The sequence below is a fragment of the Pseudomonas sp. A125 genome, from assembly GCF_055409485.1.
Genome location: NZ_JBUZVP010000008.1, coordinates 110,805 through 280,561, shown reverse-complemented (window position 1 = coordinate 280,561; position 169,757 = coordinate 110,805). Strand labels below are relative to the sequence as shown.

The 169,757-nt window shown below is 61.1% G+C and carries 147 protein-coding genes, 1 other RNA gene and 2 pseudogenes (1 of these 150 only partly in view); 83 read left to right on the top strand and 67 right to left on the bottom strand.

The genetic code is table 11. The features are described 5' to 3' along the window. The coding region (locus ACZRN6_RS13860) for a T6SS phospholipase effector Tle1-like catalytic domain-containing protein (protein WP_464008205.1) at positions 1-1,757 on the bottom strand (1,757 nt) is incomplete at its 3' end. Continuing rightward, a complete protein-coding gene (locus ACZRN6_RS13855; RefSeq protein ID WP_464008207.1) occupies positions 1,745-2,230 on the bottom strand; it encodes a DUF3304 domain-containing protein in 486 nt (161 codons plus the stop codon). The genes ACZRN6_RS13855 and ACZRN6_RS13860, both read right to left, overlap by 13 nt. A 371-nt stretch (positions 2,231-2,601) precedes the next feature. Here ACZRN6_RS13855 and ACZRN6_RS13850 point away from each other — a divergent pair, with 371 nt between their 5' ends. The 4 genes from ACZRN6_RS13850 (at position 2,602) to ACZRN6_RS13835 (ending at position 10,932) form a co-directional block, all read left to right on the top strand. Then, the gene (locus tag ACZRN6_RS13850) at positions 2,602-4,284 is read left to right on the top strand and encodes a fatty acid--CoA ligase (RefSeq protein WP_322147403.1); all 1,683 of its coding nucleotides are present in this window, start codon (positions 2,602-2,604) and stop codon (positions 4,282-4,284) included. Positions 4,285-4,615: 331 nt separating this feature from the next. Further along, positions 4,616-6,484: a DUF1302 domain-containing protein gene (locus ACZRN6_RS13845; RefSeq protein ID WP_322147402.1), complete on the top strand. Its 1,869-nt coding sequence runs from the start codon at positions 4,616-4,618 to the stop codon at positions 6,482-6,484. A 43-nt stretch (positions 6,485-6,527) separates the two neighbouring features. Further along, positions 6,528-7,892, top strand: a complete 1,365-nt coding sequence (locus tag ACZRN6_RS13840) for a DUF1329 domain-containing protein (RefSeq protein ID WP_322147401.1) — start codon at positions 6,528-6,530, stop codon at positions 7,890-7,892. Between the two features lie 310 nt (positions 7,893-8,202). Beyond that, entirely contained in the window at positions 8,203-10,932 is a 2,730-nt protein-coding gene (locus tag ACZRN6_RS13835; protein ID WP_464008204.1) for a LuxR C-terminal-related transcriptional regulator, read from the top strand. Positions 10,933-10,941: 9 nt separating this feature from the next. On the opposite strand, the gene ACZRN6_RS13830 is transcribed toward ACZRN6_RS13835, so the two are convergent. Genes ACZRN6_RS13830 through ACZRN6_RS13810 form a run of 5 tightly spaced genes read right to left on the bottom strand, consistent with a single transcriptional unit; the run spans position 10,942 to position 14,755 of the window. Then, positions 10,942-11,286: a hypothetical protein gene (locus ACZRN6_RS13830; RefSeq protein WP_464008203.1), complete on the bottom strand. Its 345-nt coding sequence runs from the start codon at positions 11,284-11,286 to the stop codon at positions 10,942-10,944. 23 nt (positions 11,287-11,309) lie between these two features. Beyond that, on the bottom strand, positions 11,310-11,864 hold the full coding sequence (locus ACZRN6_RS13825; RefSeq protein ID WP_322147398.1) for a PqiC family protein: 555 nt from the start codon (positions 11,862-11,864) through the stop codon (positions 11,310-11,312). Positions 11,865-11,881: 17 nt separating this feature from the next. Beyond that, the gene (locus ACZRN6_RS13820; protein WP_322147397.1) at positions 11,882-13,537 is read right to left on the bottom strand and encodes a PqiB family protein; all 1,656 of its coding nucleotides are present in this window, start codon (positions 13,535-13,537) and stop codon (positions 11,882-11,884) included. Next, a complete protein-coding gene (locus ACZRN6_RS13815) occupies positions 13,518-14,162 on the bottom strand; it encodes a paraquat-inducible protein A (RefSeq protein WP_322147396.1) in 645 nt (214 codons plus the stop codon). The genes ACZRN6_RS13820 and ACZRN6_RS13815 overlap by 20 nt, the downstream gene beginning before the upstream one ends. Then, entirely contained in the window at positions 14,159-14,755 is a 597-nt protein-coding gene (locus tag ACZRN6_RS13810) for a paraquat-inducible protein A (RefSeq protein WP_464008202.1), read from the bottom strand. The genes ACZRN6_RS13815 and ACZRN6_RS13810 overlap by 4 nt, the downstream gene beginning before the upstream one ends. 163 nt (positions 14,756-14,918) lie before the next feature. Here ACZRN6_RS13810 and ACZRN6_RS13805 point away from each other — a divergent pair, with 163 nt between their 5' ends. Next, positions 14,919-15,563, top strand: coding sequence for an MBL fold metallo-hydrolase (locus tag ACZRN6_RS13805; protein ID WP_322147394.1), 645 nt, complete (start codon positions 14,919-14,921; stop codon positions 15,561-15,563). Positions 15,564-15,776: 213 nt separating this feature from the next. Then, on the top strand, positions 15,777-16,553 hold the full coding sequence (locus ACZRN6_RS13800) for a YiaD family glycine zipper/OmpA-like lipoprotein (RefSeq protein ID WP_464008201.1): 777 nt from the start codon (positions 15,777-15,779) through the stop codon (positions 16,551-16,553). Between the two features lie 64 nt (positions 16,554-16,617). On the opposite strand, the gene ACZRN6_RS13795 is transcribed toward ACZRN6_RS13800, so the two are convergent. The 4 genes from ACZRN6_RS13795 to ACZRN6_RS13780 form a co-directional block, all read right to left on the bottom strand. After that, positions 16,618-17,199 carry a BON domain-containing protein gene (locus ACZRN6_RS13795; RefSeq protein WP_322147392.1) on the bottom strand — a complete coding sequence of 194 codons (582 nt, stop codon included), beginning with the start codon at positions 17,197-17,199 and terminating at the stop codon, positions 16,618-16,620. Then, positions 17,196-17,789, bottom strand: a complete 594-nt coding sequence (locus tag ACZRN6_RS13790) for a phosphoheptose isomerase (protein WP_046819003.1) — start codon at positions 17,787-17,789, stop codon at positions 17,196-17,198. Before ACZRN6_RS13790 ends, ACZRN6_RS13795 begins: the two co-directional genes overlap by 4 nt. 92 nt (positions 17,790-17,881) lie before the next feature. Further along, entirely contained in the window at positions 17,882-18,253 is a 372-nt protein-coding gene (locus ACZRN6_RS13785) for a YraN family protein (protein WP_322147390.1), read from the bottom strand. After that, positions 18,253-20,064 (bottom strand): penicillin-binding protein activator, encoded by a 1,812-nt coding sequence (locus ACZRN6_RS13780; protein ID WP_464008200.1) that lies wholly within the window; start codon positions 20,062-20,064, stop codon positions 18,253-18,255. Before ACZRN6_RS13780 ends, ACZRN6_RS13785 begins: the two co-directional genes overlap by 1 nt. Before the next feature lie 176 nt (positions 20,065-20,240). Here ACZRN6_RS13780 and rsmI point away from each other — a divergent pair, with 176 nt between their 5' ends. The 18 genes from rsmI to lpxC all read left to right on the top strand — a co-directional run bounded on the left by rsmI (position 20,241) and on the right by lpxC (position 39,763). Then, positions 20,241-21,146 (top strand): 16S rRNA (cytidine(1402)-2'-O)-methyltransferase, encoded by a 906-nt coding sequence (gene rsmI / locus ACZRN6_RS13775; protein WP_322147388.1) that lies wholly within the window; start codon positions 20,241-20,243, stop codon positions 21,144-21,146. A gap of 95 nt (positions 21,147-21,241) precedes the next feature. Continuing rightward, an RNA gene (gene rnpB, locus ACZRN6_RS13770) (RNase P RNA component class A) lies at positions 21,242-21,595 on the top strand. 355 nt (positions 21,596-21,950) lie between these two features. After that, the gene (mraZ, locus tag ACZRN6_RS13765) at positions 21,951-22,406 is read left to right on the top strand and encodes a division/cell wall cluster transcriptional repressor MraZ (RefSeq protein WP_003171868.1); all 456 of its coding nucleotides are present in this window, start codon (positions 21,951-21,953) and stop codon (positions 22,404-22,406) included. Continuing rightward, positions 22,403-23,350: a 16S rRNA (cytosine(1402)-N(4))-methyltransferase RsmH gene (rsmH, locus tag ACZRN6_RS13760; protein WP_416152090.1), complete on the top strand. Its 948-nt coding sequence runs from the start codon at positions 22,403-22,405 to the stop codon at positions 23,348-23,350. Before mraZ ends, rsmH begins: the two co-directional genes overlap by 4 nt. Further along, positions 23,347-23,640 (top strand): cell division protein FtsL, encoded by a 294-nt coding sequence (gene ftsL, locus ACZRN6_RS13755; RefSeq protein WP_003216203.1) that lies wholly within the window; start codon positions 23,347-23,349, stop codon positions 23,638-23,640. The genes rsmH and ftsL overlap by 4 nt, the downstream gene beginning before the upstream one ends. Continuing rightward, entirely contained in the window at positions 23,640-25,382 is a 1,743-nt protein-coding gene (locus ACZRN6_RS13750; protein ID WP_322148747.1) for a peptidoglycan D,D-transpeptidase FtsI family protein, read from the top strand. The genes ftsL and ACZRN6_RS13750 overlap by 1 nt, the downstream gene beginning before the upstream one ends. Further along, positions 25,382-26,845, top strand: a complete 1,464-nt coding sequence (locus ACZRN6_RS13745; protein WP_464008199.1) for a UDP-N-acetylmuramoyl-L-alanyl-D-glutamate--2,6-diaminopimelate ligase — start codon at positions 25,382-25,384, stop codon at positions 26,843-26,845. The genes ACZRN6_RS13750 and ACZRN6_RS13745 overlap by 1 nt, the downstream gene beginning before the upstream one ends. Beyond that, on the top strand, positions 26,838-28,208 hold the full coding sequence (locus tag ACZRN6_RS13740; protein ID WP_464008198.1) for a UDP-N-acetylmuramoyl-tripeptide--D-alanyl-D-alanine ligase: 1,371 nt from the start codon (positions 26,838-26,840) through the stop codon (positions 28,206-28,208). Before ACZRN6_RS13745 ends, ACZRN6_RS13740 begins: the two co-directional genes overlap by 8 nt. Beyond that, the gene (gene mraY, locus ACZRN6_RS13735) at positions 28,208-29,290 is read left to right on the top strand and encodes a phospho-N-acetylmuramoyl-pentapeptide-transferase (protein WP_010170484.1); all 1,083 of its coding nucleotides are present in this window, start codon (positions 28,208-28,210) and stop codon (positions 29,288-29,290) included. Before ACZRN6_RS13740 ends, mraY begins: the two co-directional genes overlap by 1 nt. A 6-nt stretch (positions 29,291-29,296) precedes the next feature. Next, on the top strand, positions 29,297-30,643 hold the full coding sequence (murD, locus tag ACZRN6_RS13730; protein WP_464008197.1) for a UDP-N-acetylmuramoyl-L-alanine--D-glutamate ligase: 1,347 nt from the start codon (positions 29,297-29,299) through the stop codon (positions 30,641-30,643). Continuing rightward, a complete protein-coding gene (gene ftsW, locus ACZRN6_RS13725) occupies positions 30,640-31,863 on the top strand; it encodes a putative lipid II flippase FtsW (protein WP_322147378.1) in 1,224 nt (407 codons plus the stop codon). The genes murD and ftsW overlap by 4 nt, the downstream gene beginning before the upstream one ends. After that, complete coding sequence (murG, locus tag ACZRN6_RS13720) at positions 31,853-32,923, top strand: undecaprenyldiphospho-muramoylpentapeptide beta-N-acetylglucosaminyltransferase (protein ID WP_464008196.1); 1,071 nt, start codon at positions 31,853-31,855, stop codon at positions 32,921-32,923. The genes ftsW and murG overlap by 11 nt, the downstream gene beginning before the upstream one ends. Next, entirely contained in the window at positions 32,916-34,361 is a 1,446-nt protein-coding gene (gene murC, locus ACZRN6_RS13715) for a UDP-N-acetylmuramate--L-alanine ligase (protein ID WP_003216219.1), read from the top strand. The genes murG and murC overlap by 8 nt, the downstream gene beginning before the upstream one ends. Further along, complete coding sequence (locus tag ACZRN6_RS13710) at positions 34,358-35,314, top strand: D-alanine--D-alanine ligase (protein WP_464008195.1); 957 nt, start codon at positions 34,358-34,360, stop codon at positions 35,312-35,314. Before murC ends, ACZRN6_RS13710 begins: the two co-directional genes overlap by 4 nt. A 4-nt stretch (positions 35,315-35,318) precedes the next feature. Then, the gene (locus ACZRN6_RS13705) at positions 35,319-36,185 is read left to right on the top strand and encodes a cell division protein FtsQ/DivIB (protein ID WP_464008194.1); all 867 of its coding nucleotides are present in this window, start codon (positions 35,319-35,321) and stop codon (positions 36,183-36,185) included. A gap of 15 nt (positions 36,186-36,200) precedes the next feature. Then, on the top strand, positions 36,201-37,463 hold the full coding sequence (gene ftsA / locus ACZRN6_RS13700) for a cell division protein FtsA (protein ID WP_088423798.1): 1,263 nt from the start codon (positions 36,201-36,203) through the stop codon (positions 37,461-37,463). A 79-nt stretch (positions 37,464-37,542) separates the two neighbouring features. Next, complete coding sequence (ftsZ, locus tag ACZRN6_RS13695) at positions 37,543-38,739, top strand: cell division protein FtsZ (RefSeq protein WP_003216225.1); 1,197 nt, start codon at positions 37,543-37,545, stop codon at positions 38,737-38,739. Positions 38,740-38,851: 112 nt separating this feature from the next. After that, a complete protein-coding gene (gene lpxC / locus ACZRN6_RS13690) occupies positions 38,852-39,763 on the top strand; it encodes a UDP-3-O-acyl-N-acetylglucosamine deacetylase (protein ID WP_003216227.1) in 912 nt (303 codons plus the stop codon). A 53-nt stretch (positions 39,764-39,816) separates the two neighbouring features. Here lpxC and ACZRN6_RS13685 read toward each other — a convergent pair whose 3' ends face one another. The 3 genes from ACZRN6_RS13685 to ACZRN6_RS13675 form a co-directional block, all read right to left on the bottom strand. After that, positions 39,817-41,319: a sensor domain-containing diguanylate cyclase gene (locus ACZRN6_RS13685; protein WP_464008193.1), complete on the bottom strand. Its 1,503-nt coding sequence runs from the start codon at positions 41,317-41,319 to the stop codon at positions 39,817-39,819. Between the two features lie 51 nt (positions 41,320-41,370). Then, positions 41,371-42,861, bottom strand: a complete 1,491-nt coding sequence (locus tag ACZRN6_RS13680) for a sensor domain-containing diguanylate cyclase (RefSeq protein WP_322147373.1) — start codon at positions 42,859-42,861, stop codon at positions 41,371-41,373. 85 nt (positions 42,862-42,946) lie between these two features. Further along, positions 42,947-44,269: an OprD family porin gene (locus ACZRN6_RS13675; RefSeq protein ID WP_464008192.1), complete on the bottom strand. Its 1,323-nt coding sequence runs from the start codon at positions 44,267-44,269 to the stop codon at positions 42,947-42,949. Between the two features lie 348 nt (positions 44,270-44,617). Between ACZRN6_RS13675 and ACZRN6_RS13670 the strand changes: the two genes are divergently transcribed. The 4 genes from ACZRN6_RS13670 (at position 44,618) to ACZRN6_RS13655 (ending at position 48,007) form a co-directional block, all read left to right on the top strand. Further along, a complete protein-coding gene (locus tag ACZRN6_RS13670) occupies positions 44,618-45,592 on the top strand; it encodes a 2-hydroxyacid dehydrogenase (RefSeq protein WP_322147371.1) in 975 nt (324 codons plus the stop codon). Between the two features lie 174 nt (positions 45,593-45,766). Continuing rightward, on the top strand, positions 45,767-46,669 hold the full coding sequence (locus ACZRN6_RS13665; protein WP_322147370.1) for a chemotaxis protein CheV: 903 nt from the start codon (positions 45,767-45,769) through the stop codon (positions 46,667-46,669). A gap of 3 nt (positions 46,670-46,672) precedes the next feature. Further along, on the top strand, positions 46,673-47,155 hold the full coding sequence (locus ACZRN6_RS13660; protein WP_322147369.1) for a GNAT family N-acetyltransferase: 483 nt from the start codon (positions 46,673-46,675) through the stop codon (positions 47,153-47,155). 108 nt (positions 47,156-47,263) lie between these two features. Beyond that, positions 47,264-48,007: a YkgJ family cysteine cluster protein gene (locus tag ACZRN6_RS13655; protein ID WP_322147368.1), complete on the top strand. Its 744-nt coding sequence runs from the start codon at positions 47,264-47,266 to the stop codon at positions 48,005-48,007. Between the two features lie 199 nt (positions 48,008-48,206). Here the strand turns inward: ACZRN6_RS13655 and ACZRN6_RS13650 are convergent, their stop codons facing one another. From ACZRN6_RS13650 to ACZRN6_RS13635, 4 genes and pseudogenes are all read right to left on the bottom strand, one after another. Next, entirely contained in the window at positions 48,207-49,304 is a 1,098-nt protein-coding gene (locus tag ACZRN6_RS13650; RefSeq protein ID WP_416152140.1) for a methyl-accepting chemotaxis protein, read from the bottom strand. A gap of 198 nt (positions 49,305-49,502) precedes the next feature. After that, a pseudogene (locus tag ACZRN6_RS13645) lies at positions 49,503-49,784 on the bottom strand (PAS domain-containing protein); the annotation flags it as partial. Positions 49,785-49,891: 107 nt separating this feature from the next. Next, complete coding sequence (locus ACZRN6_RS13640) at positions 49,892-50,683, bottom strand: transporter substrate-binding domain-containing protein (protein WP_322147365.1); 792 nt, start codon at positions 50,681-50,683, stop codon at positions 49,892-49,894. Between the two features lie 168 nt (positions 50,684-50,851). Further along, on the bottom strand, positions 50,852-51,094 hold the full coding sequence (locus ACZRN6_RS13635) for a hypothetical protein (protein ID WP_322147364.1): 243 nt from the start codon (positions 51,092-51,094) through the stop codon (positions 50,852-50,854). Between the two features lie 214 nt (positions 51,095-51,308). Here ACZRN6_RS13635 and ACZRN6_RS13630 point away from each other — a divergent pair, with 214 nt between their 5' ends. Genes ACZRN6_RS13630 through ACZRN6_RS13615 form a run of 4 tightly spaced genes read left to right on the top strand, consistent with a single transcriptional unit; the run spans position 51,309 to position 57,629 of the window. Continuing rightward, the gene (locus tag ACZRN6_RS13630; protein WP_322147363.1) at positions 51,309-52,475 is read left to right on the top strand and encodes an efflux RND transporter periplasmic adaptor subunit; all 1,167 of its coding nucleotides are present in this window, start codon (positions 51,309-51,311) and stop codon (positions 52,473-52,475) included. Beyond that, positions 52,472-55,567: a multidrug efflux RND transporter permease subunit gene (locus tag ACZRN6_RS13625; RefSeq protein WP_322147361.1), complete on the top strand. Its 3,096-nt coding sequence runs from the start codon at positions 52,472-52,474 to the stop codon at positions 55,565-55,567. Before ACZRN6_RS13630 ends, ACZRN6_RS13625 begins: the two co-directional genes overlap by 4 nt. Positions 55,568-55,597: 30 nt before the next feature. Then, a complete protein-coding gene (locus ACZRN6_RS13620; protein WP_088424198.1) occupies positions 55,598-56,275 on the top strand; it encodes a heavy metal response regulator transcription factor in 678 nt (225 codons plus the stop codon). Next, a complete protein-coding gene (locus tag ACZRN6_RS13615) occupies positions 56,265-57,629 on the top strand; it encodes a heavy metal sensor histidine kinase (RefSeq protein WP_322147359.1) in 1,365 nt (454 codons plus the stop codon). Before ACZRN6_RS13620 ends, ACZRN6_RS13615 begins: the two co-directional genes overlap by 11 nt. Before the next feature lie 39 nt (positions 57,630-57,668). Here the strand turns inward: ACZRN6_RS13615 and ACZRN6_RS13610 are convergent, their stop codons facing one another. Further along, positions 57,669-58,637 carry a LysR family transcriptional regulator gene (locus tag ACZRN6_RS13610; RefSeq protein ID WP_010170450.1) on the bottom strand — a complete coding sequence of 323 codons (969 nt, stop codon included), beginning with the start codon at positions 58,635-58,637 and terminating at the stop codon, positions 57,669-57,671. A 182-nt stretch (positions 58,638-58,819) separates the two neighbouring features. Here ACZRN6_RS13610 and ACZRN6_RS13605 point away from each other — a divergent pair, with 182 nt between their 5' ends. The 4 genes from ACZRN6_RS13605 to ACZRN6_RS13590 are packed head-to-tail and all read left to right on the top strand — an operon-like array spanning position 58,820 to position 63,586. Next, a complete protein-coding gene (locus tag ACZRN6_RS13605; RefSeq protein WP_464008191.1) occupies positions 58,820-60,331 on the top strand; it encodes an efflux transporter outer membrane subunit in 1,512 nt (503 codons plus the stop codon). A 10-nt stretch (positions 60,332-60,341) separates the two neighbouring features. Further along, positions 60,342-62,525, top strand: a complete 2,184-nt coding sequence (locus ACZRN6_RS13600) for an FUSC family protein (RefSeq protein ID WP_322147357.1) — start codon at positions 60,342-60,344, stop codon at positions 62,523-62,525. Beyond that, entirely contained in the window at positions 62,515-62,715 is a 201-nt protein-coding gene (locus ACZRN6_RS13595) for a DUF1656 domain-containing protein (protein WP_076014369.1), read from the top strand. The genes ACZRN6_RS13600 and ACZRN6_RS13595 overlap by 11 nt, the downstream gene beginning before the upstream one ends. 10 nt (positions 62,716-62,725) lie before the next feature. Further along, positions 62,726-63,586, top strand: coding sequence for an efflux RND transporter periplasmic adaptor subunit (locus tag ACZRN6_RS13590; RefSeq protein WP_464008190.1), 861 nt, complete (start codon positions 62,726-62,728; stop codon positions 63,584-63,586). An 11-nt stretch (positions 63,587-63,597) separates the two neighbouring features. Here the strand turns inward: ACZRN6_RS13590 and ACZRN6_RS13585 are convergent, their stop codons facing one another. Together ACZRN6_RS13585 and ACZRN6_RS13580 are read right to left on the bottom strand one after the other, a co-directional pair. Then, entirely contained in the window at positions 63,598-63,996 is a 399-nt protein-coding gene (locus ACZRN6_RS13585) for a DUF4440 domain-containing protein (RefSeq protein ID WP_322147354.1), read from the bottom strand. Further along, the gene (locus ACZRN6_RS13580; RefSeq protein ID WP_464008189.1) at positions 63,993-65,183 is read right to left on the bottom strand and encodes an MFS transporter; all 1,191 of its coding nucleotides are present in this window, start codon (positions 65,181-65,183) and stop codon (positions 63,993-63,995) included. The genes ACZRN6_RS13585 and ACZRN6_RS13580 overlap by 4 nt, the downstream gene beginning before the upstream one ends. Before the next feature lie 111 nt (positions 65,184-65,294). Between ACZRN6_RS13580 and ACZRN6_RS13575 the strand changes: the two genes are divergently transcribed. Further along, positions 65,295-66,176, top strand: coding sequence for a LysR family transcriptional regulator (locus ACZRN6_RS13575; RefSeq protein WP_322147351.1), 882 nt, complete (start codon positions 65,295-65,297; stop codon positions 66,174-66,176). Positions 66,177-66,290: 114 nt separating this feature from the next. On the opposite strand, the gene ACZRN6_RS13570 is transcribed toward ACZRN6_RS13575, so the two are convergent. The 15 genes from ACZRN6_RS13570 to yaaA all read right to left on the bottom strand — a co-directional run bounded on the left by ACZRN6_RS13570 (position 66,291) and on the right by yaaA (position 85,893). Then, positions 66,291-67,106, bottom strand: coding sequence for an SDR family oxidoreductase (locus tag ACZRN6_RS13570; protein WP_464008188.1), 816 nt, complete (start codon positions 67,104-67,106; stop codon positions 66,291-66,293). A 20-nt stretch (positions 67,107-67,126) separates the two neighbouring features. Next, entirely contained in the window at positions 67,127-67,591 is a 465-nt protein-coding gene (locus ACZRN6_RS13565) for a multidrug transporter (protein ID WP_464008187.1), read from the bottom strand. A 154-nt stretch (positions 67,592-67,745) separates the two neighbouring features. Further along, positions 67,746-69,197, bottom strand: a complete 1,452-nt coding sequence (locus ACZRN6_RS13560) for a mannose-1-phosphate guanylyltransferase/mannose-6-phosphate isomerase (RefSeq protein WP_464008186.1) — start codon at positions 69,195-69,197, stop codon at positions 67,746-67,748. A 149-nt stretch (positions 69,198-69,346) separates the two neighbouring features. Further along, positions 69,347-69,994 (bottom strand): alginate O-acetyltransferase AlgF, encoded by a 648-nt coding sequence (locus ACZRN6_RS13555; protein WP_008434181.1) that lies wholly within the window; start codon positions 69,992-69,994, stop codon positions 69,347-69,349. 16 nt (positions 69,995-70,010) lie between these two features. Then, a complete protein-coding gene (locus ACZRN6_RS13550) occupies positions 70,011-71,198 on the bottom strand; it encodes an alginate O-acetyltransferase (RefSeq protein WP_322147345.1) in 1,188 nt (395 codons plus the stop codon). A gap of 11 nt (positions 71,199-71,209) precedes the next feature. Next, a complete protein-coding gene (locus ACZRN6_RS13545) occupies positions 71,210-72,742 on the bottom strand; it encodes an MBOAT family O-acyltransferase (RefSeq protein ID WP_464008185.1) in 1,533 nt (510 codons plus the stop codon). A 238-nt stretch (positions 72,743-72,980) separates the two neighbouring features. Next, positions 72,981-74,105 carry a mannuronate-specific alginate lyase gene (locus ACZRN6_RS13540; RefSeq protein WP_464008184.1) on the bottom strand — a complete coding sequence of 375 codons (1,125 nt, stop codon included), beginning with the start codon at positions 74,103-74,105 and terminating at the stop codon, positions 72,981-72,983. Then, positions 74,102-75,550 carry an alginate O-acetyltransferase gene (locus ACZRN6_RS13535; protein ID WP_464008183.1) on the bottom strand — a complete coding sequence of 483 codons (1,449 nt, stop codon included), beginning with the start codon at positions 75,548-75,550 and terminating at the stop codon, positions 74,102-74,104. Before ACZRN6_RS13535 ends, ACZRN6_RS13540 begins: the two co-directional genes overlap by 4 nt. An 11-nt stretch (positions 75,551-75,561) precedes the next feature. Continuing rightward, positions 75,562-77,121 (bottom strand): mannuronan 5-epimerase AlgG, encoded by a 1,560-nt coding sequence (algG, locus tag ACZRN6_RS13530; RefSeq protein WP_464008182.1) that lies wholly within the window; start codon positions 77,119-77,121, stop codon positions 75,562-75,564. Continuing rightward, the gene (locus ACZRN6_RS13525) at positions 77,121-78,608 is read right to left on the bottom strand and encodes an alginate export family protein (protein WP_322147337.1); all 1,488 of its coding nucleotides are present in this window, start codon (positions 78,606-78,608) and stop codon (positions 77,121-77,123) included. The genes algG and ACZRN6_RS13525 overlap by 1 nt, the downstream gene beginning before the upstream one ends. Then, entirely contained in the window at positions 78,605-80,104 is a 1,500-nt protein-coding gene (gene algK / locus ACZRN6_RS13520) for an alginate biosynthesis TPR repeat lipoprotein AlgK (RefSeq protein WP_464008181.1), read from the bottom strand. Before algK ends, ACZRN6_RS13525 begins: the two co-directional genes overlap by 4 nt. A gap of 18 nt (positions 80,105-80,122) precedes the next feature. Then, a complete protein-coding gene (locus tag ACZRN6_RS13515; RefSeq protein WP_322147333.1) occupies positions 80,123-81,292 on the bottom strand; it encodes an alginate biosynthesis protein Alg44 in 1,170 nt (389 codons plus the stop codon). A gap of 48 nt (positions 81,293-81,340) precedes the next feature. Next, complete coding sequence (gene alg8 / locus ACZRN6_RS13510) at positions 81,341-82,822, bottom strand: mannuronan synthase (RefSeq protein WP_322147332.1); 1,482 nt, start codon at positions 82,820-82,822, stop codon at positions 81,341-81,343. 83 nt (positions 82,823-82,905) lie between these two features. After that, positions 82,906-84,222 carry a nucleotide sugar dehydrogenase gene (locus ACZRN6_RS13505; protein ID WP_464008180.1) on the bottom strand — a complete coding sequence of 439 codons (1,317 nt, stop codon included), beginning with the start codon at positions 84,220-84,222 and terminating at the stop codon, positions 82,906-82,908. Positions 84,223-85,113: 891 nt separating this feature from the next. Continuing rightward, positions 85,114-85,893: a peroxide stress protein YaaA gene (gene yaaA / locus ACZRN6_RS13500; RefSeq protein ID WP_464008179.1), complete on the bottom strand. Its 780-nt coding sequence runs from the start codon at positions 85,891-85,893 to the stop codon at positions 85,114-85,116. Between the two features lie 718 nt (positions 85,894-86,611). Between yaaA and ACZRN6_RS13495 the strand changes: the two genes are divergently transcribed. The 5 genes from ACZRN6_RS13495 (at position 86,612) to moaE (ending at position 90,808) form a co-directional block, all read left to right on the top strand. After that, positions 86,612-87,736, top strand: a complete 1,125-nt coding sequence (locus ACZRN6_RS13495) for a polysaccharide deacetylase family protein (protein ID WP_464008178.1) — start codon at positions 86,612-86,614, stop codon at positions 87,734-87,736. A gap of 348 nt (positions 87,737-88,084) precedes the next feature. Beyond that, a complete protein-coding gene (locus tag ACZRN6_RS13490) occupies positions 88,085-89,479 on the top strand; it encodes a PhoH family protein (protein ID WP_322147328.1) in 1,395 nt (464 codons plus the stop codon). 164 nt (positions 89,480-89,643) lie between these two features. Beyond that, on the top strand, positions 89,644-90,117 hold the full coding sequence (gene moaC / locus ACZRN6_RS13485) for a cyclic pyranopterin monophosphate synthase MoaC (RefSeq protein ID WP_322147327.1): 474 nt from the start codon (positions 89,644-89,646) through the stop codon (positions 90,115-90,117). Further along, entirely contained in the window at positions 90,114-90,356 is a 243-nt protein-coding gene (gene moaD, locus ACZRN6_RS13480; protein WP_322147326.1) for a molybdopterin converting factor subunit 1, read from the top strand. The genes moaC and moaD overlap by 4 nt, the downstream gene beginning before the upstream one ends. A gap of 2 nt (positions 90,357-90,358) precedes the next feature. Continuing rightward, positions 90,359-90,808 carry a molybdopterin synthase catalytic subunit MoaE gene (moaE, locus tag ACZRN6_RS13475; protein ID WP_322147325.1) on the top strand — a complete coding sequence of 150 codons (450 nt, stop codon included), beginning with the start codon at positions 90,359-90,361 and terminating at the stop codon, positions 90,806-90,808. Positions 90,809-90,949: 141 nt separating this feature from the next. Here moaE and ACZRN6_RS13470 read toward each other — a convergent pair whose 3' ends face one another. The 3 genes from ACZRN6_RS13470 to ACZRN6_RS13460 all read right to left on the bottom strand — a co-directional run bounded on the left by ACZRN6_RS13470 (position 90,950) and on the right by ACZRN6_RS13460 (position 94,502). After that, the gene (locus ACZRN6_RS13470; RefSeq protein WP_464008177.1) at positions 90,950-92,086 is read right to left on the bottom strand and encodes an NAD(P)/FAD-dependent oxidoreductase; all 1,137 of its coding nucleotides are present in this window, start codon (positions 92,084-92,086) and stop codon (positions 90,950-90,952) included. Positions 92,087-92,261: 175 nt separating this feature from the next. After that, positions 92,262-93,749: an ATP-dependent RNA helicase RhlB gene (gene rhlB, locus ACZRN6_RS13465; protein WP_464008176.1), complete on the bottom strand. Its 1,488-nt coding sequence runs from the start codon at positions 93,747-93,749 to the stop codon at positions 92,262-92,264. A 96-nt stretch (positions 93,750-93,845) separates the two neighbouring features. Then, positions 93,846-94,502, bottom strand: coding sequence for an alpha/beta hydrolase (locus ACZRN6_RS13460; RefSeq protein ID WP_464008175.1), 657 nt, complete (start codon positions 94,500-94,502; stop codon positions 93,846-93,848). 347 nt (positions 94,503-94,849) lie between these two features. Here ACZRN6_RS13460 and ACZRN6_RS13455 point away from each other — a divergent pair, with 347 nt between their 5' ends. The 4 genes from ACZRN6_RS13455 (at position 94,850) to ACZRN6_RS13440 (ending at position 99,018) form a co-directional block, all read left to right on the top strand. Next, positions 94,850-95,881 (top strand): amino acid ABC transporter substrate-binding protein, encoded by a 1,032-nt coding sequence (locus ACZRN6_RS13455; protein ID WP_322147321.1) that lies wholly within the window; start codon positions 94,850-94,852, stop codon positions 95,879-95,881. A 72-nt stretch (positions 95,882-95,953) separates the two neighbouring features. Next, positions 95,954-97,135: an amino acid ABC transporter permease gene (locus tag ACZRN6_RS13450; RefSeq protein ID WP_322147320.1), complete on the top strand. Its 1,182-nt coding sequence runs from the start codon at positions 95,954-95,956 to the stop codon at positions 97,133-97,135. Positions 97,136-97,145: 10 nt separating this feature from the next. After that, the gene (locus tag ACZRN6_RS13445) at positions 97,146-98,243 is read left to right on the top strand and encodes an amino acid ABC transporter permease (RefSeq protein WP_322147319.1); all 1,098 of its coding nucleotides are present in this window, start codon (positions 97,146-97,148) and stop codon (positions 98,241-98,243) included. A 10-nt stretch (positions 98,244-98,253) separates the two neighbouring features. Beyond that, complete coding sequence (locus ACZRN6_RS13440; protein ID WP_003171943.1) at positions 98,254-99,018, top strand: amino acid ABC transporter ATP-binding protein; 765 nt, start codon at positions 98,254-98,256, stop codon at positions 99,016-99,018. 59 nt (positions 99,019-99,077) lie between these two features. On the opposite strand, the gene ACZRN6_RS13435 is transcribed toward ACZRN6_RS13440, so the two are convergent. Together ACZRN6_RS13435 and ACZRN6_RS13430 are read right to left on the bottom strand one after the other, a co-directional pair. Further along, positions 99,078-99,566 (bottom strand): type II toxin-antitoxin system MqsA family antitoxin, encoded by a 489-nt coding sequence (locus ACZRN6_RS13435; protein WP_464008174.1) that lies wholly within the window; start codon positions 99,564-99,566, stop codon positions 99,078-99,080. Then, positions 99,563-99,874: a type II toxin-antitoxin system MqsR family toxin gene (locus ACZRN6_RS13430; protein WP_464008173.1), complete on the bottom strand. Its 312-nt coding sequence runs from the start codon at positions 99,872-99,874 to the stop codon at positions 99,563-99,565. The genes ACZRN6_RS13435 and ACZRN6_RS13430 overlap by 4 nt, the downstream gene beginning before the upstream one ends. A gap of 159 nt (positions 99,875-100,033) precedes the next feature. Between ACZRN6_RS13430 and ACZRN6_RS13425 the strand changes: the two genes are divergently transcribed. Both ACZRN6_RS13425 and ACZRN6_RS13420 read left to right on the top strand, forming a co-directional pair. Beyond that, positions 100,034-100,693, top strand: a complete 660-nt coding sequence (locus tag ACZRN6_RS13425) for a FadR/GntR family transcriptional regulator (RefSeq protein ID WP_464008172.1) — start codon at positions 100,034-100,036, stop codon at positions 100,691-100,693. Further along, positions 100,683-101,963, top strand: a complete 1,281-nt coding sequence (locus tag ACZRN6_RS13420; protein ID WP_464008171.1) for a CynX/NimT family MFS transporter — start codon at positions 100,683-100,685, stop codon at positions 101,961-101,963. Before ACZRN6_RS13425 ends, ACZRN6_RS13420 begins: the two co-directional genes overlap by 11 nt. On the opposite strand, the gene ACZRN6_RS13415 is transcribed toward ACZRN6_RS13420, so the two are convergent. From ACZRN6_RS13415 to ACZRN6_RS13380, 8 genes are all read right to left on the bottom strand, one after another. Further along, positions 101,960-102,610, bottom strand: coding sequence for a DUF1120 domain-containing protein (locus ACZRN6_RS13415; RefSeq protein WP_464008170.1), 651 nt, complete (start codon positions 102,608-102,610; stop codon positions 101,960-101,962). The genes ACZRN6_RS13420 and ACZRN6_RS13415 overlap by 4 nt on opposite strands. Positions 102,611-102,621: 11 nt before the next feature. After that, positions 102,622-103,752, bottom strand: a complete 1,131-nt coding sequence (locus ACZRN6_RS13410) for a DUF1120 domain-containing protein (protein WP_464008169.1) — start codon at positions 103,750-103,752, stop codon at positions 102,622-102,624. Between the two features lie 10 nt (positions 103,753-103,762). After that, entirely contained in the window at positions 103,763-106,219 is a 2,457-nt protein-coding gene (locus tag ACZRN6_RS13405; RefSeq protein ID WP_464008168.1) for a fimbria/pilus outer membrane usher protein, read from the bottom strand. Between the two features lie 102 nt (positions 106,220-106,321). Beyond that, positions 106,322-107,035 (bottom strand): fimbria/pilus chaperone family protein, encoded by a 714-nt coding sequence (locus ACZRN6_RS13400; RefSeq protein ID WP_322147306.1) that lies wholly within the window; start codon positions 107,033-107,035, stop codon positions 106,322-106,324. Between the two features lie 29 nt (positions 107,036-107,064). Further along, on the bottom strand, positions 107,065-107,685 hold the full coding sequence (locus tag ACZRN6_RS13395) for a DUF1120 domain-containing protein (protein WP_322147305.1): 621 nt from the start codon (positions 107,683-107,685) through the stop codon (positions 107,065-107,067). A gap of 65 nt (positions 107,686-107,750) precedes the next feature. Continuing rightward, positions 107,751-108,383 carry a DUF1120 domain-containing protein gene (locus tag ACZRN6_RS13390; protein WP_322147304.1) on the bottom strand — a complete coding sequence of 211 codons (633 nt, stop codon included), beginning with the start codon at positions 108,381-108,383 and terminating at the stop codon, positions 107,751-107,753. Between the two features lie 35 nt (positions 108,384-108,418). Continuing rightward, complete coding sequence (locus tag ACZRN6_RS13385; RefSeq protein WP_322147303.1) at positions 108,419-109,036, bottom strand: DUF1120 domain-containing protein; 618 nt, start codon at positions 109,034-109,036, stop codon at positions 108,419-108,421. 41 nt (positions 109,037-109,077) lie between these two features. Then, entirely contained in the window at positions 109,078-109,689 is a 612-nt protein-coding gene (locus ACZRN6_RS13380; protein WP_464008167.1) for a DUF1120 domain-containing protein, read from the bottom strand. 436 nt (positions 109,690-110,125) lie between these two features. On the opposite strand from ACZRN6_RS13380, the gene ACZRN6_RS13375 reads away from it, so the two are divergent. From ACZRN6_RS13375 to dacB, 8 genes are all read left to right on the top strand, one after another. After that, the gene (locus ACZRN6_RS13375; protein ID WP_322147300.1) at positions 110,126-110,863 is read left to right on the top strand and encodes a response regulator; all 738 of its coding nucleotides are present in this window, start codon (positions 110,126-110,128) and stop codon (positions 110,861-110,863) included. Between the two features lie 201 nt (positions 110,864-111,064). Next, positions 111,065-111,700, top strand: coding sequence for a response regulator transcription factor (locus ACZRN6_RS13370; RefSeq protein ID WP_322147299.1), 636 nt, complete (start codon positions 111,065-111,067; stop codon positions 111,698-111,700). A 102-nt stretch (positions 111,701-111,802) separates the two neighbouring features. Beyond that, positions 111,803-112,318: a nuclear transport factor 2 family protein gene (locus ACZRN6_RS13365; protein WP_464008166.1), complete on the top strand. Its 516-nt coding sequence runs from the start codon at positions 111,803-111,805 to the stop codon at positions 112,316-112,318. A 135-nt stretch (positions 112,319-112,453) separates the two neighbouring features. Further along, a complete protein-coding gene (locus ACZRN6_RS13360; protein WP_322147297.1) occupies positions 112,454-112,744 on the top strand; it encodes a GIY-YIG nuclease family protein in 291 nt (96 codons plus the stop codon). Positions 112,745-112,820: 76 nt separating this feature from the next. After that, on the top strand, positions 112,821-113,756 hold the full coding sequence (locus ACZRN6_RS13355; RefSeq protein WP_464008165.1) for a glutathione S-transferase family protein: 936 nt from the start codon (positions 112,821-112,823) through the stop codon (positions 113,754-113,756). A 110-nt stretch (positions 113,757-113,866) separates the two neighbouring features. Continuing rightward, on the top strand, positions 113,867-116,293 hold the full coding sequence (locus ACZRN6_RS13350) for a TonB-dependent siderophore receptor (RefSeq protein WP_464008164.1): 2,427 nt from the start codon (positions 113,867-113,869) through the stop codon (positions 116,291-116,293). Continuing rightward, positions 116,293-117,330, top strand: a complete 1,038-nt coding sequence (locus ACZRN6_RS13345; protein WP_464008163.1) for a YncE family protein — start codon at positions 116,293-116,295, stop codon at positions 117,328-117,330. The genes ACZRN6_RS13350 and ACZRN6_RS13345 overlap by 1 nt, the downstream gene beginning before the upstream one ends. A gap of 54 nt (positions 117,331-117,384) precedes the next feature. Next, positions 117,385-118,845 (top strand): D-alanyl-D-alanine carboxypeptidase/D-alanyl-D-alanine endopeptidase, encoded by a 1,461-nt coding sequence (gene dacB / locus ACZRN6_RS13340; protein ID WP_464008162.1) that lies wholly within the window; start codon positions 117,385-117,387, stop codon positions 118,843-118,845. A gap of 140 nt (positions 118,846-118,985) precedes the next feature. Here the strand turns inward: dacB and ACZRN6_RS13335 are convergent, their stop codons facing one another. Further along, positions 118,986-119,861 (bottom strand): helix-turn-helix transcriptional regulator, encoded by an 876-nt coding sequence (locus ACZRN6_RS13335; RefSeq protein WP_322147290.1) that lies wholly within the window; start codon positions 119,859-119,861, stop codon positions 118,986-118,988. Between the two features lie 137 nt (positions 119,862-119,998). Between ACZRN6_RS13335 and ACZRN6_RS13330 the strand changes: the two genes are divergently transcribed. Further along, complete coding sequence (locus ACZRN6_RS13330; RefSeq protein ID WP_322147288.1) at positions 119,999-120,910, top strand: DMT family transporter; 912 nt, start codon at positions 119,999-120,001, stop codon at positions 120,908-120,910. 136 nt (positions 120,911-121,046) lie between these two features. On the opposite strand, the gene norR is transcribed toward ACZRN6_RS13330, so the two are convergent. Continuing rightward, complete coding sequence (norR, locus tag ACZRN6_RS13325) at positions 121,047-122,591, bottom strand: nitric oxide reductase transcriptional regulator NorR (RefSeq protein ID WP_464008161.1); 1,545 nt, start codon at positions 122,589-122,591, stop codon at positions 121,047-121,049. A 147-nt stretch (positions 122,592-122,738) separates the two neighbouring features. Between norR and hmpA the strand changes: the two genes are divergently transcribed. Together hmpA and ACZRN6_RS13315 are read left to right on the top strand one after the other, a co-directional pair. Beyond that, positions 122,739-123,920, top strand: a complete 1,182-nt coding sequence (gene hmpA, locus ACZRN6_RS13320; protein ID WP_322147284.1) for an NO-inducible flavohemoprotein — start codon at positions 122,739-122,741, stop codon at positions 123,918-123,920. 796 nt (positions 123,921-124,716) lie between these two features. Next, complete coding sequence (locus ACZRN6_RS13315) at positions 124,717-125,223, top strand: disulfide bond formation protein B (RefSeq protein WP_322147283.1); 507 nt, start codon at positions 124,717-124,719, stop codon at positions 125,221-125,223. Between the two features lie 556 nt (positions 125,224-125,779). Here ACZRN6_RS13315 and ACZRN6_RS13310 read toward each other — a convergent pair. After that, positions 125,780-125,994: pseudogene (locus tag ACZRN6_RS13310) on the bottom strand (hypothetical protein). Between the two features lie 27 nt (positions 125,995-126,021). Here ACZRN6_RS13310 and cyoA point away from each other — a divergent pair. The 6 genes from cyoA to queC all read left to right on the top strand — a co-directional run bounded on the left by cyoA (position 126,022) and on the right by queC (position 131,719). Further along, positions 126,022-126,963 carry a ubiquinol oxidase subunit II gene (cyoA, locus tag ACZRN6_RS13305; RefSeq protein ID WP_088424139.1) on the top strand — a complete coding sequence of 314 codons (942 nt, stop codon included), beginning with the start codon at positions 126,022-126,024 and terminating at the stop codon, positions 126,961-126,963. Between the two features lie 3 nt (positions 126,964-126,966). Further along, positions 126,967-128,985 (top strand): cytochrome o ubiquinol oxidase subunit I, encoded by a 2,019-nt coding sequence (cyoB, locus tag ACZRN6_RS13300; RefSeq protein WP_076015659.1) that lies wholly within the window; start codon positions 126,967-126,969, stop codon positions 128,983-128,985. Between the two features lie 3 nt (positions 128,986-128,988). Further along, positions 128,989-129,615, top strand: a complete 627-nt coding sequence (locus ACZRN6_RS13295; RefSeq protein ID WP_177040736.1) for a cytochrome o ubiquinol oxidase subunit III — start codon at positions 128,989-128,991, stop codon at positions 129,613-129,615. Then, on the top strand, positions 129,615-129,950 hold the full coding sequence (cyoD, locus tag ACZRN6_RS13290; RefSeq protein ID WP_003216374.1) for a cytochrome o ubiquinol oxidase subunit IV: 336 nt from the start codon (positions 129,615-129,617) through the stop codon (positions 129,948-129,950). Before ACZRN6_RS13295 ends, cyoD begins: the two co-directional genes overlap by 1 nt. 11 nt (positions 129,951-129,961) lie before the next feature. Further along, a complete protein-coding gene (gene cyoE, locus ACZRN6_RS13285; protein ID WP_003216376.1) occupies positions 129,962-130,849 on the top strand; it encodes a heme o synthase in 888 nt (295 codons plus the stop codon). 177 nt (positions 130,850-131,026) lie between these two features. Then, positions 131,027-131,719, top strand: a complete 693-nt coding sequence (gene queC / locus ACZRN6_RS13280) for a 7-cyano-7-deazaguanine synthase QueC (RefSeq protein WP_464008160.1) — start codon at positions 131,027-131,029, stop codon at positions 131,717-131,719. Between the two features lie 40 nt (positions 131,720-131,759). Here queC and ACZRN6_RS13275 read toward each other — a convergent pair whose 3' ends face one another. Beyond that, positions 131,760-132,656, bottom strand: coding sequence for a queuosine precursor transporter (locus tag ACZRN6_RS13275; protein ID WP_322147279.1), 897 nt, complete (start codon positions 132,654-132,656; stop codon positions 131,760-131,762). Further along, positions 132,643-133,248, bottom strand: a complete 606-nt coding sequence (locus ACZRN6_RS13270; RefSeq protein ID WP_322147277.1) for a helix-turn-helix transcriptional regulator — start codon at positions 133,246-133,248, stop codon at positions 132,643-132,645. Before ACZRN6_RS13270 ends, ACZRN6_RS13275 begins: the two co-directional genes overlap by 14 nt. A gap of 277 nt (positions 133,249-133,525) precedes the next feature. On the opposite strand from ACZRN6_RS13270, the gene ACZRN6_RS13265 reads away from it, so the two are divergent. The 4 genes from ACZRN6_RS13265 (at position 133,526) to ACZRN6_RS13250 (ending at position 138,724) form a co-directional block, all read left to right on the top strand. Continuing rightward, the gene (locus ACZRN6_RS13265; protein ID WP_464008159.1) at positions 133,526-134,881 is read left to right on the top strand and encodes a serine hydroxymethyltransferase; all 1,356 of its coding nucleotides are present in this window, start codon (positions 133,526-133,528) and stop codon (positions 134,879-134,881) included. Positions 134,882-135,137: 256 nt separating this feature from the next. Next, complete coding sequence (locus tag ACZRN6_RS13260) at positions 135,138-135,674, top strand: sugar dehydrogenase complex small subunit (protein ID WP_322147274.1); 537 nt, start codon at positions 135,138-135,140, stop codon at positions 135,672-135,674. A gap of 14 nt (positions 135,675-135,688) precedes the next feature. After that, positions 135,689-137,278 (top strand): GMC family oxidoreductase, encoded by a 1,590-nt coding sequence (locus ACZRN6_RS13255; RefSeq protein WP_169386242.1) that lies wholly within the window; start codon positions 135,689-135,691, stop codon positions 137,276-137,278. 3 nt (positions 137,279-137,281) lie between these two features. Continuing rightward, positions 137,282-138,724, top strand: coding sequence for a c-type cytochrome (locus tag ACZRN6_RS13250; protein WP_464008158.1), 1,443 nt, complete (start codon positions 137,282-137,284; stop codon positions 138,722-138,724). A 224-nt stretch (positions 138,725-138,948) separates the two neighbouring features. Here the strand turns inward: ACZRN6_RS13250 and ACZRN6_RS13245 are convergent, their stop codons facing one another. From ACZRN6_RS13245 to ACZRN6_RS13205, 9 genes are all read right to left on the bottom strand, one after another. Further along, the gene (locus tag ACZRN6_RS13245) at positions 138,949-139,647 is read right to left on the bottom strand and encodes a hypothetical protein (protein ID WP_322147271.1); all 699 of its coding nucleotides are present in this window, start codon (positions 139,645-139,647) and stop codon (positions 138,949-138,951) included. Between the two features lie 159 nt (positions 139,648-139,806). Continuing rightward, positions 139,807-140,292 carry a GNAT family N-acetyltransferase gene (locus tag ACZRN6_RS13240; RefSeq protein ID WP_464008157.1) on the bottom strand — a complete coding sequence of 162 codons (486 nt, stop codon included), beginning with the start codon at positions 140,290-140,292 and terminating at the stop codon, positions 139,807-139,809. Positions 140,293-140,350: 58 nt separating this feature from the next. Continuing rightward, complete coding sequence (locus ACZRN6_RS13235; protein WP_464008156.1) at positions 140,351-141,268, bottom strand: CobW family GTP-binding protein; 918 nt, start codon at positions 141,266-141,268, stop codon at positions 140,351-140,353. Continuing rightward, a complete protein-coding gene (locus ACZRN6_RS13230; RefSeq protein ID WP_464008155.1) occupies positions 141,265-143,001 on the bottom strand; it encodes an amidohydrolase in 1,737 nt (578 codons plus the stop codon). The genes ACZRN6_RS13235 and ACZRN6_RS13230 overlap by 4 nt, the downstream gene beginning before the upstream one ends. Positions 143,002-143,164: 163 nt before the next feature. Then, entirely contained in the window at positions 143,165-144,346 is a 1,182-nt protein-coding gene (locus tag ACZRN6_RS13225) for a pyridoxal phosphate-dependent aminotransferase (protein WP_464008154.1), read from the bottom strand. A gap of 27 nt (positions 144,347-144,373) precedes the next feature. Further along, complete coding sequence (locus tag ACZRN6_RS13220) at positions 144,374-145,063, bottom strand: ABC transporter permease (RefSeq protein ID WP_464008153.1); 690 nt, start codon at positions 145,061-145,063, stop codon at positions 144,374-144,376. Positions 145,064-145,075: 12 nt separating this feature from the next. Then, positions 145,076-145,789: an ABC transporter permease gene (locus ACZRN6_RS13215; protein WP_464008152.1), complete on the bottom strand. Its 714-nt coding sequence runs from the start codon at positions 145,787-145,789 to the stop codon at positions 145,076-145,078. 18 nt (positions 145,790-145,807) lie between these two features. After that, positions 145,808-146,581, bottom strand: a complete 774-nt coding sequence (locus tag ACZRN6_RS13210; RefSeq protein WP_464008151.1) for a transporter substrate-binding domain-containing protein — start codon at positions 146,579-146,581, stop codon at positions 145,808-145,810. A 46-nt stretch (positions 146,582-146,627) separates the two neighbouring features. Further along, positions 146,628-147,422, bottom strand: coding sequence for an ABC transporter ATP-binding protein (locus ACZRN6_RS13205; protein WP_416152087.1), 795 nt, complete (start codon positions 147,420-147,422; stop codon positions 146,628-146,630). Positions 147,423-147,637: 215 nt separating this feature from the next. Between ACZRN6_RS13205 and ACZRN6_RS13200 the strand changes: the two genes are divergently transcribed. The 3 genes from ACZRN6_RS13200 (at position 147,638) to ACZRN6_RS13190 (ending at position 152,562) form a co-directional block, all read left to right on the top strand. Beyond that, positions 147,638-148,528, top strand: a complete 891-nt coding sequence (locus tag ACZRN6_RS13200; RefSeq protein WP_464008150.1) for a LysR substrate-binding domain-containing protein — start codon at positions 147,638-147,640, stop codon at positions 148,526-148,528. 115 nt (positions 148,529-148,643) lie between these two features. Next, on the top strand, positions 148,644-150,251 hold the full coding sequence (locus tag ACZRN6_RS13195; protein WP_322147260.1) for a 5-guanidino-2-oxopentanoate decarboxylase: 1,608 nt from the start codon (positions 148,644-148,646) through the stop codon (positions 150,249-150,251). A 286-nt stretch (positions 150,252-150,537) separates the two neighbouring features. Further along, entirely contained in the window at positions 150,538-152,562 is a 2,025-nt protein-coding gene (locus tag ACZRN6_RS13190) for a c-type cytochrome (RefSeq protein WP_464008149.1), read from the top strand. A gap of 149 nt (positions 152,563-152,711) precedes the next feature. Here ACZRN6_RS13190 and ACZRN6_RS13185 read toward each other — a convergent pair whose 3' ends face one another. Beyond that, positions 152,712-154,730, bottom strand: a complete 2,019-nt coding sequence (locus ACZRN6_RS13185) for a TonB-dependent receptor (protein WP_322147256.1) — start codon at positions 154,728-154,730, stop codon at positions 152,712-152,714. A 309-nt stretch (positions 154,731-155,039) separates the two neighbouring features. On the opposite strand from ACZRN6_RS13185, the gene ACZRN6_RS13180 reads away from it, so the two are divergent. Further along, the gene (locus ACZRN6_RS13180; protein ID WP_322147255.1) at positions 155,040-155,276 is read left to right on the top strand and encodes a VF530 family protein; all 237 of its coding nucleotides are present in this window, start codon (positions 155,040-155,042) and stop codon (positions 155,274-155,276) included. A 1-nt stretch (position 155,277) separates the two neighbouring features. Beyond that, the gene (locus ACZRN6_RS13175) at positions 155,278-155,919 is read left to right on the top strand and encodes a Pr6Pr family membrane protein (RefSeq protein WP_322147254.1); all 642 of its coding nucleotides are present in this window, start codon (positions 155,278-155,280) and stop codon (positions 155,917-155,919) included. A gap of 71 nt (positions 155,920-155,990) precedes the next feature. On the opposite strand, the gene ACZRN6_RS13170 is transcribed toward ACZRN6_RS13175, so the two are convergent. Next, complete coding sequence (locus ACZRN6_RS13170) at positions 155,991-156,740, bottom strand: siderophore-interacting protein (RefSeq protein WP_464008148.1); 750 nt, start codon at positions 156,738-156,740, stop codon at positions 155,991-155,993. Continuing rightward, entirely contained in the window at positions 156,737-157,285 is a 549-nt protein-coding gene (locus tag ACZRN6_RS13165) for a PadR family transcriptional regulator (protein WP_323570958.1), read from the bottom strand. Before ACZRN6_RS13165 ends, ACZRN6_RS13170 begins: the two co-directional genes overlap by 4 nt. Positions 157,286-157,813: 528 nt before the next feature. Between ACZRN6_RS13165 and ACZRN6_RS13160 the strand changes: the two genes are divergently transcribed. From ACZRN6_RS13160 to ACZRN6_RS13120, 9 genes are read left to right on the top strand one after another with little or no spacing between them, the layout of a single operon-like run. Continuing rightward, positions 157,814-158,338: a fimbrial protein gene (locus tag ACZRN6_RS13160; RefSeq protein WP_322147252.1), complete on the top strand. Its 525-nt coding sequence runs from the start codon at positions 157,814-157,816 to the stop codon at positions 158,336-158,338. A gap of 51 nt (positions 158,339-158,389) precedes the next feature. After that, positions 158,390-158,950, top strand: coding sequence for a fimbrial protein (locus ACZRN6_RS13155; RefSeq protein ID WP_323570957.1), 561 nt, complete (start codon positions 158,390-158,392; stop codon positions 158,948-158,950). A 16-nt stretch (positions 158,951-158,966) separates the two neighbouring features. Beyond that, positions 158,967-161,576, top strand: a complete 2,610-nt coding sequence (locus ACZRN6_RS13150; RefSeq protein ID WP_464008147.1) for an outer membrane usher protein — start codon at positions 158,967-158,969, stop codon at positions 161,574-161,576. After that, on the top strand, positions 161,573-162,334 hold the full coding sequence (locus tag ACZRN6_RS13145; protein ID WP_322147250.1) for a fimbria/pilus periplasmic chaperone: 762 nt from the start codon (positions 161,573-161,575) through the stop codon (positions 162,332-162,334). Before ACZRN6_RS13150 ends, ACZRN6_RS13145 begins: the two co-directional genes overlap by 4 nt. 21 nt (positions 162,335-162,355) lie before the next feature. Beyond that, positions 162,356-162,937, top strand: coding sequence for a fimbrial protein (locus ACZRN6_RS13140; protein WP_322147249.1), 582 nt, complete (start codon positions 162,356-162,358; stop codon positions 162,935-162,937). Next, positions 162,930-163,430, top strand: coding sequence for a fimbrial protein (locus tag ACZRN6_RS13135; RefSeq protein WP_416152086.1), 501 nt, complete (start codon positions 162,930-162,932; stop codon positions 163,428-163,430). Before ACZRN6_RS13140 ends, ACZRN6_RS13135 begins: the two co-directional genes overlap by 8 nt. Positions 163,431-163,456: 26 nt before the next feature. Continuing rightward, the gene (locus ACZRN6_RS13130) at positions 163,457-163,936 is read left to right on the top strand and encodes a fimbrial protein (RefSeq protein WP_323570956.1); all 480 of its coding nucleotides are present in this window, start codon (positions 163,457-163,459) and stop codon (positions 163,934-163,936) included. Between the two features lie 11 nt (positions 163,937-163,947). Continuing rightward, positions 163,948-164,496, top strand: a complete 549-nt coding sequence (locus tag ACZRN6_RS13125; protein ID WP_322147248.1) for a fimbrial protein — start codon at positions 163,948-163,950, stop codon at positions 164,494-164,496. Between the two features lie 36 nt (positions 164,497-164,532). Beyond that, positions 164,533-165,504 (top strand): fimbrial protein, encoded by a 972-nt coding sequence (locus ACZRN6_RS13120; RefSeq protein WP_322147246.1) that lies wholly within the window; start codon positions 164,533-164,535, stop codon positions 165,502-165,504. 27 nt (positions 165,505-165,531) lie between these two features. Here ACZRN6_RS13120 and ACZRN6_RS13115 read toward each other — a convergent pair whose 3' ends face one another. Beyond that, on the bottom strand, positions 165,532-169,757 hold the 3' portion of the coding sequence (locus ACZRN6_RS13115; protein WP_464008146.1) for an NEL-type E3 ubiquitin ligase domain-containing protein. It continues 691 nt past the right edge of the window; the window shows 4,226 of its 4,917 coding nt (coding positions 692-4,917); the start codon falls outside the window, past its right edge; the stop codon is at positions 165,532-165,534.

The window sequence follows — 169,757 nt, the reverse complement described above, 5'->3', positions numbered from 1 at the left end:
GAAAAGCCTCGGCCAAACTCTTCAGCCGCTTCACGCAACTGGGTTTGTGCCATGTCGGCGTCGAAGTCTTTGATGCCGGGTTCAAGCGGCTTCTTGGGTTCAAAGCTGAAATGCTCACGGGCTTTTTGCTCTTTGCGGCGTTTTTCGACGACGGCCTGCTTTTTGTTGCGGTTGGCCTCGGCCAGGTTGCGGGCGGTTTTATCGGCCTCGGCATCACTGGCCTGACGGTAGAAGTCGGTTTGTTTCAACGTGGCAAAGGCATAGCGGTCGATGCGCCAAGCGGTGATCCAGGCCATTTGGCTGGCTAGCGCGTTTTCCAGGGTGTTGGTAGCTGGGATGGGCTGGTAGTGTTCGATTTGTTCGGGGGAGAGCGGCAATCGCGCCGGGGCCAAATCCAAGGTCACTTGTCGCCAGGCGTTGAAACGCGAAACTACAACTGGAGAAAGATCGAACGCTCGCACCAAGTCGTCCTCCATCGCTCGCCATAGCTCATGCCGCATATCTATTGGCAACGCTTCCTTCGGCACTTTCAATGGCGCACCGTGAGTAAAGGCTTCGGAATACAGATCGTGCAACGCAATTTGAGAAAGAAGCAGCCCGTCATTAGGCCCAACAGCCTTCCCCTGATCCCCTGGCGGATACCCTCCACCCTGATCCGAATGCATCCCTGGATACAACACCTCAACACTACTGGCCGGATAACCGCTCCCCTCCCGCCGAATCGAATCCAGCGGAAAACACAACCGCTGCTCATGACTGGCAATAATATGCAGGCACCGCTTGACCAGGCTGCTGGTGGGCAACTCCTGAGTGCCATCAGCCCAACTCATGTGCCCGTCCGCGCCGGGCACGGCATGGGCAAGGCCCACCGATGCCACAGTATCCAGCAGCCCCAGGTACTCGATACTGATCGGAAGCTTCAAGTCCCCCAGTGACAATGCCGGTTGCGACTCAGTAGGCGATGACAGCTCGTTCAACCAACTGACAAACGCCCGTGCCGCCGCCGCACCGCGGGAAAAGCCATACACATACAGCCTGACCCCCAGCAACTTGGGCCAGCCGGGCGGCGGTTGCGTCAGGGCGACACGCAATGGCTTGGCCAATGCGCTCAACTGTTTCTCATATTGATGACGACGGAAGCTGGCGCCAATGGAACCCTCAAGCCCCGCTGGAGCGCCCATGGCGTTGACCGCCGCCCGCAAACTGGCGTCATCCAGCCGGGGCAACGCTAACGTGCGCCGCAGGGCATCGATGATCATCATCAGGCCCCAATTGATCCGTTCTTCGCCGAACGCGGCGGTAGCCAGGCCGAGTTCGCTGTAGTTCAGGTCGCCGACTTCAGGAAACGGTGTGCCCACACCTGGCATGTAGTATTTGAAGCACTGGCCGAAGCCAGCACCTTTAGCGTCCGTTAAACGTTGCGCCTGGCTGTTATGAGTAGTGCCGCCGGCGTGCCCTTCGCCAATGCTCGCGCGAAACAATCGGGCGATATTCGTCGGGTGTTTGGGATCGGATAAATAAAGATCGTTGTTGAGGTTATTGCCCGTGCCGTCGAAGAACAGGCTGATATGCAACGTCTTGCTGCAGGGCGCCAGGACGCGCCGGCCAGCAGCCACACACAGGGAGTCGTGATAGTCCCGCTCTTGCTGAGACTGACGCCGGATATTTTGATGAACCTGGCCCGCTCGAGAGGGCAAGCGCCCCTGCTCCGGAAACTGCGGCGGGTAACAGAAAGCGGCTTGGTTCACTTCGGGCATGACTGAGGCTCCGGCAAGTGCAGAGGCGTTTTGATTGGGTATTCGGGGCTGCCATAGGCGTAGCAGGAGGTGGTGACCTGAAGCTCGTCGCAGGGCAAAAAGTGCACGGTGATGCCACAGACTTTTTGACCGGCGTAATCCGGTATGCCGACTACCTTTGAGTGTTGGCGCTTTTGGGTCTCAACCTTGGCAACCCAGGCATAGTATTTTTCTCGATCAGCAAAACCTGGAAAGCCCTCGGAGTAAGCAGAACCAGTTTCCCAATCAACCCGCACCGTCATTCCAGGCTTCCACCTCGAAGGCGCGGTATAACAACACCCTCCGCCACCCCCCTGATAAGGCCCGATAATGTCGATACCGAAACGCCCATCCACACTGAAATGGTTGATCGCCCAATGGGTATGATTGATACCTTCGATCGTGCCTGCATGGGCACTTGGAACAACCAAGGCACCCAGCAAACCGAAGAACATGGCGACTACGGGGAGTTCCGGAAGCGCAAACACCTGGCTCATGGCTGGATAGAAGCGACTCTTGCTGATGTGGTGCCCTATCAGGTTGATGAAAGGGAACGATGAAGGATTGGGGGGCATACCTTTTTATCCCTGACTTTGCGAGAGCCCAGAGAGTAAAGAGTTGCTATCCACCACGAATGTCAGAAGGTTCGCTTTTGAGTGAAGGGTGCTTCCCTATCACATTGAGCCACATAACTAAGCGAATGCTGGCGCAAAGCTAGCATTGATTGGGTTCTGCAAATCATTCCTTTGGCTGATTTGGCTGAAACACAAGCGCTCTAAAGTGCAGATGTTTCAGCCAAGACCGTGCAGTCAGATAAGGGATTTGTATGTTGCAGACTCGTGTTATCCCGCCCGCCGAAGGCGCCTACCAATACCCGCTGTTGATCAAACGCCTGTTGATGTCCGGGACACGCTACGAAAAAACCCGGGAAATCGTCTACCGCGACCAGTTGCGTTATACCTACCCAACCCTGATCGAGCGCGTCGCCCGCCTGGCCAATGTGCTGACCGAGGCCGGGGTCAAGGCCGGTGACACCGTGGCCGTAATGGACTGGGACAGCCACCGCTACCTGGAATGCATGTTCGCCATCCCGATGATTGGCGCAGTTATCCATACCATTAACGTGCGCCTGTCGCCGGAGCAGATTCTGTACACCATGAACCACGCCGAGGACCGCTTTGTGCTGGTCAACAGCGAGTTCGTGGGGCTTTACCAGGCCATCGCCGGCCACCTCACCACCGTCGACAAAACCCTGCTGCTCACCGACGGCGCGGAAAAAACCGCCGAGCTGCCCAACCTCGTGGGTGAGTACGAAACGTTGCTGGCGGCGGCAAGCCCTCGGTACGACTTCCAGGATTTCGACGAAAATTCCGTCGCCACCACCTTCTACACCACCGGCACCACAGGCAATCCCAAGGGTGTGTACTTCACCCACCGCCAACTGGTGCTGCACACCATGGGCGTGGCGACCATCATGGGCAGCGTCGACAGCGTGCGCCTGTTGGGCACCAACGACGTCTACATGCCGATCACCCCGATGTTCCACGTGCACGCCTGGGGCCTGCCGTATGTGGCGACCATGCTCGGCCTGAAGCAGGTCTACCCCGGCCGTTACGACCCCGAATACCTGGTGGAGCTGTGGCGCAAGGAGAAGGTCACCTTCTCCCATTGCGTGCCGACCATCCTGCAAATGGTGCTCAACGCCAAAGCCGGCCAGGGTGTGGATTTCGGTGGCTGGAAAATCGTCATCGGCGGCAGTGCGCTTAACCGTTCGCTGTATGAAGCGTCCAAGGCCCGCGGGATTCAGCTGACAGCGGCGTACGGCATGTCCGAGACCGGGCCGTTGGTGTCTTGCGCGCACCTGAATGAAGAGTTGATGGCCGGCACCGAGGACGAGCGCACCACCTACCGCATCAAGGCCGGCGTGCCCGGGCCGTTGGTGGAGGCGGCGATTATCGACGGTGACGGCAACTTCCTGCCCGCCGACGGCGAATCCCAGGGCGAACTGGTGCTGCGTGCGCCATGGCTCAGCGAAGGCTATTTCAACGAACCGGAAAAGGGCGCCGAGCTGTGGGCTGGCGGCTGGATGCACACCGGCGACGTGGCCACCCTGGACGCGTTTGGCGTGATCGATATTCGTGACCGCATCAAGGATGTGATCAAGACCGGTGGCGAGTGGATCTCCTCGCTGGCCCTTGAAGATCTGGTCAGCCGCCACCCGGCGGTACGCGAAGTAGCGGTGGTGGGGATTGCCGACCCGCAGTGGGGCGAGCGCCCGTTTGCGTTGCTGGTGGTGCGTGATGGCCATGTGATAGGGGCCAAAGAGCTGAAGGAACATCTCAAGCCGTTTGTGGAATTGGGCCACTTGAGCAAGTGGGCGATTCCAAGCCAGATCGCCGTTGTTACGGAAATTCCCAAGACCAGCGTCGGCAAGCTCGACAAAAAACGTATCCGGATCGACATCATCGAATGGCAGGCCAACAACAGCACCTTCCTCTCCACCCTCTGACACCTCTTGCCGTGCCCTCGCGGGCACGGCAGTGCTCTATTCCGAGCCTTCACTTGTGATTTGCCAATTTTCAGCCATCCTTCCCGCGCTGGCCTTCGCCAGCATGGCGAAAGGACTGTGGCAGACGGGTTGGTGATGCAAATCACACTTTAGAGGGATCAAGCGGTACCCCCTGCTGGCTATAGTCCATCCCAGAGTTTTTCAAGGTGCGGTGCTGTGAGCCTGGCGGGTTCACGAGTTCACCCGGCATTGGAATCGTTGTATTCCGGCCGTTACAAGCACCTTAGAAGCGACTCACTGCCATAACAATAATGCACATGGAGTAGCGTCGATGATCTCAGCAAACCAGTTCTGGCGCCGGGCAAGACTGCCCTTGGCCGTCGGTCTCGCTTCCTCGCTCGCCGGGCCCGCATTCGGCGTCAGTTTCAACATCGGTGAAATCGAAGGCAGCTTTGACTCGTCCCTGTCGGTGGGGGCGAGTTGGTCGACTGCAGGTCGCAACAAAGACCTGATCGGCGCTAACAACGGCGGCAAGGGGTTGTCGCAAACCTCGGATGACGGCCACCTGAACTTCGACAAGGGTGATTCCTTCTCGAAGATCTTCAAGGGTATCCATGACCTTGAGTTGAAATACGGCGACACCGGCGTGTTTGTGCGGGGCAAGTACTGGTATGACTTCAAGCTCAAAGACGACGACCTCGACTTCAAGAACATCAGCGACAAGGGGCGCCCGATGGGCGCCAGGTCCTCCGGCGGGCAGATTCTCGATGCGTTCGTCTACCACAACTATTCGGTTGCCGATGAGCCGGGTTCCGTGCGGTTTGGTAAGCAGGTCATCAGTTGGGGCGAGAGTACGTTCATTGGTGGTGGTATCAACGCCATCAACCCGATTGATGTCGCCGCGTTCCGTCGTCCTGGTGCTGAAATCAAGGAAGGCCTGATTCCGGTCAACATGTTCTACGTGTCGCAGACCCTGACCGATAACCTCTCGGCAGAAGGCTTCTACCAACTGGATTGGGACAAGACCGTTACCGATAACTGCGGGACGTTTTTCTCGCAGCCGGACATTATCACCGGTGGCTGTAACGACAACCTGCGGGTGCTGAACAGCTCTCGCACCCTGCCGGCAGCGCTGGTACCTGCGCTGGCTCGCTATGGTGTGGATGTGAACAGTGAAGGTGTCCTGGTGCGTCGCGGCCCTGATCGTGACGCGCGCGATGGCGGCCAGTTCGGCGTAGCGTTCCATTATAACTATGAGCCGCTCGACACCGAGTTCGGCGCCTACGCCATGAACTATCACAGCCGGGCGCCGATCTTCAGCGCCCACGGTGCTCCGCAATCTGCCTACACCGGTGCAACGCCAGGGTTGCCGGCGCAACTGCGGCCATTGATTGTCGCGGGTAACTCCAATTACTTCGTCGAGTATCCGGAAGATATACGTCTCTACGGCTTGAGCTTTTCTACCACGCTGCCTACAGGGACTGCCTGGAGCGGTGAGGTGAGCTATCGTCCCAACGCGCCGGTACAACTGAACTCCACTGACATTCTGTATGCCGGTGTTCGCCCTATCGGCGCCCCGGTACTGAAGGATGCCTCGTTGCTGAACGGTGTACCGGGCCAGGACTTGCATGGCTATCGCCGTAAGGAAATCACTCAACTGCAAACCACGTTCACGCATTTCTTTGATCAGGTCATGGGCGCCACCCGCCTGACTGTGGTGGGTGAAATCGGCATGACCTATGTCGGTGGCCTGGAGAGCAAGTCCGAAGTTCGCTACGGGCGTGATCCGGTGTTCGGCCCAGGCACTCTGCCTAACGGCGCATGTCCTGCGCTTAACAACTCCACCGCGCAGGGCGCCGGACTGCCTAACGCCAATGGCCTGAATACCAACTGCAACAATGACGGCTTCACCACCGCGACTTCCTGGGGCTACCGTGGCCGGGCGATCTGGGAATACCCGGACGTGTTTGCCGGTGTAAACCTCAAGCCCAACGTGGCCTGGTCCCACGACGTCAAAGGCTACTCGCCTGGCCCTGGCGGCAACTTCGAAGAGGGCCGCAAGGCGGTCAGCCTCGGCCTGGATGCTGAATACCAGAACACCTACACCGCGAGCCTGAACTACACCAACTTCTTCGGTGGCGACTTCAGCACCGTGGATGATCGCGACTTTATCGCCTTAAGCGTCGGCGTGAACTTCTAAGCACACTCTCTTTAAGCAGTATGTTTTAAGGAAGAACCAGAACATGAAAATAACTAAAAATCTGTTGCAGGTGGGTGTGCTTGGGTTGTCGATCATGGCGGGTAGCGTCATGGCGGCAGTCTCGGCGGATGAAGCCGCCAAGCTGGGTACGAGCCTGACGCCGATGGGCGCTGAAATGGCCGGTAACGCGGCCGGCACCATCCCAAAATGGTCGCCACTGCCCACCAACGCCGGCGCCGTGGATGCCCGTGGCTTTTTGGCCAACCCGTACGCCAGCGAACAACCGCAATTCACCATCACCGCGCAAAACGTCGAGCAGTACAAAGACAAGCTGGCGCCGGGGCAGTACGCGATGTTCAAGCGCTACCCCGACACCTTCAAGATGCCGGTCTACCCGACCCATCGCGGCGCCACGGTGCCGGCTGATGTGTTTGCCGCCATCAAGAAAAACGCCACCAGCACCAACCTGGTGTCCGGCGGCAACGGCCTGGAAAACTTCGAAACCGCAGTACCGTTCCCGATCCCGAAAAGCGGCGTAGAAGTGATCTGGAACCACATCACCCGCTATCGCGGCGGCAGCGTGACCCGCCTGGTGACCCAGGCCACGCCGCAAACCAACGGCTCGTTCAGCCTGGTGTACTTTCGCGACCAGTTCGTGTTCCGCGACAAGATGAAGGACTACGACCCGAAAAACCCGGGCAACATCCTGTTCTACTTCAAGCAGCAAGTGACTGCGCCGGCACGTTTGGCCGGTGGTGTGTTGCTGGTTCACGAAACCCTCGACCAGGTGAAAGAGCCGCGTTCGGCGTGGGTCTACAACGCCGGCCAGCGCCGTGTGCGCCGGGCGCCGCAAGTGTCGTATGACGGCCCGGGTACTGCCGCCGACGGCCTGCGTACCTCCGACAACCTTGACATGTTCAACGGTGCACCGGACCGCTACGACTGGAAACTGGAAGGCAAGAAGGAACTGTACATCGCCGAAAACAGCTACAAACTCGACGATCCGAAGCTCAAGTATGTCGACATCATCAAGGCCGGCCACATCAACCAGGACCTGGCTCGCTACGAGCTGCGTCGTGTGTGGCATGTGGTTGCAACCCTGAAGGAGGGGCAGCGCCACATCTACGCCAAGCGTGACTTCTTCATCGACGAAGACACCTGGCAAGCCGCGGTCATCGACCACTACGACGGTCGTGGCCAACTGTGGCGCGTGGCTGAAGCCCACGCCGAGAACTACTACGACAAGCAAGTGCCGTGGTACGCCCTCGAAACCCTCTACGACCTGCAGTCCGGCCGCTACCTGGCCCTGGGCATGAAGAACGAAGAGAAACAGGCCTATGACTTCGGCTTCACCGCCACCACCAGCGACTTCACCCCGGCCGCCCTGCGCCAGGATGGTGTTCGCTAACTTGCTGTAAACGAGGCCGCATCCTCGAAAGACGCCCCGACTGGTTCGGGGCTTTTTTTTGCCGGACCACTGTGGTGAGGGAGCCTGCTCCCGCTGGGCTACGTAGCAGCCCCAAAAACGGGAGCGCTGCGCACTCCAGCGCGAGCAAGCTCCCTCGCCACAGAGTGTCGGTCGTTCCAGAAGAAGTCCGGATATTTTTTGTCGTAGTCTTTTTTAGACAATTGTTGCAAAGATCTACAAAGCTGCCGCTTTTACCGCTAGTCTGCGGACATCTGCAATGCCGACAACAGCCTTCTACAAGAGCCCGGCGATGACTGATCTGTCCCGCATCCAAGGGCCTGCCAGCGCGGTAATTCCGACTCTGGAAGGTCGCTTCTATCGACCCCCACTGCCTGACGGCTATGTGTTGCGACCGCGCCTGTGCGAACGCCTGAGTGAAGGGTTGGCCGGGCGTTTATTGCTGGTCAGCGCCCCGGCAGGGTTCGGCAAGAGTTCGCTGGCGGTGGAGTTCTGCCAGAGCCTGCCGGCCCACTGGCAAAGCCTGTGGCTGGGGCTCAGCCCCCGCGATAACGATCCGGGACGTTTCCTTGAGCGCCTGCTCGACGGCTTGCAGCAATACTTCCCGCAGTTGGGCGCCCAGTCCCTGGGCCTGCTGAAAATGCGCCAGCGTCATCAACCCTTCGCGTTTGAAGAGTGGCTCGATGGCCTGCTGGATGAACTCACGGTGCACCTGTCGACCCAGGCACCGCTGTTGCTGGTACTGGATGACTACCATCTGGCCCAGGGCCCGGTGCTCGACCGCTGCCTGCAGTTTTTCCTCAATCATTTGCCCGACGGCCTGTTGGTGCTGGTCACCAGCCGCCAGCGCCCCGACTGGCATTTGGCGCGCCTGCGCCTGTCCCGGCATTTGCTGGAGCTGCACGAGCAGGACCTGCGCCTGACTCACGCCGAATCCCTGGCCCTGCTCGACCGCCACAGCAGCTCATTGCGCGGCGAAGCCCTGGATAACCTGATCCGGCGCAGTGAAGGTTGGGTGGCCGGCCTGCGTTTCTGGCTCTTGGCGGCTTCCGAGGCGGGTAGCGAAGGTGCGCTGCCCCAAGGCTTGCACGGCGGCGAAGGGCTGATCCGCGATTACCTGCTCGAAGAAGTCATTGATTGCCTGCCCACCGACGTTCAGGCGTTTCTCTACGACACCGCCTCCCAGGAGCGCTTTTGCAGCGAACTGTGCGACGCCGTGCGCGAGGCCCACGACAGCACGGAAATCCTGCGCTACCTGCAAGCCCACCAGGTATTCCTGGTGCCGCTGGACGAGCAGGGCCACTGGTACCGTTATCATCATCTGTTTTCCGACCTGCTGCGCACCCGGCGTGCGAGTAATGCCGTGTTGCCGGCTGCCAGCCTGCACCTGCGAGCCTGTCGCTGGTTCAATGCCCAAGGCTTGATCGATGAGGCAGTAGAGCAGGCGCTACGTGCCGGCCACCTGGATGTGGCGGCAAACCTGGTGCAGAACCTCTCCGAGGAGCAACTGCTGGCGGAGCAAAACGTGGGCATGCTGCTGCGTTGGAAAATGGACTTGCCCGACAGTTTGCTGATGAGCACGCCACGGCTGATCGTGCTCTACAGCTGGGCCCTGGGCCTGGCTTGCCAGTTGGATGCGGCGCAGGAACTCGCAAGCCACCTCAGCCGCTTTTTACCGGCGCCGTCGGCCACCGCGCAAAAGTCGATGCTGGCCCAATGGCTGGCCCTGAGTGGGATCATCGCCCGTGGCCGTGGCGATCGCGAACTGACCCAGTTGTATTGCAGCGAGGCGTTGGAAAGCCTGCCGCACAAACGGTATGGCCAGCGGTTGATGTGCCTGTCGACCCTGTCCAACCTGGCCATCGTCGATGCCGACCTGTGGCGCGCCCGTGGCCTGAACCGTGAATCCCTGGAGTTGGCGCAGCGTGTCGGCAATCCGTTGTTCGAGGCCTTGGCCCATTACGACCGCGCGCGGGTGCTCCAGGCCCGTGGCGAGATCCTGCGTTCCCTGGATGAAGTGCGCCAGGGCCTGCAACGCTTGCGGGGCCTGGCGCCGCAACGGCTGTATGCAGTACGTGCGCGCTTGGCGTTGTACGAAGGTTACCTGCTGCTGGTGCGCTGCCAGCCCGAAGCCGGGCTCGCTCGCCTGCGTGCCGGCTTGACCGAGGCGCGGGCCTGTCGGGATATCAGCGTGTTGATCGGCCATTGCGTGATCGCCAGCTTCGAAGGCCGCCGTGGCGATTTCCCCATGGCTTTTGCCGAACTGGCCGAGGCCGAGCGCTTGATGCATATCTGGGATGTGCCGCCGATTTTTTACCTGGCGATGATCACGCTGGTCAAATGCGAACTGTGGCTGGCCCAGGGCCGCACCGACCTGGCCGATGCCTGGCTGACGCGACTGGGGCAAACCTACAACGGCGAACAGGCCGCAGCCGCGCCGGAATTTCATCCGCACCTGCCGCAACATATCGAGCTGCAACAGGCGGCGCTCGACGCGATCCGTCATCAGCCGGCGGCCTCACTGCAACGGCTCGATGAGCTGGCACGTCAGGCGCATAACAGCGGCCGGCAGATGATCAGCCTGATGGCGCTGACCCAGCAGGCGCTGTTATTGCTTGAAGGTGGCCAGGAAGTGCAGGCCCGCCCGGTGTTTGCCCGTGCGCTGGAAGCCGCCGCCGGTGGCGCCATGCAGCCTTTCCAGCGCTTGCTGGAACGCTATCCCGAATGGTCGCGGGAACAACTTGCCCGCGATGCCCATGGCCTCCTGAGCCAGGGCCTGCTGGCACTCTTGCCGAATGTTGCGGTGGCTGAAACCCCGCACACCCTTGAAACCCTGAGCACCCGGGAGTTGGCGGTGTTGCACCTGATCGCCCAAGGCTGCTCGAACCAGGAGATCAGCAATCAGCTGTTTATTTCGCTGCACACCGTAAAAACCCACGCCAGTCATATCAACAGCAAGCTTGGAGTAGAGCGGCGCACACAGGCAGTGGCGCGGGCGCAGGAGATGGGATTGTTGGGGTAGGCGCCTGGATCAATGGGAGCGAAAGCCCCAGACGATTTCTACCACGCGCTCCGCCACCAGCACATAGACCAGGATAAGCAGCAACTGAAGTACCAGGTGATAGCGCAGCTTGGCGAGCCGGCGGATGCCATCGCTCACGTTCAGCACCATCAACAAGGTCGAAACCACGATCAGGCCCCACCCGGCCACGCTTGAGGCCAATATACCGAGGAACAGCTCATGTTCGCCGGCCAGCGCATTGGTGCCTGCGGCAAACAGTAGCGCGCACACCAGCAGGTTCTTCACATTGTCGAAGACCTGGGTGCTGAAATCATTTTCGAGCAGTTGCAAATACCACTTCCAGAATGTGCGCATGGCTCAATCCCTTGGATCAATGTTTACTGCGCGGCAGGGCATTCACTGGCTGATGTGTCGGCGACCTGACTGAGCAGCGCGGCAAACCGTTTGACGTTGTTTTGCTGGGCGATCACCAAGTCATCGATGGTGGAACCTGCGGGCGACTGCACCACCGTGCGGCACGTCAGGGGCGTGCGTTCATCGGTTCCCGTCTGGCGAAGCCGCCATTTGACGTCGAGCAGGGCGTACTGACCGGGGATCGAGTCAAAGCGCTGAACGTCAATGCGCACCGACAGGTTTTTCCGGTGGCTGGCGAGTTGATCCACCAGCGCGCTGCGTAACTCATCCACCAGGCTGGCGGCCCACCATTGCGTCTCAAGAATGGCCACGCCGCTGTCGCCCTGGCGAATGACAATCTGCGGCCGGTCGACCTGCGGCGGGACGGTGATGCTTTCAATCCGGATCTCACCCCCAGCGGCCAGTGACGCAGTGCTGCGGTGTACCGGCGTCAGGGTGTGAAATTGAATCGGCTCACTGCGGCACGCCGCAAGTAGCAGCAACCCGGTGATCAGCGTGATCTTCAGTGGAAAGGCCATGGTGGTTGCTCCAGTGGTCATTTGCGCGGCGGCCCTTGCAGGTCCGACGGCGCAGCGTTATCGGGGCGACCACGAATCAGGGATTCGGGATGGCGTGCCAGGTAATCCGAGAGCTCTCGCAGGGAGCGTGACATGCGGCCCAGCTCATCCAGGGTCTGGGTCAATTGCTCTCGTTGCGGCGAATCTTCGGCCAGGGTCGAACTGGCTGACTGCAGGGTTTTACTCACGTCGGCCAAGGTGTTCTGCACGCCCGGCAGTGTCTTGGCGTTGAACTGGCCGAGGCCTTTGCGCAGTTCCACCAGGCTGCCATCAAGGTTGCCGGCAATGCGATCGATCGGCAGTTGGCTGATCTTGTTGACGATGCCTTCGAGTTTTTCCTGCAGCTGTTCCAGGTTGCCGGGGATGGTCGGGATATTGACGGGGCGCTGGTTCGGGTCGAACACGACTTTGTCGGCCTTGGGGAAGAAGTCCAGGGCGATATACAACTGGCCTGTGAGCAGGTTGCCGCTGCGGGCCTGGGCACGCAGTCCGTGCTCGATGAAGCTGCCCATCAGGCGCACACCACCGGCTTCATCGTTAGGGTCATGCTTCAAGGCAGTAAGCATTTTGGTGTTGGCTTCGCCCAGGCGCTGCGGGTAGATCACGATGCCGACGTTAACCGGGAAGCTGCGTTTTTTCTCGTCGAAATCCAGGTTGATCGACACCACTTTGCCAAACTCGATCCCCAAAAACTCCACTGGCGCGCCCACCGTGAGCCCGCGCAAAGCCTGGTCGAAACGCAGGTTCAGGTATTGCGCCTTGCCATTGGGCGGGGCCAGCGCGGTTTGCTGGTCGGCGAACAGCTCATAGGAATGCTCCTCGGCAGCCGGCAGGTCGTTGGGGCTGTACGGCGGCGCCAGGAAGGCGATGCCGCCCACCAGCATCGACGACAAGGATTCGGTTTTGAGCGCGAACCCGTTGGCGCCGACGCTGACATCAATGCCGCTGGCGTTCCAGAAACGCGTGTTTTCGGTGACGTAGGCGTCATTGGGCGCGTGCACGAACACATCGATGTTCACGCCTTTGCCGTCGGCATCGAGGGCATAGGCCACCACTTGGCCGACGGGAATTTTGCGGTAGTAGACGGGGGAGCCGATGTCCAGCGAACCCAAATCCTGGGTGTGCAGTGTGAAGCGCTTGCCGGGCTCGCCATAGGTGATGGGCGGCGGGTTCTCCAGGCCGGTGAACTGTTTGGCACGTGTATCGGACTGGCCGATGTCGGCGCCGATGTAATCCCCGGAGAGCAGCGTGTCGATGCCCGACACACCCCCAGCGCCGATACGCGGGCGCACCACCCAGAATTGCGAGTCTTGCCGGGTGAAGCTTTCCGCCTGCTTGGCCAGTTTGATCGTGGCGTTGACGCTTTTCTGGTCGTCGCTCAACTCCACGTCAGTCACCTGGCCGATCACCACATTGCGATATTTGACGTCGGTCTTGTTGGCAGTGAGGCCGCTGCCGGTCTTAAAGGTAATGGTAATGCTTGGCCCCTGCTGGAGGATGCTGTGCACCACCAGCGAAATGCCCACCAGCACCGCGACAATCGGCACGATCCACACCAGCGACACGCTGAAGCGCCGCGTCTTGATCGCAGGCTGGCCCGGTGTCAGCGGGTTGTCAGGGGTTTTCGACGCCATCCGGCATGTCCTCATTGTGTGGGTTTGCCCAGATCAGGCGCGGGTCAAAACTCATGGCCGACAGCATGGTGAACACCACCACCAGGCCAAAGAACAGTATCCCCAGGCGCGGCTCGATGGTGCCCAGGGCCTGGAACTTCACCAGGGCGGCCACCAGTGCCACCACGATCACATCCAGCATCGACCAGTAGCCAATCACCTCCACGAAGCGAAACAGCTTCGAGCGCTCCTTGCGCGCCCACTGGTTATTACGCTGCACGGTGACCAGCAGCAGGGTTAGCGCGACGAACTTGATGCCCGGCACCGCGATGCTGGCGATGAAAATGATCAGGGCGATGTCCCAGGCGCCATGCTGCCAGAATTCCAGCACGCCACTCATGATGGTGCTGTCGGCGCCGGAGCCGAGCATCGAAGTGTTCATCACCGGCAGTAAGTTGGCGGGAACGTAAAACGCCAGCGCCGTCAGCAGGTAGGCCCAAGTGCGGGTCAGTGAATGGACCTTGCGCCGATGCAGGGGCGCGCCGCAACGCTCGCACTCGTCAGGGCTGGCGCTGACGTCGCAGGCCAGTCCGCAACTGTGGCACAGGCACAGGTTCAGCTCGCTGGCAGTCGGTGGTCGGCTCATAACGTGTCCCAAAGGTCGCGAATATCACGCCCGGCAATTCGGATCAGCAACAGGCTGAGGGCCGCCAGGGCAAACAGCCCGGTACCGGGCAACACATCCAGCATCCCGGCCAGCTTGAACACCGCCACCATCGCGCCCAGCAGGCAGACTTCCAGCATGCTCCAGGGCCGGAGCGCTTCGAGCCAGCGCATGCACACCTTGAACGCCGGCGACCGCTTGCCCTTCATCGCAAAGCACAGCACCCATAGCAACAGCAGCAACTGGAACACCGGCGCGATAATGATTGAAATCGCTGCCACCAGCGCAATAAAGGTAATCGGGCCCTGGGCCAGCGCCACCACGGAATCCCATAACGTGGCGCTGCTTTTCAGGCCTTGCAGGCTGATGCTCATCACCGGGTAAAAGTTGGCGAACACCCACAGCACGGCGGCGGTCAGGGTCAGGGCCAGGCGTTGCTCCACCGACAGCCCGTTGTGGCGCTGCAGCACGCCTGCACAACGGGTGCAGAGGGTCTTCTGATGTTTGGCGAGCGTGACTTTTTCATACACGCAATCGCAGTGTTCGCAGATGATCAATGGGCTGAGGGCCACCACGAGTCCCACTCCAGGCGCTATAGGTTGCGCGTTGTAGACTTGCGCCAGAGTAGTTTAGCAGCTGCCGGGTTTGACAGCCGTGTGCTTGCGAGCGCTTTCGGATCGTGCGCTTCGTCGAACATACTGTGCGTCAGAGTGTGCCTTTGAGTTTGCAGGAATACCCATGAATATTCAGTCCCCCGCGCTGATCCGCCAAACCTTTCCCGTCGGCCCGTTGCAGTGCAACTGCACGATCATCGGTGACCCGGTCACCAAAAAAGCCATCGTGGTCGATCCGGGTGGCAACCATGAGCAGATTCTGGCGCGGCTCGATGCGCTGGGCCTGAAAGTGGTCAGCATCATTCACACCCATGCCCATCTCGACCATTTCCTGGCCTCCGGGCAGTTGAAGGAAAAGACCGGCGCTACTTTGCACTTGCACAAGGAAGACCAGTTTTTGTGGGATAACCTGGAAATGCAGTGCCAGATGTTTCGCGTGCCGTACACGCCGGTGCCGCCGCCGGATCGCTGGCTGGAGGACGAAGAAGAGCTGGCCTGTGGCTGTGGGGTGGCTTTGCACACACCTGGACACACACCCGGGTCGATGAGTTTCTGGTTCGCCGATGCGCAGTTGCTGATTGCCGGCGACACTCTGTTTCGGCGGGGCGTGGGGCGTACGGATTTATGGGGCGGTGACCAGGCGACCATCGTGCGCTCGATCAAGCAACGGCTCTATACCCTTGATGAGGCGGCAGTTGTGGTGACGGGGCACGGTCCGGACACGCGCCTGGGGGATGAAATGCGTGAGAATCCGTTTGTACGCGCGTGAAAAAACCAAAGTGTTTTTTCGGATACCAAGTGGCAACTATCGGACGAAACTTATAGAAAAAATGACAATTACCGTTCAGGAAGTCTCTGCTAGGGTTTGAGTGTGGCCGGGCATGTGTGGAGATGGAATTTTTACCGTTTGTGGTGTTCCAAGCTCGGCACAGGTCCATTGCCAATGTCTGCATCACAGAATGCAAAAGTAGGAGCTCTCTTCATGTTCACTTCTCGTCGTCTGCTTGTTGTCGCTACCGCCGTAGCCCTGTTGTCCGGCTGCGCTTCACCTAATCCTTATGACGGCAGCCAGGGACAGGCGAATAATGGTTCAGAGGGCGGCATCAGCAAAACCGCCAAGTACGGTGGCCTGGGTGCCCTGGCCGGGGCGCTGGCCGGTGCTGCCATCGACCACAACAACCGTGGCAAGGGCGCGCTGATCGGTGGCGCAATCGCCGGCATCGGCGCTGCGGGTTATGGCTACTACGCCGACCAGCAGGAAAAGAAACTGCGCGAAAGCATGGCCAATACCGGGGTTGAAGTTCAGCGCCAGGGTGACCAGATCAAGCTGATCATGCCGGGCAACATCACCTTCGCCACCAACTCGGACGCGATCTCCAGCAGCTTCTACACGCCGCTGAACAACCTGGCCAACTCGCTCAAGCAGTTCAACCAGAACACCATCCAGATCGTGGGCTACACCGACAGCACCGGCAGCCGCCAACTGAACATGGACCTGTCCCAGCGTCGTGCGCAAAGCGTGGCTAACTACCTGACGTCCCAAGGTGTGAGCCCCACCAACCTGAGTGCGCGCGGTGCCGGCCCGGACAACCCGATTGCGAGCAACGCCGACGTCAATGGGCGTGCCCAGAACCGTCGCGTAGAAGTCAACCTGGGGCCTATCCCGGGCCAGCAGTACGGCCAGCCAGCTGCCCAGCAGCAACCGGCGCCGCAGCAGAACAACCAGTTCCAGGGCAACCCGTACTCGCAATACCAGTAACAGGCAGGCAATAAAAAGGGCGCCGTGCAGTCAATGCACGGCGCCCTTTTTTTGTCTGGTTACATCAGTCGATGTATTCGAACAGTTTCACAATCTTCTGTACGCCGGATACACCTTGTACCAGGTTGGCAGCGCGGGTCGCTTCTGCCTGGGTCAGCAGGCCCATCATGTAGACAATGCCGTTATCGGTGACGATCTTGATGCGTGAGCCCGGAATTGCGTTGTCGGTCAGCATCTGCGTCTTGACCTTGGTGGTCAGCAGGGCATCGTTGCTGATGGCCAGCAGCGTGATCGGTTCCATCACCTGCAATTCGTTGTGGACCTTCTTGACCCGTTGAACGCTGGAGGCGGCTTGTTCGGCCTGGGCCTTCAGGTCGGCGCGCGGGGTTTGGCCGGTGAGCAGTACCACACCGTTGAAGCTGACGACCACGATGCGCGAAGCACCGTTGCCCAGGTCCGGAGCGGCCTTGGAAACGTTGACGGAAACCTTGGTTTCGATCAGCGAGTCATCGATTTTGCTGCCGAATGTGCGGGTGCCTTTATCGTCCTGGATGGGCGTGTCGCGGCTTGCTTCGATTACCGAGCTGCAGCCGCTGATGCCTAGGCACAGCGTGATTGCCAATAGGCTAAGGCGTTTAACGGTCATTCTTCACTCCCGAACAGTTGGCTGTCGATCAGATCGCACAGGCAGTGGATCGCCAGCAGGTGGACTTCCTGAATACGCGCGGTGACATTGGCCGGGACGCGAATCTCTACGTCTTCGGGCAGCAGCAGCGAGGCCATGCCGCCGCCGTCGCGCCCGGTCAATGCTACGACAATCATTTCACGATCATGTGCGGCCTGGATCGCTTGAATAATGTTCGCCGAGTTACCGCTGGTGGAGATCGCCAGCAGTACATCACCCGGCTGGCCAAGGGCGCGAATCTGTTTGGAGAAGATTTCGTTGTAGCTGTAGTCGTTGGCGATCGAGGTGATCGTCGAGGTGTCGGTGGTCAGGGCAATGGCCGGCAGGCTTGGGCGCTCACGCTCGAAGCGGTTGAGCAGCTCGGAGGAGAAATGCTGGGCATCACCGGCCGAACCGCCGTTGCCGCACGAAAGCATTTTGCCTTCGTTGAGCAAGGCGTTGACCATGACCTGACTGGCTTGCTCGATGTGCGGTGCAAGTACTTCCATCGCCTGTTGCTTGGTATCGATGCTGGCCTGGAAAAGCTGGCGAATTCGGGATTGCATGTCCATCTGTGTGACCTTAATTAGCGCGGCTGTTTGGCACAGGAATGTGCAGCCCGCAAAGCAAAGAGCAAAAGTGTGCGGTGTAGATGTCCGGCGAGTCAGCTGTCAAAGGCATCTTGCAGCCAGTTCAGATCGGCTGTTCCCCGGGGAGTGCTTTGTATGGCAACCACATCGAAACGGCAGGGATGATCGGCCCAGCGACGCTCTTTTAGCAGGAAAAACTGCGCGGCGAGTATCAGCTTCTGGCGCTTGCGCCCGTCGATACTGGCGAGCGCGCCACCCCATTGTGCGTGTTTTCTGTAGCGGACTTCGACAAATACTACTGTATCGCCGTCAAGCATGACCAGATCAAGCTCACCGCGCTTGCACAACCAGTTCTGCGCCAGGAGGCGCAGACCCTGTTGTTGCAAGTAGTGGAGTGCTTGAAGTTCGGCGTCCTTGCCGCTTTGTGCGCTTGACCGCTCGGGCATCAGCGTGGGGTGTCAGGCAGGCGCTGGATCTCGCCGCCAACGAACTTCGCCCATGGCATCTGGCGATTAACGCGCTGGTTGGCGCTGACGCCCAGGTTGCCGGACAAGCCGTCAACGCGAGTATCCGGCAGCGCCTTGAGTTGCCCCAGGCGCGGCGCCAGGCGGTAGGCATCAACCCCCATTGCGTACAGGCGCCCGAGGCTGCCGTTGGCTTGCGGCCACTGGGCGGCGACCTGGTTGCGCAGCGGGTCGGTGGTGTTGAGCAACCAAGGGGTCTCGCAGAACATCACGTTGGTCATGTCCAGGTACTGGTTCTTGTCGCCGCTGGCGCTGAACACGTGGGACGTGGCGTACACCGGCACATCACCGGCATATTGGAAGTTCAGGGTCGGCTTGATCTGTTGGGCCAGTTGCGGGGTGACGGCCAGGAAGATGAACTCGATGTCCTGGCGGCGCGACGGCTGTGCGGAAACATCGGTACCTACGGTACTTTGCAGGCTCTTGGCGCGACCTTCGCTTTTGCGCAGTTGGAACAGGTCCGCAATCTGCTGGGCCAGGGCTACAGGCTGGTCAACGTACTCGACGCCTACCACGGTGCCGCCATTGGCTTCCCAATCCTGACGGAAGGCTTTATACACGCGTTCGCCCCATTCGCCTTTCGGCACCATGGCGGCAGCGCGGTGCAGGCCGTCGGCGCGGGCGCGGCGGGACACTTCGCGGGCTTCGTCTTCAGCAGCCAGGCCAAACTGGAACAGTTGCGCCGGGTTCTGGTCGGCTTCGCTGTAGTTCAGGGCCAGGGTGGTAATTGGCAGTTGCGGGCGAGCGCTGAGTTGCTTGACCAGCGGTTTCTCCAGCGGGCCGACCACCAGTTGCACGCCGGCGGCCTGGGCCTTGGCGTAGAAGTCGTCGATGGAGGTCAGGCGCGAGCTGTCGTAGAACTCGATCACCGGCGGCTTCTGCCCGGCTTGTTCAGCCTGGTAGTGCGCGGCCATGAAGCCTTCGCGCAGCGCCTTGGCGACGCCCGCCAGCGGGCCTTCCTGTGGCAGCAGCAGGGCAATCTTGTTCAGCGGCTGGCTGGCCAGCTCCTTGAGCTTGGTCAGCGGCTGCGGCAGTTGCGAGGCCGCCGGGTGGCCCGGGTTCTGGACGCGCCAGGTGTCGATGGCGGCCTGCTGTTGTTCCAGGGTGCCGGCACCCTTGACTGCCTGGGCCAGGCTGATCCAGCCGTCCAGCGTCGGGTTGCCGCTGGCTTGCAACTGCTCGGCAGGCAGGGCGGCAATCAATGCCCAGATGGCTTCGTGGTTGCTGTTGTAAGCATCACCGGAGAGCAGCGGGGCCATGGCGACGCGCTCGCGGGCGGCGGCCATGGTTTGGCCGTCGGCTTCATAGGCGCGGGCATGCACGGTGCCAGTACGGATCTGCTGTTCGGGCGGCAGCTCCTTCAGGCTCTGCAGGCTTGGGTGGTTCAGCGCTGTCAACGCCGCCTTGGGCTGGTTGCGGGCCATCGCCAGTTCAGCCGAGAGGGTGCTGGCAAAAACCTGCGCCGCCGGCTTCAGGGCATCCAGTGGCACTTGGGCAAGAATCTGCGCCGAGCGTGCCGGATTGTTTTGGTGGTACGCCAGGTCTGCCGCACTCAAGCGCAACAGCGCGGCTTTTTCCGGAGTCTTGGCCGAAGTCGCCTGCTCGAGCAGTTGCTCGATGCTGGCATCCGGGGTCCGGGGGAGGTCGCCAAGGCTGGACGAGGGCGAGCTGGCGCAAGCCGCCAACAGGGCAGCGAGGCAGAGGGCAGAGAACAGCCGCAGGCAAGCGATCATGTAAGTGTTCCTGATACCGATCAAATTAGCGTGGAATTGTACCCAAGCACTGGCCGGGGCGCGATGTTACTGGCGTGAAACCGTCTATTTAGGTCGTGTAAATGTTGCAAGACCCTGCAGATGACTGAAATGGAGCCTGCCCGGAGGGCATATTTTCAAGGCGTCTACGCGCTACAATGTGCCTTTTGCCAATCATCGAGGTGTGCGCTTTGACTGCTCCAGGTCCTTTGAATTCCACTGCAGGCTCGCTTTTTGTCGTGGCGACGCCCATTGGCAACCTGGACGACATCAGTGCGCGGGCGCTGAAAGTGTTGCGCGACGTAAAACTGATCGCCGCCGAAGACACCCGGCACTCCCAGCGGTTGATGCAACATTTTGGCATTCCGACCCCCCTGGCTGCGTGCCACGAACATAACGAACGCGAAGAAGGCAGTCGTTTCATCACCCGTTTGTTGGCGGGCGACGATGTGGCGCTGATCTCGGATGCGGGCACGCCGCTGATTTCCGACCCCGGCTACCACTTGGTTCGCCAGGCACGGGCCGCTGGTATCAATGTAGTGCCTGTTCCGGGAGCGTGCGCGCTGATTGCGGCATTGTCCGCAGCGGGTTTGCCATCGGACCGTTTTATTTTCGAGGGTTTCCTGCCGGCCAAGGCTGTAGGGCGGCGGGCGCGCCTGGAGTTGGTGAAGGAAGAACCGCGCACATTGATCTTCTACGAAGCCCCGCACCGCATCCTTGAATGCCTGCAAGACATGGAGTTGGTGTTCGGCGGTGATCGCCTGGCGCTGTTGGCGCGGGAGATCACCAAGACCTTCGAAACCCTCAAGGGCTTGCCACTGCAAGAGCTGCGTGCGTTCGTCGAAGGTGACAGCAATCAACAGCGCGGGGAATGCGTGGTCCTGGTAGCCGGGTGGTCGGCGCCGGAAAGCGAAGATGCAGTGGGCAGTGAGGCAATGCGCGTTCTTGACCTGCTGCTCAAGGAAATGCCATTGAAACGCGCGGCTGCCCTGGCGGCGGAAATCACCGGTGTACGCAAGAACGTCCTGTATCAAGTCGCGCTGGATAAACAAAAGGGCGAATAGTTCCGGGTTCCAACCTGCACTCCGTCTGAACATGATGGCATTAGTGTCTTTTAATACTTGTTCTAACGCCTCCGTGCCGTTAACCTGCGCGGCGGAGAGTCGATTGGACAGTCGCTGCCCTCTATGAAAATTAGGGGGGGGAGGAAAGTCCGGGCTCCATAGGGCGAAGTGCCAGGTAATGCCTGGGAGGCGTGAGCCTACGGAAAGTGCCACAGAAAATAACCGCCTAAGTACTTCGGTACCGGTAAGGGTGAAAAGGTGCGGTAAGAGCGCACCGCACGACTGGCAACAGTTCGTGGCTAGGTAAACCCCACTTGGAGCAAGACCAAATAGGGTCCCAAGGCGTGGCCCGCGCTGGGACCGGGTAGGTTGCTAAAGATGTCCAGTGATGGCCATCGTAGACGAATGACTGTTCAAGACAGAACCCGGCTTACAGATCGACTCTCCACCTTTTTTCCTCCTGTCCGAATCTCGGGCAGGAACCTGGTAGTAACGCGAGAATCCCTCCCTGCAGAATCATTAGCAGATGCGTCTTCGTAATACCGAAAAAATCTTACTCTTAATAAATCACTTTAACTTTAAGCCCCAGCTCTTTGAGCTATTTGGCGTTGTTGAGTCAAAATCGCCGTCGAACTCTCGTTTCTCCTCCCTTTACTCTCCTAAATCTCCGTTCTGTAAGGCTTTTCCTTGAATCCGCGCCTTGACGGTGTGGTGGGCGCATTCCTATAGTGTGCGCAAGTGGCGGAAAGTGGCACAAAGTGGGTTTTTTGAACGTAAAACGCTAAAATTTGGAGAAACGCATCTGTGTTTCGCGGAGCTAACGCTATCAGTCTCGATGCAAAAGGCCGTCTCGCCATGCCGAGCCGGTATCGTGACGAGCTCATTTCGCGAAGTTCCGGACAGTTAATCATCACCATCGATGCCGTTGACCCTTGTTTGTGTGTTTACCCGCTCGACGAGTGGGAACTGATTGAAACCAAGTTGCGCGCGCTGCCTTCACTGCGTGAAGAAAACCGCCGCCTGCAGCGTTTGCTGATTGGTAATGCCGTCGACCTCGAACTCGATGGCAGTGGTCGTTTCCTGGTTCCACCGCGTCTGCGCGAATACGCCAAGCTCGACAAGCGCGCAATGCTGGTAGGCCAACTGAACAAGTTCCAATTGTGGGACGAAGATGCCTGGGATGCTGTTTCTGCAGCTGACCTGGCTGCTATTCAACAACCGGGCGCCATGCCTGATGAACTGCGTGATTTGATCCTGTGACTATTGATAGCGGCTTTAACCACATCACCGTACTGCTTGACGAAGCCGTTGAGGCTCTCGCCGTACGCGCGGATGGCTGCTATTTGGATGGCACCTTCGGCAGGGGCGGGCACAGTCGGCTGATCCTCAGCCAGCTTGGTTCGGACGGTAAGCTCCTCGGGTTCGACAAAGACCCTCAAGCGATTGCCACCGGGCAAGCGCTAGCGGCCGAAGACGGCCGCTTTGTCGTTGTGCAGCGCAGCTTTGCCGAGCTCGGCGCGGAAGTCGCCGAACGCGGCATGGCGGGCAAGGTGGCCGGGGTCCTGCTGGACCTGGGCGTGTCTTCGCCGCAGCTGGACGACCCGGAGCGCGGCTTCAGTTTCATGAACGACGGCCCGCTGGACATGCGCATGGACCCAAGCCGCGGCGTCAGCGCCGCGCAGTTCATCGCCACCGCACCCCACGAAGAAATCACCCGTGTGTTCAAGGAATACGGCGAAGAACGCTTCGCCGGCCGTATGGCGCGCGCCGTGGTCGAGCGCCGGGAAATCCAGCCGTTTGAACGCACCGCTGACTTGGCTGAAGTGCTGAAAGTCGCCAACCCTGCGTGGGAAAAGGGCAAGAATCCGGCTACCCGTGCGTTCCAGGGCCTGCGCATTCACGTCAACAACGAATTGGGCGATCTGGAAGCCGGCCTCGAAGCCGCTCTGGAAGCGCTGGAAGTGGGCGGTCGCCTGGTGGTGATCAGCTTCCACTCCCTGGAAGACCGCATCGTCAAATTGTTCATGCGTCGTCTGGTCAAGGGCGAATCCGACAACCTGCCGCGCAACCTGCCGGTACGTTACGAAGCCTTTGTGCCGAAAATCAAAATCCATGGCAAAGCGCAGTTCGCTTCCGAAGCCGAACTCAAGGCCAACCCACGTTCCCGTAGCGCTGTCATGCGCGTTGCGGAGAAGTTGCGGTGAGCAAGCTTTTCGCCAAGCCCCTTCCGGGCGGCAGCTTCTTTATGTTGCTGTTGTTTGTTGGCGTGCTGGTGTCCGCGATTGCGGTGTCCTACAGCGCCCACTACAACCGTCAACTGCTCAATACCCTGTACGGGGAATTGAGCGTGCGCGACAAGGCGCAGGCGGAGTGGGGCCGGTTGATCCTCGAGCAAAGCACCTGGACCGCCCACAGCCGCATCGAAGTGCTGGCCACTGAACAACTGAAGATGCACATTCCGGGCGCTGCAGAAGTTCGCATGGTGGCGCCATGATGAAACTTGAGGGCGCACTCTACCCATGGCGTTTCCGTGTCGTGCTGGGGTTGCTGGCACTGATGGTGGGCGCGATTGCCTGGCGGATTATCGACTTGCAAGTGGTGGACCGTGACTTCCTGATCGGCCAGGGCGATGCCCGCAGCCTGCGTCATATCCCGATTCCTGCTCACCGCGGCCTGATCACCGACCGTAACGGCGAGCCTCTGGCCGTCAGTACGCCGGTGACCACCCTGTGGGCCAATGCCAAGGAAATGCAGACCGCCAAGGACAAGTGGCCGGAACTGGCGGCAGCCCTGGGCCAGGACCCCAAAGCCCTGAGCGAACGCCTCGAAGCCCAGGCCAACAAAGAATTCATCTACCTGGTTCGCGGGCTCACCCCTGAACAGGGCCAGCAAGTACTCGACCTTAAAGTCCCCGGTGTCTATGGCATCGAGGAATTTCGGCGTTTCTACCCCGCTGGTGAAACCACTGCCCATATGGTGGGTTTCACCGACATTGATGATCACGGTCGTGAAGGCGTAGAACTCGCCTACGACGAATGGCTGGCCGGGGTTCCCGGCAAACGACAGGTCATCAAGGATCGGCGCGGCAGACTGATCAAGGATGTCCAGGTCACCAAAAACGCCAAGGCCGGTAAGCCCTTGGCGTTGTCGATTGACCTGCGCCTGCAATACCTGGCCAACCGCGAGTTGCGTAACGCGATCATCGAGAACGGTGCAAAAGCCGGCAGCCTGGTGATCATGGACGTGAAGACCGGCGAGATTCTCGCCATGGTCAACCAGCCGACCTACAACCCCAATAACCGTCGCAACCTGCAACCGGCGATGATGCGCAACCGCGCCATGATCGACGTGTTCGAGCCGGGTTCGACCATGAAAGCCATCTCCATGAGTGCCGCCCTGGAAACCGGGCGCTGGAAGCCGGCCGACAAGGTCGAGGTTTACCCGGGCACCCTGCAGTTGGGCAAATACACCATTCGTGACGTGTCCCGCTCTGAAGGTCCGGTGCTGGATTTGACAGGCATCCTGATCAACTCCAGTAACGTGGGCATGAGTAAAGTTGCCTTCGATATCGGCGGCGAAGCCATCTACCACCTCGCGCAAAAAGTCGGCCTGGGGCAACCCACCGGCCTGGACTTCCCGGGCGAACGTGTGGGCAACCTGCCGAACTACCGTGACTGGAAAAAGGCCGAGACCGCAACGCTTTCGTACGGTTATGGCCTGTCGGTGACCGCCATCCAGCTGGCCCACGCCTTCTCGGTGTTGGCCAATAACGGCCGCATGGTGCCGTTGAGCCTGATCCACCTCGACGAGGCACCGCCTGCGACCCAGGTGATCCCGGAAAACGTCGCCAAGACCATGCAAGGCATGCTGCAACAAGTGATCGAAGCACCGCGCGGCGTATTCCGTGCGCAGGTGCCGGCGTATCACGTGGCAGGCAAGTCCGGTACCGCGCGTAAAACCGCCGTGGGCACCAAGGGCTACGCCGAAAACTCCTACCGTTCGCTGTTCGCAGGCTTCGGTCCGATGAGCGATCCGCGTTACGCCATCGTCGTAGTGATTGATGAGCCAAGCAAGGCCGGTTACTTCGGTGGCCTGGTATCGGCGCCGGTGTTCAGCAAGGTGATGTCCGGGACTCTGCGCCTGATGAACATCACGCCGGACAACCTGCCGACGACCCAGCAAGCGAACGCCGGACCGCCGGCCGCTGCTGTAAAAGCCAATGGAGGGCGCGGCTGATGTCTCTTAGCCTGAACAAGATTTTTGCCCACGCTGGCCGCGATCTGCTGATTCGCGAGTTGACCCTCGACAGCCGTAATGTGCGTGCCGGTGACCTGTTCCTGGCGGTGCCGGGTGGCAAGTTCGACGGGCGCGACCATATCGCCGACGCATTGAAGCGCGGCGCCGCGGCAGTGGCCTATGAAGTGGAAGGCGCCACCGTGCTGCCGATCACCGACGTGCCGTTGATTCCGGTCAAGGGCCTGGCTGCGCAACTCTCCGACATCGCCGGGCGCTTTTATGGCGACCCGAGCCGTCACCTGAACCTGGTGGGCGTGACCGGCACCAACGGCAAGACCAGCGTGACCCAACTGGTCGCCCAGGCACTCGACCTGCTGGGCCAGCACTGCGGCATCGTCGGCACCCTGGGCACCGGTTTCTACGGCGCGCTGCAAAGCGGCCTGCACACCACGCCGAACCCGATTGCCGTGCAGGCGACCCTGGCCGACCTGAAAAAGGCCGGTGCCAAGGCGGTTGCCATGGAAGTCTCCTCCCACGGTCTGGACCAGGGCCGCGTTACCGCCTTGGCATTCGACGTGGCGGTGATGACCAACCTGTCCCGCGATCACCTGGATTACCACGGCACCATGGAGGCGTACGCCGCCACCAAGGCCCGGCTGTTTGCCTGGAATGACCTGAAGTGCCGAGTGGTCAACCTGGACGATGAATTCGGTCGCCAGTTGGCCGCTGCCAAAGGTGATGGTCGCCTGATCAGCTACAGCCTGGAAGATTCCAGCGCCTACCTGTATTGCCGCGAAGCCACCTTTGATGACGAAGGCGTGCGCGCCACCCTGGTCACGCCGCAGGGCGAGCACCATTTGCGCAGCACCTTGCTCGGGCGTTTCAACCTGAGCAACGTATTGGCCGCCATCGGCGCGTTGCTCGGCCTGGATTACGCCCTCGACGAAATCCTGCGGGTGTTGCCGAAGCTCGAAGGCCCGGCCGGTCGCATGCAGCGCCTTGGCGGCGGTACCCAGCCGCTGGTGGTGGTCGATTACGCCCACACGCCGGATGCCCTGGAAAAAATCCTGCAAGCCCTGCGTCCTCATGCCAAGGGCAAGTTGCTGTGCCTGTTCGGCTGTGGCGGTGACCGCGATCGCGGCAAGCGCCCGCTGATGGCTGAAATCGTCGAGCGCCTGGCCGACGGTGTGCTGGTCACGGACGACAACCCGCGCAGCGAAGACCCGAGCCAGATTTTCGATGACATTCGTGTCGGCTTTAACGATGCGTCCAAGGTCACTTTTGTTGCCGGTCGCGGAGCAGCCATCGCCCAACTGATCGCCAGCGCAAGTGCGGACGACGTGGTAGTGCTGGCCGGTAAAGGCCACGAGGACTACCAGGAAATCAACGGCGAACGCCACGCTTTCTCCGATCTGGTCCAGGCCGATCACGCCTTGACCGCGTGGGAGGTGGCCCGTGCTTAAAGCGCTCAAATTCAGCGAGCTCACTCAAGTGCTATCGGCCCGCGTCTTGTCGGCTGATTGCAGCTTTGACGGCGTGAGCATCGACAGCCGGACGATCAAGCCTGGGCAACTGTTTGTCGCCTTGGCCGGCCCATCGTTTGATGGCCATGACTACCTGAACGACGTCGCCGCCAAAGGCGCTGTGGGTGCGTTGGTGCAGCGCGAAGTCGCTGACTCGCCGCTGCCGCAGTTGCAGGTAGCCGACACCCGCCTGGCCCTCGGCCAACTGGGCGCGCTGAACCGTGCGGCCTTCACCCAGCCCGTTGCGGCTATCACCGGCTCCAGCGGCAAAACCACGGTCAAGGAATTGCTGGCTGGCATCCTGCGCACGCGCGGCCCGGTGCTGGCGACTCGCGGTAATCTGAACAATGACTTCGGCGCTCCGCTGACTTTGCTCGAACTGGCCCCGGAACACACGGCGGCTGTTATCGAGTTGGGTGCTTCGCGCATCGGCGAAATCGCCTACACCGTCGCCATGACCAAGCCTCACGTCGCGGTGATCAACAACGCCGGTACCGCCCACGTCGGCGAGTTTGGCGGCCCTGAAAAGATCGTCGAAGCGAAGGGCGAAATCCTTGAAGGCCTCGATGCATCCGGGACTGCGGTGCTGAACCTTGACGACAAAGCCTTCGAAACCTGGCGCGTACGTGCCGCCGGTCGCAAGGTCCTGAGCTTCGCGGTGCACAACGCCGCTGCCGATTTCCATGCCTCGACTATCACGGTCGACGCCCGTGGCTGCCCGGCCTTCACCCTGCACACACCACAAGGTGAGGAGCACGTACAACTGAACCTGCTGGGCAACCACAACGTTGCCAACGCCCTGGCCGCCGCCGCTGCCGCCCATGCGCTGGGCGTGTCGTTGTTTGGCATCGCCACCGGCCTTGGCGCCGTGCAACCGGTCAAGGGCCGCACCGCCGCGCAACTGGCGAGCAACGGCATGCGTGTGATCGATGACACTTACAACGCCAACCAGTCCTCGATCTGCGCCGCGATCGACCTGTTGACCGGTTTCGCCGGTCGCAAGGTGCTGGTGCTGGGTGATATGGCCGAACTGGGCGAGTGGGCCGAACAGTCTCACCGTGAAGTCGGCGCGTATGCCGCCGGCAAGGTCGACGCTTTATACGGCGTTGGGCCGCACATGCGCCATGCCATAAACACCTTTGGGCCGGGCGCCAGGCATTTCGCCAGCCAGGCCGAGCTGATCCATGCGCTGAACGCGGCTGAACAAGACAAACACACCACTATTTTGATCAAGGGATCGCGCAGCGCGGTGATGGAAAACGTCGTCGCGGCCTTGTGTGGCTCAAGTACGGAGAAACATTAATGCTGCTGCTGCTGGCTGAGTATCTGCAACAGTTCCACAAAGGCTTCGCGGTCTTTCAGTACCTGACCCTGCGCGGGATCCTGGGTGTGCTGACCGCGCTGTCATTGTCGCTGTTCCTCGGGCCATGGATGATCCGCACCCTGCAAAACCTGCAGATCGGCCAATCCGTGCGCAACGACGGCCCGCAGTCGCACCTCTCCAAGTCCGGCACCCCGACCATGGGCGGTGCGTTGATCCTGTCGTCCATCGGCATCAGCACGCTGTTGTGGGCTGACCTGCATAACCGCTACGTTTGGACCGTGCTGCTGGTGACCCTGCTGTTCGGCGCCATCGGCTGGGTGGATGACTACCGCAAGGTGATCGAGAAGAACTCCAAGGGGCTGCCAAGCCGCTGGAAGTATTTCTGGCAATCGGTGTTTGGCCTGGCGGCGGCGATCTTTCTTTATACGACTGCGCCAAGCGCGGTCGAGACCACCCTGATCATCCCGATGCTCAAGGACGCCAGCATCCCGTTGGGCGTTGGCTTCGTGGTACTCACCTACTTTGTGATCGTGGGCTCCAGCAACGCGGTCAACCTGACCGACGGCCTCGACGGCCTGGCGATCATGCCAACGGTGATGGTGGGCGGCGCGCTCGGCATCTTCTGCTACCTGTCGGGTAACGTGAAGTTCGCTGAATACCTGTTGATCCCCTATGTACCGGGCGCGGGTGAATTGATTGTGTTTTGCGGCGCCTTGATCGGGGCCGGCCTGGGCTTCCTGTGGTTCAACACCTACCCGGCACAAGTCTTCATGGGCGACGTCGGCGCACTGGCGCTGGGCGCGGCGCTGGGCACCATCGCGGTGATCGTCCGTCAGGAAATCGTTTTGTTCATCATGGGCGGTGTGTTCGTGATGGAAACCCTGTCGGTGGTGATCCAGGTTGCCTCCTTCAAATTGACCGGGCGCCGGGTGTTTCGCATGGCGCCGATTCACCACCACTTTGAACTCAAGGGCTGGCCTGAGCCGCGGGTGATTGTCCGTTTCTGGATTATCACCGTGATTCTGGTGCTGGTCGGCCTTGCCACCCTGAAACTGAGGTAGAAACGAGTGTCCCTGATCGCTTCAGACCACTTCCGCATCGTTGTCGGCCTCGGCAAGAGCGGCATGTCCCTGGTTCGCTTCCTGGCGAACCGGGGCACGTCGTTTGCCGTGGCCGACACGCGGGAAAATCCACCGGAGCTGGTCACGCTGCGCCGTGACTACCCGCACGTGGAAGTGCGTTGTGGCGAGCTGGATGTCGAGTTTCTGTGCCGTGCCGACGAGCTCTACGTGAGCCCAGGTTTAGCGCTCGCGACTCCGGCGCTGCAAGCGGCTGCGGCCCGTGGTGTGAAGTTGTCCGGCGACATCGAGCTGTTCGCGCGTAACGCGAAGGCGCCGATTGTGGCCATCAGCGGCTCCAACGCAAAAAGCACCGTGACCACCCTGGTGGGCGAAATGGCGGCTGCGGCCGGCAAGCGTGTGGCGGTGGGCGGCAACCTCGGCACTCCGGCGCTGGACTTGCTCCGCGACGATATCGAGCTGTACGTGATGGAACTGTCGAGTTTCCAGCTGGAAACCACCGACCAGCTCAACGCTGAAGTGGCCACCGTGCTGAACGTCAGCGAAGACCATATGGACCGCTACAGCGGCCTGCCGGCGTATCACCTGGCCAAGCACCGGATCTTCCGTGGTGCGCGGCAAGTGGTGGTCAACCGTCAGGATGCCCTGAGCCGTCCATTGATCGGCGAAGGTTTGCCGTGCTGGACCTTCGGCCTCAACAAACCTGACTTCAAGGCCTTCGGCCTTCGGGAAGAGAACGGCGAGAAATACCTGGCCTTCGAATTCCAGAACCTGATGCCGGTGCGCGAACTGAAAATCCGTGGCGCCCACAATCAGGCCAATGCCCTGGCGGCGCTGGCCCTGGGGCACGCGGTCGGCTTGCCGTTCGACGCCATGCTGTCGGCCCTGCGCACCTTTGCCGGGCTTGAGCATCGCTGCCAGTGGGTTCGCGACCTCGACGGCGTCGGCTATTACAACGATTCCAAGGCCACCAACGTCGGTGCGGCGCTCGCTGCCATCGAAGGTTTGGGGGCCGACATTCAAGGCAAGGTCGTGCTGATCGCCGGTGGCGACGGCAAGGGCGCCGACTTCAAGGACCTTAAAGGCCCGGTCGCTGCCAACTGCCGCGCCGTGGTGTTGATGGGCCGTGATTCCGGCTTGATCGCCGATGCCCTGGGTGACGCCGTACCGCAGGTGCGTGCGCGCTCGCTGGACGACGCCATTGCCCAATCCAAAGCCCTGGCCCAGCCGGGTGACGTGGTGCTGCTGTCGCCCGCCTGTGCCAGTTTCGACATGTTCAAGAACTACGAAGAGCGCGGCCAGCTGTTCGCCCGCGCCGTGGAGGCCTTGGCATGAGTATCAATTTTCGGAACATCATCAAGCCGTACCCGTCGCCGCTCATTACCGGGCGCGGTATCGACCTGGACTTCCCGATGCTCGCCGGTTGCCTCGCGCTGCTGGGCCTGGGCCTGGTGATGATCACCTCGGCGTCCTCGGAAGTGGCTGCGGTGCAATCGGGCAACACCCTTTACATGATGATCCGCCACCTGGTGTACCTGGTGATCGGTCTCGGCGCGTGCATCGTCACCATGATGATCCCGATCGCCACCTGGCAACGCCTGGGCTGGCTGATGCTGGTGGGCGCATTCGGCCTGTTGGTGATGGTGATCCTGCCCGGCATCGGGCGTGAGGTGAACGGTTCGATGCGCTGGATCGGTTTCGGCGCGTTCAACGTGCAGCCGTCGGAAATCGCCAAGGTGTTCGTGGTGATCTACCTCGCCGGTTACCTGGTGCGGCGCCAGAAAGAAGTACGCGAAAGCTGGATGGGCTTCTTCAAGCCGTTCATCGTGCTGCTGCCCATGGCCGGCCTGTTGCTGATGGAGCCGGACTTCGGTGCCACCGTCGTGATGATGGGGGCGGCGGCGGCGATGCTGTTCCTCGGGGGCGTGGGCCTGTTCCGTTTCACCTTGATGGTGGTGCTGGCGGTGGCCGCCGTGACGATTCTGGTGCAGGCGCAACCCTACCGGATGGCTCGTCTGATTACCTTTACCGACCCGTGGTCCGATCAGTTCGGTTCCGGCTACCAGTTGACCCAGGCGTTGATCGCCTTCGGTCGCGGCGAGTGGCTGGGCGTGGGCCTGGGCAACAGTGTGCAGAAGCAGTTCTACCTGCCGGAAGCGCACACCGACTTCGTGTTCTCGGTACTTGCCGAAGAGCTGGGCGTGGTTGGTTCGCTGTGCACCGTCGCGCTGTTCGTGTTCGTCTGTGTGCGGGCCATGTACATCGGCTTGTGGGCGGAAAAAGCCAAACAGTTTTTTGCGGCCTACGTCGCGTACGGCCTGGCGTTCCTGTGGATCGGCCAGTTCCTGATCAACATCGGGGTGAACGTCGGCCTGCTGCCGACCAAGGGCCTGACCTTGCCGTTCCTCAGTTACGGCGGCAGTTCGTTGGTGATTTGCTGCGCCTGTCTCGGGTTATTGCTGCGCATCGAGTGGGAGAGTCGAACCCACCTGGGCAGCGAAGAGATGGAGTTCAGCGAAAGTGACTTCGCCGAGGAGCCGAACCATGGGCGCTAACGTGCTGATCATGGCAGGCGGCACCGGTGGCCACGTGTTCCCGGCGCTGGCCTGTGCCCGCGAATTCCAGAACCGTGGCTACACCGTGCATTGGCTCGGCACGCCCCGCGGGATTGAAAATGACCTGGTCCCGAATGCCGGCTTGCCACTGCATTTGATCAACGTCACCGGCTTGCGTGGCAAGGGCAAATTGTCCCTGCTCAAGGCGCCGTTCGTGTTGCTCAAGGCGGTGTGGCAAGCGCGCAAGGTGATCCGAGAAGTGAAGCCGGTGTGCGTGCTGGGCTTTGGTGGCTACGTGACCGGCCCCGGCGGCGTCGCGGCAAAACTCGCCGGCGTGCCGGTGATCGTCCACGAGCAAAACGCCGTGGCCGGCACCGCCAACCGCTTGCTGGTGCCCTTGGCTGCCCGGGTGTGCGAGGCATTTCCGAAAACCTTTGGCGCCGCAGACAAACTGCGCACCACCGGCAACCCGGTGCGTACCGAGCTGTTCATGGGCATTGCCCGCCAGCCATTGGCCGGTCGCAAGGCGCACCTGTTGATCCTGGGCGGAAGCCTGGGCGCCGAACCGTTGAACAAATTGCTGCCTGAAGCGGTGTCGCAACTCCCTGAGGCATTGCGCCCCGAGATCTTCCATCAGGCCGGCAAGAACCACGATGAAGTGACCGCCACGCGTTATCGCGATGCGGGTGTGGAGGCGAATGTGCAGCCCTTCATCAAAGACATGGCCCAAGCCTATGGCTGGGCCGACCTGGTGGTCTGTCGCGCAGGTGCGTTGACCGTCAGTGAACTGGCCGCCGCCGGTCTGCCGTCCTTGCTGGTGCCTTTGCCCCACGCGATCGACGATCACCAGACCCGCAACGCCGAATATTTGGCCGGGGAGGGCGCTGCCTTCCTGCTGCCGCAAAGAACGACTGGCGCCGCCGATTTGGCCGCACGCCTGACCGAGGTTTTGATGCAACCGGAACGACTGAACAGCATGGCGAGCACCGCAAGCCGCCTGGCCAAACCTGACGCAACCCGCACCGTGGTCGATATCTGCCTGGAGGTGGCCCATGGTTGAGAATCAGAAAGCCATGCCGCAACCGGAAATGCGCCGCATCCGTCGCATCCACTTCGTCGGCATCGGCGGCGTGGGCATGTGCGGCATCGCCGAAGTGTTGCTTAACCTGGGTTACCAAGTGTCCGGCTCCGACCTGAAAATGTCGCCGGTCACTGAACGCCTGGAATCGTTTGGCGCGAAAATCTTTATCGGCCACCGAGCCGAGAACGCTGCCGAAGCCGACGTGCTGGTGGTCTCCAGTGCCGTGAACACCTCCAACCCGGAAGTGGCCACCGCCCTTGAGCGCCGTATTCCCGTGGTGCCGCGTGCCGAGATGCTGGCCGAGCTGATGCGCTACCGCCACGGCATCGCCGTTGCCGGTACCCATGGCAAGACCACCACCACCAGCCTGATCGCCTCGGTGTTCGCCGCCGGTGGCCTGGACCCGACGTTCGTCATCGGTGGCCGCCTGAATGCAGCCGGTACCAATGCGCAGCTGGGCACCAGCCGTTACCTCATCGCCGAAGCCGATGAAAGCGACGCCAGCTTCCTGCACCTGCAACCACTGGTGGCCGTGGTGACCAACATCGACGCCGACCACATGGCGACCTACGACGGTGACTTCAACAAACTGAAGAAAACCTTCGTCGAATTCCTGCACAACCTGCCGTTCTACGGGTTGGCCGTGGTGTGCCTGGACGATCCGGTGGTGCGCGAAATCCTGCCACTGGTCAAGCGTCCTACCGTGACCTATGGCTTCAGCGAAGACTGCGATGTGCGTGCAATCAATGTGCGCCAGCAGGGCATGCAGACCTTCTTCACCGTGCTGCGCCCGGACCGCGAGCCGCTGGATGTCTCGGTGAACATGCCGGGCAACCACAACGTACTCAACTCCCTGGCGACCATCTGCATCGCCTCTGACGAAGGCGTCAGCGATGAAGCCATTGTCGAAGGCCTGTCGGGTTTTGCCGGCGTGGGTCGCCGCTTCCAGGTCTACGGCGAACTGCCGGTAGACGGCGGCAACGTGATGCTGGTGGACGACTACGGTCACCACCCGACCGAAGTCGCTGCGGTGATCAAGGCTGTACGCGGTGGCTGGCCTGAGCGCCGGCTGGTGATGGTGTACCAGCCGCATCGCTACAGCCGTACCCGCGACCTGTACGACGATTTCGTGAATGTACTGGCTGACGCCAACGTGTTGCTGCTGATGGAAGTCTACCCGGCCGGTGAAGAGCCGATCCCGGGTGCCGACAGCCGCAAGCTGTGCAACAGCATCCGCCAACGCGGCCAACTGGACCCGATCTACATTGAGCGTGGTGTAGACCTCGCACCGATCGTCAAGCCGCTGCTGCGTGCCGGCGACATCCTGCTGTGCCAGGGTGCCGGTGACATCGGCGGCCTCGCCCCTAAATTGCTGGCAAGCCCGCTGTTTGCCGCTGCGCAGGGGAAGTCCAAATGACCACTGACTACGGCTCGCTGTTCTCCACCATCCAACCTGCCGACTTCGGCCGGGTTGCGGTGCTGTTCGGTGGCAAGAGCGCCGAGCGTGAAGTGTCGCTGAAGTCCGGCAATGCCGTGCTGCAGGCGCTGCAAAGTGGCGGTGTGAATGCGTTTGGCATCGACGTGGGTGATGACTTGCTGTCGCGCCTGCAGGCCGAGAAGATCGACCGCGCCTTTATCATTCTTCACGGCCGCGGCGGTGAAGACGGCAGCATGCAGGGCCTTCTCGAATGCCTGGGCATTCCGTACACCGGCAGCGGCATCCTCGCTTCGGCGCTGGCCATGGACAAGTTGCGCACCAAGCAGGTGTGGCACAGCCTGGGTATTCCGACCCCGCGTCACAGCGTGCTGTGCAGCGAAGACGATTGTATTTCTGCAGCCAAGGAACTGGGCCTGCCTTTGATCGTCAAACCAGCCCATGAAGGCTCCAGTATCGGCATGGCTAAAGTGAACTCAGCCGCCGAATTGATTGACGCATGGAAAGCGGCCAGTACCTATGATTCGCAAGTGTTGGTGGAACAGTGGATTTCCGGTCCCGAGTTCACCATCGCTACTCTGCGTGGCCAGGTATTGCCGCCCATCGCATTGGGCACGCCCCACACCTTTTACGACTACGACGCCAAGTATGTGGCCTCCGATACCCAGTACCGGATCCCGTGCGGCCTCGATGCAACCAAGGAACAGGAATTGATGGACCTCACGGCGAAAGCCTGTGAGGCGCTGGGTATTGCCGGTTGGGCTCGGGCAGACGTGATGCAGGATGACCAAGGGAATTTCTGGTTCCTTGAGGTTAACACCGCACCAGGGATGACCGACCACAGCCTGGTACCTATGGCCGCTCGTGCCGCCGGTTTGGATTTCCAGCAGTTGGTGCTGGCGATCCTGGCAGCCAGCATTGAGCCTCGAGGCTAAGACCATGAACGGCGCATCGCTTCGTCATCAGCCACCCGCTCCCGGCCGCAAGCCGGTACCGCGTGGTGCCAGCCGAATGGTGGCTAAAGAGCCGATGTCGGCGCGCATGCCGAAAGCCAATTTTGGTTTTCTGAAGGCGTTGTTCTGGCCGGTGATTCTGGTGGCCTTGGGCTTTGGTACGTATGAAGGCGCCCAGCGTCTGTTGCCGTATGCCGACCGGCCGATCACCAAGATCAGCGTGCAGGGCGACTTGAGCTACATCAGCCAGCAGGCCGTGCAGCAGCGAATCGCCCCGTATGTGGCGGCGAGCTTCTTCACCATCGACCTGGCAGGCATGCGCTCCGAGCTGGAACAGATGCCATGGATTGCCCACGCCGAAGTACGTCGCGTGTGGCCGGATCAAGTGACGATCCGCCTGGAAGAACAACTGCCCGTGGCCCGTTGGGGGGATGGTGCGCTGTTGAACAACCAGGGCCAGGCGTTTGCACCTCGCGAAGTGGCGAACTACGAGCACTTGCCGCAGTTGTTCGGGCCGCAACGGGCGCAACAGCAAGTGATGCAGCAGTACCAGGCGTTGAGCCAGATGCTGCGGCCGTTGGGTTTCTCGATTGCGCGACTGGAATTGCGCGAGCGGGGCAGCTGGTTTTTGACCACGGGCGCAGGCAGTTCCGGCCCGGGCATCGAGTTGTTGCTGGGACGCGGCAACCTGGTGGAAAAGATGCGCCGTTTTATCGCCATCTATGAAAAGACCTTGAAAGAACAGATTACGAACATTGCGAGCATCGACCTGCGTTACGCCAACGGCCTTGCCGTCGGCTGGCGGGCCCCTGCGGCGCCCACGGCAGCGCAACCTGCTGTCGCGAAGAATTAAGAAGAGGCAGGACCCATGGCAAACGTGCAAAGCGGCAAAATGATCGTCGGTCTGGATATCGGCACCTCCAAGGTGGTGGCGCTGGTAGGCGAGGTCGCGGACGACGGCACGCTGGAAATCGTCGGAATCGGCACGCATCCGTCCCGGGGCCTGAAGAAGGGCGTGGTGGTAAATATTGAATCCACCGTGCAATCGATCCAGCGCGCCATTGAAGAAGCGCAGTTGATGGCCGGTTGCCGGATTCACTCGGCATTCGTCGGCGTTGCCGGCAACCACATCCGCAGCCTGAATTCCCACGGCATCGTGGCGATTCGCGACCGCGAAGTCAGCGCCGCTGACCTGGAACGGGTACTCGACGCAGCGCAAGCCGTGGCGATCCCGGCTGACCAGCGCGTGCTGCACACCTTGCCGCAGGACTATGTGATCGATAACCAGGAAGGCGTTCGCGAGCCCCTGGGTATGTCGGGCGTACGTCTGGAAGCCAAGGTTCACGTAGTGACCTGCGCCGTCAACGCTGCACAGAACATTGAAAAATGCGTGCGCCGCTGCGGCCTGGAAATCGACGACATCATTCTCGAGCAGCTTGCCTCCGCGTATTCGGTACTGACCGACGACGAAAAAGAACTGGGCGTGTGCCTGGTGGACATCGGCGGCGGCACCACGGACATCGCGATCTTCACCGAGGGTGCGATTCGTCACACCGCCGTGATCCCGATTGCCGGTGACCAGGTGACCAACGACATCGCCATGGCGTTGCGCACACCGACCCAGTACGCCGAAGAAATCAAGATCCGTTACGCCTGTGCCCTGGCCAAGCTGGCCGGTGCCGGCGAAACCATCAAGGTGCCGAGCGTGGGCGACCGTCCACCGCGCGAACTGTCGCGCCAGGCGTTGGCTGAAGTGGTCGAGCCGCGCTACGACGAACTGTTCACCCTGATCCAGGCCGAACTGCGCCGCAGTGGCTACGAAGATTTGATCCCGGCCGGCATCGTGCTGACCGGTGGCACCTCGAAGATGGAAGGCGCGGTCGAACTGGCCGAGGAAATCTTCCACATGCCGGTGCGCCTGGGCGTGCCCCATGGCGTCAAGGGCCTGGGCGATGTGGTGCGCAACCCGATTTATTCCACCGGTGTGGGCTTGCTGTTGTACGGGCTGCAAAAGCAGACCGACGGCATTTCCCTGTCGGGCCCGAGCAACCGTGACAGCTACAGAAGCGACGACGAAGCGAAAGCGCCGTTGTTCGAGCGGTTGCAGGCTTGGGTAAAAGGCAATTTCTAAAGATTTACCGCAACACCGTTTCACTGTTGTAGATGCATGCAGTAGGCGAAAAAACTAGAGAAATGAAAGGAGAGGGAAAATGTTCGAACTCGTAGACAACATCCCCGCAAGCCCGGTCATCAAAGTGATCGGCGTCGGCGGTGGCGGCGGCAACGCTGTCAACCACATGGTCAAGAGCAACATTGAAGGCGTTGAATTCATCTGCGCCAACACTGATGCCCAAGCCCTTAAAAGCATCGGTGCACGCACCATCCTGCAATTGGGCACAGCCGTGACCAAGGGCCTGGGTGCTGGCGCGAATCCGGAAGTCGGCCGTCAAGCCGCTCTGGAAGACCGCGAACGCATTGCTGAAGTGCTGCAAGGCACCAACATGGTGTTCATCACCACCGGCATGGGCGGTGGTACCGGTACCGGTGCTGCGCCGATCATTGCCGAAGTGGCCAAGGAAATGGGGATCCTGACGGTTGCCGTCGTGACCCGTCCGTTCCCGTTCGAAGGTCGCAAGCGCATGCAGATCGCCGATGAAGGCATCCGTCTGCTGTCCGAAAGCGTCGACTCGTTGATCACCATTCCCAACGAGAAGCTGCTGACCATCCTCGGTAAGGACGCCAGCCTCTTGTCGGCTTTCGCCAAGGCAGACGATGTACTGGCCGGTGCCGTTCGTGGTATCTCCGACATCATCAAGCGTCCGGGCATGATCAACGTCGACTTTGCCGACGTACGTACCGTGATGAGCGAAATGGGCATGGCGATGATGGGCACTGGCTGCGCCAGCGGTCCGAACCGTGCACGTGAAGCCACTGAAGCGGCCATCCGCAACCCGTTGCTCGAAGACGTGAACCTGCAAGGTGCACGCGGCATCCTGGTGAACATCACCGCCGGTCCTGACCTGTCCCTGGGTGAGTACTCCGACGTGGGTAGCATCATCGAAGCCTTCGCTTCCGAGCACGCCATGGTCAAGGTCGGTACGGTTATCGATCCAGACATGCGTGACGAACTGCACGTGACCGTTGTTGCTACCGGCCTGGGTGCAAAAATCGAGAAGCCTGTAAAGGTCATCGACAATACCGTCCATACCAGCCACGCCAGCCAGCAAGCTGCCGCTCCAGCGCCGTCGCGCCAGGAACTGCCGTCTGTGAACTACCGTGACCTGGATCGTCCGACCGTGATGCGCAACCAGGCCCAGGCCGGTGCTGCTGCATCCCGTAGCCCGAATCCGCAAGATGACCTGGACTACCTGGACATCCCGGCATTCCTGCGTCGTCAGGCCGATTAATGGAATGTATCAGGGCTATGAAGGTGATTGGTGTTCAGCAAAGGTCTGGTCTGCTATTATCGCCAGCCTTTGTTGATACCAGTTCGCAATTTGCGCTGAAGCGGTCCAAGCCATGATTAAACAACGCACCCTGAAGAATATTATCCGTGCCACAGGTGTTGGTCTGCACTCCGGGGAGAAGGTATACCTGACCCTCAAGCCCGCACCTGTCGACACCGGCATCGTGTTTGTTCGTGCCGACCTGGACCCTGTGGTGCAGATTCCTGCTCGCGCGGAAAATGTTGGCGAAACCACGATGTCGACCACGTTGGTCAACGGTGACGTCAAAGTGGACACGGTGGAGCACTTGCTCTCGGCCATGGCCGGTCTGGGCATCGATAACGCCTACGTCGAGCTCTCCGCGTCCGAAGTCCCGATCATGGATGGCAGCGCCGGACCCTTCGTATTCTTGATTCAATCTGCCGGCCTGGAAGAACAGGACGCAGCCAAGAAGTTCATTCGCATTCTGCGGGAAGTGACAGTAGAAGACGGCGACAAGCGCGCCACCTTCGTCCCGTTCGAAGGCTTCAAAGTGAGCTTTGAGATCGATTTCGATCACCCGGTATTCCGTGACCGCACCCAAAGTGCAAGCGTGGATTTTTCCAGCACTTCGTTCGTAAAAGAAGTCAGCCGCGCCCGTACGTTTGGTTTCATGAGTGACATCGAGTACCTGCGCAAGCACAACCTCGCACTCGGCGGCAGCGTTGAAAACGCCATTGTGGTCGACGCGGATGGTGTACTGAACGAAGACGGCCTTCGCTATGAAGACGAATTCGTGAAGCACAAGATCCTCGATGCAATCGGTGACCTCTACCTGCTGGGCAATAGCCTGATAGGCGAGTTCAAAGGCTTCAAGTCGGGCCACGCGCTGAACAACCAACTGCTGCGCAAGCTGATTGCACAGACAGATGCCTGGGAAGTCGTGACCTTCGAAGATGCCAGCACCGCACCGATCTCTTACATGCGTCCCGTCGCGGCGGTGTAAGTAACAACTCTCTTTCCTTTTGTTTTTAAAGGCTGCCTTCGGGTGGCCTTTTTTTACGCCAGGGTTTGTGCATCCACAATGCGATTACGCCCGGTGTGCTTGGCCTCATACAACGCCTGATCCGCACTGAGCATTAACTCTTCCAGTGTGCTACGGCTTTTTTTGGTCCAGGTGCTGAGGCCAACGCTTACGGTAATCGGCACGGTATCCCCGCCCACCCGTGGCAGATGCTCAACGCCACTGCGGATATGGTCAGCAATCAACAACGCACCCTGGCCGTCGGTATGCGGCAGCACTACTGCAAACTCCTCACCGCCATAGCGGGCCGCCAGGTCAGCAGGGCGACGGATATTGCCCTCGACAACCTGCGCCACCGTGCGTAATGCCGCGTCGCCACCCTGATGGCCATGCCGGTCGTTGAACGCCTTGAAATGGTCCACATCAATCATCAGCACCGTCAACGGCTCGCCTGAACGCTGGGCGCGGTCCCATTCCAGGCGCAGCCGCTGGTCGAGAGTGCGGCGGTTGGCCAGGCCGGTGAGGGCGTCGGTGGCTGCCAGTTCTGACAGCACCTGCTCGGCGCGGTAACGCCTGCGTAGTTCCATGCAGAGCATCCAGGTCAGCCACAGCAGGCCGATGCACAAAATCCCGGTGGCGCCGCTGATCACCAGCGCGGCGCGCTTCCAGGGCGCGAATATGTCATTCGTGGACAAGGCCACCACTACGATCAGCGGTAAATTGCCCACGGTAGAGAAGGTGTAGAGGCGGTTCTCTTCGTCCACACTGGAGGTGCCGCGAAAGCTGCCGTCGCGGTCATGCAGGATGCGCGCGACATTGGGGCGCTGGCTGAGGTCCTTGTCGATCATGTCCCGTTCCAGCAACGGCTGTTGGGCCAACAGGATGCCTTGCTGGTTGATCAGGTTGATGGTGCTGTCGTTGCCGATATTCAGGCTGCGGAACAGTTGCTGGAAATACGACAAGCGCATGGACGCCACGGCCACCCCAAGGAACCGTCCGTCGGGCCCGGAAACCCGGCGGCTGAATGCAATGCGCCATTGGTCGTCACACACGCACCGTGCGATGAACGGTCGGCTGATGAACAGGCCCAGGTCGGGATTCTGTCGGTGGGCATGAAAGTAATCACGGTCGGCGAAGTTGGCTGCGACAGGGGTCAGCAGCGACGAGTCGGCAATCACTTCACCGTTCTTGTCCAACAGCAGGATGTCTCCCTTGTAAGGCGCCGCCTCCGAGCGGTCGAACAGCACCAGGTGGCGGATGCTGGCCGACACGCCGGCCAAATCACTGCGCTCGGTGGCGGCGATCAGGCCTTTGATCGACAAGTCGTACAGCTCGACGTTGCGTAATACGTCGGCATCAATCAACTGGGTGATGTTATTGGCCGTGCGCTGGGCTGCCTGCAACGTATTGGCGTGTTCGCGAATCAGCAGCACCGCGACCACCAGGATGATCAGCAGCACCGTGACGCAACTGCCGATGATCAGCAGCAGCTCCGGGCGGTGGGTCGGGCGGGTCGGGCGGGTGGTGCCTGGGCTCATCGGGCGTACTTCTGCTTCGAGGACGCCTTTAGCGTAGTTCCTGAAAGCCGCTCATGTGGCCTGGCTGTGAACGATCCGGTTGCGCCCGGAGTACTTGGCTTCATACAGCGCCCGGTCGGCAGTCAGCAGCAGTTCTTCGACTGAGCCGCCGCTGCGCTTTTCCCAGGTGCTGAGGCCGACGCTCACGGTGACTGACAGCGCATCCCCGTCCGCGGGTGGCAAGTGCTCTACCGCGCTGCGGATATGTTCGGCAATGGTGCTCGCGCCGTCGCCGTCGGTGTCCGGCAGAATCACCGCGAACTCCTCGCCACCGTAACGCGCGGCAAGGTCGGCAGGGCGACGAATATTGCTGCCGATCACCCTGGCCACGTTGCGTAACGTCTCATCGCCGCCTTGATGGCCGTGCCGGTCGTTGAACGCCTTGAAGTGGTCTACGTCGATCATCAGCAGCGCCAGCGGTTCGCCGGAGCGTTGTGCACGTTCCCATTCCAGGCGCAGGCGCTGGTCGAGGGTACGCCGGTTGGCCAGCCCGGTGAGGGCGTCGGTGGCCGCCAGCTCAGACAACACTTTTTCGGCGCGATAGCGGCGACGCAGTTCCAGGCGCAGCATCCAGGTCAGCCACAGCAGGCCCACACACAGCACGCCGGTGGCGCCGCTGATCAGCAGGGCGGCGCGTTTCCAGGCGGCAAACACGTCGTCGCTGGACAGCGCCACCACCACAATCAGCGGCAGCGTGCCGACATTGCTGAACGTGTAGAGGCGTGGTGTGCCGTCAACGCTGGAGACAGAGCTGAAACTGCCACTGCCTTCGCGCAGGATTCGCTTGAAGTTCGCCCTTGCACTCAGGTCTTTATCAATCATGTCGCGCTCCAGCAAAGGTTGCTGGGCCAGGAGAATGCCGTCACGGTTGAGCAGGTTTATGCTGCCGCTGCCGATGGTGAGGCTGTTGAACAACTGGTCGAAATACGCCAGGCGCATGGTCGCCACCGCCACACCGGCAAACTCGCCGTCGGGCCCGGAGACAAGGCGGCTGAATGCAATGCGCCAGACTTGATCGCATTCGCAACGGATCTTGAAGGGACGGCTGATGAACAAGCCGGCATTCGGGTTCTGTTGGTGCACCAGGAAATAGTCACGGTTGGCAAAGCTGCGGGGCGTGGGGGTCAATGTGGAAGAGTCGGCGATGACCGCGCCGGCCTTGTCCAGCAGCAGGACTTCACCTTTGAAAGGGGCCGCGGTGGACTGGTCGAACTGCACCATGTGCTGGATCTCGGCCGACATCCCGGGCAAGTCCTTGCGGGTGCTGGCCGAGGTCAGCCCGTGCAGCGCCAGGTCATAGAGTTCGACGTTGCGCAGCACATCGGCGTTGATCAATTGGGTGATGTTGCTGGTGGAACGCTTGGCCGCCTGCAGGGCGCTGGCGTGTTCGCGTATCAGCAGTACTGCAACGATGATCACGATCAGTACGACAGTCAGGCCGCTGCCCAGAATCAGCAAAAGCTCCGGGCGTGCAGGCAGGGTGAAGGCGCGGCGTTGACTCATGGGGCTGGCTTCGGCATTCAAGATGCTGGCAGTTTAGTTCCCTGCGCTGAAAAATAACCCGTCGCCGCAAAAGAAAGCCTGGACGTTAAAAAACGTTAATTGGGTAATCGACAATCACCCGGTACTCATCCACGTCCCGGTCCACTGCTGCGTACCCGTTGCCACCGCGATTGGTCGCCCATTGCAGGCGCACGGCCAGGTCCTTGGCCTTGCCGCCTTGCACCACATACTTGAGGTCGATGTCGCGTTCCCAGTGCTTGGCGTTCTTGCCATCGGCGCTGTACCAGGACGAATAACCTCGGCTGTGCGGATCGACCGTGGTCAGGTTGGTCTTGCCGCTGATGTACGACACCGCCGAGGTCAGGCCCGGCAGGCCCAGCCCGACAAAGTCATAGGCGTACTTGAGCTTCCACGAGCGCTCGTTGGGGCCGTTGAAGTCGGAGTATTGCTGGGAGTTGTCCAGGTAAACGCTGTCGCCCTGGCTGATGTAGTCGAACGGGGTGTTGCCGTTGACCCGCTGGTAGGCGGCGGTGACGCTGTGGTTGCCCACGCCCACGGTGACATGCAGGCTGTAGGTGTTGTTGTCGATGTCACCCAGCAGGGCTTTGCCGGTTTGCCGGGTGTGGTAGTAGTGCAGGCCCGGGTTGAGGCTGACCAGTTCGTTCAGTTGCCAGGTGTAGTCCAGGTCGTAGTAGTACTGGTTCCAGATGTCCTTGAGTTCGGACGCGTACAGGTTGCTGGTCAGCCCCGGCAGGCCGCTGAAAGACACGCCGGCCCAGTCCAGGTGCTGGCTGTCTTCGCCGCTGGGCAATGCGCCGTAGCTGGTGCCGATGCGCCGGTGGCCGCTCTGGTTGTAGAGCTTGGTAAAGCTGGCCTGGCCGCCTTCGAACATCCAGCCGTCCAGGCTGTGGTTGGTCAGGCTCACGCCACGGAAGGTCTGGGGCAGCATGCGGGTCATGCCGCCGGCGATCACCGGGTTAGTCAGGAACAGGTCGCCGGCTTTCAGTTCGGTGTCGAAGGCACGCATTTTCAGGGTGGCGCCAGCGGTGGAGAACGAGCCGGGGGCTTTGCCGTTGCCGGAGCTTACGGGCAGGATGCTGGAACCGTCGGTACCGCCACCGCCGTCGAGCTTGAGGCCGAGCATGGCGTTGGCGTCCAGGCCAAAGCCGACGGTACCCGGGGTGTAGCCGGATTCGAATACCCCGATGAAGCCCTGGCCCCATTCCTTGCTGTCATCGGTGTGAATGTCGCGACGGTCGCGGTTCATGTAGTAGTTGCGGGCGTTGATCTTGAAGCTTGAACCTTCGACGAAACCGTCGGCGGCCGGGGTGTCTGCCGCGTGGGCAAGGGGAACGATAGTTGCAGCAATCGCGATGAATAACGGGGTGAACGTCAGCGAGGTTTTCACCGGTAAAGCTCCTTGGGGTCAATCGAAACCGGCCAGTGTTGTGGGAGGCCTGGCCTTTTTTCAGCGCAAAAAAAAGCCGCTGGACTCAGCGGCTTTAAGACAGATTCCCAGTGTAGAGCCCTGGAAATAAGTCGAGGGAAATCGGGGAAGAGCGGGGCGGTCTTAACCACTGCGCTCATCGATGCGACAAATTAGCGCAGGTGAGCGGTGCGATACAGAGTGTAACAAGATAATGACTGTTACCCAAATCGCAACAGTCTGGGCGGGTGGCGCCGAGGTGTCCTGACAACCCCTCGCAAGAATGTTAGCGTGCTTGCCATTCCCACGTAGTCGATGAGCCCGCCTTCCATGAAAAAGACTGTCCTCGCCTTCAGCCGCGTCACCCCGGAAATGATCGAGCGCCTGCAACAGGATTTCGATGTCATCGCTCCCAATCCGAAGCAGGGCGATATCAATGCCCAGTTCAACGAAGCCTTGCCCCATGCCCACGGCCTGATCGGCGTAGGCCGCAAGTTGGGCCGGGCGCAACTGGAAGGCGCGAGCAAGCTGCAAGTGGTCTCCAGTGTGTCGGTGGGCTACGACAACTACGACCTGGCGTACTTCAATGAGCGCGGGATCATGCTCACCAACACCCCCGACGTGCTCACCGAAAGCACCGCCGACCTGGCCTTTGCCCTGCTGATGAGCAGCGCCCGTCGCGTGGCCGAACTGGACGCCTGGACCAAGGCCGGCCAGTGGAAAGCCAGCGTCGGCGCGCCGTTGTTTGGTTGCGACGTACACGGCAAGACACTGGGCATCGTCGGCATGGGCAACATCGGCGCGGCCATCGCCCGCCGTGGCCGCCTGGGTTTCAATATGCCGATTCTGTACAGCGGCAACAGCCGCAAGACCGAACTGGAACAAGAGCTGGGCGCGCAGTTTCGCAGCCTCGACCAGTTGCTGGCCGAAGCCGACTTCGTCTGCCTGGTGGTGCCACTGAGCGAGAAAACCCGCCACCTGATCAGCCATCGCGAGCTGGGTTTGATGAAACCCGGCGCGATCCTGGTGAACATCTCCCGTGGCCCGGTGGTGGACGAGCCGGCGCTGATCCAAGCCCTGCAAAACCACACCATTCGTGGTGCCGGCCTGGACGTGTACGAACAGGAGCCGCTGTCGGAGTCGCCACTGTTCCAGTTGAGCAACGCGGTGACCCTGCCGCACATTGGCTCGGCCACTGATGAGACCCGTGCGGCGATGGCCAACCGCGCGCTGGAAAACCTGCGCAGTGCCTTGCTGGGCCAGCGCCCGCAGGACCTGGTCAACCCGCAGGTGTGGAAGGGCTGATCACTGCCTTATGTAGGAGCGAGCTTGCTCGCGAAGAACCTGATGGCGCTGTGTTTATTCAGGCTGCCCGCGTTATTGTTGACGTTTTTCGCGAGCAAGCTCGCTCCTACAGTTTTCAGCGGGCAAGTCGATAACGGTCTATAGATCGTCATCCCTGATCCACAGAAGGTTTTTATGTCCACCACCAAAGCCCGCGCAGATTCACTCTCGCTTCTGCTCTTTACCTTGCGCAGCGGCAAGCTGATGGCGATCAACCTGCTGAAAGTCAGTGAAATCATTCCCTGCCCGCCGCTGACCAAACTGCCGGAGTCGCACCCGCACGTCAAAGGCATCGCCACCTTGCGCGGCGCTGCGCTGTCGGTGATCGACCTGAGCCGGGCGCTGGGGGAAATGCCCCTGCAAGACCCGGACGGTGGCTGCCTGATCGTCACCGATGTGAGCCGTTCCAAGCAGGGCCTGCATGTGCAGGCGGTGAGCAAGATCGTGCACTGCCTGACCACCGACATTCGCCCGCCGCCGTTTGGTTCCGGTGGCACGCGCTCATTCATCACCGGGGTGACCCAGGTCGAAGGCGCGCTGGTGCAGGTGCTGGACATCGAAAAGGTCATCCACGGCATCGCCCCCGCGCAGATCGAAGCGGCGCCCACCGACCTGACCATGGAAGAAGCCGAAGTGCTCGGCAACGCCCGGATCCTGGTGGTGGACGACAGCCAGGTGGCCCTGCAGCAGTCGGTGCACACCCTGCGCAACCTCGGCCTCACTTGCCACACCGCCCGCAGCGCCAAGGAAGCGATTGACCGTTTACTGGAGCTGCAAGGCACCGTCGAACAAATCAACGTGGTGGTCTCGGACATCGAAATGTCCGAAATGGACGGCTACGCCTTCACCCGTACCCTGCGCGAGACCCCGGATTTCCAGGGCCTCTACGTGCTGCTGCACACCTCTTTGGACAGTGCGATGAACAGCGAAAAAGCCCGCCTGGCCGGTGCCAATGCGGTGCTCACCAAGTTTTCCTCCCCCGAGCTGACCAAATGCCTGGTGGTCGCCGCGCAGACCGTCGCGCAACAGGGCCTTTGACCTGTGGGTGAACACTTCCAACTGCTGCGCCGTGACCTTACCGGCAGCCTGCCCGCGCCGCAGTGGCCGGCAGGTATTGAGCTGGATCATTACCACGAAGCGCTGGCACCGGCGATCCACGCAGTATTGAGCCTGGCCCAGGAGCAAGGCGGCGGGCGTGTCGGCCCCCTTGAGCACTGGCGCGAGCAGTTCGTCACCGACGCCGAGTTCGACCCCGCGCTGTGCCTGGTAGTCAGCAACGCCAGTGGCATTCTCGGGGTATCGCAATGCTGGACCAGCGCCTACATCAAGAATCTGGCCATACACCCGTGCGCCCAGGGCATGGGACTGGGCCGGGCCTTGCTGCTGCACACCTTCCAGGTGTTCAAGCAGCGTGGCGAGGCGTTTGTCGACCTCAAGGTGCTGGAGTCCAACCTGCGGGCCCGGCGCCTGTATGAGCGTGCCGGCATGGTGTTTGTCCTGCGAGACCTCGTTGCAGAAGACTGAAGGCGCTGGCGCATAACTTGCTTTGTACAGCGGCAGAACGGCGAACAGAGGCAAAAACCCGCCGCCGTTCATGAGTGCCTTCTGACCTTGCCTGGTGACAGATCCTCCATGAATACCCATTTTTCCTGCGTCGGTTGTGGCAAATGCTGCACCGATCACCATGTGCCCCTGACCCTGGAAGAGGCCCGCAGCTGGGCGGCTGACGGCGGTAACGTCATCGTCCTGGTGGAGGGTTTCCTGGGCACCGGGCTTGGGCTGCCCGAGTTGCAGCGCGAACACGCACAACGGCGTTCCGCCATCGTGCCCAGCGGCACTACCGAGGCGTATGTGGCAATCACCTTTGCCGCCTATAACGCCGGGCGCTGCCGGAATCTTGACGAAGACGACCGATGCCGGATCTATGAGCGCCGGCCGTTGGTGTGCCGCATTTATCCGATGGAGATCAACCCGCATATCCCGTTGAACCCGGGCGCCAAGGACTGCCCGCCGGAATCCTGGGAGCAGGGGCCGGCGCTGATCGTGGGAGGCGAATTGATGGACAAGGAACTCGCCGGGTTGATCAGTCGCTCACGCCAGGCGGACCGCGACGACATCCAGGCCAAGGAGGCGGTGTGTGGGTTGCTGGGCATTCGTACCACGGCGCTCAAGGGCGACGGATTTACCGCCTACCTGCCGGACATGGGCCTGTTTGCCCAGGCGATCGAATTGGCCATGCACGAGGCGGTGCAGGCCAATGAGTGGGTGTTCCATGCGTCCGGGATGGATATTGCCGAGCAGTTGCTGGATGCCGGCGCCCGGATTGCCACCGAGGTCCCGGCCAACTATGCCTTCATATCGTTACGCGCGGCTTGAGTGGGAACGATGCCCGTTATGGTGAGGGAGCTTACTGTGGCGAGGGAGCTTGCTGTGGCGAGGGAGCTTGCTCCCGCTGGGCTGCGCAGCGGCCCCAAAATCTTGGGAGCGCTACGCACTCCAGCGGGAGCAAGCTCCCTCGCCACAGCAAGCTCCCTCGCCACAGCAAGCCCCCTCACCACAAAAATAGCTCATGGCGCTACTGGCGGCGCTTGCTCCAGAACTCCTCTGCCAGGCGCCGCAAGTCATCCGCCAGCCCCGCCACATCGCCTGAGCTGAGTTGGCTTTGCTGGCCGGCGCTGACCGTCACTTCCCCGGCATTGCGGATGCCGATGATGTTGCGGTTGATGTCTTCGCTCACGGCGCTCTGCTCTTCCACCGCCGCCGCAATCTGCTGGCTCATGGCGGTAATCCGGGTCACCCGCTGGCTGATCCCGTCCAGCGCCGCGGCGGCGCGCTGGGCTTGATCGACGCTGGCCTCCACATGCTGGCTGCTTTGCGCCATCGCCTGCACCGCATCCCGGGCGCCGCCTTGCAGGGTGCTGATCATGCGCTGGATCTCATTGGTCGACTGCTGTGTGCGCTGGGCCAGCCCGCGTACTTCATCGGCCACCACGGCAAACCCGCGTCCCTGCTCCCCGGCCCGCGCCGCTTCGATGGCGGCATTGAGGGCCAGCAGGTTGGTCTGCTCGGCAATTGCCCGGATCACTTCCAGCACCCCGGAAATATCCCCGCTATGGCTTTCCAGTTGATGGATAACGTCGGTGGCCCGCGCCAGTTCCTGGGACAAACGCAGCACTGCGTCGCGGCTTTCATCGACCCGCTGGTGGCCTTCGCGGGTCTCACTGCCCGCCTGGTCAGCGGCCTTGGAGGCCTGCAACGCGTGCTCGGCGACCTGCGCCACGCTGGCAGCCATTTGATTGATCGCCGCGGCGACCTGGTCGGTCTGGGTCTGTTGGCCGAGGCTGCTGGTGTGGCTGCTGTCCAGTTGTTGCACCAGCGCTGCCGCGTGCCCGGACAAGCGTTGCGAGGCGTCGCCAATACGACCGACCACCGCGCCCACCTGGGCCTCCAGCATCTGCATGGCAAATTCGATACGCCCGAACTCATCCTCGCGCCCGGTGTAAATCGCCTGGCTCAACGGGTTGTCGGCAATCAGCTGCGCGCGCTGGTTCAACCGATGCAAGGGGCGCAACCAACCGTGCACGCCGGCTACCGCCACGGCACACGCCGACGTTACCGCCAGCAGTTGCCAGGCCAGCGGATACGTCGCCAGTCCAAAGCCCAATATCCACATTGCGGCACATGCAACGAGCACCCACGCCGACAGCTTGAAGGTCGTGCCCACCGTGGGCTGCGCCCGCCGAGTACCCGCGCGCAGGCGGGCATAGGCCCGCTCCGCCAACTGCACCCGCCGCGCATCGGGCTTGGTGCGTACCGACTGATATTCCACTGTCACGCCTTCCCGGGTGACCGGCGTGGCGTAGGCACTGACCCAATAGTGATCGCCGTTCTTGCAGCGGTTTTTCACCATGCCCATCCACGAGCGGCCGCTCTTCAACACCTGCCACATGTGCGCAAACGCGGCGGGCGGCATGTCCGGGTGCCGCAGCAGGTTGTGCGGTGCGCCCAGCAACTCGTCTCGGGTATAGCCGCTGATGTCGATGAAGTCCTGGTTGGCGTAGGTAATGGCGCTGGTCAGGTCGGTGGTCGAAAGGATATTGGCGTCGGGGGCAAAGTCCACATTCTGACCGGTGACCGGCAGATTGATCTTCATGGGAAAGCGCGCTCGTGATTGTTGGAGGAGTCGGCAGCGCGTCGACTCTAAGCGCACGGGTTGGGCAAATACTGATCCAGCTCATGTTCTGCGCAATTAATTGGCCATTACGGCCTGGCGGGCGGTGCATCAAGGCGGTAGGGCTGGACGATGCGCTGGTACTCGCCACTCTGCATCAGTTGCTCAAGGGCGCAATTGAGGGCGTTGCGCAATGCGGTGTCGGGCTTGCGCAGCGCGATTGCCACGCCGTTGCCCAACAGTTCGGTGGAGATGGCGGGGCCAAGGAAGTCAAAATCCAGGCCCTCGGCGGTGTCGAGCAGCGCCTCACGGATTTCCACCTTGCCCTGCAGTGTGGCATCGATATCGCCAGCCAACAGGCTGCGGATCAGTTCGTCATTGCGCCAGAAACCCTTGACGATGACGCCCTTTGGCGCCCATTTCGCCAAGGCAAAGGCTTCGCGATTACTGCCCACCAGCACGCCCACGCGTTGGCCTTTCAGTGACTGGGTGGTCGGCTGCAACCCTGACGTTTTGCGGGCCACCAAGCGCGTAGTGATCGGGTAGAGGTCGTCGGTGAAACTCGCCCGTCGGCGCCGTTTCGACGTCGAAGCCATGCCCATGATCGCGTCGAATTGCCTGGCCTCGAGGGCCGGGAAGTTTTCCACCAGGACTTGGTCAACCCAGGTACACCGCACATTGAGCTGTATGCACAGGGCGTTACCCAATTCGATGTTCAGCCCTACCAGCTGGCCTTGTTGATTACGGCTTTGGAACGGCGGGAATTGCGCGGCGACGGCGAAACGAATTTCGCGCCGTGGTTGGTCACCGGCCACAGTGAGGCAGACAACACTGGCCATCAGCGACAAGCACAGCGCAACACAAGTACGTATAGGAAACACGGGAACGTCCTTTTCCGGAAAACCAGCTTCACCCCATCCAGCCCCGTAAGAAAGATTCGGGGTAAGCGGGTGTCGTGCAAGCTTTCAAGAATTGGCCGCAGGCCTACAAGGCGAAACGTCAGTAAACGTTGTAGGCACAGATCGCTATTGCGGGGGATTTGTTACCGGTCAGCGCTTGCCCATCGAACGACGGGTGCCGGGAGGTGCCATGCCCGGGCTTTTGGTGTGGCCGTTCTTCGCACCGTTTTTGTACCACGGCTGGCTGGCGTTTTTCTCACCGGCCAGTTCGCCCGGCTTGAACGGAAATTTGAATGCCGGGATCTCGGCGCGGGTTTCGCCTTCGACGCTGTCAGGGTTGGCCTGTGGGTCGATATCGGCCGCTTCAACAGCGGGTTGTGTCGGGGAATTCATGGAAGCTCCGGGGAGTACTGAAAATGACGTGGGCCCGACTTGCAGGCCACACTGCCGCGCAGTATACCTGCGCGCCTCGGATCTTTAACCACTGCTCGTACGAATGGTCGGACTTTACTGACGGCGCTGTCAGTTAGCAGTCACTTTGCTGACCGGGTTGGCGGGCTATAAAGAACCTTCATTCTTCCGATCCTTTGCCCTGGCGCCTCACCCCATGCACATTCATCGAAAACCTGCCTTGATCGTGGGCGTCCTCGTGGTACTGGCCGTGGTTGCCTGGGCGGTGACCCGCCCGGCCAAGACCAAACTGACCGCGTCGGCAGCGATTCCGGTGCGTGTGATCAGCGTCATGGAGCAGGACATTCCGCGTTTTGTCAGCGGAATCGGTTCGGTGTTGTCGTTGCACAGCGTGGTGATTCGCCCGCAGATCGACGGCATTCTCACCAAGTTGCTGGTGAAGGAAGGCCAACTGGTGAAGACCGGCGACCTGCTGGCGACCATTGATGACCGTTCGATCCGTGCCAGCCTGGACCAGGCCAAGGCGCAACTGGGCGAAAGCCAGGCGCAACTGCAAGTGGCGCTGGTCAACCTCAAGCGCTACAAGGAACTGAGCATCGACGATGGCGTGTCCAAGCAGACTTATGACCAGCAACAAGCCCTGGTCAACCAACTCAAGGCCACGGCGCAGGGCAACCAGGCCGCTATCGACTCGGCCCAGGTGCAGCTTTCGTATACCCAGATTCGCTCGCCGGTTACCGGGCGCGTCGGGATTCGCACCGTGGATGAAGGCAACTTCCTGCGCATGAGTGACACCCAGGGCTTGTTCTCTGTTACCCAGATCGACCCGATTGCCGTCGAGTTCTCACTGCCGCAACAAATGCTGCCGACCCTGCAGGGCCTGATCGCCGCGCAACTGCCCGCCGACGTCAACGCCTACATGGGCGCCGACACCGACGGCCAGACCGGCGATCTGCTGGGTGAAGGCCGCCTGAGCCTGATCGATAACCAGATCAGCGGCACCACCGGCACCATCCGCGCCAAGGCCGAGTTCAGCAACGGCGCGCAAAAGCTCTGGCCCGGGCAACTGGTGACGATCCGCATTCAGACTGCCCTGTACAAAAACGCCCTGGTGGTACCGCCCACCGTGGTGCAACGCGGGCTGGATTCGCACTTTGTGTACCGGGTCAACGGTGACAAGGTCGACATCGTGCCGGTGAAAGTGCTGTACCAGGACAGCGGCATGAACATCCTCCAGGGTGTGCAGGCCGGTGACGTGCTGGTCAGCGACGGCCAGTCGCGGCTCAAGGCCGGCGCTCAGGTAGACGTGCTCAAGGAACCGCCACAGGTGATCCAGACGGTTGATGCCAAGGTGCAGCCATGAGTGGCAGCCGTTCGCCGTCGGCCTGGTGCGTCGACCACCCGGTCGCCACCCTGCTGCTGACCTTCGCCCTGGTATTGCTCGGGATGATCGCCTTCCCACGTCTGGCCATCGCCCCACTGCCGGAAGCGGAATTTCCGACGATCCAGGTCAGCGCCACGCTGCCCGGTGCCAGCCCGGACACCATGGCTTCATCCGTGGCCACGCCGCTGGAGGTGCAATTCAGCGCCATCCCCGGCATGACCCAGATGACCTCCAGCAGCGCCTTGGGCTCCAGCCTCCTGACCCTGCAATTTACCCTCACCAAGAGCATCGACACCGCCGCGCAGGAAGTGCAGGCGGCGATCAACACCGCGTCCGGCAAACTGCCCAGCGACATGCCGAGCCTGCCGACCTGGAAGAAGGTCAACCCGGCGGACAGCCCGGTGTTGATCCTCAGCGTCAGCTCCGACAGCATGCCCAGCACCGAGTTGAGCGACTACGTCGAAACCCTGCTGGCCCGTCAGATCAGCCAGATCGACGGCGTAGGTCAGATCAACATCACCGGCCAGCAACGCCCGGCCATCCGGGTGCAGGCTTCGGCCGATAAGCTCGCGGCCATCGGCCTGACCCTGGCGGACGTGCGCCTGGCGATCCAGCAATCGAGCCTGAACCTGGCCAAGGGCGCGATCTACGGCAAGAACAGCGTGTCGACTCTGTCGACCAACGACCAGTTGTTCCATCCCGAGGATTACGCCCAGTTGATCGTGTCCTACAAGGATGGGGCACCCGTGCAACTGCGCGATATCGCCAAAGTCATCAATGGCTCGGAAAACGCCTACGTGCAGGCGTGGTCAGGCGACACACCGGGGGTCAACCTGGTGATCTCCCGCCAGCCCGGCGCGAATATCGTCGAGACCGTGGACCGCATTCAAGCCGAGCTGCCACGCCTGCAAGGCATGTTGCCGGCGTCGGTGCAGGTCAGCGTGTTGACCGACCGTACCAAGACCATCCGCGCCTCCCTGCATGAAGTGGAAGTGACCCTGCTGATCGCCATCCTGCTGGTGGTGGCGGTGATGGCGCTGTTCCTGCGACAGTTGTCGGCCACGTTGATTGTGTCCAGCGTGCTCGGCGTGTCGCTGGTTGCCAGCTTTGCGCTGATGTACCTGATGGGCTTCAGCCTGAACAACCTGACGCTGGTGGCGATCGTGATCGCCGTGGGGTTTGTGGTGGACGATGCGATCGTGGTGGTGGAAAACATTCACCGCCACCTCGAAGCGGGCCTCGACAAGCGTGAGGCGGCGATCAAGGGCGCGGGTGAAATCGGCTTTACCGTGGTTTCCATCAGCTTCTCGCTGGTGGCGGCGTTCATTCCGCTGCTGTTCATGGGCGGTGTGGTCGGGCGGCTGTTCAAGGAATTTGCACTGACGGCGACCTCGACCATCCTGATTTCAGTGGTGGTGTCGCTGACATTGGCGCCGACCCTGGCCGCGTTGTTCATGCGCGCCCCGACCCATCATGCCCACGACAAACCCGGCTTCAGCGAGCGCCTGCTCGCCGGTTACGCGCGCAACCTGCGCCGGGCCCTGGCCCACCAACGCACCATGGCCGCGATTTTCATGGTGACCCTGGCCCTGGCCGTGGTCGGCTATGTGTTTATCCCCAAGGGTTTCTTCCCCATACAAGACACCGGTTTCGTGCTCGGCACCAGCGAAGCGGCGGCCGACGTGTCGTTCCCGGACATGGTCGCCAAGCACAAGGCAATCGCCGAGATCGTCAAGGATGACCCGGCGGTGGAGGCGTTCTCCCATTCGGTGGGCGTGACCGGCAGCAACCAGACCATCGCCAACGGCCGGTTCTGGATCGCCTTGAAAGATCGCGGGGATCGCGATGTATCGGCCAGCCAGTTTATCGACCGCATCCGCCCGAAATTGGCGAAAGTGCCGGGCATCGTGCTGTACCTGCGTGCCGGCCAGGACATCAACTTAAGCTCCGGCCCCAGCCGCGCCCAATACCAGTACGTGCTCAAGAGCAATGACGGCCCGACGCTGAATACCTGGACCCAGCGCCTCACCGAGAAACTGCGGACCAACCCGGCGTTCCGCGACCTGTCCAACGACTTGCAACTGGGCGGCAGCATCACCCACATCAGCATCGACCGTCAGGCCGCCGCGCGCTTTGGCCTCACCGCCACCGACGTGGACCAGGCGTTGTACGACGCCTTCGGCCAGCGCCAGATCAACGAGTTCCAGACCGAGATCAACCAGTACCAGGTGGTGCTGGAGCTGGACACCCAGCAACGCGGCAAGGCCGAAAGCCTGAACTACTTCTACCTGCGCTCGCCGCTGACCAACGAGATGGTGCCGCTGTCGGCGGTGGCCAAGGTCGACCCGCCGACCGTGGGGCCGTTGTCTATCAGCCATGACGGCATGTTCCCGGCCGCCAACCTGTCGTTCAACCTGGCGCCAGGCGTCGCGTTGGGCGATGCGGTGATCATGCTCAACCAGGCCAAGAATGAAATCGGCATGCCGACCACCATCATCGGCAACTTCCAGGGCGCGGCCCAGGCGTTCCAGAGTTCGTTGGCCAGCCAGCCCTGGCTGATCCTTGCGGCATTGGTGGCGGTCTACATTATCCTGGGGGTGCTGTACGAGAGCTTTGTGCACCCGCTGACGATCATCTCCACCTTGCCGTCGGCGGGGTTGGGGGCGCTGATCATGTTGTCACTGATGGGCCAGGACTTCTCGATCATGGCGCTGATCGGCCTGGTGCTGTTGATCGGTATCGTCAAGAAGAACGGCATCCTGATGATCGACTTCGCCCTCGACGCCCAGCGCGTGCGCGGCCTGCCACCTGAAGAGGCGATTTATGAAGCCTGTGTCACGCGGTTCCGACCGATCATCATGACCACCCTCGCCGCGCTGTTGGGGGCGGTGCCGCTGATGTTGGGCTCCGGTCCCGGTGCAGAAATGCGCCAGCCATTGGGCATCGCGGTGGTGGGCGGGTTGCTGGTGAGCCAGGCGCTGACGCTGTTCACCACGCCGGTCATATACTTGTACCTTGAGAAGTTTTTCCATAGACCCAAACCAGCTCCCCAGCTGGCAACCACACACTGAGGCTGAGGCCCATCCTGGAACAAAAGGCTCATGCGTGTACTGATTATTGAAGACGAAGAAAAAACCGCAGACTACCTGCACCGCGGGCTGACGGAGCAAGGCTATACCGTCGACGTGGCGCGTGAAGGCGTCGAGGGTTTGCACCTGGCATTGGAGAACGATTACGCGGTAATCGTGCTCGATGTGATGCTGCCCGGCCTGGATGGCTTTGGCGTATTGCGCGCACTGCGCGCGCGCAAGCAGACGCCGGTGATCATGCTCACTGCCCGCGAGCGCGTGGAGGACCGTATTCGCGGCCTGCGCGAAGGCGCAGACGATTACCTCGGCAAGCCTTTCTCGTTCCTTGAACTGGTGGCGCGCCTGCAAGCCCTGACCCGCCGCAGCGGCGGGCATGAGCCGGTGCAGGTGACCATCGCCGACCTGTGGATCGACCTGATCAGCCGCAAGGCCAGTCGCAACGGCATTCGCCTGGACCTGACCGCCAAGGAGTTCTCGCTACTCAGCGTATTGGCCCGGCGCCAGGGTGAAATCCTGTCCAAGACCTCGATTGCGGAAATGGTCTGGGACATCAATTTCGACAGCGACGCCAACGTCGTGGAGGTGGCGATCAAGCGCCTGCGGGCCAAGCTCGATGGGCCGTTTGAGCAGAAGCTGCTGCACACCATTCGCGGCATGGGTTACGTGCTGGAGAACCGCAGTGTCGGCTAATTCCATCGCCCTGCGCCTGAGTGGCATGTTCACGTTGGTGGCGCTGCTGATCTTCCTGTTGATCGGCGGCGCGCTGTACCAGCAAGTGGACAAAGGCCTGGGCTTGCTGCCCGGCGCCGAGCTGGATGCGCGTTACAGCGTGCTGGAATCCTCGGTCAATCGCTTCGGCACGCCGGATCACTGGGCGAAAATTACCGCCAAGCTCAAGCTGTTGGGTGAGGAAGACAAGCGCATCCGGTTCTGGGTGGTAAGCAGCGATCCCACCTACGAATACGGCAACCCGGACGCGCAGATTCGCGCCTTCGCCGAAGGCCCGACCGGCAAGCGTGATTTGCACCTGCCAGGCCATCATCATCCGTTCAAAGTGCTGGTCAGCCAGTTCCCGGCCAAGGACCAGCGTCCGCCGCTGCGCTTCATGATCGCGGTCGACACCGAGAATTTCCGCGCCACCCAACATCAACTGCTGGTGGCGCTGGTCGGCCTGGCATTTGTCGGCGTGGTATTGGCCTCGCTGCTGGGCTTTTGGGTGGCGCGTATCGGCCTCAAACCGCTGATCAAATTGTCGGATGAGGCGCAGAAACTCGCGCCGCCGAAACTCTCCGGGCGCCTGCAATTGTCGCCGTTGCCGCCGGAGCTGAAGCAGTTCGTCAACTCCTTCAACTCGACCCTGGAGCGGGTGGAGCATGCGTATTCGCGACTGGAGTCATTCAACGCCGACGTGGCTCACGAACTGCGCTCGCCGCTGACCAACCTGATCGGCCAGACCCAGGTGGCGCTGACCCGTGGGCGTTCGGCGGAGCATTATTTCGAGGTGCTGCAATCGAACCTCGAAGAGCTGGAGCGGCTGCGTTCGATCATCAATGACATGCTGTTTCTGGCCAGCGCCGACCAGGGCAGCAAGGCCACCAAGCTGATCACCAGTTCACTGGCCGATGAAGTGGCGACCACTTTGGATTACCTGGACTTCATCCTCGAAGACGCCCAAGTGCAGGTGCACGTGACCGGCGATGCGCAGGTGCAGATCGAGAAGGCGCATCTGCGCCGGGCGTTGATCAACCTGTTGAGCAATGCGGTGCAGCACACGGCGCCTGGGCGGGTGATAGAGGTGAACATCCAAGTGCTGGAGGATCACGTGGCAATCGGGGTGACCAACCCGGGCGAACGGATTGCCAGCGAGCATCTGCCTCGTTTGTTCGAGCGGTTTTATCGGGTGGATGCGTCTCGCAGCAACAGCGGGGCCAATCATGGGTTGGGGCTGGCGATCGTCAAGGCGATTGCCCTGATGCACGGCGGGGATGTGTTTGTGCGCAGCGAGGACGGCGGCAATACCTTTGGCATTACGCTGCCGGTGTAGCGGGTTGCGTGCCTGTCCGTTGGCACGCTTGAACCACCCTCAGTTACTCAGCCGGGCACCGCCCAAACTGCCACTTAGCTCATAGGCTGCCAGTTCCGCCTGGTGCGCGGCCATGATCTCCGGCAAGGAGCTGCGCAGGTATTCCACCCACGTCTTGATCTTCGCATCCAGGTATTGGCGCGACGGGTAGATGGCGTACAGGTTCAGCTCCTGGGAGCGGTAGTTGGGCATCACCCGCACCAGCGTGCCGTTGCGCAGCCCTTCAATCGCCGCATACACCGGCAACAGGCCAACGCCCATGCCGCTGGTGATCGCGGTTTTCATCGCGTCCGCCGAGTTCACCAGGAACGGTGAACTGTTGATCGCCACACTTTCCTGGCCCTCGGGCCCGTTGAACGACCATTTGTCCAGCTGAATCACCGGGCTTACCAGGCGCAAACAGGCGTGGTTGAGCAGGTCGCTGGGCCGTTGCGCACAGCCATTCGCCTTGACGTAGGCCGGCGACGCACAGGCGATGCTGTAAGTTATCCCCAGGCGTTGCGAGACAAACCCCGAGTCCGGCAGCTCGCTGGCCAGCACGATGGACACGTCGTAACCCTCGTCCAGCAGGTCTGGCACGCGGTTGGCCATGGTCAGGTCAAAGGTCACGTCCGGGTGGGTGCGGCGGTAACGGGCAATCGCATCAATCACGAAGTGCTGGCCGATGCCGGTCATGGTGTGCACTTTCAGCTGGCCGGCGGGGCGGGCGTGGGCGTCGCTGGCTTCGGCTTCAGCCTCTTCGACATAGGCCAGGATTTGCTCACAGCGCAATAAATAGCGCTTGCCGGCCTCGGTGAGAGCGATGCGGCGGGTGGTGCGATTGAGCAAACGGGTTTGCAGATGGGCCTCAAGGTTGGAGACCGCGCGCGAGACGTTGGCGGTGGTGGTGTCCAGTTGCACGGCGGCGGCGGTGAAGCTGCCGGCTTCGGCCACGCAACTGAAGGCGCGCATGTTTTGCAAGGTGTCCATTAAGGTGCTCTCAGGGGAGATGGCAAATTGTGACACGAAGTTACGGGTTCCAGTGATCCCGACTAACGGATTATCGCCTGAACGGTAACAAAGATTCACAAGAATCCCACCTTATCGCCATCCGGCCCGCCCCTTAGAATTGCCCCACCTTCCCCGCAACACCCTCTCAGGAATTCGCAGCAGTGCCGCGTCGCATCAGCAGAGAGCTGAAGACTCTCAGTGTTTGGGCCTTATCGTTAGCAATCAGCGGCTGTATCGGAACCGGAGGAATTGCCCCTCAAGGCCAGTCACTCGCTGCCAATTCATTGGCCACCGACGAAGCGATCAACACCGCCGCCCAGGACGCCCACTGGCCCACCGCACAATGGTGGCAAGCCTACGGCGACCCGCAACTCAACCACTGGATCGATCTCGCCGTGCAAGGCAGTCCGAGCATGGCCATGGCCGCGGCGCGCGTGCGGGAAGCCCGGGCCATGGCCGGGATCAGCGAATCGGCCGAGTCGTTACAGGTCAATGGCGACGCCACGCTCAAACGCCACAACTGGCCCAGCGACCAGTTCTACGGCCCGGGCGCGCTGGACAATTCCACCACCTGGGACAACAACGCTTCCCTGGGCCTGAGCTATGCCCTCGACCTCTGGGGCCGCGAAAGCAATGCCACCGAGCGCGCCGTGGACATGGCCCACATGAGCGCCGCCCAAGCGCGCCAGGCCCAGCTCGAATTGCAAAACAACGTGGTGCGCGCCTACATCCAGCTGTCGTTGCACTTCGCCCAGCGCGACATCGTGGCGGCGACCCTGGCCCAGCAACAACAGATTCTCGACCTTGCGCAAAAGCGCTTGAATGGCGGGATAGGCACCCACTTCGAAGTCAGCCAGGCCGAGACGCCGCTGCCGGAAACCCATCGGCAACTGGACGCTTTGGATGAAGAAATTGCCCTGAGCCGCAATCAGCTGGCTGCGCTGGCGGGCAAAGGGCCGGGGGCGGGCGCGCAGTTGCAGCGGCCCACCCTGTCGCTCGCAGCACCGCTGAAATTGCCGTCGAGCTTGCCCGCCGAACTGCTCGGCCAGCGCCCGGACGTGGTAGCCAGCCGCTGGCAAGTGGCGGCCCAGGCCCGTGGCATCGACGTGGCCCACGCCGGGTTCTACCCCAACGTCGACCTGGTGGGCAGCCTCGGCTACGTCGCCACCGGCGGTGGCATGCTAAGTTTCCTGACCGGCAAGAAGCTCAACTACAGCGCTGGCCCGGCCATCAGCCTGCCGATCTTCGACGGCGGCCGCCTGCGCTCACAACTGGGTGAAGCCAGCGCCGGCTATGACATCGCCGTCGCGCACTACAACCAGACGCTGGTCAACGCGCTCAAGGGCATCAGCGACCAGTTGATCCGCCGCGAGTCGATGGACAAGCAGCAGGCCTTCGCCGCCGAATCCGTGGCCTCGGCGCAAAAAACCTATGACATTGCGATGATCGCCTACCAGCGCGGTCTCACCGACTACCTCAATGTGCTGAATGCCCAGAGCCTGTTGTTCCGCCAGCAGCAGGTGCAGCAGCAGGTCCAGGCCGCACGCCTGAGTGCCCACGCCGAACTGGTGACCGCATTGGGCGGTGGTCTCGGCGCCGGCAGCGACGTGCCTGAAGGCAGCAAGACCTTACCGAGCAAGACCCCGGCGGCCCTGGCCGTCTTTGATCACTGAGTAGGATGCAATGACTCCCTTGCCTGCACCGCTGCGCTGGTTGCACTCGCTAGAGTGGCGCCGTGGTTTTTTCGATTGGGCACGCAGCGACGGCGTGACCTGGGTGTATATCTTCAAAGTTCTGATCGCGGCTTTCTTGACGCTGTGGCTGGCCATGCGCCTGGAATTGCCGCAGCCACGCACCGCAATGATCACCGTATTTATCGTGATGCAGCCGCAAAGCGGCCAGGTCTTCGCCAAGAGTTTCTATCGCTTCCTGGGCACGCTGGCGGGTTCGGCGGTGATGGTGTTTCTGATCGCCCTGTTCGCCCAGAACACCGAACTGTTCCTTGGTTCGTTGGCGATCTGGGTAGGCATCTGCACCGCCGGCGCCACCCGTAACCGCAACTTTCGCGCCTACGGTTTTGTGCTGGCCGGCTACACCGCAGCGATGGTCGGCTTGCCGGCCCTGGCCCATCCCGACGGCGCGTTTATGGCGGCGGTGTGGCGGGTACTGGAAATCTCGTTGGGGATTGTTTGCTCCACGCTGGTCAGCGCCGCGATCCTGCCGCAAACCGCCAGCGCCGCGATGCGCAATGCCTTGTACCAGCGCTTTGGTGTGTTTGCGCTGTTCGTCACCGATGGCCTGCGCGGTCGCAGCGAGCGCGAAGACTTTGAACGCAGCAACGTGCGTTTTATCGCCGAAGCCGTGGGCCTGGAAGGGCTGCGCAGCATCACCGTGTTCGAAGACCCGCACATGCGTCGGCGCAATGGCCGGCTGACGCGTTTGAACAGCGAGTTCATGGGCATCACCACCCGTTTCAACGCCTTGCACCAATTGCTCGAACGCCTGCGCAGCCAGGAGGCCGATCACGTGGTGGCCGCCATCAAGCCGGGCCTGCAAGACCTGGCGGAACTGCTCGACGGTTTCTCCGGCCGTGCGCTGACCAGCCCCGACGCGGCGCGCCTGGTCAGCCAGCTCACCGCCTACAAAGATGGCCTGCCCGCCAAGGTCCGCAGCCTGCGCGCGAGCTTCCAGCAAAGCGCTCCCAGCGACGCCGAGCTGCTGGATTTTCACACCGCCTACGAGTTGCTGTACCGCTTCGTCGACGACCTGCACAACTACGCCCAGACCCACGCATCCCTGGCAGACCACAGCCACGAGCGCGAGCACTGGGACGAACCCTACACCCCGAAAACCAACTGGCTGGCGTGCGCCGCCTCGGGGATCCGCGCCTCGTTTATCCTGGTCGTGCTCGGCAGTTACTGGGTGGCTACCGCCTGGCCCAGCGGCGCCACCATGACCCTGATTGCCGCTGCCACGGTGGGCCTGTCCGCCGCCACGCCCAACCCCAAGCGCATGGCATTTCAAATGGCCTGTGGCACCTTGATTGGGGCGCTGGTGGGCTTTGTCGAGATGTTCTTCGTGTTCCCCTGGATCGACGGTTTTCCGCTTTTGTGCGTGATGCTCGCCCCGGTGATCATCTTCGGTTCGTTCCTGGCCTCGCGCCCGCAGTACGCAGGCGTCGGCGTCGGGTTGCTGATCTTCTTCAGCACCGGCTCGGTGCCGGACAACCTCACGGTCTACAACCCCTACACCTTCATCAACGACTACATCGCCATGGTGATTGGCATGCTGGTGTGTGCGGCGGCGGGCGCGATTATCCTGCCGCCCAACAGCCGCTGGTTGTGGCGCCGGCTGGAGCAGGACTTGCGCGAGCAAGTGGTGTTCGCCATCAGCGGCAAACTCAAGGGACTGGCTTCAAGCTTTGAAAGCCGCACCCGCGACCTGCTGCACCAGGCCTATGGCTTCGCCGCCGGGCAACCCCAGGTGCAACGCAACCTGTTGCGCTGGATGTTCGTGGTGCTGGAAGTCGGCCACGCGATTATCGAGTTGCGCAAGGAACAGGCGATTTTGCCGGTGCACCCGGCGTATGCCGCGTCCCAGCCGTGGCGCCAGGCGATTCGGGTGATGGGCCGTTCGTTAGTGCGCCTGTTCCTGCAACCCAGCGCCAGCAACCTGGAGCGCAGCCTGATCGCCGTGGACCACGCGATCAGCCGGGTGCAGGCCACCGACGAACCCTTCGCCCCGCACTTCGATACCTCGGCCCTGCGCCGGGTGAAAAGCTACCTGCACTTTATCCGCACCTCACTGCTGGACCCGCAATCACCCCTGGCTGCCCTAAAGCCCGAAGGACCCGCTCATGCCTCGTGAAATCGCCTTCCATGGCGTGTACATGCCCACCATGACCTTGATGTTTTTTATCGCGGCAGGTGTGGCCTGGGCCCTCGACCGGTTTCTGGCCGGCTTTGACCTGTACCGTTTTTTCTGGCACCCGGCGCTGCTGCGCCTGAGCCTGTTCGCTTGCTTGTTCGGCGCCCTGGCGCTGACCGTCTACCGTTGAGAATGCCCCGATGAAAAAGTTTTTCAGCCTGCTCGCGACCTTGCTGGTACTGGCACTGGCTATCTGGATTGGCCGCACGTTGTGGGTGCAGTACATGGAAACCCCATGGACCCGTGATGGCCGGGTGCGCGCCGACATCATCAACGTCGCGGCCGACGTGACGGGCGAGGTGGTCAACGTCCCGGTGCGTGATAACCAACGGGTAAAAAAAGGCGACCTGTTGATGCAGATCGACCCCGAGCACTACCAGATCGCCGTCAAGCAGGCGCAATCGCTGGTGGCTTCCCGCAAGGCCACCTGGGAGATGCGCAAGGTCAACGCCCACCGCCGCGCCGACCTCGACGCCCTGGTAATCTCCAAGGAAAACCGTGACGACGCCAGCAACATCGCAGGCGCCGCCCTGGCCGATTACCAACATGCGCTGGCGCAACTGGAAGCGGCCGAACTGAACCTCAAGCGCACCCGAGTGCTGGCGGCGGTGGACGGCTACGTCACTAACCTCAACGTGCACCGCGGCGACTATGCACGCATCGGCGAGGCGAAGATGGCGGTGGTGGATATGAACTCGTTCTGGGTGTACGGCTTCTTTGAAGAAACCAAACTGCCCCACGTCAAAGTCGGTGACACGGCCGACATGCAGCTGATGAGCGGCGAAACCCTCAAGGGCCACGTGGAAAGCATCTCGCGCGGTATCTACGACCGGGACAACCCCGAGAGCCGCGAGCTGATCGCCGATGTGAACCCGACCTTCAATTGGGTGCGTCTGGCCCAGCGGGTACCGGTGCGGATCCACATCGATGAAGTGCCTGAGGGTGTGCTGTTGGCGGCAGGCATCACCTGCACCGTGATCGTTAACCAAACACAGAACTGAATGTGGGAGCGTCAGGGCTGTAAGAACGTCTCGTGCAAGTGGCGCCACAGCAGGGCGCCACTGGCCTGTTTTTCAAACACCACGGTCGAGCGCCGATCGCTTTGTGCACCGCTGCCATCCACCTGCTGCTCGCGATAACTCACCGTCGCACCCCGTGCATGTCGGTCAATCCCGGCAAATTCGCTGAGGCTGATCTTGAACCCGGGCCGCTTGCCGCCAGCCTGGCTGAATAACTGGTTGAGCCGTGCAAAATCCAGCTGCATGCCCGCCGGGGTGATCATGGAAAAGTCCGGCGAAAAACGCCTCAGCAAAACCTCCAGTGTTCCCTCGGGGGCTGTGCCGGCAAACCATTGTTCGATCTCGACATGGGCCTGGATCACTTCATCAAAAAAATCGCGGTAGTCAATCATCGTGTGGGCTCGCTGGCAGGGTGAAGCAGTGTCCGTACCTTGGACGCATCCAGGCACAGTACTGCAAATAACGGAAACAGGGTCAACGCTGCGGCAATCGCGAAGGTGACGGTGAACGAGTCCAGAGCCGCCAGCACCCCACTAAGCACGGCGGCACCGAGGCAAAAACTCAATTGCCGATTGATGTTCCACAAGGCGCTGGCATGCCCCATGCGCTCGGCCGGAATGTCGAGAAAGGCCAGGGTTTGCGCGGTGCTGCTGCACAGGCTGCCACCCAGTCCCATCAGGAGGTAGGCGAGCACCACGGCAACCGGGTGCGGCTCTATCAGCAACAGGATGCCGAGGGCTTGCAGCAGCATGCCCGCTAGCAGCAGCGGCCTCGGCCCGCAGCGATTGAACAGTTTTTTGCTCAAGGCAATCGCCAGCCCCGAGGCCAGCGCCCACGGCAGCATCAGCGCGCCGATGAGGCTGGCGGTAAAGCCAAGACCGTGCAGATAAAGAATCGCCACCAGGCTGGTGCCGATAAACACCCCCGGGATGAACAGGTAAACCAGCATCGCGACCCGCAGCATCGGGCGGCGGGCCTGGCCCAATACGTGACCGAGCTCCAGCGCCGGGCGTGTGGACGCGGGCGTGTCCGCCACCAGCCAGCGCAAGGTCAGCATCACGGTGATCAGCGCCAGCGGCAGGTTGGCGAAAAAGATCCAGCGCCACGACACGCTGTCCACCACCAGGCCGCCCAATGCTGGCGACAAGGCCGGAATCAGCAGCGCCACCAGCATGACCCTGGCTGTCAGTTGGCTGCGTTGTGCCGGCGGAAAATGCCGATAGGCCAAGGCTTGCCCCACCGGAATCAACAAGCCGCCGCCCAAGCCCTGCAACAGGCGCCAGCCGATCAGCGCTTCAATCGAGGCGGCCTGGCCCACCAGCACCGAGGCTACGCCGAACAGTAACAGGCTGATGGCAATCAACCGTCGCTCTCCCAGCAGCGCCGCCAGCCAAACGCTCAGGGGAATCACCACGGTCAGGCCGAGCATGTAGGCGTTGCCGATCCATGCCAGTTGCGTGACCGAGGCGTGCAACTCGCGGGCGATGTCCGGGTAAGCGATGGTGGCGACAAACATGTTCACCAGGTCGAGGGCGAAGCCCATTAGAAAGATCCAGGTGACTTTCGAGCGGTAGTTCATTGCGCGGTTCCTGCTGTGGATGGCGGCAGGGTAGGCGGGTGCGGGCACTTGGGAAACAGCGGTTTGACTGTTAGTTTGTCAAAAATATTTTGACAAAGGAGTGCGTGGCTTATGGTCAGCCTGGATCGTTTCGACACCTTCAAGGCCGTGGTCGAGGCCGGATCGTTGACTGCAGCCGCTGATTTCCTCGGGCAGACACGCGCGGTGGTGAGCTTCAACCTCAAGCGCCTGGAAGCCGAGCTGGGCGTGACCCTGCTGACCCGCAGTACGCGGCAACTGGCACTGACCGATGCGGGCGAACGCTTTTACCTGCGCTGTACGCGCATGCTGGAAGAAGCGCGCCTGGCGGTGGAAGAGGCCCGTTCGGAGCACAGCCAGCTCAAGGGCACATTGCGGATCACCACCACCGTCGAATACGGATTGGCGGTGGTGGTGCCGGCAGTGGAAACCTTTCGCGGCCTGCACCCGGAATTGAACATCCAGTTATCCACCTCCTCCAGTCACGCCGACCTGATCTCCGAGCGCTTCGATGTGGCCATTCGACTGGGGCGGATGCTCGACTCCAATCATCGGGCGGTGCAACTGTCGAGCTACGAAATCCTCGCCGTGGCTGCACCGGGGTTTGCCGGGGTCACCACGCTGGATGAATTGGAGCAACTGCCCAAGCTGGGGCACGGGCGGCTGACGGAGTTGACGGTGGTTGACCCGGCCGGCCATGAGCACCTGTATCGTCCAGGCCCCGGCAAGGCTTCACTGGTTGCCGACAGTGCCGCCATTCTCCAGGCGTTTGCCGTGCGTGGGCATGGCGTGGCGATCCTGCCCCAGTGGCTGGTGCAGGAAGACCTGGATGCGGGGCGTTTGGTGCGGTTGCTGCCGGGTCATCGGTTTGCGCCGCAGGGTGTGTATGCGCTGTACCCGGACACCCGGCATCTACCCCTGAAAGTGCGGGCCTTCATTGATTTCATGAAACAGCCCCGCCTTACCCACCCGTAGCAGCTGTCGAGCCCCAGCGAGGCTGCGTCAGGCGCGCCTCGGTTCATCGCCTGGCTCGTTAATCGAGGTGCTGCCGACGCAGCCTCGCTGGGGCTCGACAGCTGCTACGGGGCGTCACTGGAGCTGGCCGCTTAGGCCAAAGCGCTTTTTCAATACGGTCTCCAGCAAACCCTTGGGCAGCAACGCCGCCATCAATGGCAATGCCCGGCAGCCATTACCCGAGCGCAACAGACGCGGCGGTGTTGTTTGTTGCACGGCCTTCAATACATCCGCGGCAAAATCGCGAGCGGGCGTAGGCCGATCCTGGGAGGCCTTGGCCCGGGCGCGGATGCTTTCGCGCAGTGGCCACCACGGCGATTGCTCGTTGATCAGCAGTTCGGCCTGGGTACCTGCGTTTTTCGCAAAGTGGGTGTCGATGGCGCCCGGCTGCACTTCCATCACCCGCACGCCGAAGGGCGCCAGTTCCATGCGCAACGCATCGCTCAAGGCGTGCACCGCCGCTTTCGAGGCGCAGTACGCACCGGCAAACGGGGTGACCAGCACACCCGAGACACTGCCGATATTCACCACCAGCCCTTTGCGCTGGCGCAGGGCCGGGAACAGCGCCTGGGTTACGCCGACCACTGAGAATACGTTGGTCTCGAATTGCTGCTGCATCGCCTGGGTGCCGCCGTCGAGCAGCGGGCCCATGGCGCCGTAGCCGGCGTTGTTGATCAGCACGTCCAGCTCGCCGACCTGCCCGGCCAATTGCGCCAGTGCAGCGCTGTCGTTGACGTCCAGTTGCACCGCGTTAAAACCGGCGCTGGCGAGTGCCGCCACATCCTCGCTGCGCCGGGCGCTGGCCCACACGTCAAAACCGGCTTGCTTGAAGGCATCCGCCAGGGCACGGCCAATGCCACTGGAGCACCCGGTGATCAGTACGTTGGGCATGGCTCAGTCCTTTGTGGTGATTAGTCAGAGAAGCTGCCTTGCAGGTGCTCGGCGCGAAACTCCAGGGTTTGCGGGCGGTAGCCGGGGCGCAGCGGCGGCACCGGCAGGCAGTCTTCCCAGGTGGCGCCAGCTTGCAACTCGCCAGGGCCGCGGTAGCGCGGGGCAGCGTACACGTTATCCGCCAGGTTGACCGTATCGCCCGGCGCATAGGCCGCGATGCGCCAGCGCAGTTCGGTCAGCGGTACGTTGTTGCCGTTGTTCAAGGTGAGTTTGAGCGGGCGGTCCGCCGGGCATTCCTTGGGGGCGTATACGGTGCGCAGTTCGAGGCGCGCCAATTGCTGGGCCTCGCGGTTGTCCAGCCACACCACCCATACCGCCACCAGGCCCAGGCCGACGGCGGCCGCGAGGGAAACCGGCAACGCCTTGGCGGGGTAGCGCAGCAAGAGGATCAGCCAGGTGATAATCAGCAAGACACCAAAGAACATGGCAACAACCTCGAAAACGGAACGGGCATCCTAACTAAGCGTAGGTGGAGTTGACCATCTTCGGGTTCCCCGGCCCCAAAGAAAAAGCCCCCGGCCCACCGGCTGCGGATAGGGGACGCAGTCGGTGGGGCGGGGGCTTCTTGTGCTGCTCTGTTTACTGCGCGATGGTTTTCACCGACACGCCACGCTCGATTGGCGTCGACCGACCGTAGATGTCTTCAAAACGCTCGATATCGTCTTCACCCAGGTAGCTGCCGGACTGCACCTCGATAATCTCCAGCGGGATCTTGCCCGGGTTGCGCAAGCGGTGCACCGAGGCAATCGGGATGTAGGTCGACTGGTTCTCGGTGAGCAGGAACACGTTTTCGTCACAGGTGACTTCGGCGGTGCCGCTGACCACGATCCAGTGTTCGGCGCGGTGGTGGTGCATCTGCAACGACAGGCATGCGCCCGGCTTGACCGAGATGTGCTTGACCTGGAAGCGGCCGCCCATGTCCACCGAGTCATACGAGCCCCACGGACGGTAGACCTCGCAGTGGTTCTGGGTTTCGCTGCGGCCCTGTTCGTTGAGGGTGTTGACCATCTGCTTGACGCCCTGGACCTTGTCCTTGTGGGCAATCATCATCGCGTCCTTGGTTTCCACCACCACGATGTTTTCCAGGCCGATCACCGACACCAGTTTGCCGTTGCCGTGGATCATGCAGTTGCGGCTGTCCTGGATCACCACATCGCCCTTGCTGACGTTACCGTTGGCGTCTTTTTCGTTTACGTCCCACAGCGATGCCCAGCAACCCACGTCGCTCCAGCCAGCGCTCAAGGGTACGACGCAGGCCAGTTGGGTTTTTTCCATCACGGCGTAGTCGATGGAGTTGTCCGGGCAGCAGGCGAAGGTCGAGGCGTCGATGTCGATGGTGTCGGTGGTCTGTTCGCTGCGTTCCAGGGTCAGCATGCAGGTGTCGTAGATGTCTGGATCGTGCTTTTTCAGTTCTTCGAGGAAGCGGCTGGCGCGGAACAGGAACATGCCGCTGTTCCAGAAATAACCCCCGCTTTTGACGAACTCGATCGCGCGTTTTTCATCGGGTTTTTCAACGAACTGTTGCACGCGGCTGACGCCCTCGGGCAGCAGCGAATCGTTGGTCGACTTGATGTAGCCGTAGCCGGTTTCCGGACGGGTTGCCGGTACGCCGAACAGCACCATCTCGCCGCGCTCGGCCGCCACGGTGGCCAAAGCCAGGGCGCGTTGCAGGGCTTTCTGGTCGTCCAGTACGTGGTCGGCGGGCAGCACCAGCATCAATTCGTCACGGCCTTCGTTGACCAGCATCATTGCCGTCAGGGCTACGGCCGGCGCGGTGTTGCGGCCGAACGGTTCCATCAGGATGCGCTGGGTGTCGAGTTTGCGGGCGGCCAGTTGCTCGTTGACGATAAAGCGGTGGTCCTTGTTGCAGACCACGATGGGCGCGTCCATGCCGTCGAATACCAGGCGCTCCAGGGTTTGCTGGAACAAGGTGTGCTCGCCGGTCAGGGCCAGGAACTGCTTGGGAAACTGTTTACGCGAAAGCGGCCAGAGACGTGAGCCGCTACCACCGGAAAGGATTACTGGGATCATGGTGTTTCTCCTTGAATCAATATGGGTCAGAGCCTGTGGGAGCCGGGCTTGCCCGCGATGGCATCACCTCGGTGTACCTGATACACCGCGTTGTCCGCATCGCAGGCAAGCCAGCTCCCACAGGGGGCAGCGTCAATCTGAAAATCTGATCAGCGGGTCGATACAGGGCGCTTGACCCACACTGGCGATAGGTTGGCGCCGGTGCCGGTGACGTAGAGCACTGCGGCTTCACCGCGCTCCAGGGCCACTGGTTTTACGTCGCCGACTTTTTTGTCGCCCTCATACAGCGCCAGGCTGACCTTTACCGGGTTGATCTCGCGCTCGCCACGGCCCTTGGCGGCCACGGCCTGGACCACATCGGTCTTGCCGTCGGCGGTTTTCAGGGTCAGCGACTTGTCGCTGAGGTTCTGCACGCGCACCAGGGATTTCTGCTTGTTCTTGAATGGCGGTTCCTCGATCAATTGCGGCTGGCCACTGCCACTGCTGACCAGGGTGTAGTAGTGGTCGGCGGCAAGCTTGACCGGCAGGGTCTGGCTGCCGACCTTGGCGCTGTAGTCACCGCCCGGCATGAAGCTGAAGTCACTGCTGGCCAGCGGTGCAACCTCGTTGAGGTTGGTGCTGCCAACGGTGGCGCTGACTTCCTGGTTGCTGGCGTTGTACACCCGCACAAAGCTGGAGCCTTTTGGCGCGACGGGGCCGTAGAGCGCGGCATCGCCACCGGCGAAGGCAGACATCGAAACAACGCTCATGCCGGCGACGAGGGCAAAAGTTTTTGCGAGGTTAGTAGTGAAAGTCATGTGAGTTACCTCTCTTTCAGTTTTGCGCCCGGTCGGGCGTCTCGGAGTTCATGTGTTTAACGGCGGGGGTGTTCAGTGCCATGTTTTGTTGGCGCATACCGGCTTGTTTGAGTTGCGCGACCCACTGCGGGTCGGCGTCGCCGATTTCGTTGTTCACGGGCAGATAACGTTCAGGAAACTCCCAGATCAGCACCTGTGGCGGGCTGTTCTTGAAGTCGTCGCTTTTCAGGTAGCTGAGCATCGGCAGGATCGGGCCGTGACCGTCTTCTGAGTAGTTGATGACGTCGCTGCCCAGGGCTTGCTTCAGCGCGCCGACAAAGTTCCAGTTCGGGTTGGCGCTGTAGCTGGTGCCCACCAGTGCCACCGGGGTTTCGCTGTCGGTGAACAGCGCGTCGTCGCCTTTGGTTTCGGCCAGGTGCGTGACGCGTTTTTGCAGCGGTTCCTTGGGCGGCATCAGGTTTTCGAACAGCGGGTCCAGCGGCAGGAACAGGCGCAGGTCACCCTTGTGCGGTTCGGTCTTCTCGGCTTCGGTGATAAAGCGTTGAGGCTCGCCGCTCAGGGGCGTTTTGTTGGCAATCGTCGTGGCCAACGTTTTGGCCGCTACTTCGGCGCCATCCGGAGTCCAGTGGGTGTCGGTGCGCAGGAACACTTGCTGGCCGTGCAGCTTGGCCTGTTGCAGCGGGCCCATCAGGTCGGGGGCGACGATCTTGTCGGCGGCCATGCGGGCATGGAAGTCCTGGTACAGGCCGGCGTGGATGCTCGCAGGCTGCACTTCGCCCAGGTGTTCCGGGTACAGGCGCACCTTGGCCGGCACGATCGCCATCACCAGTTGGATGCCTTGCGCCTTGAGCTTCTGGCGCACGCCTTCCACCAGGGCGTAGTTGCCTTGCAGGTTCTGGTCTTCATTGACGATGGGGTTGAACTCTTCGTCGCTGTACAACCAGTGATCGCGGCCAATCACCACGCCAGGCCGGCCTTCATTGAACAGCTTGTAATCCAGCGCTGCCCACAGGTTGGTGCCCAGGCGCTTGATCGGGAACTGGTCGTCGTAATGCGTTTCGACGGCCTTGGTCCAGCGGCCGTTGAGCACGGTGGCGTCGGCGTTGGTGCTGAAACCGAAGAAACTGCGCATCGACCAGGCGCCCAGCGCCAACAGCACGGCCAGGAACAAGGCGATATAGAGCACGCGTAATGAACGGGTCATGGTCGGCTCCCTCAGAACTGGAAGTAAAGGAACGGCGAGAAGCTCTGCGCCGAAAGTTTGAGAATCGATGCCACGAACAACAGCAGTACGGCGGCGCGCATGGCGTAGCGTGGCCAGGCGGCGGTCCAGTAGGCTGGTTGTACGGTGGCCTCGGTGCCCACGGTGTAGCCGGGCTGATGGATGCTGCCGGGGTTGTCGCCCGGTACGGCCTTGATCAGGCTTGGGTCAGCCGGCTTGGCTTTTTCTGCCGGCCGATTGCTGTAGAAGTCGCGCAAACCGAAGAACGCCAGGGTTGCGTACGCCACCACCAGGGTTGCCACTTGCAGGCCGGTGAGGCTGGCGCGGTTGAGTTCCGACAGCGACCACTCGCCAAAGCTGAACATCGCACCGTACATGCGGCCGGCGACGTGCAGGTTTTCCGAGCGGAAGATCACCCAGCCCATCACCACCAGCAGGAAGGTGAAGGCCCAGCGCACGACGTTGAAACTGCGCGGTGCGGTGTTGAGGCCGATGGCTTTTTCAATTGCCAGCCACATGCCGTGCCAGGCACCCCACACGATGTAGGTGATGTTTGCCCCGTGCCACAGGCCACCGAGCAGCATGGTCAGGAACAGGTTGCGGTAGGTGGTCAGCGTGCCTTTACGGTTGCCGCCCAGGGTGATGTACAGGTAGTCACGCAGCCAGGTGGACAGGCTGATGTGCCAGCGCCGCCAGAACTCGGTGATCGACTGGCTGATGTACGGCTGCTTGAAGTTTTCCATGAAGCGAAAACCCATCATCAAGCCCAGGCCGATGGCCATGTCGCTGTAGCCGGAGAAGTCGAAGTAGAGCTGCGCGGTGTACGCCAGTGCGCCGAGCCAGGCGTCACCCGTTGTAGGGTTTTGCAGGGCAAAGCAATGGTCGGCGACCACCGCCAGAGTGTCGGCGATAAACACCTTCTTGATGAAACCCTGCATGAACCGTGTGCAACCCTCGGAGAATTTATCGAGGGTGTGGGTGCGGTTGTTGAACTGGTCGGCCAGGTCGCGAAAGCGCAACACCGGGCCGGCGATCAGGTGCGGGAAGATCGCCACGAACGCCGCAAAGTCGATCAGGTTGCGGGTGGCCGGGGTGTCGCCGCGGTACACGTCGATGATGTAGCTGATGGACTCGAAGATGTAGAACGAGATCCCGATCGGCAACAGCACGTGGGTCAGGATGAAAGGTTCGAGACCTGCCGACTTCATCATCAGGTTGATGCTGTCGACGCCGAAGTTGGCGTACTTGAAGTAGCCAAGGATGCACAGGTCGACCGCCACGCCCAACAGCAGCCAGCGTTGGGCCGGCTTGGTACGCACGCCGGCCGCACCGACCTTGAGGCCGATCCAGTAGTTCCACAGCGTCACGGCGGCGAACAGCGCCAGGAAGTCCACTCGCCACCAGGCGTAGAACACGTAGCTGGCAATCAGCAGCAGCAGATTGCGATAGCGTTGCCCGCTCAAGTAGTACAAGCCGAGGAAGATCGGCAAGAACAAAAACAGGAACACATTGGACGAGAAAACCATCCCGATCTCTCCATGTTTAACCAACAGTCAAGGGCCAACGGCCCCCCCAAACCCCCCCACGAATCTGGGAGGGTGTACGCGTTCAGTGTGGGAGCTGGCTTGTGTGGGAGCCGGGCTTGCCCGCGATGGGATCAACTCGGGTTGTCTGAATCACCGAGGTGTCTGCATCGCCGGCAAGCCAGCTCCCACATAAAGCCAGCTCCACATTTGGACCGAGTCCAGGTGTGGGAGCTTTGTATCAGCTGCCTTTGTTGCCTTTTTCGTGCGTCGGGTCGTAGACCTTGGTCAGGTCGCCGCCGAGGCGGAACGTCTTGAACGGCTGCATCCCGTGCTTGCGCTCGATCACGTCCGGCGCGCAGGTGTAGAGGGTGCAGAACGGTTCAAGCCAGGCAAATTTCATGTCCTCCTTGAGGTCTTTCATGTCCTGCTCCTTGCCGTTCTTCTTCTCGAAGATCTGCGGGTCTTTCACCCCGGCCAGCACGTTGTCACCCAGGCGTTTGAGTGCACCGTTGTTTTCCTGGCGCAGGTCCACGCCATTGACCAACGCAAAACTGGCGATCATTGCCAACGGCGGCAGGGCGTAGTTGTGGTACGACAAGGCCCGTTGCTGACGCTTCAATTCGTTGGGCAGGAAGCCTTGGGCATCGACCTGGTTGGCGCCGACCTTGTATTCCTTCACGGCCCAGTCAAACAGGTCGCGACGGTTGGTGGCGATGGAGGTCGCCATCACCGACCAGGCGGCCCAGTAGGAGTGGTTGTTGGTTTTATCCAGCGGCAGGTTGTCCCAGTCGCTCACTACCTGGTCGGCCATTTTGCTGAACCAGGCCTCGATCAACTGCGACTCCTGCTGGTGGTTGGCCAGCGGGTGGGAGTCGGAGAACTTCAGGCGCACATAGGCCGACGCCATGCTGCCCAGTGCCCATTTGCGCATGGACTTGCCGGTGTGGTTGAAGTCCTTGGACATCAACGCATCGGCCTTGGCCCAGCTTGTGAGCCAGTTCAGCGTGCATTCCAGCTGCTCCGGCCTGCCGTCGCGCATGAATTGCATCACGCGTTTGCTGGTGTCTTTTTCCAGCTTGGTGATGTCGGCGGTGCTGTCGCGAAAGGCTTTTTCGGACTGGACATTCAGTGTGGAGCGCGCCTTGTCCGAGCCTTCGTATTTGCTGCGAAACTGCAGCGAACCGGTGTACGGCGCGGGCATGGTGTCGCAGTCGTTCTTGAAGTCGCCGGTCTTGAATGCCTCCACCGGGGCGAAGTAGCCCTGGGGTGGACGCAGTGGCGCGGCGGCGTTAACGGAGCCGGCAAAAATCGCCAGGCCCAGCAGCGTGGGTAGTAAGAGTTTGGTCTGCATAAGTAACCTCATTGCCCGGCGGAAGCGGTCTGTTGACCACCCGCCGGGAATACGTTGCGTGTGCAAATTTTCGCTTCGACTTTCTGCGCGGCAGCGCCCGCTTCGGGGCCCTGCACTTCCACGGCCAGCAGGTTTTGCGTGGCCCAGTCTTCGTCGGTGCGCAGTTCAAAGGCGAAACGCCCGTCTGTATCGGATGTTTCGGGTTTCTCGATCTTGATGTCCTCGTGGCGTCCGTTCATGTACCAGAGGGTGGCTTGCAAGGTTTTCACCGAAGGGTCGGCGAAGCGGATGTCGACCTGATGGCTGGAATTGCGCAGGTCTTTGTTCGAACTGTTAACCAGCAATTCGTTCTTGCCGGGTTTGAGCGTAGTGCTGGCGCTCATCTGGGCGGTCTTGCCTTCACAGCCGTTGTCGAGCAGCGACATCATCTGGCGGTAGATGGTCTCCTGGTCCAGTCGATACAGCGGCGAGAACTCCCAGATCAGAATCTTCGGCGGGGTTTTCTGGAATTCTTCGCTGCCCAAGTACTGGATCATCGAGCCTTCCAGGCCACCGCCGGGGAAGGCGACGTTGAGGATGTCGGCACCGATTTCCTGTTCCAGGAAGCCCGCGAAGTTGTAGTTCTTGCCGCTGTGGCTGGTGCCCACGAGGGTGATCTGCGGGTTGCCGGAATCACCGAACAGGTCGCCGTCTGCCGCTTCGCCCTTGGGCTCGGTGGTGAACTGGTCCATGTACTGGATCGCGTAGCTGGTGCCGCACAATTGCCCGGCCATGTTGTGCAGGGTGCCGGTCTTGCCCATGCGCCCGGAGCGCTTGGTCTCGAACTCACGCTGCGGGATGCCGGCAAATTCAGGCATCGCGCGCACTTTTGCACCGACGATTTTCGCCGTGCGCTGCGCACCGTATGGCGTCCAGTGTTGGTCGCCACGGAAGTAGAAATCGTGGGCCGGCAATTCATCCGGCAGTTGCTCGTTGGTCAATGGCGACAGGTCCGGCACCACGTAGCCCATCTTGGCGAAGCGCCCCAGCATGGTCTTGTAGTTGCCCAGCGCCTTGTCAAAATCGAACTTGGCTTTCTCTTCAGGGTTGAGCTTGTTGCGGTTCACCAAACCACGGGTTGGCTGGTAGACCACGACCAGTTCCACACCCTTGCTCTTGAACGCATCGTGCAGTTGTTGCATGCGTTTGTAGCCGGCAGGGCTGGTGTCGAATTCGGTGCGCAAATCTTCCTGGGTGCGGAACAACCAGTCGCCCTGTGCTTGCACCAGGGTGGTGAAGTTCTGCTGGTAGCGCGTGGTGTAGTTCTTCGCGTCGTGGGCGGCCGGGCACAAGCTGCAGCACGGTTCGGCGCTGAATATCGGGGCCTGTACTTCGTCGGCGCGCACGCCCTGGCTGGCGGCGAGCAGGCCGAGGGTCAAACCCGAAAGGCAGAGCAGTTTGATCATGTGTGGGTGCATAAAGGTCATCCTCAGTCCTGCATTTCGGTCTGGCGTTCGACAGGGTCGATCAGCACGGCTTTCTTCTGGCGTACCAGAAGGTCGAGAATCTCTTCCTGGCGATCGCCGAGGACGCCGGAGAAGCTGATGCCACTGGATTTGGTCGGCGCAAGCATCGACACGCGGTACAGCTCGACGCTCAATGGCGAGTCGATGGACAGCGGGCCGCTGCCATTGGCGGCCAGTTCACCGCCGACCACGATCAGCGAGACCTTGGTGTCGAACGGGTCGAGGGCGATGTCGCGGTCGGTGTCGGTCAAATCCTTGATGTGTCCGTACACGCCGGTCAGCCCGTTGGCCATCGCAACGTTCTCGTACAGGCGAATGTTCACGCTGTTACGCACGCGGATGCCGTGGCGACGATTGCTGATCACCTTGTTGCCCCACAACAGGTTATCGCCGCTCTCATAGAGGGTGATGCCGTCGGTGTGGTTGCGGTAGATCTCGTTGTCGGCGATCAGGTTGTTGACGCTGTTACGGTCGATCACCAGGCCCGAGAGCTTGTTGTCGAAGCTGCGGTTGTTGAAGATGAAGCTGTCGTTCACTTCCCGGGAAATGATGATGCCGTGCTTCTTCTTCGTGCCGTAGACGGTGTTGTCGGTGATGATCAAACCGTGGGAACGGTCGTGGGGGTCAATGCCATAGACGATGTTGTCTTTGTAGGTATTGCCCTTGAGCACAAAGCCGGTGGTTTCGTAGCAGTAGAAGCCGTACCACATGTCCGAGAACTCGGAGTCGACGATCCAGCCGGTTGGCTCAGGGCGCTTGAGCACCTTGGCCATGTTCGGGGTGTACTGGGAAATACTCACGCCGTACGACTTACTGTTGGCGTAGCCGAAGCTGGCCATCTTGCTGTTGGCGATGTAGGTCTTGGTGCCGCCCCAGGCCAGCAGGAACGGGCGGAATTCCTTGGGCGACTGGAAGGTCGCCGGGCCGTTGGTTTTCTCGCGCCAGCCGGTGATTTTGGTGTCACGCACAAACAACTGGCCGTCGTTGATCAGGAACGAACCGGCTTCCTGGGACAGGCGCAACTCCTGGGTCTGCTTGTCGATTTCAAGGATGCCTTTACGGCCCACCACGATCGGCAACTTGGCCAGGAACACCCCCGGCGAGGTTTCGCTGAGGTACTGCTTGGGTACTTTCTTCAGCAGGTCCTTGAGGTTCATGTAGCCGTCGTCGACAAAGATCGCCTGGGGAATACCGTGCTGGCGCACTACCCATTCGGCCATCTTGTTGTCGCCGCCGATGAAGTCCTTCAGGGCGTCTTCCTGCATCATCCGGCGGATGCTGACTTTGCCGGGTTTGCTGCGTACGATCTTCTTCGCGATATTCGCCGCGGTATAGCCGGACACGTCCGGCAGTGCAGGCTTGGCCATCTCCAGCGGCGCGGTCGGCGGGCTGGAAATGGTGTAGGTCTTGGCCTGTTGCAGCTCTTTGGCGATGGTCGGCGCTTTGTCGGCGAAGGCCGAGGCGCTGGCCAACAGCATGGCCGCGACGAGCAGGCTTTGAGACTTCATTGCGCAGGCTCCCATCAGAACTTCCAGATCACGTCGACAAAGGCGCGATGCATGTACGAGTCGACCTGGCTGCCATAGGCGTCGCCCGGCTTGAACACGCCAGCACGGAAACGCACCAGGGCCGATGGTTCGTCGATCGACTGGCTGAGTGCGGCCGGCAGCAGGCCTTTCTTGAAGTACTTGGTGACGACCAGGTCCATCTCCTGGCCCAGGTCTTTCTTGCCATCTTCAAGCGGCAGGGAAGTGCTGGACAGGATCGCGCCGGTCACGTCGTCGGTGTTGTTCTGCACGGCATCGATGCCGTTGCTGCCGACCGGCTTGTTGCCGTCGACGCGCCAGAACTTGTGGTACACCAGGCTTGCGTCGTAGTCCTCGCGCAACTGCCAGGAACCGAACAGGCTCATGGACTGCATGTTGTTCATTTCGCCGCGAAACGCTTCGCCGAAACGGTGCACGCGGGACTGGGTACCGGTCCAGTTCGAACGGTTGCTTTGCAGGCCGTTCTGCTCATATTCGGCACTGGCCCGGGAGTAGGCGGCGCCTACTTGCCACTGCGGGTCGAGGCGCAGGCGCACACCCAGGTCGGTGGCCCAGCCATTCACGTCATCGCTGCGCTTGGCATGGGTGGGGCGGGTGCCGTCGGCGTTCAAGGCGTTGACCGTGTCGCGGTCGCCCTGCATGCCGGTGACGCTGGCCCAGTAGTTGACGGTGTTGGTGTTGCGCCAGTTATACGCGTCGCTGTTGGCTTCGATGCCGAGCCAGGTCAGGTCGCCGTTCTCGCGTTTGTCCAGCGAGTCGGTGGCCACGCCCGGTTCCGGGAAGTCGAGCTTGCCGTCGTCATGGGTGTGGTGAGCGCGCAGGCCGATCCACTGCCCCGGCGTCCACTGATAGGCGGCGTCAGCGTAAAGGTGCTGACGGTCCTTGTCCTTGGGCGACAGTTCCTTGAGGTCGGTGCGGTATTCGCTGAAACGCTCGGCGACCCCGACATTGGCCTTGAGCAAGGTGGTGTCGAAGGTCCAGTTCAGCGCTTCGATGTTGGTGTCGCGCCACTGGCCATCGTCATTGCGCAGGCGCTGGCGACCGAGTTTGAGGATCTCGCCGGGGTAAGGCGTGAAGCCGCCGTAAGCCACCCAGAACTCACGCATCGCCAGGTAGTTTTTCTTGCTTTTGCGGTCGTTGTTGCTCGATTGTTCGGTGGTGTCATCGGACGATTGCTGCAGAGTGTCGGTCTCGATGATGTCGCTGGAGGTTACGGCCTGGCCCATGGCGTAGGCGCTCCAGTTGCCACTTTCGCCGTAGATCCACGGGCGCAGGTCGAGGCCGATACCGTTGACGTCGCCGCCTTTTTGCGTGCCGAGGTCGCGGTCATCTTCGGACTGCGCGGTGGCTTTCACTTCCAGGCCGAAGTTCTTGGCTTCGGTCAGCGCGGCCAGGGTCGGGCACGACCACAGCAGGGCGAAGGTCAGGCCGATGCCGGCCTTGACGAATGGGTTGAGCTTCATAGGGATTCCTCGCCGTCTTCTTCTTGCAGGGCGTGCAATTGCAGCGTGCTTTGGGCCAGGGTGCCGCGCGCGGCCAGCTCCTGTTGCACCAGGCGTTGGCCTTCGGCGCGTTGTTGCGGGGTCAGCGGAGCTTCGAGCTGGGTCGCCAGGTCGTTGGCTTCCGGCGTGTCCTGGGCCTTGGCCAACTGGCTGAAGACATAGGCGTTAAGCGGGTCGGGCTTGGTGCCCTTGCCTTGGGAAAACAGTTGGGCGATCGCGAAGTCGGCGCTGTTCTGGCCGTTGCGCGCGGCGGTCAGCAGGTGGTCCAGGGCCTTTTGCGAATAGACCTTGCCCAGGTAGCCACGGCGGTAAATCTGGCCGAGGTAGTAATCGGCGGCCACTTCGCGGCCGACGGCTTTCTGAAAGTGCGCTTCGGCGGCCTGGGCATCTGCCGGGACCCACTTGCCTTCGTAGTAGAGCTTGCCCAGCAGCAGTTCAGCGCGGGGCTGGTCGGCGGCGCGGCCGTTGTCCAGGTACTTCATCATCTGGTCGACGTCGCCCAGTTCCGGGAAGTCGTAGAGCAGTTGCGCCAGGCTGACCCAGGAGGCCGGGTAGCCGGGGGCGATTTTTTCCAGCAGGGCCTGGGCGGTTTTTTCGTCGGTCTTGCCCAGGGTTGCATCACCCAATACGCGAGCCACGCTGTCGACCCGTTGGGCGGTGACGGCGCCACGGCTGTAGCCTGCTTCCATCTGCTTGAGCAGTTCGGCCTGTTTTTCGGGCTGGGCTTTTTTCTGGTAGACCGTGGCCAGTTCGACGTAGCAGATATCGGTGGTGTTCAGCGCGGCTTTGCAGATGCTTTCCACTTCATCCAGATGCTGGTCGTAGGTGTCTTGGGTGCGGTACAGCAGCACCTGGGCGAGGCCGGCTTCGGGGTAACCCGAGGCGCGCCATTTGCTGATTTGCTGCTGGGCGTTGATGTTCGGGAAACTGTGCGGGTATTGCAGGTACAGCATCGCCAGCGGGATCAGGGTGTTGCCTTCGCCATTGGCAAAGGCTTTTTTCAGCAGGCCTTCGGCTTCGTGGTGCTCGGCCTCGGTGGCGCCGGGTTTGGCGACCAGCAGGCGACCCAGCCGCGCCTGGGCACGGGGCGAGGTATCAGCGGCCGCGCGGTACGTCGCTTCGGCCTGTTTGATTTGCTCGGGGTCGCGGGTGCCAACCTGGATGTCAGCCAGGCCGACCTGGGCTTCGCTGTAACCCAGGTCGGCCAGTTGCTGGTAGTTCTGCTGCGCGGTGACCGTGTCGCCACGCTTGAGGGCTTCGTTGGCCAGGCGTTGGTCGGGCAGGCCGGCGCAACCGGCGAGGCTGACGGCAAGTGCCAGTGCACAATATGCCAAGGCAGAGTGGGATCTGCTTTGTGTGGGAGCTGGCTTGCCTGCGATGGCGGTGTTGGATTCATCACCGTCATCGCGGGCAAGCCCGGCTCCCACAGAGACCAGCAGTGTTTTTGGAATAATCATCACAGGCATGTCCTCCGCTTACAGACCGTGAGCCATGGCTTTGTCGATCAGCCAGTTCAGGGATGGGCCACGGTCGCTGGTCACTTCCACCGGGCGACCGGCGTAGGTGCTGTCCAGCGGCGCATCGGGCTTGATCTGCACACGGATGTCGGAGGACATTTCGCTGCTGTTGAGGCTGGTGCTGCTGACGATGGTGCCGGTGCGTACCTGTTCTTCATCGGCCACCTGGAAGTTCACGCGGGTACCCGGGCGAACGTCGGCAAACTGGCGATAGGAAAAGCGGGCATCCACGTTGGCCTGGCTGCCGCGTGGTACCAGTTGGAAGATCACATCACCCTTGCTGGCGTACTGACCGTCGGCGACCAGTTGCTGGGCCACGATGCAGTCGCACGGGGAGGTGAGGGTGCCGGTCATCTGCTTGCCGAACAGCTCTTCGACCTTGGCCGGTTGCAACTGGTCTTCGTCCAGATGGCCCTTGAGCACGTCGAGCATACTGGTGCTGAAGGTCGCCAGTGGCGCGCCTTTGGCCGCGACCGCATCACCTTTGATCAGGCTCTGTACGGTGCCATCGCGAGGCATGGTCACGTTCATCCCGGGCACGCTCACCAGGCCGGAAGTGGCGTGGCTGACGAAGTACATGCCGTACACCGATTTGACCACGAAGCCGAATGCCGCCAGGCCCACCAGGAAGATCGCCAGGCTGAAGGTCACGGCCCGCAGGCGGCCACCGACGCTCATGTTGCTGCCGCCGTCCTTGACCTTGCGCGCCTTGGTGAAGTTGTCGCGTTGCAGGGTCGCCAGTACGTCGCCCATGGTCACGATGTCGCCGGACAAGTGCGAGGTGATCAGGTGGCGCAGGGTGGAAATGTCTTGTGCGTCGAGGTTCTGGAACTGGCAACCGGTGCGGCCGGTCTGGCGGTCGTAGGAGCGAATCAGCAACTCGACGTCCATCGCCAGGCCCAGGTTATCGATCACGAACTGCAAGCGACCCTTGTGCACATCACCGACTTTCAGCGCCTGCTGCGGGGCGTTGAACGCCAGGCCGCCAGCGGAGAGGTCAATGACCCGCACTTCCATCGGCGTATGGTCGGCGCCGAAGAAGCGCAGCTTGGCCGGGATTTTTACCCGAGCGTGTTGGCGTTGGGCTTCGGACTCATGGACTACGTTGGCGTTTACTGGAGGATTCATTGGGCTATTCATCGGTGTAATTCCTAAGTTAATTCAGGCTTGGCAGGGTCAGACCATCATCAGCAGCACGGCGACGAAAATGCTGCCGGCGGAGAAGGTCATGGTCCGAGACGACCAGGTGTTGAACCAACGTTGAAAGCTGGCCAAATCGCGGGTCAGTTTGGTGTCCTGGCGTGTCCAGGACTGTTGATCAAGGCGGAAGAACACGTAGATCTTCACCAGAGCGCCCATGATCTGGTTGTAATAGAGAATCACCGGGTAGGCCGGGCCGATCCGGTGCCCGGAGCACGACAGCAGCAAGGTCAAAATCAGGCGGGTGATGCCGATCCACAGCAGGTAGGCGAGGATGAATGCGCCGCCGTATTTGAAGGTCGCGATGATCGCCACGGTCAGGCCCAGCAGGGAGGTCCACATCGATACGCGCTGGTCGAACAACACGATGCTGGTGAACAGGCCCAGCCGACGCATGCCCAGGCCCAGGGCTCGTGAGTTCTGGCGCAGGTTGTTGCCATACCAGCGGAACATCAGCTTGCGGCTGGCCTTGATGAAACTCTTCTCGGGCGGGTGTTCCACGGTGTGGATCGCGGCGTCCGGCACATAGAAAGTGTCGTAACCGAGGCGCATCAGGCTGAACCAGCTGGACTTGTCGTCACCGGTCAAAAACTTGAAGCGGCCCAGGCGCCAGTGTTGCAGCGAGTCGCTTTCCACATCGGCAATAAAGCCCGGGTCGGTGACGACGTTGGCGCGAAACACCGACATGCGACCGGTCATGGTCAGCACGCGTTTGGACAACGCCATGGAGCACATGTTGATGTGGCGCTGGGCGAAGCGCAGCTTGTGCCATTCGCTCATGATGTAGCCGCCGCGCACTTCGCAGAACTCGTTGGTGGTCAGGCCGCCGACATTGCCGAACAGTTGGAACCACGGCACGGTTTTGCGCACCACGCCCTCGGCGAGCACGGTGTCGCCATCGATCACGGCCACCACGGCGCGGTCGTCCGGCAGGTGGCGCGAGATGGCGCGAAAACCGAAGGCCAGGCCGTCGCGTTTGCCGGTACCGGCGATACGCACGAAGTCCAGCTTGACGTGGTCCGGCGGGTTCATCTTCGCCCACAGGCTCTTGACCAGCAGTTCATCGGACATTTCCACCAGCGAGCACACCACCGTGGTGGGGAAGCCACATTCGATGGCTTCGCGGATCACCGAGCTGTAGACCTGGGCAGTGGTCAGCGCGTCGATCCGAAAGCTTGTGACCATCAGGAATACGTGGGAGGGGTCTGCTGCCTTGCCCAGCTTGCGCACTTTGCGCCGCAGGTGCGGGTAGACCACGTACAAAAACAGCATGCCGCGAAAGAAATGCGTAGCACCCATCGAGTAGCGCCAGATACCGACGGCGCCAATCAGGAAAATAAAATTCTTCGACTCGGAGTCGAACGTACTCGCCGGCAACAGCAGGGCGAGTCCCATCAGCAGGCTCAGGAACAACAGCCAGCCGGCGGATTGCAGGAGTACGTGTTTTAACTTGGACATAGGCGTCATCCGCAGGTGAAGGAGGCTTCAAGCTGCAAGCGCTGGGGATCAGGACGCTTGCAGCTTGAAACTTGCCGTTGCCGTTACCAGCAAATGCCTTCGGTACGACCGGTCACGCTGGTGGCCTTGGACATGAAGCCCACCAGGTCGACCACTTGCTTGCCGTGGGGCGCGTTGTGCGCCAGGGCACGGAATTTCTCATCGCGGTTGCCCAGGATGATCACGTCGGAGTTGTTGATCACTTCGTCGAAGTCCGAGTTGAGCAGAGACGACACGTGAGGGATTTTCGACTCGATGTATTCCTTGTTGGCACCGTGCACACGGGCGTATTCGACGTTGCTGTCGTAGATGCTCAGGTCAAAACCCTTGCCGATCAGCATCTCTGCCAGTTCCACCAGCGGGCTTTCGCGCAGGTCATCGGTGCCGGCCTTGAAGCTCAGGCCCAGCAGGGCGACTTTGCGTTTGTCGTGGCTGGAGACGATGTCGAAAGCGTTTTGTACCTGGGACTCGTTGCTGCGCATCAGCGAGTTGAGCAGTGGTGCTTCCACGTCCAGCGAACTGGCGCGGTAGGTCAGGGCGCGCACGTCCTTGGGCAGGCAGGAGCCGCCGAAGGCAAAGCCCGGGCGCATGTAGTACTGGGACAGGTTGAGGGTCTTGTCCTGGCAGACCACTTCCATCACTTCGCGACCGTCGACACCCACCGCCTTGGCGATGTTGCCGATCTCGTTGGCGAAGGTCACTTTGGTCGCATGCCAGACGTTGCAGGTGTACTTGATCATCTCGGCAACGGCGATGTCTTTGCGGATGATCGGGGCATCGAGCTCTTCGTACAGCGACTGCAGGACATCACCGGACGCAGTGTCGAATTCGCCGATGACGGTCATTGGCGGCAGGTCATAGTCGGCGATGGCAGTGCTTTCACGCAGGAATTCAGGGTTGACGGCGACGCCGAAGTCGACGCCGGCTTTCTTGCCAGAGCAGTCTTCGAGAATCGGGATGACTACGTTCGCCACGGTGCCTGGCAGCACGGTGCTGCGCACCACGATGGTATGGCGGGTGGCCTTGTCACGCAGGACAAACCCGATCTCGCGGCACACCGCTTCGATGTAATTGAGCTCCAGGTCGCCGTTCTTCTTGCTCGGCGTACCGACGCAAATCATCGACAGGTCGGTATCACGGATTGCTTCGGCGAAATTGGTGGTGCCGCGCAGTCGGCCGGTCTGAATGCCCTGGCTCAACAGTTCGCCCAGACCTGGTTCAACGATGGGGGATTTACCCGCGTTGATCAGGTCGATCTTTTCCTTGGAGATGTCTACGCCAACGACCTCATGGCCCCGTGCAGACAGGCAACCGGCACATACTGCGCCGACGTAACCCAAACCGAATATGCTGATGCGCATCGCATTTACCTCATTGTTAATCGTGCCACTAGATGGCCGGAGTTCATGTTTTGAAGCGTCACTCAGGCACTGGAAAGTGCGACGGGTAAACGTCGATATGTCCAGTGCAGGCATACTAAAAGTCGAGTGACTAACTAATGCACTCAAGTTGTGCGAAACTTGGCCTTGTTGTTGTGGCTTGCCCTGAAATGCAGCCAGCCTTCCTGGGGAAGGGCCTGGCGCCAGTGCCGCAAGGCGTTGATAGGGGATTTTTGCCCTTATATATCAACGTATTGGGTTGTCTCACTGACCCATACAGGTGTGTTCAGCCTTGGCCTTTTCGGAGAAAGTAGGGATACCTTTTCGTCCGCCTTCAACTAGTCAGTTGATGACTTGACCATCGAGTCAAAGTTATATGACAACTTTGCTACTTCCCTTGGTCGCCATGTAAGCCATCTCTTACATCTGCAGAGATAATCGTTACCGGTGGTATGAGCGGTGCTTTAGGACATAGTTCCTGGCCACTCATCCTGTTTCCGGAAATTTTTTGAAATATTAGTAAAGATGGCACTAGTGCTATAGTGATAGCACTCGCTACTTGAGCCAGTAGTTGCGGGGAGTTGCGCGGGTTAAGTAGTTTTGTGCCACTACTGTTTGAAAAAGTAGGTGCCACTACGAAAAAAATTGACGAATGTCGAGTGAAATAAATGTTAGGGAATCTGAAGAATTATTTTTGACGCCAAATAAATGACGATTATTCGAGCTGAAGAGGGGTTTATTCGAGGGAATTGTTGTGGCGAGGGAGCTTGCTCCTGCTGGGGCGCGAAGCGGCCCTGGCTTTTTTGGGGCCGCTGCGCAGCCCAGCGGGAGCAAGCTCCCTCGCCACGGGGTTCCGGTTTCAGAAAGACTGAGTTATTCCGGTGCGTGATCGCGCAGGAACACCATCTTGTCGGGCTTGGACTGCTCTGCGTTGAAGCGATAACCCTGCACGTCAAACTCCTTGAGTTTGGCCGGGTCGTTGATGCGTTCTTCAATCACAAAGCGGCTCATCATGCCCCGGGCCTTTTTGGCGTAGAAGCTGATGATCTTGTACTGGCCGTTTTTCAGGTCCTTGAATTCGGTGTTGATGATTCGCGCGTTCAGCGCCGGGCGTTTGACTGCCGAGAAGTACTCGTTGGACGCGAGGTTGAGCAGCACGTCATCGCCTTGTTCGGCCAGGGCTTCGTTGAGCCATTCGCTGATGCGGGTGCCCCAGAAGGCGTACAGGTCTTTGCCACGGGCGTTGGGCAATTTGGTGCCCATTTCCAGGCGGTACGGCATCATCAGGTCCAGGGGGCGCAGCAGGCCATACAGGCCCGAGAGCATGCGCAGGTGGTCCTGGGCGTAGGTGAAGTCGGCGTCTTTGAAGGTTTCGGCGTTGAGGCCGGTGTAGACGTCGCCCTTGAAAGCCAGCAGGGCTTGTTTGGCGTTGGCCTGGGTGAAGGCTGGGGTCCAGCTGCCGAAGCGCGCGGCGTTGAGGCCGCCGATTTTGTCGGAGACGTGCATCAGTTCGCTGATTTGCGCCGGGCTCAGTTCGCGCAATTGTTCGATCAGCTCTTGGGAGTGGTCGAGGTATTGCGGGTGGGTGAAGCGCGGGGTGGCCGGCTTTGACTCGAAATCGAGGGTTTTGGCGGGGGAAATCACCGTCAGCATGAAGTCGTCTCCTTTAATCGTGGGGGGATTCTAGGGGGTAGGGCGGTTTGACTCCACCTATGATGGTGATAGATGGCTGTGCGGTCGTTGGTGTACATATCCGTTTCTTTGGTAACGGCTACTTAGGGTTCCGCTCTTACAGCGGGTCACTTTTGAAAAGCGCAAAAGTAACCAAAACGCTCTGCCCCGCCTGTCGGCACCTCGCCTAGGCTCGGTGTGCCCGAACGAAGGCATTGCTCCGCGGGCCGCCGCGACGGCCCGTCCCTGGCCCGTCGCGGCTAAACCGGCGTCCTGCCGGTTTACCCGCTCCTCAATCCCTGCGTTCGGCCTTGGGCTGAATGGGGCAGTCAGATCAAAAGCAAGATCAAGAACACAGCGGCCTACAGGCCGGCTTGAGTGTTGGAAGCCAGATCAAACACCAAAGCAGAGCCGCTTTTCTGTAGGAGCCGGCTTGCCGGCGAATAACCTGAGGGCGCCGCGTTGAATCGGGATGCCAGCGTCATCGTTGACGACTTTCGCGAGCAAGCCCCACATTTGAACCGGGGCGTGTCTGTTTTTGATTTGGCTTTTGTTTTTAACACTCAAGCCGGTCGGTAGGTGGCTGTAAGAGCGGAATCCATATCAGCCGTTACCCAATAACGGATATACACACCAACCCAATAGCCCTCCCCACGCGATCGGCTATAGTGCCCGACGACTCTGGAAAGGGAGACCCTTCGTGCGAATTGCGCTTTTACTGTCAGCCTGGCTCATCTGCCTGGGCGCCCAAGCCGCCCCCGTGGATGTCGCGACCCTGGACCGCGGCACCTGGCCCGAACGCCTCAGCAGCCCCGCTCTGTTCGACGTCGCCTCACGCGCAGAAATCCTGATGTTCGCTCACACCCTGCTGGCCAGCGAAGCCCTCGACGACACCGCCCTCAAACAACGCCAGGGCCTGAAAATCATCAACCAGGCCTCGATCGACGACCTGCGCCGCCAACTGTGGCAACGCCTGCTGGAAAACTACACCTTCGCCCAACAAAGCTGCGAACAAGATGCGTCCTTCTGCTACCTGGTGGAAAACATGGACGACCTGCGCGAACAAGCCGCCAAGTTCCAGGTCAGCGACAGCTCCTTCTATATAGGTTGGGCCGGCCCCAGCCGCGCATTCCACGAGCGCTACCTGGATGAACAATTGCGCAAGGCCGCCCTGTTTCCGCAAATCAGCAGCGAAATCGCCCGCTTCGGCGACCACGAACGCAACGGCGACGAACTCAACGACCGGATGTTCCTCCTGACCTTCGACAGCGGCCCGTCCCCCGTCAGCGGTAACACCGACTGGCTCACCGACTACCTGCGCAAACAAAAACTGCACGGCATCTTCTTCGTGCTGGGCAACAGTCTGCAAACCCGCGTCGAGAAAAGCTCGGCCAGCGACGTGCAGGCGCTGTACCAGGGCCAGTGCGTCGGCATTCAGGGCTGGCAGTACCGCTCCCATAGCCACTGGGTCGACTGGCAGTCCTCCATCACCCGCAGCGCCTCCATGGCCCAAAACCTGATGCCGGAAAACTACCTGCCGCTGTTCCGCCCGCCCTACGGCCAGCGCCGCTCCGACAGCCAGGGCTTCTTCCAGTCCCAAGGGCTGCAAGTGGCGTTGTGGGACATTGATTCTGAAGACGAGCCTGGCAAGCTCAAGGCCGATGAGTCGGCCAATCGCGTGCTGACGCTGATGCTGCTGTGGCGGCGCGGGGTCATCCTGTTCCACGACACCCAGGACAAGGCACGCATCGCATTACCGTGGCTTTTACACGCCACGGCAGAAAGTGGACTCGGCTGGCAGGATTGCCGGGAAGCGTTTCGCTGAAAATGACCAAGTGCCCGGCCCTGTTGGGGCTGAGGTTGGGTAGCGGCAAAAGTTGGAGATATTTCAATACAGGCGGACTTCCGACTTTAACGGTGCAATGCCGGCTCGCCTAGTGCTATTCGTCATCCTGAAAAATAAACTTCAAAAAAGCGTCAAAGTGCTTTTTCCTGTCATGTGTTTTGCGGTATTACGAAGACAGACAGCCGAACCCTGCAACACAGGTGGCGTCTTCCAAGACACCTCTTGTGTGCACCGCACTTGACGCCCCTCAAGTGCGTTCGACGGTCGAATCGAGGCGCAGCACTGTCGCGGTATTGCGTCGACTGGCTCCCACAAAGGTGACCGAGTATGGATGATCATGGACGTAACCCTTCTTCCGACCAGCCAATCCTTTATGTGCTTGATACCAACGTACTGATTCACGATCCAAACGCACTGCTTAACTTCGAAGAACACCACGTCGCCATCCCGATGATCGTGCTTGAGGAACTCGACAAACTCAAAAGCGGGCACCACAGCGTTGCCGCCGAATGCCGCCAGGCCATCCGCCTGATCGACAAGACCCTGGGTGAAGCCTCGCCTGAGGATGTTGAAGTCGGCGTGCCTATCCAGCGTGGCAAAAGCGGGCCCAAGGGCTTGCTGTCGATTCTGATGAACAAGCGCAACGAGCCCAACAGCCTGTTGCCGGAAAACCTGAACGACAACAAAATCATCAACCAATTGATCGACCTGCATGCGCGCGACAAGGACTTGCGCCTGGTGCTGGTGACCAAAGACATCAATATGCGCCTCAAGGCACGAGCGTGTGGGATCGCTGCCGAGGACTACAGTACCGACCAGCTTGTCGACGACGTGTCGATGCTGTCGCGGGGTTATCACACCATGACCGGCTCGTTCTGGGACCGTGTGAGCAAAGTTGAAACCCGTCAGGACCATGGCCGCACCTGGCACCAGGTACAGCTGATCGACAACCTGCCGGCCGTGCACATCAACGAATTCATCATCGACGAACAGGGTTTTGTGGGCTGGATCAAAGAGATCCAGGTCGACAAGCTGCTGATCCTCGACCTGCATCAGGAACCCCTGTTGCACCAGGAAGCCTGGGGCCTGAAACCGCGTGATATCTACCAGAGCCTGGCGCTGTATGCCTTGCTTGATCCGGACATCCACCTGGTCAACCTGACCGGCGCCGCAGGCTCGGGGAAAACTATCCTCGCCCTGGCTGCCGCCATCGAACAGACCATGGTTACCAAACGCTATCGCCGCATCATCGCCACCCGCAGCGTGCAGGGCCTGGACCAGGAGATCGGGTTTTTGCCCGGCACCGAAGCGGAGAAAATGGAGCCGTGGCTGGGGGCGATCACCGACAACCTCGAAGCCTTGCACATGGATGACGAAAACACCCATGGCAGCGTCGATTACATCCTCAGCAAAGTGCCGTTGCAGTTCAAATCCCTCAACTACATCCGAGGTCGCAGCTTCCAGCAAAGCCTGATTTTGATCGATGAATGCCAGAACCTTACCCCGCACCAGATGAAAACCATCATCACCCGTGCCGGCGCCGGTTCCAAAGTGGTGTGCCTGGGCAACCTGGCACAGATCGACACCCCTTACCTGTCCGCGACCAGCTCCGGGCTGACTTACCTGACGGAACGCTTCAAGGACTTCCCGAACGGCGTGCACATCGCCCTGCAAGGAGTCCCTCGTTCGATTCTGGCCGAATACGCCGAATCTCACCTCTAAGCACGGTCAATGTAGGAGCTGGCTTGCCTGCGATAGCATCACCTCGGTTTGTCTGAACCACCGAGGTGATGCTATCGCGGGCAAGCCCGGCTCCCACACAAGCCAGCTCCCACATTTGATCTGCGTTGGGTTTACAATCGGGGCTCCTGATCAGGAGTATCCCTGTGCTGACTCATCTCGATTCCCAAGGTCGCGCCCATATGGTCGATGTCACTGAAAAAGCCGTGACGTTCCGTGAAGCCGTGGCCGAAGCGCGGGTGCGCATGTTGCCCGAAACCCTGAAAATGATTGTCGACGGCGCCCACCCCAAGGGCGACGTGTTTGCCGTGGCCCGCATCGCCGGGATCCAGGCAGCGAAAAAAACCAGTGATTTAATCCCCCTGTGTCACCCGCTGATGCTCACCGGGGTCAAGGTTGAGCTCAGTGCCGATGGCCTGGACGCCGTGCATATCGTCGCCCGCTGCAAACTCTCCGGCCAGACCGGCGTGGAGATGGAAGCGTTGACGGCGGCCAGTGTCGCCGCCCTGACGATCTACGACATGTGCAAGGCCGTGGACCGTGGCATGACCATCGAACACATCCGATTGCTGGAAAAACTTGGCGGCAAGAGCGGGCATTTCAAGGCGGACCAGGCATGAGCATCACCGTACTGTTTTTTGCCCGTTACCGCGAAGCCGTAGACCTGGACTCGCTGGAAGTCGAAGGCGAGTTCGCCACGATCGAAGCTGTGCGCCAGGCATTGGCCGGGGATGTCGGCTTTGAGGTGCTCAACGAAACCGGCTTGATGTGCGCCCGCAACGAAGAACTGTGTTCGCTGGACGAGCCGCTGGTTGATGGCGACGAAGTGGCGTTTTTCCCGCCAGTGACCGGAGGCTGACCATGGCGATTCGGGTGCAGGCCGAGGCGTTTGATCCGGGTGCTGAAGTCAACGCGATGCATGCGGCCAATGTGGGCGTGGGCGCAGTGGTGAGTTTTGTCGGCTATGTGCGCGACTTCAACGATGGGCTGGATGTGGCAGGAATGTTCCTTGAGCATTATCCGGGCATGACTGAAAAAGCCCTCGGCAAAATCACGGTGGAGGCTGAACAACGCTGGCCGCTGCTCAAGCTGGAAGTGCTGCACCGCATCGGCGCCCTGGAGCCCGGTGAGCCGATCGTGTTCGTGGCAGCGGCCAGTGCCCATCGCCAGGCGGCGTTCGATGCCTGTGCCTTTGTGATGGACTACCTGAAGACGCGCGCGCCGTTCTGGAAGAAGGAAAACACCAGTGAAGGGCCACGCTGGGTGGACGGGCGCGACAGCGACCACGCTGCCGCTGACCGCTGGAAATAACCAAACTGTAGTGAGGGAGCTTGCTCCCGCTGGGCTGCGTAGCGGCCCTAAAAATCCTGGGAGCGCTGCGCACTCCAGCGGGAGCAAGCTCCCTCGCCACAGCAAGCTCCCTCACCACAGCAACCTCCCCCGCCTCAGGGGTTAGGTAAAGGCTTGCAGCCGGTACGGGGACAGCATCGCTTCGGTTAACCCGAACGCCGCCAATGTTTCCGGCAAAGGCTTCCCGCGCACCAACGCCGCACTGGCCTGGCCCATCGCCGGTGACGTCTGGATCCCATAGCCGCCTTGGGCCGCAACCCAGAACAAGCCCTGCACCTGTGGATCGAAGCCGCACACCAGATCCCCATCGCTGACAAAACTGCGCAGCCCGGCCCAGGTCCGCGCAGGGCGGCGAATGCTCAGGGTGGTGGCTTCTTCGATGTGATAGATGCCCGTGGCAATGTCCAGCTCTTCAGGCTGCACATCGTGGGGCTCCACCGGGTCGGCATTGGCCGGTGAGCCGAGGAACATGCCGGCGTCGGGTTTCATATAGAACGAACCGTCGAGGGCGGCCAGTTCCGGCCATGCATGGATGTTCAGTTCGGCAGGCGGGGCGAACACGAACGCACTGCGGCGCTTGGGTTGCAGGCCGATTTTCCGTGCGCCGGCCAACTCACCGATGTGATCGGCCCAGGCACCGGCGGCGTTGATGATCACCGGGGCGCTGAAGTGCTGGTGTGCAGTGCGCACTTGCCACATGCCCTGATCATCGCGGGTCAGTTTTTGCGCGTCGTTGTCGGTGTGGATTTCACCGCCATTTCGCCGAATGCCGCGTAAATAGCCTTGGTACAACGCATCGGTATCGATGTCGCAGACGGTCGGGTCGTAGATGCCGCCGTGGACTTTTTCCCGGCGCAGGATTGGCATCATGGCCATCGATTCCTCGACGTCGAGCAGCCGCGTTTCCGGCACCAGGGCCTTGGCGCTCAGGTATTGGCGCTGCAACTCATCGGGGTCGCCGATCAAGTCCACCAGCAATTCACCCCGAGAAGTGAGCAGTGGGTGCTCGGCAAAACCGGTGGGCGGGTGATCAAAGAAGGCGCGACTGCCAAGGGTGAGGGCGCGCACCTGGGGCGTGCCGTAGGCGGCGATGTACAGGGCGGCGGAGCGGCCGGTAGAGTGGTAGCCCGGCATCGACTCGCGCTCCAGCACGATGACGCGGGCATGTTGTGACAGCCAGTAACCGGCGGATGCGCCAGCGATGCCACCGCCGATGATGAGGTAGTCGGCCTGGTTCATGTGTTCCTCCTTGAATTTGAAAGCGCTGAAACCAAATGTGGGAGCTGGCTTCTGTGGGAGCCGGGCTTGCCCGCGATGCAGGCACCTCGGTATGTCAGTTACACCGAGGTGATGCTATCGCAGGCAAGCCAGCTCCCACACAGGCCAGCTCCCACATTTTTTACCGCATTCCAGCTTAAGGGCGTTTGCGCTCCACCGCTCGCAACAAATGCGTCGGCGGCGTTTCGCAGCTGATCTTGCGGCCCAACAAGGTTTCGATCGACGGCAACTGATACGAATCGTCTTCACCGGCAAAGCTGATCGACACGCCCGCCGCGCCCGCACGGCCGGTACGGCCAATCCGGTGTACGTAGTCGTCCGGCACTTCCGGCAGGGTGAAGTTGATCACGTGGCTGATGCCATCGATGTGAATCCCGCGCCCGGCCACGTCGGTGGCCACCAGCACACGAATCTTGCCTTCGCGAAAACCTTCCAGGGTCTTGATGCGCTTGTGCTGCGGCACGTCGCCGGATAATTGCGCGGCGTTGACGCCATCACGCACCAGGCGCTCTTCGATGCGTCGCACTTCGTCCTTGCGGTTGGCAAACACCATCACTCGCTCCCAACCGTTGTCGTTGACGAGGTTGTAGAGCAGCTTGTATTTGTCGGCGCCGGCGACCGCATAGATGTGCTGTTCGACGTTCTCGCTGGCAACGTTGAGTGCCTCGATCTCGACGATGGACGGGTCGGTGGTCCACTGCTTGGCGAGGTTCATCACGTCTTCGGTGAAGGTCGCGGAGAACAGCAGGGTCTGGCGCTCGTTTTTCGGCGGGGTCTGGCGAATGATCTGGCGCACTTGCGGGATGAAACCCATGTCGAGCATGCGGTCGGCTTCGTCCAGTACCATCACTTCGACCATGTCCAAATGCACGTCGCCGCGCTGGTTGAAGTCCAGCAAGCGGCCCGGCGTAGCCACCAGGATGTCGCAGTGGCGCGCTTCCAGGTGTTTGAGCTGCTTGTCGAAGTCCATGCCGCCGACAAACGTCATGACGTTGAGGCCGGTGTATTTGGTCAGGTCGGCGGCGTCCTTGGCGATCTGCACCACCAGCTCCCGGGTCGGGGCGATGATCAGTGCGCGCGGCTCACCCATGTAGCGCTCTTTGGGCGGCGGGGTTTCCAGCAGTTGCGTGATGATCGAGATCAGGAACGCGGCGGTCTTGCCGGTGCCGGTCTGCGCCCGCCCGATGGCATCTTTGCCGGCGAGGGTGAAACCCAGTACCTGCGCCTGGATCGGCGTGCAGTACGGGAACCCCAGGTCCTGGATGGCGTGCATCAGTTCCGGGGCGAGCTTGAAGTCATGAAAGCGGGTTTTGCCTTCCTGGGGTTCGACGGCGAAGTCTTCCAGTTTCCAGGGAATAACCACAGGTTTGGGCGCGCGTTCGCGGCGCGGTTTTTCCTGGCGTGGCTCCTGGCGTGGCGTCTCGGTGGGTTGTTCTTCAGCGACATTAACCGTGGCGGGTGTGGTCACCGGCTCTTTTTTTGGCGAGGCTACAGGTGCGGTCCGGCCAGTCTGCTGGCCGTCATTGCGGCTGCCTTGAACGTGGGCGGGGGCACTGGAACCTGGCGCGAGCTGCTCAGCCTCGCTTTTACCAAACATCTTCTTGAGTGCTTTGAGCACGGTCATCTCATCAATTGGTTAAGGAATGTACGCCGGCCAGTGTAATGCAAGAATCGGGCGCGGCGTAGTGCGTTGGTCATACGGCTACACAATGGGTGGTTTTCAGCCCAGGCGGGCAGCCAACCAGTCACCAATATCGTGTATCTCCCGGGGTAACACTTCGTGGCCCATTGGGTATTCCTGCCATGCAACGGTGACACCGCGCGACTTCAAATGCTCATAGGCGCTGCGGCCCATCGCGTTCTGTACCACGTCGTCGTTTTGGCCATGCAGGCACAGCACCGGAATCCGTTGCTGGCTGGCCGACAATTCAAGTTCGTCACCGAAGGTCGGAGCGTAGGTGGAAAGGGCGATTACGCCACCCAATGCGCCCTGCCATTTAAGGAAGGCGGTGTGGAACACCACCGCGCCACCCTGGGAAAAACCGGCAAGGAAAATCCGCGAGGCGTCTATCCCGCTGCTTTTTTGTTCCTTGATCAGGTCCGTGACCATTTTTGCCGAGGTTTCCAGCTCTTCAAGGCTGATGGAGCGCGCCGGGCTCATGGCCTTGATGTCGTACCAACTGGGCATCTCATAGCCGCCATTAATGGTCACCGGACGTGTCGGCGCCTGGGGCAGAACAAAGCGTGTAGTCAGGAGTTTTTCCTGCAGGGCTTCAGCCACCGGCAGGAAGTCGTAGCGATCGGCACCCAGGCCATGCAACCAGATTACGCAGGCGTCTGCGGGCTTGGCGGGCTGAAGAATCAAGGGTTCGGTCATGTCTGCTCCATAAATGTGCGTGCGCTCCGATTGAGTGCGTCGGAACGGTGCGCGACAGGTTGATCTGTTAAGAGAATGTCGCAAGGTTGAATGTTTTGCTCTTGACCATGGGCTGAAACGACTCAGCCGCCAGTCTGGTACGGGGCTTGCTATGAGAAACCCGATGTCAAGGCTCACCCCAGGCGGTAACACTATCAGTGACTGACGCCTGTGGGATAGCAACTGGACTTAAAGCGAAAACCTCATGCTGTTTGACCCCAAAAAAAGCCAACACGGGTCGATGTCGCCTCATAAGGGTGCGGTGGGGTTCTAGCGCTGGCACAACAAGAGCAAAACTGGAGGTTTGAATGAAGGTATTGAAATCCACCCTGGCCATCGTGACCGCGGCTACCGTACTGGGTGTCAGTGGTTTCGCCCAGGCTGGCGCCACCCTGGACGCCGTGCAGAAGAAAGGCTTTGTGCAGTGTGGCGTGAGCGACGGTCTGCCGGGCTTCTCGGTGCCGGACGCCAGCGGCAAGATCCTCGGGATCGACGCTGACGTGTGCCGTGCTGTTGCCGCAGCCGTATTCGGCGATGCAACCAAGGTCAAATTCAGCCAGTTGAATGCCAAGGAGCGTTTCACCGCGCTTCAGTCTGGCGAAGTCGACATCCTGTCGCGCAACACCACCATGACCAGCTCTCGCGATGCCGGCATGGGCCTGAAATTCCCGGGCTTCATCACCTACTACGACGGTGTTGGCTTCCTGGTGAACAACAAGCTGGGTGTAAAAAGCGCCAAGGAACTGGACGGTGCAACCATCTGCATCCAGGCCGGTACCACCACTGAGCTGAACGTTTCCGACTACTTCCGCGCCAACAACCTGAAGTACACCCCGATCACGTTCGACACCTCCGATGAAAGCGCCAAGTCGCTGGAATCCGGTCGTTGCGACGTACTGACCTCCGACAAGTCCCAGCTCTACGCACAGCGCAGCAAGCTGGCCTCGCCGAAGGACTACGTGGTGCTGCCGGAAACCATTTCCAAAGAACCACTGGGCCCTGTCGTGCGTAACGGCGACGACGAGTGGCTGGCCATCGTGCGCTGGGTTGGCTACGCCATGCTCAACGCTGAAGAAGCCGGCATCACCTCCAAAAACGTCGAAGCTGAAGCCAAGTCCACCAAGAACCCGGACGTTGCCCGTCTGCTGGGTGCTGACGGCGAATACGGCAAAGACCTGAAAGTGAAGAAAGACTGGGTCGTACAGATCGTCAAGCAAGTCGGTAACTACGGTGAAGTGTTCGAGAAAAACCTCGGCAAAACCACTCCCCTGGAAATCGATCGTGGCCTGAACGCACTGTGGACCAACGGTGGCATTCAATACGCACCACCTGTGCGCTGATCGCTGATGGTTCTGTCACCCGGTGGGCCAACCGCCGGGTGATGTTCTGTTCCATTATTCCTGGGGCACTTAATGCAAAATCAAATCGGCGCACCAAAACAGAAGCTCAGCTTCAGTGATCCAAAAGTGCGTGCGTGGCTATTCCAGATCATCACGATTGTGGCGGTGGTCTCGTTGGGCTGGTACCTGTTCAACAACACGCAAACCAACCTTCAACACCGGGGCATTACCTCGGGTTTCGACTTTCTTGAGCGCAGTGCCGGCTTCGGTATCGCTCAACACCTGATCGACTACACCGAATCGGACAGCTATGCCCGGGTCTTTGTGATCGGTCTGCTCAACACCTTGCTGGTGACCGTGATCGGCGTGGTCCTGGCGACCATCCTCGGGTTCATCATTGGCGTGGCGCGCCTGTCGCCCAACTGGATGATCAACAAGCTGGCGACCGTGTATGTGGAAGTGTTCCGCAACATCCCGCCACTGCTGCAGATCCTGTTCTGGTACTTCGCGGTCTTCCTGACGATGCCAGGGCCGCGTAACAGTCACAACTTCGGCGACACGTTCTTTGTCAGCAGCCGTGGCCTAAACATGCCTGCCGCGCTGATGGCGGACGGTTTCTGGCCGTTTGTGATCAGCGTCGTGGTGGCGATCATCGCCATCGTGCTGATGACCCGTTGGGCCAACAAGCGCTTTGAAGCCACCGGTGTTGCGTTCCACAAATTCTGGGTGGGCCTGGCGCTGTTGGTGGTGATCCCGGCGTTGTGTGCATTGATCTTCGGCGCACCGTTGCACTGGGAAATGCCCAAGCTGCAAGGCTTCAACTTCGTAGGCGGCTGGGTACTGATTCCCGAACTGCTGGCGCTGACCCTGGCCCTGACCGTGTACACCGCGGCGTTTATCGCCGAAATCGTGCGTTCCGGTATCAAGTCCGTCAGCCACGGCCAGACCGAAGCGGCGCGCTCCCTCGGGCTGCGCAACGGTCCGACCTTGCGCAAGGTGATCATCCCGCAAGCCCTGCGCGTGATCATCCCGCCGCTGACCAGCCAATACCTGAACCTGGCGAAAAACTCGTCATTGGCGGCCGGTATCGGTTACCCGGAAATGGTTTCGCTGTTTGCCGGCACGGTGCTCAACCAGACCGGCCAGGCCATCGAGGTTATTGCCATCACCATGAGCGTGTACCTGGCGATCAGCATCAGCATTTCCCTGCTGATGAACTGGTACAACAAGCGCATTGCGCTGATCGAGCGGTGAGGAAACCAGCATGACTTCTCATATTTTCAAACCCGACATGCCGCCACCCAACAAGGTCTTCGGGCCGATGGCGTGGATGCGTGCCAACCTGTTTTCCAGCTGGCTCAATACCCTGCTGACGTTGCTCGCGTTCTACCTGGTCTACCTGGTAGTGCCGCCGATCCTGCACTGGGCGATCCTGGATGCGAACTGGGTCGGTACCACCCGCGCCGACTGCACCAAGGAGGGCGCCTGCTGGGTGTTTATCCAACAGCGCTTCGGGCAGTTCATGTATGGCTACTACCCCGGCGACCTGCGCTGGCGCGTAGACCTCACCGTGTGGCTGGCCATTGTTGGTGTGGCGCCGTTGTTCATCTCGCGCTTTACCCGCAAGGCGGCCTACGGCCTGAGCTTTTTGGTGGTGTACCCGATCGTTGCCTACTTCCTGCTGCACGGCGGGATCTTCGGCATGACCAACGTGGCTACCAGCCAATGGGGCGGCTTGATGCTGACCCTGGTGATCGCCACGGTGGGTATCGCAGGCGCGTTGCCGCTGGGCATCGTGCTGGCGCTGGGTCGGCGTTCGAACATGCCGGCGATTCGTGTGGTCTGCGTGACCTTCATCGAATTCTGGCGCGGTGTGCCGTTGATCACGGTGCTGTTCATGTCGTCGGTGATGTTGCCGCTGTTCCTGCCCGAAGGCATGGGCATCGACAAACTGCTGCGGGCGTTGATCGGCGTGATCCTGTTCCAGTCGGCCTACGTGGCCGAAGTGGTGCGCGGTGGTTTGCAGGCCATTCCCAAGGGCCAGTACGAAGCCGCTGCAGCGATGGGCCTGGGTTACTGGCGCAGCATGGGCCTGGTGATTCTGCCCCAGGCGCTGAAGATGGTGATCCCGGGCATCGTCAACACGTTTATCGCGTTGTTCAAGGACACCAGCCTTGTGATCATCATCGGCCTGTTCGACCTGCTCAACAGCGTCAAGCAAGCTGCCGCCGACCCGAAATGGTTGGGGATGGCCACTGAAGGCTACGTGTTCGCCGCCCTGGTGTTCTGGATTTTCTGTTTTGGTATGTCCCGCTATTCCATTCATTTGGAACACAAGCTGGACACAGGCCACAAGCGTTAGGAGTTTTGTGATGAGTGAAGCGATCAAACAGCCTGTGAGCCCTGAAGGCATTATTCAGATGCAGGGCGTCAACAAGTGGTACGGCCAGTTCCACGTGTTGAAAGACATCAACCTGAACGTCAAGCAGGGCGAGCGTATCGTGCTGTGCGGCCCATCGGGTTCCGGCAAGTCCACCACCATTCGCTGCCTCAACCGTCTGGAAGAGCACCAGCAGGGCCGCATTGTGGTCGATGGCGTGGAGCTGACCAACGACCTCAAGCAGATCGAAGCGATCCGTCGCGAAGTCGGCATGGTGTTCCAGCACTTCAACCTGTTCCCGCACCTGACCATCCTGCAGAACTGCACGCTGGCACCGATGTGGGTGCGCAAGATGCCCAAGCGCAAGGCTGAAGAAATTGCCATGCACTACCTTGAGCGCGTGCGTATTCCGGAACAGGCCCACAAGTTTCCGGGGCAACTGTCCGGCGGCCAGCAACAGCGTGTGGCGATTGCCCGTGCGTTGTGCATGAAGCCGAAAATCATGCTGTTCGATGAGCCGACTTCGGCGCTCGATCCGGAGATGGTGAAGGAAGTTCTGGACACCATGATCGGCCTGGCGGAAGACGGCATGACCATGCTCTGCGTGACCCACGAAATGGGTTTTGCGCGCACCGTGGCCAACCGCGTGATCTTCATGGACAAGGGCGAGATCGTTGAACAGGCGGCGCCGAATGACTTCTTCGACAACCCGCAAAATGATCGGACCAAGTTGTTCCTGAGCCAGATTCTGCATTGATCGATGAGTGATGCTTGAAACAATAAACCCGGCCTGGCGCCGGGTTTATTTTTGCCTGTCTAGGAGGCGTTGAGGGCTTCTTGCGTCTTGTTGTTGATGGTGTAGGTGAAGGCGTTGCGCAGGTCTGCGCCTTCGGCCAGTTCTTTGGCATCGGTTAGCAAATGGGGGTAACGATCCAGCAGGCGCATCAGCACCATCAAGGGTTTGGGCGGCGTTATTTCACCGCGTTCGTAACGTGAGAATGCGTTGTGGCCGCCACCGGAGAGCAAACTCACGGTTTCTTTTTGCGTGAGGTGCAGCTTGCGGCGGATACGCTTCAGTTCGGCACCCATCATCCCTCGGGCAGCGTGGAGCAGATCATCACCTGCCTGGGCATGACGTTCGCAGCTATCGGGGTCATACATGCCGTCCTCGCACACCTGACATTCCCAGCCTGAAAGATCATCAATGCGCCGCTCCATGCCTTTTATATGCATGGTTTCGCTGCGGCCTTCAAAACGCGTCATGGCGTCGGGGGCTCCGCAGATGAAGCAATGTTGGGTGTTCATAGGCTCATCCTTTTGAAGGAGATCACCGCAGGGTTGCTTGCGTAGCAGTAAGTCACCTTGATGTAAATCTCCAGGCCGTGTGAATGGATGTGGTAGACGTCATGCCAGATCCGATGATCGGCATAGGTGGTCATCGACTTGTAAAGCATCCTGTTTTGCAATTCGAAAATAATCGCCTGCATCTCAGAGAGATCAAGGTCCAGAGCCTCTCCGGTCTGCTTTGCCGCACGCGTGAAAGCCTTGGCGCCAAGCCGCCTGACATCCGCCTTTATCACCGCCAAATCGTAATGAGGTGTGTACTTTTCCATAAGACACCTGAGTCCAATAATTACCCTCTGAGGGTAATTTTACTAATCGAAAATACTGCTCCTTTGCCTGTTCAAGAACCCTAGTGCGTTGCCTTTGTAGGCAACTCCGAATAGGCTGTAGGAAAATTCATCCCATGATTGGATGAAAGGACGAAACCCATGACAGACATCGCCCCGCTGATCAAACGCTCCCTCGTCGATCAAGCCCTGGACCAGCTGCGCCAGCGCATCACCCAAGGCGTCTGGGCCATCGGCGAGCGCCTGCCCACCGAGCCCGAGTTGTCTGCCGAGTTGGGCATCAGCCGCAACACCGTGCGCGAAGCCATGCGCGTATTGGCGTTTTCCGGGTTGATCGAGATCCGTCAGGGCGACGGCAGCTATTTGCGCTCCATGACCGACCCTCTGGGCACCATGAAGGCCTTGTCCCACTGCACCGTGGCACAGGCCCAGGAGACGCGGCAGATTCTCGAGGTCGAGGCCATCGGCCTGGCCGCCATGCGCCGTACCGATGAAGACCTGAGCGCTTTGCGCGAGGCACTGAAAACCAGCGGCGAGCATTACCACGGTGATCTGGAGCACTACATCAGTTGCGACCTGGTGTTCCACAAGCGCCTGGTGGACGCGGCGCACAACCCGGCCTTGAGCGAGCTGTATCTCTACTTCTCCAGCATCGTCGGCGCGCAACTGCGCCAGACCCTGAACATCCAGCCGCGCCGGCAGGCGGTGTTCGACCTGCATGGCGCCTTGCTCGAAGCAGTGGAACAACAAGACCCGGAACGCGCCAAGGCCCTGTGCCGGCAGTTGATCAATGAACCTTGAAGCCGAGAGCACCATGCCCCGTTCAGAAAACGCCCTTGAAGAACTGTTGATCGACGCCGAAGCCGATGACGAGCAGGTCCAGCACAGCCCTCCGGTGGTCAGCCGTCCCTGGCTGTTGCTGTTGGGCCTGATCCTGGTGGCGTTGAACCTGCGCCCGGCGCTGTCGAGCATGTCGCCGTTGCTCGCCGAGGTTTCCAATAGCCTCGGCTTGTCGGCTGCCAAGGCCGGCTTGCTCACCACCTTGCCGGTGTTGTGCCTGGGCCTGTTTGCGCCGCTGGCACCTATCCTGGCCCGACGTTTTGGTGCCGAGCGCGTGGTGTTGGGCATTCTGCTGACCCTGGCTTGCGGCATCATCCTGCGCAGTTCATTCGGTGAGGTCGGGCTGTTCGCCGGCAGCCTGCTGGCCGGCGCGAGCATCGGCATCATCGGCGTATTGCTGCCGGGCATCGTCAAGCGTGACTTCGCCAAACAAGCCGGCACCATGACCGGCGTGTACACCATGGCCCTGTGCCTGGGCGCAGCGCTGGCGGCGGGTTCTAGCGTGCCGCTGAGTCGTTACTTCGGTGACAGCTGGAACATCGGCCTGGGTTTCTGGATCCTGCCGGCGCTGGTAGCGGCGCTGTTCTGGTTGCCGCAAGTCGGCCAGAAGCACGGCGCCCATCAGGTGGCTTACCGGGTGAAGGGGTTGCTGCGTGACACGCTGGCCTGGCAGGTGACGTTGTACATGGGGCTGCAATCGTCGCTTGCCTACATCGTGTTTGGCTGGTTACCGTCGATCCTGATCGGCCGTGGCCTGAGCGCAACCCAGGCGGGCCTCGTGCTCTCCGGTTCAGTCATCGTGCAGTTGGCCAGTTCCCTGGCCGCACCCTGGCTGGCCACCCGCGGCAAGGACCAGCGCCTGGCCATTGTGGTGGTGATGGTGCTGACGCTGGGTGGCTTGTTCGGTTGCCTGTACGCGCCACTGGACGGTTTGTGGGGCTGGGCGATTCTGCTGGGCCTGGGCCAGGGCGGCACGTTCAGCCTGGCGCTGACCTTGATCGTGCTGCGCTCGCGGGACGCCCATGTGGCCGCCAACCTGTCGAGCATGGCCCAGGGCATCGGCTATACCCTGGCGTCCATGGGCCCGTTCGCGGTCGGCCTGGTGCATGACTGGACCGGCGGCTGGAACGCGGTCGGGTGGATTTTTGCGGTGATCGGCCTGGGCGCGATCATCGCCGGGCTTGGCGCCGGGCGCGCGCGGTACGTCGGCGTGACCAGCGAGAAAGTCTAGAGGTAGATAACCTCCAGGGTGCTTGAGCCGTCCATGTCGATCTCGCTGCTCAGGTCCAGGTTCTGCTTGGCGGCGATCACCGTCTCGACCTTCACACGGCTGTTGAGGAACTTGATGGCGGCCGGCCCCGCCGTGCCGCCGGCCTGGTCGGTAAACCCCAGGTAGCTGCGCGCACCGATGTCGATCGGGTTGCTGTTGGCGCTGCGCCAGGCCAAACCGCCGGTGGTTGACTCGGTACCGTAGACCTCGGCCAGCGGGATGGCCTGGGTTTGCGTCGGGTCGAAGCTCAGGGAGTACAGCCCTATCTTGTTGCCACTCTTGTCCAGGCCCAGTCCGTAAAAAATCTCGCTGTTGACGTTCGCCGTGCCGTCACGGTTGTCGCGCATGCGCAAGGCAAAGCGACTGTTGCCGTTGCAGTCGACGGTCACGTCCAGGTACCGGATTGGCAGGCGGGTGCCGCGATCAAGGTTCAAGTCGGCCTGGGAAATCTTGCCGTAGTCGATCAAGCCATTGCTGGAGAGCAGCGGGGTACAGGCGGTGGGGGAAAGCAGGCCCTTGACGGTCAGCTCGACGGTAGCGGCGCCGAGTGCCGGGGTGCCTGCGCCAAGTATCGATAACGTAGCGAAAGGGATCAGGAAGCGTTTCATGGACAGGTCCTTTAAAGGTATTTGATTTCAATCGTGCCTGAGCCGTCGAGCAACACGTCGGTGCTCAGGTCCAGGTTATTGGTAGGCGACAGAATCGCCCTGACGCTCACTTGGCCACTCAGGTTGTGGATGGCCGACGGGCCGGCATGGCTGGCCGGAGCGGTGGTGAAACCGAGCCAGCTGTTTTGGCCGATGGGAATCGGGAACGCGTTGGAACTGCTCCACGCCACGCCGCCGGTGGTGGAGTCGGTGCGATAGAGGCTGGGCTGGGTGTCGGCCTGCATATCGAACGGGTCGAAGTACAGGAAATAGCGGCCGATTTTATTGCGGCTGTTATCCACACCCAGGCCGTAGGCGGTCTCGTCGGTGCCGCCGGTGGCCGAGCCTTTGCGGTTGTCCTGCATGAGCAAGGCGAAACGCGTGGGGCCGTCACAGCCGATGCTCAAGGTCAGGCTGCGGGAAGCGAGGGCCGTGTCCCGGTCGGCATTCAGGCTTTTTGCCCACATGCGGCCGTAGTCGATTACGCCGCCATTGGACAGGTTGATCTCGCAGGCCGCCGGGGCGAAGTGGGCATTGAGGGTCATCTCCCGCGATTGGCCAGTGGCCCCGGACTCAAACAGCCCGAAGGCTTCCCACGTCACGGCGTCACGCACGTGGGCGGCGCTTTCCTGGGCCCTGGCGCTGACCCGCAGTTGCACCGAAAACACATTGCCTTGCACCGGCAAGCCGTCGCGCAACGGGGCAATGGCATGGTCCGCCTGCCAGTCCATGCGGTTGGCGCGGGTCCCGGGAGGCTGGCCCCGGCCCGGGATCAAACCCAGTTCCACTGCCTGGCCATCGAGTACGCCATCGCTGGCCTGCATGACGTAATGGCCTTGGTCACTGAAACGAAAGCGCTCGGCGCCGATGGCCAATGCCCGGTAAAAAATACTCATGTCCGTGGGTTTCTGGCAGTTGAGGCTCAGGCTCAGGAAGCGTTCACCGAGGGCGATTTCGCTGCCGGAGGGCCTGTGGATCGCCCGGTTCATCAAGCCGAAATCCAGGTGCGGCTCGCTCAAGTTCAGCCGGCAGTCATCCGACTGCGCCAGGGCCACGTCGGCGCCAGCCAGCACCAGCAGGCAAATGCTCATTAAGCGTTTCATTACAGCTTCCTCATGGCGTCAGGCACCTGGCCGGAGCGGTTTCGAAATACACTTGGGGGTCGGTTTTTTCTTCCAGGCTGAACGTCAGTTCACAACGGCTGATGCCCGGGCCCTTGACCCACAGACGGCGCGGGTCCAGCACATTGGCCAGGAACACTTGGCTGCCTTCCTGCACCAGGGTCACAAACTCGCCGTCGGCGGTACTCACCGTGGCACCGCGAGGCAGCGGCGCGCCTTGGGCGGTGGTAACGGTCAACAGGGCACGGCGGGTGACGGCTACGCCAAACTCGACCCGGTCCACCGCGCCACGCCCGGCAGAAATCACCGCCAGGCCGTTGCTGATGTCGGCGTTGCGCGGCAGTGAGCGGGTTTGCACTTCCACCGGGCTGCGCCCATAGGCGGCCACTTGCGAGACTACCGCCTGGCCCTGGCTGTCGGTCCATACAGGCCCACTGGGCGTACTGAGCTTGATCCCGGCCATGTCGCCCACCGATACCAGGGCGAACGTGTCATTCACCGGGTAAGGCGAAAACGTCAGCCCGTTGCCATGGGCGACGATGGCACCACGGACGCCTCCCTGGTAGCTCGACCGCTCGGCGCCTTCGCGGCTGTAATTGAGGTCCAGCTGGGTGTAGCGCGGCAGGTAGGACACCCCCAGGGTGGACTCCACTGCCTGGTCGCGGCTGTCATGTTCGGCGCTGGCCCGATAACTCAGCTGATCGTCGACCTGTTCGCTCAAGCCCAGCCCGATCCGGTGTTCACCCCCGGAATTACGCACCCAGGTCCGAGCCCGACGGTTTTCTCCCAAGGGCATGCTCAGGTTCAGGTACACCGCGTTGTCATCGTTCTGGCGGCCGCTGACTTGCCATTCGGCACTGGCCGATACCGACACCCCGCGCACACTGGTGCCCCAGGAGGCCAGGGCCCGGCTGCTGTTTTCGCCGCTGAAGGTGCTGGTGCGCGAGACCCCGGCGTTGAATGCCCCAAGCCATGGATGCGCCCAGCCCAGGGAAAGGCTTTGCTGGTCGCGGTAGCGTGAGCGCCGTGCGCTGTCGTCGTGGTAGCCGTAGGCGGTATCTTCCAGTTCGCGGTAGCCGGGTGTGCGGTGAGAGGTGCCTGCGGTAATCGACCACTGCTGGCCCAGGCGCTGAGATAACGACAGGTCTGTCTGGACCCCGCGTACAGTGTCCCGGCCGTGGGTGTCGGCCAGTTGGGTGGCCAGTTGCAGTTGCCCGTCTACCCACGGCAGCCATGCCAGGCTGGCGCCGGTGGACCGGTAGTCTTCGGCCACGAGCACACCGGCGCCGATACTGGACAGCGGGTTCAAGGCACCACTCCAGCCGGCGCTCACGACCCACGGATCATCGCCCCGGGTCTGGCCAATGTTGCGTACGCGCCCTGCGCCCACCGAGTAGCCCGGTGCCGCGAGGCCCAGCCCGAGCATGGCCGCAGGCACCGTAAAGCGACGCTCATCGCCGATGCTTTCCTTGACGGTGACTTCGACGTCCGAGCGCGTGTTCAGGCGTCGCACATCCGTCAGCGAAAACGGCCCGGCTGGCACCACGGTGGAATGAATCAGCGCGCCGTTCTGCCGTACCTCGACCTGGGCCGGGCTGTTGGCGATGCCATTGATGGTCGCGCCCTGGGCCTGGTCCTGCAGGGCTTGCTCGGTAAATACCTGCACCCCGGTGATCTGCGCCGTCGACAGCACCGGGTTGTAGAGGCTGAGTTGCCCGGCCTGCAGCACGGCTTGCTGCGCGGCGAAAGTGCGCTGGGCATAGGCTTCCAGGTGCGTGGTGCGCGAGAGCCCGGCCTGCCAGGTCTGCACCTGGCGGCTGCGCACGATCCAGTCGCCGGCATTGAAGCCGACCTCGGTATTGGCCGAGCCGAAGCGGCTGGTGTCATCGCCGTATCGGTTGTACAGGCCGCTGAGGTCGTAATTGAGCAGCCCGGCAAAACCGCCCGTTTGATAGCCTGACAGTTCCTGCCGGCGAGGGCGCAGTGCTTCGGTTGGCACCAGCAGCGAAATGCTCAGACTGCCCGGGTCTTGCTCGACCACGGTTTGCGGGTACTGCGCCGTAAAGTCATGGCAGCCGGTGTGGGTCAGTGAGGCGGGCACCACTAATTCGGCGGCATCGAGCAGTGCCTGGTCGAAGCACAAGGTGCCCTGGCTGTCGAAACGCACATCGAGCCGGCCGCGGCGTTGGCCGTTGACGGTCAGGCTCACGGCATGTACCCCGCCGGTATAGCGCGGGGTTTCCAGCAACAGGTACGCCAGCTCAGGGTCGATACCTCGCTGTTGCAGGGTTTGCGGGTCAAAGGATTGCCCGGCCGGCGCCGCGTCAGCCCAGGCGGGGGTGAGCAACAGGGCCAGCGCAGGTGGCAGGGCGATCCTTTTCAAGTGTCGAGGGTATGAAGAAAAACCGCCCACGGCTTTGCCGTCGCAGTCGGGAGTTACTGTGTTCACGAGAAGGCACTCGGGTTATGGAAACCAGCAGCGGTTGGCGGGCTTCCCGGTGACGGTCTGGGCGGTCACTTCGTTATGGGCGCTAGGGTGGATTCAGGGTTTTCAACGGGTGCTGATCGGGGCTTCAAAGGCGGCCACAGTGAAACCGTAGACCGTGGCCGGCTGCATTCGCACGGTGGTGGCGCGGGCATTCGGTGCCGGTACGCTCATGGATTCGCCGGGAAGTATGTAAGTGCGCGGCAGTACCGCCTTGTTTTTGCCGGGCAACAGTTGCAGCTCCTGGGCCATGCGCACCACATATTTGCTGTCGTTGCGCACGTGCAGTTGACCGTCGTCCAGGGACCAGGCCAGGCCCTTCCATGGTGTGCGGTTGGGCGCCAGCCCTTTGGGATGAATGATCACCGGCAGGTTCTGGCGCACCGTTACACCCACCCGGGCATGCCCGGCCTCGGAGGGCGTGCGGTCCTTGGGCATGCCTTCGAAAATCACACGCTTGAGGCGCTGGGTTTGCAGCGGTTTCTGGTTCTGCAAAATGAACCGCACCAGCTGGCTTTTATCGGCCTCGACCCGGGCCAGGGGCGGGGTGACAAACAACAGGGGTTCGAGGTCTTCGGGCAAGTCTTCCAGGGTGACGTGCAACAGCGCGAGCTTGTTGTCGGTGTTGGTGACTGACACCGAGGCTTCGCCTTGTTCTTCGTAGACGATCACCACCGAAGTGTCGGGCACCATGCCATCGGCCCTGGCCTCGGCGCTCAACAACCAGGCAAGGGCGCCAAGGCTGCCGAGGATCCGGCGTGGGGTTAAATACGTTTTCATGAGGTGCATCCTGAGTGAGTGCAGGGTGGTTACAGGTAGCGCAAATCCAGGACCAACGAGCCGTCGAGCAGGACTTCCTGCTTAAGGGTCAGGCTCTGTGCGGGGTTTACCTGGGTGTTGGCGCGTATCCGGGTGGCCAGCTCCCAAATTGGCTCGGGCAACGGTCGGCCGGGGCGGGCGAAGCCCATCAACGTCCTGGGGTGGATGGTGGCTTGTGGGACCCATACGGACCCTTGGTTGACCAGCGATTGCATCGGTTGCCTGTCGCCCACCGCGTTTTCAAACGTGAGCATCACAAAACCCAAGTGTTCGTCGCTGGCGTGCTGGTTTTTCCCCAGGCCAAACCGGGTGTCGGGTGCGGGCGAGGAGTCGGCCCGGTCATCGAAGCCCATCAAGGCAAACAGCATGGGGGCCGTACAGTGGATTTCCAGGTCCAGCCATTGGGCGGGCAGGGCGGTGGGCGTGCCAGGGTTGAGGCCGTGGGCGGCGATCCTGCCGTGATCGATCACCCCACCACCGGATAACGTGGCGGTGCACGAACTGGGGGTGACCAGCCCGGAAACGGTCATCTCAGTAGCAGTGTCCGCGAATACCATGGAGCCGGAGTTGAGCAATAACAGCGTCGCGAAAAGGCGTAGGTGTTTGTTCATCATTCGGTCTTCAGTGTGTTCGGTACGGGTAACGAACGCCGCATCAGCGGCGTCGCTGCGCGGGTCTACAGGTACTTGATTTCAAACGTGGCCGAACCATCGATGGGGTGTTCGTCGCTCAGGTCCAGGCTGTCGGCGCGGGCGATGTAACCCCATATGTTCACATCGGTGGTCACCTCGGTGACCGGGATCGGCAGCCAGATGCCTGAGGAGCGATCGCCGAAGGCGGCAAGCGAAGTCGGAGGGTTTCCGGTGGACCCATCCCGCCACGTGAGGCCGTTGTCGATCGACTCCAGGACTTGGGTCGGGCCGGTATCGGTCACGGGGTTTGCCAGGGCCACGATGTAGAACCCCAGCTTCTGGTTGCCGTTGATCAAGCCCATCCCGTAGGTACGAGTGGATGTGCCGGCGGCCGAGCCGGCACGGTTATCGGTGCTTTTTATGGCAAACAAGGTGGCACCGTTGCACTGGATCACCATCTGCAAGGTGGTCATGGGCAACGCTGTTGACGTGGTCAGGTTCAGGTCCTTGGCGGACAGCTTGCCATAGTCGACAACGCCACTGCCGGACAAACTTGGCGAGCAGGCGTTGGGGGTGATTACCCCTTTTACGGCCAGGTCCACCGAGGACGCAGCGACGGCTTGCGCGCAAGTGCCCAGCAGCAGGGTGGCGACCAGGGCGTTCAGCGTGTTGTTCATGGCTCAGAGGTTCCTTTCATGTAAATCCTGGGGGCTTACAGGTATTTCATCTGCAGGGTGACATGGCCATCCAGAGGGATTTCTTCGAGTATTGTCAGGCGGTCGGCGCTGTTGATCTGGGTATACAGGCGCAAGTCGGCGGTGAAGCGCCTCACGGCAATCGGCACCATGCTGTTGCCGGCGGCGCCGATCGCCGTCAGCGTGAGGGGCCCCAGGCGTACCGACGGTGTCCAACTGACACCTCCGTTGTCAGAGGTCAATGTCCTGGCGGGCGCATCGTCGGCCACCGCGTTGTAAAGGCCAAAGCCGGCGCTGCCGAGCTTTTCGTTGTCGGGGGTCATGCCCAGGCCATGCATGTGATCGTTGATCGCGGAGCTACCAGCACGGTTATCGATGGTGCTGAAGGCCAGCAGGGTCGAGTTGTTGCACTGGATGCCCAACTGCAACGACTGCGTTGGCAGCGAGGTCGGCCGGTCCGGGGTCAGGTCCTTGGCCGTCATCTTTCCATAGTCCACTACGCCTCCACCGGAGAGCGAGGGTTCGCAGGCATCGGGCGTAATGACGCCCTGGACGACGAGGTCGGTGGTGCTGGCGGCAAACGCCGCGGGTGCAAGCAGCAAAGTGGTGAGAAAGACAACGGACGAGGGCTTCATGGGCGAGCTGACCTTTGGTTGCTGTGGCTAGGGCAAGGGGGTTACAGGTACATCATTTCGATGGTGGCGGAGCCGTCGATGTTGACTTCGTCGCTCAGGTCCATGCCATCGGTCCTGGCGATCGAGGTGGCGACTTCCAGGCCCATGGTCAGGTCCCCGGTGGGGCGTGGCAGTACACCGTCCGTGCTCACGGAGTAAAGGCCGAAGTCTTCCATCCAGTTTTGCGGCTCCCACGTGGTGCCGTTGTCGTAGGAAGCGATCGGCTGCACGGTGTCGCCATCAGCCACCGGCGTGCGCATCGTTACCGTGAATATCCCAAGCTTTTGACTGTCGTTGATAAAGCCCAGGCCAAAGCCGACGGTTGATGCCGAGCCGCGACGGTTATCCACAGTCTTCAGGCCGAACGCGATCGGCGCATCGCAATTGACCTCCAGTTGCAGGGTGTAAGTCGGAAGGCGGGTGTAGCCGGTCGGGTTCAGGTCCTTCGCTGACATTTTGCCGTGATCGACGATCCCGCCACTGGACAGGGTTGGGGTGCACGCATTCGGCGTGATGATGCCTTTGACGGTCAGGTCGACAGTGCTGGCCGCAAACGCAGGGGCTGTGCCGGTGATCAGCAGGGCGCTGGCAAGGGCGATGAGGTGCTTGTTCATGGTGTGTGGTCTCGGGAACGTCAACTGACCGGAGCGTTGGGTCAGTACAGATTGCGGGTCGCCATATGAGATGGCGGGTTGCCCTTTTGGGGTGGGGCGCAATTTAGCGTTCAGGTCGAGTGCGGGAAATACAACAAATACGACATTCCGGAGACCGGGGAATCCTTACTGGATCAAGTCGGAATAGTTGATTTCGCGTGTAGGAAAAAATGCTTTTTCGTAGTATTTGTATCGCCTCAAATACGCTCATATGGATAGCTTCTCTTCGGAACGGGTGCCAAAAGCGCGCCCTTATCTGAAGACATGCCAGTCACTCGGATGGCCAGTCTGTTTCCATATCGAGGTGGTCATGAGGCCAAGCGTTCTTGCAGGCGATGACCCAATAAAGCAAACGGTGCCATGGCGCCCACCTCCTTCCCACTGGAAACATTTAAGTGTGCTGGTGGTTGAAGACCATCAGGCCTACCGTGCGCTGATGGGCTGGTTTTTACAGAAGTTCGAGCTGGCGCATGAGCTGGTCGGTGATGGGCAGGCGGGCTTGACTGCGTTCTCCCGCAAGCATTTTGACCTGGTGATCAGCGACTGCCGGATGCCCGTACTGGATGGCTACAGCATGGCCCGGGAGATTCGCCGCCGGGAGGCGACGCACGGGCGTGGCCGTGTTCCGATCATCGCCGTGACCGCCAAACTGGGGGCCGAGGATGCCAGGCGCTGCCTTGAGGCCGGCATGGATGCCTGGGTGCTCAAGCCTCTTTCGCTGGAGCGGTTGCGCGACTTGCTCGAAAGCTGGTTGCCGCTGCCGCCCGATGCAGCAAGCTTGCCCGCTACCGTTACCCCTGCGGCAAGCCAGCCCTGGCCCACCCGGGCCGACCTGATCCAGACCTTTGGCGACACGCAGGTCGTGGACCAGATGCTGCGCAGTTTGGTGCTGGAAGCCGATGCGGACTACGCCAGGTTGCTCAATGCCGGGCGTACCCTGGATAAATACGCGATGATCGAATGCCTGCATCGTTTGGCCGGGAGCCTGGCGTTTCTGGGTGGCACTGAACTTGACGGGCGAGCGGCGCAGTTGATCGAGCAGGTGCGCAAGAACGGTGTTCAAGGCAGCCGGCAAGCGTTGCAACAGTTTGAAAAGGACGTGGTGGTCTACCTGCGTTATTTGACATATTTATGACAGTTTTGGATTTTTTGTAGGAGGCATTACCTTGATTTGTAGCTTTGTTTTGTAAGGGAATTCTTTTTATTTTGTAGGCATTGAAGTCTTTCACTAAAAACACGGGGGCGAGGCGAAATTGGGCGCAGGCTGCACGGTTGTTGCCTGGAACGCTCGCGGGTATTTTGGCGTGAATCAATTTGCCATTACTCATGGATGCCTATGTTTCGCGTAATTATTGCTGACGATCACCCCATTGTTCGTATCGGGCAGAGGGTAGTGATCGAGGCCAATGGCAGGTGCAAGGTGGTCGGTGAGGCCAACGGCCCTGACGAGTTGCTGCGGGTGTTGAGCGTGACGCCGTGTGATGTGCTGGTCACCGACTTCGTCATGCCGGGCGACCTGCAAGCCGATGGCTACGGGTTGCTCGGCCTGCTGCAGCGCCAGTACCCCACGTTGCCGGTGATTCTGGTGACCATGTTCGCCAACATCGCCACCCTGCGTGCCTCCTTCGCCCAGGGCGCGCAGGCCATTGTGGCCAAGAGCGCGTCGGCCAAGGAATTGCCCACCGCAATCAGGGAGGTCTGTGAGGGCAAGACCTTTGTCAGTGAGTGCCTGCGGGCCCAGTTGGCCCAGGCCGGCACCGGGGACCAGTCACAGACCCCGCAACTGTCCGACAAGGAGCGCGAAGTGGTGCGCATGCTGGCCAGCGGCATGACCGTCAGCCAGATTGCCGCACGCGTCAATCGCAGCATTTCCACCATCAGCAAGCAGAAAAGTACCGCCATGCACCGGCTGTGCATTTCCACCGATGTGGACTTGTTCGCCTATGCTCGTAGCTGCGGGATGGTGCCCTGACCCTCATGGGGCTGGTATTCCCGGCATCAATGTCGATAGTGTTCAGGGGCCTTGGGGATTATCGTACCCGGCCCCCCCCAATTCCTTTTGCGGAACCTGCCCATGAGCGACGCGCATAACGTCCTGATCACCGAATTTTACAGCGCGTTTCAGCGCCTGGACGCCGAGGCCATGAGCGCCTGCTACACCGACGATGTGGTGTTCAGCGACCCGGCCTTCGGTGAGTTGCGTGGCCGTGATGCCGGCGACATGTGGCGCATGCTCACCACCCGCGCCAAGGATTTTTCCCTGACCTTCGACAGCGTGCGCAGCGACGAAATCACCGGCAGCGCGCATTGGGTGGCGACCTACCTGTTCAGTGCCACCGGCAACACCGTGGTCAACGATATCCAGGCGCGCTTTGTGTTTCGCGATGGCAAGATCTGTGAGCACCACGACCACTTCGACCTGTGGCGCTGGTCGCGCCAGGCGTTGGGCACCAAAGGGCTGTTGCTGGGCTGGACACCCCTGGTGAAAAACGCCGTGCGCGCCCAGGCGTTGAAAGGGCTGAAGGCGTTCCAGGCCCGTGGCGAGGGGGCTTGTCCCCCGTTGGGCCGCAAAGCGGCCCCAGAAAGGTAATTGCGGCCTTTTCAGAAGGACCGCGATTGCTGATTAGGGCCGCTCCGCGGCCCAACGGGGGACAAGCCCCCTCGCCACAGGACATGGAGGCATTGATAAGATGCGTGTTCTTCTCTTGTGGTGTCGGAACGGATTGTGAATAGCGCTTCTGAAGTTGTGCCTGTCGAAGCCAAGCCGTGGTTTGTCTACCTGGTGCGTGCCGCCAATGGCTCGCTCTATTGCGGCATCAGCAATGACCCGGTGCGCCGTTTTGCCTCTCACCAGAGCGGCAAGGGCGCACGGTTTTTCCTGTCCAGCCCGGCGGTCGCGCTGGTGTATACCGAAGCGTGTGCGAGCAAGGGCGAGGCGCTGCGCCAGGAGCGGCTGATCAAGAAGTTGAAGAAAAGCGCCAAGGAATGCCTGGCGGCCACCGGCGTATCAATTTGACTGATGGGTTCCCATCACGCCAAACGACGGTGTGGCGAGCTAAGCTACACGTCCACTTGTTTTAGCGGAGTCCAGCATGTCCGAGTTGATTCTTCACCATTACCCGACATCCCCGTTCGCGGAAAAAGCTCGCCTGCTGCTGGGCTTCAAGGGCTTGTCCTGGCGTTCGGTGCACATCTCGCCGGTGATGCCCAAGCCCGACCTGACCGCGCTCACCGGCGGCTACCGCAAGACTCCCGTGCTGCAGGTCGGCGCTGACATCTATTGCGACACCGCGCTGATTGCCCGGCGCCTTGAGCAGGAAAAATCCTCGCCGGCCCTGTTCCCGCTCGGCCAGGAAGCGATCACCCGAACCTTCGCCGCGTGGGCCGATTCGGTGGTGTTTGCCCATGCCGTCAGCCTGGTGTTCCAGCCCGAGTCGGTAGCGGTGCGTTTTGCCAAGTTGCCACCGGAAGCGATCAAGGCGTTTATCGCCGACCGTAGCGCGTTGTTCAGCGGTGGTTCGGCGACGCGCATTCCGGCGGAACTGGCGCGCCATCAATGGCCGGCGATCATGGCGCGGCTGGAGCAACAGCTGCAGCGTGAATCGGGGGACTTCCTGTTTGGCGAGCCGTCGATTGCCGACTTCTCCCTGGCCCATCCCCTGTGGTTTCTCAAGGCCACACCCGTGACGGCGCCGCTGGTGGACGCCTATCCCGCCGTTTCGGCATGGTTGGGCCGGGTGTTTGGTTTCGGCCATGGCACCTCCAGCGAAATGACCTCGGAACAGGCACTGGAGGTGGCTCGCAACGCGGCACCGGCGGCCTTGCCTGAAGAGTTGTTCGTCGACCCGAACGGCTTTAAAGCCGGCCAGCAGGTGACCGTCTCTGCGACCGATTACGGTGTCGACCCGGTAGCCGGCGAACTGCTGTTTACCGGCAGTGAAGAGCTGATTGTGCGACGCACCGACGAGCGTGGCGGCACTGTGCATGTGCACTTTCCGCGCTTCGGGTTTCGGATCCAACCGGTGTGACCGAAATTATTTTCAAAACGATGTGAGGTAAAGCTGTCGGCCATCCGTGTAGTGCTTGAAACTGCGATTAATTCGCATTAACAGCGTTTTTACACACGGGTTCTCAAAGCATGAAGTCCAGGGCAACGTCGGCGGGTTCGGTTAAACAGTGGCTGGGAGCCTCGGTATTGGCGGTTTCGGGGCTGGCGCTGCTGCCCTTGGGCATGGCGCAGGCGGCCGAGGCGCAGCAACAGAGCACCGTGTTCAACTTTGCCCTGACCGCCAAGCCGTTGCCCCAGGCCTTGAGCGACTTCACCCGGGTGACCGGCATCAGCGTGGTCTACACCGACGAAGCGCCCTACGCCATCAAGGCACCGGCCATCACCGGGCAGATGAGTGCAACCCAGGCCATGCAGCGCCTGCTGGCTAATTCCGGCTTCACCTTCCGCCAGATCGACGCCCGCACCCTGGCCCTGGAACCGTTGCCCACCGAAGGCGCGCTGAACCTCGGCGCTACCACCATCAACGGTACCGCCCCGCCGTCGGACACCACCAGTTATCAGCCGCCGCCGACCAGTTCGGTGATGCGTTCCCATGGCTTGCTGCTGGAGACTCCACAAACCGTTAACGTGGTGCCGGCCCAGGTGATTCGCGATCAACAGCCGCGTAACCTCGACGATGCCCTGGCCAATGTCAGCGGCATCACCCAGGCCAACACCTTGGGCAGCACCCAGGACGCGGTGATGCTGCGCGGCTTTGGCGACAACCGTAACGGTTCGATCATGCAGGACGGCATGCCGGTGGTGCAGGGCCGCGCGCTGAACTCCACCGCCGAGCGCGTCGAAGTGCTCAAGGGCCCGTCGTCATTGCTGTACGGCATTCAGGACCCGGGCGGCGTGGTCAACATCGTCAGCAAGAAGCCCGAGTTGATCCAGTCCACCTCGCTGACCGTGCGCGGCTCGACCTTTGGTGACGGCAAGAACGGCAGCGGCGGTAAACTCGACACCACCGGGCCGATCGGTGACAGCGGGTTGGCGTACCGCTTGATCGTTGATCATGAAGACGAAGATTACTGGCGCAACTTCGGCACCCACCGCGAGAGCCTGATCGCCCCCTCGCTGGCTTGGTATGGCGACAGCACCAAGCTGTTGTTTGCTTACGAGCATCGGGAGTTTCTCTCGCCGTTCGACCGCGGCACCGCCATCGATCCCAAGACCAACCACCCGCTTGATATCCCGTCCACGCGCCGCCTGGACGAGCCTTTCAACAACATGGAAGGCCGCTCCGACCTGTACCGCTTCGAAGCCGACCATGACCTGAATGACGATTGGAAAGCCCACTTCGGCTACAGCTGGAACCGCGAGACCTACGATGCCAGCCAGGTGCGTGTGGTCAAGGTCAACAGCAACGGTACCCTGACCCGCAGCATGGACGGCACCCAGGGCGCGCTGACCACCGACCGCTTCGCCACCGCCAGCCTTGAAGGCAAGGTGAACGTCGCCGGGATGCAACACGACCTGACCTTCGGCCTAGATGACGAGTACCGCAAAATCTACCGCGCCGACCTGATCCGCCAGTCGCCCCGGGGTACGTTCAACTACAACGACCCGGTCTACGGTAACGAAGTAGCGGGCACCACAGTCAGCGCGCCGGACAGCAACCAGATGGATCTGTTGCGCAGCGACTCGCTGTTCATGCAGGACGCGATCCACCTCACCGACCAATGGATTGTGGTGGGCGGTGCGCGCTATCAGATGTACGACCAATATGCGGGCAAGGGCGTGCCGTTCACCGCCAACACCGACGGCAATGGCCAGAAATGGGTGCCGCGTGTGGGCCTGGTATACCGCTATACCGACGAGCTGTCGTTCTACGGCAGTTACACCGAGTCGTTCAAACCCAACTCCACCATCGCGCCGCTGGCGAACAAAACGATACTGGATGGCAGCCTTGAGCCGGAGCAATCGAAGTCCTGGGAGTTGGGCACCAAACTCGACATGCCGGGCCGCATCACGGCCAGCGCGGCGCTGTTCAACATCGAAAAGCGTAACGTGCTGGTGCAAGTGGGCGATGGCCTGACGGCGGTCTACAGCGTTGCCGGCAAGGTGCGTTCCCGTGGCCTGGAGCTGGATGCCAGCGGTCAGTTGACGGATAAGTGGAGCGTGATCGGCAGCTATGCGTACACCGATGCTGTTGTCACCGAAGACCCGGGCCTGAAGGGCAACCGCCTGCAAAACGTCGCGAAGAACACCGGTTCGCTGTCGGCGGTTTACGACTTTGGCAGCATCCTCGGTGGCGATCAGTTGAGGGTTGGCGCGGGTGCACGGTATGTCGGCGAGCGTTCGGGCGACGCGGCCAACAGTTTCGACCTGCCGGGTTACACCGTGGCCGATGCGTTCGCTACCTATGACACCAAGGTCGACGGGCAGAAGGTCAAGTTCCAGCTCAACGTGAAGAACCTGTTTGACCGTACCTATTACACCTCGGCCGTGAATACCCAGTTCGTGTCCATCGGTGATGCCCGCCAAGTGTCTGTTTCAAGCACCCTGGAGTTCTGATGAAGCCTTGGTTATTCGCAGCCTTGCTGCTCAGTGGCACCGCGTTGGCCGATGACGCCACCTACCATCGCGAGCACCGGGTGACGCTGCCCGGTTCCGCCCACAGCTGGGGCTTTGTCGGGCTGGACCCGACCCGGCCCTATCTGTTCCTGGCCCGCCGGGAAAACGGCCTGAGCGTGTTCGATGTGAAGCAGCAGCGCCTGGTCGAGACGGTGGCGCAGTCCGAAGGTGCGAATGGCGTGGTGTTCGTGCCCGAAGTCGACCGCGTGTTTGTGCTCAACACGGATGGCAGCTTGAGTGTGGTGCAGTTATCCACACTCAAATTCCTTAAGCGTATTGCGGTGGCGCAAAGCAACCTGAACAGCGCGGTGTATGAACCTTCGACCGGCAAGGTAATTATCGTCAGTGGACGTAGGGCGGACCGTTCGACGTTGTTTGAATTCGATCCCAGGCAGGAACGAATCACCGGCGCCCATGAGCTGGCGGTAAAGAAAATCGACCCGCTGCTGGTCAAGGGCTACGGCAGCTTCTTCCTGCCGATGCGCGATGAAGGCAAGGTCGCCCGGTATTCGGCGAGCACCTTTGCGCTGCTCGATACCTGGCAGTTCGCCGATTGCCCCAAACCCAGCGCCCTGGCCCAGGACGTGGCGCGCCAGCGGCTGTTCGTGGCGTGTCGCGGTGAGTCGCCGGTGTTGATCGTCGCCGACCGGGAAACCGGTGAAGTAAAGGCGAAGCTGGCGATCACCCGTGACGTCAACGCCCTGGCCTACGACGAGCAGCACCGGCGGTTGCTGATCCCCAGTGGCGTCGATGCCAACCTGACACTGGTGGATCAACAGGATGCTGATCACTACGCCGTGCGCGCCAGCGTCAGCACTTTGCCGATGGCCTACAACATGGCGTTCGACCCGGCGAGCCAGCGGGTATACCTGCCGGCCATGGACTTTACCCAGCCGGCATCGAGCAAGGCCGAGCCCAAGCCAGACCCGCTGTTTCACGCCAATACATTTTCCGTAACCACCCTGGGCCTTGATTGACCGGGAGGAATTGCACAAGCTGCGCACTCTCCAAATTCAAGGAATGCCAGGTTTATGCGGTTGGGACGATGGACACACGCCGGCGGGCTGCTGCTGGGCTTGAGCTTGTTGCTGGGCGGTTGCGCCACGGCGCCGACAACTTCCACCCGCGACACCCTCGACCAGTTGCTGGCCGACCCGGCGCTGCACGGTGCCAGCGTGTCACTGATGGTGCGCGATGCCCACAGCGCCAGCACGCTCTACCAACACAACCCGCGCACGCGGCTCACCCCGGCCTCCAGCCTCAAGTTGCTGACCACGGCGGCGGCAATGGATGTGTTGGGGCCGCAGTATCGGTTCTCCACACAGCTGTTGAGCGACGGCCCCCGCCAGGGCGCGGTGCTTAACGGCAACCTGTACCTGCGTGGCCTGGGCGACCCGAGCATCCAGTGGGCCGATTACCAGGCGCTGGCAGCCAGCCTGGCGCAACAGGGCATCCAGCAGGTGCGCGGCGACCTGGTGTTCGATGACACCTTTTTCGACGCCGAGCGCTTGGGCACAGACTGGTCCCAGGACGATGAAAGTACCTATTACGGCGCGCAGATTTCGGCGCTGACGGTGTCGCCCAATACGGATTTTGACGCGGGCTCCCTGCTGGTCACGGCCAAGGCCCCGGTTGCGGTGGGCCACCCGGTGACGGTGGATATCAGCCCGGCGACCGACTACGTGCAGCTCAGTAACCGTGCGGTCAGTGGCGCGGGTAACAGCTATGGGATCAATCGCCAGCATGGCACCAACCTGTTGCGCCTCAGCGGCGCATTGGCGCCGGGCAAGCAGAGTCGGCAATTGGTCAGTGTGTGGGAGCCGACGCAACTGGTGGCCAATCTGTTTGGGCAGGCGTTGGCAGAGCAGGGGATTAGCGTGCAAGGGCGTCGGATGATCGGGGGTGTGACTGCGCCCACGGCGACGGTGCTCGCGATGCATGAGTCGGCGCCGTTACAGGAATTGATCACGCCATTGCTCAAGCTTTCCAACAACAACATGTCGGAAGCCTTGCTCAAGGCCATGGGGCGCAAGACCGCCAATGCCGGGACGGCTCAGGCGGGTGTGGCGGCGGTGGCGGGCTTCCTCAAGCGCCAGGGAATTGATACGGCGACGTTAAACCAGGTGGACGGTTCGGGGTTGTCCCGGCGTAACCTGGTGTCGTCGCAGAACCTCACGGACCTGCTGCTGGCGGCGAGCAAACAGCCGTGGTTCAACGCCTGGTACAACGCGTTGCCGGTTGCCGGCAATCCGCAGCGGATGGTGGGCGGCAGTTTGCGCTATCGCCTGCGGGACACGGCAGCGCAAAACAACCTGCACGGCAAGACTGGCTCCATGAGTGGCGTGTCGTCATTGACCGGGTATGTCACCGATGCCAAGGGCCGCCAGTTGGTGTTTTCGATGGTGACCAACAATTACGTGGTCGAGGGCGCACGCATCAAGGCGCTGGAGAACCGCCTGGCCACGGCACTGGCCAACAGCACGGACTATTGAGCGCTGAAGATCAAATGTGGGAGCTGGCTTGCCTGCGATGCAGGCGCCTCGGTATGTCAGATACACCGAGGTGATGCCATCGCAGGCAAGCCAGCTCCCACATTCTCAGATTCCATTGCTTGATTTACTTGAGTTGTAGCTCAAGGCAGGAAGGCGTGGCGGTATTCACCCGGCGTCGCCCCCATCGCCTGGCGAAACCGGTTGGTAAAGTGGCTGGCACTGGAAAACCCGCACGCCAGCGCAATCTCGCCCAACGGCAACGCCCCTCCACGCAACAGCTCCCGGGCGCGGGCCAGTCGTCGCGCCAGCAGGTATTGGTGGGGCGGCAGGCCGAAACTCTCGCGAAACATCCGCGCAAAGTGGTACTCCGACAATGCACACAAGCCTGCCAGTTGCCCGAGGCTGACCGGCTCGGCCAACTGCTGGTCGATGTACTCCACCAGTTGCCGGCGTTGATGGGCGGCGAGCCCGCCTTTCAAGCGCAAACCCTCACGCATTCCAACCTGGCTGAGTAGGGCATGACTGAGCAGTTCATGAGCCAGGCTGCTGGTCAGCAAGCGTTCAGCGGGCTCTTTCCAGTTCAGGCTGATCAGTTGGTGAAAGCGCAGGGCCTGTTGGGCATCGTCCAGGAACGTGCTCTCGCGCAGCAGCAACTCGCGCGGCTCACGGTCCAATAATGTCACGCAACCCAGGGCGAATTGCTCGGGGCTGAAATACACGTGGGCCAGGCGGATCTCGCCGTTGATCACCCACGCCGACTGATGGTCGGCGGGCAGGATGCACAGTTTGTCGGGGCCGCCCTTGGTGCCGGGTTGGTCGCGGCGAAAAGTGCCGGTGCCGCCGCCGATGTAGCACGACAGGGTGTGGTGGTCGGGGGCTTGGTAATCCTGGGCGTCATGATGGTTGCTCCACAAGGCTGCAGACAAGCCGTCACCGAGCTCGGCGCACAGCTCAAGGCGAGCATTGGGCGAGCGGTTGAGGGATTGAAAGACTTGCAGGGTTTCCAGTGGCGGCATATTCGTACTCTCTGACGGCTTGCATCCTACTCCCAGCAGCGGCGGCTGTGCGCCCGGCAGCCGACAAAAGCGCAAGAATGTGCAAGAGGCCTGGTGCTGCCCGGTGGGAAACTGTGGCTCAACCCTCGGAGCCCGCCATGAACCTTTTCCTGTATTTACTCACCGTACTGATCTGGGGCACCACGTGGATTGCCCTCAAGTGGCAATTGGGGGTGGTAGCGATTCCGGTGTCGATCGTCTATCGCTTTGGCCTCGCAGCGCTGGTGCTGTTCGTGATGTTGCTACTCAGCCGCAAGCTGCAGGTGATGAACCGCCGCGGGCATTTGATCTGCCTGGCCCAAGGCCTGTGCCTGTTTTGCGTCAACTTCATGTGCTTCCTGACCGCCAGCCAGTGGCTCCCCAGCGGCCTGGTGGCGGTGGTGTTTTCGACGGCCACTTTGTGGAACGCGCTGAACGCCCGGGTGTTCTTCGGCCAGAAGGTGGCGCGCAATGTATTGATGGGCGGCGGCCTTGGCTTGCTGGGCCTGGGGCTGTTGTTCTGGCCTGAATTGGTGGGGCACACCGCCAGCCCGCAAACCTTGCTCGGCCTGGGCCTGGCGTTGCTCGGCACCCTGTGTTTCTCGGCGGGCAACATGCTGTCGAGCCTGCAACAGAAAGCCGGCCTCAAGCCGCTGACCACCAATGCCTGGGGCATGGCCTATGGCGCCTCGATGCTGGCGATGTACTGTGCGGTGCAGGGCATTCCGTTCGACATGGAATGGAACAGCCGCTATATCGGTTCGTTGCTGTACCTGGTGATCCCGGGCTCGGTGATTGGGTTTACCGCCTACCTGACGTTGGTCGGCCGCATGGGCCCGGAGCGGGCGGCGTATTGCACCGTGCTGTTCCCGGTGGTGGCACTGAACGTCTCGGCCTTTGCCGAGGGCTATCAGTGGACGGCGCCGGCGTTGGGAGGGTTGGTGCTGGTGATGCTGGGGAATGTGTTGGTGTTTCGTAAGCCCAAGGCTAGTGCGCCGATCAGTCCAATCTACAAGGCGAAGCAGATCTGACTGTGGGGTGGGCTTGTGTGGGAGCCGGGCTTGCCCGCGATAGCATCACCTCGGTGCGGCTGAAGGACCGAGGTGCCTGCATCGCAGGCAAGCCAGCTCCCACAGTGGATCTCCTTTGCCTGGGAATCACCGTTCGCTACTTCAGGCCGAGGCGCTTGGCCATCCGTCCCAGGTTGGCCCGGTCCAGGCCCAGCTCGCGGGCCGCGCTGGCCCAGTTGTGCTGGTGGCGCTCCAGGCAAGCGCTGATGACCTGGCGCTGGTAGTTCTCGGTGGCCAGGCGCAGGTCGCCGGTCACCTCTGGCACGGCGTCGGGTTGCTCTGCAGTCGGTGGCGCAGACACATCAGGCAAGTCCAGGTCGGCCGCGCTCAGGCTGAGAATCTTCGGCCGTTCCCGGCAGTTGCCCAGAGCTTTCAAGGCGCTGCGGCCGATCAGGTGTTCCAGTTCGCGCACATTGCCAGGCCACATATAGGCCAGCAGCGCCGCCTGCGCGTCGCTGGTCAGGCGCAGGCTGCCCAAGCCCATGCGTGAGCGGTTCTGTTCAAGAAAAAAACCGGCCAGGAGCAGCACGTCGCGACCCCGCTCGCGCAGCGCCGGGACTTGCAGCGGGTACACACTCAAACGGTGGTAGAAGTCGGCGCGATAGCGGCCGCTGCGCACTTCTTCGGCCAAGTCGCGGTTAGTGGCGGCGATCAGGCGTACATCCACCTGATGCTCCTTGTCGGACCCCAGGCGCTGCAACTGGCCGCTTTGCAGCACCCGCAGCAGCTTGGCCTGCACGGTGAGGGACAACTCGCCCACTTCATCCAGAAACAGTGTGCCGCCATTCGCCAGTTCGAATTTGCCACGGCGCTCATTCAGCGCGCCGGTAAATGCCCCACGCACGTGGCCGAACAGCTCGCTTTCCACCAGGGTTTCCGGCAGGGCGGCGCAGTTGAGGCTGATCAGCGGTTTTTCGGCGCGGGATGAGGCGGCGTGGATCGCCTGGGCCACCAGCTCCTTGCCCACGCCGGTCTCGCCGGTGATCAACACCGTGAGGTCGCTGCCGCCCACCAGGTTGATTTCTTCCACCAGACGCTTGTGGGTCTTGCTCTGGCCGATCATTTCCTTGTGCTGCTGGCCGCTGGCCTGGCGGTAGATTTCGGCGCGCTGGTGTTCGTCTTCGGCACGCAGGGCCAGGCGTTCGATGCGCTCGGCCACGTTGACGGTCGCGGCGGCGAGGCTGGCGAAAGCTTGCAAAGCGTCCAGTTCCACCCGCTCGAAGCGCTCGGTGTCGAGGGCGTCGAGGGTCAGCAGGCCCCAGGGCTGGTCGTCGACAAACAGCGGGCAACCCATGCAGTCGTGAACTTCCAGGTGCCCGTGCAAGCCGTCCACCAAACCGTCGTAGGGGTCGGGCAGTTCGCTGTCGCTGTCAAAACGGGTAGGGCCGGCACTGCTGAGTAGTACGCCGAAACGCGGGTGCTCGCTGACCTTGAAACGCCGGCCGAGGGTGTCGGTGCTCAAGCCGTCCACCGCCAGCGGCACCAGCCATTCTCCGTCCAGGCGCAGCAGGGCGGCAGCATCGCAGGGCAGCAGGGCGCGCATGGCCTGGAGCAGGCGCCGATAGCGCTCGCCTTCGGGCAGCTCGCGGGACAGGTCGGCAACCAGGGGCAGCAGGGTGGTGAGCAGTGGCTTCGCAGTCATAATGACTCCTTATAGTCATAGTGACTATAAGGTGTAGGAAGTCAAACTGACTACAATAATTTCAACCTATTGATTTATAAGATTTTAATAGTTGGCACGGATACTGAGTAGTAAAGGGCATTCAGTAAGAAGACTCAGGAGTCTGCCATGCTTAGTGCCCAAGACCGTGCCATCGTCAAATCCACCGTGCCTCTGCTGGAAAGTGGCGGCGAAGCGCTGATCACCCATTTCTACCGCATGATGCTGTCCGAGTACCCGCAAGTGCGCCCGCTGTTCAACCAGGCGCACCAGGCCAGCGGCGACCAGCCTCGCGCCTTGGCCAACGGTGTATTGATGTACGCCCGGCATATCGACCAACTGGACCAGTTGGGCGACCTGGTGGCGAAGATCATCAACAAGCACGTGGCCTTGCAGATTTTGCCGGAGCATTACCCGATCGTGGGTACCTGCCTGCTGCGGGCGATTAGCGAAGTGCTGGGCAGCGAAATCGCCACCCCTGAAGTGATGGCGGCGTGGGGCGCTGCCTATGGCCAGTTGGCCGACATCCTGATCGGTGCCGAAGCGGCTATCTATAAAGAGAAGGAAGAGGCGCCGGGCGGCTGGCGCGGTGCGCGTTCGTTCACGCTGGTCAAGCGGGTGGAGGAGAGCGCGGAAATCATCTCGTTCTACTTCGCGCCGGTGGATAACGGCCCGATCCTGGCTGCCGAGCCAGGGCAATACATCGGCATGAAGCTGCTGCTCGATGGCGAGGAAGTGCGCCGCAACTACTCCCTGTCGGCGCGTGGCGACTCGGGCCAGTACCGTATCAGCGTCAAGCGCGAGGCCGGTGGCCGGGTGTCCAATTACCTGCATGATCAGTTTCAGGTAGGCGCGACCATTGACCTGTTTCCACCTTCGGGGGAGTTCACCCTGGCGGCCAGCGACAAGCCATTGGTGCTGATCAGCGGTGGCGTGGGCATCACGCCGACCTTGCCGATGCTCGAAGCGGCCCTGGCCACCGAGCGGCCGATCCACTTTATCCACTGCGCGCGCAATGGCGGGGTGCATGCGTTCCGCGAGTGGGTGGATGGCCTGGCGGCCCAGCATCCGCAGCTCAAGCGCTTCTATTGCTATGCCGAGGATGATGGCGTGAGCCCGGCGGCGGACAAGGTTGGCATGCTGAGTCAGGAGCAACTGGCGGCGTGGTTGCCTATGGAGCGGGATGTGGACGCGTACTTCCTGGGGCCTAAGGGCTTCATGGCGGCGATCAAGCGTCACCTCAAGGCCCTGGGGGTGCCGGAGAAGCAGAGCCGGTATGAGTTCTTTGGGCCGGCGTCGGCCCTGGAATAGGATTTAACCGATACACCGGGTCGGCCTCATCGCGGGCAAGCCCTGCTCCCACATTTGACTGGGTTGCCCAGGCAAACACCGTCCAATGTGGGAGCCGGTATGAGTTCTTTGGGCCGGCGTCGGCCCTGGAATAGGATTTAACTGATACACCGGGTCGGCCTCATCGCGGGCAAGCCCGGCTCCCACATTTGACTGGGTTGCCCAGGCAAACACCGTCCAATGTGGGAGCCGGTATGAGTTCTTTGGGCCGGCGTCGGCCCTGGAATAGGATTTAACCGATACACCGGGTCGGCCCCATCGCGGGCAAGCCCGGCTCCCACATTTTACTGGGTTGCCCAGGCAAACACTGTCCAGTGTGGGAGCCGGTATGAGTTCTTTGGGCCTGCGTCGGCCCTGGAATAGGATTTAACCGATACACCGGGTCGGCCCAATCGCGGGCAAGCCCGGCTCCCACATTTGACTGGGTTGCCCAGGCAAACACTGCCCAATGTGGGAGCCGGTATGAGTTCTTTGGGCCGGCGTCGGCCCTGGAATAGGATTTAACCGATACACCGGGTCGGCCTCATCGCGGGCAAGCCCGGCTCCCACATTTTACTGGGTTGCCCAGGCAAACACTGTCCAATGTGGGAGCCGGGCTTGCCCGCGATGGCGTCAGTACATTCACAACATTTTCCCTGATTAATCTCCTGTTAATGCCTCCTGTTTAAACCTCCACACGCCAACTGCTCAACTTTCACCTCCCGCGTGTAAACTTGCGGCCATTGGCACAACCACAATTGGCTAAAGGGAAACGGGGATGATCGACGAATTGCGTTTGGGCAGGGAGCGACGCTTTCTGGTATTGCTGGGCATTATCTGCCTGGCGCTAATCGGCGGGGCGCTGTACATGCAGGTGGTATTGGGCGAGGCGCCATGCCCGCTGTGCATCCTGCAACGTTATGCCTTGCTGCTGATCGCGATCTTCGCCTTCGTCGGTGCCGCCATGCGCACCCCTCGCAGCGTCACGCTGTTTGAAGTGCTGGTGACACTCAGCGCCCTCGGTGGCGTCGCCGCCGCCGGCTATCACGTGTACATCCAGTACTTTCCGAAGGTCAGCTGTGGCATCGATGTGCTGCAACCGATTGTCGATGGCTTGCCGCTGGCCTCGGTGTTTCCCCTCGGTTTCCAGGTCGACGGCTTCTGTGAGACGCCTTACCCGCCCGTGCTCGGCTTGTCCCTGGCCCAATGGGCGCTGGTGGCCTTTGTACTGACGGTGATCCTGGTACCACTGGGCATTTACCGTAATCGCCAGAGCAAAGCCTAAGCCGTAGACACGCAAACGCCCCGGCCTTCCTATATGAAGGCCGGGGCGTTTTTGTTTGTAGGCATTTGTGAAGAGGCCGTGACGCGGGGCAAGTTTGGGTGTGCGCAGCATGCGACATGTTGTCACACGGAAGCTGTCGCAGGAGGTTTCTGACGCCCGTAAACGCGCCGAAAATTTGCAGAAAACCCCGATTTGTGGCTGTCAGTTCGTCGTCTGGCCCACGCCGCGCGTGGCGTGCGGTCTGTGACAGCGCCTGATGTCCGAATGCCTTGTTTTCAGGGCACTTGGATCCGTTTTCGATGCCCTTACGACCTGTAGGGGATGTGGCAAAATGCCCAATAACACGGCATTTTTTGTGGTTTTTGTCGAGAATCAAACGCGATACGATCGCGGACCTTTGCAATAATGGTGAAGGATTATTGCTGGAAACGATAAAAATTATTTCTGGATAAGACATGGTTTATACATCGCTAGCTAACTACAATCGCCCGCACTGAATGTCCGGTGCTGCTCACTCCTGAGCAAACTAGGGCGGTCGAGAGGCGGATGTAACGTTTCATGCGACCCCAGGTGCCGGCAGCTTTTCAACTATCCGCACCAAATGGAATTGGTCTGTAACAAGGCCTTTGACCAACGAATTCGAATAAGAACTCACCGCTAGCCCGGGACGTGTCGATTCGCGCAAGGTGCGACGGGCAGGCCCTTATTCAATCGAAGAGAAATGCCAACCCTTGGCAGGGTGAAGTGTTGGCGATCAAAACCCAACTGCATTGCGCAAGCTGCTTTAGAGGTCGTGAGATGAGTAAAAACAGGTACCCCCGATTACTAGGCTTTTTGCCGCTGCTCGGCATGCTCTTAATGCTGGGAGGCTGCAAGTGGACCTTGCTCGACCCTAAAGGTCAGGTCGGTCTGGATCAACGAAACCTGATCATCACCGCCACCCTGCTGATGCTGTTGGTCGTGGTGCCCGTGATCATCATGACGTTCGCATTCGCCTGGAAATACCGTGCGTCGAACACCAGCGCAACCTATGCGCCGAAGTGGTCGCACTCCACCAAGATCGAAATCGCGGTGTGGCTGGTGCCGATCCTCATCATCATCGCCCTGGGTTACATCACCTATAAGTCGACCCATGAGCTGGACCCGTACCGTCCGCTGGACTCCGACGTCAAGCCGATCAACATCGAAGTGGTCGCGCTGGACTGGAAGTGGCTGTTCATCTACCCGGACCTGGGTATCGCCACTGTGAACCAGATCCGGTTCCCGGAGAACACCCCGCTTAACTTCCGAATCACCTCCGATGCCGTGATGAACTCGTTCTTCATCCCTGCACTGGGCGGCCAGATCTACGCGATGGCAGGCATGCAGACTCGCCTGCACCTGATCGCAAACGAGAAAGCTGAAATGGAAGGCATCTCCGCCAACTACAGCGGTGCTGGCTTCACCGGCATGAAATTCAAAGCGATCTCGACAAGCCAGGAAGATTTCAACGCCTGGGTAGCCGAAGTCAAGGCCGCACCTAAACAGCTTGATCAAGCTGAATACGAAGCCCTTGCCAAACCGAGCCAAAACAACCCAGTCGCCCTGTACTCCACGTACGAGCCGGACCTGTTTCAGAAAATCGTCGACAAGTACGAAGGTATGAAGCCAGGCAAGCCGATCGAGCACGAGAAGAAAGAAGTGGCCGCGGTTGAAGGTTCTGACACGGGCTCGCATTCAACTGCTGGGGCAGAGGAGTAAACGATGTTTGGTAAATTAAGTTGGGATGCGGTCCCGTTCCACGAGCCGATCGTGATGGTGACCATCGCCATGATCGCGCTGGGTGGTCTGGCACTGTTTGCAGGTATCACTTACTTCAAGAAGTGGACCTACCTGTGGACCGAGTGGCTGACTTCGGTCGACCACAAGAAAATCGGCGTCATGTACGTCATCGTTGCCATGGTCATGCTGCTGCGTGGTTTTGCCGACGCCATCATGATGCGTACCCAGTTGGCCATGGCCACCGAGGGTTCGCCTGGCTACCTGCCGCCTGAACACTATGACCAGATCTTCACCGCCCACGGTGTGATCATGATCATCTTCATGGCGATGCCTTTCTTCACCGGCCTGATGAACCTTGCCTTGCCGCTGCAGATCGGTGCGCGTGACGTTGCGTTCCCGTTCCTGAACTCCTTGAGCTTCTGGCTGCTGGTGTCCGGCGTGGTACTGATCAACCTGTCCCTGGGCGTCGGCGAATTCGCCAAGACCGGTTGGGTTGCGTATCCGCCGCTGTCGGGCCTGGCCTACAGCCCTGGCGTGGGTGTGGACTACTACATCTGGGCGCTACAGTTATCAGGACTCGGGACGACACTGACGGGGGTCAACTTCCTGGCCACCGTCTTGAAAATGCGCGCCCCGGGCATGAAGCTGATGGACATGCCGATCTTCACCTGGACCTGCACCTGGGCCAACGTACTGATCGTCGCTTCGTTCCCGATCCTGGCTGCAACCATGGCGTTGCTGTCGCTTGACCGTTACCTGGATTTCCACATTTTCACCAATGAACTTGGTGGCAATCCGATGATGTACGTGAACCTGTTCTGGGCATGGGGTCACCCTGAGGTGTACATCCTGATCCTGCCAGCGTTCGGTATCTTCTCTGAAGTGATCTCGACCTTCTCGGGCAAGCGCCTGTTCGGTCACCACTCGATGATCTACGCCTCGGGCGCGATCTCGGTGCTGGGCTTCATGGTTTGGCTGCACCACTTCTTCACCATGGGTTCGGGGGCCAGCGTCAACGCGTTCTTCGGACTGGCGACGATGCTGATTTCTATCCCGACGGGGGTGAAGCTATTTAACTGGCTATTCACCATCTATCACGGTCGTCTGCGTATCACCAGCCAGGTTCTCTGGACCCTGGGCTTCATGGTGACCTTCGCAATCGGCGGCATGACCGGCGTACTGCTGGCTATCCCGGGTGCTGACTTCGTACTGCACAACAGCCTGTTCGTCATTGCTCACTTCCATAACGTGATCATCGGCGGCGCAGTATTCGGCTACATCGCAGGCTTCAGCTTCTACTTCCCGAAAGCGTTCGGCTTCAAGCTGCACGAAGGCTGGGGCAAGGCTGCATTCTGGTTCTGGATCTCGGGCTTCTTCGTCGCGTTCATGCCGCTCTACGCTTTGGGCTTCATGGGCATGACCCGTCGTCTGAACGCCACCACCAACCCTGAGTGGGTACCGTACCTGTACGTTGCCATGTTCGGTGCGGTGATGATCGCGGTCGGTATCGCCTGCCAGTTGATTCAGCTGTATGTCAGCGTGCGTGATCGCAAGCAGAACATGTGCGAATCCGGCGACCCATGGAATGCTCACACCCTGGAATGGTCGACCTCCTCGCCACCGCCGTTCTACAACTTTGCCGTACTGCCTAAGGCTGACAGCATCGATCCGTTCACCGAAGCCAAGGAAGACGGTACTGCGTACCAGAAGCCAACGCATTACGAGCCGATCCACATGCCTAACAACACCGCTACCGGCGTTGTGATGGGCGCGCTGTTGACCGTGTTCGGTTTCGCGATGATCTGGCACATCTGGTGGCTGGCCATCGTCAGCCTGGTGGGCACCATCGGCTACTTCATCGTTCACGCTGCCCGTGATGACCAAGGCTACATGGTGCCGGTCGACGTGATCGAACGCATCGAAGCCGAGCAACACGCTCGCCTGGTTGCCGAGAAGAAGATCCCGGCCAACCGTGTTGAAACCTCGTTGGAACAGGCTTAAACCATGTCGAACTTAGTGACCAATGCTGGACACGCCCATGTCGATGACCATGGGCACGATGACCATCACCACGACTCGGGGCCAATGACCGTCTTCGGTTTCTGGCTCTACCTGATGACCGACTGCATCTTGTTTGCGTCGATCTTCGCGGTGTACGCGGTACTGGTAAACAACGTAGCGGGTGGCCCGTCGGGCCACGACATCTTCGAACTGCCTTACGTGCTCGGCGAAACCGCCTTGCTGTTGTTCAGCTCGATCACCTACGGCTTCGCCATGCTGGCCTTCTACAAGGGCAGCAAGAAAGGCGTCCTGAGCTGGTTGGCACTGACCTTCCTGTTCGGCCTGGGCTTCATCGGCATGGAGGTCAATGAGTTCCACCTGCTGATCTCCGAAGGTTACGGCCCGCACCGTAGCGGCTTCCTGTCGGCGTTCTTCACGCTGGTAGGCACCCACGGTCTGCACGTATCCGCCGGTCTGATCTGGATGGCGACCATGATGTATCAGGTCAACAAGCATGGCCTGACCAACACCAACAAGACTCGCCTGAGCTGCCTGAGCCTGTTCTGGCACTTCCTGGACGTGGTCTGGATCTGCGTCTTCACCGTTGTCTACCTGATGGGGACTCTGTAATGGCTAATGCACATTCCCATGACAGCCACGATGACAGCCACGGCAGCGTCAAGTCGTACGCCATCGGCTTCATCCTGTCGGTCATCCTGACGCTGATCCCGTTCGGCCTGGTGATGTACCCAACCTTGCCGAAGTCGATCACCTTGATGATCGTGCTGGCGTTCGCGGTGATTCAGGTTCTGGTTCACCTGGTGTACTTCCTGCACCTGGACCGTTCGAAGGCGCAGCGCGATAACGTGATTGCGTTCGTGTTTGCAGGCTTGGTAATCCTCCTGCTGGTTGGCCTGTCGGTATGGATCATGTTCAGCATCCATACGTTCATGATGGCGAAGTGAGGTAAGACCCGATGTCGCTTAAGCACTTTATCCAAATCACCAAACCGGGGATCATTTTCGGTAACGTGCTTTCTGTGGCAGGCGGTTTCTTCCTGGCCTCCAAGGGGCATGTCGATCTGGCCATTTTCCTGGCTGCGATGATCGGCACGTCCCTGGTGGTAGCTTCCGGTTGTGTATTCAACAACTGCATCGACCGCGATATCGACATCAAGATGGAGCGCACCAAGAATCGTGTGCTGGTCCAGGGCCTTATCTCCCTGAAACTGGCACTGATCTTCGCGACCATTCTGGGTATCGCAGGCGTGGTGTTGTTGTACAAGGTGGCCAACCCGCTGGCGGCGCTGTTTGCCGTGATCGGCTTTGTCATCTACGTCGGCTTCTACAGCCTGTACCTCAAGCGCAAGTCGGTTCACGGCACGCTGGTGGGCAGTCTGTCGGGGGCGATGCCGCCGGTGATTGGTTATGTGGCTGTGACCAATAGCTTCGACATGGCCGCGCTGGTGCTACTGGTGATGTTCAGCCTGTGGCAGATGCCGCACTCCTATGCCATCGCGATCTTCCGTTTCAACGACTACCTGGCTGCCTCGATTCCGGTTCTGCCGGTCAAGCGTGGCATCAAGGTCGCCAAGAAACACATCCTGCTCTACATCCTGGCCTTCCTCGTGGCGACCTTGATGTTGACCTTCAGTGGCTACGCCGGCATGAGCTACCTCGCCGTTGCCGCCGCCATGGGCATGTACTGGTTGTACATGGCCTGGACCGGCTACAAGGCGGTGGATGACACCGTCTGGGCACGCAAGCTGTTCGTCTTCTCGATCTTCACCATCACTGCTTTGAGCGTGATGATGTCCCTGGACTTCCAGGTGCCGAAAGAGTTGCTGCTGACGTACGCTCACTGAGTGGATGAAGTAGAAAAAGCCCCGCCTTCGTGAGAAGCGCGGGGCTTTTTTGTAGGAGCGAGCTTGCTCGCGAAAAACCAGAAGGCGCCGCGTTAAACCAGATACGCTGCGTTATCATTGACGTTTTTCGCGAGCAAGCTCGCTCCTACACATGTGATAAATGCAGGAAGCAACGTGATGAGTAAAAAAGCCGTTATCGTATTCAGTGGTGGGCAGGACTCGACAACCTGCCTGATCCAGGCGCTGGCGCTGTATGACGAAGTGCATTGCATTACCTTTGATTATGGCCAGCGGCATGTGGCGGAAGTTGAAGTCGCACAGAAACTCGCCAAACAACTGGGTGCCACCGTTCACAAGGTAATGGACGTGTCGCTGTTGAACGAACTGGCCATCAGCAGCCTGACCCGTGACAACATTCCGGTGCCCACCGTGAACAGTTCAGGCGAAAGCCTGCCGAGCACCTTTGTGCCGGGCAGGAACATTCTGTTTTTGACCCTGGCAGCGATTTACGCCTACCAGGTGAAGGCAGAAACCGTGATTACCGGCGTGTGCGAAACCGACTTCTCCGGCTATCCCGATTGCCGGGATGAGTTCGTCAAGGCCCTGAACAAAGCGCTGCAACTGGGCATGGAATACGACGTGCGCCTGGAAACCCCGCTGATGTGGCTGAACAAGGCCGAGACCTGGGCCCTGGCCGACCATCACAACCAGCTGGACCTGATCCGCAACCAGACCCTGACTTGCTACAACGGCATTATCGGCACGGGCTGTGGTAACTGCGATGCGTGCAACCTTCGCGCGCGGGGCTTGAACGACTACCTGGAAAACAAGGCCGCCGTCATGCAGCGTTTGAAAAGCAAACTGGCATGATGCCGAGCGTTCCCGTGCAGGGCGTGGGAACGCTCACCAATCAGTTGCCTTGTGGCTGGGCCTGGTTATCGCCCGTGATGTAGCGCTTGAACAGCGAGCGGGCCCCATAGGCCGGCAGGATGTTGAAGAACGCAAAGCAGACTTTGATCGCGATCTGCACGTAGATCATGTTCAGCAGGTCGCTGGTCTGCATGGCGCCGTAGAACGCGATGAAGCAGAACAGGAAACTGTCGATAATCACCGCGAAAAAAGTACTCAGGAAAATCCGTAGGAACAGGTACCTGGAATTGGTCAGCTCCTTGATCTTGCACAGCAGGTACGAGTTTATGTTCTCCGACACCAGGAACGAAACCGAGGAGGCGATCAACACCGACGACACCTGGATGATCACGTCGTTGTACGGCCCATCGAGTTTCCAGCCTGGCAGCCCGGGGAGGAAGGTCGAGCCGTAGAGCAGGACAATAATCATCGCGTTGCTGGCAAACGCAAACAGGATGGCCCGTCTCGCCAGGCGCAGGCCGAACTGCTCGTTGAGCAAGTCCACGATTAGAAACGTCAGTGGGTAAAGGAAGGTCCCGGGTGTGACGATAATGCCCAGCGACTCCAGGTAAATGGGTTTGGTCGCGGCAATACTGGTAAAGATATAAAACGTAAAGAGCAGCAAGTTCAGGATGATATAAATCATCCATGAATTCTCATTGCGGTCATTGAGGTCGTACGCAGTCAGCGCGCCGCCCTGTGAATAGAACTTCTTGTACATGTTCTTGACTTCCATTTTATTTAAATTGTCCATGATTTCGCTGTTCAGCACTTCGCTCAGTTTTATCCGAATGATCTTGCCCGTGGCGATGACCATGATCACCGCCAGGCTCTTGTCATTCTCGAAGCCCAGCAGTTTGTATTTACTGTTCTCGGCTTCGCCTTCATACGTGGTCATTGAAACGCTCCTCGATAATATCTCCCACCACACAGATACGATCCGAGCTCACGCAGGCTTCATCCGTGATAAACAGTTTTTTGGTTACGCGGTCGTACACCAGCTTTTCCTTATCGTCGCTGGATGAGCCCTTCTGCACGATCAGCAGGTCGCCAGGCTCATTCACCCCCGGAATTTCACGCTCCAGCAACACACCGATCAGGTTGTAGGATGTGCCGAAGTAGTAGGTCAGCGGGTACAGCGTGGCCAGTTCGCCAATGCGCTTGTCCATGCTCGTTATCACCAGGCTTTCCTTGATGATGGGCACGGCAGCGGGGTTCATATTTCCCTGGGGGGAAATACTGCTGTCGATGATTTCTTTCTCTTCAAAATCGAGGGTTTCGATTTCTTCATAAGAGACGCCAAAGAAATCCGAGATCTTGCGGATGGTGGACTGCTGGACGTTGACGACCTTGCCTTCCAGGATGTTGTAGATCGTGGTCCGGGTCAGGCCGGCCGCGGTGCACAACGACAGCTGCGTCTCTCCGCGGCTTTTGATCAGGTATTTGATGTTGCTCTTCAAATACTCGGTGCGTTCTTTTCTATGGATCAAGTGCCCACCACTTCCTTATGTTTTTCACAGAGCGTCCATGTTGCGCTGGGTGCGGGCTGCGCCGCGGCGCGAAGTGTTGCATGCGCCCGCTACAAGAATAAAGACCGTGATCAGCTTTTTGGCGATTGGCCAGCATCCCGCCAGGAAAAACCGCGGCTTGTCCCTCTGTGATCAGCCAAAAAGAATCATTTAATTTGGAAAATGTTCATTTTTCTGCTTAATTGCCCTGCGCCCAACGGAAAGGCGAACGGGATTTTCAGGGAAGGAACACACGACTATGACAGTCAACACGCAATCATTTAGCCATCACGCCGGCCTGCTGCAACGAGGGCTGGCGGATCTACGGGCAGAAGACGCGGAGCTGGCGGGGCTGCTGGATTCGGAAGTCACGCGCCAGCACCAAACCCTGTCACTGGCTGCGTCGTCCTGTGCAGTGAAGCCGCATATCCTGGCGGCGTCCGCCTCGGCGCTGGTGAATGTGACGGCAGAGGGAACACTTGGCTGGCGTCATCACGCCGGGTGCGAGAATGCCGATCGGGTCGAAGCCCTGGCTGTGCGCCGGGCGCGTGAGCTGTTCGGTGCGCAATACGCCGGCGTGCAATCACACTCGGCGTCGACCGCCAATTACCAGGTGCTGGCGGCTTTGTTGGAGCCTGGAGACACCGTGCTCGGTATGGCCACAGACCACGGCGGGCACTTGAGCCATGGCAGCCCCGTGGCGTTCACTGGCGCGAACTACAAGGCGCTCAGGTATGGCACCACCTCCAAGGGCCTTATCGACTACGAACAGGTACGTACACTGGCGCTGGCGCATCGCCCGCGCGTGATCATCTGCGGTGCGACGGCGTACTCACACCTCATTGATTTCCAGCGGTTCCGCGCGATTGCCGACGAAGCCGGAGCGATCCTGCTGGCGGACATCTCGACCATCGCCGGCCTGGTTGCCACCGGGCGTCATCCGAGCCCGATCAACGCCGCCCACGTCACCCTACTGTGTACCCACAGGCAGCTCGGCGGCCCGCGTGGCGGCTTGATCCTTTCCGGGCGCGACGCCGAAACCAAAGTGCCCGGCCTCAAGACCACCTTCAGCCGGCTCCTCGATCAAGCGGTGTTCCCGCGGATGCAGGGCGCGCCAGCCTTCAACATGATCGCAGCAAAGGCCGCCGCGCTCGGCTACGCCATGTCGGCGGAATTCGACGCCTGGATGGCGCGGATCCGCACCACCGCCGATGAGCTGGCCAGCGCATTTCAGGCCTGCGACTACGAGGTGGTGGGCGGGCGCAGTGAGAACCACTCGATCCTGGTCCGCTTGCGTGGCGGCATCAGCGGCTCCATCGCCCAGGCGGCATTGGAGCGGTGCGGCATCATCGTGGGCAAGCATCGCGCGCCGGGCGAGACGCGACCGTCGTTCGTCGCCAACGGGCTGTGTATTGGCACTGGCTCCCTGGCGCAACGCGACATCGATGCCGGCGGATGCCGCCAGGTCGTCGACCTGATTTGTCGGGTACTCGATGCCGTCACGCCACTCAACGAACACAAGTTCACTCTGGCTCCCGATGCACAGGAGTCCCTGCGTTTACAGGCCCAAACCTTGTGCGCGAAGTACCCCATTGCGGATTACCTGCACAACTGAGCAATCATCCCCAGGGATGTTTCATATTATTACGGGATCAATTGCTGTACGGTGTTTAGGCGGCTGTTATAGATGGCCGCGCTATTGTTCATCACCATAATTAACAAGCTGCATGACAGCTTGGCGTTCTCCTGGCAGTTATAAAAAGGGCTCTTAAAGTCCGTTCAACCTCCGTGAACGAAGTACTCAGCCTTTTGCAGTGAAGTCGAACTTGGCCTGTACGCCGATCGTTGTTCGACTCATGAGGAGATATCCCGTGATAACCCGTAGAAAACTCCTTTATTCAGGCGCAGCCTTGACCGGCGCCGGCCTGTTTGCCCCGCTGTGGGCCGGATCTGTGCTGGCGCAGGAAGTCAGCAGCGCCGCCACGGATGACATCGAATCCTTCCGCCAATTGTCGCTGTTCCTCCTTGAGCGCCCGAGCGTGGATGCTGCCTTGTCCTTGCGCATCCTGGCCCAGTGCACGCAGAACGACCCTGCCTTCCCCGAGAAGATGAAAGCCTTGTGGGGCAAGGTCGGCCAGCATCACCTGCGCAGCGTCAGCCAGTTGTCCGCCAGCCCCTTCTACCGCGACCCGGTGGTGAAGGACACTGCGCAAAAAATCGTCTCCGCCTGGTACCTGGGCTACACCGGTACGCCAGTGTCCTTGCGCGCGACCGACGGCACGCGCCTGGTCACCTTCACCGGTGCCCTGGCCTATGCGCCGACGGCGGACGCCACGGTGATCCCGACGTACTCCCGGGGGAAAACCAATTACTGGGTCAATCCTCCGGCCACGCTGGCCAACGACTAAGACAAGGCACTTTTATGAATCAGGATTTTGACGCCGATGTCATTGTGGTTGGCTCCGGCGCATTAGGCAGTAACGCAGCATTTGAATTGGCCAAACACGGCAAGTCGGTGATTATTCTGGAAGCGGGTGAACATATTCCCCGCTGGAAGATAGTCGAGAACTTCCGTAACTCGTCGAACAAGGGCAATTACAACTCACCGTACCCGAATGAGCCGTGGGCCCATCATTCTTATGATGAGCAATACATCGAGAACACCGGTTCTTTCGAGTTCCGTCCCGGCATGTTGAAGCTGGTGGGCGGCACGACCTGGCACTGGGCGGCGGCGTGCTGGCGTTACTTGCCCAACGACATGAAACTCAAGACCCTGTACGGCGTAGGTCGCGACTGGCCGCTGGAATACAGCGAGTTGGAACCCTATTACGTGCGCGCAGAAATTGCCTTGGGCGTATGCGGCAGTGACACCCAGGACCAGAGCGGGCAGGGTGGCGGCGCTTTCCCTCCGCGTTCCAGCCCGTATCCGATGGCGCCGGAAGGCGATACCTACCTGTTCCAGCGCCTGCGCGAACGCATGGCCCCGGCGGGTTATCACTTTATCCATGAGCCCAATGGCCGTGCCACCGAACCCTACGACGGGCGCCCGGCGTGCAGCGGCAACAACAACTGCATGCCGGTCTGCCCCATCGGCGCGATGTACAGCGGCGACGTGCACGCCCGTCACGCCGAACAGGCCGGCGCCAAGCTGATCACTGACGCCACGGCGTATAAACTGGAAAAAGGTGCGGACGACAAGATCGTCGCCATCCATTACCGCAGCTCCACCGGCGCCGATGTGCGGCTCACCGCCAAGTACTTCATCGTTGCCGCCCACGGCCTGGAAACCCCCAAGCTGCTGCTGATTTCCGAGGTCGCCAACTCCTCCGACCAGGTCGGCCGCAACCTGATGGACCACACCGGCCAAGGCCTGCAATTTATCGCCGACGAGCCGTTGTGGCCGGGGCGCGGGGCCGTGCAGCAGGGCGGGATCTTCAACCGCCGCGACGGCGAGTTCCGCAAGGAGCGCGCCTCGGTCAAACACTCGATCTCCAACAACGTGCCGAACATCGCCGTGGCCAAGCGGCTGATCGCTCAGGGCGTGTACGGCAAGGAGCTGGACGAGCGCATCCGTCATGACGCGGCGCGTTGGGTCGATGTGTCCACCGTGTATGAAACCCTGCCATTGCAGACCAACACCGTGCGCCCGAGCCGCACCCGCAAGGACGCCTTGGGCATTCCGATGCTGGTGGTCAACTACGAGGTGGGCGACTACGTGAAGGCCGCCAAGGCCGGCGTCACCGAAGACTATGCGCACTTTGTGCAACTGATGGGCGGCACGGTGGTGGAAGACAACACCGGCTACCAGAACCGCGACCACCTGATGGGCACCGTGATCATGGGCGCCAACCCCAAGGACTCGGTGGTCAACCACGAGTGCCGCACCCACGATCACGCCAACCTGTTCCTCGCCACCACCGGGGTGATCCCGGCCTCCGGCACCATCAACCCGACCCTGGCCGGCGTAGCGCTGAGTATCCGTATGGCCGACATCATTGCGCGGGAGGTCTAGGTCATGGGATTGCTTAAACTTCCACTGCTCGCCTTGCTGCTCACCGCATTGCCGGCGTTTGCCGCTGAAGACACCGCTGCGCTGATTCACAAAGGTGCCTATGTGGCCCGTGCCGGTGACTGCGAAGCCTGTCACCGCACCGCCGAAAACGGTGGCGCGCCGCTGGCCGGTGGGTATGTGATCGACTCGCCCATGGGCAAGATCATCTCCAGCAACATCACCCCATCCAAGGCCTATGGCATTGGCGACTACACCGAGCAGCAACTGGCGGACGCCTTGCGCAAAGGCATCAACGCCAAGGGCCAGCATCTGTACCCGGCGATGCCGTACACCTCGTACCAGGGCATGAGCGATGACGACATCCACGCCTTGTACGTGTACCTGCAACAGGGCGTCAAAGCCGTGGACCAGCCGGTGCCGGAAACGCACCTGGCGTTCCCGTTCAACATCCGCCAACTGATGTTCGGCTGGAACCTGGTGTTCCTCGACAGCCAGGGTTTTGTGCCCAAGCCCGGCGCCACCGAACAGACCAGTCGCGGCCAGTACCTGGTGGACAACCTCGCCCACTGCGGCGCCTGCCACACCCCGCGTAACGCCTTGATGGCCGAGGACAACAGCCAGTACCTGGCCGGGGCCAAACTGGGCGGCTGGGTCGCGCCCAACATCACCTCCGACAAGATCAGCGGCCTGGGAGACTGGAGCGAAGATGACCTAGTCAACTTCATGAAAAACGGTCACCTTGCCGACAAGGCCCAGGCGGCGGGCGGGATGGCTGAAGCGGTGGAAAACAGCTTGCGCTACCTCAGCGACAGCGACCTGCACGCCATGGCCGCCTACCTGCACAGCGTGCCGCCGATCCGCGATCCCGGGCAGACCGAGCGCGTAGTGCGCGACGTCAAACCGGTGGACATGAGCACCCTGGAAACCGGCCAGGGCGATCAAGCCTCATTGGCCGATGCCACCGGCCTGGATGGCGCACGCCTCTACAACTCGGCCTGCTCCAGCTGCCACGGCCGCGATGGCCAGGGCAGTGCAGACAAGTTCTACCCGTCCCTGAGCCTCAATACCGCGCTCAACGGCAACCAGGCCAACAACCTGGTGATGGCGATCATCGCGGGCATCGACCGTAAAGGTGCCGACGGCGCCGTGAGCATGCCGGCCCTGGGTGGCGACCTGAACGACGCGCAAATCGCCGCCATCGCCAACTACAGCCTGCAAACTTTCGGCAACCCGGCGTTGAGCGTCAGTGCCGACGAAGTGACGAGCCTGCGTCGTGGTGGAGATGCGCCGTTGTTGATCACGGCCATGCCGTATCTGCTGTGGGGCGGTGGGTTGGTGGTGCTGGTGCTGATCATCGTGCTGGTGCTGTGGCGGCGTCACCGCAAACACCTGCGGGAAGTGCAGGCCAAACGGATCGCGTTGAACCGGCGTTTTCATTCCAAATAGGTAGAAACGCAAAAGCCCCGCCTTCTAATGAATGCGGGGCTTTTTCATGCCTCAAATCTTCCGTAGCAGCTGTCGAGCTTAAGCGAGGCTGCGTGAGGCGCGACGCGATGCCGGTGCCTGGCGCGATTGCGATGTTGCTGCCATCGCAGCCTCGCTGGCGCTCGACAGCTCCTACGTGATAGCTCCTACGTGATAGCTCCTACGTGATGTTGCTGCCATAGCTCCTACGCGATGCTGTAACCATCAAACGCCGTCTGCTGCTGCAGCGCAGTGATGATGCTTTTACGCGTCAGCGGCTGCTCGGCGCCGGAGTTATCCACAAAGGTTTCAACCTCAAGTTCCGCCTCGTCACCCTCACCCACAAAGGTGAAACCGAGGAACTCAAACGCCTCACGGTCGACATTCGGCTTGGAGCGCGGCGAGCGCATCGGCAGGGTGACGCTGATGCCGTCCTTGCTGATGGCGAACACTTCCGCTTCCTTCTTCGGTCGCGAAGCCTTGCCTTTGCCGGCGCTCGGGTTGCTGATGGCCTGGTGGGTCTGGTTCAGCACCTTCAGGGCCAGGCCGTAGACCAGTTCCTGGAACTCGGGGTCGTCCTTGAAGCTGGACAGGATGCGGCTGATGGAGAACTTGGTGTTGAGGTCTTCGAGGGCGGCGTTGTCGGCGGCTTCGGCATCCTTGAGCTGCTTGAGCTCGCCCATCAGGTCATAGGCCTTGTCGTCGTCAAAGGCGTCGTGGGCCTGGCGGATGGCCACGCGCAGTTCGCGGATCTGGTCGCTTTCCTTGGAAGTGTGGAACGCGTCCAGCACCATCTCGCTGATGGTCTTGGCCGCCGGCACGTGCTGTGAAAGATTGATGGCGTTTTCGTATTCAGCTTTGGATTGCAAGGCGACTACGGATTCTTCGGTGCGGGAATCAGACATTGAAATTTCACTACTTCAGTAAACGGGGAGACGGGAAAAGCGTCGCGCATTTTCAGCGGGGGGGTGTGGTGACGTCAAGGCATGGCCATTTGTGGCGAGCACTGGTGAGTTGATCGCTCCCACGCAGAGCGTGGGAGCGCAAGGGGCTTGTCCATCGATTTAACCGAGGCGCTTGCCCATTTCGAAGGCGCGTGTTTCGTAGTCCAATTCCTCGTACAGCCGCCGTGCCGGTTCGTTGAAGGCCCAGACGGTCAGGCGCAAATCCCTGGCGCCCTGGCGGATGGCCCAGCGTTCGGCGAGCGCCATCAGTTCACGGCCAATGCCCTGGCCACGCTGGGCCTCCAGTACGCAGATCGAGCCGATCCGGGCGACGCGCAGCGGTTCCAGCAACGGGCTTGCGGTCTCGATGATTTGCACGGTGATAAACCCGATGCCTGCACCTTGCTGCTCGGCCAGAAACACCGCCTGCACCCGGCTGGTGAGGCAGGGCCGCCAATGGGACTGGTCGCGCTCCACCTGGTCGGTGGCGTCACGGTAGATATCGGGCCGTTCCTGGTGGTGCAGGCGATTCAACGGCTGGCCGAGCACGCACAGGGTGTGCAGGTCATCCAGGTGCGCCTGGCGATAGGTCAATCCTTGGGACATGCTGCTCCTTTGAAACGAACCGGGAAGGGAGCGTCTTTATGCCTGTTGTCCACAGGCATCACAAGCCTTGCAGGGCACTCAACTGAGCGTCCAGCCCTTCACGCAAGCCACTGCCGCGCCGGGCGATAAATACCAGTTGCACGGCGAGCTCCGGCGCTTGCCCGTTGGCCAGGGTGAATTGGCTGCGGCTGCCCACGTGTTGCAGCCAGAAGGGTTGGTCGTTGCCTTGCAAATGCACCAGGCCCTTGAGCCGGAACAGGTCCTTGGGCAGTTGCCCCAGCCAGTCGCGCAAGGCCTTGGCGGGCAGCGGCTGGTTGCCTTGCCACACCCAGCTTTCAAACAGTTGGTCGTGGCGCGGCAGCACCGGGCTCAAGCCGTTGCGCTCAGTGCGTTCGCCCAGCAGCAGGGCATCCGGCACCATCGCCTGCACCGTACTCAACACCCGCGCCCGGCCACTGATATCGGTGCGCAGGGTTTCCAGTTCGGCGGCGCTGACCAGGTCGGCCTTGTTCAGTAGAACCAGGTCGGCACAGGCCACCTGGGCCCGGGACAGGCGCGCGAACTCAGCTTCGAGTGCCCGGTAACCGCTGGCGTCCACCAGGGTGATCACCGTGTCCAGGTGCAACTGCGCCTTGAGCTGTGGGTAACCCAGGGTTTGCACGATGCGTTGCGGGTCGGAAACTCCGCTGCACTCGATGACGATCCGGTCCAGGCGAGGGCGCAGTTGCGTCAGGCTCACCAGTTGCGCCAGCAGGTCTTCCTGCACGGTGCAGCAGATGCAGCCGTTTTGCAGGCTGACCACCGCGTCGGTGACTTCGGCGATGATCGCGGCATCGATATTCAGCTCGCCAAAATCATTCACGATTACCGCCATGCGCCCGTACTGCGGTTGCTGGGCCATACGGTTGAGCAGGGTGGTCTTGCCGGCGCCGAGGAACCCGGCCACCACCGTCACCGCGATGCTCTCGGCGTTCATTCGATCACCGGCGGCAAGCCTTGCCACACCGCTTGCAGCGAGGTGTCGGCAAAGGTGCCGAGGCGGTCGTACACCGGGCGGCCTTCGACAAACGTCAGTTGCACCTGGGTCTGGTGGATGTAATTGCGTGCAGGCTGGGCGAACAGGTCGCGGTCGAGCACGATCAGGTCGGCCGACTTGCCCACTTGCAGGCTGCCGGTGGAGTGCTCCAGGCCCATGGCGTGGGCGCCGTTGAGGGTCGCCACTTGCAGCGCCTGCTCCAGGGTGATGGGTTCGCCGAAGCACTCCGGCTCCTGGTTCCATGGGTTCTGGCGGGTGACCATGGTTTCCAGGGCCAGCCACGGGTCGATCGACGCCACCGGCCAATCGGTGCCCATCACCGCCAGGCCGCCTTCGGCCAGCACGCCTTTGAAATCGTAGATGCGCTTGAGGCGCTCCTGGCCGTAACCGCTGCGTGCGCCGCTGGCGAATGGTGTCGGGTACCAGGCGGCCGGGGAAAATTCGGCGATCACGTTCAGCGTCTTGAAGCGCTTGAGGTTGCCCGGGTGCAGCAACGTGCTGTGGGCACACTGGTGACGAATCCCGCTGTCACCGTTGACTCGCCGGGCTTCGGCCACCGCATCCAGGAACACATCGGAGGCGCCGTCGCCGGTGCAGTGGGCGATCACCCGCAGGCCACGGCGGTCCATGTCCACCACCATGTCGGTGATGTGTTCCGGGGTCAGGTTGAGCTTGCCGCGCCAGGTGGAGTTGGCCTCCCACGGGGTCATCAGGTATGAGGACTTGGGCTCCACGGTACCGTCGAAGTGGAACTTCACCGCGTTGGCGTTCAGGCGCGCGCTGCGGTAGTAGTGCCGCTCGCCACCGAGCAATTCCCAGCGCCGGCGCACCGGGAAAATATCGTCCTGCCAACTGATGGCGGCTTCCACCCGCAGGGTCAGTTCGCCGGCATCGTCCAGTTCCTTGAGGGCATCCAGGCGCCGCTCGCAGACGTGCACGTACTTGGTCGCCGTTACCCCACGCGAGCTTTGGAAATGCACACCGTCGCGATAGGCGCGGCGCAACACGTCTACCGGGGTTGGCGGCATGGCCGCGTGGATCAGTGCGTAGGCGCCGTCGATCAGCAGGCCGGTGGGCTCGCCGGTGAGTTCGTCGCGCTCCATGTAGCCGTTGCGCGGGTCAGCGGTGTGGCGGTCGATGCCGGCCAGCTCCAGGGCCTTGGAGTTGACCATCATGGTGCCCCACATCCGGTCCAGCAGGGCCACCGGGCGGTCCGGCATGATGCTGTCAAGCCAGTCACGGCCTGGCGTCTGGCCCGCTTCGCGGAAGGTGTAGCGCACCCAGTACTGGCCGTAGATCCAGCCGTTGCCCGGGTGGCTGTCGGCATAGGCGTGGATCGACGCCGCCAGTTGCTCCGGGGTCGGGTCTTCGATGCCCACGTCCAGGTCATCGCTGTAGCGCGGGGCCAGCGCCAGGTCGGGGTGAGTGTGCATGTCGTGCAGGCCCGGCATGCAGAACGCGCCTTGCAGGTCGTGCTGGCGGGTGTGCGGGCCGATCAGGCTTTGCACTTGTGCGAAGTTGCCCACGGCGATCAGGCGCCCGTCGCGAATCGCCACGGCCTCGGCCCACGGCTGGGTCGGGTCGAGGGTATAGAGACGAGCGTTGTGCAGCACCAGGTCAGCGTGGGGGCTGACAGCGGAGTGGGTGGAATTGAATTGGTCGGAAGCAGTCACGGGGTAAACCTCGATATTCAAAGCGGCGACGATCAACTGTGGGAACTGGCTTGTGTGGGAGCCGGGCTTGCCCGCGATAGGATCACCTCGGTGTTACTGAGAAACCGAGGTGCTTGCATCGCAGGCAAGCCAGCTCCCACAGTGATTGGGTTTCTTCAGTGGATCAGCGGTTGGCCCGCAGGCCCTGAACAAACCCGGCAATGCGCTGGCAGGCGTCCTTGAGGGTGTCATCGGCGACGGTGAAGGAAATCCGCACAAAACCCTCGGCGCTGGCGCCAAAGGCCTGGGCGTCGAGCACCGAGACGCCGGTGGCGCGAAACAGCTGCCAGGCAAAGTCCATGCTGGTCAGCCCGGTGCGGCGTACATCTACCAGCATGAACATCCCGGCCTGGGGCACGCGGCAGTCCAGGTCGGTGATCGCGCTCAAGCCTTGCACCACCAGGTCACGCCGCCGGCGATACACCGCCCGTGCATCACTGACCACGGCATCATCCACTTCCAGCGCCTTGATCGCGGCTTCCTGGATAAACCCCGGCAGGCCGTACAGCATGCACAGCAGCAGGTTATCCAGATGCCCGATCAGCGGTTTTGGCCCCACCACCCAGCCCACGCGCCAGCCGGTCATGGCGTGGGTTTTCGACAGGCTGTTGAGCACCACGGTGCGCTCGGCCATGCCCGGCAACGAGGCGATGCTCAGGTGTTCATGGTCGTAGGTGATCTGCCCGTAGACTTCATCGGAGATCACCCACAGGTCGTATTGGCGCGCCACCTGGGCGATCATTTCCAGCTCTTCACGGCTGTAGACGTTGCCGGTCGGATTGCAGGGCGTGGCCAGGGCGATGCCCCGGGTCTTGTCGGTAATCGCCGCTTCCAATGCCGCGCGGGTCAGGCGAAAACCGTTGGCCGCCGGTTGCTCGACGGTCGCGATGCGCGCACCGGAGGCGTGGATGCAGGCCTCGTAGGTCAGGTACATCGGTTCTGGCACCAACACTTCATCGCCATGGCTGAACAGGCACAACGAGGCGGCAAACAAACCGTTCTGCGCACCGGCCACCAGCGCGACATTGTCGGCGTGCACCGCGACGCCTTGCAGCCGGCTTTGCTTGGCGGCGATGGCTTCGCGCAGGGCCGGGCGGCCGAGCACGTGGGTGTAGTGGGTGTCACCGGCACGCAGGGCGTCGACGGCGGCTTCGCAAATCGCGCTGTCGGTGGCGAAGTCCGGGTCGCCCACGCTGAGCACGATCACGTCCTCGCCACGGCCCCGGGCCTCGACGGCCGCGTAGTGAATATCCCAGGCGCTGACGGACTCGCCGCTAATGCGTTCGACAAACGGGGAATAACGCATCCTTGTTCTCCTTAAAGCAAAATTGATTCAAGCCTGGCGCTGCGGGACCTTGCCCCAGCGCGAGAAGCCGTGTTCGATCACGAACGCCAACACAATGTAGATCAGCGCCACCGCCAGCAGCGGCTCATACACGCGCAAAGTCTGCGCCCGTACCAGGTTGGCGGCGCCCAGCAAGTCGGTGACGGCCACGGTGGACGCCAGCGCGGTGGCCTTGAGCAGCAGCACTGTCTCGCCTACCAACGTTGGCTTGACCAGCTCCAGTGCACGCGGCAACCAGACCCGGCGCAGCATCATCATTCGCTTCATGCCATAGGCCCGCGCCGCTTCCAGCTCGCCCTTTGGCACGGCCCGCAAAGCGCCACGCAGCACTTCGCCGACGTAGGCACCTACGCACAAGACCAGCGCCAGGGCCACGTACCAGAAGCCTTCGCGCAGGTATGGCCACAGAAAACTGCCGCGAATCAGCGGGTAGCTGGCAAACACACTGCCCACGCCGTAGTACAGGATGTAGATCTGCACCAGCAGCGGCGTGCCGCGAAACACGGCGGTGTAGGCGCGCAACGGGCCGCTGATCAGCGGGTTGGACGACAAGCGCCCCAACGCCACCAGCACCGCCAGCGCAAAACCGAAGATGCCCGACAGCACCAGCAACTTCAGGGTGATGCCGAGGCCGTGCAGCAGCTCGCCGGTAAAACTGTTGATCCAGGAAAAGTCCATCCGCCGTGCTCCTCAGTGCTGTGGCATCCAGCGGTTGATCCGGCGCTCGAACACCCGGAACGCGCCGTTGGAAATCAGCGTGATGACGAAATACACCGCCGCCACCGCCAGGTAGAACACCAGGTAATGCTTGGTGGAGCCGGCAGCCTGCTTGCCCACCGAGAGCAGTTCGCTGTAGCCGACGATGCTGATCAGCGCGCTGTCCTTGACCAGCACCAGCCACAGGTTCGACAGGCCGGCCATGGCGAACGGCAACATGCTCGGCAGCAGCACCCGGCGCAGCAGCAACCAGCGCTCGATCCCGAAGGACCGCGCCGCTTCAATCTGGCCCACCGGAATCGCCTGGATCGCGCCGCGGATAATCTCCGCCGAATACGCGCCCTGCACGATCCCCAGCACCAGCACGGCGGCGGCAAAACCGTTGACCGTGATGCTGTCGCGCCCCATGGCGGCCATGGTGATGTTCAGCAGGTCGGTACCGGCGTAGTACAGCAGCAGAATCAGCAGTAACTCCGGCACCGCGCGGTACAGCGTGGTGTAGGCATTGGCCAGGCGCACCAGCCAGCGCGGGCCCTTGAGTTTGATCATGGCCACCAGCAAGCCGATGGCCAGGCCCAGCACAAAGGCCCCGGCGGAAATCTGTAGGGTCACCACCGCGCCCTGGAGCAGGGCGTGAAGCCAGCCGTCGGCGACGAACAGCTGGGAAAGTTCGGACAAAGAAATCATGATTTTTTCCGCCGGGCGTTACTGCGCAGAGATGTCGACGCTGAAGTAGCGGCTGCGGATCTTGTCGTAGGTGCCGTCGGCCTTCATCGCCGCCAGCGCACCGTTGAGTTGCTGCTTGAGGGCGTCGTCACCCTTGCGCACGGCGGCGCCGATACCGGAACCGAACAGCGGGTCTTTCGGCGCCAGGCCCTTGTCGGCCAGGCCGCTGCCGCCGGCGGATTTAAGCAGCGGCTCGATGGTCAGCGCGTCGGCCAGCATCACGTCGATGCGCCCGCTTTGCAGGTCGGCGGTCATGTCGTCCTGGGTGGTGTAGTAGCGCAGGGTCGAGCCCTTGGCGTAGTAAGCCTTGAGGTAGGTGGCGTTGGAGGTCGAGCCTTGTACGCCGATGACTTTGCCTTTCAGGCCTTCGGGCGTGGTGGCCAGGTCCAGGCTGGCATCGGCGACCCACATCGCCGGTGTCTGGTAGTAGGGCGCGGTGAAGTCGACGACCTTTTCACGCTCTTCGGTGATGCTCATGGAGTTGAGGATCACGTCGATCTGCTTGGACGTCAGCGCCGGGATCAGCCCGTCCCAGGACACCTCCTTGAGCGGGCACTGGGCTTGCAGGCGCTCGCACAGGGCCTTGATCAGTTCTGGCTCGAAACCGCTCCAGGCACCGTTGCCGGCTTTCTCGGAGAACGGCGGGTAAGGTTCCAGGGCGATACCGAAGACGATTTTTTCGGCGGCCACGGCGCTGTGGGCAGCAAGTGCGAACAGGCAGCCGGCGGTGAGAGTCTTGATCAGCTTTTGCATGGGATTACCCTGTTTGAGTTGTTTTTGGGGGGCAGTGTTGGAGCGATCAAACGCGATTGTCCTGGGCCATGACGAACTGGCGGCAGCGCTCGCTATCGGGATTCTGGAAGACTTTTTGTGGCGTGCCTTCTTCTTCTACCAAGCCCTGGTGCAGGAACATCACCTTGCTCGACACGTCACGGGCAAAGGCCATTTCGTGGGTGACCAGAATCATGGTGCGGCCCTCTTCGGCGATGCCCTGGATGACCTTGAGCACTTCGCCCACCAGCTCCGGGTCGAGGGCCGAAGTGGGCTCATCCATTAACAGCACGCGAGGGCGCATGGCCAGGGCGCGGGCGATGGCTACGCGCTGTTGCTGGCCGCCGGAGAGGAAGGCGGGGAATGCATCGCGCTTGTCCGCCAGGCCGACTTTTTCCAGCAAGTGTTCGCCGTGAGCGATGGCGTCCTTGCGGTCTTCGCCGAGCACGTACACCGGCGCTTCGATGACGTTTTCCAGCACGGTGCGGTGGGGCCACAGGTTGAAACTCTGGAACACCATCGACAGTTGGGTGCGCAGCCGCGCCACCTGATTCGGGTCGGCAACCACCGGGTTGCCGGCGCGGTCCTTTTTCAGCCGCACTTCTTCGCCGTTGATGCGCAGGCTGCCGCTGCAAGGGATCTCCAGCAGGTTGATGCAGCGCAGCAGGGTGCTTTTGCCCGAGCCGCTGGAGCCGATCAGCGACACCACTTCGCCTTCGTTGGCGCGCAGGGAAATGCCTTTGAGAACGTGATGTGCGGCGTAGCTCTTGTGCAGAGCGTCGATGGCGACCACCGGAGTGACGGAATTGGGCTGCGCGTGCAAGGGTTATCCCTCTTGTTTTTGTAAGGTAAGCGGCCTCACGGGGGCGCCGTGATGGAGGTCGAGCATAGCTACTGGCCCTTTGAGGTCAATCGAGGATTTTTCGCCCGACCTTGAAATTTAATTCAACTGTCCTGCTGAAAACTTCCCGGCGCTGTAGCTATGTCTGGCGCCGGATTAGGGCTATGGTGCGCAAAAATACCTGCCGGTGAAGACCTATGCGTTACCCCTCCATGACCGCCTTGCGGGCGCTGGACGCGGTGGCTCGGCTGGGCAGCGTGTCGGACGCCGCCACTGAGCTGAACCTGACCCCCAGCGCCATCAGCCACCAGATCAAGAGCCTGGAGCAAACCCTCGGTTTTGCCCTGACTGAGCGCACCGGGCGCAGCATTCGCATCACCTGGCAGGGCGAGCGCTATGCCCGGGACATCCACCTGCTGCTGGCGAATATCCTCGAAGCCGGGCAGCGCTTTGACGGCCAGCAGGTCAACGGGCGCCTGTGCATCAGCAGCCCGGCGGGTTTTGCGACGTATTGGTTGTGTACCCATATTGCGGATTTTCAGGCGCTGTACCCGCAGGTGGAATTGCACCTGATTTCGCCACGCACCCCGGACGACACCAGCGACCAGAACGCCGACCTGTTCGTGGCCTACGGCATGGGCGACTGGCCGAACCAGCATGTGCAGAAGATCGTGTCGCTGCGCTATTTCCCTGTGTGCAGCCCGCGCCTGGTCAACACCATGGGCGGGCTCAAAACCCCGGAAAACCTGGTGGGCGCGCCGCTGTTGCACATGATCGACTACTCCGACTGGCGCGTGTGGCTGGCCGCCGCCGGGGCGCCGAATGTAGATGTGCAGCGCGGCATCGTGTTTGCCGATGCGCATTTTGTGCAGTCGGCGTGCATTGCCAGCCAGGGGATCGCCATGGGCGACAACCTGATCAGCGGCGAGGCGTTGGCCAAGGGCTGGCTGGTGCGGCCGTTCGAGACGCAGATCGAGTCCAATCGCGGGTATTACCTGGTGGCAGACCAGCAGAAGGTGGAGCGGCCGGTGGTGCAGGCGTTTGGGGAATGGGTGAAGTTGCAGTTGGGCAGCGGTTTACTCAGTTGATGGCATGACCTGTGAATTTTTTTCGGCAGTGGTGGTGAAATTTTTCGATTGTTCCCCCGCTTTGTGCGCCCTATGGTCCGGCACATCGACACAGAACAATAAAAAGGAGTGAGCAATGACCACCTGTGCCCAGTCACTGGTGCGCCTGCTGGAGGGTTATGGCGTAGACACCGTCTTTGGCATCCCCGGCGTGCACACCGTTGAACTCTACCGCGGCCTGCATGGCAGCCGTCTGCGCCATATCAGCCCGCGCCACGAGCAGGGCGCGGGCTTCATGGCCGACGGTTACGCCCGCGCCAGCGGCAAGCCCGGTGTGTGTTTCATCATCACCGGCCCCGGCATGACCAACATCCTCACCGCCATGGGCCAGGCCTACGCCGACTCGATCCCGATGCTGGTGATTTCCACCACCAACCGCCGCGAACACTTGCGCCTGGGCCACGGCCACCTGCATGAACTGCCGGACCAGCGCGCGATGGTCGCCGGGGTGTGCGCCTTCAGCCACACGCTGCAATCCCCCGCGCAACTCCCGGAAATCCTCGCCCGCGCGTTTGCAGTGTTCAAATGTGCACGCCCGCGGCCGGTGCACCTGGAAATCCCGCTGGACGTGCTGGACATGCCCGCCGTCGACCTCAACCTGATGCCCCGTAGCCTGCCCGGCGCACCAGCTCCGGCGCCTGCCTCGCTGGCCGCCGCCCTTCAGTTGCTCAACGAAGCACGTCGCCCGTTGATCCTCGCCGGCGGCGGTGCCCGTGACTGCGCCCAGGTATTGCAGCAACTGGCCGAGCGCCTGCAGGCGCCGGTGGCGCTGACCACCAATGCCCGGGGCTTGTTGCCGATGAACCACCCGTTGTTGCTGGACGGCGTGCAGTCATCCCGCCACGGTCGCTCGTTGTTTGACGAGGCTGATGTGATCCTCGCGGTGGGCACCGAACTGGGAGAAACCGACTACGACTTCTTCGGCCTCGGCCCGCTGAAATTCAAGGCACCGCTGATTCGCCTGGACATCGACCCGATGCAAGTCATGGGTGTGCAGCGAGCCCATGTCGGCCTGGTGGGCGATGCCGGCGAAGGCTTGCGGGCGCTGCTTGAACAGGTCAAGCCGCAAGCCGCGTCCGGCAGTTGGGCGCAGGGCAGTGTGCAGCGGGTCAACCGGATTGAGCGCGATAGCTGGAACGCCAAGCAACAGGGCCTGCAAGGTTTGCTCGACCTGCTGCGCGACAGCCTGGTGGACCCGCTGATCGTCGGCGATTCGACCCAGCCGGTGTACCAGGGCGCGGTGGGTTACCAGGCGCCCGCGGCCAACAGCTGGTTCAACGCCGGCACCGGCTACGGTACCCTCGGCTACGGTTTGCCGGCGGCCATCGGTGCGAAGCTGGCCAAGCCCGAACGCCCGGTGGTGGCGCTGGTGGGCGACGGCGGCATGCAGTTCTCCTGCGCCGAACTGATCGCTGCTCGCGAGGCCGATGTGGGTGTGATCATGGTGCTGTGGAACAACCAGTGCTACGGCGAGATTCGCGACTACATGCAAGCCCGCGAAATACCGCCGCTGGGCGTCGACATCATGACCCCGGACTTTGCCGCCATGGCCCGCAGTTTCCATATCGCCCACCACGCAGTCGACACCCCGCAGGCCCTGCACACTCTGTTGCAGGAACTGGCCGGCACCCGCCAGCCGGTGATGATCGAACTCGACGCCGCTCGCTACCTGAAACACGCCTGATCCTCTGAAACACCGCAGATCAACTGTGGGAGCTGGCTTGCCTGCGATGGCATCACCTCGGTGTTACTGATGTACCGAGTCGTCTGCATCGCGGGCAAGCCCGGCTCCCACAGGTGTGTGATCCGTCCCGGCCCTGACCCACATCAAGGGCTGCGCGCAAAAAATCCGCTACAACGAAGCTGGGGCTGACCATGCCCCGGTTATCTGCCTGATGACCCAATAAAAACGATTGCAGACCTGCGCCGAGGGGACCACCCCAGGCCCTGGTTATTAAAGGAATAGCGCGATGATTTTTCCCCTGTCACGTCTGGGCCTTGTGGGGGTGATGCTGTGTCTGTCCCTTCCCCTGCACGCCAACGAAGCCGACCCCACGCTGATCGAACAGGGCAAATACGTTGCCCAACTGGGCGACTGCATCGCCTGCCACACGGCCAGGCAAGGCGCGCCAATGGCCGGCGGGCTGGAGCTGAACACGCCGATGGGCACGATTTATTCGAGCAATATCACCCCCGACCGCGACACGGGCATCGGCCAGTACACCTTCGAGCAGTTCGACCGGGTGATGCGTGAAGGCGTGACGCCAGCCGGGCAGAACCTGTACCCGGCGATGCCATATCCGTCGTACGCGAAGATGAGCGAAAACGATATGCGTGCGCTATTCGCCTACTTGATGCAGGGCGTGGAGGCGGTGAACAAACCAAACCTGGAAGCCGAGATGGGCTTCCCGTTCAACCAGCGCTGGGGCCTGGCGCTGTGGAATTTCGCGTTCCTCGACAAGCAGCCGTTCGCGCCCGACCCAGGCAAGGATGAAGTGCTCAACCGTGGCGCTTATCTGGTCCAGGGGCTTGGGCACTGCGGCTCATGCCACACCCCGCGGGGCATCGCGTTCCAGGAAAAAGCCATGAGCGATGCGGGCCGCAGCGGCCAGCATTACCTGGCCGGGGAGACTGTCGAACATTGGCGCGCCTTGAGCCTGCGCAACCTGTGGACGGTGGATGACACCGTGCAATTGCTCAAGACCGGGCAGAACCGCTTTGCCACGGTCTCGGGCAACATGGCCGATGTGATTCACCACAGCACCCAGCACTTCACTGAAGGTGACCTGACGGCCATCGCGACCTATTTGAAATCCCTGCCACCGGGCAAGGATGACCTGCCAATGCCCACCGTGACGCACGAACCCGTCGCACCGCCCAAGGACCTGTTCACCAGTCGTGGGGGCCTGGGCTACATGCAGTTTTGCAGTGACTGCCACCGCAGCGACGGAGGCGGGGTGAAAGGCTTGTTCCCACGGCTGGCGGGCAACCCGGGCGTTGCGTCAAACAACCCGGCCTCACTACTGCACATCACCCTTACCGGCTGGGAAACCGCTGAGACGGCGACCCATCCACGGGTCTACACCATGCCCGGGTTTGCCCGGCTGGCGGATCAGGAAATCGCTGAAATCCTCAGCTTTGTGCGCAGCAGTTGGGGCAACGAAGGTACGTCCATCACAGCTGCCCAAGTGAAGAAAATGCGCGGCCAACTCAACCCGGTCACCACTGATTCTTCGGCGTTTGAAACCCCGCGCCTGGCGGAGTTGTTGGCCGCACCGAATGCCGAGCAGGTGGTACGCGGCATGCGCTTGCACCTTCAAACCAAGGAACTGCTGCCCAATAACGTTGGCAACTCGCTGAACTGCACCAGTTGCCATCTCAACGCAGGCACCGTGGGGCAGGGTTCGCCGTTTGTGGGCGTCTCGGCGTTTTTCCCCAGCTATGCGCCGCGTGCGGGCAAGGTGGTGAGCCTGGAAGAGCGGATCAACGGCTGCTTCCGGCGCTCGATGAACGGCAAGCCATTGCCACCGGAGTCGGCGGATATGCAGGCGATGGTGGCGTACTTCGACTGGATGAAAAACAACACCCAGCCTGAAGACAAAGTCGCCGGGCGCGGGGTGGGCAAGGTCGACCCGGCGATCAAACCGGATATGGAAAATGGCAAGCAGGTCTACGCCAAACAATGCGCGGTGTGCCATGGCGACAACGGCCAAGGCCTGACGCGTGCGGATGGCGAGCGGGTGTACCCGCCATTGTGGGGCGAGCAGTCGTTCAATATCGGGGCGGGGATGGCGCGGCTGTACACGGCGGCAGCGTTTGTTAAGCGCAATATGCCGATTGGCTTCCACGAGAAATTCCCGTTGGGGCAGGGCGGGTTGTCGGATCAGGAGGCGGTGGATGTGGCGGCGTACTTCTCCCAACAGCCAAGGCCGGATTTCCCGGACAAGGTGAAGGATTGGCCCAAGGGTGGCAAGCCGGTGGATGCACGTTACTAGTTAAGCGTTAGCACCGGGACTGTAGCAAAGGTGCTTATTGTGGCGAGGGAGCTTGCTCCCGCTGGAGTGCGTAGCGCTCCCACTATTTTGGGGCCGCTGCGCAGCCCAGCGGGAGCAAGCTCCCTCGCCACAGAGGTTTCAATCAGCTTTTAAAAAGTGGTACGCAGACCGACCTGCACACTCCGGCCCGGCGCCGGGGCGATGTCCCGCAGGATCGAACTCGCATAGCGCACGGTCTGGTTCGTCAGGTTTTCACCGTTAACAAATGCCAGCCACTGGCTGCCGCCCACATTGAAGCGGTAGCCGGCGCTGGCTCCCAAGGTGGTGTAGCCGTCGGTGCCGCTTTCGTTATCCGGCACCCGGCCTTGCCCCGTTGCGTGCTCGACATCGATCCGCGCCTGCCAGCGGTCCAGTTCCCACAACAAACCGCTGTTCAAACGCAGCGGCGCAATCCGTGGCAGCGCCTCACCCGTGTCCAGGTTGGTAGCGCGGGTGTAGTCGCCCGACAGCTCCAGCGCAAACTTGCCGTAGGCACCTTCCCCCAGCTTGATGTGATCCTGGGCTTCAAAGCCTGCGAATCGCGCCCGTACGCCGGAGTATTTGTACTCAGGGATACCGCCGGCGTCTTCTTCACCTTCGTCATTCAAGGTGCGACCACTGCCCAGCAGCCCGATGTAGTTGGAGAAGTGGCTGTAGAACACCCCGAAGCTGCCCTTGTGGGTGCCGTTGTCAAAGCGCAGCGCCAGGTCGCTGGACACGGCCTTTTCCTTCGACAGGTTGGCATCGCCCAGTTCATAGGTGCCGGTGGCGACGTGGGCGCCGTTGGCATACAGCTCGTAGAACGTCGGGGCGCGCTCGGTGTAGCCAAGGGTGGCGGCCAGCGACCAGATCGGCGTGAGGGTATACACCGCGCCGGACGACAGGCTGCCGGCGGTGAAATCGGCGGACGTGTTGGCGTTGGCAAAACGCTCGTTGCCCTTGCCGTCCGGGTCGACGCTGGTGTGTTCCAGGCGCCCGCCGAGGCTCAACTTGAGGCGCTCGGTGGCTTGCATTTCTTCGAGGATAAACAGCGCGCCGGCATTGGTGTCGGTCTGCGGGACGAAGGCTTCTTCACCCAGCGCCGAGAATTCATTGCGGCTGACTTGCGCGCCCACCACGCCGTTGAAGGGCCCGATCGGCAAGTGCCGGGCTTCCACCCGGGCTTCGTAGCCCTTGTTCTTGAAGGTGGTGCCGGTCTCGCCGCCTTCGATTTCCATGTGCTGGTAATCGGTATACCCAGCGTCGAATTTTACCGAGGTGAATGGGCCTTGCAGGTTGCGGATCTCGGACGCAAAGGCGTAGTGGTCCTGCTTCATGCGGATGCGTACGTCCTGCTCGGCCGGGGAGCCGTAGTTGCTGTCGTAGTTGCTGTAGGACAGCCCCGCGTAACCGTCGTCCCAGGTGTAGGAGCCACCGACTGCACCGCCGTCCTGGCGCCCGTTGCTGTTGCCCAGGCGCCTGTTCTTGCCTTCACCGTCTTCGCTTTCCGGCGCGTGGCGGCTGCGGGCAAACCCAGGGATTTTAAGGTCGTTGAATTCCCGAGCGCTGGCGTCCAGGTGCAAGGCGAAGGTACCGTTGCCGGCTTCCAGTTTGCCGGCGCTGCTGCGCGTAGTGTCGGCGCCGCCGTAGCGCAATTCACCGGCACCGTGGATGCCTTCGATAGCTTCGGTGGGGATGCGGTTGTCGAAGGTATTCACCACACCACCGATGGCGCTGCCGCCATACAGCAGGGCCGCCGGGCCGCGCACGATTTCGATGCGGTCGACGTTGACCGGGTCCAGCGGCACGGCGTGGTCATAGGACAGCGACGAGGCATCCAGCGCGCCCACGCCGTTGCGCAGGATGCGAATGCGGTCGCCGTCCTGGCCACGAATGATCGGCCGGCTGGCCCCGGGGCCGAAGTACGACGACGACACGCCGGGCTGCTTGTTCAGGGTTTCACCCAGGCTGCCTTTTTGTTGCAGGGTCAGGTCATCGCCTTCGAGCACGGTGGTGGGTGAGGCGAGGGTTTCGCTGCCCAGCGGGTTGCCGGTGATGACTTGGGGTTGCAGCTCCAGGGCGTTGGCCTGGGAGGTGATCAACAGGGCGGCGGCAAGCGGGGTGAGGCGCCACAGAGAAGAGAGGGACATCGGTCGTTCCTTGGCAAACGGCAAAAAAAGAGAAGGCTCAAAACGGTAAGGGATTCGATACCCTTCAATAGTTATCGTTACAATATAACATCACTTTTTTGCCTGCCAAGCGGAACTTTCCCGAAAGCCCTGTAGGAGTAGGCTTGCCAGCGATGGCGTTCCCGAGCGCCGTGCATGGCTCAAGACTGCTATCGCCGGCAAGCCGGCTCCTACAGGTTTATGCGTCTACAGTTAAAGCGGTGCTTCCACCGGCCCGGCCCGTCCGCTAAGGTGCGCGGCTTGGTTTCTTCTTTTTGCAAAAGGCCCGGCATGACCGCGACAAACAAAGACCCACTGCACGGCGTCACCCTGGAACAGGTTCTCACCGCGCTGGTGGCGCATTACCAATGGGAAGGCCTGGCCGAGCGCATCAATGTGCGCTGTTTTTCCAGTGACCCGAGCATCAAGTCGAGCCTGTCGTTCCTGCGCAAGACGCCGTGGGCGCGGGAGAAGGTCGAGGGCTTGTACGTGAAGTTAATGCGCACCAAGCGGCCGGTCGATAACTGAGGTGAAACGTCACCTTATCGGCCTGGCAGCCCTTGGCGGTTGGGTTGGCCTGGCGCTGCAGCAGTACATCATCTTCTATTTTCGCTGGGTCGATGGCGCCAGCCTGTTGCCGGGCCTGGTGAATTTTTTCAGCTTCTTTACCGTGCTCACCAACACCCTGGTGGCGGTGGTGTTGACCCATGCGTGGGTGCAACGGCCATCTGCGGCGGGCCGGTTTTTCCTGGGGCCGGTGGTCAGCAGCGGGATCGCCGTGAGCATTGTCGTGGTCAGCCTCGCTTACAGCCTGTTGCTACGGCATATGTGGGCGCCTGCGGGCGTTCAGTTTGTGGCGGACGAGTTGCTGCACGATGTGATGCCGTTGGTGTTTGTCGCCTATTGGTGGTGGTGCGTGCCCAAGGGCCGCTTGCGCTTCACGCACATTGGGCTGTGGGTGATTTACCCGCTGGTGTACTTCGCGTATGCGTTGTTGCGCGGGTATGTGTGGGGGCTGTATCAATACCCGTTCATTGACGTTGCCACGTTGGGTTATCCACAGGTGTTTATCAATGCCGGGGGGATTCTGGCGGGGTTTGTGCTGGTTGCTTTGATGGTGGTGGGACTGGATAAAATCTGTAGGAGCAAGCTTGCTCGCGAAGAACGTTAACGATAACGCAGTGTGTCTGGTTTAACGCGGCGCTCTCAGGTTCTTCGCGAGCAAGCTCGCTCCTACGGGGATCACTGTTGCCAGTAACCCACGGCCTTGAGGAGTGCCTCATCGACCTTGTGTGTGTCCAGCAACACCCGCCGCACCTGGCGCGACAGTTTGCTCTCGGTGGCGACAAAGCTGTACAGCGAACCGCCCGGCAGCGTCAGGTTCTGCACCGTCTCGAGCAGGTCATCCTGGCCCCGTACCACCCACGTCACTTCAACGTCGGCAGCGCTGTGCAGTGGCTGTTGTTCTGCCGCATTTTCGATCTCGATCACCGCCAACACCTTACGCCCCGCCGGCAGTTCGTCCAGGCGCCGGGCGATGGCCGGAATCGCGGTTTCGTCACCAATCAACAGGTAGCTGTCGAAGATATCCGGCACGATCATCGAGCCACGTGGCCCGCCGATGTGCAGGTGCTGGCCGACCTTGGCTTGCGCGGCCCAGGTGGAGGCAGGGCCATCGCCGTGCAGCACGAAGTCGATGTCCAACTCGCCGATGTCCAGGTCGTACCGGCGCGGGGTGTAGTCGCGCATCGCAGGTTGCGGGCCTTCGCCGCGCAGGTTGAAGTCGGGGCTGTCCAGCGCCGCTTGCTCGGCGGCGTTCTGCGCGAACAACAGCTTGATGTGATCGTCACTGCCCAGGCTGATAAAGCCCGCCAGCTCCGGCCCGCCCAGGGTGATGCGGCGCATGCGCGGGGTGATGTCGACCACGCGCAGCACTTCGAGGCGGCGGCGTTTGATTTCGTGGGTCACGCGGTGAATGGCTTGGGTATTCATTGAGCTTTCCCGTCGGCAATGGCTTGGGCGGTGCTGTTGAGCAGCGCCGCGACACGAACGATTTCTTCCGGGCTCCAGCGCCCGTGGTGCGAGTGCAAGGCGTGGCGCAGGTTATGCACGGCCTCGTGGATTTGCGGTGGGCGGTCCTGGCCGCGCAGCGAACGTTTGCTCACATCCATGCGCAGGCGGATGCCTTCGAGGGCAACCGCCTGTTCGCTTAAGAAGAGACGACCGGCGTCGGTAATTGTGTAGCGTTTTTTTCCACCCTCGGCGTCGCCGGTGATCAATTCGCTTTCTTCCAGAAAGGTCAGCGTGGGGTAGATCACGCCGGGGCTTGGGCTGTAGGCGCCATCGAACAGCGCTTCGATCTGGCGGATCAGGTCATAACCATGGCAGGGCTGTTCGGCGATCAGCGCCGGCAGCAGCAGCTTCAGGTCGCCCGGCGCGAAGACCCTTGGGCCGCGGCCGCCGCGCTCGCGGCCAGTGCGTTTTTCGAAGCCGTCGCGGCTGTCACCGTGGTCTCGGTGGGAATGATGGTCTCTCATTTCAGGGTGCTCTTGTTTGGTTTAGATACAACTTAAGATATATCTTAAGGCCAGACAACCCCGCCGGACGAACGGTCGCGCACCCGGCGGCCGCCCGGTCGGTTCATGCCCATGTAAACCCGCTCGACATATTCTTCAATGTGTTAGTTGCTAAAACTCAATGAATGCTGTTGTTTTTAAAAGGTTGTAATCCTATTCTTACGGATCAAGCCTTAGATAAAACGTTCTCATTTGTGGCGATGTAGTCCAGTTCTTACAGTCAAGTTTAAAGTTTTGGCAAAGTGCCATATTTTTCCCATGTGTCTTGGTGTGACCAGGCTACGCAACTCAGCGAATTGGCCGGCTTTCTTATTCAAAGTTGCAACGGATAATTGCCCCCGCTTCGAACGATTCGATCAATGCAATACAAGTAATTGGAAAAAAACCAACTGCTTGGCTGCTGTCGGGAATCTGTTCAAGCATTTAATAAGTCCTGCGCCGATGCGGCAGGATTCCGTTGTGATCTTCAATATATGTGAGCGTCTGCAAATGAAATCTAAAGTGAAAACTGCGCTGTTAACTGTCGGCCTGTTGGCGGGTGTGATGTCTTCTGTTGCCCAGGCGGCGGATGGGACGATTACGTTTACCGGTTCGGTGCACTCGGGGGCTTGCTCTATCAAACCTGAATCGGTGGATCAGACCGTTCCCCTTGGTGCTATCGCCAAGCATCAACTGCAATCGGGTGGCCGTTCTGTAGCCCGGCCCGTGCGAATCGAACTGGAAGGCTGCGACCTGTCCGGCCTCACCGATAACACGGTCACTACCACCTTCACCGGCGCACCTTCCACCGTCGTTCCTGGTGCGATCGGCACCGTGGGTGGCGCGGGCGGCGTGGGCATCATGATGACCCATGGCGGGCGCCCTGTTCAGTTGGGCGTGGCTACTAACCCGCAAGCCATTGTCGCCGGTAATAACACACTGGAGTTTGGCGCCTACGTACAGGGCCAGGCCACCGGCGACATCGTTCCCGGTGGGTTCAGCGCTATCACCAATTTCACCTTGGCTTATCAATAAGTTTTTCCCCCGCCACCTCGGGTGGCGGGGGAGAACGGGTGGGAGGTAAAGGTGAAAACATTCATGAGTCTCGCTGTCGCCTCTTCATTAACGATGTTCATCAGCCCCTGCGCGGTCGCACAGGGGCCTGCCCAGGGTGACGGGGTTGTCACGCTGGGAGGGCAGGTCATTGACTCGGCCTGCGGGCTGGAAGCGGCCACTGTCGATCAAACCATCGAGATGAATCCCGAACCCATTGGGCGGCTCCTGCGGGAGGGGGTGGGGCAGATGCAGCCCTTTGAGTTGCGCCTGGTCAACTGCACGGTGACGCGTCCCGACCCGCTGCGCCCCGGCGAGACGCTGCCTGATTGGGAGCATCTGCGCGTGACGTTCGAGGGGCCTACCGACATGGGCGGCCGCACCTTTGCGGCGTTTGGCAACTCCCAGGGGGTTGCCTTCCATATCGAGGATGTCGCCGGGCAGGTGAGCGTGCCGGGGCAGCCGATGGCGTTATACCCGCTGGTGGATGGGGACATGACCCTTCACTACAGGCTTCGCCTGGTCGGTAACGGAGTGCCGCTATTGGCGGGGGGCCACCGTGCAGCAGTGCGGTTCAAGTTGGAATACTTTTGAAGATTGAGTTGCTTGCATGTTGAATACCTCGAAAGTCATCAATACGCTGCGCCCCAGCCTTTTCGGCGGGTTGATATTACTGGCCGGCCCTGCATTGGGCGCCGGGGATATCGAGTTTAATACCGATGTGCTCGACCTGGTTGATCGCTCCAATATTGACTTGTCTCGGTTTGCGCGTAGTGGGTTTATTCTTCCTGGCAACTACTCGATGGTTGTCCAACTGAATACCCAGCCTGTTGCTGAACAGTCTGTGGGGTTCTATCCACCCGATAATGATCCCAAGGGAAGTGCGCCCTGTTTATCGCGCGAACTGGTGGAGCAGTTGGGCCTCAAGGCGTCCAGCGCCGACACGCTCAAGTGGTGGAAGGGCGGGCAGTGCTTGAATGTGGACAGCTTGCCCGGCATGGAGGTCAGTGCCGACCTGGCCACCGCAAGCCTGGACATCAACCTGCCCCAGGCCTACCTGGAATACAGCGCCATCAATTGGGACCCGCCCTCGCGTTGGGACGAAGGGGTGCCGGGGCTGCTGGTTGACTACAACATGACGGCGCAGTCCAGTTACCGACGGCATGACGGTACCCGTAATGACCTCACCGGCAATGGAACCGTGGGGGCCAATGCCGGGGCGTGGCGGCTGAGGGCAGATTGGCAGGGGCGTGTTGAAAAAGACCGCGAAGCGGGCGCCAACCGGCAGAAACTGGAGTGGAGCCGTTACTACGCTTATCGCGCCCTTCCCGCGCTCAAGGCGCGTTTGGCGGTGGGTGAGGACTACCTGTATTCAGACCTGTTTGACAGCTTTCGCTTTACCGGTGCCGCCCTCAAGTCAGACGAAAGCCAGTTGCCACCTAATCTGCGGGGCTACGCGCCGGAGGTGGTCGGGGTGGCCAAGACCAATGCAAAAGTCATCATCAGCCAGCAGGGGCGTGTGCTGTATGAAACGCTGGTCGCGGCCGGGCCTTTTCGTATCCAGGACCTGAATGACGCGGTATCCGGCAGGCTGGATGTACGGGTTGAGGAGCAGGACGGTTCGGTGCAGAAATTCCAGCTCGATACCGCAGGTGTTCCCTACCTGACGCGGCCTGGGCATGTTCGTTACAAACTGTCCGCCGGGCGGCCGTCCAGCCTTCAGTACCACGAAGACGGTGCCTTTTTTGGTGCGGGCGAATTTTCCTGGGGGATCAGCAATGGCTGGTCGTTGTTGGGCGGCGCTATCACCGATAACAACTACCGTGCGCTGTCTGTCGGGGTGGGCCGAGATTTGCTGGCGTTTGGCGCCATGTCGCTGGACGTTACACAGTCGCACGCCACTATATGGGGCGAGAGGCTCTCGGGTAAGTCGTACCGTCTTCAATACTCGAAGAACTTTGAACAGTACGACAGCCAGGTAACGTTCGCCGGTTATCGGTTCTCCGAGAAGAACTACTTGAGCATGAGTGAGTACCTGGATGCTCGTCATTACGGGATGAATAACGAACTCGGCGGGCGTGGCGTCTACGACCAGAATGGCGAGTTTACTGAACATTGGCGGCCGATTGGCGGCAACAAGGCATTGTATACGGTCACCGTGAACAAGCAGTTCCGTGACGTGGGCGCCACCGTCTATGCCAGTTACAACAAACAAACTTATTGGAGCCGGCCCGACACTCAGCGTTGGAACCTGTCTGCGTCACGCTATTTTAATATGGGTGCCGTGAAGAACATGAGCCTGTCCCTTAACTTATACCGTACTCAGGAATACCAATATAAGGATAACGGCATGGCGTTGACGGTCAGTTTGCCGTTGGGGCCTACCGGCACCCTTTCAATGGATGCCAACCGCACATCAGGCAGCAACGGTTTTACAACGCGCTACAACGATCGCCTCAATGAGCGAAACAGCTACCAACTCAGTGGCAGCGACAACTCGGCCAGCGGCTATCTGAGTCATATCGGTGACCAGGCCGACATCGACCTGAGCGCGACCCAGCAAAGTAACAACCGAACCCTCAGTGCATCTTTTCGCGGCGGCGGCACGCTCACGCCTTACGGTGCGGCACTGCATCGCACTAACAGTAGCGGTGGCACCCGCCTGATGGTCGATACCGGTGGTGTGGCTGATGTGCCTGTACGCGGTTACGGCACAGCAACGCGCAGTAACGCCCTCGGCAAGGCGGTGATCGCCGATATCAACAGCTATCAGCGTACGGCCGCCAGTGTCGATCTGGAGAACTTGCCCAATGATGTCGAAGCCACTCAATCAGTGACCCAACTGACCCTCACCGAAGGGGCTATCGGTTACCGGACGCTGGAAGTGATTTCCGGCAAGAAAGCCATGGCTGTCCTGCGCTTGCCGGATGGCAGTGCACCGCCCTTCGGCGCAACGGTGAAGAACCTGAAACGGCAGGACACCGGGGTTGTGAACGATGGCGGGGACGTCTACCTCAGCGGCATTCAGGCCGGCGAACAGATGATCGTGAGCTGGGGCGAAAGCCAGCGTTGCATCCTCACGCTTCCTGTCATTTTGCCGGCAGATGGCCTGGTCGATGCCCTGCAACTGGGCTGCCAACGGGTAGTCAACGATCAATCTTCGCCCGAGCCGGCATCGCTGACCGGCAAGGGTAACGATAAGGAGAACACACCCTCATGAAGCTGAACAAACCCCTCACCTGTCAGGCCTTCACGCTGCTGCTACTGGGCTTGAGCCAGAGTGCCAATGCCGCGGTTGGCCTGGACCGTACCCGCGTGATTTTTGATGGCGGCAAAGACGCCACCAGCGTGAACATCACCAACAACAACCCCCAGCTACCGTATCTGGCCCAGGGCTGGATCGAGGATGAACAGGGCAAAAAAGTCACCACGCCGTTGATCGTGCTGCCGCCGGTTCAACGCCTGGAGCCTGGCAAGCAAAGCCAGGTGAAAGTTCAGGCACTGCCGGCGGCCAAGTTGCTGCCCCAAGACCGAGAGACGGTCTACTACTTCAACTTGCGGGAAATTCCGCCGCGCAGCGACAAGGCCAACACCCTGCAAATTGCGCTGCAAACCCGGATCAAATTGTTTTACCGCCCGCAAGCCATTACGCCCACCCAGCAAGACCTGTCCAACCCCTGGCAGGAAAAGCTGACCCTGACCCGCGAAGGCGAGCGTTACCGGGTGAATAACCCGACGCCTTACTACGTGACCCTGGTGGATGCGCGCAGCAGCAGGGACGGCAAGACCCTCGCGGGCTTCGAGCCGCTGATGGTCCCTCCCAAAGGCACGCTGGCCCTGGGCCCCAGTGCCAAAGAGCTTGGCGCCACCCCGTATTTGTCCTACGTGAATGACTACGGCGGACGCCCGGTGCTGGCCTTCACCTGCAATGGCCAGACGTGCCAAGTGAATGCGCAAGCATCAGCGCCCACTCAGTAAGGCTCGCTGCCGGAGAACGTCATGAAGTTGCACACAGTGAAGGTCTTGGGCGGTCTGTTACTGGCCTTGATGGGGCAGGCGCACGCCGCAGACGACGAGGATGTCGAGGGCATGGTGGGGATGCTGAATATTCGCGGGTCCATGCATGAAATGCCGTGCAGTCTGGAGATGAGATCCCTGCATCAAACCATTGACTTGGGCGCCGTATCGGCCAGCCAGTTGATGCGGCCTGGCGATGAGGCGACCTCGCGGCCATTTCAACTGAATTTCAAGGACTGCCAGCGTACCGCCGGCGGCATCAGGAGTGAGCGAACCGGGAACCTGACATGGAGCGCCCATCAGCCGGTGCTGTCGGTGATGTTTATCGCGCCCGCCGATGCCGACGACCCACGGTTGGTCAAAGTGCAAGGCATTACCGGGATGGGCCTGCGTTTGACCGATGCCCAGGGGCGCGACGCACGCCTGGGCTCAAGGGGCGAGCCGGTGTTTTTGCCCTTGGGCGCCAGCACTCAAACCTGGCATGTGCAGCCCACGCGCACCTCCGCGCCGTTGACCAGTGGGGCGTTTCGGGCCGTGGTGGATTTCAGGCTCAGTTATGAGTAAGGGCAAAACAATGACCAGGTTAACCATGTTTATCGGTACAGGCCTGCTGTGGGCGGTCAGCCAGGGTGTGCAGGCGGATACCAACCTGACGATCCGCGCGGTGATCATCGCGTCGCCACCGTGTGTGATTAATGGTGGGAGCACGTTGAATGTGCCATTTGGCAACGACCTCCTGACGTCACGCATCGACGGCATCAACTATCGGCGGGACGTGCCTTATACCGTCAGGTGCGATTCGCCGTTCAGCAACGCGATGACCCTGGAACTGAAGGGGGCAGGTGCTTCATTTGATAGCAACGTGCTGTCCACCCCCAAGACCGATCTCGGGGTAAAGCTGTTCGTCAATGGTGCCGACTGGCCGCTGAACACGCCCGTGAGATTTACCCATCCAAACTTTCCAGCCGTGCAGGCGGTGCCCGTCAAGCGCACGGGCAGCACGCTGACCGGGGGGGTGTTTGCCACGGCCGCAACCCTGGTGATCGAGTACCAATGACCTGTGCAACTAAAGAGGAACGATCAATGACATGTTGGCCGCAGCGAGCGTTGCTCGCCTTGTGTTCCATCGGCCTTTGCAGCGTTGCGTCGGCCAACCTGACGTTCAACGGCACGCTGAACGAACCGCCCCCCTGCACCATTGACTCAGGCAGCACGATCGAAGTCGATTTTGGCGATGTCGGCACCCGGCGCGTCGACGGCGTGAAGTACCGCAAAGGGGTTGGCTACACCATCCGGTGTGGTGCTTCCACGTTGCCATGGCTGCTGAAGTTGAGCGTGAACGGCACCGCAACCACGTTTGACGGCGCAGCCGTGCAAACCAGCGTGCCTGAATTGGGCATTCGGCTGTTTCAAAACAACGTGCCGTTTCTACTCAACACGCCGCTGGATATCAGCCTGTCATCACCGCCGACCCTGGAAGTGGTGCCCGTCAAGCGGCCAGGTTCAATCCTGACCGCCGCACGGTTCACGGCGGTGGCCACGCTGTTGGCCGAATACCAGTAGGAGTCGAATCTATGCGACATAAAGCTGTTCATAAAAGCCGGGCGCGTGCCGGGCTGGCATTGCTGCTTGCCGTCGGCCTGAACCCTTGGGTACAGGCGGCGGACAACCTCAGGTTCAAGGGCAACCTGGTTGAACAGGCGTGCACCATTCGCCCTGGCGACGAGGCAATCACGCTGGAGCTGTGGGACACCACCAGCAAGCACCTCTACATCAACACGCGCACCGTGGGCATGGGCTTCAAGCTGCACCTGGAAGACTGCGACACCACGATTGGCGAGACCGTCACCATCCTGTTTGGCGGTGCGCAAAACCCGCAGCTGCCCGGGTTGTTCGCGCTGGACAGTGGCAGTGGTGCCTCGGGCATCGGGCTCGGCCTGGAGACGTTGAGCAACAAGCCATTGCCGGTGAATAAAGTCAGTGACGAGCAGGTGTTGACCACTGGCAGCAATGTGATTGAGCTCAAGGCTTACGTGCAGGGCGAACCGAATGCCATCAGGGATCAGACCATCGGGCACGGTGCTTACAGGGTGTCCTCCATTTTTACGCTGGACTACCCGTAGTTGCGTACCGTCATTCATAGGCTGGAAGAGATCAACATGAAACGACTATATGGAGCCCTTGCGCTTCTTATCCTGACGGGCATCACGACGAACGCGCAAGCCGTCGACTGCCGTGTGAATGGTGGCGCGTGGAGAACCGTAGGTGGTAGCGGGGTTATCAACCTGCAGGTTCCCGTAACCGTGCGATTGGACACGGCTCAAAACCGGATTTTGCTCGAAGGGGCAAGGCTCGAATGCCGATATACCATCGGCCCTCAGACCCCATCGCGAGGCGAGGATTATTGGGCAACCGGCAACGGTTCACCCTGGACGCCAGGCCCTAAATTCGCCCGAGAAGGTACCGGGCTACGAATAAACGGAGTGTTTCGAAACACGCCTGTTCCCGTCGGTATCCGGTCAAACACCATGCCCGACAACGCGGTTGCTTACCCGATCAATATCGTGCCGTATATTTTGATGCGCAACAGCCCGGTGACGCCTATTGATATTCGAACAGGGGATAGCCTTGGGGTACTGCGCATGGTGCAGACAAACAATACAGTACCTCCTGATGGCTCCACGCAACTGACGGTCACGTACACCGCCGCCAACAACTTCATCATCTCGCCATCGACCTGCACGATCAATGGTAACAACCCGATCGAAATCAACTTCAACGATGTGCACCAGCGTGCAATCGGCACCGACCCGCTCACCACGGCCATCCGTGCCAACCGCCGGCTCACCTACGCCTGCCCGGACGGCGGGATTAACACGCCAATCACCATTACCTACAAAGGCACGCCATCTTCGTTCAACCCTGACCTGCTGATTATGTCCAATCCGGACGTGGGCACCGCCCTTGTTCGTGACGGGGCTACCGTTCGAGTGAATGGGGCATTCCGCACCCAGATCACCAACAGCACAGGCGGCGACGATGTGACGTTTACCCTGGTCAAGCGTGCAGGATCACTGCCGGCCGCCGGGCCCATAAATGGCAGCGGTGTACTGGTGATGGGCGTGCCCTGACACACGCCCGTTCATGGCTTTGGGGCGTCATTCGTCGGCGTTTGGCTGGCGATTGCGCCGCTCGCCGTGGCGCGCCATGGCTCGGCGGGTCAGGTCGCGCAGCCATTGTTTTTCCTGATCGCCGAGTTCATTGAGCCGGCGGTTGTATTCATCCTCGCCCAAGGCCTCTTGCTGTTCATCCAGCTCGAAAAAGCGCTGGGCGAACGCCACCTCGTTGGCCCGGCATTCTTGCGCGTGGTTGTCGCGCAAAAAGCCTTCCCAGTAAGGCTCCAGCAGCATCTGGTTGACCAGCCCGTCTCCTTCACTCAAGGCCTGCACACTGTGATAAGCCTGTTCGATCTGTGCCGCGCTGACGTTGGCTGTGTCACGGTAAAGCATGTGATCGGCGAGCCACGGCAAGTCCAGGCGGTCGGCCAGCTCGGTCTGGTAGGCCAGGTAGATATCCACCTCGTCCACCGTGCCGGGCACACCGTCTACCATCTGCGAACGCAGGCGCAGCCCCAGCCCGCCTTCGGCCATCGGGTTGAGACGGTGGCGGATGTCGCTGCGGATGGCCTGCCCCAAGTGATGCAGGCGGCCGCTGCCTTGGGCCAGGGTCACCAGCCGCGCCTCACGTTCGTTCAGGTCCAGGCTGTAGCGATCGGCTTCGCTGACGAGCACTTCAATCCCCATTTCGTTGAAGATTTGTGCCCCGCCGTCTGCGCACAAACCGGGGAAGCTGCTCATCAAAAATAGCCGCGTGCGCAACGTGTTGTCGGCATGGGTAGCCTCCAGCAGGCGCCATACCTGATCGGTCAGCGCTTCACGGTTTTGTGCGTAGCGGATTTCATCGTTCACGGTTTCAAAGAAAGCCGGCGGTTCGAGGGATTTGATCACCTCGAAAAACCCCTGTGAACCCTGCTCTTTCTCCAACGTGTCCCATAGCAGTTTCTTCATCAGTGCCTCGGCCATGGGCATGTCGCCAAGCCAGGGGCTGCTTCTGCCGCGGGGATGATAGTTGCGGTGGGGGTCAATGCCCGCAGCCAGGCGATAGCGGTCGTAAAGGGCCCGGTGTTCCTCGTTGAGCTGTTCACGCTCCAGGCGGGTTCGGGCAACGAGCTCGGCGTCGGCAGTGCCGGGCGTTACGAGGGGAAGATGGTCGATGCGGGTGGCCCGCAGGTCGAGCTCCAGGGCGTTGGTGCGGCTGGGCGTGAACAACCCGGCAGGCCAGGCGCTGACCTGGCTGCTGCTCAAGTTCAGGTTGGCAAGGTTGGGCATCTGGCTGATATCCGGTTCAAGCACCAGCAGGTTGTGGCTCAGGTTCATCGCCCGCAAGTGCTTGAGCGTAGCCAGGCTGCGAACGGCGTCGGGGTCCAGGATCAACCGGTTGCGGGCAAGGTTGAGGTACCTGAGAAAACGCATTCTGCCCACGGCCTCGGGCAGCCGCATCAGGGTGTTCCCATGCAGGTCCAGGGAACGCAGCATCGGGAACATGTTGAGAAAGTCCGAGTCAATCTGGCGAAGTTGGGTGTTGGCCAGCGACAAGTAGGTGACATGCTCAAAACTGGCGCTGAGGTTGGGTAACGACTCGGGCAGTCGACGCCCATTCAGGTCCAGTCGCGCACCGGCTTGCAACTGGCCCCAGTCATTGGTGTGCTCGGTGAACCGGTCACCCCAGCACAAACTCAACTGGGCCGACAGCGCTCTGCGGCGCTGGCGCTCCTCATGCGCCAGCAGGCTGCCCTTGGGGTGCCGGGTGGGGGTGTTGATCCAGGCATTGAGGTCGGAATTCAACTGGGTTTTTTCCAGGGTAAGCTGGTTGAGTGTGTTTCGCACATCCTGGGGGCGCAGTGACAGGATGAAGCTTCTGGCGGGTTCTTCGCTCACGCCGACAAACAGCCGTTGCAAGGTCTCCATGGCGCGTTCCACTTCGATGGGGCGAAGGGTCCCTCGCAGCCGGGTGAGCGCCGGGCCGCCCAACAGGGTTAGGGTTTCGCGCTCGGCTACCTTGCGCTCGGGTGGCTCGGCCAAGGCCTTGCGCCGCTCGGCCAAGGGCTCAAGGGTGTCGATCAACCACTGCTTGAATACGTGGCCCTGGCCGGGGCGGTAACCCAGGGCGTGGCGCTGGGGCTCCGGCAGGGCGCGCAGGATGGATTCGTACAGTGAGGCTGGCCCATGGAGCTTTCGCCCCAGGCCATCGAAGACTTCGTAGTGTCGGCTGGCGCTGCATACCAGGGTACGGCGGGTGGCCGCAGTGGGTCGCCCGACCTGGCTGCGCAATGGGCCGTCCGGGTGCAGGTCGCGTATCTCCAGGCGCAGGTCGGCGAAGCTGTCGCTGTGCAGCTTGAGGGTGTTGAGCAACAGTTGCTCGGTGTCGGCGCCCAGGTGCGTTGCATCATAGAACCCTTCGTAGGCGCGCACCGATCGCTCGGCCAGCGCCAGTTCGCGGGCCTGTTCCTGCAACCGCAGGGGCAGGCGCCGCTGTTCGTCCAGCACCAGGCGCTCGGCATCGCTGGCGCTGGCCAACAACGTGCTCGCCGTGTGGGTGCCCAGTTCGGGCAACAGTGACAGGTGCGGCGTTTGCGCGTTTCTGCGGGCCAGTTGCAGTTGATGGGCCGGGAGGCTGGTCTGGGCGAGTACATAGTCGGCCAACTGATTGCGCAACGCTTGCACCTGTTGGTCGGGCGTCACGCCGTCGCCCAGCAGCGTGGCGATTTGCTGCGGGTCCAGGAACCCCAGCACCCGTTCCGGCAACTGGCCCGACATCACCTCGGCCAGGCTCAGGCGCAGCGTGTCGGCAGGCGAGGCGTTGGCGGCGCCGTAAGTGTGGGAGCTGCCGGTGAGGTCCGAGTGCTGGAACACCTCGATGGCTTTTTCCTGTGGCCAGCCGGCCAGTTCGGTGACCATCTGTTCGAACCAGTCCGAGGATGGGTCCAGCGCCAGCGGCTCGCCTGCGCGAATTCTTGCGCTGGCCCGACGCGGGTACTCGTAGGCTTCGAAACGCTGCACGGTGTCACGCAGCAGTGGCGGCGGGGGTTGCTGGTGCACATAAACCCGGCGCAACAGGCCGTCTTCACTGCCGCTGATGCGGCGGATCTGTTCTTGTTGCTCCGCATTCAAACCCTCCACCGACGGCCCCAGCCGGCGCATCAACGTGGCACTGTCCCAACCACGCGGTTGTTCGCCCTCATGTACCCAGGCGCCGTGGCCGTTGCTCTTGATGTGGGGTTGGTAGGCCTGCGGGCGTGATGGGTGCACGACCCGGTGGTGACCGGTTTGCGGGTCTTCCCGCAGCGCGTAGTGGCGGCCCTCCAGGGCCAGGTGTCCGGGGCGCTCCGGCTGGGCGTAGGGCGTCAGGTCGGGGTTCCACAGGCGAGTCTTGCCGTCGTCCAGCTGCACTGGCCTCAGGCCTTCGACAAAACTCGACAGCTTGCCCCTGGCCAGGTCACCCAAGGCCCCGGCGCCGGCAAACAGGCCAAACTGCACCGCGCTTTGGGCGATATCGAGCAACTGTTGCGCCGCCTCTGCGCCCCGGCCCTCGGCCCAGTCGACGACCCCTTCGAACACCTCGTCTGCCAACTGGTAGGCGGTGTAGGCCAGCATCAACTGGCCCAGTACCGGCACGAATGGCGTGACCACCAGCAGGGCCACATTGAGCAGGTCCGAGAGGATTTTTTCCAGGTTGTCCCACCACGCCCAGCGCGCCAGGCGATCGACCTGCGCCGTGGACACCGCGACCTGCCGGGCGTCGTTGAGCAATTTGTTCAGCTTGAGGCGGTACAGGTAATTCCACAGGTCGTTTTCTGCGGCGAGGGACGAGCGGTTTTGAGTGTCCTGGCGCGTCTCTAACAGACGAAATTGCAGGTTGGGCTGGTCGATGGGGGTGTCTTTCCAGGTGGCACCGGGGTCGGTGTGGGCCTTGTGGTGCCACTTGACCCGGCTCAGGCGTGTGGCGAGGCCGTTGAGAAACGTGCCGCGCTGTTCATGGTCGACAAACTGGATAAAAAACTGGCGGTAACCGGGCTTCCGCAGTTGGCGGGTCAGCTCCTCGACGAACGCCAGGGGCGAGGCATATTCCTTGACCGGGTGCTGCGGGTCTTCGGGCACCCAGGCAACCACCCGGCCGGAAGGTTCAAGCCCGTCGGTGAACAGCATCACGCCGGTCAGGCGGCAGTCCATCAGGGCCAGGGTGTGATGGCCCATGAAGCTGGGGCGGTGGCCGGCAATCAGGTTCAGCAGTTGGTCGTGGGCGTCCTGGCCCATGTCTTCACGCA

What these genes read in the sequence shown, in the direction of transcription:
- ACZRN6_RS13855 (WP_464008207.1), bottom strand. Translation starts at nt 2,230, where the DNA reads ATGTTCTTCGGTTTGCTGGGTGCCTTGGTTGTTCCAAGTGCCCATGCA.
- ACZRN6_RS13850 (WP_322147403.1), top strand. Translation starts at nt 2,602, where the DNA reads ATGTTGCAGACTCGTGTTATCCCGCCCGCCGAAGGCGCCTACCAATAC.
- ACZRN6_RS13845 (WP_322147402.1), top strand. Translation starts at nt 4,616, where the DNA reads ATGATCTCAGCAAACCAGTTCTGGCGCCGGGCAAGACTGCCCTTGGCC.
- ACZRN6_RS13840 (WP_322147401.1), top strand. Translation starts at nt 6,528, where the DNA reads ATGAAAATAACTAAAAATCTGTTGCAGGTGGGTGTGCTTGGGTTGTCG.
- ACZRN6_RS13835 (WP_464008204.1), top strand. Translation starts at nt 8,203, where the DNA reads ATGACTGATCTGTCCCGCATCCAAGGGCCTGCCAGCGCGGTAATTCCG.
- ACZRN6_RS13830 (WP_464008203.1), bottom strand. Translation starts at nt 11,286, where the DNA reads ATGCGCACATTCTGGAAGTGGTATTTGCAACTGCTCGAAAATGATTTC.
- ACZRN6_RS13825 (WP_322147398.1), bottom strand. Translation starts at nt 11,864, where the DNA reads ATGGCCTTTCCACTGAAGATCACGCTGATCACCGGGTTGCTGCTACTT.
- ACZRN6_RS13820 (WP_322147397.1), bottom strand. Translation starts at nt 13,537, where the DNA reads ATGGCGTCGAAAACCCCTGACAACCCGCTGACACCGGGCCAGCCTGCG.
- ACZRN6_RS13815 (WP_322147396.1), bottom strand. Translation starts at nt 14,162, where the DNA reads ATGAGCCGACCACCGACTGCCAGCGAGCTGAACCTGTGCCTGTGCCAC.
- ACZRN6_RS13805 (WP_322147394.1), top strand. Translation starts at nt 14,919, where the DNA reads ATGAATATTCAGTCCCCCGCGCTGATCCGCCAAACCTTTCCCGTCGGC.
- ACZRN6_RS13800 (WP_464008201.1), top strand. Translation starts at nt 15,777, where the DNA reads ATGTTCACTTCTCGTCGTCTGCTTGTTGTCGCTACCGCCGTAGCCCTG.
- ACZRN6_RS13795 (WP_322147392.1), bottom strand. Translation starts at nt 17,199, where the DNA reads ATGACCGTTAAACGCCTTAGCCTATTGGCAATCACGCTGTGCCTAGGC.
- ACZRN6_RS13790 (WP_046819003.1), bottom strand. Translation starts at nt 17,789, where the DNA reads ATGGACATGCAATCCCGAATTCGCCAGCTTTTCCAGGCCAGCATCGAT.
- ACZRN6_RS13785 (WP_322147390.1), bottom strand. Translation starts at nt 18,253, where the DNA reads ATGCCCGAGCGGTCAAGCGCACAAAGCGGCAAGGACGCCGAACTTCAA.
- ACZRN6_RS13780 (WP_464008200.1), bottom strand. Translation starts at nt 20,064, where the DNA reads ATGATCGCTTGCCTGCGGCTGTTCTCTGCCCTCTGCCTCGCTGCCCTG.
- rsmI (WP_322147388.1), top strand. Translation starts at nt 20,241, where the DNA reads ATGTGCCTTTTGCCAATCATCGAGGTGTGCGCTTTGACTGCTCCAGGT.
- ACZRN6_RS13750 (WP_322148747.1), top strand. Translation starts at nt 23,640, where the DNA reads ATGAAACTTGAGGGCGCACTCTACCCATGGCGTTTCCGTGTCGTGCTG.
- ACZRN6_RS13745 (WP_464008199.1), top strand. Translation starts at nt 25,382, where the DNA reads ATGTCTCTTAGCCTGAACAAGATTTTTGCCCACGCTGGCCGCGATCTG.
- mraY (WP_010170484.1), top strand. Translation starts at nt 28,208, where the DNA reads ATGCTGCTGCTGCTGGCTGAGTATCTGCAACAGTTCCACAAAGGCTTC.
- ftsW (WP_322147378.1), top strand. Translation starts at nt 30,640, where the DNA reads ATGAGTATCAATTTTCGGAACATCATCAAGCCGTACCCGTCGCCGCTC.
- murG (WP_464008196.1), top strand. Translation starts at nt 31,853, where the DNA reads ATGGGCGCTAACGTGCTGATCATGGCAGGCGGCACCGGTGGCCACGTG.
- murC (WP_003216219.1), top strand. Translation starts at nt 32,916, where the DNA reads ATGGTTGAGAATCAGAAAGCCATGCCGCAACCGGAAATGCGCCGCATC.
- ACZRN6_RS13710 (WP_464008195.1), top strand. Translation starts at nt 34,358, where the DNA reads ATGACCACTGACTACGGCTCGCTGTTCTCCACCATCCAACCTGCCGAC.
- ACZRN6_RS13705 (WP_464008194.1), top strand. Translation starts at nt 35,319, where the DNA reads ATGAACGGCGCATCGCTTCGTCATCAGCCACCCGCTCCCGGCCGCAAG.
- ftsA (WP_088423798.1), top strand. Translation starts at nt 36,201, where the DNA reads ATGGCAAACGTGCAAAGCGGCAAAATGATCGTCGGTCTGGATATCGGC.
- ftsZ (WP_003216225.1), top strand. Translation starts at nt 37,543, where the DNA reads ATGTTCGAACTCGTAGACAACATCCCCGCAAGCCCGGTCATCAAAGTG.
- lpxC (WP_003216227.1), top strand. Translation starts at nt 38,852, where the DNA reads ATGATTAAACAACGCACCCTGAAGAATATTATCCGTGCCACAGGTGTT.
- ACZRN6_RS13685 (WP_464008193.1), bottom strand. Translation starts at nt 41,319, where the DNA reads ATGAGCCCAGGCACCACCCGCCCGACCCGCCCGACCCACCGCCCGGAG.
- ACZRN6_RS13680 (WP_322147373.1), bottom strand. Translation starts at nt 42,861, where the DNA reads ATGAGTCAACGCCGCGCCTTCACCCTGCCTGCACGCCCGGAGCTTTTG.
- ACZRN6_RS13670 (WP_322147371.1), top strand. Translation starts at nt 44,618, where the DNA reads ATGAAAAAGACTGTCCTCGCCTTCAGCCGCGTCACCCCGGAAATGATC.
- ACZRN6_RS13665 (WP_322147370.1), top strand. Translation starts at nt 45,767, where the DNA reads ATGTCCACCACCAAAGCCCGCGCAGATTCACTCTCGCTTCTGCTCTTT.
- ACZRN6_RS13655 (WP_322147368.1), top strand. Translation starts at nt 47,264, where the DNA reads ATGAATACCCATTTTTCCTGCGTCGGTTGTGGCAAATGCTGCACCGAT.
- ACZRN6_RS13650 (WP_416152140.1), bottom strand. Translation starts at nt 49,304, where the DNA reads ATGTGGATATTGGGCTTTGGACTGGCGACGTATCCGCTGGCCTGGCAA.
- ACZRN6_RS13635 (WP_322147364.1), bottom strand. Translation starts at nt 51,094, where the DNA reads ATGAATTCCCCGACACAACCCGCTGTTGAAGCGGCCGATATCGACCCA.
- ACZRN6_RS13630 (WP_322147363.1), top strand. Translation starts at nt 51,309, where the DNA reads ATGCACATTCATCGAAAACCTGCCTTGATCGTGGGCGTCCTCGTGGTA.
- ACZRN6_RS13625 (WP_322147361.1), top strand. Translation starts at nt 52,472, where the DNA reads ATGAGTGGCAGCCGTTCGCCGTCGGCCTGGTGCGTCGACCACCCGGTC.
- ACZRN6_RS13620 (WP_088424198.1), top strand. Translation starts at nt 55,598, where the DNA reads ATGCGTGTACTGATTATTGAAGACGAAGAAAAAACCGCAGACTACCTG.
- ACZRN6_RS13610 (WP_010170450.1), bottom strand. Translation starts at nt 58,637, where the DNA reads ATGGACACCTTGCAAAACATGCGCGCCTTCAGTTGCGTGGCCGAAGCC.
- ACZRN6_RS13600 (WP_322147357.1), top strand. Translation starts at nt 60,342, where the DNA reads ATGACTCCCTTGCCTGCACCGCTGCGCTGGTTGCACTCGCTAGAGTGG.
- ACZRN6_RS13595 (WP_076014369.1), top strand. Translation starts at nt 62,515, where the DNA reads ATGCCTCGTGAAATCGCCTTCCATGGCGTGTACATGCCCACCATGACC.
- ACZRN6_RS13590 (WP_464008190.1), top strand. Translation starts at nt 62,726, where the DNA reads ATGAAAAAGTTTTTCAGCCTGCTCGCGACCTTGCTGGTACTGGCACTG.
- ACZRN6_RS13585 (WP_322147354.1), bottom strand. Translation starts at nt 63,996, where the DNA reads ATGATTGACTACCGCGATTTTTTTGATGAAGTGATCCAGGCCCATGTC.
- ACZRN6_RS13580 (WP_464008189.1), bottom strand. Translation starts at nt 65,183, where the DNA reads ATGAACTACCGCTCGAAAGTCACCTGGATCTTTCTAATGGGCTTCGCC.
- ACZRN6_RS13575 (WP_322147351.1), top strand. Translation starts at nt 65,295, where the DNA reads ATGGTCAGCCTGGATCGTTTCGACACCTTCAAGGCCGTGGTCGAGGCC.
- ACZRN6_RS13570 (WP_464008188.1), bottom strand. Translation starts at nt 67,106, where the DNA reads ATGCCCAACGTACTGATCACCGGGTGCTCCAGTGGCATTGGCCGTGCC.
- ACZRN6_RS13565 (WP_464008187.1), bottom strand. Translation starts at nt 67,591, where the DNA reads ATGTTCTTTGGTGTCTTGCTGATTATCACCTGGCTGATCCTCTTGCTG.
- ACZRN6_RS13560 (WP_464008186.1), bottom strand. Translation starts at nt 69,197, where the DNA reads ATGATCCCAGTAATCCTTTCCGGTGGTAGCGGCTCACGTCTCTGGCCG.
- ACZRN6_RS13555 (WP_008434181.1), bottom strand. Translation starts at nt 69,994, where the DNA reads ATGACTTTCACTACTAACCTCGCAAAAACTTTTGCCCTCGTCGCCGGC.
- ACZRN6_RS13550 (WP_322147345.1), bottom strand. Translation starts at nt 71,198, where the DNA reads ATGACCCGTTCATTACGCGTGCTCTATATCGCCTTGTTCCTGGCCGTG.
- ACZRN6_RS13545 (WP_464008185.1), bottom strand. Translation starts at nt 72,742, where the DNA reads ATGGTTTTCTCGTCCAATGTGTTCCTGTTTTTGTTCTTGCCGATCTTC.
- ACZRN6_RS13540 (WP_464008184.1), bottom strand. Translation starts at nt 74,105, where the DNA reads ATGAGGTTACTTATGCAGACCAAACTCTTACTACCCACGCTGCTGGGC.
- ACZRN6_RS13535 (WP_464008183.1), bottom strand. Translation starts at nt 75,550, where the DNA reads ATGCACCCACACATGATCAAACTGCTCTGCCTTTCGGGTTTGACCCTC.
- algG (WP_464008182.1), bottom strand. Translation starts at nt 77,121, where the DNA reads ATGGGAGCCTGCGCAATGAAGTCTCAAAGCCTGCTCGTCGCGGCCATG.
- ACZRN6_RS13525 (WP_322147337.1), bottom strand. Translation starts at nt 78,608, where the DNA reads ATGAAGCTCAACCCATTCGTCAAGGCCGGCATCGGCCTGACCTTCGCC.
- algK (WP_464008181.1), bottom strand. Translation starts at nt 80,104, where the DNA reads ATGATTATTCCAAAAACACTGCTGGTCTCTGTGGGAGCCGGGCTTGCC.
- ACZRN6_RS13515 (WP_322147333.1), bottom strand. Translation starts at nt 81,292, where the DNA reads ATGAATCCTCCAGTAAACGCCAACGTAGTCCATGAGTCCGAAGCCCAA.
- alg8 (WP_322147332.1), bottom strand. Translation starts at nt 82,822, where the DNA reads ATGTCCAAGTTAAAACACGTACTCCTGCAATCCGCCGGCTGGCTGTTG.
- ACZRN6_RS13505 (WP_464008180.1), bottom strand. Translation starts at nt 84,222, where the DNA reads ATGCGCATCAGCATATTCGGTTTGGGTTACGTCGGCGCAGTATGTGCC.
- yaaA (WP_464008179.1), bottom strand. Translation starts at nt 85,893, where the DNA reads ATGCTGACGGTGATTTCCCCCGCCAAAACCCTCGATTTCGAGTCAAAG.
- ACZRN6_RS13490 (WP_322147328.1), top strand. Translation starts at nt 88,085, where the DNA reads ATGGATGATCATGGACGTAACCCTTCTTCCGACCAGCCAATCCTTTAT.
- moaD (WP_322147326.1), top strand. Translation starts at nt 90,114, where the DNA reads ATGAGCATCACCGTACTGTTTTTTGCCCGTTACCGCGAAGCCGTAGAC.
- moaE (WP_322147325.1), top strand. Translation starts at nt 90,359, where the DNA reads ATGGCGATTCGGGTGCAGGCCGAGGCGTTTGATCCGGGTGCTGAAGTC.
- ACZRN6_RS13470 (WP_464008177.1), bottom strand. Translation starts at nt 92,086, where the DNA reads ATGAACCAGGCCGACTACCTCATCATCGGCGGTGGCATCGCTGGCGCA.
- rhlB (WP_464008176.1), bottom strand. Translation starts at nt 93,749, where the DNA reads ATGACCGTGCTCAAAGCACTCAAGAAGATGTTTGGTAAAAGCGAGGCT.
- ACZRN6_RS13460 (WP_464008175.1), bottom strand. Translation starts at nt 94,502, where the DNA reads ATGACCGAACCCTTGATTCTTCAGCCCGCCAAGCCCGCAGACGCCTGC.
- ACZRN6_RS13455 (WP_322147321.1), top strand. Translation starts at nt 94,850, where the DNA reads ATGAAGGTATTGAAATCCACCCTGGCCATCGTGACCGCGGCTACCGTA.
- ACZRN6_RS13450 (WP_322147320.1), top strand. Translation starts at nt 95,954, where the DNA reads ATGCAAAATCAAATCGGCGCACCAAAACAGAAGCTCAGCTTCAGTGAT.
- ACZRN6_RS13445 (WP_322147319.1), top strand. Translation starts at nt 97,146, where the DNA reads ATGACTTCTCATATTTTCAAACCCGACATGCCGCCACCCAACAAGGTC.
- ACZRN6_RS13440 (WP_003171943.1), top strand. Translation starts at nt 98,254, where the DNA reads ATGAGTGAAGCGATCAAACAGCCTGTGAGCCCTGAAGGCATTATTCAG.
- ACZRN6_RS13435 (WP_464008174.1), bottom strand. Translation starts at nt 99,566, where the DNA reads ATGAACACCCAACATTGCTTCATCTGCGGAGCCCCCGACGCCATGACG.
- ACZRN6_RS13430 (WP_464008173.1), bottom strand. Translation starts at nt 99,874, where the DNA reads ATGGAAAAGTACACACCTCATTACGATTTGGCGGTGATAAAGGCGGAT.
- ACZRN6_RS13425 (WP_464008172.1), top strand. Translation starts at nt 100,034, where the DNA reads ATGACAGACATCGCCCCGCTGATCAAACGCTCCCTCGTCGATCAAGCC.
- ACZRN6_RS13420 (WP_464008171.1), top strand. Translation starts at nt 100,683, where the DNA reads ATGAACCTTGAAGCCGAGAGCACCATGCCCCGTTCAGAAAACGCCCTT.
- ACZRN6_RS13415 (WP_464008170.1), bottom strand. Translation starts at nt 102,610, where the DNA reads ATGAAACGCTTCCTGATCCCTTTCGCTACGTTATCGATACTTGGCGCA.
- ACZRN6_RS13410 (WP_464008169.1), bottom strand. Translation starts at nt 103,752, where the DNA reads ATGAAACGCTTAATGAGCATTTGCCTGCTGGTGCTGGCTGGCGCCGAC.
- ACZRN6_RS13400 (WP_322147306.1), bottom strand. Translation starts at nt 107,035, where the DNA reads ATGAAAACGTATTTAACCCCACGCCGGATCCTCGGCAGCCTTGGCGCC.
- ACZRN6_RS13395 (WP_322147305.1), bottom strand. Translation starts at nt 107,685, where the DNA reads ATGAACAAACACCTACGCCTTTTCGCGACGCTGTTATTGCTCAACTCC.
- ACZRN6_RS13390 (WP_322147304.1), bottom strand. Translation starts at nt 108,383, where the DNA reads ATGAACAACACGCTGAACGCCCTGGTCGCCACCCTGCTGCTGGGCACT.
- ACZRN6_RS13385 (WP_322147303.1), bottom strand. Translation starts at nt 109,036, where the DNA reads ATGAAGCCCTCGTCCGTTGTCTTTCTCACCACTTTGCTGCTTGCACCC.
- ACZRN6_RS13380 (WP_464008167.1), bottom strand. Translation starts at nt 109,689, where the DNA reads ATGAACAAGCACCTCATCGCCCTTGCCAGCGCCCTGCTGATCACCGGC.
- ACZRN6_RS13370 (WP_322147299.1), top strand. Translation starts at nt 111,065, where the DNA reads ATGTTTCGCGTAATTATTGCTGACGATCACCCCATTGTTCGTATCGGG.
- ACZRN6_RS13365 (WP_464008166.1), top strand. Translation starts at nt 111,803, where the DNA reads ATGAGCGACGCGCATAACGTCCTGATCACCGAATTTTACAGCGCGTTT.
- ACZRN6_RS13355 (WP_464008165.1), top strand. Translation starts at nt 112,821, where the DNA reads ATGTCCGAGTTGATTCTTCACCATTACCCGACATCCCCGTTCGCGGAA.
- ACZRN6_RS13350 (WP_464008164.1), top strand. Translation starts at nt 113,867, where the DNA reads ATGAAGTCCAGGGCAACGTCGGCGGGTTCGGTTAAACAGTGGCTGGGA.
- ACZRN6_RS13345 (WP_464008163.1), top strand. Translation starts at nt 116,293, where the DNA reads ATGAAGCCTTGGTTATTCGCAGCCTTGCTGCTCAGTGGCACCGCGTTG.
- dacB (WP_464008162.1), top strand. Translation starts at nt 117,385, where the DNA reads ATGCGGTTGGGACGATGGACACACGCCGGCGGGCTGCTGCTGGGCTTG.
- ACZRN6_RS13335 (WP_322147290.1), bottom strand. Translation starts at nt 119,861, where the DNA reads ATGCCGCCACTGGAAACCCTGCAAGTCTTTCAATCCCTCAACCGCTCG.
- ACZRN6_RS13330 (WP_322147288.1), top strand. Translation starts at nt 119,999, where the DNA reads ATGAACCTTTTCCTGTATTTACTCACCGTACTGATCTGGGGCACCACG.
- norR (WP_464008161.1), bottom strand. Translation starts at nt 122,591, where the DNA reads ATGACTGCGAAGCCACTGCTCACCACCCTGCTGCCCCTGGTTGCCGAC.
- hmpA (WP_322147284.1), top strand. Translation starts at nt 122,739, where the DNA reads ATGCTTAGTGCCCAAGACCGTGCCATCGTCAAATCCACCGTGCCTCTG.
- ACZRN6_RS13315 (WP_322147283.1), top strand. Translation starts at nt 124,717, where the DNA reads ATGATCGACGAATTGCGTTTGGGCAGGGAGCGACGCTTTCTGGTATTG.
- cyoA (WP_088424139.1), top strand. Translation starts at nt 126,022, where the DNA reads ATGAGTAAAAACAGGTACCCCCGATTACTAGGCTTTTTGCCGCTGCTC.
- cyoB (WP_076015659.1), top strand. Translation starts at nt 126,967, where the DNA reads ATGTTTGGTAAATTAAGTTGGGATGCGGTCCCGTTCCACGAGCCGATC.
- ACZRN6_RS13295 (WP_177040736.1), top strand. Translation starts at nt 128,989, where the DNA reads ATGTCGAACTTAGTGACCAATGCTGGACACGCCCATGTCGATGACCAT.
- cyoD (WP_003216374.1), top strand. Translation starts at nt 129,615, where the DNA reads ATGGCTAATGCACATTCCCATGACAGCCACGATGACAGCCACGGCAGC.
- cyoE (WP_003216376.1), top strand. Translation starts at nt 129,962, where the DNA reads ATGTCGCTTAAGCACTTTATCCAAATCACCAAACCGGGGATCATTTTC.
- queC (WP_464008160.1), top strand. Translation starts at nt 131,027, where the DNA reads ATGAGTAAAAAAGCCGTTATCGTATTCAGTGGTGGGCAGGACTCGACA.
- ACZRN6_RS13275 (WP_322147279.1), bottom strand. Translation starts at nt 132,656, where the DNA reads ATGACCACGTATGAAGGCGAAGCCGAGAACAGTAAATACAAACTGCTG.
- ACZRN6_RS13265 (WP_464008159.1), top strand. Translation starts at nt 133,526, where the DNA reads ATGACAGTCAACACGCAATCATTTAGCCATCACGCCGGCCTGCTGCAA.
- ACZRN6_RS13255 (WP_169386242.1), top strand. Translation starts at nt 135,689, where the DNA reads ATGAATCAGGATTTTGACGCCGATGTCATTGTGGTTGGCTCCGGCGCA.
- ACZRN6_RS13250 (WP_464008158.1), top strand. Translation starts at nt 137,282, where the DNA reads ATGGGATTGCTTAAACTTCCACTGCTCGCCTTGCTGCTCACCGCATTG.
- ACZRN6_RS13245 (WP_322147271.1), bottom strand. Translation starts at nt 139,647, where the DNA reads ATGTCTGATTCCCGCACCGAAGAATCCGTAGTCGCCTTGCAATCCAAA.
- ACZRN6_RS13240 (WP_464008157.1), bottom strand. Translation starts at nt 140,292, where the DNA reads ATGTCCCAAGGATTGACCTATCGCCAGGCGCACCTGGATGACCTGCAC.
- ACZRN6_RS13235 (WP_464008156.1), bottom strand. Translation starts at nt 141,268, where the DNA reads ATGAACGCCGAGAGCATCGCGGTGACGGTGGTGGCCGGGTTCCTCGGC.
- ACZRN6_RS13225 (WP_464008154.1), bottom strand. Translation starts at nt 144,346, where the DNA reads ATGCGTTATTCCCCGTTTGTCGAACGCATTAGCGGCGAGTCCGTCAGC.
- ACZRN6_RS13220 (WP_464008153.1), bottom strand. Translation starts at nt 145,063, where the DNA reads ATGGACTTTTCCTGGATCAACAGTTTTACCGGCGAGCTGCTGCACGGC.
- ACZRN6_RS13215 (WP_464008152.1), bottom strand. Translation starts at nt 145,789, where the DNA reads ATGATTTCTTTGTCCGAACTTTCCCAGCTGTTCGTCGCCGACGGCTGG.
- ACZRN6_RS13210 (WP_464008151.1), bottom strand. Translation starts at nt 146,581, where the DNA reads ATGCAAAAGCTGATCAAGACTCTCACCGCCGGCTGCCTGTTCGCACTT.
- ACZRN6_RS13200 (WP_464008150.1), top strand. Translation starts at nt 147,638, where the DNA reads ATGCGTTACCCCTCCATGACCGCCTTGCGGGCGCTGGACGCGGTGGCT.
- ACZRN6_RS13195 (WP_322147260.1), top strand. Translation starts at nt 148,644, where the DNA reads ATGACCACCTGTGCCCAGTCACTGGTGCGCCTGCTGGAGGGTTATGGC.
- ACZRN6_RS13190 (WP_464008149.1), top strand. Translation starts at nt 150,538, where the DNA reads ATGATTTTTCCCCTGTCACGTCTGGGCCTTGTGGGGGTGATGCTGTGT.
- ACZRN6_RS13185 (WP_322147256.1), bottom strand. Translation starts at nt 154,730, where the DNA reads ATGTCCCTCTCTTCTCTGTGGCGCCTCACCCCGCTTGCCGCCGCCCTG.
- ACZRN6_RS13180 (WP_322147255.1), top strand. Translation starts at nt 155,040, where the DNA reads ATGACCGCGACAAACAAAGACCCACTGCACGGCGTCACCCTGGAACAG.
- ACZRN6_RS13170 (WP_464008148.1), bottom strand. Translation starts at nt 156,740, where the DNA reads ATGAATACCCAAGCCATTCACCGCGTGACCCACGAAATCAAACGCCGC.
- ACZRN6_RS13165 (WP_323570958.1), bottom strand. Translation starts at nt 157,285, where the DNA reads ATGAGAGACCATCATTCCCACCGAGACCACGGTGACAGCCGCGACGGC.
- ACZRN6_RS13160 (WP_322147252.1), top strand. Translation starts at nt 157,814, where the DNA reads ATGAAATCTAAAGTGAAAACTGCGCTGTTAACTGTCGGCCTGTTGGCG.
- ACZRN6_RS13150 (WP_464008147.1), top strand. Translation starts at nt 158,967, where the DNA reads ATGTTGAATACCTCGAAAGTCATCAATACGCTGCGCCCCAGCCTTTTC.
- ACZRN6_RS13145 (WP_322147250.1), top strand. Translation starts at nt 161,573, where the DNA reads ATGAAGCTGAACAAACCCCTCACCTGTCAGGCCTTCACGCTGCTGCTA.
- ACZRN6_RS13140 (WP_322147249.1), top strand. Translation starts at nt 162,356, where the DNA reads ATGAAGTTGCACACAGTGAAGGTCTTGGGCGGTCTGTTACTGGCCTTG.
- ACZRN6_RS13135 (WP_416152086.1), top strand. Translation starts at nt 162,930, where the DNA reads ATGAGTAAGGGCAAAACAATGACCAGGTTAACCATGTTTATCGGTACA.
- ACZRN6_RS13130 (WP_323570956.1), top strand. Translation starts at nt 163,457, where the DNA reads ATGACATGTTGGCCGCAGCGAGCGTTGCTCGCCTTGTGTTCCATCGGC.
- ACZRN6_RS13125 (WP_322147248.1), top strand. Translation starts at nt 163,948, where the DNA reads ATGCGACATAAAGCTGTTCATAAAAGCCGGGCGCGTGCCGGGCTGGCA.
- ACZRN6_RS13120 (WP_322147246.1), top strand. Translation starts at nt 164,533, where the DNA reads ATGAAACGACTATATGGAGCCCTTGCGCTTCTTATCCTGACGGGCATC.